The organism is Halorubrum vacuolatum (genome assembly GCF_900188065.1).
Lineage (GTDB): Archaea > Halobacteriota > Halobacteria > Halobacteriales > Haloferacaceae > Halorubrum > Halorubrum vacuolatum.
The window spans coordinates 57,672-275,615 of sequence record NZ_FZNQ01000003.1; the positions used below are offsets into that span (position 1 = coordinate 57,672).

209 protein-coding genes, 4 tRNA genes and 2 pseudogenes (1 of these 215 cut by a window edge) are annotated in these 217,944 nt (G+C 65.4%); 103 read left to right on the plus strand and 112 right to left on the minus strand.

The features are described 5' to 3' along the window. Positions 1 to 799, minus strand: the beginning of a protein-coding gene (locus CHB65_RS04415; RefSeq protein ID WP_218818916.1) for a sensor histidine kinase. The gene continues 1,064 nt to the left of window position 1, outside the view; 799 of the gene's 1,863 nt are visible here — the first part of the coding sequence; the start codon lies at positions 797 to 799; its stop codon lies off the left edge, out of view. 95 nt (positions 800 to 894) lie between these two features. Beyond that, positions 895 to 1,680 (minus strand): DUF6663 family protein, encoded by a 786-nt coding sequence (locus CHB65_RS04420; RefSeq protein WP_089383854.1) that lies wholly within the window; start codon positions 1,678 to 1,680, stop codon positions 895 to 897. Between the two features lie 136 nt (positions 1,681 to 1,816). Between CHB65_RS04420 and CHB65_RS04425 the strand changes: the two genes are divergently transcribed. Beyond that, complete coding sequence (locus tag CHB65_RS04425; protein WP_089383855.1) at positions 1,817 to 2,440, plus strand: methyltransferase domain-containing protein; 624 nt, start codon at positions 1,817 to 1,819, stop codon at positions 2,438 to 2,440. A 42-nt stretch (positions 2,441 to 2,482) separates the two neighbouring features. Here CHB65_RS04425 and CHB65_RS04430 read toward each other — a convergent pair whose 3' ends face one another. Together CHB65_RS04430 and CHB65_RS04435 are read right to left on the minus strand one after the other, a co-directional pair. After that, on the minus strand, positions 2,483 to 3,013 hold the full coding sequence (locus CHB65_RS04430; protein WP_245809901.1) for a type IV pilin: 531 nt from the start codon (positions 3,011 to 3,013) through the stop codon (positions 2,483 to 2,485). A gap of 61 nt (positions 3,014 to 3,074) precedes the next feature. Continuing rightward, complete coding sequence (locus CHB65_RS04435; RefSeq protein WP_089383856.1) at positions 3,075 to 4,469, minus strand: DUF7096 domain-containing protein; 1,395 nt, start codon at positions 4,467 to 4,469, stop codon at positions 3,075 to 3,077. Between the two features lie 84 nt (positions 4,470 to 4,553). On the opposite strand from CHB65_RS04435, the gene CHB65_RS04440 reads away from it, so the two are divergent. From CHB65_RS04440 to CHB65_RS04460, 5 genes are all read left to right on the plus strand, one after another. After that, on the plus strand, positions 4,554 to 5,942 hold the full coding sequence (locus tag CHB65_RS04440; protein WP_089383857.1) for a helix-turn-helix transcriptional regulator: 1,389 nt from the start codon (positions 4,554 to 4,556) through the stop codon (positions 5,940 to 5,942). 114 nt (positions 5,943 to 6,056) lie between these two features. After that, positions 6,057 to 6,848 carry an electron transfer flavoprotein subunit beta/FixA family protein gene (locus CHB65_RS04445; protein WP_089383858.1) on the plus strand — a complete coding sequence of 264 codons (792 nt, stop codon included), beginning with the start codon at positions 6,057 to 6,059 and terminating at the stop codon, positions 6,846 to 6,848. Then, positions 6,845 to 7,792, plus strand: coding sequence for an electron transfer flavoprotein subunit alpha/FixB family protein (locus CHB65_RS04450; protein WP_089383859.1), 948 nt, complete (start codon positions 6,845 to 6,847; stop codon positions 7,790 to 7,792). Before CHB65_RS04445 ends, CHB65_RS04450 begins: the two co-directional genes overlap by 4 nt. 158 nt (positions 7,793 to 7,950) lie before the next feature. Then, positions 7,951 to 9,186, plus strand: coding sequence for an aminotransferase-like domain-containing protein (locus CHB65_RS04455; RefSeq protein WP_089383860.1), 1,236 nt, complete (start codon positions 7,951 to 7,953; stop codon positions 9,184 to 9,186). Between the two features lie 61 nt (positions 9,187 to 9,247). Further along, a complete protein-coding gene (locus tag CHB65_RS04460) occupies positions 9,248 to 10,228 on the plus strand; it encodes a replication factor C small subunit (protein ID WP_089383861.1) in 981 nt (326 codons plus the stop codon). 9 nt (positions 10,229 to 10,237) lie between these two features. Here the strand turns inward: CHB65_RS04460 and CHB65_RS04465 are convergent, their stop codons facing one another. Together CHB65_RS04465 and CHB65_RS17875 are read right to left on the minus strand one after the other, a co-directional pair. Continuing rightward, complete coding sequence (locus CHB65_RS04465; protein ID WP_089383862.1) at positions 10,238 to 11,707, minus strand: glycerate kinase type-2 family protein; 1,470 nt, start codon at positions 11,705 to 11,707, stop codon at positions 10,238 to 10,240. Between the two features lie 20 nt (positions 11,708 to 11,727). After that, positions 11,728 to 11,853 carry a hypothetical protein gene (locus CHB65_RS17875; protein ID WP_281251549.1) on the minus strand — a complete coding sequence of 42 codons (126 nt, stop codon included), beginning with the start codon at positions 11,851 to 11,853 and terminating at the stop codon, positions 11,728 to 11,730. 70 nt (positions 11,854 to 11,923) lie between these two features. On the opposite strand from CHB65_RS17875, the gene CHB65_RS04470 reads away from it, so the two are divergent. Then, positions 11,924 to 12,730 carry a DUF7839 domain-containing protein gene (locus CHB65_RS04470; protein WP_089383863.1) on the plus strand — a complete coding sequence of 269 codons (807 nt, stop codon included), beginning with the start codon at positions 11,924 to 11,926 and terminating at the stop codon, positions 12,728 to 12,730. 57 nt (positions 12,731 to 12,787) lie between these two features. On the opposite strand, the gene CHB65_RS04475 is transcribed toward CHB65_RS04470, so the two are convergent. Next, on the minus strand, positions 12,788 to 12,940 hold the full coding sequence (locus CHB65_RS04475) for a C2H2-type zinc finger protein (protein ID WP_089383864.1): 153 nt from the start codon (positions 12,938 to 12,940) through the stop codon (positions 12,788 to 12,790). Between the two features lie 158 nt (positions 12,941 to 13,098). Between CHB65_RS04475 and CHB65_RS04480 the strand changes: the two genes are divergently transcribed. Further along, a complete protein-coding gene (locus tag CHB65_RS04480) occupies positions 13,099 to 14,127 on the plus strand; it encodes a PLP-dependent cysteine synthase family protein (RefSeq protein WP_089383865.1) in 1,029 nt (342 codons plus the stop codon). A gap of 4 nt (positions 14,128 to 14,131) precedes the next feature. On the opposite strand, the gene CHB65_RS04485 is transcribed toward CHB65_RS04480, so the two are convergent. The 3 genes from CHB65_RS04485 to purK all read right to left on the minus strand — a co-directional run bounded on the left by CHB65_RS04485 (position 14,132) and on the right by purK (position 16,777). Beyond that, entirely contained in the window at positions 14,132 to 14,443 is a 312-nt protein-coding gene (locus CHB65_RS04485) for a hypothetical protein (protein WP_089384044.1), read from the minus strand. A 113-nt stretch (positions 14,444 to 14,556) separates the two neighbouring features. Continuing rightward, positions 14,557 to 15,486 (minus strand): branched-chain amino acid transaminase, encoded by a 930-nt coding sequence (locus tag CHB65_RS04490; protein WP_089383866.1) that lies wholly within the window; start codon positions 15,484 to 15,486, stop codon positions 14,557 to 14,559. A gap of 121 nt (positions 15,487 to 15,607) precedes the next feature. Beyond that, complete coding sequence (purK, locus tag CHB65_RS04495) at positions 15,608 to 16,777, minus strand: 5-(carboxyamino)imidazole ribonucleotide synthase (RefSeq protein ID WP_089383867.1); 1,170 nt, start codon at positions 16,775 to 16,777, stop codon at positions 15,608 to 15,610. 179 nt (positions 16,778 to 16,956) lie between these two features. On the opposite strand from purK, the gene CHB65_RS04500 reads away from it, so the two are divergent. Continuing rightward, a complete protein-coding gene (locus CHB65_RS04500; protein ID WP_089383868.1) occupies positions 16,957 to 17,397 on the plus strand; it encodes a PaaI family thioesterase in 441 nt (146 codons plus the stop codon). 27 nt (positions 17,398 to 17,424) lie between these two features. Here CHB65_RS04500 and CHB65_RS04505 read toward each other — a convergent pair whose 3' ends face one another. The 3 genes from CHB65_RS04505 to CHB65_RS04515 form a co-directional block, all read right to left on the minus strand. Further along, on the minus strand, positions 17,425 to 17,847 hold the full coding sequence (locus CHB65_RS04505) for a hypothetical protein (RefSeq protein ID WP_089383869.1): 423 nt from the start codon (positions 17,845 to 17,847) through the stop codon (positions 17,425 to 17,427). Between the two features lie 58 nt (positions 17,848 to 17,905). Beyond that, positions 17,906 to 19,210, minus strand: a complete 1,305-nt coding sequence (locus tag CHB65_RS04510) for a S8 family serine peptidase (RefSeq protein WP_089383870.1) — start codon at positions 19,208 to 19,210, stop codon at positions 17,906 to 17,908. Between the two features lie 81 nt (positions 19,211 to 19,291). Then, on the minus strand, positions 19,292 to 19,837 hold the full coding sequence (locus CHB65_RS04515) for a hypothetical protein (protein ID WP_089383871.1): 546 nt from the start codon (positions 19,835 to 19,837) through the stop codon (positions 19,292 to 19,294). Between the two features lie 151 nt (positions 19,838 to 19,988). Between CHB65_RS04515 and CHB65_RS04520 the strand changes: the two genes are divergently transcribed. Together CHB65_RS04520 and CHB65_RS04525 are read left to right on the plus strand one after the other, a co-directional pair. After that, complete coding sequence (locus CHB65_RS04520; protein ID WP_089383872.1) at positions 19,989 to 20,291, plus strand: hypothetical protein; 303 nt, start codon at positions 19,989 to 19,991, stop codon at positions 20,289 to 20,291. Between the two features lie 267 nt (positions 20,292 to 20,558). Further along, a complete protein-coding gene (locus CHB65_RS04525; RefSeq protein WP_089383873.1) occupies positions 20,559 to 21,176 on the plus strand; it encodes a CDP-alcohol phosphatidyltransferase family protein in 618 nt (205 codons plus the stop codon). A gap of 26 nt (positions 21,177 to 21,202) precedes the next feature. Here CHB65_RS04525 and CHB65_RS04530 read toward each other — a convergent pair whose 3' ends face one another. Further along, complete coding sequence (locus CHB65_RS04530; RefSeq protein ID WP_089383874.1) at positions 21,203 to 21,949, minus strand: fumarylacetoacetate hydrolase family protein; 747 nt, start codon at positions 21,947 to 21,949, stop codon at positions 21,203 to 21,205. A gap of 102 nt (positions 21,950 to 22,051) precedes the next feature. On the opposite strand from CHB65_RS04530, the gene CHB65_RS04535 reads away from it, so the two are divergent. Both CHB65_RS04535 and CHB65_RS04540 read left to right on the plus strand, forming a co-directional pair. Beyond that, positions 22,052 to 22,777 (plus strand): metal-dependent hydrolase, encoded by a 726-nt coding sequence (locus tag CHB65_RS04535; protein ID WP_089383875.1) that lies wholly within the window; start codon positions 22,052 to 22,054, stop codon positions 22,775 to 22,777. A 95-nt stretch (positions 22,778 to 22,872) separates the two neighbouring features. Further along, on the plus strand, positions 22,873 to 23,271 hold the full coding sequence (locus CHB65_RS04540) for an OsmC family protein (RefSeq protein WP_089383876.1): 399 nt from the start codon (positions 22,873 to 22,875) through the stop codon (positions 23,269 to 23,271). A gap of 195 nt (positions 23,272 to 23,466) precedes the next feature. Here the strand turns inward: CHB65_RS04540 and CHB65_RS04545 are convergent, their stop codons facing one another. From CHB65_RS04545 to CHB65_RS04555, 3 genes are all read right to left on the minus strand, one after another. Next, positions 23,467 to 24,087 carry a cupredoxin domain-containing protein gene (locus tag CHB65_RS04545; RefSeq protein WP_089383877.1) on the minus strand — a complete coding sequence of 207 codons (621 nt, stop codon included), beginning with the start codon at positions 24,085 to 24,087 and terminating at the stop codon, positions 23,467 to 23,469. Between the two features lie 145 nt (positions 24,088 to 24,232). Beyond that, a complete protein-coding gene (locus CHB65_RS04550; RefSeq protein ID WP_089383878.1) occupies positions 24,233 to 25,234 on the minus strand; it encodes a DUF5787 family protein in 1,002 nt (333 codons plus the stop codon). 74 nt (positions 25,235 to 25,308) lie between these two features. Then, positions 25,309 to 25,755: a bis(5'-nucleosyl)-tetraphosphatase gene (locus CHB65_RS04555; RefSeq protein ID WP_089383879.1), complete on the minus strand. Its 447-nt coding sequence runs from the start codon at positions 25,753 to 25,755 to the stop codon at positions 25,309 to 25,311. A 159-nt stretch (positions 25,756 to 25,914) separates the two neighbouring features. Between CHB65_RS04555 and CHB65_RS04560 the strand changes: the two genes are divergently transcribed. The 4 genes from CHB65_RS04560 to CHB65_RS04575 all read left to right on the plus strand — a co-directional run bounded on the left by CHB65_RS04560 (position 25,915) and on the right by CHB65_RS04575 (position 31,322). Next, positions 25,915 to 26,247 carry an uS10/mL48 family ribosomal protein gene (locus CHB65_RS04560; RefSeq protein ID WP_089383880.1) on the plus strand — a complete coding sequence of 111 codons (333 nt, stop codon included), beginning with the start codon at positions 25,915 to 25,917 and terminating at the stop codon, positions 26,245 to 26,247. 74 nt (positions 26,248 to 26,321) lie between these two features. Beyond that, positions 26,322 to 27,602: an amidohydrolase gene (locus CHB65_RS04565; RefSeq protein WP_089383881.1), complete on the plus strand. Its 1,281-nt coding sequence runs from the start codon at positions 26,322 to 26,324 to the stop codon at positions 27,600 to 27,602. Positions 27,603 to 28,002: 400 nt separating this feature from the next. Beyond that, positions 28,003 to 28,755: a helix-turn-helix domain-containing protein gene (locus CHB65_RS04570; RefSeq protein WP_089383882.1), complete on the plus strand. Its 753-nt coding sequence runs from the start codon at positions 28,003 to 28,005 to the stop codon at positions 28,753 to 28,755. Positions 28,756 to 28,826: 71 nt separating this feature from the next. Next, complete coding sequence (locus CHB65_RS04575; protein WP_089383883.1) at positions 28,827 to 31,322, plus strand: heavy metal translocating P-type ATPase; 2,496 nt, start codon at positions 28,827 to 28,829, stop codon at positions 31,320 to 31,322. Positions 31,323 to 31,563: 241 nt separating this feature from the next. On the opposite strand, the gene CHB65_RS04580 is transcribed toward CHB65_RS04575, so the two are convergent. Next, positions 31,564 to 32,934: a geranylgeranyl reductase family protein gene (locus CHB65_RS04580; RefSeq protein WP_089383884.1), complete on the minus strand. Its 1,371-nt coding sequence runs from the start codon at positions 32,932 to 32,934 to the stop codon at positions 31,564 to 31,566. Positions 32,935 to 33,129: 195 nt separating this feature from the next. Here CHB65_RS04580 and fer point away from each other — a divergent pair, with 195 nt between their 5' ends. The 6 genes from fer (at position 33,130) to CHB65_RS04610 (ending at position 40,146) form a co-directional block, all read left to right on the plus strand. Then, positions 33,130 to 33,915 carry a ferredoxin Fer gene (fer, locus tag CHB65_RS04585; protein ID WP_089383885.1) on the plus strand — a complete coding sequence of 262 codons (786 nt, stop codon included), beginning with the start codon at positions 33,130 to 33,132 and terminating at the stop codon, positions 33,913 to 33,915. A gap of 79 nt (positions 33,916 to 33,994) precedes the next feature. Then, entirely contained in the window at positions 33,995 to 35,044 is a 1,050-nt protein-coding gene (locus CHB65_RS04590) for a BMP family lipoprotein (protein ID WP_089383886.1), read from the plus strand. 6 nt (positions 35,045 to 35,050) lie between these two features. Beyond that, on the plus strand, positions 35,051 to 36,682 hold the full coding sequence (locus CHB65_RS04595; protein WP_089383887.1) for an ABC transporter ATP-binding protein: 1,632 nt from the start codon (positions 35,051 to 35,053) through the stop codon (positions 36,680 to 36,682). Beyond that, entirely contained in the window at positions 36,679 to 37,869 is a 1,191-nt protein-coding gene (locus tag CHB65_RS04600) for an ABC transporter permease (protein WP_089383888.1), read from the plus strand. The genes CHB65_RS04595 and CHB65_RS04600 overlap by 4 nt, the downstream gene beginning before the upstream one ends. Then, the gene (locus tag CHB65_RS04605; RefSeq protein ID WP_089383889.1) at positions 37,866 to 38,921 is read left to right on the plus strand and encodes an ABC transporter permease; all 1,056 of its coding nucleotides are present in this window, start codon (positions 37,866 to 37,868) and stop codon (positions 38,919 to 38,921) included. The genes CHB65_RS04600 and CHB65_RS04605 overlap by 4 nt, the downstream gene beginning before the upstream one ends. Positions 38,922 to 39,210: 289 nt before the next feature. After that, positions 39,211 to 40,146 (plus strand): ZIP family metal transporter, encoded by a 936-nt coding sequence (locus tag CHB65_RS04610; protein WP_089383890.1) that lies wholly within the window; start codon positions 39,211 to 39,213, stop codon positions 40,144 to 40,146. Here CHB65_RS04610 and CHB65_RS04615 read toward each other — a convergent pair. Next, positions 40,143 to 40,898 (minus strand): SOS response-associated peptidase, encoded by a 756-nt coding sequence (locus CHB65_RS04615; protein WP_089384045.1) that lies wholly within the window; start codon positions 40,896 to 40,898, stop codon positions 40,143 to 40,145. The genes CHB65_RS04610 and CHB65_RS04615 overlap by 4 nt on opposite strands. Before the next feature lie 408 nt (positions 40,899 to 41,306). Here CHB65_RS04615 and CHB65_RS04620 point away from each other — a divergent pair, with 408 nt between their 5' ends. Continuing rightward, positions 41,307 to 42,086 carry a ribonuclease H-like domain-containing protein gene (locus CHB65_RS04620; RefSeq protein WP_089383891.1) on the plus strand — a complete coding sequence of 260 codons (780 nt, stop codon included), beginning with the start codon at positions 41,307 to 41,309 and terminating at the stop codon, positions 42,084 to 42,086. 23 nt (positions 42,087 to 42,109) lie between these two features. Here CHB65_RS04620 and CHB65_RS04625 read toward each other — a convergent pair whose 3' ends face one another. The 3 genes from CHB65_RS04625 to trxA all read right to left on the minus strand — a co-directional run bounded on the left by CHB65_RS04625 (position 42,110) and on the right by trxA (position 44,010). Continuing rightward, on the minus strand, positions 42,110 to 43,318 hold the full coding sequence (locus tag CHB65_RS04625) for a polymer-forming cytoskeletal protein (protein WP_089383892.1): 1,209 nt from the start codon (positions 43,316 to 43,318) through the stop codon (positions 42,110 to 42,112). A 197-nt stretch (positions 43,319 to 43,515) separates the two neighbouring features. Next, positions 43,516 to 43,665, minus strand: a complete 150-nt coding sequence (locus tag CHB65_RS04630) for a 50S ribosomal protein L40e (RefSeq protein ID WP_089383893.1) — start codon at positions 43,663 to 43,665, stop codon at positions 43,516 to 43,518. Between the two features lie 75 nt (positions 43,666 to 43,740). Further along, positions 43,741 to 44,010 (minus strand): thioredoxin, encoded by a 270-nt coding sequence (gene trxA, locus CHB65_RS04635; protein WP_089383894.1) that lies wholly within the window; start codon positions 44,008 to 44,010, stop codon positions 43,741 to 43,743. Positions 44,011 to 44,128: 118 nt separating this feature from the next. Between trxA and CHB65_RS04640 the strand changes: the two genes are divergently transcribed. From CHB65_RS04640 to hisE, 3 genes are all read left to right on the plus strand, one after another. Continuing rightward, positions 44,129 to 44,293: a preprotein translocase subunit Sec61beta gene (locus tag CHB65_RS04640; protein WP_089383895.1), complete on the plus strand. Its 165-nt coding sequence runs from the start codon at positions 44,129 to 44,131 to the stop codon at positions 44,291 to 44,293. Between the two features lie 88 nt (positions 44,294 to 44,381). Then, on the plus strand, positions 44,382 to 44,975 hold the full coding sequence (gene pdxT, locus CHB65_RS04645; RefSeq protein ID WP_089383896.1) for a pyridoxal 5'-phosphate synthase glutaminase subunit PdxT: 594 nt from the start codon (positions 44,382 to 44,384) through the stop codon (positions 44,973 to 44,975). Continuing rightward, the gene (gene hisE / locus CHB65_RS04650; RefSeq protein ID WP_089383897.1) at positions 44,972 to 45,298 is read left to right on the plus strand and encodes a phosphoribosyl-ATP diphosphatase; all 327 of its coding nucleotides are present in this window, start codon (positions 44,972 to 44,974) and stop codon (positions 45,296 to 45,298) included. The genes pdxT and hisE overlap by 4 nt, the downstream gene beginning before the upstream one ends. A gap of 27 nt (positions 45,299 to 45,325) precedes the next feature. On the opposite strand, the gene dhaK is transcribed toward hisE, so the two are convergent. Both dhaK and CHB65_RS04660 read right to left on the minus strand, forming a co-directional pair. Next, positions 45,326 to 46,321, minus strand: coding sequence for a dihydroxyacetone kinase subunit DhaK (gene dhaK / locus CHB65_RS04655; protein ID WP_089383898.1), 996 nt, complete (start codon positions 46,319 to 46,321; stop codon positions 45,326 to 45,328). A 91-nt stretch (positions 46,322 to 46,412) separates the two neighbouring features. Continuing rightward, entirely contained in the window at positions 46,413 to 47,522 is a 1,110-nt protein-coding gene (locus tag CHB65_RS04660) for an MBL fold metallo-hydrolase (protein ID WP_089383899.1), read from the minus strand. 130 nt (positions 47,523 to 47,652) lie between these two features. Here CHB65_RS04660 and CHB65_RS04665 point away from each other — a divergent pair, with 130 nt between their 5' ends. The 4 genes from CHB65_RS04665 to CHB65_RS04680 all read left to right on the plus strand — a co-directional run bounded on the left by CHB65_RS04665 (position 47,653) and on the right by CHB65_RS04680 (position 52,813). After that, positions 47,653 to 48,030 (plus strand): hypothetical protein, encoded by a 378-nt coding sequence (locus tag CHB65_RS04665; RefSeq protein ID WP_089383900.1) that lies wholly within the window; start codon positions 47,653 to 47,655, stop codon positions 48,028 to 48,030. Positions 48,031 to 48,116: 86 nt separating this feature from the next. After that, positions 48,117 to 50,345 carry a phosphoribosylformylglycinamidine synthase subunit PurL gene (gene purL, locus CHB65_RS04670; RefSeq protein ID WP_089383901.1) on the plus strand — a complete coding sequence of 743 codons (2,229 nt, stop codon included), beginning with the start codon at positions 48,117 to 48,119 and terminating at the stop codon, positions 50,343 to 50,345. A gap of 221 nt (positions 50,346 to 50,566) precedes the next feature. Continuing rightward, positions 50,567 to 51,694, plus strand: a complete 1,128-nt coding sequence (locus tag CHB65_RS04675; protein ID WP_089383902.1) for an ABC transporter ATP-binding protein — start codon at positions 50,567 to 50,569, stop codon at positions 51,692 to 51,694. Positions 51,695 to 51,835: 141 nt separating this feature from the next. Next, positions 51,836 to 52,813 (plus strand): DUF3891 family protein, encoded by a 978-nt coding sequence (locus CHB65_RS04680; protein ID WP_089383903.1) that lies wholly within the window; start codon positions 51,836 to 51,838, stop codon positions 52,811 to 52,813. Between the two features lie 55 nt (positions 52,814 to 52,868). Here CHB65_RS04680 and CHB65_RS17295 read toward each other — a convergent pair whose 3' ends face one another. After that, a complete protein-coding gene (locus CHB65_RS17295; RefSeq protein WP_179213580.1) occupies positions 52,869 to 53,018 on the minus strand; it encodes a DUF7550 family protein in 150 nt (49 codons plus the stop codon). A 108-nt stretch (positions 53,019 to 53,126) separates the two neighbouring features. Then, a complete protein-coding gene (locus tag CHB65_RS04685) occupies positions 53,127 to 53,864 on the minus strand; it encodes a hypothetical protein (protein WP_089384046.1) in 738 nt (245 codons plus the stop codon). Between the two features lie 215 nt (positions 53,865 to 54,079). Here CHB65_RS04685 and CHB65_RS04690 point away from each other — a divergent pair, with 215 nt between their 5' ends. Next, positions 54,080 to 55,126 (plus strand): Brp/Blh family beta-carotene 15,15'-dioxygenase, encoded by a 1,047-nt coding sequence (locus tag CHB65_RS04690; protein WP_089383904.1) that lies wholly within the window; start codon positions 54,080 to 54,082, stop codon positions 55,124 to 55,126. Positions 55,127 to 55,159: 33 nt separating this feature from the next. Here the strand turns inward: CHB65_RS04690 and azf are convergent, their stop codons facing one another. From azf to CHB65_RS04710, 4 genes are all read right to left on the minus strand, one after another. Next, complete coding sequence (azf, locus tag CHB65_RS04695; protein WP_089383905.1) at positions 55,160 to 56,047, minus strand: NAD-dependent glucose-6-phosphate dehydrogenase Azf; 888 nt, start codon at positions 56,045 to 56,047, stop codon at positions 55,160 to 55,162. Between the two features lie 99 nt (positions 56,048 to 56,146). Continuing rightward, on the minus strand, positions 56,147 to 56,500 hold the full coding sequence (locus CHB65_RS04700; protein WP_089383906.1) for a cell division protein SepF: 354 nt from the start codon (positions 56,498 to 56,500) through the stop codon (positions 56,147 to 56,149). Positions 56,501 to 56,651: 151 nt separating this feature from the next. After that, a complete protein-coding gene (locus tag CHB65_RS04705; RefSeq protein WP_089383907.1) occupies positions 56,652 to 57,194 on the minus strand; it encodes a CDP-2,3-bis-(O-geranylgeranyl)-sn-glycerol synthase in 543 nt (180 codons plus the stop codon). Between the two features lie 84 nt (positions 57,195 to 57,278). Further along, complete coding sequence (locus CHB65_RS04710; RefSeq protein WP_089383908.1) at positions 57,279 to 58,289, minus strand: hypothetical protein; 1,011 nt, start codon at positions 58,287 to 58,289, stop codon at positions 57,279 to 57,281. Positions 58,290 to 58,342: 53 nt separating this feature from the next. Between CHB65_RS04710 and CHB65_RS04715 the strand changes: the two genes are divergently transcribed. The 10 genes and pseudogenes from CHB65_RS04715 to metG all read left to right on the plus strand — a co-directional run bounded on the left by CHB65_RS04715 (position 58,343) and on the right by metG (position 68,265). Then, positions 58,343 to 58,723: a RidA family protein gene (locus tag CHB65_RS04715; protein ID WP_089383909.1), complete on the plus strand. Its 381-nt coding sequence runs from the start codon at positions 58,343 to 58,345 to the stop codon at positions 58,721 to 58,723. Between the two features lie 3 nt (positions 58,724 to 58,726). Beyond that, positions 58,727 to 59,092: a hypothetical protein gene (locus CHB65_RS04720; RefSeq protein ID WP_394335407.1), complete on the plus strand. Its 366-nt coding sequence runs from the start codon at positions 58,727 to 58,729 to the stop codon at positions 59,090 to 59,092. A gap of 27 nt (positions 59,093 to 59,119) precedes the next feature. After that, positions 59,120 to 59,201, plus strand: a tRNA-Ser gene (locus CHB65_RS04725). 117 nt (positions 59,202 to 59,318) lie between these two features. Then, positions 59,319 to 59,486, plus strand: a complete 168-nt coding sequence (locus CHB65_RS17300) for a hypothetical protein (RefSeq protein WP_179213581.1) — start codon at positions 59,319 to 59,321, stop codon at positions 59,484 to 59,486. Positions 59,487 to 59,977: 491 nt separating this feature from the next. Further along, the gene (thsB, locus tag CHB65_RS04730; RefSeq protein ID WP_089383910.1) at positions 59,978 to 61,612 is read left to right on the plus strand and encodes a thermosome subunit beta; all 1,635 of its coding nucleotides are present in this window, start codon (positions 59,978 to 59,980) and stop codon (positions 61,610 to 61,612) included. A 207-nt stretch (positions 61,613 to 61,819) separates the two neighbouring features. Then, on the plus strand, positions 61,820 to 62,917 hold the full coding sequence (locus tag CHB65_RS04735) for an ornithine cyclodeaminase family protein (protein ID WP_089383911.1): 1,098 nt from the start codon (positions 61,820 to 61,822) through the stop codon (positions 62,915 to 62,917). Positions 62,918 to 63,023: 106 nt separating this feature from the next. After that, positions 63,024 to 63,365: pseudogene (dcd, locus tag CHB65_RS17710) on the plus strand (dCTP deaminase); the annotation flags it as partial. Beyond that, complete coding sequence (locus CHB65_RS17715; protein WP_394335409.1) at positions 63,366 to 65,117, plus strand: dCTP deaminase domain-containing protein; 1,752 nt, start codon at positions 63,366 to 63,368, stop codon at positions 65,115 to 65,117. Further along, entirely contained in the window at positions 65,117 to 66,016 is a 900-nt protein-coding gene (locus CHB65_RS04750) for a thiamine-phosphate synthase family protein (protein WP_089383912.1), read from the plus strand. The genes CHB65_RS17715 and CHB65_RS04750 overlap by 1 nt, the downstream gene beginning before the upstream one ends. A 104-nt stretch (positions 66,017 to 66,120) precedes the next feature. Beyond that, positions 66,121 to 68,265 carry a methionine--tRNA ligase gene (gene metG / locus CHB65_RS04755; protein WP_089383913.1) on the plus strand — a complete coding sequence of 715 codons (2,145 nt, stop codon included), beginning with the start codon at positions 66,121 to 66,123 and terminating at the stop codon, positions 68,263 to 68,265. A 66-nt stretch (positions 68,266 to 68,331) separates the two neighbouring features. On the opposite strand, the gene CHB65_RS04760 is transcribed toward metG, so the two are convergent. Beyond that, positions 68,332 to 69,303 (minus strand): DUF7351 domain-containing protein, encoded by a 972-nt coding sequence (locus CHB65_RS04760; RefSeq protein ID WP_089383914.1) that lies wholly within the window; start codon positions 69,301 to 69,303, stop codon positions 68,332 to 68,334. Positions 69,304 to 69,606: 303 nt separating this feature from the next. On the opposite strand from CHB65_RS04760, the gene pyk reads away from it, so the two are divergent. The 3 genes from pyk (at position 69,607) to CHB65_RS04775 (ending at position 72,576) form a co-directional block, all read left to right on the plus strand. Further along, complete coding sequence (gene pyk / locus CHB65_RS04765) at positions 69,607 to 71,364, plus strand: pyruvate kinase (protein WP_089383915.1); 1,758 nt, start codon at positions 69,607 to 69,609, stop codon at positions 71,362 to 71,364. Between the two features lie 48 nt (positions 71,365 to 71,412). Then, positions 71,413 to 71,736 (plus strand): DUF7312 domain-containing protein, encoded by a 324-nt coding sequence (locus CHB65_RS04770; RefSeq protein ID WP_089383916.1) that lies wholly within the window; start codon positions 71,413 to 71,415, stop codon positions 71,734 to 71,736. Positions 71,737 to 71,925: 189 nt separating this feature from the next. Then, on the plus strand, positions 71,926 to 72,576 hold the full coding sequence (locus tag CHB65_RS04775) for an NfeD family protein (protein ID WP_089383917.1): 651 nt from the start codon (positions 71,926 to 71,928) through the stop codon (positions 72,574 to 72,576). 204 nt (positions 72,577 to 72,780) lie between these two features. Here CHB65_RS04775 and CHB65_RS04780 read toward each other — a convergent pair whose 3' ends face one another. Continuing rightward, positions 72,781 to 74,631 (minus strand): cation:proton antiporter domain-containing protein, encoded by a 1,851-nt coding sequence (locus CHB65_RS04780; RefSeq protein WP_089383918.1) that lies wholly within the window; start codon positions 74,629 to 74,631, stop codon positions 72,781 to 72,783. Between the two features lie 124 nt (positions 74,632 to 74,755). On the opposite strand from CHB65_RS04780, the gene CHB65_RS04785 reads away from it, so the two are divergent. Continuing rightward, complete coding sequence (locus tag CHB65_RS04785) at positions 74,756 to 74,947, plus strand: hypothetical protein (protein WP_089383919.1); 192 nt, start codon at positions 74,756 to 74,758, stop codon at positions 74,945 to 74,947. Between the two features lie 138 nt (positions 74,948 to 75,085). Here CHB65_RS04785 and CHB65_RS04790 read toward each other — a convergent pair whose 3' ends face one another. Together CHB65_RS04790 and CHB65_RS04795 are read right to left on the minus strand one after the other, a co-directional pair. Further along, positions 75,086 to 75,946 carry a bacteriorhodopsin gene (locus tag CHB65_RS04790; protein ID WP_394335408.1) on the minus strand — a complete coding sequence of 287 codons (861 nt, stop codon included), beginning with the start codon at positions 75,944 to 75,946 and terminating at the stop codon, positions 75,086 to 75,088. Positions 75,947 to 76,129: 183 nt separating this feature from the next. Further along, positions 76,130 to 77,782 (minus strand): phytoene desaturase family protein, encoded by a 1,653-nt coding sequence (locus CHB65_RS04795; protein WP_245809902.1) that lies wholly within the window; start codon positions 77,780 to 77,782, stop codon positions 76,130 to 76,132. A 259-nt stretch (positions 77,783 to 78,041) separates the two neighbouring features. On the opposite strand from CHB65_RS04795, the gene CHB65_RS04800 reads away from it, so the two are divergent. Beyond that, a complete protein-coding gene (locus tag CHB65_RS04800) occupies positions 78,042 to 78,725 on the plus strand; it encodes a helix-turn-helix domain-containing protein (protein WP_179213583.1) in 684 nt (227 codons plus the stop codon). A 35-nt stretch (positions 78,726 to 78,760) separates the two neighbouring features. Here CHB65_RS04800 and CHB65_RS04805 read toward each other — a convergent pair whose 3' ends face one another. The 3 genes from CHB65_RS04805 to CHB65_RS04815 all read right to left on the minus strand — a co-directional run bounded on the left by CHB65_RS04805 (position 78,761) and on the right by CHB65_RS04815 (position 81,006). Next, a complete protein-coding gene (locus CHB65_RS04805) occupies positions 78,761 to 79,423 on the minus strand; it encodes a DUF309 domain-containing protein (protein ID WP_089383921.1) in 663 nt (220 codons plus the stop codon). Positions 79,424 to 79,485: 62 nt separating this feature from the next. Beyond that, positions 79,486 to 80,349: a TIGR01548 family HAD-type hydrolase gene (locus CHB65_RS04810; protein WP_089383922.1), complete on the minus strand. Its 864-nt coding sequence runs from the start codon at positions 80,347 to 80,349 to the stop codon at positions 79,486 to 79,488. Positions 80,350 to 80,445: 96 nt separating this feature from the next. Beyond that, the gene (locus CHB65_RS04815; protein ID WP_089383923.1) at positions 80,446 to 81,006 is read right to left on the minus strand and encodes a UPF0146 family protein; all 561 of its coding nucleotides are present in this window, start codon (positions 81,004 to 81,006) and stop codon (positions 80,446 to 80,448) included. A gap of 39 nt (positions 81,007 to 81,045) precedes the next feature. Here CHB65_RS04815 and CHB65_RS04820 point away from each other — a divergent pair, with 39 nt between their 5' ends. The 3 genes from CHB65_RS04820 (at position 81,046) to ygfZ (ending at position 83,256) form a co-directional block, all read left to right on the plus strand. Then, complete coding sequence (locus CHB65_RS04820) at positions 81,046 to 81,567, plus strand: archaemetzincin family Zn-dependent metalloprotease (protein ID WP_089384050.1); 522 nt, start codon at positions 81,046 to 81,048, stop codon at positions 81,565 to 81,567. 158 nt (positions 81,568 to 81,725) lie between these two features. Then, entirely contained in the window at positions 81,726 to 82,025 is a 300-nt protein-coding gene (locus CHB65_RS04825; RefSeq protein WP_089383924.1) for a DUF6432 family protein, read from the plus strand. A gap of 79 nt (positions 82,026 to 82,104) precedes the next feature. Further along, on the plus strand, positions 82,105 to 83,256 hold the full coding sequence (gene ygfZ, locus CHB65_RS04830; RefSeq protein WP_089383925.1) for a CAF17-like 4Fe-4S cluster assembly/insertion protein YgfZ: 1,152 nt from the start codon (positions 82,105 to 82,107) through the stop codon (positions 83,254 to 83,256). A 49-nt stretch (positions 83,257 to 83,305) separates the two neighbouring features. On the opposite strand, the gene CHB65_RS04835 is transcribed toward ygfZ, so the two are convergent. Then, entirely contained in the window at positions 83,306 to 84,046 is a 741-nt protein-coding gene (locus CHB65_RS04835) for a topoisomerase DNA-binding C4 zinc finger domain-containing protein (protein ID WP_089383926.1), read from the minus strand. Positions 84,047 to 84,147: 101 nt separating this feature from the next. Beyond that, positions 84,148 to 86,490, minus strand: a complete 2,343-nt coding sequence (locus CHB65_RS04840) for a DEAD/DEAH box helicase (protein ID WP_089383927.1) — start codon at positions 86,488 to 86,490, stop codon at positions 84,148 to 84,150. 140 nt (positions 86,491 to 86,630) lie between these two features. On the opposite strand from CHB65_RS04840, the gene CHB65_RS04845 reads away from it, so the two are divergent. Together CHB65_RS04845 and CHB65_RS04850 are read left to right on the plus strand one after the other, a co-directional pair. Then, entirely contained in the window at positions 86,631 to 87,254 is a 624-nt protein-coding gene (locus tag CHB65_RS04845) for a class I SAM-dependent methyltransferase (protein ID WP_089383928.1), read from the plus strand. Between the two features lie 100 nt (positions 87,255 to 87,354). Next, on the plus strand, positions 87,355 to 87,708 hold the full coding sequence (locus tag CHB65_RS04850) for a TRAM domain-containing protein (RefSeq protein WP_089383929.1): 354 nt from the start codon (positions 87,355 to 87,357) through the stop codon (positions 87,706 to 87,708). Between the two features lie 318 nt (positions 87,709 to 88,026). Here CHB65_RS04850 and pepF read toward each other — a convergent pair whose 3' ends face one another. Then, a complete protein-coding gene (gene pepF, locus CHB65_RS04855; protein ID WP_089383930.1) occupies positions 88,027 to 89,826 on the minus strand; it encodes an oligoendopeptidase F in 1,800 nt (599 codons plus the stop codon). A 74-nt stretch (positions 89,827 to 89,900) separates the two neighbouring features. Between pepF and CHB65_RS04860 the strand changes: the two genes are divergently transcribed. After that, a complete protein-coding gene (locus tag CHB65_RS04860) occupies positions 89,901 to 91,061 on the plus strand; it encodes a saccharopine dehydrogenase family protein (protein ID WP_089383931.1) in 1,161 nt (386 codons plus the stop codon). Here CHB65_RS04860 and CHB65_RS04865 read toward each other — a convergent pair. The 4 genes from CHB65_RS04865 to CHB65_RS04880 all read right to left on the minus strand — a co-directional run bounded on the left by CHB65_RS04865 (position 91,055) and on the right by CHB65_RS04880 (position 94,188). Beyond that, positions 91,055 to 91,597 carry a GNAT family N-acetyltransferase gene (locus CHB65_RS04865; protein WP_321166737.1) on the minus strand — a complete coding sequence of 181 codons (543 nt, stop codon included), beginning with the start codon at positions 91,595 to 91,597 and terminating at the stop codon, positions 91,055 to 91,057. The two genes, CHB65_RS04860 and CHB65_RS04865, sit on opposite strands and share 7 nt — an antisense overlap. After that, positions 91,594 to 92,103 (minus strand): redoxin domain-containing protein, encoded by a 510-nt coding sequence (locus CHB65_RS04870; protein ID WP_089383932.1) that lies wholly within the window; start codon positions 92,101 to 92,103, stop codon positions 91,594 to 91,596. Before CHB65_RS04870 ends, CHB65_RS04865 begins: the two co-directional genes overlap by 4 nt. Beyond that, entirely contained in the window at positions 92,100 to 92,309 is a 210-nt protein-coding gene (gene samp2 / locus CHB65_RS04875; protein WP_089383933.1) for a ubiquitin-like small modifier protein SAMP2, read from the minus strand. Before samp2 ends, CHB65_RS04870 begins: the two co-directional genes overlap by 4 nt. Before the next feature lie 61 nt (positions 92,310 to 92,370). Next, the gene (locus tag CHB65_RS04880) at positions 92,371 to 94,188 is read right to left on the minus strand and encodes a helix-hairpin-helix domain-containing protein (RefSeq protein ID WP_089383934.1); all 1,818 of its coding nucleotides are present in this window, start codon (positions 94,186 to 94,188) and stop codon (positions 92,371 to 92,373) included. A 402-nt stretch (positions 94,189 to 94,590) separates the two neighbouring features. On the opposite strand from CHB65_RS04880, the gene CHB65_RS04885 reads away from it, so the two are divergent. From CHB65_RS04885 to CHB65_RS04900, 4 genes are read left to right on the plus strand one after another with little or no spacing between them, the layout of a single operon-like run. Beyond that, the gene (locus CHB65_RS04885; protein ID WP_089384052.1) at positions 94,591 to 96,666 is read left to right on the plus strand and encodes a PrkA family serine protein kinase; all 2,076 of its coding nucleotides are present in this window, start codon (positions 94,591 to 94,593) and stop codon (positions 96,664 to 96,666) included. After that, positions 96,653 to 99,025, plus strand: coding sequence for a kinase anchor protein (locus tag CHB65_RS04890; protein ID WP_089383935.1), 2,373 nt, complete (start codon positions 96,653 to 96,655; stop codon positions 99,023 to 99,025). Before CHB65_RS04885 ends, CHB65_RS04890 begins: the two co-directional genes overlap by 14 nt. Beyond that, positions 99,025 to 100,383, plus strand: a complete 1,359-nt coding sequence (locus CHB65_RS04895; RefSeq protein ID WP_089383936.1) for a DUF444 family protein — start codon at positions 99,025 to 99,027, stop codon at positions 100,381 to 100,383. Before CHB65_RS04890 ends, CHB65_RS04895 begins: the two co-directional genes overlap by 1 nt. Continuing rightward, on the plus strand, positions 100,380 to 102,431 hold the full coding sequence (locus CHB65_RS04900; protein WP_089383937.1) for a SpoVR family protein: 2,052 nt from the start codon (positions 100,380 to 100,382) through the stop codon (positions 102,429 to 102,431). The genes CHB65_RS04895 and CHB65_RS04900 overlap by 4 nt, the downstream gene beginning before the upstream one ends. Positions 102,432 to 102,449: 18 nt before the next feature. On the opposite strand, the gene CHB65_RS04905 is transcribed toward CHB65_RS04900, so the two are convergent. The 9 genes from CHB65_RS04905 to CHB65_RS04945 all read right to left on the minus strand — a co-directional run bounded on the left by CHB65_RS04905 (position 102,450) and on the right by CHB65_RS04945 (position 112,855). After that, positions 102,450 to 103,100: a 30S ribosomal protein S7 gene (locus tag CHB65_RS04905; RefSeq protein WP_089383938.1), complete on the minus strand. Its 651-nt coding sequence runs from the start codon at positions 103,098 to 103,100 to the stop codon at positions 102,450 to 102,452. Continuing rightward, positions 103,097 to 103,525 carry a 30S ribosomal protein S12 gene (locus CHB65_RS04910; protein ID WP_089383939.1) on the minus strand — a complete coding sequence of 143 codons (429 nt, stop codon included), beginning with the start codon at positions 103,523 to 103,525 and terminating at the stop codon, positions 103,097 to 103,099. The genes CHB65_RS04905 and CHB65_RS04910 overlap by 4 nt, the downstream gene beginning before the upstream one ends. Positions 103,526 to 103,744: 219 nt before the next feature. Continuing rightward, entirely contained in the window at positions 103,745 to 104,515 is a 771-nt protein-coding gene (locus tag CHB65_RS04915; protein WP_089383940.1) for a DUF7537 family lipoprotein, read from the minus strand. Positions 104,516 to 104,605: 90 nt separating this feature from the next. Next, on the minus strand, positions 104,606 to 105,025 hold the full coding sequence (locus CHB65_RS04920) for a NusA-like transcription termination signal-binding factor (RefSeq protein ID WP_089383941.1): 420 nt from the start codon (positions 105,023 to 105,025) through the stop codon (positions 104,606 to 104,608). Continuing rightward, a complete protein-coding gene (rpoA2, locus tag CHB65_RS04925; protein ID WP_245809903.1) occupies positions 105,025 to 106,305 on the minus strand; it encodes a DNA-directed RNA polymerase subunit A'' in 1,281 nt (426 codons plus the stop codon). The genes CHB65_RS04920 and rpoA2 overlap by 1 nt, the downstream gene beginning before the upstream one ends. Further along, complete coding sequence (locus CHB65_RS04930; RefSeq protein ID WP_089383942.1) at positions 106,298 to 109,225, minus strand: DNA-directed RNA polymerase subunit A'; 2,928 nt, start codon at positions 109,223 to 109,225, stop codon at positions 106,298 to 106,300. The genes rpoA2 and CHB65_RS04930 overlap by 8 nt, the downstream gene beginning before the upstream one ends. A 6-nt stretch (positions 109,226 to 109,231) precedes the next feature. Continuing rightward, complete coding sequence (rpoB, locus tag CHB65_RS04935; protein ID WP_089383943.1) at positions 109,232 to 111,061, minus strand: DNA-directed RNA polymerase subunit B; 1,830 nt, start codon at positions 111,059 to 111,061, stop codon at positions 109,232 to 109,234. Position 111,062: 1 nt separating this feature from the next. Next, the gene (locus CHB65_RS04940) at positions 111,063 to 112,628 is read right to left on the minus strand and encodes a DNA-directed RNA polymerase subunit B'' (protein ID WP_089383944.1); all 1,566 of its coding nucleotides are present in this window, start codon (positions 112,626 to 112,628) and stop codon (positions 111,063 to 111,065) included. Further along, positions 112,625 to 112,855 (minus strand): DNA-directed RNA polymerase subunit H, encoded by a 231-nt coding sequence (locus CHB65_RS04945; protein ID WP_089383945.1) that lies wholly within the window; start codon positions 112,853 to 112,855, stop codon positions 112,625 to 112,627. Before CHB65_RS04945 ends, CHB65_RS04940 begins: the two co-directional genes overlap by 4 nt. Positions 112,856 to 113,088: 233 nt before the next feature. On the opposite strand from CHB65_RS04945, the gene CHB65_RS04950 reads away from it, so the two are divergent. Both CHB65_RS04950 and CHB65_RS04955 read left to right on the plus strand, forming a co-directional pair. Beyond that, a tRNA-Asp gene (locus CHB65_RS04950) sits at positions 113,089 to 113,161 on the plus strand. 32 nt (positions 113,162 to 113,193) lie between these two features. Then, a tRNA-Asp gene (locus CHB65_RS04955) sits at positions 113,194 to 113,266 on the plus strand. Positions 113,267 to 113,824: 558 nt separating this feature from the next. On the opposite strand, the gene CHB65_RS04960 is transcribed toward CHB65_RS04955, so the two are convergent. Next, a complete protein-coding gene (locus CHB65_RS04960) occupies positions 113,825 to 114,976 on the minus strand; it encodes an aminopeptidase (RefSeq protein WP_089383946.1) in 1,152 nt (383 codons plus the stop codon). Between the two features lie 173 nt (positions 114,977 to 115,149). Here CHB65_RS04960 and CHB65_RS04965 point away from each other — a divergent pair, with 173 nt between their 5' ends. From CHB65_RS04965 to CHB65_RS04990, 6 genes are all read left to right on the plus strand, one after another. After that, on the plus strand, positions 115,150 to 116,799 hold the full coding sequence (locus CHB65_RS04965; RefSeq protein ID WP_089383947.1) for a GTPBP1 family GTP-binding protein: 1,650 nt from the start codon (positions 115,150 to 115,152) through the stop codon (positions 116,797 to 116,799). A gap of 192 nt (positions 116,800 to 116,991) precedes the next feature. Further along, positions 116,992 to 118,617: an ABC transporter substrate-binding protein gene (locus CHB65_RS04970; protein ID WP_089383948.1), complete on the plus strand. Its 1,626-nt coding sequence runs from the start codon at positions 116,992 to 116,994 to the stop codon at positions 118,615 to 118,617. Between the two features lie 83 nt (positions 118,618 to 118,700). Beyond that, on the plus strand, positions 118,701 to 119,753 hold the full coding sequence (locus CHB65_RS04975) for an ABC transporter permease (protein ID WP_089383949.1): 1,053 nt from the start codon (positions 118,701 to 118,703) through the stop codon (positions 119,751 to 119,753). A 1-nt stretch (position 119,754) separates the two neighbouring features. Beyond that, the gene (locus CHB65_RS04980; protein ID WP_089383950.1) at positions 119,755 to 120,744 is read left to right on the plus strand and encodes an ABC transporter permease; all 990 of its coding nucleotides are present in this window, start codon (positions 119,755 to 119,757) and stop codon (positions 120,742 to 120,744) included. Positions 120,745 to 120,764: 20 nt separating this feature from the next. Continuing rightward, the gene (locus CHB65_RS04985; RefSeq protein WP_089383951.1) at positions 120,765 to 121,838 is read left to right on the plus strand and encodes an ABC transporter ATP-binding protein; all 1,074 of its coding nucleotides are present in this window, start codon (positions 120,765 to 120,767) and stop codon (positions 121,836 to 121,838) included. Continuing rightward, positions 121,835 to 123,139 carry an ABC transporter ATP-binding protein gene (locus CHB65_RS04990; RefSeq protein WP_089383952.1) on the plus strand — a complete coding sequence of 435 codons (1,305 nt, stop codon included), beginning with the start codon at positions 121,835 to 121,837 and terminating at the stop codon, positions 123,137 to 123,139. Before CHB65_RS04985 ends, CHB65_RS04990 begins: the two co-directional genes overlap by 4 nt. A 34-nt stretch (positions 123,140 to 123,173) precedes the next feature. On the opposite strand, the gene CHB65_RS04995 is transcribed toward CHB65_RS04990, so the two are convergent. From CHB65_RS04995 to CHB65_RS05040, 10 genes are all read right to left on the minus strand, one after another. After that, entirely contained in the window at positions 123,174 to 123,662 is a 489-nt protein-coding gene (locus tag CHB65_RS04995; RefSeq protein ID WP_089383953.1) for a hypothetical protein, read from the minus strand. A gap of 46 nt (positions 123,663 to 123,708) precedes the next feature. Beyond that, complete coding sequence (rimI, locus tag CHB65_RS05000) at positions 123,709 to 124,170, minus strand: ribosomal protein S18-alanine N-acetyltransferase (protein WP_089383954.1); 462 nt, start codon at positions 124,168 to 124,170, stop codon at positions 123,709 to 123,711. A gap of 64 nt (positions 124,171 to 124,234) precedes the next feature. After that, a complete protein-coding gene (locus CHB65_RS05005; protein ID WP_089383955.1) occupies positions 124,235 to 124,615 on the minus strand; it encodes a hypothetical protein in 381 nt (126 codons plus the stop codon). Between the two features lie 47 nt (positions 124,616 to 124,662). Beyond that, positions 124,663 to 125,946, minus strand: a complete 1,284-nt coding sequence (locus CHB65_RS05010; RefSeq protein WP_089383956.1) for a M20/M25/M40 family metallo-hydrolase — start codon at positions 125,944 to 125,946, stop codon at positions 124,663 to 124,665. Then, complete coding sequence (gene dapF / locus CHB65_RS05015) at positions 125,943 to 126,878, minus strand: diaminopimelate epimerase (RefSeq protein ID WP_089383957.1); 936 nt, start codon at positions 126,876 to 126,878, stop codon at positions 125,943 to 125,945. The genes CHB65_RS05010 and dapF overlap by 4 nt, the downstream gene beginning before the upstream one ends. After that, the gene (gene lysA / locus CHB65_RS05020; protein ID WP_179213590.1) at positions 126,875 to 128,320 is read right to left on the minus strand and encodes a diaminopimelate decarboxylase; all 1,446 of its coding nucleotides are present in this window, start codon (positions 128,318 to 128,320) and stop codon (positions 126,875 to 126,877) included. Before lysA ends, dapF begins: the two co-directional genes overlap by 4 nt. A 23-nt stretch (positions 128,321 to 128,343) precedes the next feature. Next, positions 128,344 to 129,183, minus strand: coding sequence for a 2,3,4,5-tetrahydropyridine-2,6-dicarboxylate N-succinyltransferase (locus CHB65_RS05025; protein ID WP_089383959.1), 840 nt, complete (start codon positions 129,181 to 129,183; stop codon positions 128,344 to 128,346). A gap of 72 nt (positions 129,184 to 129,255) precedes the next feature. Further along, the gene (dapB, locus tag CHB65_RS05030) at positions 129,256 to 130,026 is read right to left on the minus strand and encodes a 4-hydroxy-tetrahydrodipicolinate reductase (protein ID WP_089383960.1); all 771 of its coding nucleotides are present in this window, start codon (positions 130,024 to 130,026) and stop codon (positions 129,256 to 129,258) included. Continuing rightward, positions 130,023 to 130,988 carry a 4-hydroxy-tetrahydrodipicolinate synthase gene (dapA, locus tag CHB65_RS05035; RefSeq protein ID WP_089383961.1) on the minus strand — a complete coding sequence of 322 codons (966 nt, stop codon included), beginning with the start codon at positions 130,986 to 130,988 and terminating at the stop codon, positions 130,023 to 130,025. Before dapA ends, dapB begins: the two co-directional genes overlap by 4 nt. Before the next feature lie 280 nt (positions 130,989 to 131,268). Then, positions 131,269 to 131,739 carry a hypothetical protein gene (locus tag CHB65_RS05040; RefSeq protein ID WP_089383962.1) on the minus strand — a complete coding sequence of 157 codons (471 nt, stop codon included), beginning with the start codon at positions 131,737 to 131,739 and terminating at the stop codon, positions 131,269 to 131,271. A 111-nt stretch (positions 131,740 to 131,850) separates the two neighbouring features. Here CHB65_RS05040 and CHB65_RS05045 point away from each other — a divergent pair, with 111 nt between their 5' ends. Next, entirely contained in the window at positions 131,851 to 134,031 is a 2,181-nt protein-coding gene (locus CHB65_RS05045; protein WP_089383963.1) for a GH32 C-terminal domain-containing protein, read from the plus strand. Between the two features lie 45 nt (positions 134,032 to 134,076). Here the strand turns inward: CHB65_RS05045 and CHB65_RS05050 are convergent, their stop codons facing one another. The 3 genes from CHB65_RS05050 to CHB65_RS05060 all read right to left on the minus strand — a co-directional run bounded on the left by CHB65_RS05050 (position 134,077) and on the right by CHB65_RS05060 (position 137,111). After that, positions 134,077 to 134,502 (minus strand): RDD family protein, encoded by a 426-nt coding sequence (locus CHB65_RS05050; RefSeq protein ID WP_089383964.1) that lies wholly within the window; start codon positions 134,500 to 134,502, stop codon positions 134,077 to 134,079. A gap of 135 nt (positions 134,503 to 134,637) precedes the next feature. Next, the gene (locus CHB65_RS05055) at positions 134,638 to 135,006 is read right to left on the minus strand and encodes a hypothetical protein (protein WP_089383965.1); all 369 of its coding nucleotides are present in this window, start codon (positions 135,004 to 135,006) and stop codon (positions 134,638 to 134,640) included. A 110-nt stretch (positions 135,007 to 135,116) separates the two neighbouring features. Then, on the minus strand, positions 135,117 to 137,111 hold the full coding sequence (locus tag CHB65_RS05060; RefSeq protein WP_089383966.1) for a PAS domain S-box protein: 1,995 nt from the start codon (positions 137,109 to 137,111) through the stop codon (positions 135,117 to 135,119). A gap of 175 nt (positions 137,112 to 137,286) precedes the next feature. Here CHB65_RS05060 and nth point away from each other — a divergent pair, with 175 nt between their 5' ends. Continuing rightward, a complete protein-coding gene (gene nth, locus CHB65_RS05065) occupies positions 137,287 to 137,970 on the plus strand; it encodes an endonuclease III (RefSeq protein WP_089383967.1) in 684 nt (227 codons plus the stop codon). A 27-nt stretch (positions 137,971 to 137,997) separates the two neighbouring features. On the opposite strand, the gene CHB65_RS05070 is transcribed toward nth, so the two are convergent. Beyond that, a complete protein-coding gene (locus CHB65_RS05070) occupies positions 137,998 to 138,972 on the minus strand; it encodes a C-terminal binding protein (protein ID WP_089383968.1) in 975 nt (324 codons plus the stop codon). Positions 138,973 to 139,099: 127 nt separating this feature from the next. On the opposite strand from CHB65_RS05070, the gene CHB65_RS05075 reads away from it, so the two are divergent. Further along, positions 139,100 to 139,429, plus strand: coding sequence for a DUF7536 family protein (locus CHB65_RS05075; protein ID WP_449404556.1), 330 nt, complete (start codon positions 139,100 to 139,102; stop codon positions 139,427 to 139,429). Between the two features lie 119 nt (positions 139,430 to 139,548). Here the strand turns inward: CHB65_RS05075 and CHB65_RS05080 are convergent, their stop codons facing one another. Further along, the gene (locus CHB65_RS05080; RefSeq protein WP_089383969.1) at positions 139,549 to 139,830 is read right to left on the minus strand and encodes a MarR family transcriptional regulator; all 282 of its coding nucleotides are present in this window, start codon (positions 139,828 to 139,830) and stop codon (positions 139,549 to 139,551) included. Between the two features lie 286 nt (positions 139,831 to 140,116). Here CHB65_RS05080 and CHB65_RS05085 point away from each other — a divergent pair, with 286 nt between their 5' ends. The 3 genes from CHB65_RS05085 to CHB65_RS05095 all read left to right on the plus strand — a co-directional run bounded on the left by CHB65_RS05085 (position 140,117) and on the right by CHB65_RS05095 (position 143,525). Next, positions 140,117 to 140,419, plus strand: a complete 303-nt coding sequence (locus tag CHB65_RS05085; protein ID WP_089383970.1) for an EMC6-like membrane protein — start codon at positions 140,117 to 140,119, stop codon at positions 140,417 to 140,419. Then, positions 140,420 to 142,243: a ribosome biogenesis/translation initiation ATPase RLI gene (locus CHB65_RS05090; protein WP_089383971.1), complete on the plus strand. Its 1,824-nt coding sequence runs from the start codon at positions 140,420 to 140,422 to the stop codon at positions 142,241 to 142,243. It abuts the gene before it with no gap. An 82-nt stretch (positions 142,244 to 142,325) separates the two neighbouring features. Beyond that, positions 142,326 to 143,525: an acyl-CoA dehydrogenase family protein gene (locus tag CHB65_RS05095; protein WP_089383972.1), complete on the plus strand. Its 1,200-nt coding sequence runs from the start codon at positions 142,326 to 142,328 to the stop codon at positions 143,523 to 143,525. A 7-nt stretch (positions 143,526 to 143,532) separates the two neighbouring features. Here CHB65_RS05095 and CHB65_RS05100 read toward each other — a convergent pair whose 3' ends face one another. The 6 genes from CHB65_RS05100 to CHB65_RS05125 all read right to left on the minus strand — a co-directional run bounded on the left by CHB65_RS05100 (position 143,533) and on the right by CHB65_RS05125 (position 152,800). Then, positions 143,533 to 146,160 (minus strand): heavy metal translocating P-type ATPase, encoded by a 2,628-nt coding sequence (locus CHB65_RS05100; RefSeq protein WP_089383973.1) that lies wholly within the window; start codon positions 146,158 to 146,160, stop codon positions 143,533 to 143,535. Positions 146,161 to 146,232: 72 nt separating this feature from the next. Then, on the minus strand, positions 146,233 to 147,093 hold the full coding sequence (locus tag CHB65_RS05105; RefSeq protein ID WP_089383974.1) for a sulfite exporter TauE/SafE family protein: 861 nt from the start codon (positions 147,091 to 147,093) through the stop codon (positions 146,233 to 146,235). Positions 147,094 to 147,099: 6 nt separating this feature from the next. After that, positions 147,100 to 147,567 (minus strand): hypothetical protein, encoded by a 468-nt coding sequence (locus CHB65_RS05110; RefSeq protein WP_143420345.1) that lies wholly within the window; start codon positions 147,565 to 147,567, stop codon positions 147,100 to 147,102. A gap of 195 nt (positions 147,568 to 147,762) precedes the next feature. Then, complete coding sequence (locus CHB65_RS05115) at positions 147,763 to 148,761, minus strand: segregation and condensation protein A (RefSeq protein ID WP_089383976.1); 999 nt, start codon at positions 148,759 to 148,761, stop codon at positions 147,763 to 147,765. Continuing rightward, positions 148,754 to 152,338, minus strand: a complete 3,585-nt coding sequence (smc, locus tag CHB65_RS05120; protein ID WP_089383977.1) for a chromosome segregation protein SMC — start codon at positions 152,336 to 152,338, stop codon at positions 148,754 to 148,756. Before smc ends, CHB65_RS05115 begins: the two co-directional genes overlap by 8 nt. 27 nt (positions 152,339 to 152,365) lie before the next feature. Beyond that, the gene (locus CHB65_RS05125; RefSeq protein ID WP_089383978.1) at positions 152,366 to 152,800 is read right to left on the minus strand and encodes a DUF7518 family protein; all 435 of its coding nucleotides are present in this window, start codon (positions 152,798 to 152,800) and stop codon (positions 152,366 to 152,368) included. 201 nt (positions 152,801 to 153,001) lie between these two features. Here CHB65_RS05125 and CHB65_RS05130 point away from each other — a divergent pair, with 201 nt between their 5' ends. The 3 genes from CHB65_RS05130 to ftsZ all read left to right on the plus strand — a co-directional run bounded on the left by CHB65_RS05130 (position 153,002) and on the right by ftsZ (position 155,212). Continuing rightward, entirely contained in the window at positions 153,002 to 153,604 is a 603-nt protein-coding gene (locus CHB65_RS05130) for a double zinc ribbon domain-containing protein (RefSeq protein WP_089383979.1), read from the plus strand. Between the two features lie 215 nt (positions 153,605 to 153,819). Then, positions 153,820 to 153,999 carry a ribbon-helix-helix domain-containing protein gene (locus CHB65_RS05135; protein WP_089383980.1) on the plus strand — a complete coding sequence of 60 codons (180 nt, stop codon included), beginning with the start codon at positions 153,820 to 153,822 and terminating at the stop codon, positions 153,997 to 153,999. A 4-nt stretch (positions 154,000 to 154,003) separates the two neighbouring features. Further along, the gene (gene ftsZ / locus CHB65_RS05140; RefSeq protein ID WP_089383981.1) at positions 154,004 to 155,212 is read left to right on the plus strand and encodes a cell division protein FtsZ; all 1,209 of its coding nucleotides are present in this window, start codon (positions 154,004 to 154,006) and stop codon (positions 155,210 to 155,212) included. A gap of 74 nt (positions 155,213 to 155,286) precedes the next feature. Here ftsZ and ncsA read toward each other — a convergent pair whose 3' ends face one another. Further along, positions 155,287 to 156,261 carry a tRNA 2-thiolation protein NcsA gene (gene ncsA, locus CHB65_RS05145; protein ID WP_089383982.1) on the minus strand — a complete coding sequence of 325 codons (975 nt, stop codon included), beginning with the start codon at positions 156,259 to 156,261 and terminating at the stop codon, positions 155,287 to 155,289. A 62-nt stretch (positions 156,262 to 156,323) separates the two neighbouring features. Beyond that, positions 156,324 to 157,046 carry an alpha/beta fold hydrolase domain-containing protein gene (locus CHB65_RS05150; protein WP_089383983.1) on the minus strand — a complete coding sequence of 241 codons (723 nt, stop codon included), beginning with the start codon at positions 157,044 to 157,046 and terminating at the stop codon, positions 156,324 to 156,326. A 153-nt stretch (positions 157,047 to 157,199) separates the two neighbouring features. Between CHB65_RS05150 and CHB65_RS05155 the strand changes: the two genes are divergently transcribed. Then, entirely contained in the window at positions 157,200 to 157,718 is a 519-nt protein-coding gene (locus CHB65_RS05155; RefSeq protein ID WP_089384054.1) for a DUF4442 domain-containing protein, read from the plus strand. 12 nt (positions 157,719 to 157,730) lie between these two features. Here the strand turns inward: CHB65_RS05155 and CHB65_RS05160 are convergent, their stop codons facing one another. From CHB65_RS05160 to CHB65_RS05170, 3 genes are all read right to left on the minus strand, one after another. Further along, positions 157,731 to 158,666: an alpha/beta fold hydrolase gene (locus CHB65_RS05160; protein WP_089383984.1), complete on the minus strand. Its 936-nt coding sequence runs from the start codon at positions 158,664 to 158,666 to the stop codon at positions 157,731 to 157,733. Between the two features lie 80 nt (positions 158,667 to 158,746). Next, positions 158,747 to 159,256 carry a peroxiredoxin family protein gene (locus CHB65_RS05165; RefSeq protein WP_089383985.1) on the minus strand — a complete coding sequence of 170 codons (510 nt, stop codon included), beginning with the start codon at positions 159,254 to 159,256 and terminating at the stop codon, positions 158,747 to 158,749. Continuing rightward, positions 159,257 to 159,553, minus strand: coding sequence for a glutaredoxin family protein (locus tag CHB65_RS05170; RefSeq protein ID WP_089383986.1), 297 nt, complete (start codon positions 159,551 to 159,553; stop codon positions 159,257 to 159,259). Between the two features lie 318 nt (positions 159,554 to 159,871). Between CHB65_RS05170 and CHB65_RS05175 the strand changes: the two genes are divergently transcribed. After that, a complete protein-coding gene (locus tag CHB65_RS05175) occupies positions 159,872 to 161,236 on the plus strand; it encodes a hemolysin family protein (protein WP_089383987.1) in 1,365 nt (454 codons plus the stop codon). Positions 161,237 to 161,296: 60 nt separating this feature from the next. Continuing rightward, the gene (locus CHB65_RS17310) at positions 161,297 to 161,473 is read left to right on the plus strand and encodes a hypothetical protein (RefSeq protein ID WP_179213584.1); all 177 of its coding nucleotides are present in this window, start codon (positions 161,297 to 161,299) and stop codon (positions 161,471 to 161,473) included. A gap of 84 nt (positions 161,474 to 161,557) precedes the next feature. Here CHB65_RS17310 and CHB65_RS05180 read toward each other — a convergent pair whose 3' ends face one another. The 10 genes from CHB65_RS05180 to ahaH form a co-directional block, all read right to left on the minus strand. Beyond that, the gene (locus CHB65_RS05180) at positions 161,558 to 161,956 is read right to left on the minus strand and encodes a DUF6276 family protein (RefSeq protein WP_089383988.1); all 399 of its coding nucleotides are present in this window, start codon (positions 161,954 to 161,956) and stop codon (positions 161,558 to 161,560) included. 138 nt (positions 161,957 to 162,094) lie between these two features. Continuing rightward, on the minus strand, positions 162,095 to 162,781 hold the full coding sequence (locus CHB65_RS05185; RefSeq protein ID WP_089383989.1) for a V-type ATP synthase subunit D: 687 nt from the start codon (positions 162,779 to 162,781) through the stop codon (positions 162,095 to 162,097). A gap of 6 nt (positions 162,782 to 162,787) precedes the next feature. Continuing rightward, positions 162,788 to 164,206: a V-type ATP synthase subunit B gene (locus CHB65_RS05190; protein WP_089383990.1), complete on the minus strand. Its 1,419-nt coding sequence runs from the start codon at positions 164,204 to 164,206 to the stop codon at positions 162,788 to 162,790. Positions 164,207 to 164,208: 2 nt separating this feature from the next. Next, positions 164,209 to 165,981 carry a V-type ATP synthase subunit A gene (locus CHB65_RS05195; protein ID WP_089383991.1) on the minus strand — a complete coding sequence of 591 codons (1,773 nt, stop codon included), beginning with the start codon at positions 165,979 to 165,981 and terminating at the stop codon, positions 164,209 to 164,211. A 1-nt stretch (position 165,982) separates the two neighbouring features. Then, the gene (locus tag CHB65_RS05200; protein WP_089383992.1) at positions 165,983 to 166,312 is read right to left on the minus strand and encodes a V-type ATP synthase subunit F; all 330 of its coding nucleotides are present in this window, start codon (positions 166,310 to 166,312) and stop codon (positions 165,983 to 165,985) included. Further along, complete coding sequence (locus tag CHB65_RS05205; protein WP_089383993.1) at positions 166,309 to 167,355, minus strand: V-type ATP synthase subunit C; 1,047 nt, start codon at positions 167,353 to 167,355, stop codon at positions 166,309 to 166,311. The genes CHB65_RS05200 and CHB65_RS05205 overlap by 4 nt, the downstream gene beginning before the upstream one ends. After that, on the minus strand, positions 167,352 to 167,930 hold the full coding sequence (locus CHB65_RS05210; RefSeq protein ID WP_089383994.1) for a V-type ATP synthase subunit E: 579 nt from the start codon (positions 167,928 to 167,930) through the stop codon (positions 167,352 to 167,354). Before CHB65_RS05210 ends, CHB65_RS05205 begins: the two co-directional genes overlap by 4 nt. A 20-nt stretch (positions 167,931 to 167,950) precedes the next feature. Then, positions 167,951 to 168,202, minus strand: coding sequence for a hypothetical protein (locus CHB65_RS05215; protein WP_089383995.1), 252 nt, complete (start codon positions 168,200 to 168,202; stop codon positions 167,951 to 167,953). A gap of 204 nt (positions 168,203 to 168,406) precedes the next feature. After that, entirely contained in the window at positions 168,407 to 170,620 is a 2,214-nt protein-coding gene (locus tag CHB65_RS05220) for a V-type ATP synthase subunit I (RefSeq protein WP_089383996.1), read from the minus strand. A gap of 21 nt (positions 170,621 to 170,641) precedes the next feature. Further along, entirely contained in the window at positions 170,642 to 170,983 is a 342-nt protein-coding gene (ahaH, locus tag CHB65_RS05225; RefSeq protein WP_089383997.1) for an ATP synthase archaeal subunit H, read from the minus strand. A 269-nt stretch (positions 170,984 to 171,252) separates the two neighbouring features. On the opposite strand from ahaH, the gene CHB65_RS05230 reads away from it, so the two are divergent. Next, entirely contained in the window at positions 171,253 to 172,416 is a 1,164-nt protein-coding gene (locus tag CHB65_RS05230) for a P-loop NTPase (RefSeq protein WP_089383998.1), read from the plus strand. 51 nt (positions 172,417 to 172,467) lie between these two features. Here the strand turns inward: CHB65_RS05230 and CHB65_RS05235 are convergent, their stop codons facing one another. Continuing rightward, complete coding sequence (locus CHB65_RS05235) at positions 172,468 to 173,439, minus strand: transcriptional regulator (protein WP_089383999.1); 972 nt, start codon at positions 173,437 to 173,439, stop codon at positions 172,468 to 172,470. A 249-nt stretch (positions 173,440 to 173,688) separates the two neighbouring features. On the opposite strand from CHB65_RS05235, the gene CHB65_RS05240 reads away from it, so the two are divergent. The 3 genes from CHB65_RS05240 (at position 173,689) to CHB65_RS05250 (ending at position 177,942) form a co-directional block, all read left to right on the plus strand. Further along, positions 173,689 to 175,140 (plus strand): tRNA(Ile)(2)-agmatinylcytidine synthase, encoded by a 1,452-nt coding sequence (locus CHB65_RS05240; RefSeq protein ID WP_089384055.1) that lies wholly within the window; start codon positions 173,689 to 173,691, stop codon positions 175,138 to 175,140. A gap of 63 nt (positions 175,141 to 175,203) precedes the next feature. Continuing rightward, entirely contained in the window at positions 175,204 to 176,010 is an 807-nt protein-coding gene (gene pheA / locus CHB65_RS05245) for a prephenate dehydratase (protein WP_089384000.1), read from the plus strand. Positions 176,011 to 176,208: 198 nt separating this feature from the next. Then, the gene (locus CHB65_RS05250) at positions 176,209 to 177,942 is read left to right on the plus strand and encodes a globin-coupled sensor protein (protein ID WP_089384001.1); all 1,734 of its coding nucleotides are present in this window, start codon (positions 176,209 to 176,211) and stop codon (positions 177,940 to 177,942) included. 98 nt (positions 177,943 to 178,040) lie between these two features. On the opposite strand, the gene CHB65_RS05255 is transcribed toward CHB65_RS05250, so the two are convergent. Then, the gene (locus CHB65_RS05255; RefSeq protein WP_089384002.1) at positions 178,041 to 178,952 is read right to left on the minus strand and encodes a serine/threonine-protein kinase RIO2; all 912 of its coding nucleotides are present in this window, start codon (positions 178,950 to 178,952) and stop codon (positions 178,041 to 178,043) included. A 136-nt stretch (positions 178,953 to 179,088) separates the two neighbouring features. On the opposite strand from CHB65_RS05255, the gene CHB65_RS05260 reads away from it, so the two are divergent. From CHB65_RS05260 to CHB65_RS05270, 3 genes are all read left to right on the plus strand, one after another. Beyond that, positions 179,089 to 179,970: a lipoate--protein ligase family protein gene (locus tag CHB65_RS05260; protein WP_245809904.1), complete on the plus strand. Its 882-nt coding sequence runs from the start codon at positions 179,089 to 179,091 to the stop codon at positions 179,968 to 179,970. 59 nt (positions 179,971 to 180,029) lie between these two features. Continuing rightward, positions 180,030 to 180,866 carry a deoxyribonuclease IV gene (locus tag CHB65_RS05265; protein WP_089384003.1) on the plus strand — a complete coding sequence of 279 codons (837 nt, stop codon included), beginning with the start codon at positions 180,030 to 180,032 and terminating at the stop codon, positions 180,864 to 180,866. A 71-nt stretch (positions 180,867 to 180,937) separates the two neighbouring features. Further along, on the plus strand, positions 180,938 to 181,768 hold the full coding sequence (locus CHB65_RS05270; RefSeq protein WP_089384004.1) for a class I SAM-dependent methyltransferase: 831 nt from the start codon (positions 180,938 to 180,940) through the stop codon (positions 181,766 to 181,768). Positions 181,769 to 181,773: 5 nt separating this feature from the next. Here CHB65_RS05270 and CHB65_RS05275 read toward each other — a convergent pair whose 3' ends face one another. Next, complete coding sequence (locus CHB65_RS05275) at positions 181,774 to 182,946, minus strand: 3-dehydroquinate synthase II (RefSeq protein WP_089384005.1); 1,173 nt, start codon at positions 182,944 to 182,946, stop codon at positions 181,774 to 181,776. Positions 182,947 to 183,122: 176 nt separating this feature from the next. Between CHB65_RS05275 and CHB65_RS05280 the strand changes: the two genes are divergently transcribed. The 5 genes and pseudogenes from CHB65_RS05280 to CHB65_RS05300 form a co-directional block, all read left to right on the plus strand. Then, positions 183,123 to 183,761, plus strand: a complete 639-nt coding sequence (locus tag CHB65_RS05280; RefSeq protein WP_089384006.1) for a winged helix-turn-helix transcriptional regulator — start codon at positions 183,123 to 183,125, stop codon at positions 183,759 to 183,761. A 68-nt stretch (positions 183,762 to 183,829) separates the two neighbouring features. After that, positions 183,830 to 185,353, plus strand: a complete 1,524-nt coding sequence (locus CHB65_RS05285; RefSeq protein WP_089384007.1) for a PAS domain-containing sensor histidine kinase — start codon at positions 183,830 to 183,832, stop codon at positions 185,351 to 185,353. A 34-nt stretch (positions 185,354 to 185,387) separates the two neighbouring features. After that, positions 185,388 to 185,460: transfer RNA gene (locus CHB65_RS05290), tRNA-Gln, on the plus strand. 341 nt (positions 185,461 to 185,801) lie between these two features. Beyond that, positions 185,802 to 186,251, plus strand: coding sequence for a pyridoxamine 5'-phosphate oxidase family protein (locus CHB65_RS05295; protein WP_218818917.1), 450 nt, complete (start codon positions 185,802 to 185,804; stop codon positions 186,249 to 186,251). A 77-nt stretch (positions 186,252 to 186,328) separates the two neighbouring features. Continuing rightward, positions 186,329 to 186,499 (plus strand): annotated as a pseudogene (locus CHB65_RS05300) (AbrB/MazE/SpoVT family DNA-binding domain-containing protein); the annotation flags it as partial. An 89-nt stretch (positions 186,500 to 186,588) separates the two neighbouring features. Here CHB65_RS05300 and CHB65_RS05305 read toward each other — a convergent pair. Together CHB65_RS05305 and CHB65_RS05310 are read right to left on the minus strand one after the other, a co-directional pair. Continuing rightward, a complete protein-coding gene (locus tag CHB65_RS05305; protein WP_089384009.1) occupies positions 186,589 to 187,368 on the minus strand; it encodes a DUF429 domain-containing protein in 780 nt (259 codons plus the stop codon). A gap of 60 nt (positions 187,369 to 187,428) precedes the next feature. Beyond that, positions 187,429 to 187,827, minus strand: coding sequence for a hypothetical protein (locus tag CHB65_RS05310; RefSeq protein WP_089384010.1), 399 nt, complete (start codon positions 187,825 to 187,827; stop codon positions 187,429 to 187,431). A 55-nt stretch (positions 187,828 to 187,882) separates the two neighbouring features. On the opposite strand from CHB65_RS05310, the gene CHB65_RS05315 reads away from it, so the two are divergent. Continuing rightward, positions 187,883 to 188,092: a hypothetical protein gene (locus tag CHB65_RS05315; RefSeq protein WP_089384011.1), complete on the plus strand. Its 210-nt coding sequence runs from the start codon at positions 187,883 to 187,885 to the stop codon at positions 188,090 to 188,092. Positions 188,093 to 188,199: 107 nt separating this feature from the next. Next, a complete protein-coding gene (locus tag CHB65_RS05320) occupies positions 188,200 to 188,625 on the plus strand; it encodes a universal stress protein (RefSeq protein ID WP_089384012.1) in 426 nt (141 codons plus the stop codon). A gap of 81 nt (positions 188,626 to 188,706) precedes the next feature. On the opposite strand, the gene CHB65_RS05325 is transcribed toward CHB65_RS05320, so the two are convergent. The 10 genes from CHB65_RS05325 to CHB65_RS05370 form a co-directional block, all read right to left on the minus strand. Continuing rightward, complete coding sequence (locus CHB65_RS05325) at positions 188,707 to 189,765, minus strand: hypothetical protein (RefSeq protein WP_089384013.1); 1,059 nt, start codon at positions 189,763 to 189,765, stop codon at positions 188,707 to 188,709. Continuing rightward, positions 189,762 to 190,244: a FlaD/FlaE family flagellar protein gene (locus tag CHB65_RS05330; RefSeq protein WP_089384014.1), complete on the minus strand. Its 483-nt coding sequence runs from the start codon at positions 190,242 to 190,244 to the stop codon at positions 189,762 to 189,764. The genes CHB65_RS05325 and CHB65_RS05330 overlap by 4 nt, the downstream gene beginning before the upstream one ends. A gap of 148 nt (positions 190,245 to 190,392) precedes the next feature. Further along, positions 190,393 to 190,890, minus strand: coding sequence for a zinc ribbon domain-containing protein (locus tag CHB65_RS05335; RefSeq protein ID WP_089384015.1), 498 nt, complete (start codon positions 190,888 to 190,890; stop codon positions 190,393 to 190,395). Between the two features lie 67 nt (positions 190,891 to 190,957). Further along, a complete protein-coding gene (hisH, locus tag CHB65_RS05340; RefSeq protein ID WP_089384016.1) occupies positions 190,958 to 191,617 on the minus strand; it encodes an imidazole glycerol phosphate synthase subunit HisH in 660 nt (219 codons plus the stop codon). A gap of 55 nt (positions 191,618 to 191,672) precedes the next feature. After that, positions 191,673 to 192,812, minus strand: a complete 1,140-nt coding sequence (locus CHB65_RS05345) for a PhnE/PtxC family ABC transporter permease (RefSeq protein WP_089384017.1) — start codon at positions 192,810 to 192,812, stop codon at positions 191,673 to 191,675. A gap of 43 nt (positions 192,813 to 192,855) precedes the next feature. Further along, positions 192,856 to 193,641, minus strand: a complete 786-nt coding sequence (locus CHB65_RS05350; RefSeq protein ID WP_089384018.1) for a phosphonate ABC transporter ATP-binding protein — start codon at positions 193,639 to 193,641, stop codon at positions 192,856 to 192,858. Between the two features lie 25 nt (positions 193,642 to 193,666). Next, complete coding sequence (locus CHB65_RS05355) at positions 193,667 to 194,794, minus strand: PhnD/SsuA/transferrin family substrate-binding protein (RefSeq protein ID WP_089384019.1); 1,128 nt, start codon at positions 194,792 to 194,794, stop codon at positions 193,667 to 193,669. A 242-nt stretch (positions 194,795 to 195,036) separates the two neighbouring features. Continuing rightward, positions 195,037 to 195,675 carry a uracil-DNA glycosylase gene (locus CHB65_RS05360; RefSeq protein ID WP_089384020.1) on the minus strand — a complete coding sequence of 213 codons (639 nt, stop codon included), beginning with the start codon at positions 195,673 to 195,675 and terminating at the stop codon, positions 195,037 to 195,039. A 147-nt stretch (positions 195,676 to 195,822) separates the two neighbouring features. Continuing rightward, positions 195,823 to 196,416 carry an endonuclease dU gene (locus CHB65_RS05365; RefSeq protein WP_089384021.1) on the minus strand — a complete coding sequence of 198 codons (594 nt, stop codon included), beginning with the start codon at positions 196,414 to 196,416 and terminating at the stop codon, positions 195,823 to 195,825. Next, a complete protein-coding gene (locus CHB65_RS05370; RefSeq protein WP_089384058.1) occupies positions 196,416 to 196,619 on the minus strand; it encodes a DUF5786 family protein in 204 nt (67 codons plus the stop codon). The genes CHB65_RS05365 and CHB65_RS05370 overlap by 1 nt, the downstream gene beginning before the upstream one ends. 150 nt (positions 196,620 to 196,769) lie before the next feature. Between CHB65_RS05370 and CHB65_RS05375 the strand changes: the two genes are divergently transcribed. Together CHB65_RS05375 and CHB65_RS05380 are read left to right on the plus strand one after the other, a co-directional pair. Next, the gene (locus tag CHB65_RS05375; protein ID WP_089384022.1) at positions 196,770 to 197,396 is read left to right on the plus strand and encodes an MBL fold metallo-hydrolase; all 627 of its coding nucleotides are present in this window, start codon (positions 196,770 to 196,772) and stop codon (positions 197,394 to 197,396) included. Positions 197,397 to 197,463: 67 nt separating this feature from the next. Then, positions 197,464 to 197,661: a DUF5800 family protein gene (locus CHB65_RS05380; protein ID WP_089384023.1), complete on the plus strand. Its 198-nt coding sequence runs from the start codon at positions 197,464 to 197,466 to the stop codon at positions 197,659 to 197,661. Between the two features lie 30 nt (positions 197,662 to 197,691). Here the strand turns inward: CHB65_RS05380 and CHB65_RS05385 are convergent, their stop codons facing one another. Then, positions 197,692 to 198,039, minus strand: a complete 348-nt coding sequence (locus CHB65_RS05385; protein ID WP_089384024.1) for a VOC family protein — start codon at positions 198,037 to 198,039, stop codon at positions 197,692 to 197,694. 166 nt (positions 198,040 to 198,205) lie between these two features. On the opposite strand from CHB65_RS05385, the gene CHB65_RS05390 reads away from it, so the two are divergent. Beyond that, complete coding sequence (locus CHB65_RS05390; RefSeq protein WP_089384025.1) at positions 198,206 to 198,964, plus strand: DUF1028 domain-containing protein; 759 nt, start codon at positions 198,206 to 198,208, stop codon at positions 198,962 to 198,964. A gap of 6 nt (positions 198,965 to 198,970) precedes the next feature. Here the strand turns inward: CHB65_RS05390 and CHB65_RS05395 are convergent, their stop codons facing one another. Together CHB65_RS05395 and CHB65_RS05400 are read right to left on the minus strand one after the other, a co-directional pair. Next, complete coding sequence (locus tag CHB65_RS05395; RefSeq protein ID WP_089384026.1) at positions 198,971 to 199,840, minus strand: endonuclease/exonuclease/phosphatase family protein; 870 nt, start codon at positions 199,838 to 199,840, stop codon at positions 198,971 to 198,973. Positions 199,841 to 199,949: 109 nt separating this feature from the next. Further along, on the minus strand, positions 199,950 to 200,429 hold the full coding sequence (locus CHB65_RS05400) for an RNA-binding protein (protein ID WP_089384027.1): 480 nt from the start codon (positions 200,427 to 200,429) through the stop codon (positions 199,950 to 199,952). A 141-nt stretch (positions 200,430 to 200,570) separates the two neighbouring features. Between CHB65_RS05400 and CHB65_RS05405 the strand changes: the two genes are divergently transcribed. The 3 genes from CHB65_RS05405 (at position 200,571) to CHB65_RS05415 (ending at position 202,831) form a co-directional block, all read left to right on the plus strand. Continuing rightward, positions 200,571 to 200,912, plus strand: coding sequence for a DUF7562 family protein (locus CHB65_RS05405; RefSeq protein WP_089384028.1), 342 nt, complete (start codon positions 200,571 to 200,573; stop codon positions 200,910 to 200,912). A 61-nt stretch (positions 200,913 to 200,973) separates the two neighbouring features. After that, the gene (locus CHB65_RS05410; RefSeq protein WP_089384029.1) at positions 200,974 to 202,272 is read left to right on the plus strand and encodes an RNB domain-containing ribonuclease; all 1,299 of its coding nucleotides are present in this window, start codon (positions 200,974 to 200,976) and stop codon (positions 202,270 to 202,272) included. A gap of 94 nt (positions 202,273 to 202,366) precedes the next feature. Continuing rightward, positions 202,367 to 202,831, plus strand: a complete 465-nt coding sequence (locus tag CHB65_RS05415; RefSeq protein ID WP_089384030.1) for a hypothetical protein — start codon at positions 202,367 to 202,369, stop codon at positions 202,829 to 202,831. Between the two features lie 38 nt (positions 202,832 to 202,869). Here CHB65_RS05415 and CHB65_RS05420 read toward each other — a convergent pair whose 3' ends face one another. Further along, positions 202,870 to 204,147, minus strand: coding sequence for an MFS transporter (locus CHB65_RS05420; protein ID WP_089384031.1), 1,278 nt, complete (start codon positions 204,145 to 204,147; stop codon positions 202,870 to 202,872). Positions 204,148 to 204,332: 185 nt separating this feature from the next. Here CHB65_RS05420 and CHB65_RS05425 point away from each other — a divergent pair, with 185 nt between their 5' ends. Together CHB65_RS05425 and CHB65_RS05430 are read left to right on the plus strand one after the other, a co-directional pair. Continuing rightward, positions 204,333 to 206,150: a PAS domain-containing protein gene (locus CHB65_RS05425; protein WP_089384032.1), complete on the plus strand. Its 1,818-nt coding sequence runs from the start codon at positions 204,333 to 204,335 to the stop codon at positions 206,148 to 206,150. 62 nt (positions 206,151 to 206,212) lie between these two features. Further along, entirely contained in the window at positions 206,213 to 207,169 is a 957-nt protein-coding gene (locus tag CHB65_RS05430) for a cation diffusion facilitator family transporter (protein ID WP_089384033.1), read from the plus strand. Between the two features lie 1,530 nt (positions 207,170 to 208,699). Here CHB65_RS05430 and CHB65_RS05440 read toward each other — a convergent pair. Then, positions 208,700 to 209,716, minus strand: a complete 1,017-nt coding sequence (locus tag CHB65_RS05440) for a tyrosine-type recombinase/integrase (protein ID WP_089384034.1) — start codon at positions 209,714 to 209,716, stop codon at positions 208,700 to 208,702. Positions 209,717 to 209,840: 124 nt separating this feature from the next. Here CHB65_RS05440 and CHB65_RS16750 point away from each other — a divergent pair, with 124 nt between their 5' ends. The 4 genes from CHB65_RS16750 to CHB65_RS05455 all read left to right on the plus strand — a co-directional run bounded on the left by CHB65_RS16750 (position 209,841) and on the right by CHB65_RS05455 (position 213,422). Next, complete coding sequence (locus CHB65_RS16750) at positions 209,841 to 210,044, plus strand: hypothetical protein (RefSeq protein ID WP_143420346.1); 204 nt, start codon at positions 209,841 to 209,843, stop codon at positions 210,042 to 210,044. A gap of 124 nt (positions 210,045 to 210,168) precedes the next feature. Beyond that, positions 210,169 to 210,672 carry a hypothetical protein gene (locus tag CHB65_RS05445; protein WP_089384035.1) on the plus strand — a complete coding sequence of 168 codons (504 nt, stop codon included), beginning with the start codon at positions 210,169 to 210,171 and terminating at the stop codon, positions 210,670 to 210,672. A 103-nt stretch (positions 210,673 to 210,775) separates the two neighbouring features. Continuing rightward, on the plus strand, positions 210,776 to 212,734 hold the full coding sequence (locus tag CHB65_RS05450) for a hypothetical protein (RefSeq protein WP_143420347.1): 1,959 nt from the start codon (positions 210,776 to 210,778) through the stop codon (positions 212,732 to 212,734). Beyond that, positions 212,727 to 213,422: a hypothetical protein gene (locus CHB65_RS05455; RefSeq protein WP_089384037.1), complete on the plus strand. Its 696-nt coding sequence runs from the start codon at positions 212,727 to 212,729 to the stop codon at positions 213,420 to 213,422. The genes CHB65_RS05450 and CHB65_RS05455 overlap by 8 nt, the downstream gene beginning before the upstream one ends. 53 nt (positions 213,423 to 213,475) lie before the next feature. Here the strand turns inward: CHB65_RS05455 and CHB65_RS05460 are convergent, their stop codons facing one another. After that, positions 213,476 to 214,303, minus strand: coding sequence for a recombinase family protein (locus tag CHB65_RS05460; protein ID WP_089384038.1), 828 nt, complete (start codon positions 214,301 to 214,303; stop codon positions 213,476 to 213,478). Between the two features lie 968 nt (positions 214,304 to 215,271). Next, on the minus strand, positions 215,272 to 217,944 hold a 2,673-nt coding region (locus tag CHB65_RS17320), incomplete at its 5' end, for a hypothetical protein (protein ID WP_179213587.1).

Here is a 217,944-nt window from a genome sequence, read left to right on the forward strand (position 1 = left end):
CGGTCAGCGTGTCGACGACGAACTCGCGGGCGACGGGCGTGAGATCCAGCAACCGGTAGCGGTAGATGGCGACCGCGAACAGTGCGCCCGTGCCGACGAAGCTGAACGCCGTCAGGTCAAGCCGCTGTGGCGCATACACGTCCGCATGGAACGCGACGTTCGTGACCATCGCGATGAGCGCGCCGATGAGCAGCAGCCATACCTGCCTGCGGTACACCTGTGGGACCCACGTGAGCAGCTGTGCAAAGAGGACGACGCCCGCGGCCATGAGCGCATAGCCGTAGGCCGCGTGCGCCCAAAACGCCGGCCCGAACGTCTGATCGAGCAGCAACAGCGTGGTCCCCTCGACCGCTTCCAGTCCCCGTGACTCACGGATAAGCCCGTGTGTTTGGTTCGTCCACACGAGCGCGACATAGACGGTTCCGGGTACCGACAGCGCCCCCACGGTGTACCGGGTAACGAGCCGGCCGCGACCGGTGTACTGAAGCGCGAACACGATCCACGCGACGGGAACCGCCGCGGCGGCGATGTGATTGACGTTTGCCCAGAAGATCGCCGTCGCCTCAGTGGTACTCCCGATCTGGAGGGCGTAGGACACCGCCCACAGGATCATCCCGCCGACGAGCGCGAGCAACCCATCGCTTCCGGTGACGTCACGGTTGCGCCAGCTGATGGCGCCGATGATCGCCATCGCGCCCGCCGCGAGAAACAGGAGGAGGACGAAGACGCTGACCTGAAACGTCGCGATGTCGACCGTTCCGACCGTTCCAGCGGCGATCAACTCATGCCCGCCGGTCACCTCGTGGGGTGCAGTCGCTTTCCGGTGCGGATCGAGCGGGTCGATAGCCCTGCTACCGCGTTGAACGTCTTAACTGTCTACGCTTTTCGGTCCGATCAGAGGCGATCCCGAAGGTCGAAGTCGTCGGACCCGTCCTCATCAGCGTCGTCCTCGACGGTCCCATCATCATCCGCTCCATCGTCGCCGGCAGTTTCCTCATCCCCATCGTCCAGTCCTGCCGCAAGTCCGCTTCCGAGGTCGTAGGTGTCCCGGATCGTCCGTGCGAGCACGCCGTCCCGATCGAAGACGACGTGGACGAGGACGAACGGATGGTCCGCTGGCCGCAACACGAACACCTCCCGCGGCCGGTCGTCGTCGAGCCGCTCGTTCACGCGGGCGACGAGCGGCTCGATCGGGATCCTTCCAGCCCGTAGCTCGGCGAAGGTGTCGCCGCCGGGACCGTCCGCGAACAGGTAGAGCGCGCCGTTCGGCTCGCCGTCGGTCGATCGGGTCGTCACCGAGCCGAACGCTTCGCCGTCCGCACGGATCGCGTTCCACGCCTCGACGGCCGCCTCGAAGATCCCTTCGATGTTCCCGGCGAACCGAAAGCGGTCCTCCCTCACCGTCTCGACCTCGGTGAAACGCGCGGTCCCGTCGTCCCACGCCAGCGTCCCATCGATGACGACGCCCGGCGCGAGGGCGTCGATCGTTGCCTCGAGATCGCCGTCGTATCCTTCAGCCGTCACGAAGATCGGGTCGAAAGCGTCCGCGGACTCGGGTGCGTTCGGGTCGATCGGGTCCGGCGGGATCTCGACCAGGACGAACTCCTCGGTCGCCTCGGCGACGTCCGGCCGCGGTCGACGGTCGTGGACACGAAACCGACCGGTCGTCGTCGGTTGCATAGTCGGGGATCGACCCGTAACGGTTTAATTCGGGTGGATCCTCGAGGGGGACGTTCCACCTTTCGTCCCCTCTCGTTTATAAATACCCGCCCGCGGATCCGTGTCGTTATTTGACGGGCGACCGTAGTGCGGCCAAATGGGGATCCTCGAGGACAAATCGAACGCCCGGCTTTTTTATAAATACCTCTCGAAGGTCTACGATCAGGTCAACCGCTTCAACTGGACCGAGGAGATGCGCTCGGAGGCGCTCTCGTGGCTGGAGTTCGGCGAGGACGACAAAGTCCTCGACGTGGGCTGCGGAACCGGATTCGGCACGATGGGGCTGCTCGAACACGCCGACGACGTTCACGGGCTCGATCAGAGCATCCACCAGATGGAGAAGGCGTTCGAGAAGTTCGGCAAACACGACCGCGTACACTTCTATCGTGGCGACGCCGAACGGCTTCCCTTCGCCGATGACACCTTCGATATCGTGTGGTCCTCGGGCTCCATCGAGTACTGGCCCGATCCGGTCGCCGGGCTTTCGGAGATCCGCCGTGTCGCGAAACCCGGGGGGCAGGCGCTCGTCGTCGGCCCGGACTACCCGCACAACCGGGTCCTCCAGCGCGTTGCCGACGCCATCATGCTCTTTTATGACGAGGAGGAGGCCGACCGGATGTTCACCGAGGCGGGCTTCGAGACCTTCGAACACCACATCCAGCGCGCCACGCCGCAGAGCCCACGGGCGATCACGACGGTCGCACAGGTCCCCGAGGAGTAACGGACGGTTCACGGTCCGTTCCCCCCGCTTCTCCGGCGTCGTTCATCCCGGTTTCACGACCGCTTCCGCGTGCGCTACCCTCCGCCCGTCGACGAGCAACTCGATTTCGACCGTCCGTCCCGGCGTGACCCTCGGTGCGTTCGTCTCCGCGACGCCCACCGAGGCGGATTCGCCGGCGACCCAGTCGGGGTCGCTCGCGGCGTTGAACGGTCCCGTCGGCCCCGAACGAAAGCCGATCGCCGAAAAGAACGGCACCGGCGGCTGCCGTGCGAGCGGCTCGTCATCGACCCGGATCCGCACCTCGAGGTCACGGACATCGATCGGGTCGCCCGCCCGGTGTGTCAGGGTTATCCGATCCCTTTCGGCCGTCGCATCGATCGCGACCGTGGTCGGTGATCCGTCCGGAACCGCCGTCGTCGCCCCGAACGCAGCCGTCGCGACCGTGCCGGCGAGGACAGTACCGATGGCGAGGAGGAGCACGACACCGATCGGCGCGATCGCCCGGCTCCCCACGCCGCTCCCGGGCGACGCCGTCGATTCGGTTCGCTCCGTCCGTCCGATCCGGTTCCTCACACGGCCGACTGTGCCGTCATCGGATAAAAAGGGTCATTCGAGCGGCGGTCCCGCGACCCGATCAGGAACCTTCGTCCTCGGTCTCCTCCGGCTGCTGGTCGTCGGTGAGCCGCGGTATCTCGGTCGGCTCGATCCCATTGATCACGGCCACCTGTGGCTCGTCGACGACGGTGATCCGATACGCCTCCGCGGGCGAGAGGGTTCGCACCGTGCCGTCGGCATCGGTCGTCCCGATCGCCTCGCTGTCGCCCCCGCCGATGCTTTTCGTCACCGTGACGCCCTCCACCGGCTCCTCATCGCCGGCGTCGGCGACCGAGACGACGACGGGGCCGCCCGCGTAGCTCCGGTCGACGGTCACGTTGAATCCGTCTCCGACCGTGTTGACGGGTTCGAAGTCGGCGAACTCCGCGAGGTCGATCCGCTGCTGCTCGACGAACACCTGATCGGTTCCCCCGCTGACGAAGGTTCGCAACTCGCCGAACTCGTGGTCGACGGTCACCCGGTGGACCGCGCCCGCGCCGAAGGCGTCCGGCTCACGGAGTGCGGTCGTTTCGGGGTAGCTCTCCGCGGTCACGTTGATCGCCCGATCGCTCGTGATCTCCCCACCGCCGCGGTCCCAGCGGTCGTCACGAATGACCTCGCGTACGTACTGATCGGCGCCCTCGTCGATCATCGCGAGGACGACCGCGTCCTGGCTGGTCTCGACGTGAATCTCGCTTCCGCCCGTCTCGCCGCGGACGGCGTCGAGCGCCTCCTCGCGGACCGGTCCTTCGTAGATCTCCAGCTGGATCTGCAGCTCATCGAGCCGATCCGGCGTGGTTACTCCCTCCGTCTCCGCGGCGAGGTCGTCCAAGGCGTCGAGCCGCTCGTCGTATTCGTCCGCGATCGCCGCGATCCTGATCAGCTCATCGAGCAGCTCCCGGTCGGAGAGCTCGCCGTTCGCGTGCGCGTCGACCGCATCGCTCTGTCTCTCGTGGAGCCGCTCTTCGTCCCGTTCGATCCGGTTCATCTCGGCGAGGATCCGGCGCTGTCGGTCGTCGTCCGTCTCGGCGTTCTCGACGTGCCGTCTCACTACCTCCGTCTTCATCGCGGCATCGACGTCGTTGACGTCCAGTTCCATCGTCGTCCCGAGGTTCGCGTCGTGTAGCGTGCTGCCGCCGGTTACCGTCGCGCCCGGTGGCGTCGCCAGCACCCGGAAGGTGCCTCCGGGTTCAACCTCCTCGAGGCGCTCCAGCGTGACCTCGTCGCTTCCGTTCGTCCGATCGACTGTCTCCTCGCTACCGACGTTCGTCCGATCGACTGTCTCCTCGCTACCGACGTTCGTCTGCCCGACCGCCGCGTCGACGATCGGGTCATCTTCGACGGGTGACTCGGCGACCCCGCCGACCGAGGCGACCACACCGACGCCTCCCGCGATCAGCATCAACAGGGCGACGAGGACGGGGAGGGTTCGCATGATCCAACCTTCTATCGGCATCGCTGAAAAACCCTCCCCCGTTCATGGAAAGCGTTTTGCCCGGGCGCCGAGACGGAACGGTGTATGCGGTGTCCCGCCTTTCACCTCCTCCTCATCGCGTTTCTCGCCGTCGCGCTGGCCGCGGGCGGCGTCGTCGCGAGCGACGCGGCAAGCCCCTCCACGGTGTCATCGGATACGACGACGATGCTCACGACATCCGCTACGACCGATGATCCGGTATTGACCGCCGGGACCGCGGCGTCCCCGACTGTGTCCAGCGATCACGCGCTCGGTGATCCCGATTCAGCTGTGTCCGACGATCACGCGCTCGATGATTCCGCCCCGTCGTCGATCCAATTCGATCCACGAACCGAGACGGAGATGCGGATCGATCTCGACTCGAACCGTGACGCGGAATGGACCGTGATCGTGCGGTACGAACTCACCGACGCCAACGAGACGGCCGCCTTCGAGACCGTCAGCGACCGTTTCCTCGATGGGGACATCGGGCCGAACGAGGCCCGCTTCGAGAACTTCGCGGCCGGTGCGAGCGAGTACACGGAGCGCGAGATGGCGATCGAGGACGCAGAACGCACGGCGACCGTCCACGACGATCCGGACGCGATCGACGAGATGGACGTCTCGGACGACGCGGTCGCCGTCGGTGAACTTCGCTTAACGTTCACGTGGACGGCATTCCTCGAGGAGGACGGCGAAAACCTGGTGCTGGGCGATGCGCTCACGACCCCTACCAACGGGACCTGGGTCCGTTCACTGGAGGACGCACAGTCGATCGAGGTGACTCCCCCGAACGGCTACACCGTCTCCGGGACGCCCGGTGCGACCGTCACGCTCCGTGATAACGCGGTGATCATCGAGGGGCCACGCACGTTCGATGCGGATGACCGGGTCGAGGTGGTCTACTCGCCGACCGGCGTGAGCGGGACCGAGGACACGTCGTGGACACTGATCGTCGGCGGGCTCATCGTCGCGGCCGTGATCATCGCCGGCGGGCTCCTCGGATACCGTCGATACGGCGGCGATGGCGGTGCGGCCCCGCCCGACGGGTCGGTTCCCGCGGACGGCGATTCCGGGGTGGGGACGGACGCGGCGGCCGGGTCGTCGACGGATCCGGCGGCCGGGGATGGAGCCGGTTCCACCGCTGCGGCTGCCGGGGCGGCCGCCGATACGGCTCCGGATCCGGAGGAGGACCTCTCGCTGCTCTCGGATGAGGAACGGGTCGAACGGCTCCTCGACCGCAACGGCGGGCGGATGCGGCAGGCGGCGATCGTTCGCGAGACCGGCTGGTCCGACGCGAAGGTCTCACAACTGCTCTCGCGGATGGCCGACGAGGGGCGTATCGAGAAGCTCCGGCTCGGGCGTGAGAACCTCATCTCCCTTCCGGATGGGACCGACGGGACGGACACCGGGGAGTCCGAGGGGGCCGGCGATACGGGTAGCGGTACCGTCTAACCCCTCGGAAGTAAGCACCTCTCCGGTTCGCTACGGTGACTCCGACGGATCAACACCCAACCACCGACGACCGGTTCCGAAAGCCCTTACATCCCATCCGCCGGAGTGTCGATCATGAAGGTTCTCGTAACCGTCAAGGAGGTCGCGTCGGCCGGTGACGACTTCACGATCGAGGGGACCGGGATCGCCGAGCGCGACCTCGAACACGACCTCAACGAGTGGGACGACTACGCGGTGGAGGCGGCCGTCCAGCTCGCGGAGGCGGGGATCGCGGACGAGGTCGTCGGCGTCACGATCGGCCCGGAACGCGCGGAGGAGACGATCCGCATGGCGCTCGCGAAGGGGGTCGACCGGGCGGTCCGCATCTGGGACGACACGTTCGCGGAGGGATTCGTCGACGTGTCCTCGAAGGTCGACGTCTTCGAGGCGGTCGTCGCCGAGGAGGAGCCGGACCTGGTCCTTTCGGGCGTGCAGGCGGCCGACGACGGCTTCGGGGCAACGGGTGTCGCACTCGCCGAGCGGATCGGCTTCGAACACGCCGCCGTCGTCAACCACCTCGACCTCGATGCCGACGCGGGGGTCGCGCACGTCCACCGCGAGCTGGAGGGCGGCGTCGAGGAGCTGACCGAGGTCGACCTCCCCGCCGTGCTCACGGTCCAGACCGGACTCAACGAGCCCCGCTATGCGAGCCTCCGTGGAATCCGACAGGCCCAGCGGAAGGAGATCGCGGCGACGACCCTCGCGGACCTCGGACTGACCGCCGAGGACGTCGAGAGCGCCCTGACGCTCACCTCGATGTACGAGCCCGAAAGCGAGTCGGACGCGGAGCTCATCGAAGGCGACGCGGGGGAGGCCGCCGCCCGCCTTGCGGCGGTCCTCCGTGAGAAGGGGGTGGGTGCGTCATGAGCGACGTGCTCGCCGTCGCCGAACACCGCCGCGGCGAACTCCGCGATGTCTCCGCCGAGGTCATCACGGCCGGCCGGGAGCTGGCGGACGCGCTCGGCGGCGACCTCCATCTCGCGGTCGTCGCCGGCGACGTCGACGCCTTCGCCGACGAGTTGAACCGGGAGGGCGTCGACGCCATCCACACCGTCGCGGCGGGCGCGGAGTTCGATCACAACGTGTATCAGGCCGCCATCACGGCTATGCTCGACGACACGGACGCCGCGGCCGTGGTGATGCCGAACTCCGTCAACGGCCTCGATTACGCGCCCGCGGTCGCCGAGGAGCACGACCTCCCGCTCGTCACGGACGCGATCGACTTCGAATACGACGACGGGCTGACCGTCACGCGCGAGATGTACGGCTCGAAGGTCGAAACGACCGTCGCCGTCGACGGCGACCGCTACGCGCTCACCATCCGCGAAGGGGAGTGGGAGCCGGCGACGGGGGAGGGCGACGCGGCGGTCGAGTCGGCCGCGATCGACGCCGTCGAGTCCGGCGCTCGTGTGGCCGGCTTCGAGGAGGTCGGTGGCGGCGACGTCGACATCGCCGACGCCGACGTACTTGTCTCCGTCGGACGCGGGATCGAGGACGAGGACAACCTCGAACTCGCCGAGGAGCTCGCGGAGGCGCTCGGGGCGACCCTCTCCGCGTCCCGACCGATCGTCGACAGTGGCTGGCTGCCGAAGAACCGGCAGGTCGGCCAGTCGGGGAAAGTCGTCACCCCGGACGTCTACCTCGCGGTCGGCATCTCCGGGGCGGTCCAGCACGTCACGGGGATGAAGGGCTCCGATACGATCATCGCGATCAACAACGACCCGAACGCGCCGATCTTCGATATCGCCGACTACGGGATCGTGGGCGACCTCTTCGACGTCGTCCCCGCGCTGATCGAGGAGTTCGAGTAGGGACGCGGAGATCTGTTCGGCGTGTCCCGATGATCGATCCATCCCCTTGACTCCACTTCCCCGACCGCCCGTCCACCCGACCGCCGACCTCGACAAAGATCCGGCAATTCGGTCGCCGACGGATGTACCTTTGACCTTCCGCACGCCACGTACACCGGATGACCATCGACGACGACTCGGCCGGCGTCGAACACCTCCTCTCACGACCCATCCGGGGGACGATGGACGGGGAGGGCTATGGCGCGTGGCGTTCCTTCACCGACCCCGATGCGGTCCCGCTCAGCTTCGGCTTCCCGTTCCCCGACTCCTTCCCGCTCGAGGACCTGTCTGAGGCGGTCGAGACGCTCTTTACGGCCGATCCCGACACGGCACTGCAGTACACCGGTCCCGGCTATGCGACGTCGCTTCCCGAAATCATCGCCGGACGCGCCCGCGAGCGAGGGATCGACTGCACGAGCGATCAGGTCCACCTCACCAACGGCGCGACCCACGCGATCGACACGGTCTGTCAGGCGTTCCTCGATCCCGGCGACCTCGTCGTCGTCGAGAGGCCGACGTTCATGGGGGCGCTCCGGCTCCTGCGAAACTATGCCGTCGATATCGAGGGGATCGACGTCGACGCCGACGGCCTCGATGTCGACGCGCTCGCCACGACGCTTGCGGAGCGTCGGGCCGCCGGGGAGGCCCTGCCGAAGCTGTGCTATACGATCCCCAACTTCCAGAACCCGACGGGGGCGACGCTGGCCGCGGAGCGCCGTGAACGGCTCGTCGAACTCGCCGTCGAATACGACTTCGTCGTCCTTGAGGACGACCCGTACGGTCGACTCCGATACGACGGCGAGGAGCCGCCGTCGCTGCGAACGTTCGATCCCGACGGGCGGGTGATCCGCGTCGACACCTTCTCGAAGACGATCGCCCCCGGCGTGCGGACCGGGTGGATCATCGCCGACGAGCCCGTTATCGAACAGCTTCGGCGGGTCGACGCCGGCGGCGAGAACCGGTTCACTCGGGGCGTGATCGCCGCATACTGTGAGGATGGCCGGCTCGAAACCGCCATCGAGGGGCTGTGTGCGGCCTACGAGCCCCGTCGCGACCGGATGCTCGCGGCGCTTTCGGAACACATGCCGCCGGGGACGACGTGGAGCGAGCCGTCCGGGGGCTTCTTCGTCTGGGTGACCTTCCCCGAAGGTATCGATACCGAGGCGATGATCGACGACGCGATCGCGGAGGGCGTTACCTACCTCCCGGGAAGCTCCTTTTATTCGGGCGACCGCGGTCGCCGACACGCCAGGCTCTCGTTCAGCGAGGCGGACCCCGACGCGATCGAGCGCGGTATCGCGGCGCTCTCGCGGGCCGTCCGCGCGGCGATGGATCCGGTTGAAGCGGGCGAGTGAACGGGGTCGTGTCCGTCGCGCTCTCGGGGCGTTTATCACCCTACCGCCCCCTCGATTTCATATGAGCGATCCCGCAGCGCCGGCGGCGGCGAGCGCCACCGGACGGGAGATCTGGATCGAGAAGTACCGGCCACAGCGGCTCTCCGACATCCACGGGCAGGAGGAGATCGTCGAGCGCCTCCAGAGCTATATCGAGCAGGACGACGTGCCGCACCTATTGTTTTCAGGTCCTGCTGGAGTGGGAAAAACGACCGCGTCGACGGCGATCGCCCGCGAGATCTACGGCGAGGATTGGCGCGGAAACTTCTTGGAGCTCAACGCCTCCGATCAGCGCGGGATCGACGTCGTTCGCGATCGGATCAAGGGCTTCGCGCGATCCTCCTTCGGCGGCGAGTTCCGCATCGTCTTTTTGGACGAGGCCGACTCGCTTACCTCGGACGCGCAAGCGGCGCTCCGCCGGACGATGGAGCAGTTCTCCGATAACACCCGCTTTATCCTCTCGTGTAACTACACCTCGAAGATCATCGACCCGATCCAGTCCCGCTGTGCGGTCTTCCGGTTCTCGCCGCTTTCGGACGAGGCCGTCGCCGAGCAGGTCCGCGAGATCGCGGTCGCGGAGGGGATCGAGATCACCGACGACGGCGTCGAGGCGCTCGTCTACGCGGCCGCCGGCGACATGCGCCGGGCGATCAACTCGCTGCAGGCGGCGGCGACCACGGGCGAGGTCGTCGACGAGGAGGCGGTATACGCCATTACGGCCACCGCCCGTCCCGAGGCGATCGAGGGGATGATCACCGACGCGCTCGACGGCGATTTCACGCGGGCGCGGGCGACGCTCGACTCGCTTCTGACCGAGACCGGGATGGCCGGCGGCGACGTGATCGACCAGATCCACCGCTCGGTCTGGGAGTTCGGGCTCTCCGAACGGGAGGCGGTTCGGCTGATGGAGCGGGTCGGCGAGGCGGACTATCGGATCGCGGAGGGGGCGAACGAACAGGTGCAACTGGAGGCGCTTCTCGCCTCGCTCTCGCTGTCGGAGTAGTCCCTCCGATCAGTTTCTCCCCTCCACGACGATCACGCGGAGGTCGTTCACGTTCGTCCCGGTCGGGCCCGTCTCGAGCAGCGCGCCCGCGTCCCGCAGTACTGTGGTCACGTCGTTGCCGTCGAGCGCCGCGCGGGCGGCATCCACGGTGACGGCGGCGTCGTCATCGGCCTCGCCGTCGTCCCCGCCCTCGCAGTCGTTATCGGCCTCGCCGTCATCCCCGTCCCTACGGTCGACGAACGTGCTCGCGTCCACGAGCGCGCCGGCGGCGTCCGTCGGCCCGTCGATCCCGTCGGTGTCGACCGCGGCGACGACGATTCCGGGCGCCTCGATCGCGAGCCCGCAGGCGGTCGCGAACTCCTGATTCGGCCCGCCAACGCCGTGATCGTCGCCGAGCGTGACGGTCGCCTCGCCGCCGGACAGGAGGACGCAGGGCGGTTTGGCGACACCCCCCTCCCGTCGACACTCGGTCGCGATGGCCGCGTGCACCCCTCCCACGTCGCTCGCCTCGCCCTCCACATCGCCCGCGAGCGTGACCGCCCGATAGCCGGCGGCGGTCGCGACGTCGCGTGCGGCACGGATCGCGGTGCGGCCGTTGCCGATCACGTGTACGCCGACGCGATCGAAGATCGGATCCCCCGCTACCGGCGTCTCCGGACGGTCGCCCGCGCCTCCCGCCTGAAGGTGTGTCCCGATCGCCGCGGGCGCATCGATCCCGTATCGGTCCAGCACGTCGAGGGCCTCCGCGTAGGTGGACGGATCGGGGACGGTCGGCCCGCTGCCGATCACGCTCGGATCGTCGCCGACGACGTCGCTCACGACCAGGGTCACGACCGTCGCGGGTGCGGCGGCGCGCGCGAGCCGACCCCCCTTCACATCCGAGCAGTGTTTCCTGACGGCGTTGATCTCGGCGATGGTCGCCCCGGAGGCGATCAGCGCGTTCGTGACGGTGCGCAGGGCGGGTAGCTCGATCCCCGCAGCGGGCGCCGCCAGCAACGCGCTGGCCCCGCCGGTGATCCCGGCGATCACGAGGTCGTCGGGACCGGCCGCACTCGCCATGTCGAGCACGCGCCGGGTGTGATGGACCCCACGTTCGGTCGGGATCGGGTGATCGCCGCGGCACTGTTCGACGATTTGTGTCTCGACGGGTGCATCCGTCACGACGACGCCCGCAGCGAGCCGGTCGCCGAGGACGTCCTCCAGCGCGGCCGCGAGGGTTCCGGCGGCGTTCCCCCCGCCGAGCAGGACGACCCGGTCGTACGCGTCGAGGTCGTAGCTCGCTTCGGTCCCGTCGACGGTCCGCACGGAGAGCCTCCCGTCCGTGACGTCGATCGACTCCTCGACGAGCGCACGCGGATGGGCGGCCTCGATCCCGGCGCTCAGACAGTCGAGCGCGAGCGCGTGTGCCGGCGTCCGTGCGAGTCGGTCGCGGTCCTCGATGGCGACGGTGCCGGCGTCCTTCGGGGCTGATTCGGTCATACCGGCCCTTCGAGCGACCGTCAAAAGAGTTCGTGGGTGCGACGTGAATGCGACGTGAGTCCGACGTGAATGCGACGTGAGTCCGACATGGGGGTCGCGTCGGCCGCCGCCGGATCACAACCGTAGTTGTCTCCCTCGTCGCTCATCGGGTTAATTACACAACCGCTGACGTGAGATGACGGTAGCGTTTTGTGCAATGGGGACGAATCGCGGACGATGGACGGACCGAGTAGCGACGGGCCGCCGGCCCTCCTCGACAGCAAACGGGACGCGACGCGTTATCAGGTGCTCGTGGAGATCGCGGCCCGCCAGCCGGCGGTGAGCCAGCGTGAGATCGCCGACACCATCGGCGTCACCTCCCAGGCGGTGAGCGAGTACGTCCGTGACCTCGTCGAGTCCGGCTATGTCGATACGGGCGGTCGCGGGCGGTATGAGGTGACGAAGGAGGGCGTCGACTGGCTCATCTCCCGCACGGACGCACTGGAGACGTACCTCGATCGGGTGAGCTCGGACGTCCTGGGCAGCGTCGCGGTCGACGCCGCGGTCGCGCTCGCCGACGTTCACGAGGGCGACGAGGTCGGCCTGGTGATGCGCGACGGCGTCCTTCACGCCGATCCGGCTGGCGGGGGCGCCACCGCGGTCGTTATCGCCGACGGGGAGCGCGGGGAGGCCGTCGGCGTCACCGACTTCGAGGGGTTCGTCGACTACGAGACCGGCCGCGTGACCGTTTTGCCGGTTCCCGCGGTCGCCGACGGACCCACTCCGTCGCCCGCGGCGCTCCGTGACCGCGCGCTGCGGGACGGACTGCTCGCCGTCGCCGGCACGGAGGCGTATGCGCTGGTCCGCCGGGCGGAGCTTGACCCGGATATTCGATTTGGGACCGTCGAGGCCGTCGCCGAGGCCGCGCTCCGCGGGCTCGACGTGCTGCTCGTCGCCGTCGGCGACGACGTGCCCCGACACACCGCCCGTCTCCGTGAGCGGAACGTTCCCCATTCGGTGGTGGACACCGCGGACCTCCGATAGGGATCGGTAGCGCGTCGGCTCCGGGGCGCGAATAATATAAAAGGGATCCGTCGTCGGTCAGTGGGAGCCGTGGACGTGCTCGCGGAGCGCATCGATGCCGTCGAAGGCCTCGTTGCAGACCGCACAGATGTCGTGGTGCAGCGGCAGGTGTTGGGTGAGCGCGGCGACCGACTCGAACGTTGCATCGCATGAGGTGCAGCTGTGTGCCATCGTATTAGTAACTCAGCGCGCAAAGTATAAAAACCATTGTTATAAAATGGCTATCTGAGTTCATACAGATTACTAATTCTCTGCCCCTGTATTGTGATCCGCTTCCGGCCTGCTCCCCGTGGTTTTAGATACCTCGCCGCGTGGGTGCAGCTATCCAGATGACTTCCACCGACGTGTCCAACGATGCGGATGCACACGGCGACGAAATATCCCCGAATGCAGCCGAGGACGCGAGCGCGTCGCCCGGCGCGCTCTCGGCGATCGGCAACTCGCCGATGATCGACCTCCCGACGCTCTCCCCACCGGACGGTGCCGCCATCTCGGTTAAATGGGAGGGCGCAAATCCGACCGGGAGTTTAAAAGACCGCATGGCGCTCGCCATGATCGAGGCCGCCCGCGAGCGCGGGGATCTCGCACCCGGCGAGCCGGTCGTTGAGTTCACGGGCGGGAGCACCGGATCGAGCCTCGCGTTCGTCTGTGCGGCGCTCGATCACCCCTTCTCCGTCGTCACCGCCGACTGCGTCGCCGAGGAGAAGGTCGCCTCGATGCGGGCGCTCGGGGCGCGGGTCGAGGTCGTCGAGACGCCGAACGGGACTCCCTACGACGGCCTCTTCGAGGACCTCCGGGCGGCGGCCGAGCGGATCGCCGACGGGACGGGCGCGTACTTTACGAACCAGTTCGAGAACCCCGACCAGCTCGACGGCTACGCGGCGCTCGGCCGGGAGATCCTGGCGGAACGCCCGGACGTCGACGAGTTCGTCATGACCGTCGGCACCGGCGGCTGTGCGATGGGCACCGCACGGGCGTTGCGAGCGGCCGACGCCGACGTTCGTGTCTCCGTCGTCGAGCCGGCAGAATCCCCCGTCCTCACCGACGGGACGACCGGCGAACACAGCGTGCAAGGGACCGCCATCGTCGGGTCGCCGCCACTCGTCGACCCGGCGCTTTATGACCGTGTCCACACGGTCCCCAACCGCGAGGGGATCGACTGCGTCCGTGAGATCGCGACCGAGGAGGGGCTGCTCGTCGGCACGAGTACGGGCATGAACGTCGCGGCCGCCCGGCGGATCGCCGCCGAGCGCGACCCGGACGAGCGCGTCGTCACGATCGCGTGTGATACCGGCTTAAAATACCTCTCGGAGGGGTTGTACGACGGACTGGAGGGCTCGACGTTCTGTCTCTGCTGATCCGCTACGGTCGACCGCCGAGCGACTCCTGTTCGGCTCCATCCCCGCCACGGAGGCGACGCCGTCGCTTGTCGTAGGCCGCCTCCAACTTGGCGTTCGTCGCCCGCGAGACGAGATAACAGTCGGCGTCGCCGGCGTCCGCGGGATGCGCGCTCGCGATCCAGACGTGGCCGTCGCCTGCAGAGAGGGAGTCGGCCCAACGCTCGGCGGCCGCTCGGCTCTCGAAGGCATGCTCGGACCCTTCCTCGAAGACGAGGAGGCCGACCTTCGCGTTGCGCTTTCGCGCCGAGGGCTTGATCGCGACGACGACGCTCACGGTGGTCGTTCCGTCGGCACCGAATAAAAATCCCCGTCGGACGCCCGGCGGGGGTGCCGCCGCCGATCGTGGACCGCTCACCGATCGTGGACCGCTCACCGATCGTGGACCGCTTATAAATACGTGAACCAGTCGTCGTGCTCGTCGGTCCGCCGTTCGACCAGATCGAAGAATGCCCCCTGCAGCTCCTCGGTGACGGACCCACGGCTGCCGGACCCGATCTCGATGTCGTCGACGGTCCGGATCGGGGTCACCTCGGCCGCCGAGCCGGTGAAAAAGAGCTCGTCGGCCGTGTAGAGCTGTCCGCGGGAGATGACCGCCTCGTCGTGGACCGTGTAGCCCCGCTCGCGGGCGAGCGTGATCACGGTGTCGCGGGTGATCCCCTCGAGGATCGACTGGGCCGGGCCGGTGGTGTAGATCTCGCCGTCGTTGACCATGAAGATGTTCTCGCCGGGCCCCTCGGCGACGTTCCCCTCCTTATTTAAGACGATGGCCTCGACGTAGCCGTTTCGACGGGCCTCCTCGCCGGCGAGCAGCGAGTTGACGTACAGCCCCGTCGTCTTCACGTTCGTCGGGATCTGTGAGGAGGCGTGTTTTCGCCAGGAGGAGACCATGACGTCGACGCCGTCCTCGAGCGCCTCCTCGCCGAGGTACGTTCCCCATGGCCAGGCGGCGACGACGAGGTCGGTCGGACAGTCCCCCGGCGAGACGCCGAGGGAATCGTAGCCGTAGTAGGCGATCGGCCGGATGTAACACGAGGTCAGGTCCTGCCGGCGGAGGAGCTCGAGCGTCGCCTCCGTGATCTCCTCACGATCGTGTTCGATATCCATCTCGTACAGCTTCGCGGAGTCGAAGAGCCGGTCGAGGTGTTCCTCCCAGCGGAAGACCGCCGGCCCCTTTTCGGTCTCATAACAGCGAACCCCCTCGAACACCCCGCTGCCGTAGTGGAGGGCGTGTGTGAGAACGTGGGTCGTCGCGTCCTCCCAGTCGAGGAACTCCCCGTTCTTCCAGATCGTGTCGACGTCCATCTCGTCGAATCCCATGCACGAGCGTCGGCGTCCCGTAGCTTAAAACTCACACATCCGTGCGAAAGCGTGTCGCGTGTGCGACGGGTGTTCTCGCGGGGGCCGTGCGTTCGCTAGTTCACGCGAAAACCTCCGTCCGCTACTCCCGAAACGTCAGGGCGTCTCGGAGTTCTCGTGCATGCGCGAGCAGCGCCTCGCGATCCCCGCCGTTTTGCGGCCCTTCATCCCCGGTCACGGTTAGGTGTCCCATCTTTCGCAACGGACGCGCCTCGTCCTTGCCGTACCAGTGCAGGTCGGCGTCGGGCGCGTCGAGGACGGTCTCGACGCCCCGGAGCGTCGCGGGCCTTGGTTCGTCCACGTCGCCGAGGACGTTCGCCGTGACGGCTGGCGTGCGGAGATCCGTCGGACCGAGCGGCCAGCCGAGGACGGCGCGCGCGTGGTTCTCGAACTGGGAGGTTGCTGCCCCCTCGATCGTCCAGTGGCCGGAGTTGTGCGGCCGGGGGGCGATCTCGTTGACGAGGATGTCGCCGTCGGGCGTCTCGAACAGTTCGATCCCGAAGACCCCACGCCCGTCGAGCTGTTCGAGGACGTCGCGGGCGATCGACTCGGCCTCGGCGACGACGGGGTCGGCCGCCCTCGCGGGCGTCATGCTTTCCCGGAGGATCTCCTCGCGGTGGAGCGTCTCGGTGACGGGATAGGTTCGCGTCTCGCCGTTCGCACCTCGGACGCCCATGACGGCGAGTTCGCGCTCGAAGGGGATCAGTCGCTCGGCCATGGCATGACCGCCGACTTCCGCGAGCGCGTCAGCTGCGTCGGTCGGCTCCTCGACCGGGACGTTTCCCCGGCCGTCATACCCTCCCTCGCGGGCTTTGAGCATGACGCCGCCGAACTCCTCGGCGACGCGTTCGAGCCCCTCGGCGGTCGCGACCCCGACGAACTCCGGGACCGGGATCCCGGCCTCGGCGAGCGCCTCCTTCTGGACGAGTTTGTCCTGAATCGTCCTGAGGGTGTCCGGGTCAGGATGAACCGGAATATCGTGCTTTGCGGCCGCCTCCGCGAGCAGATCCGGGTCGGCGAGTTCGATCTCGAAGGTGAGCGCATCGACCCGCTCGGCGAGCGCGTCGATCCCCTCCGGATCGTCGAAGTCAGCGACGATGGTGTCGCGGACGACCGGCGCGGCCGGTGGATCCGGCGTCGGGTCCAAGACGATGAGTTCGACGCCGAGCGGCGACGCCGCCTCCGCGAGCATCCGACCGAGCTGTCCCCCGCCCACGACCCCGAGCGTCGGCCCGGGCAACGTGATCGACATGGACGGCGATACCGGATGTCGGTGCATAAACGTTCCCAACCGGATCGATGGATGATCCAGCGATGCGGATCATCCATCGATGCGGATCATCCCGGCCGCCGGCGGGACGGTTCGACCCGAACCGATGGGGGTGGTCGGATCACCGGCAGCTACATTCGACGCACCCGTGTGGGTGTTCCATGGAGGAGTCGATCGACGAGATCCGTGCGCGAATCGCCGAGGACCCGTACTGCGCCACGCTCGGGATCGAGGTGACGGCGCTCGAACCGGGCTACGCCGAGGCCGAACTGGAGATCACGCCCGCGCTGACGAACTTTCACGGGATCCCCCACGGCGGGGCGATCCACTCGCTCGCGGACGCCGCGTGTGCGGCCGCCGCGAACTCGCGTGGCGAGGAGACGGTCGCGCTGGAGGGGAACATCTCGTATCTCGACGCGGTCGAGGTCGGCACGACGCTTCGGGCGGTCGCCGAGGAGGTCCACACCGGCGGTCGAACGGCGGCCTACGAGGTCGTCGTCGGCGAGGCGGGGGCCGACACGAGCGGCGACGTGGAGAGGGATCACGGGGCCGATGACGGGCGGATCGCGACCGCCCGTATTCGCGCCTACCGGCTTTCGTGAGCCCGTATCTATCCCCGTCGGTCACCATCAGCCGATGCTCGCCGTGTCGGTATGCGTCCGGTCCCAGCCGTCGGTGATCGAGGCGGTCACCCGGGTCGCCTTGGTGTCGGGGACCCACAGGACCGCGGCTGGATAGGTGATCACCTGCGCGGCCATGCCGGACTCGCACTCGACGTGCGCGTCGATGGAAAGCGCTTCGCCGTCGAGGGTCACGTCATCGACGACGAGCCGATGACACCCCGCATCGGGGCCGCCGCCGGCGAGATACAGCAGCCGATCGGCGTCGAAATCGGCGCGGGCGATGAGGTCCGGCGAGTCCGAACGGCCGTCCGGGATCGACCCCTCCGCGTCCAGAAACCGAACGCGTCCGCCGGCATCCTCGTGATCGAACCAGTCCGGGCGCGCCTGAACCGGCGCGAGGGGCTCCGTCTCCCAGCGTGTTACGGTCATGTGTTCATCCCCGGGTCGATGATTCAAAAGCGTTGACCCCGTTGTGGAACGCTCCCGCTCAATCCGGGAGTCCGGCCGGACAGCTCACGCCGTCGCCGGTGCCGCCGTCGTGCTCCTCGCCAAGCAGGGCGGCGACATCGACCAGTCCGGCTCCCTGCTCGGTTTCCTCAAGGCCGAGGTCCTCCGCGGTTTCGAGCAGCGCGACGCGCGTTTCGGCCGCGGATGCCCCGTCGCCGATGGCGTGTGCGGCGGCGCCGGCGACGTGTGGGGCGGCCATCGACGTGCCGTCCAAGGTGTCATAGCCGCCCGGGACGGGCGCGCAGATGTCCGCCCCCGGTGCCGCGATGTCGACACCCGGCCCCCGGCTGGAGAAGCCGGCGATCCCGTCGTCGATGGTCGTCGCGGAGACGCCGAGATACTCGTCGTACGCGGCGGGGTAGCCCACGGAGTCGGCCCGTCCCCGGTTGCCGGCGGCGGCGACGAGCATGACGCCCGCCTCGAGAGCGTACTCGCCGGCGGCCTGCAGCGCGGGCGACTCCTGTGGCGATCCGAGGCTCAGGTTCACCACGTCCCAGCCCTGGTCCGCGGCGTACCGCACCGCCTTTGCGACCGCGGACGTTCGACACCGTCCGAGCCCGCCACACACCTTCAACGCGTGCAGCGTCGCGCCCGGCGCGACGCTCAAGGTCCCGTCGGACCGGCTCGCGCCCGCGGCCGTCCCCGCGACGTGGGTCCCGTGGCCACCGTCGTCGGACCACGGGTGCTCACAGTCGCCACCGCGACACTTCACCCACGCTTTATGTGCGTCCTCGTCCGTCGGCGGGGCGACGGCGTCCTCGAGGTCGGGATGTGTCGCGTCGATGCCGCTGTCGATGATCCCGATGTCGACGCCGTCCGCCCGTCGGCCGTCCTCGATGACCGTCTTCGCGCCGATGCGGGCGGTTCCCCACGGAACCGTCCGCCCGTCGTCTTCGCCCCCGTCATCGTCTTCGCCCCCGTCATCGTCTTCCTCCCCGTCATCGTCTTCGTCCCCGTCATCGCCTCCGTCATCCGACGGATCGGAGGCGGTCTCCAGCCACCGATCGGGCTGTACGAAGGCGACGTCGTCCCTGGAGGTCAACGATTCCACGCGGGCCGAAGAGAAGGTCCCGCGAACGAGCTGCCACGGCGTGTGCGCCCGCAGGTCGATCCGGAGGGGATCGGTGTCCGAGACGGACGAGGCGGCGGTTACGCCGGCGTCGGAGTCGGTCCCGACGATATACGTCGACATGCGCTCGTGAATCACGGCACCCGCGGCGAGCGCGAGCGCGCCGGCACCGGCGCTTTTGAGCAGTTCCCGTCTCGACCAGGACCGATCCGTCATTGACAACGTTACGTGTAGACGAACATAAAACCTTGAGGACGACTCACACGGTCGCCGAACGCCGCCTCGTATATCCGCCGACTACCGAACCGGCTCCCGTTCCAGCTTCGACTCCGCCCCCGACTCGCTCGCTGTCGTACGGTCGTCCTCGGGCGTCCCGTCCTCGGGCGTCGCTTGGTTCCTGCCTGTTATCGTCTCGTTCGTGGGGTCTCCCGTCTTTATCGAGGGTCCGCTCGACCCCTGTTCCTCGAGCGGCGTCGTGAGCCCGTCGCGGAGGTCGGACCCGAGATGTGCACCGAAGCCGCCGGCCGCGGCCGCGAGCGCAAGCGAAATCGCGAGCGATGCCGGGCCGATCGATCCGAGCGCAGCAACCGCGCCCAGCACGCCGGCCCCCGGAACCCCGGCGGCGGCGAGGACGACGAGTTTCGCCGCCACCGCCGCGACGGTCGCCTCGACAAGCGGCCGGCGAGTGAGCGCGAGGCCGAGCAGGAACCCGCCGACGAGGATGCCGAGGAACGTCCCGACGCTCGTGTTCGCGAGGAGGCCGGCACCAGCCCCGCCGCCGACGGTGAGGAGGGCGAACGCGAGGGCGACGGGGGAGAACCGTCCGGTCGCTCGCGATGGCATACGTTATCGATCGGCTCCGGGGGCAATGTATCTTCGGCCGGCCTCAATTCGTGGTCGTGGCGCTCCCTGATCTCCCGTTGGGGGCATCCGACACCTCCGTGAGGTCGTCCCCACGGAGCATTCATGTGTGTCCAGTACTACCATGATATTGATGCCCAAACGAAACTCACTCTGCCCGTTTACCCGCGGCGGCCGGGCACGTGCACGTTCGGGAGCGAAGGCCGGCGCGACGATCGGCGCGAGCATCGGCTCCAGAGCGGGACCGGTTGCCGCCGGGATCGCCTCGGGGTTCGGCGGCGCGACGGGATACATCGCCGGCGCGATGATCGATGACCTGACGCCCGGAGGCGGTCGATTACTTCCCGACGGCGGCCGCGAGTTGGACGCCGTCGCCGACCGGTCGGACGGGGCGGACCACGCCGTTTCGATCCCGGTGACCGAAGCCGACCGGTAACGGGCCGGATCGCCGGCTGACGCCCCCGGGCCAGCGCCCGGAGGTCCCCGATCGCGGACGTCGCGTCCGGTTGGTGCCATTTTATTCGGTGTCGTCGCTTCCGTCCCCGGGGCGTTCGTCGTCGTCGCTTCCGCCGGCTCCGGCCCCGCCCCCGACCGACTTATGAGGCGTGCGGCGGTACCGGGTATAACGAATGTCGATCGATCGCGGAGCCCAGCGATACCAAGATGGTGGGTACCGCTCCCCTGACGGCGGTGGATCGGCCGGATGACCCTCGATAAACTCCGGCCCCTCTCGAACCGGGCAATCACACCCTTCGTCGCCCTCGCGACGCGGCTCGGGCTCTCCGCGAACGTCATCACGATCACCTCCATCGGCACCGCCGCGATGGCGGCCTACGCGCTCGTTCGGGGTGGGACGGACCCGTCGTGGTATCTCGCCGCCTCCGCGTTCGTGCTCTTTACGGGGTTTCTCGACGTGCTCGACGGGGCGGTGGCGCGCTCGACGGGCACCGACTCCGAGTTCGGCGACTTCCTCGATCACGTCCTCGACCGCTACGGCGACGTGCTCGTGCTCGGCGGGCTCGCGGTCGGCACGGGACAGTACCTCCTGGGCATGGCCGCCGTCTCCGGCGTCCTCCTCACCGCCTATCTCGGAACGCAGGGCGACGCGCTCGGGCTCGGCCGGATCTATGGGGGACTGCTCGGCCGGGCCGACATCCTCGTGATCGTCGGGGCGGTGACGGCCGTGGCCGCGTTCAGTAACCCCGTTCTGTACGACCTCACGCTCGTGGAGTGGTCGGTCGTCTTCTTCGCGATCTTCACCCACGTCACTGCCCTCCAGCGGTTCGTCTGGTCGTGGCAGGAGCTTCGCGCGGACGGATGAGGTAGCGGATCCGGGGAGTGAGGAGCCTATTCGGGGATACGAACCGTATGTTCGAGCGTCCCGATCCCCTCGATGTCGACCTCGACTGTGTCGCCGTCGGCGAGCGCGCCGACGCCCTCGGGCGTCCCCGTCGCGATCACGTCACCGGCCTCAAGCGTCAGGTAGGTCGTGATCTCCTCGATCAGCGTCGGCACGTCGAAGATCAATTGTCCGCGGTGGCCGTCCTGTTTCGTCTCCCCGTTCACGCGGAGTTCCACGCTCGCGTCCGCGGGCACCTCGTCGGGGGTGGCCATGACGGGGCCGAGCGGTGCCGCGCCGTCGAACGCCTTCCCGCGCACCCAGTTCTGCTCCTCGTTCTGGTCGTCGCGGTTCGAGACGTCGTTCATGCAGGTGAACCCGGCAACGACGTCCATCGCGTCGGCGGCGTCGACGTTCTTACACTGCTCGCCGATGACGACCGCGAGCTCGGCCTCCCAGTCGATCCGCTCCTTTCCGGCCGGGACGGTCACCGTGTCGCCGTGGCTCGCGAGCGTGTTCGGGGGTTTTAAAAAGAGCAGCGGGCGATCGGGGACCTCGTTGCCGAGTTCGGCGGCGTGATCGGCGTAATTACGCCCGATACAGACGATCTTCGACGGCTCCGTCGGTGCGAGCACGTCGATGGCGTCGTCATCGAGCGCGTACGTCTCGCCGGCGAAGGCGACGGCCTCGGTCTCGGGGTCGTAGGTTCCCTCGCGGACGGCGCCGGCCGGGTCACGGAATCGCACGTGGTGCATAGCGGTGGCTCAGACGGGGCGATAAAAAAGGGTTCCCGACGCGGCGAACGCCACGGCGGCGTCGATATTTAATAGCTCCCGTCGAGAACAACTGCCCGCATCATGGAGCTCACTTGGTACGGCCACTCGACGTGGCACGTCGTCGTCGGCGACACCGAACTGCTGATCGATCCCTTCTTCGACAACCCGAAGACGGAGACGGACCCCGAGGAGCTCGATCCCGACTACCTCCTCTTGACGCACGGCCACACCGACCACATCGCGGACGTCAACCGCTTTGAGGACGCGACGCTCGTCGCGACCCCCGAACTCGTGGGCTACGTGCAGGACACCTTCGGCCACGAGGACGCCGTCGGCGGGATGGGGATGAACATCGGCGGCACCGTCGAGTGCGGCGACGCCTGGGTGACGATGGTCCGGGCGGACCACTCGAACGGTATCGACACCGGCTACGGCACCTCCGCGGGGATGCCCGCCGGCTTCGTGATCGGCGATAAGAAGCCGACGCAGGAGTCCGACCCCGACTGCACGACGTTCTATCACGCCGGCGACACCGCGCTCATGTCGGAGATGGTCGACGTGATCGCGCCCTTCCTCGAGCCCGACGCCGCGGCGCTGCCGATCGGCGACCACTTCACCATGGGACCGGCAGGTGCGGGCATCGCCGCCGACTGGGTCGGCGCGGACGTCGTCTTCCCGATGCACTACGACACGTTCCCGCCCATCGAGGTCGACACCGACGAGTTCGTCCGCGAGGTGAAAGCCGCCGGCGCCCGTGCCGAGGTCGTCGTCCTGGCGGGCGACGAGACGTACACGCTCGATTCCTGATCCCTCCCTCTCACGCTGCTTCTTTCGTTGCTCCCGTGTGATGCGGAGGCACGATAGCAACCTTTAGGCCGTCAGCGACGGACCATTTGAACGTCATGTCGGACATTCAAACCACTACCGTATGTGAGGACGGTTACGCGTGTACGAGTCAGGTCGGCGACTTCGACCTCCAGATCGACGCGACCGACGAGACGGGGCCGAACCCGAACGCGGCGCTCGTCGCCACCTACGCCTCCTGTTTCATCCCGGCGTTCCGCGTCGGCGCGAGCCAGCGCGGCGAGGACGACCTCGGCAAGCTACAGATCGACGCCAGCGCCGACCTCGACGACGATGACGACCTCGCGGCGATCAGCTTCGACCTCCACGTCGAGGCCGACCTCGACGACGAGACCTTCGATGAGATCGTCGAGCGCGCCGAGGGGATCTGCCACGTCCACGCCGCGTTGAAGGCCGACCTGCAGGCCGACGTGAGCGTCCACGGCGGCGCGTTCTAAGGGCGTTCACCCCGTCACGCTCCGCGACCGGCTTCGATCACTCCCACATTTAAACGCGCGCTGTGAGCGATGCCATCCGAGGACACGTTCATCTGTGACGACTGCGGCGAGGCGTTTCCGATCGCGGACGAGGCTGCCGCTGGCGTCTGTGACTGGTGCTGGATGGTTGCCGGCGCCTAGGGTGTGTCTGCCGGATCAGTCGTCGACGACCCGAATCGCCCCTCGATGGCCGAACCAATTGCTCGCCCCGTCGGTACCGGCGGGACCCTGTTCGGTCTCATACGGCGTTCCATGCGGGAGACAGTAGTAGAGGTAGACGCCGGGCTCCTCGAAGGTGTGCTCGTGAGTGGTCAGTTCCTCTTCTTCGCCCGGTACCTCGAACTCGTCCTCGGCGGCATCTCCGGGGTTCTCGTGCGGCGGATCGAAGTATGAAGTGAGGGTGTGTTCGCCCTGCCACTCCCACAGTACCGTCGCCTCCGGCGAGATGTCGACCGCCCAGGGGTCGATGGCGAACGGACCGAGCATCTCGCCGTCGACCTCGAGCGGTGCCGAGAAGTCGATCGAAACCTCGTCCGCACCCGTTTCGTCGACGACCTCGCCGTCCCAGGGGCCGCCCTCCAGTTCGATCTCGTCCTCGGCTATGGCGTCGAGCCTCGTGGGCTCCTCGTCCAACCACTCCTCGATCTCTTCGGTGGCGTCATCGCCGTCGTCACCGTTCGAGTCGAGACAGCCGGCGACTGCGATGCTTCCGCCGACGCCTGCACCGGTTGTTTTAAGGATCGTTCGCCTGTCGACTGATCGCTTTTTGAACGTCATTCGTTTTCACTGACCATTCCGTCATGGTCTCCCATACGATTAGAAGAATGACATATAAAACACCGGGTTATTGTTATTTATACGGATCTAGGACGGCAGATCACTCCTGTACACGGGCGATCGAGCAGGATGACTGTCCGGCGGCTTACCGCTCGCCCGCTGCCTGCGCGTCCACCTGTCGATCACGCATTCGCTCTCGTCGTCGCGCTAACAGTGCGGTCATTCCCTTGCCCGGCCCGCCCTCGATCGGCCAGCCGCGGGTTCGCCACGTCGGTGGTTCGGGCGCGAACTCCGGACACGATCCGGAACACTCTCGAGCGGTCTGACATCGCTTCTTCGCCGTACAGTACGGGAGTAGCCCTCGGCCGGCACGTCGCAACTCGAAGGCGTGACAGTCGGGTCGCATCGTTTCGTGGAACGACCGCCAGCCCTTCCCGTAGGCTCGCTCGGCAATGACGAGTCGCCGGGTGATCGTCTCCGGATCGCGGGTCGCGGGGGCGATGTCGCTCGGATGCCACGCGACGCTCGCGGCATCCTCGTCGATACCTCCCGCAAATTCGGTCGTGAGTACGCCGGCCTCCACGGGCATCGACCGCAACAGCGCCGGTTCGACACGCTCGCCGGTCGCACTCGTCGCGAGCCACACCTCGTCGGCGAGCGCCGTCTCCACGTCGTGGCCGAGTTGGTCCGCGAGCGCGTCGGCCGCGGATCGGTCGAGATCCGGTTTGTTCTCGATCGCGACGATCCGACGAACCCAGTCCGGGTACGGCCGCAGGCGACGACATTCGATCCGGTTCCCGCGTCGGCGTTTCTCGATCAGGCCCCTGCCGGCCGCCCGGTGGACGGCCTGCCGAACGTATCGCCACGGGTAGCCCGGGTCCGGGAGGGCGTCCCGGTACCACGTCCACTCCGGCGGGGCGTGGCGCACGACGTGCAGGAGGTCCGAATCGAGCCCGCGGTCGCCGAACGCCCGCCGGAGGGCGAACGCCTCGGGGTCGACCTCGATCACGACCGTATCCCAGCGGCGGTCGCGGGTACCGAGCTGTCTGGCGACGATGGCGGGCCGTCGACCCTCGCTCGGGTGCCACGCCAGCTCGGCGTATCGGCAGACGAGCAGCTCGTAGCCGAACTCGTGGTCGGGATACACGCCACCCGTTATCGGGCGTCGAATAAAAGGGGTTCGCGCCGATCCATCGGCGCCCGGTTCCGCTTCCCGGGCTCTTAGACGTACTCGCCGGTGGCCTCGTCCTTCAACTCGTCGAGGTACTCGTGTGCCTCCTCGAGGATCTCGCGGGGGCCGTCCTGGGTGATCGTGTTGATCGCCTGATCGTAATCGCGCCACTGCAGGTCGCGATGTTCCTTCGAGATCTCCGCGCTCGCCTCGAACGAGCGGGCGATAAAGAGGTGGACCGTCTTGTGGATGGTCTTTCCGCCCGCCTCGAACACGTAGTCGTACTCCTCGCGGAAGCCGTCGATGAGGCGGAAATCTTCGATTCCAGCCTCCTCGGAGACCTCCCTGATCGCCGTTTGCTGGAGCTCCTCGTCCCCCTCGACCCCGCCTTTGGGGAACTCCCAGTCCCCTGGACGGCTCTTCAGGAGTAAGTACTCCCGTTCGCCGCGGGTGTCGCGGAAGAGGATGGCTCCAGCGCTGACCGCTTCGACCGTCATTGGCCTCAGGTAAGCCACCCCCCCTAAAGAGGGTGTCGGACTCGTCGATTCGTACGGTTCTCGGACGTTCTCGGTGGATCCGCGCGGAAGCGGTCGGCGTGGACCTCGGCGCGGTAGATGCGCTTTTACTCCTCCGGCGTCCATCCCCGGACATCCCCCATGACCTTCGTTACGAAACTCTCGTTCGCCTCCGGCGACCGTGACGTCCTCACGGAGACCGTTCAGGAGCTGAAGCGGACGCTCGAACGAAAGGGCGCGGAGTGCAAGGGCCCACACGCCCCTCCGGCCGAGACCGTCCGTGTCCCGCTGTATAAGAACCTCCGCGCCGGCGACGAGTTCCCGCCGTGGAGCTATCGGGTATATAAACGCACCATGGAGATCCACGGCGCCGATGACGCCGCCCGCGACGTCGTCGCACGCGATTTCCCCGACTCCATTCACGTGGAGGTCGAGATCGACCGGAAGAAGCCGCTCGGACACCGCCGCGAGTGAGCGATTCTTCTCCGACCACCGGCGAACTCGCCCGCCACTCGACCTTTTAAGCACGCCGGCCGCGACCTCCCGGTATGAGCGTTCTCGACGCGGACCGCTATCGCGAGTTCCGCCGCGACCTGCACCGTCACCCTGAGCCCGCCTGGTGTGAGTTCTACACCACCGCCCGCATCGTCGAGGAGCTTCGCGACCGCGAACTTACCGACCTCCACGTCGGCCCGGCGGCGCTCGCCGCCGACGAGCGGCTGAACGTTCCCGACGAGGAAACGCTGGACGACTGGCTCGACCGGGCCCGGGGGGCCGGCGCCGATCCCGACGTCCTCGACCGGCTCGAAGGCGGCTACACCGGCTGTATCGCCGTGATCGAACGCGGGGACGGTCCCGTGATCGGGTTTCGGGTCGACATCGACGCGCTCCCCATCCTCGAAAGCGACGACGCCGAACACGCCCCCGCCGCGGAGGGCTTCCGCTCCGCGAACGAGGGCTACATGCACGCCTGCGGCCACGACGCGCACGCGACGATCGGCCTCGGCGTGATCGATTCGATCCTCGAATCCGACTTCGCGGGCACGCTCAAGGTGTTCTTCCAGCCGAGCGAGGAGCAGGTCTCCGGCGGCAAGCCGATGGCGGAGTCGGGACACCTCGACGACGTCGAGTACCTCTATGCGGTCCACATCGGCCTCGATCACCCGTCGGGCGAGGTCGTCTGCGGCATCGACGGCTTCCTCGCGGTCAGACACTTCCTCGCGGCGTTCGAGGGGGAGCCGGCGCACGCCGGCGCACGGCCCGAGCAGGGACGAAACACCGTGCAGGCGATGGCCGCCGCGATACAGAACCTGTACGCGATCCCCCGGCATGCCGACGGGCAGACCCGGGTGAACGCCGGCCTCGTCGGCGGCGGGACCGCGACCAACATCATCCCCGAGGAGTCGTTCATCGAGGGCGAGGTCCGCGGGGAGTCGACCGAACTGGCCGAGTACATGTCCCGCCACGCCGACCGCGTCCTTCGAGCGTCCGCGGAGATGCACGACTGTACGGTCTCCATCGAAACGCTCGGCGAGGCCCCGAGCGCGACGAGCGACGACGCGCTCGCGGCGATCGTCGGCGACGTCGCCGGCGAACACGACGGCGTCACGAACGTCGTCGACACGGCGGAGTTGGGCGGGTCGGAGGACGCGACCTACCTCATGCAGGCGGTGCAGGACGACGGGGGACTCGCTTGCTACGTCGGCGTCGGTACCGATCACCCGGGCGGGCACCACACGAACACCTTCGATGTCGACGAGGCGGACCTCACGCTCGGGATCGACGTGCTTGCGGAGTCGATCCGCCGCGTCGCGGACACGCGGCCCTGAGCGGCGTTTGCCGTTGGTTCCTCCGGCTTCGTTGAAATCCTCCAGATCTGATACGAACTGCGTGCTGAATACAGGGCGCAATCTCGCATGGGAAAACTTCCTCTCCGAGCAGGCTGGTCTCCAATCTCTAATACTCAAAAAACCAATTAAGCGTCTCCGCAGTTCACAAATACAAATCAGGGGATGGAAATGATTCAGTGATCCCCCGACGTAGTTAAAGAGAGCGCGTGCTGCGCGACGTACTGAACAGCACTTGTTCTAACGCCTGATCAGATGTTGGAGTCCGTGAAGTCAGAGGGACCCAAACGTGCGGACCCAAATGGGAACCAAGCGATTCGGGGTCTTTTCGGAGAGAAGAATATTATGTGTACTTTAGTCGGTCGGCCTACTATGACCTCCAATGCGTGAGCTTATTTTTGAACTCAATTATCAGTCTGGGTGGAACCCTGTAGCCGATACGCTGGTTGAGTATTCGGATGCGACCATTCGGTCCTTATCCTGCCACGTAACTAGCGATAATCTCTGGCGCGTCGATCATATTCTAGGCAGCCCAGACGCATTAAATGCCGTAGAAACCGCGTACAAAACCTCGGATTACTTTCCAGATTGTCTCGTGACCGAAGATTGTGAGGCAACGTCCGAAACACAGGTCCTTGACCGTACAGAAGAGTCACTGGTGATCTACTGCGTGTGGGAACGATCAGATATCTGCACCTCCGTTCCTCACCTTGCATTAGAACACTTCGGTGAAGGGCTGCTCTTCGAGACGCGGCAAGAAGAAAATCGGCACGTGTGGCGGATCATCCTTCCGGGGAATGAACCGATTGGATCGTTTGCCGACGCACTTCGTGCCGAAATTGACGACATCGGAGGAATGGAACTTCTCCGACTCACCGACCACAAACCCGGAGCGGGCGGTTCCGCTACTCAGGCAAGCGATGATCTGTCCACAGAGCAACGGCAAGCACTACATGCAGCCGTCGCTCACGGCTACTACGAGACACCTCGACAGATCGAACTTACCGATCTCGCCAACGAACTGAGCATCCCGCAATCAACACTCTCGTATCGATTACAACGGGCGGAAGCGCACTTAGCGACTAACTTCGTTGCCGCCGACTCGTCGCTTGACTCGCTGAGCACCAATCAGTGAGAGTAATTCTCCACGTGAATTTGGTGCACACCAAATAACGCCTATCCCCGGAGAGGGACTACCGTAATCTAATGGATTCACCGGTAGGACCTGTTGAGTGCGAGACACGCCGGTTCAACGTCCCAGAGATGGATTGCCCCTCGTGTGTAGGGAAGGTCACAAATAGCATCGAGAAACTCGATGGCATCCTCAACATCGATGCGAGACCTACAACTGGAGTACTTGTCGTAGAGTTTCAATCTGACACACTCACCGATGAAGACATCCACGACCGGATCACTGCTGCCGGATACACCGTGGAAATCGGCGATGAGACGACGAGACTGGCCGTCCCAGCGATGGATTGCCCCTCGTGCGCCCAAAAGGTCGAGAAAGCGCTTGAAGACGTTGAAGGGATAACAGAAATCGAATCCCAACCAACGACCGGGCAGGTCACCATCACGCACGACGCTACTATCACCCCGGATGAAATCATCTCCCACATCGCCTCCGCGGGATACAAAGCAACTACCATCGACGAAGAACGCCGGTTTGGAACACCACGAGAGATTTGGAAAAGTCCGCGAGGGGTAGCAACCCTCGTTGGCGGAGTCCTCGTGACGGCGGGGATGATATTGAACTTCGCCGTCCCGACTGCCGACCCGTTCCTCTTCGAACTCGTTGGGCGAACGTTCAACGTATCTCACGTGCTCTTCGTCGTGAGTGCTGCACTCGCCGGAGCACCCATCATTCGTAACGGCTACTACTCGGCACGAAACTGGAGTCTCGATATTCACTTCCTGATGACCGCGGGGATCATCGGTTCAGTGCTTACCCACCACGCGTTCGAAGGGGCGATGCTCGCAGTGCTGTTCAGTACTGCAGAGCTACTCGAACGGTTCTCGATGGACCGTGCTCGTGGGTCACTTCGAGAACTCATGGAGTTGTCTCCGGATACGGCGACAGTTCGTCGTGACGGGCAAGAAGAGACGATTCCGGCGAATCAAGTTACTGTTGGAGAGACGGTCATCGTCCGTCCCGGTGAAAAAATTCCACTGGATGGGATCGTCATCGAGGGGACGAGCGCTGTGAATCAAGCGCCCATCACGGGCGAAAGCGTCCCTGTGGACAAAGCCAAGGGTGAGGAAGTGTACGCTGGGACGATTAACGAGGAGGGGTACCTCGAAATCGAAATAACGAGTGAATCATCGGACTCCACGATTGCGCAGATCATTCGGATGGTCGAAGAGGTACAGAGTGAGAAAACCGAACGGGAGCAGTTCGTCAATCGCCTCGCAAGCGTCTACACCCCTCTTGTCGTCGGGATCGCACTGGTCGTGATGATCGTCCCTCCGCTCGCGTACGGTGCGTCGTGGAACACGTGGTTCCTCCGTGGCTTGGCGTTGATCGTGATCGCCTGTCCGTGTGCGTTCGTTATTTCCACGCCTGTCAGCGTGGTCTCCGGGATCACCAGTGCCGCCCGGAACGGCGTCCTAATCAAAACTGGCCGCGATCTCGAAGCTGCAGGTGACACAGACGTCGTCGCGGTCGACAAAACTGGAACGGTGACCACAGGTGAGCTGTCGGTCACTGATGTGATCCCCTTCGACGATGTAAGCGAAGAGGAGATCTTGCGATGTGCGAGCTCACTTGAACGCCGAAGCGAGCACCCTATTGCCGAAGCGATCATTGATCACGCCGAAACACGCGGTGCCAGTGGTAACGCGATCACAGTCGAGAATTTCGAGGCCCTTACCGGCAAAGGAATTTCTGCTGATCTCGACGGAAACACGCACTTTGTGGGTAAACCTAGTTTGTTCACCGACCTCGGTTTCGAACTGGACGAGACCACCACCGCAACTGACGGTGGTCAGCCCGTTAGTCCAACACTCGATACAAGTGTAGATGAGCGCGAGCGCAATTCCGTGAGTGAAACGATTTCTACTTTCGAGGACGAGGGGAAGTCAGTCGTTCTTGTCGGAAGCAAGGACAGGCTCTACGGTGTTATTGCAATTTCGGATGAGCCACGGGAGAACGCGAATTGGGCGATCTCCAAACTCAAAGAGCAGGGCGTTCACGTTGTCATGCTGACCGGCGACAACACTGGGACAGCCCGGGCCATTGCAAACGAAGTCGGAATCGAAGCGTACCACGCGGAATTGCTACCCGACGAGAAACTAGAGAAGATTCAGCAGCTCGAAGCCGAACACGGGCACGTCGCAATGGTGGGTGATGGAATCAACGATGCACCGGCGCTCGCAACCGCGACTGTTGGAATAGCGATGGGGGCGGCTGGCACCGATACTGCACTCGAAACCGCCGACATCGCGCTGATGAGTGATGATCTCACCCGCCTACCATACCTGCATCATCTCTCTCAGAAGTCGAACAGCGTTATCCGCCAGAATATCTGGTCGAGCCTCGGCGTCAAGGCTGTGTTGGCTATCGGTGCACCCTTTGGCGTTGTAACGGTCATTCACGCGGTCGTGGTCGGTGACATGGGAATGAGTCTGGGCGTGACAGGGAACGCGATGCGGCTATCGAAGGTCAAACCGGACTCGCCGAATACCAGCGAAGAAGATTCATAGCAAGGGTAGCTCTCAACAGTTCCGTGACAGGAAAAGTTGTTCTGGATTCACTAGATCCAGAACACCAATCGTTGTTGCTCACTTCTTCTCACCTCATCTACCCCATACCCGATGCCAACTAGTACGGGTTTGCTGAATACAGCCCTCTATATTCACCACGACAGGAGAAACCTATCAGCACTTGAGGATTTCAACAGAGCCGTTCCTCCCGAATTGTAAATATACTTCGAGCGGATGCCGCTCAGTACTTCGGGTCCGCGCCGGTCGTCTCGTAGATCCGATCCATGATCGAATCGCGTTCGGCCGTCCAGTTGGCCATCGCGGCGGGGCTCGTCGGGTAGCCCTCGTAGTGGGCGAGCAGCTCGTCGGCGAGCGTCTTCGTCCGGTAGAAATCACGGATGGTCCGCCAGTAGCCGAAGCTGCTGATCGCACACTTCACCTTCAAACTGAACGACATCGACGTCGATCCCTCATACAGCGCCTCCGCGAGCTTCTCGCCCGGAAGCGCCGCGAGCAACCCCATCAGGTCGTCGACGTCGACTGCCGTCGAGAGGACGTTATAGACGTCGAGCCCGGCGTAGCGGCCGCCGAAGTGATCCATCACGCGCTCGTTGTACCGCCAGAGGTTCTCCTCGGAGACGTCGCCGTCGCTTACCGCTTTTATCGCCTGCTCGCCGGCATACTTGCCGGCGTAGGCGGCGCCCGCGATGCCGCCGCCGGTCGTCGGGTTGACGTGGCCCGCGGCGTCGCCGACGGCCATGTAGCCGGGCGCGACCGCGGAGTCGTAGGGCCGTCTGGTCGGGAGCGCCGCGCCGAGTTTGTCGCGGACCTCCGCGCCCGCGAACTCCGGCCGGTTTCGGAGGTCGCGTTTGAGCGACTCGACGAGCTTCATCGGCTCCTCGTTCATCTGGAAGCCGAGCCCGGCGTTGATCTCCGTGCTGGTTCGCGGGAAGTACCAGAGGTAGCCGGCGGCCCGTTCCGTCGGTTTGAACACGAGCGCGTCGTCCCACTCGACGGGCTCCGGGACGTCGACGATCTCGCGGTAGGCCGAACAGAACTGCGAGTAGCGGACGTTGGTGTCGAAGGTCGTCCCCTCGAAGTCGGCTTTGTCCTGTAACAGCGAGAGCGAGCCCGCCCCGTCGATCACGATGTCGGCCTTGTATCGTCGAGGTTCGCCGCGGCGGGAGGCTTTGAGCCCGGTCACTCGCCCGTCGTCGTCCTGAATCACGTCGTTGATCACCGTGTCGTAGTGAAACGCCACGCCGGCGTCCTCGGCTCCCGCGATGATCTGCCGGCCGTACTTCCATCGGTCGATGACGGCGAGTTCGCCGGGGACCGGAATTTCGAGCACCGTGTCCTCTTTGGGGATCTCGAAGCGGCCGTGGTCGACGTCGGTGTTGGTGAACGCGGGTTCGAGCCGCGATTTCGGGATCGCCTCCGGGAACGCGTCCGCCCCCTTCAGCGCGTCCCCACAGGCGATGTGGCCGGCCTCCTCGGCGTCCTTGCGTTCGACGACGACGACGTCGAGGCCCTCCCGGGCGATCGTCGCGGCCGCATAACAGCCGGCGGTTCCCGCGCCGGCGACGACGACGTCGTACTCGTGACTGCTCATGTCCCTTCGGTTGCTACCCCGCGGGAAAACTCTTTACTCCCGTTTTCGTTCCCTCCGAGGCGACGAATGCGGGCTCGGTTCGTCTCTTTTAGTACGGCGTCGATGGTGGGTCTGGATCGGACGGGCGACGAATATCCGTCCATCCCTAACGAGGTAGGGACGGCTTCCTTGCCGTCCCCGGCGGAATGTTCGCCCATGACGGGACTCGAACACACTGACGTCGATCGGCTCCACGAGTGGCTCGAAGCAGTCGAGGGGAAGGAGGCGACGATGGCGCTCACCGCCGCGGTCGCCGTCGACCGGGGGGAGACGGTCGAATCGATCGCCGACTGGCAGGGTCGCGAGCCCGAGGCGGTTCGCGCGGATCTGGACGCGATCGACTCCCCGAGCCTCGTCTCCGCGATCGCCGTCCTGGAAGGGGTCGACATCGACGGGATCGCCGAGCTGTCGAGCCTCTCATCTGACACCGTTCGCGACTGGTTCGACTCGCTCTCGGACCGTCCGGTCCCGGAGGCGGCCGACGTCATCTCGCGGTATGCGGGGAGTGCCGCCCGCCCGCTCGTGACGAACGAGCCGTCGACGGTGTATCACCTCTCTTATGACGTGCTCCGGGAACGGGACTGGTCGATCGAGGACCCGGACCTCTTCGAGAAGGCGGCCGCCGCCGATCTCGAACTGCCGGAATTCGGGCGGTTCCTCGTCCAACCCGACGAGTCGATCCTCGAAGCCGCGGAGCGCGGCGGCCGCGACTGGCCCTACGCCTGCCGTGCCGGGGCCTGTTCGAACTGTGCGGTGATCGTGGTCGACGGCGACGTCGCGATGCCGAGCCAGTCGATACTTTCGGACGACCAGATCCGCACGGCGAACGCCCGACTCTCCTGTGTCGGCGTCCCGGTCACCGAGGAGGTCTCCATCGTCACCGGCGTCGGCGACTTGGCGGACTTCGCGGACCTCCGGCTGCCCTCGCCGACCGACGCCTGAGGGGGCGCCGTTCCATCGATGAACGGACGCCGCTGAACAACCGCAAATCTGATGTGTGTCGGCTCAACCACGTCTATACATGGATAGACGGACGTTTTTGGCGGCTGCAGGAACGGGAAGCCTCATCGCAACGGCGGGTTGTGCCGGCGACGACGATGACGGCGACGACTCGCTGAGCGTCGGCATGATCTACTCGACCGGCGGGCTCGGCGACGAGTCGTTCAACGACATGGCCCACCAGGGGATACAGGAGGCCGAATCGGACTTCGGCATCTCGTTTCAAAACGCCGAGCCGGACGCCCCGGCGGACATGGACGAGATGCAGCGACAGTTCGCGGGCGACGACAACATCGACGCGGTCGTCTGTATCGGGTTCGATCACGAGGCGGATCTGGAGGCGAACGCCGCGGAGTTCGCCGACACGAGCTTCGTCCTCGTCGACGCCGTTGTCGAGGCCGACAACGTCGCGAACTACCTCTTCCGTGAACACGAAGGCTCGTTCCAGGTCGGTTACTTGGCGGGCCTGTTGACCGGGATGGAGTACGGCCACGGTGGCGGTGCAACCGATCCCGATGAGTCGACCGTCGGATTCGTCGGCGGCGAGGAAATCGCGTTGATCGAACGGTTCGAGGCGGGCTACATCGCGGGGGCACAGCACGCCGACGCCGATATCGAGACACCCTCGTCGTACGCCGGAAGTTGGAACGACCCGACGACCGGACAGGAGATCGCCAGCAGCATGTACGACGACGGGGCCGACGTCGTTTATCACGCCGCCGGCGGCACGGGCGGCGGCGTCTTCGAGGCCGCCCAATCGGCCGGCCGGTACGCGATCGGCGTCGACGACGATCAGTCACGCAGCGCCGCCGCGTTCAGCGACGTGATCGTCGCGAGTATGATCAAACGCGTCGACACGGCGGTGTATGAGTCGGTGGAAGCCATCGTCAATGACGAGTTCGAGGGCGGCCAGATCAACGACCTCGGCCTCGAAGAGGACGGCGTCGGCGCGATAATCGGGCAGGACTTCGAGGACGACCTCCCCGCGGAGATCGTCGACGAGCTCGAGGCGTCACGGCAGGCGATCATCGACGGCGACATCGACGTCCCGGACACGCTCGACGACCTCTAACCTTCGATGGGGGAGAGCACCGATCCGGGCGACCCCGAACGCCACGCCCCGGCCACGAGGGACGTTGCGGCTCGCAACGGCGGCGCGCCGGCGGTCCGACTCGAGGGTGTCACCAAGCGGTTCCCGGGCGTCGTAGCGAACGACGACGTCGACTTCTCCGTGGATCGGGGGACGATCCACGCGTTGATCGGCGAGAACGGCGCGGGAAAGACGACGCTGATGAACGTCCTCTATGGGCTCTATGAACCGACGGAGGGGACGATCCGGATCGGCGGCGAACCCATGTCCTTCGAGGATCCGGGGGATGCGATGGACGCCGGGATCGGGATGATCCATCAACACTTCATGCTCGTCGACACGATGACCGTCGCCGAAAACGTCGTGCTCGGGAACGAACCGACGCGGTTCGGCGGGCTGTTGACCGACGAACGGACGGCGGTCGAGGAGACCCGACGGCTGGCCGAACGGTACGGGTTCGACATCGATCCGACCGAACGGATCGAAGAGATAAGCGTCGGCGAACAACAGCGCGTCGAGATCTTAAAAACGCTGTACCGCGGGGCGGAGATCCTGATCTTGGACGAGCCGACAGCGGTGTTGACCCCGCAGGAGGTCGATGCGCTGTACGAGATCTTAACGGAGCTGATCGACCAGGGAAAGACGATCATCTTCATCACCCACAAGCTGGGTGAAGCCTTACACGCCGCCGACGAGATCAGCGTCCTCAGGGACGGGAAACTCGTCGGGACGGTCCCTGCAGCCGAGGCGACCCGCGAGGACCTCGCACGGATGATGGTCGGCAAGGACGTGCTCCTCGAGATCGAAAAGCCCGCCGCCGACCGTGGCTCCACGGTCCTGCAGGTGTCGGATATGGTCGTCGATGACGACCGTGGCATCCCTGCCGTCGAGGGCGTCTCCTTCGACGTACACGCCGGGGAGATATTCGGGATCGCGGGCGTCGATGGGAACGGCCAGTCGGAGCTGATCGAGGCGATAACCGGGCTTCGGTCACCGGAGTCGGGAACGGTGGCGTTCGAGGGGGCGGATATGACCGACCTTCCGCGACGGAAACGGATCGAGGCGGGGATGGCGTACGTCGCCGAGGATCGCCAGAAGCGGAGCCTCGTGATGGCGTACGACCTCCGTCGAAACGGCGTCCTCGGCTGTCAGCGGCTGCCGACGTTCGGTGAGGGATTGTGGATCGACTGGGACCGGATCGACGGCTACGTCGATACCGTCATCGAGGAATATGATGTCCGTCCCCCGGATCCGGGCGCGACGGCCCACTCGCTGTCCGGGGGCAATCAACAGAAGTTCATCGTCGGTCGGGAGTTCGAACGCGATCCCTCGCTGGTCATCGCCGCACAGCCGACCCGCGGGGTCGACATCGGCAGCATCGAGTTCATTCACGAACGGCTCCTCGAGTTGCGCTCCGACGGCAAAGCCACCCTGCTCGTCTCCTCGAAGCTCGATGAGGTTACCCAGCTGTCGGACCGTCTCGGCGTCATCCACGACGGCCAACTCGTCGCCGTGGTGCGCCCCGAGGACGTCACCGACGAGGACCTGGGGCTCCTGATGGCGGGTGAACGACCGACCGGCCTCGACGTCGAGTCGGCACGCGTACGGACGGAGCCATGAGTGCCGGACGCGATCGCGTCGAGGCGACCCTCGATCGGCTGGTGGATGCCTCGGTACTCGAACGGCTCCAGATCAGCCTCGCGGCGCTCGTCTTTGCCATCATCGTCGGGGCCGTCCTCGTTTTCGTCTCCGGGCTGATCGTCGACTGCCCGGATCCGTTCCTTTCTCTTCCGGGCGTCGGTGGCGCCTGTTACAATCCGTTTGAGGTCTATTGGACGATGATCACCGGTTCATTCGGGTCGCTTACCGCACTGGGGCGGACGCTCCAAGAGACGACGCTGTTGTTGTTTACCGGACTCTCGGTCGCCGTGGCGTTCCGTGCGGGGCTGTTCAACATCGGGACACAGGGTCAGATGATCCTCGGCGCGCTCGGCGCGGCGCTGACCGCCCTCTGGTTGGGCGAGTTGGTTCCGGAAAGCCTGCTCGGCGCGCTCATCGTCATCCCGGCCGGCGTCGTCGTCGGCGCGGTTATCGGCGGGCTGTGGGGGATGCTCCCCGGGCTGATGAAGGCCTACGCCGACGCCCACGAGGTGATCACGACGATCATGTTGAACTTCATCGCGATGGGGATCGCGTTCTGGCTCGTCCAGAACCACGTCGGAAACCTCGAGTCCGACTCTGTCTTGACGCACACGATTCCGGACGTCGCCCAACTCTCCCCGACGATCGGGGGAACGCGATTCTCCCTGTGGGCGCTCCTCGCCGCGCTCGCGGCCGCGATCGGCATCTACGTCCTCTATGACCGGACGATACTGGGCTACGAACTCCGGACGAGTGGGCTCCAGGAGGCGGCGGCGGAGTACGGCGGCGTCAACGCCAAACGGAACATCGTCACGAGCATGACCCTCTCTGGGGCGCTCGGGGGGATCGCCGGTTCGATCTACGTACTGATGGTCCAGTATCGCTGGCAGGACGGGATCCCCCCGCTTGGGTTCGACGGGATCGCCGTCTCGATCCTCGCCGGAAACAACCCGATCGGCGTGATCCCCGCCGCGGTGCTGTTCGGAGCGATGCAAAGCGGCAGCGTCGCGCTCAACCTCACGCTCGGCGTCCCGCCGGAGCTCGTCGAGGTGCTTCGGGGACTCATCATCCTCTTCATCGCGATGCCGGAGTTCTTCCGGATGATCGGTAAACGATACGGCTACGGCAGCGACCCGCTCGCGACCGACGGGGGGGAGAACGTATGAACCGTCCGACGGTCACCCGACGGCAGGGATTGGCCATCGGGGCGATCCTCTTCGGGTTGCTGCTCGTCGGATTCGTCATTGATGGCGGCCGAGCGCTTCTCGGCGACGTCGCCGGCGTCATCAGCGCCTCTTATTTCGCCGCAGTGTTCCGGTTCACCGTGCCGATCGCCTTCGCCGCCATGGGTGGGATCTTCGCCGAAAAGACCGGCGTGATCAACATCGGGCTCGAAGGGCTGCTCATCATCGGGGCGTTCAGCGCCGTGGCCGCCCTCTGGGGGCTCTCGGCGACGCCGGTGGGAGCGAACATCTGGGTCGCGTTCCTGCTTGCGGTCCTCGCCAGCACGCTCGTCGCGTTGCTCTTTGCGACCGTCTGTATCGATTTCAAGGCGGATCAGATCATCGCCGGGCTCGCCATCTGGCTGATCGCGCTCGGCTTCGCGCCGTTCGCGAGCATCATCATCTGGGACCGGACCAACAGCCCGAGCGTCGGCACGTTCCCGGTTTGGGAGGTGCCGGTGTTAGCCGATCTCCCGACGGTCGGCCCGCTGTTCAGCGCGACCCTTCCGGTCTTCCTGCTCGTGCTCGCCGTCCCCTTCTCGTGGTATCTGCTCAACCGAACGACGTTCGGTAAGTGGGTCGAAGCGAGCGGCGAGGACCCCAAGAGCCTCGACACCGCGGGGGTCGACGTCCGGCGAATCCGGTATGCGGGCGTCCTGCTCTCCGGGGTCTACTGCGGGATCGGCGGCGCCGGGCTCGCGCTCAACACGGGGCAGTTCGTCGGGAGCGGCGATACGATGGTCGATGGTCGGGGCTGGATCGGGCTCACCGCGTACCTGATCGGCAACTACAATCCGATCGGGGCGTTTCTCGCCTCGTTCCTCTTCGCCGCGCTGGACGCCCTCCAGCTGCAACTCCAGCAGATCGCCGGCTTCGAGGTCTCCTCGACGCTCGTCGGGATCATCCCCTACGTCGCCGTCGTCATCGTGCTCACCTTCGTCGGACGAACACGGATGCCGTCGGCGGCCGGTGAACACTACGAATCCGACGAGTGAGCCCGAGCCGTTTCCGTTCGCGGTCGGACACACCCTCGATTCCCCGTCGTTCGATGTTTCGGTCCCCTCCTTGATCGACCCGTGAGGTCGCTGTCTTTCCCTGATCGAGGTACACGAGAGTCCCGACGTGTCCACTTCCTTCGCTCGCTACACTCGCTCGGTCATGGCCCCGTCTTATCGCCGGTGCTCCGCTCGCGGGGCTCCGATACGGGCTGCGGGGCTGCGGTGTGTGATGGGTACCTAGATGACGAACTTTATATTTAGGCACGTCAAAAAACGGGTGAACTCGATGGAGCCCTTGGAGCAGACAACCGACGACTGGCTGGATTCGGCGCCGCGTTGGATGCTCGCGGTCGGCCCGCTCGTCATCCTCGGGGCGGTCGTTCTGGTCCTTTTTGCCACCTCGCCGTTCGGCGACGCGGCCGCGATGACCGAGGCGTCGACGACGGAGGTGCTCTGGACGATCACCGTGATCAGCGTCTTCGTCGGCGTGGTTCCCGTCGCGATCGGGATGCTTTGGTTCCCGTTTATTCGGGGGCTCGACCCGCGCTGGCTCCACGCCGTCCTCGCGCTGTCGGCCGGTGTTCTCGCGTTCGTCGCCGTCGAAATGACCGATGAGGCGATCGGTTACGCCGTTGACGCGCCGGACCCACTCCTCGCGGGCGGGCTCGCGATCGTCGCCGGGCTGGTGACGTTCGGGGTCGTCGGCGCGGCGAGCCGCTGGAGCCATCGACAGCTCCGCGATTCGAGCAATCAGGGACTTGGTGTCGCGTACCTCGTCGCCATCGGCCTCGGGCTGCACAGCGTGGGCGAGGGGATCGCCATCGCGGGCGCGTTCGCCATCGGCGAGGTCGGGCTCGTGATGTTGCTCGTCGTCGGCTTTCTGATCCACAACGTCACGGAGGGGCCGACCGTCGTCGCCGCGGTCGCGCGGGACAGCCGGACGCCGTCGCTTTTTCACTTCGCCGCGCTCGGGCTGATCGCGGGCGGCCCGCTCGTGCTCGGCGGATGGCTCGGCATCGTCGCCTACTCGCCGCTGCTCGCGGCGACGCTGCTCGCGGTCGGCGTCGGGGCGATCGTGCAGGTCGTCGTCGAGGTCGTCGGCCTGATCAAACTCGATGCACCGCGCGTGCTCACCCGGCTGAACGCCGCCGGCTTCGTCGTCGGCGTCGGGGTGATGTTCCTGTTAGAGGAGGTCATCCTCGACATATACTTCGGGATTTAAGCGACTGGCTCTATCAACGCCGGATCGTCGTTCGCCGGCGTGTTCACCCGGGTCGAGACGGGAAACGCCGTCAGCTCGTCGTCCGGGTGCGTGGTGAGGAGGGAGGCGGCCTCGTCGGGGTCGCCGTGGAGCCACGTCCCCTCGGCGTCGGGTGGGAGCATCACGGCCATTCGGTGATGGAGGTCGGCGATCAGGTCGTTGGGCTCGGTCGTGACGACCGTGAAGCTCTCGATCACCTCGGGCGGATCTTGGGGGCCGTCGCTTCCGTCGGCCGCCCCGCCGCCGAACGCGCCGAGGCCGGTCTGGGTCGTCTCCGGTTGTGGGGGTTCCCAGCGGTCGTAGAGGCCGGCCATCGCGAACGGGCGGTCGTCCTCGAAGGCGACGCGGTAGGGGGTCTTTTCGCCGCCGGCCCCCCCGCTTCCGCTCCCCGCCACCCATTCATAAAAGCCGTCGGCGGGGACGAGACAGCGTTGTCGCTCGAAGGCGTCCGCAAAGCTCCGTTTCTCGCGGACCGTTTCGGCGCGGGCGTTGATCAGCCCGCGGGACTCCGTAGCGAAGGCGGGGGTGAGCCCCCACTCCATGCGGGTCGCGCGGTCGGGTTCCTCGGCGGTGATCACCGGGAGGTCCTGTCCGGGCGAGCAGTTGTAGCGGGGCTGTAGCGGGCCGCCGTCGGGGCCGAGGTGGCTGAAATCGGCATCGAATCGCCGTTCGAGTTCGGCGGCGGGGGTGAACAACGTGTAGCGCCCACACATCATCCGTTTTTCGTGGGCGAGGTATTTAAACGGCGAGCGCCGGATCGGCTGCGGATAAGTCGGGAGTTGCCGTGTCCAATCCAACGGCCGCGCCGACGCGTTCATAGATAACTGGCCCCTCCCACGAGCGCCGGATCGGCTATATAACTCGTCTCTTGGCGGTCGGGTCGTTGGCCTCACACCTCCCCAACCTCGGGCGTCCGCGGCCGCGGGACCGCACCGCGGCCGCGATCGCCCTCCCTCGCGCTCGGCTCGCACCTTTAAAAGGCGCTCGCCGGACCGCGCCACGTGGGACGGCCGGTGCATAGCGGATCGCTCGTCTCCGTTCCGTCGTCCACCGTCTCCCTGTCCTTTCATTCTCCACTCCCCCGTCGTCGGCTTTTTAAGCGCCGGTCACTCGGTGAGGGTATGCGCATCGAGAACAGCTTCATCCCGGTCGAGGGGGTCGGCGAAACGACCGAGCGCCGCCTCTGGGAGCGCGGGATCACCACATGGGACGAGTTCGGGCACGACGTGAACGTCCCCGGGCTCGGCTCGACGACGGCCGACCGGATCGAGACGTTCATCGCGGACGCGAGGACACACCTCGCCGAGGCGGATTCGACCTACTTCGACCGAACCTTTCCGAGTCGGGAACGCTGGCGGCTTTACGAGAACTTCCGGGGGAACACCTGCTTTTTCGACATCGAGACGACGGGCCTCGACGAGCATCGCGACCGCGTCACGACCGTGAGCTTCCACCGCGCCGGCGAGACGCGGACCCTCGTCGCAGGGCAGGACCTCACCGCCGATCGGCTCCGCGCCGAGTTCGCCGACGCCGACCTGCTCGCGAGCTTCAACGGCGCACGCTTCGACGTCCCCTTCCTCGAGACCTCCTTCGGAATCGAGGTCGACACGCCACACCTCGATCTCATGTACCCGTGCAAGCGGCTCGGGCTCTCCGGGGGACTCAAACCGATCGAGCGCCAGCTCGGCATCGAGCGGGACCGCCCCGACATCTCCGGCCGGGACGCCGTTCGGCTGTGGCATCAGTATGAACGCGGCGATGAGGCCGCGCTCGACACGCTCGTCTCATATAATCGCGAGGACACCGTCAACCTGCGGACGCTCGCCGACGTCGTCTGCGGCGCGCTCCACGAGGACGTCTTCACCCCTGTCGCGGGGACGCCCCCGCCACGGACGCGGTAAGGGGATCGGCGGACACGACGACGCTAGGCCTTGTCGCCGTCGGCCTCGCCCGTCGTCGCCAACTCCGCATCGTCGCCGTCGGCAGCCGTTTTCGCTTCCTCCGGTTCCCCCTTCCCGGCTCCCGCTCCTTCCGCTTCTTTCTCGTCCGCCCCTCCGTCATCGTCGTCCGTCCCCTCCGCCCGCTCGTCGTCCGTCCCCTCCGCCCGCTCGTCGTCCGTCCCCTCGTCATCGGACTCCGCCACGTCGTCAACTCCCGCCTCATCGGGCGCTTGTTTATCGGGCTCTCGCTCCTCCGGTTCCTCCTCAGCCGATTCCTCCGCAGCCGATTCCTCCGCAGCCGGTTGTTCACCGCTCTTCGGCGCTTCCCCGTCGGCACGCTCCTCGTCCGGCTCCGCTACCCGCTGAACGAGCCTCATATCGCCGCGGGCTCGAAGCGTTCCGTCGATGGTCGCGTCCTCGTGGACGACGAGGTCGCCGGAGGACACGTCGCCGAGGACGCGTGCGCCCGCCTCGATCCGCACGGTCCCCCCGCGGCTCGTCACGTCGCCGTGGATGACCGTGTCCGCACCGACCGTGATCCCCTCGCGGGCACGCAGCGACCCGAAGACGGTGTTTCGCTCGCCGACGGCCACGGATTTCGCCCGCAGGTTGCCGTGGATCCGGCAGTCGTCGCCCACCGTCGCCGGCGTCGAAACCCGCCACGCGTCGTCGGAGACCTCCGCGCCTCGCGGAATCACGAGCGGGTCGCGCGCCTCGTCGCCGTCGGCGAGTGCGGCCGCGAGTTCGTCGGCCGCGTCGGTCTCCCCGCTTCGAAGCAGCTGTGAGAGGACGATGAAATAGAAGACGATGGTCGGGATCGGGTTCCTGACCACGATCCAGCCGTTGGCCTCGAACCCTTCCTCGACGGTCACGTCGTCGCCGATGTCGAGGTCGCCGGAGACCATCAGCCGCCCCGTGATCGTCGCCCGCTCGCCGATGTAGGCGTCCTCGCCGACGAGGACGTTGCCCTCGACGGTACACCAGGTGTCGACCCGGCAGTCGCCGGACGCCTCGATGTCGTCCTCGACGGTCGTGCGCTCGCCGAGCGCGACGTTACGGCCACGAAGCCCGAACTCGACGGTCGACCGGCTCCCGACCAGCACGTCCCCGTCGGTCACGAGGTCGTGTTCCTCCACCGTCGTCCCCGACGGAACGGCGAGTTCGTCGATCGGGCCCGTTCCCCTCAGTGACACACCGGTGGAAGTCCCCCCGCGGGCATAAACGGTACGGGCGCGTCCGACATCCGTCGGACGGCGTTCGGACCCGGCCTGCCTCGCTTTGGTTCGATCGAGCGCGACGGGACGGAACGCGCAGGCTCACCGCTCGCGCGGGAATGGATGATGTGAGAAGCGGGGGCGTTTCCGACGGGGTCGTGCGAGCGCGTCGCCGATCAGGCCGCGCGGCGTTCCTTCGCTTTCGGTCGGAGCTTCCCGTAGCCGCACTTGCGGCAGCGGTCCGCTTTCTGTGGGTTTCGGGCGTTACAGCGCATACAGATCTGTTTTTCGAGGATGCGGCGTTCCGCGGCGTCGAAGCTGGCCATACGGCTATCGAGCGGGTGCACGGTGTAAAAGATTGCGAGATGCGTCGGCGTCCGATCGGCCGCCGCCGTACGCCTCTACGCGCCGGCTTCCGCGAGCGCGGCCGTGATGTCCTCCTTCTGTGTTACGCCGACGAACCGGTCGACGACGCCGTCGTCGTTCTCGACGATGAGCGTCGGGAGCGAGCGCACCTGATACTGATTGGCGACGTCCTGTTCCTCGTCGACGTTCACCTTCTGTAGCTCGAAGGCGTCGCCGAGGTCCTCTTTGACCTCCTCGAGGATCGGGTCTTGGGTCTTACACGGGCCACACCAGTCGGCGTAGAAATCCAGGAGTCGGACGGTCATTGTCGTGCCGCGAGGGTAACAGGGGGCCGCGCATAAGGGTTTCCCACCCGCCGCGCGAGCCCGCTACCGCAACCCGAAAGACGAAACGTTTAGGCCGCCACGTCCCGCAGAGGGGTGTATGAGCAGCGGCAGCAACTCCGGCGGGCTGATGTCCAGTGCCGGACTCGTCCGATACTTCGACGCCCAGGACCGGAACGCGATCACGATGAACCCCAAGACCGTCGTCGCCTTCTGTGTCCTCTTCGGTATCTTCGTGCAGATCCTCGCGCTGACGATCGCGTAGGGCCCCATTCCCGACCGACCCGGCGACACTGCCCCCGATCCGTCCCGCGAACGCGCCCTTTTTGGCCGTCCCGTCCCCAGCAGTCGACATGAAAGCAGGCGTCATCGCCGTCCAGGGCGACGTGGCCGAACACGCCGCGGCCGTCCGCAACGCCGCCGCCGCCCACGGGGAGTCGGCGTCGGTCGTCGAGATCCGTGACGCGGGGCTCGTCCCCGACTGTGACGTGCTCCTCATGCCCGGCGGGGAGTCTACGACCATCTCGCGGCTCATCCGCCGCGAGGGGATCGCCGAGGAGATCCGCGAACACGTCGCCGCCGGAAAGCCCGTCCTCGCGACGTGTGCGGGACTCATCGTCTGTTCGCGGGATGCGAAGGACGACCGGGTCGACGCGCTCGGCGTCCTCGACGTCTCCGTCGACCGCAACGCCTTCGGCCGCCAGAAGGACTCCTTCGAGGCGCAGGTTCCGGTGACGGGTCTCGATGATCCCTTCCACGCCGTCTTCATTCGTGCCCCGCTCATCGACGACGTCGGTGGGGACGTCGAGGTCCTCGCGACCGTCGAGGGTCGCCCGGTGCTCGTTCGCGACGGGCCTGTCGTCGCCAGTTCGTTCCACCCGGAGCTCACCGAGGATCCGCGGATCCACGACCTCACCTTTTTCCCGGACAGGGAGGTGCTCGCGTGAGCGACCCATCCGCGGAGGACGATCCATCAGGGGACCCGGAGGACGTCCTCGATTCGCTGTTCGCGACCATCGAGTCACGAAAGACGGAGCTCCCGGCGGGCTCCTACACGACCTCGCTTTTCACCCACGAGAAGGGCGAGAACGCGGCCCTGGAGAAACTCGGCGAGGAGACCACGGAGGCGATCCTCGCGGCGAAAGACGACGACGCCGAGGAGCTGCTCTCTGAGAGCGCCGACCTCGTCTACCACCTGCTCGTGGTGCTCTCGATGCACGACTGCGACGTCGACGACCTGCGCGCGGAGCTCGCGGAGCGGTTTAAATAGATAAAACTGGAGGACGGCCGCTTACGCTTACACCTTCAACGCGGGCGAATCTGCCGGCGCGGCGAGCAGCTCCTTCAGCTCGTCGTCGACCTCCAGGACGGTGATCGAACAGCCCATCATGTCCAGCGAGGTCATGTAGTCGCCGACCCACGCGTCCCACGTCTCGATCCCGCGGTCGCCAAGGATCTCCTGGAGCCGCCGGTTGACGACGTACAGCTCCGAGAGCGGGGTGCCACCCATCCCGTTGACGATGGTGACGACCTCCGCGCCGGAGTCCGTGCCGAGGTCCTCCAACACCCGCTCGGTCAGGTGGTCCGTGATCTCGTCGGCGGGCATGTGGTCGACGCGCTCGGTACCGGGCTCGCCGTGAATGCCGATGCCGAGTTCGATCTCGTCGTCGCCGAGGTCGAAGGTCGGCTCGCCCTTCTCGGGGGTGACACACGAGGTGAGCGCGGTACCCATGGTGCCGACGTTGTCGATCACCTTCTCGGCGACCTGTTTCACCTCGCTCAACTCGCCGCCCGCGGCCGCCTTCGCGCCCGCGACCTTGTGCACGAGGATGGTCCCACAGACGCCCCGGCGGCCGCTCGTATAGAGGGAGTCCTCGACGGCGACGTCGTCGTCGACGACGACCTGTTCGACCTCGACGTCCTCCATGGCGGCCATCTCCGCGCCGGTGTCGAAGTTCATCACGTCGCCCTCGTAGTTTTTCACCACACAGAGGACGCCCGCGCCGCCGTCACAGGCCGCGATCATCTCGCCGAGTTGGTCCGCCGTCGGCGACGTGAACATCTCGCCGGCGGCCGCCCCGTCGAGCAACCCTTCACCGAGGTAGCCCGCGTGTGTCGGTTCGTGTCCGCTCCCGCCGCCGGAGACGACCGCGACCTTCCCGTCGACCGGCGCGTCCGCCCGCACAAGCACCTCCAACCCGTCCAACCGTCGCAGGTACTCGGGGTGTGCGGCTACCATTCCCTCGAGCATCTCGTCGACGACATCTCCCGGCTCGTTGATGAGCTTCTTCATGATCCATGGTGTCATACGTCGACCGCGGCAAAAAGCTTCCTCACGCGGTGGGGGTGGTTCGTCGCGTTCCGCCAGCGGACAGCGTGTCGGATCAGGCGGTCGTCCCGTCGACGAGGTCATCGAGCGTGGTGCTCGGAAACAGCGCGTCGAGGTCGCGATCGGGGTCGACGAGCCGATAGCGAACATCGTCGCGTTCGACGACACCCGCCGATTCGAGGTGGGTGAGGTGTGCGGACGCCTCGCCGGGGCCGTGCAGGATGTGAATGGCCGAGAGGTCGCCGAACAGCGCGGCGGCGACCTCCCACGCGGTGAACCCGTCCTCGGGGTTGGGTTCGTCCTCGCTTCGACGCTCGCGTTGGGTGCCGTTTCCGTCGTCTTCGCCGGCGAGCACGTCGACGACCCGGCGGGTCCGATGGCGGTGGTGGTCGAGGATCGTCGCGGCCCGGTGGCTCGGCTCGTCGATCCGCTCGCGGTGGCCCGGATGTGCGGCGTCGAAGTCGCGCTCGACGACCCGTGCGAGGCTTTCGGCGTAGGCGGCGAGCGGGTCGGGGACGCGCACGTCCGCCCCGCCGACGTTCGGGGTGTACCGGGGGAGGACGGCGTCGCCCGTGAACACCTCCTCGGGGTCGGTTGCATCGGGTCCTGCGACCGGTTCATGATCGGGGACGTCCCGCGGGTCGAACGCGAACGCGGTGAGCCCGGCGGTGTGTCCGGGAAGATGGAGCGCCTCCAGCTCCACGTCGCCGGCGTGGATCCGGTCGCCGTCCGTGATCGTCGTCACCTCGGCCGGACGGCCGCTCAGCCCGGTCGAGACCTCCGCGAAGAACGTCATCAACTCGTCGGCCGGTTTCTCCGGCATCCCCCACCGATCGAACACCTCCCGTTGAGCGTCCGCATCGGCCATAAGCGGCGTCTCGGAGCCGTCGACGAGGCCGGCGTCGGCCTCGTGGACGTACACCTCGGCGTCGGTTTCAGCCTGCATCTCGCCGGCAAGTCCCGCATGGTCGGGATGCCAGTGTGTCAAGACGATCGCCTCGATCGACGCCGGATCGACGCCGTAGCCGGCGAGACCGGCGTCGAGTTCCGCCCGGATCGATGGGATCGCCACGGCCGTATCAACGAGCGCCGTCGTCTCGCCGCCGAGCACATACACGTTGTTTTCGCCCTCGAAGACGGCGTTGCCGAGCTGGATCCGTTTCACGGTCGAGGATCGGTCGGCGGTCGATTTATACTCTCCCGGTTCGCCGCGGGGACATCGGGCGGGCCCGCCGTTCGTTCATCCCCCGTTCCGGCTCGAACCGTTTTTGTCGGATAGCGCGTTATACACAGCCATGCAGTACCAACCCGGCGTCTGTAACATCGGTCCCGCCGAACAGCGGAAGCGGCTTCTCCTCGGGATCGCCTCGCTGCTCGGGGCCGTCGTCCTCCTCGCCGCCATCGTCGCCGTCGGCTGGCCGCTCTGGACGACGCTTTTCGTTATGTTCCCGCTCTACGGCGCGGCGATGGGCTTTCTGCAGTACCGCGAGCGGTTCTGCGTCGGCTTCGCCGGCATCGGGATCTTCGACGTCGGGGATGGAACCCACGAGATCACCGACCAAGCGGCGCTCGATGCCGACCGAAAGCGTGCGGTCAAGCTGAACACGAAATCGCTCGCCATCGCCGCGGTTGGGACGCTCGCCGTCTACGTCGTGGCCACTCTGCTTATATAGCGGGATCGGGACTCCTTCGGCCCGCCGGTGATCACGAACGTGGGTATGGAAAAGCATTAGAACGGCGGAGATAACCACACAGGTGAATGAGCCTGCCCGAGACGGACCACGAGCTCGTCGTCGCGGAGCTCGACCGGGAGCCGACGCCGGCCGAGGTCGCGCTGTTCGAAAACCTCTGGAGTGAACACTGCGCGTACCGCTCCTCGCGCCCGCTGCTATCGGCGTTCGAGAGCGAGGGCGACGCCGTCGTCATCGGTCCCGGCGACGACGCGGCCGTGCTGGCGCTGCCCACCCCCGAGGCGGCCGATCGGCCCGCCGCCGACCGCGACGCCGACGACTACGGGGACGTCTACGTCACCTTCGGGATCGAGAGCCACAACCACCCCTCCTACGTCGACCCCTTCGACGGCGCGGCGACGGGCGTCGGCGGCATCGTCCGCGATACGATGTCGATGGGCGCCTATCCCATCGCGCTGCTCGACTCGCTGTATTTCGGTTCCTTCGAGCGCGAGCACTCTCAGTACCTCCTTGAGGGCGTCGTCGAGGGGATCTCCCACTACGGCAACTGTATCGGCGTCCCGACCGTCGGGGGGAGCGTCTCGTTTCATCCGGGCTATGAGGGCAACCCGCTCGTCAACGTCGCCTGCGTCGGGTTGACGGACGCGGAGCGGCTCGTCACCGCGGAGGCACAGGCCGCGGGTAACGCGCTCGTGCTCGTCGGCAACGCGACCGGCCGGGACGGCCTCGGCGGGGCCTCCTTCGCGAGCGAGGACCTCGCGGAGGATGCCGAAACCGAGGACCGTCCCGCGGTACAGGTCGGCGACCCCTACGCCGAAAAACGGCTGATCGAGTGCAACGAGGCGCTCCTCGATGAGGACCTCGTCCGCTCCGCCCGCGACCTCGGCGCGGCCGGGCTCGGCGGGGCCTCCTCCGAGCTGGTCGCGAAGGGCGGCTTCGGCGCGGCGATCGACCTCGACGCGGTCCACCAGCGCGAACCGAACATGAACGCGCTCGAGATCCTGCTCGCGGAAAGCCAGGAGCGGATGTGTTATGAGGTCGCCCCCGACGACGTGGACCGCGTCCGCGAGTTGGCCGAGCGGTTCGACCTCGGCTGTTCGGTCATCGGCGAGGTGACGACGGGGAACTACGTCTGCACGTTCGACGGCGAGATCGTCGTCGACGTCGACGCCGACTTCCTCGCGGAGGGTGCGCCGATGAACGACCTCGACGCGACGGAGCCGTCGACCCCCGAGCGCGACCTCCCCGAGCCGTCGCTCGCGGACGCCTTCGAGGCGGTCGTCTCGTCGCCCTCGACGGCGAGCAAGCGCTGGGTCTACCGGCAGTACGACCACGAGGTCGGCACGCGAACCGCGATGAAACCCGGCGACGACGCGGCGATCGTCGCGATCCGGGAGGCGGCGATGACGGCGATGAACGGGGAAGCCGGTGCGGACGAACTCGACGCCTTCGACGGCGACGGCGTCGGCCTCGCGCTGTCCGCGGGCGCGAACCCCCACTGGACGAGCGTCGACCCCTACGAGGGGGCCCGCGCCGTGGCGATCGAGAACGCGACGAACCTCGCGGCGAAGGGGGCGGTCCCGCTCGCCGCCGTCGACTGTCTCAACGGGGGCAACCCGGAGAAGCCGGACGTCTACGGCGGCTTCTCGGGTATCGTCGATGGGCTCGCGGACGCCTGTTCGGCGCTCTCTGTCCCCGTCGTCGGCGGCAACGTCTCGCTGTACAACGACAGCGTCGCCGGCCCAATCCCGCCGACGCCGACGCTCGCGCTGATCGGCACGAAACGCGGATACGACGCCCCGCCGGCGGCCCTCGATGGCGACCGTGCCGACGACTCGACCCTACTCCTCGTCGGTGGCTCCGGCGACGCGCTCGGCGGCTCGACGTACCTCGCCGAGTGTGGCGGGAGCGACGCGTTCCCCGCGCTCCCCGCGGACCCTGCGGCGACCGTCGCGACGCTCGCGCGGATCGCCCGCCACGAGGCCACGCTCGCGACCCACGACGTGAGCGACGGCGGGGTGGCCGTCGCGCTCGCGGAGCTTCTCACGCCGACCGCGGGCGCGACGGTCTCGCTTCCCGACCACCTCGCGGCCTTCGAGGAGACGCCCGGCCGGCTCGTCGTCCAGACGACCGACCCGGAGGCGGTCGCCGACCTCGCGGGCGATCTCCCGACGTTCGAACTCGGCTCCGTCACCGACGACGGGACCCTTCGACTCGACGTGGGCGGAGCGTCGCTCTCGACCACCGCCGACGAGGTGCGCACGCTCCGCGACGTGCTTGCGCGCGAGTTGGAGTGAGCGACGGAAGGAGCGCCACTCCGTCCGTTCCATCCGTCCGTCCCGTCCACTTCGTCCGTCCCATCCGTCCGTCCCGTCCACTTCGTCCGTCCCATTCGTCCGTTCCATCCATTTCGCCATCCGTTCCCGCCGCGTGCGACCGAACGACATCCTTTTAGGCGCTCCTAAAATATCATGGGCCAACGACGGGACGTCGGCGTGACCGACGCCCGTACTCACCGATGGCGCAAACGGACACCTCCGGAACGATCCGACGGCAGGACGTAGCGAGCGGGTTCGCGGCCTCCTCAGCCGACGAAACCGTTCTCACGATGGACCTCGTCAGCAAGCGCTTCGGCTCGGAGACGGTCGTCGAGAACGTCTCGCTCGAGGTCAAACGCGGCGAGCTGTTGACCTTCTTGGGTCCCTCCGGCTGCGGAAAGACGACGACGCTGCGGATGATCGCGGGCCTCGAGGAGCCGAGCGAGGGCGTCATCACGCTCGGCGGCGAGCCCGTCGCCGACGGCGACCGCTTCGTCTCCCCCGAGCGCCGTGACGCCGGGATCGTCTTTCAGAACTTCGCGCTGTTTCCCCACCTCACCGTCAGGGAGAACATCGCGTTCGGGCTCGACGGCGACGACGCGGCCATCGAGGCGCGCGTCGATGAGCTGCTCGACCTCGTCGATATGCCCGAACACGGCGAGAAGAAGCCGGAACAGCTCTCCGGCGGGCAGAAACAACGGGTGGCGCTCGCGCGCTCGCTCGCACCCGAACCGGAGGTGTTGCTGCTGGACGAACCCTTCTCCAACCTCGACGTTCGGCTCCGCGTCGAGATGCGCGAGGAGGTGCGTCGAATCTTAAAGGAAGCCGGCGTCACCGCGGTGTCGGTCACCCACGATCAGGAGGAGGCGCTTTCGATCTCCGACCGCGTCGCCGTCATGCACGACGGGCGGCTCGAACAGATCGGCAGACCCGAGGAGGTGTTCGAACGGCCAGAATCCAAGTTCGTCGCCTCGTTCCTCGGCCGGGCGTCGTTCCTCACGGGCCACCTTCGGGAGGGTAAAGTCGAGACGGGCGTCGGCCGGTTCAACGCGGCCGCCCTTGAGGGGTACAACACCGTCTATGACGGCACGCCCGTCGACGTGCTCGTCCGTCCGGACGATCTCCGGGCGACGCCGACCGACCCCGAGGTCGCCGACGGCGTCGTCGTCTCCAGACAGTACGTCGGCCCGTCGTTCATCTACCGGGTCGAACTCGACTCCGGCGAAGTCGTCCACTGCCTCCACAACCACGTCGAGGAGTTCTCGCTCGACCAGCCGGTTGGCGTCGACCTCGTCGCGGACCACCCGCTCGCCTGGTATCCGCGGTAGCGCGACGCTCGGAACGCGATAGTGCGACGCTCGGAACGCGATAGCGCGACGCTCGACCGCGTGCCGCCTTCGCCCGTCATCACCCATCGCGTTCGCCGATCGTCACCCACCTTTTTATTCCGCATCCGCGGACGGACGCACATGATACTCGCGGCCACCGACGACCGGATCCGGTTCGTGACGCAGCCGGATCACGCGGCGCTCGCGGGACGGTTCGCCGAGGCGTGGGGCGGCGAGGCGGTCGACGCGCCGACCCCGAAGCCGGCGGTCCGGCTCGCGGTCCATGCGCACGACGACGGCTGGTGGCCCCGCGATCGCCGCCCGCGGCTCAAACCGGACGGCACGCCGTACGACTTCTATGAGATCCCGGCTGCACAGTGGATGCGACTGCAACGCCGCGGTGTCGATGCGGTCGCCCGCGCGGACCCCTACGCGGGGCTTCTGGTCTCGCTTCACGCCGCGGGACTTCGACGGCAACGGTACGGCCTCTCGCCGTCGTGGCCCGAGACGCCCCGCGCGTTTCGGGGGTTCGTGGAACGCGAGCAACGCCGACAGCGGTCGCTCGCGACCGCCCTACGCGAGGACGACACGGACGACCGTCTCTCCGTCGACGACAGTGCGCTAATAACCCATCTCCACGACGCCGGGGAGCCGCCGTCGGAGGTCTTCCCCGGAACCGCCCGCGATCCGCACCTCTGGCGGAACTATCGGCTGTTGAGCGCGCTCGATGCGCTCTCGCTTCGGATCTGTGCGACCCCGACGCGCATGGGTTCCAGTGTGGGGAGCTGGGACGGCGAGGAGCGCTGTGACGATGAGGGGAGCAACCGCGAGGGGCGTTCCGATGGGGCCCAAACCGATCCGGGTGCCGTCGAGGTCGCTCCGATCGAAATCCCCCACGTTCCGACGCGACCCGGCGAGCCGGACACGACGCTCTCGGCGACGCCGTGTTTCGGCGACTCCTGGCGGATCGATCCGTACCCGTTCGACCGTTCGCCGGTGACGGTCCACGTCCCCACGCGAACGGTCGATTCGACGTCGTTCCAGGACGAGCGGACGCTCTTCGACCGATATTATGCGGCGGAGATCGAGGAGATCACCGTGACGATGCGACCGGCGTGAAACCGCTTGCGACGCGTGACGTCGTCCACGACATCGGATCGGTCGCGGTGGCGGGTTATATCGTCAAAAGCGTCGGAATGCCGTAGGCGATCACGAGGCCGACGAGGAGGACGACGGCTCCGATACCGGCCTCGCGGCCGCTGAACTCCTGCATCGGGGCGGTCACACGGGCATCCGGATCCGGTTCGTGCGAGTGGTCTGCCATACCCTCACTGTGTGGGCGGATCATAAAAACACCCCCGAAGCATCCACGCCAGCTATCGGGGCGCCGGCTTCGACCGCGGTGCGTCCATCTGGGGCTTGAAGACCCCGATCACCCGACCTCGACCCGTCGCAGGTCGCTTTCGAGGTCGCCGACGAACTCGTTGTACGCGCGGACGAATCCCGGGAACGAGTCGGCGTACTCGCGGACGTCGGTGGCGGCGGGCGCGTCATACCGTGAGAGCAGGTAGAGGCCACCGGAGCCACCGATCCGGAGATACGAGACGGCCCCTTCCTCCCATTTCAACTCCCAGCGGTCGCCGTCGACGCGGGCGGTGAACGTTCCGTATTTGTCGTTCTCGTAGCGATACACCTCGCCGGCGATGACCGAACACGTCTCGCGGATCGCTTCGAGTACACGGTCGCGCTCGGCGACGGCATCGGCGGTCGAGGCCGGCTCGGGGAACTCGACCGCGACCGCATCCAACACGCCCGAAAGCGACTCGACGTATTCGTTCCACGACGCCACGAAATTCGGATAGTCCGAAAGCGCCGCCGCGAGCGTCTCCGGATCCGGGGGCTGTTTCGTCGAGACGACGTAGACGTCCGAGCCGGTCCCGGCGGTGCTCGGCGAGAACAGGAGGAATTCGAGCTCGCCGGCCTCGTGTTTGACCGTCCACGTTCCGGCGTCCGTCTCGAACTCCCGGCGACCGTAGTCGCCGCCCTGCAGCGTCGCCAGCTCGTAGGCGATCCGCCCCGCGTGATCGGCCACCGTCTCGACGAGTTCGTCGCGCTGCTCGGCGACGCGCCCGACCTCCCTCACCGACAGCAGCTCCTCTAAGTCGCTCACGTCGGATCCGGAGGGCCATGAACGCTTAACGGACACGAAGTCGTCATCGATCAACGGACACGAAGTCGTCATCGATCAACGGACACGAAGTCGACGTCAGTCGCGTGCGGGTCCCGCCCCGTCCCCGGCCGTCCGTCCCGCCCGCCTCACCTTCCTATAAAAACCCGTCGTGAGACGGGCATGGGCCTACGCGGCTGCCGGTCGTATCGGTATATATGGCCTCATCGACGCAGACCGTCGGTACCGCCGGACGTCGGTTTCTGGATGACCCGGAGCAGATGGCGATCGACGTCTCCCGGGGGGCGCTGCTCACGTTGACGGTCGCCTTCGCCGCGCTGTATGTGACGGGGACGGAGCCGGCGTTACAGACCCAGATGCTCATCTATCTCGGCGGGATGGTCGCGTTGAACCTGCCGCACGGGGGCTATGAGCACTTCAGCAACCTCCGTCGTCGCGGCCTCCCGTTCGGGGCGCGCTACGTCGTCCTCTACGTGGCGTTCGTGGCCGGGTTCATCGGCCTGTTCGTCATCGCGCCGCTGCCGGCGCTCGCCATCGCGTTCGGCACCGCCGTCGCGAAGGGCGGCCACGGCGACCTCCGCGTGATGGACGCGCTCGTCGGGAGCGACCACCTCGTCTCCCGCCCACAACGCGTGCTCGCGGCGCTCGTCCGCGGCGGCGCGGTGATGATCGTCCCGCTCGTCTTCTGGACGGACACCTTCTACGCGTTCACCGGGTACATGCTCGCGGTGTTCGACGGTCGACTCGTCGGCCCGATGGCGACCGATCCCGGGCTGGTCGCCACCGTCCTCGGCGGCGCCTACGCCGTCGCGCTCGTGGCGCACCTCGGCGGCGGGCTCGTGACCGGCGGGCTCTCGGCGTCGTGGCTCCGCGACGCCGGCGAGACGTCACTGCTCGTGGCCTTCTTCGCGTTCGTTCCGGTCGTCATCGCCATCGGCCTCTACTTCCCGCTGTGGTACTCGCTGCGGCAGTCCGGACGGAGCGTCCTCGTCGAGCGCTCGCGCCCGGCCCGCGAGGACGGGCTCTCGGTCGTCGTCGCGTGGGGCGTCCTCGTGATCGGGGCGTTCGCGACCGCGCTCGTCGCGCTCGCGCTCTGGATCGTCGCCCCGAACCCGCTCGCGGGCGCGACGCTGCTGCCGGGGCTCGTCGCGTTCTACACGATCTTCGTCTGTATCGTCGCGCTCCCCCACGTCGTCGTCGGCGAGTGGCTTGACGTCGATCGGGGGATCTGGTACGTGCCCTGAGCGCCGGCCGGGGCCTCATCGGTGGCTGAGCCCCTACGCGCCGTCGGTCGGCACGTCGGTGTCCGCCTTCGACCGGGCACCGTCGCGGTCGCCACCACGGCCACCCTCCGACGCGTCCGGGCCGCCCGCGGCGTCCGTTCCCGGTTTCGGTTCGCCCTCGAAGGTGTAGTTCGCGGAGTTGTCCTGCGGGTCGTACCCGAGCACCTCGCGGGCGCGGTCGATCTCGTAGTACTTCCGGTCGTTATCGGAGATCCCGTAGACGATCTCGAAGCCGTACTCGGCACGCAGACAGCAGTCGAAGAGGTGTGCACAGTCGCGGTGTGAGAGCCACATCGCCTGCCCGCGTTCGTACTCGCGGGGCGGATGTCCTTTGGTGAGGTTTCCGATGCGGACGCAGACGACGCCCATGCCGTACTCGTCGTGGTAGTAGCGCCCGAGGAACTCGCCGGTCGCCTTCGAGACGCCATAGAGGTTTCCGGGCCGGGGGAGCTCGTTTCCGTCGAGCCGATAGTCGTCCTCGACGCGGTAGAGGTCGGGGAGCCGCTCGTCCGTCTCGTAGCCGCCGACGGCGTGGTTCGAGGAGGCGAACGCCAGCTTCTCCACGCCCGCCTCGGCGGCCGCACGCATCACCACCTGCGTCCCGTCGATGTTGTTCCGGATGACGGAGTCCCACGGCGCGGTCTTTCGCGGGTCGCCCGCGAGGTGGATGACGGCGCCGACGTCGTGCATGGCCTCGCGCACCGCTCGCGGGTCGGTGATGTCCGCGACGAAGCAGTCGGCATCGGTGACGCCCGCGGGGACCTTCGCGGCCGGGAGCGGCTCGCGGTCGAGCAGCCGCCACTCGTAGTCGTCTCCGATGCCGCGGAGGATGGCCTGACCCACCCGTCCACCAGCGCCCGTGAGCAGGACCGGCTCGTCCATTCGACTACACGTCGGCGCGAGAGGGGGATATATCGCACGGTTCCGGGACCATCACTCGTTCACTGTCGTAAATCGGCGCTCTCGCCCCGAAATAACCGATTACGAGAGTTTTTGTCTTGAGACGCGGACGCCGGTTGGCGTGATGATGATCTGGTCGTCGCCCTTTTGAATGATGTCGCCGTCGACCTCCTGGGCGACCTGACGCAGCTCGTCGATGATGTGTTCGATCGTTCGGTCGGACGTCGAGTGTCGGGTGATGTCCGCGATGACGAAGTCGCCGTCGTAGACGGCGTCTTTGATCGGGATGACGTCGCGCTGGTCGCCGATCTCAGCGATGTGGACGGTCATCCCCGTTTCCGCGGTCGCCTCGGCGAAGTCGTCCATGTCGAGTTCGACGTAGTCGTCGACCGACCGGTTACCGCCCCCACCGAGGATCTTGCTCATGATGCCCATACCCCGATCAACGGGGTTCAGACATTAGTTCTTACGTCAGACACATCCATCCGCCGCTTCGGCCGTCCGCCTCGGTCGACTTCCTCGGTGGCCCCTGCCATTCGTTCTTCGCCCCCTTGGCGCCGGGTCCGATCCGATCTGATCTGGGTCGTTACCAGGGTTCGTTTTTCAATCCGAGCTTGTAGGCGATCACGTTCGTCGTCACATGCAACACCGGCGTCATCACGAGGACGACGGCGAGCACCGGGAGGGTGAACGTCGCGAGCGCCCAGCCGGGTGCGACGACGAAGGCGGCGATGAGCGCGCCGGCGACGAAATCGAGCTGATCGAGTCCGGGGAAGGCCGCGCCGCGCTCGCGGCCGGATCGTCGCTTAATAAAGGACGCGCCGATGTCGCCGAGCATGGCCCCGAGCGCGAGCGCGAACGCCGCGTGCAGCTCGAACGTCGGAAGCCCGACCCCGAGCGTTGCGCTCACGGGTTCGTTCACGGCGTTGAGCACGAGCGCAAGCAGGAATCCGGCCGCGGTCCCGACTGCGGTGCCGCGCCACGTCTTCCCGTCGCCGAGGACCCGGCTCCCGTTCCACTCACGGCCGCCGTCGATCGGGCGGCCACCGCCGGCGAGCACGGCGAAGTTGTTCGGCACGTACGCGGGCAACATCGCCCAGAACGCCGTCGCGATAAGCGAACCGACCATACGACGGCGACGGCCGTTGGGGTATTATAAACGGCGGATCGGGGGAGCCAGGGAGGTGTACCCTCGTCCGGGGTTGTAACCGACTCACGCGGGCGCGACGCGGTGGTCGATCCGGAGGAGCCGAACGCCGTAGAGGCGAACCTCGGTCGCCGCGCTCACCTCGTCGCCGTCGCGGGACGGGGCCGACGTGAGCCGCACCCGGACGGAGAGGGGGAGCTTCAACGCGACCGCCGGCAGCCGGAGGTAGACGCCGGGGTGACCGGCCGCCGTGGTCGTCCACTCGAGGCCGGTTCCCGACGCCCCCTCGCTACCCCGGCCGATCGACGCCCGTCGTCCGAGCCAGCCGCCGACCCGGCCGAGCCACCCGCCCGATCGGTCGGGAACGTGTCGTGGGCGGGCCACGACCGAGAGGGTCGCCCCCGGCAGCGGAAACGCGGCGTTCAGGAAGCGTTCGGGTCCGGCGGCGTCGTCGCTCGGTTCCGTGACCTCGCCGGCCGCCGCGACGTGACCCCCGTAGAGCCCGAGCGAGACGACGTCGCCGGCGTCGTCGGTTCGCACCCAGCCGCGGACGTCCTCGCGTGGGTCCTCGTCCGACCGAACGGCGAGAAACTGCCCGTGGACCGGGTGAAAGCCACGGTCCCGGCCGGGCATACTGAACTGTCCGACCTCCCGGGCGACGCGTCCGAACAGGCCACCGACGAGCCGAAGGCCCCGTCGCCACCTGACCCGGCGGACGGTCCGATGGGCGGCCGTCCGCTCACAACACGCCCGGATCGCGGGGTGTACCGCCTCGGGGTCGAACGGGTCGTCCGTCGCTTCCGACTCGGATTCGGCGTCCTCCCCGCGGGCGAACCGGTTGAGGTCGTCCATGACGCCGTCGGGGGCGGGTGCGGTTCGGTCCGCGATCTCCCTTCGGTCGAGGAAGTCCGCGTCGATCCGCTCGCCGCCGTGATAGGTCGCGAGCGGGACGGTCTTCGCGAGGCGACGGCCACGGTGAAGCCGGGAGACGATCCAGACGACCGCGAAGACGATCGGGTTGCGAAACAGCAGCCGCTTCACCACCCATTTGCGCACGAATCGGCCGACGATTCCCATACGGGCCCGCGGTCCCGCACACAATTAAGTACTCCCACGGTTCACCTCGACGCATGAAAACGATCGTCCACACCGACGATGCACCCGACGCCGTCGGTGCATACAGCCAGGCGACGAAGACGGGCGACCTCGTCTTTACGGCCGGACAGATCCCGCTCACGCCCGACGGGGAGTTGCTGACGGACGCCCCGATCGCCGAACAGACCGAACGGGCGCTCGAGAACCTCCTCGCCGTCCTCGCGGAGGCGGGTGCGGGTCCCGAGGATGTGCTCAAGACGACGGTCTTTCTCGCCGATATCGACGACTTCGAGGAAATGAACGAGACGTACGGGACGTACTTCTCCGAGAACCCTCCGGCGCGATCGGCGGTCGAGGTCGGCGCGCTGCCGAAGGGCGCCGGCGTCGAGATCGAAGCCGTCGCGTCGCTGGAGTAGCGGATGTCGCGGGCGAGGGAGGGCGACGACGTTACGGAGGGCGACGACGTTACGGAGGGCGACGACGTTGCGAGGGGAGACGACACCTCGAATACGGCACAGCACGGCGACGACCCCGACGAGAGCCGGATCGACCCCGACGAGATCCCTGGAGTTCCGGCCACGCCGCGCAACCGGGCGAAATCCGCGGTTCTGTGGGGACTCGTCGGCGGGTTCGCGTTCCTCGTGCTCGCACAGGGCTATCTCCTCCTCGGCGGGGGGCTTCCGTTCCCGTACCCGTGGGTGTTCGCCGTCGCGGGGCTGATCGCGGTCGGATCCGCCGGCCTCACGTACGCCACCGAACATCGGGTGGCGAAAAGAAGGACTTAACAGTCCAAACGGACTACCTCCGAACGAGCCAGGATGGCCGAGTGGTAAGGCGCACGCCTGGAAAGCGTGTTCCCTTCCGGGATCGGGGGTTCAAATCCCTCTCCTGGCGTTTTTGTTTCCTCACACCTCCTACCGCCCGGTTCGGAGCTGACACACAGCCGAACCGGATCGTTTCGATATCCCGACACAAGTTTCATATGTGTGGGAACTGTTGACATGGATGACGATGCCAGACACGAAATCAGGTCGCGAGCGGAAGGGACGGAACAAGCGTCGCCAGCTCGAGAGTCGCCTCAACGAACGGGAGCTCGAAGCGCCCGACGAACCGCCGGAGCCGACGATGGAGGAGATCGACTCGGAGTACCTCACCGATCCGTCCGAACTCGACGAATAAGCGCTCGAGACGATCGATACCTCTCCCTTCGATCCGCACTCCGTTTGCCCGGTCCGTCCGCTGCTTCTCATTGCTCCGCTTTTATACCAGGTAGCACCGCCGAGGAGTCGGAATCGACACGCGAAACACACACGTCCAGGATTGTCCAGTACCGTCCCGCACCGTTCAGCACTGTCCAGTACCGTCCCGCACCGTCCACGTTCGGGGATCCGTTCGGCTTGACCGTGACTCGAACGCGGCGATCACGACCTCGTCGTGACGGCCGACTCCATGCCGATCGTATATAAACGCGGGCAAAACGACCGCCGATCCCTCATTGTGTTCCGTGTCATTCCCTGGCACGAACCCGGCTCGATCACGCTTCCTTCACCCGATATCCGATGCCGATTCGTCGTCTCCTCACAGCCACTCGCATCGTCGCTCAACGAAGCATTTATATAGAATCACAAACAATCGTGCGGTGTATGAGCCAGCGAATGCAGGGACAGCCCATGATCATCATGGGGGAGGACGCCCAGCGCGTCAAAGACCGTGACGCTCAGGAGTACAACATCTCCGCGGCTCGCGCCGTCGCCGAGGCCGTACGGTCGACGCTCGGGCCGAAAGGGATGGACAAGATGCTCGTCGACTCGATGGGCGACGTCACCATCACGAACGACGGGGTCACCATCCTCCAGGAGATGGACATCGACAATCCGACCGCCGAGATGATCGTCGAGGTCGCAGAAACCCAGGAGGACGAGGCCGGTGACGGGACGACGAGCGCAGTCGCGGTCGCGGGCGAGCTGTTGAAAAACGCCCAGGACCTCCTCGAACAGGACATCCACCCGACAGCGGTGACGAAAGGGTTCCACCTCGCGAGCGAGCACGCCCGCGAGCAGGTGGATGAGATCGCCGCCGACGTTGATCCTGAGGACACCGAGACGCTCAAAAACGTCGCCGAAACCTCGATGACGGGCAAGGGCGCGGAGCTCGAAAAGGAGGCGCTCGCCGACCTCGTCGTCCGTGCGATACAGGGCGTCACCGTCGAGGCCGAGGACGGCTCACACGTCGTCGACCTCCAGAACCTCAAGATCGAGACCCGGACCGGCCGCTCGGCCGGTGAGTCGGCGCTGCTCTCGGGTGCAGTCATCGACAAGAATCCCGTCCACGAGGACATGCCGACCGACTTCGAGGAGGCGAACATCCTGCTTCTCAACGACCCCATCGAGGTCGAGGAGGCCGACGTCGACACCGCCGTCAGCATCGAGTCGCCGGACCAGCTCCAGCAGTTCCTCGACAAGGAGGAACAGCAGCTCCGTGAGAAGGTCGACCTGATCGTCGAAAGCGGCGCGGATGTCGTCTTCTGTCAGAAGGGCATCGACGACATGGCCCAGCACTACCTCGCGAAGGAGGGGATCCTCGCGGTTCGCCGGACGAAGAAGTCCGACCTCAAGTTCTTAAAGAACGTCCTCGACGCACCCATCGTCACCGACCTCGACTCGGTCACTTCCGCGGACCTCGCGACCGGCTCGATCGAGCGCGACGAGGCGGAGGAGCTCTTCTACGTCGAGGGCGAGGACGCTCACGGCGTCACCCTCCTCCTGTACGGTTCCACCGATCACGTCGTCGACGAACTCGAACGCGGGATCAACGACGCCATCGACGTCGTCGCCACGACCGTCTCCGACGGGCGAACCCTGCCCGGCGGCGGGGCCATCGAAGTCGAACTCGCGCGTCGCCTGCGCGACTACGCCGACTCCGTCTCCGGCCGCGAGCAGCTCGCCGTCGAGGCGTTCGCCGACTCCCTGGAGCTCATTCCCCGCGTCCTCGCGGAGAACGCCGGACTCGACTCCATCGACCTGCTCGTCGACCTCCGTGCGGCCCACGACGCCGGCGACACCAACGCCGGGCTCAACGTCTTCACCGGCGAGGTCGAGGACACCGTCGAGGCCGGCGTCGTCGAGACGGCCCACGCGAAGGAACAGGCGATCGCCTCGGCCGCCGAGGCGGCCAACCTCGTGTTGAAGATCGACGACATCATCGCCGCGGGCGACCTCTCGACCTCGGGCGACGACGACGAGGAGGCCGGTGCCCCCGGCGGCGGCATGGGCGGTATGGGCGGCGGCATGGGCGGCATGATGTGATCGTCCGATAGGACAGCACACCCACCGCTTCACCACGTCGCGTCCCGCCGATCGCTTCGTCACATCGCGTCCCGCCGATCGCTTCGTCACATCGCGTCCGAACCGATCTCGAGCCAATTCCTTTTTATCCATAAATCGAGGAGCTGATCGACAGCCCTGCCCGACGCGGGTAGCAGGGATTAAATACTCGACCGCAAATTTTGCGGCATGGAGACGTTGCTTTTGAACGCCGCCGACGTCGACGAAAACGCCCGAATGGACCTCGTTATCGAGGCGGTCGCCGGCGCGTTCACCGCCTACGAACGCGGTAACGCCCAGATGCCGCCGAAATCGTATATCGACCTCTCCGAATACAACGGGGATTTCCGCTCGATGCCCGCCTATATGCGGGTCGCTGCCGACGACGCCGCCGGCGAGGAGGGCTGGGACGCCGCCGGGCTCAAGTGGGTGAACGTCCACACCGACAACCCCGCCGATCACGACCTTCCGACGGTGATGGGGACGATGATCTACTCGGACCCCGAGACGGCGTTCCCGCTCGCGATCATGGACGGCACCGCGCTCACGATGAAGCGGACGGGCGCTGCCGCCGCCGTCGCCACCGATCACCTCGCGGTGCCGGATGCGACCTCCCTCGGGATCGTCGGCGCGGGCGTCCAGTCGTACACCCAGTTGGAGGCGATCGCCGAGATCCGCCCGATCGAGGAGGTCGTCGTGAGCGACCTCGACGAGGATCGGGTCGCCCGGTTCATCGACACCTTCGCGGACCGCTTCGAGGTTCGTGCGGGGAGCATCGCCGAGGCGGGCCACTGTGACATCCTCTCGACGGTGACCCCCGTCGAGGAGCCGATCGTCGGCCCCGACGATGTCGGCGAGCACACCCATATCAACGCGATGGGTGCCGACGCCGAGGGCAAACACGAACTGGCCGACGACCTGCTTCTTGCGGCGACCGTCGTTATCGACGACCACGAGCAGTGTACCCACTCCGGGGAGATCAACGTCCCGTACGCCGCGGGAACGCTCACCGACGACGACATCTACGGCGAGATCGGCGAGATCGTCGTCGGGGACCGACCCGGCCGCGCTGGCGTCGGCGACGCCGCGGGCGGTGGTGAGCCGGTCGACGTGGGTGACGGAGACGGTGCGAGCATCGGAGACGACGCGGACGGTGTCACCGGCGTCTCCGTCTTCGACTCGACCGGCCTCGCGATCCAGGACGTCGCGGCCGCCCGCGTCGTGTATCAGCAGGCGGACGCCAACGACAACGGCTACCCGTTCGACCTGATCGGCCTCGGTCGGTAGGCGAGGACTGATCCACTTCGGACCGCATTCGTCGCCCACCCCGCCCCCACCGACCCGCCGACCGACTTTCGCGTGTTTTTAAGGCCGTCCGCCCCCGTCTCCCGCCATGATACTGTCGGACGCCGACATCCTCGCCCGCCTCGCGGACGGGGACCTCGCCATCGAACCGCTCGATGACATCGATCAGCAGGTCCAGCCGGCGAGCGTCGATCTACGGCTCGGAGAGCGCTTTCTCGAGTTCCAGCGGACCAACATCCCCTGTATCCACCCGACGAAAGCCGACGAGGTCGGCCAGTACGTGACCGAGACGCGGGTCCCGGCCGGCGAGGAGTTCATCCTCCACCCCGGCGATTTCGTGTTGGGGACGACGAAAGAGCGCGTTGAGATCCCCGACGACCTCGTCGCACACGTCGAGGGCCGTTCCTCGCTCGGTCGGCTTGCTATCGTGGTGCACGCCTCGTTGCCCTACGACGAAACGGTGTTCCTGTGGACGCCGGATGAAGGGTTCGGATTCTACGAGATCGGCGATATCGTCGAAAACGAACGACCGGCAAGGGCGGTCGCGTTTGACCCGAAGACGTTGAGGGTGAGCACACACCACGTGACAGATTATATAATAAATCCGATAAAAAGGATCTACCGTGTGACGCTTGAGTCAGGCCGGGAAGTGCTGGTAACAAAGGATCACAACCTGTTCACGCTCGACGCGAACGGGGGTGTTACGCGCATAGCCAGCGAGAACGCTGAGGGCTCCCACGTGATGGTTCCGGGAACGCTTCCTCGATCCCCGACGGAGGAATCGGCCCTCGATCTGCTCTCACTGTTCGAAGGTGACGACGAAATCATCGTGTACGCGTCCGACGGGATGGGAGACGTTGCGTGGACCGACGACGTGGCGAGCCCATCACGGCGTCATTACGACTCGCGAGATGCGGCACCGCTATCATGCATCTCCAGTGCGACCGCTCCAAAAAAAGCGGACGTCGCGTTCAAACAGAGCGATTATAGACTGCCTCGCGACTTGGAGTTGACTCCGGAGTTCGGTTGGGTACTCGGGTTTTATATCGCCGAAGGTTCAGCCCGGCGGAAGCAGGTCCAGTTCGGAAACAAGGACGAAGCGCTTCTCGACCGGGTCGAAGAGTGGTTCGAGGGGTACGACGCCAGTATTTACCGACGAAAAGGTGATACCGGCGTCGAGCGACTCACAGTCTGTTCGGCGCTGTGGTCGAAAATCATCCGTGAACTCGCCGGGTCTGGAAGCGAGAAGGATATCCCGGACCGAGCGTGGAACTGGCCGGACGAAGTACTTCGAGAACTGCACGAGGGACTCCTCGATGGCGACGGTTCTCGCCGGGAGTCGAGGGATACGCTGTACACGTCGAACGGCTCCCTCGCTAGTGGTGCGATGTATCTGGCCGCTCGCCTCGGATTGCACAGTTCTACCTACTCCAGAGAGCGCGAGACCTACATCCCCATGAGCGACGTCACGACAAGCGGGATTGAACATGCTGTAGATACCGCGACTGATCCACACAAACGCGGCCAGTACGTCCCGGTTCCGAGCGAACTGCTTCGCACCTTGCGGAACGAAGCTGGATTGACCATGCGCGAGGCCGCCGATGCGATGGGCTACTCGTCGAAATCGAGCATTTCAAACGTTGAAAACGGGGAGTACGAAACCGTCAAACGCGACACTCTCCGGCGGTTCCGAGAGGCATATGCTGCGACTGATGCCAATACGCGGCGTCTCGATCAGATCCTCCGTGAAGATGTTCGATTCGAGGAAGTCGTTAATGTCGAAGAGACGGATCGTGTCGAACCGACGTACGATCTGGAAGTTCAGCCAAACGGCAGAACGATAGAGAACTTCCTCGGTGGAAAGGGGGGAGTGTTCCTGTCGAACACCGCCGGTTTGTGCGACCCGGGATATCAGGGGCAGATCACGCTCGAACTCTCCAACCTCGGCACCGCACCGGTCGCGCTCTCGCCCGGCATGCGCGTCTCCCAGTTGACCTTCACCGAGTTGCGCTCGCCGGCGGCACGTCCCTATGGCGCGGAACGCGGCTCGAAATATCAGGACCAGGACGGCCCGCAGGCGTCCCGGATCGGCGACGACCCGGAGTTCGTGGGCGAGACCGGGGAGACCGATCCGGGGTCCGAGAACGACGCGACGACGGCCGATTCCTCGGAGGGTGGCTAATGCGGTTCATCGAGGAGGTCGTCGTCGAGGAGTTCCTCCCGACGATCCGCTCGATGCTCGCCGAGGACCTCCGCGAGCGGGGGTTCACCCAGCGCGAGGTCGCCGACGCGCTCGGCATCTCCCAGTCGGCCGTCTCGAAGTACGCCCACGGCGACGTCGCCCGCAACGAGCGGGTGGTCGCCGACGAGCGGGTACGGGCGCTCGTCGAGCGCGTCGGCGCGGGCCTCGCGGAGGGCGATCTCACCCCCGTCGCCGCGCTCGTCGAGATCGAGGTCCTGATCCGGCAACTCGAGGAGGGGGACCTCCTCGCGGAGTTACACGAGGAGGCCATGCCCGCCCTCGCCGACGTCGACGTCTCGTTCTCCGTTCACGACCCCGACAGCGGCCTGCGTGAGCGGGAGACGACGCTCGCGTCGGTCCGGCGCGCGCTCCGGACGTTGACGAACGCCTCCGGGTTCGCCGGGCTGATCCCGAACGTGGGCGCGAACGTCGTCGAGTGCCTCTCGGATGCCGAGACGATCGACGACGTCGCCGGCGTCCCCGGTCGGCTCGTCGATGTGAAGGGCCGGGCGATGATCCCAGGCGAGCCCGAGTTCGGCGTGAGCGAGCACGTCGCGACCGTGTTGCTCGCGGCCCGCGAGGCGGGCTCGACCGCCCGCGCGGCGGTGAACCTTCGATACGACCCCGAGCTCGTCGAGACGCTCGCGACGTCACACCCGACCGTCGAGTTCGACGCCGAGGCGGGAACGGAGGCGGCGGTCCGGGCGGCCGTCGCCGACGCGGAGCCGAGCGAGACCCTCGTCGTCTACCAGACCGGCGCGATCGGCGTCGAGCCGATCGTGTACGTGCTGGCACCGACCGCACCGGAGGCGGCGGCGATCGTGAGGGGATTGTTGTAGCGACGGCGGTCATCGGAGGGCCGTTGTAGCGACGACGATCGGCGGGATTCGACGACCGCGAACCAGCGCGCTTTTGCCCCACATCCCCGAGTATCGAGATAACGATGAGCCACGACGAATTTCCCACCGACACGCCGGCGGTCGTGACCTGTGGGTTGCCGTACGCCAACGGCGAGCTCCACATCGGTCACCTCCGGACGTACGTCGGCGGCGACGTCTTCGCCCGCGCGCTCGACCGCCTCGGCCAGCAGACGGCGTTCGTCTCCGGCTCCGATATGCACGGGACGCCCGTCGCCGTCAACGCCGAGCAGGCGGGAGTCTCACCCGAGACGTTCGCGCTGGATTGGCACGAGACGTACGCCGAGACGTTCCCGCGGTTCAACGTCGCGTTCGACAACTACGGTCACACCCACGACGAGACGAACACGGCGGTCACCCGCGAGCTGGTCCGCGAACTCGACGAGCGCGGCCACGTCTACGAGAAGGAGATCATGGTCGCGTACGATCCCGTCGACGACCAGTTCCTCCCGGACCGCTACGTCGAGGGGACCTGTCCGTACTGTGGGGCTCACGCCCGCGGCGACGAGTGTGACGAGGGCTGTCAGCGGCACCTCGAACCCGGCGAGATCGAGGATCCCGTCTCGACGATCTCCGGCAATCCCGCCGAGTACCACGAACGGACCCACAAGTTCTTCGCCGTCTCCGAGTTCGCCGACTATCTCTCCGGATTCCTCGACCGCCTGGAGGGGACCTCGAACGCGCAGAACCAGCCACGCGAGTGGATCGAGGACGGGCTCAAAGACTGGTGTATCACCCGCGATATGGAGTGGGGGATCGACTATCCCGGAGCGGAGGGTGAGTCGGTGGATCTCGTTCTCTACGTCTGGGTCGACGCGCCGATCGAGTACATTTCCTCGACGAAACAGTACACGGATCGCGTCGGCGCGGACGTCTTCGATTGGGAGGCCGCTTGGAAGGAGGGCGCGAGCGAGGCGCATCCCGAGGGTGGAGAGATCATCCACGTGATCGGCCGCGACATCATCCAGCACCACACGATCTTCTGGCCCGCGATGTTGGAGGCGACCGACCACACGGAGCCACGCGCGGTGATGGCGAGCGGCTTCGTCACGCTCGGCGGGAAGGGCTTCTCGACGAGCCGCGACCGAGCGGTCTGGGCCGAGGAGTACCTCGATGAGGGCTTCCACCCCGACCCGCTCCGATACTATCTCGCGACCAACGGCGGCTTCCAGCAGGACGTCGACTTCTCCTGGGAGAAGTTCCGTGACCGCGTCAACACCGAACTCGTCGGCACGGTCGGCAACTTCTGTTATCGCTCGTTGCTCTTCGCGTACCGCAACGCCGACGACCTCCCGGCGGTGGAGACGACGAGCGGCGAGGTCACGGACCGCATCGACGAGGCGATCACGGCCTTCGAGGCCGCGGTCAACGACTACTCGATCCGGGCGGTCGGGGACGCGACCGTCGATCTCGCCCGCTTCGGCAACGAGTACATCCAGCACAACGAGCCGTGGAAGCTCGTCGATGAGGACCCCGAGGCGGCCGCACAGGTCATCCACGACTGCGTCGCGATCGCCAAGGCCATCGCGGTCCTCTTCGAGCCGATCGCCCCGGAGACGTGCGAGCGCCTTTGGGCGCAGATCGGCGCGTCGGGATCGGTCCACGACGTGACGGTCTCGGCGGCCCTCGAACCGCCGGCGGGCGACCTCGCGGAGCCGACCGAACTGTTCGAGAAGGTGCCCGACGAGCGCGTCGAGGAGTTGAACGCGAAGCTCGACGCCCGCGTCGCGGCGGCGGAGACGGACGAGGATGGCGATGCGGAGGACGATATGGCCGACGGCGACGATGACGGCACCGAAACTGAACCTGACGACGACATCCCATCTATGACCGATATCGACCCGATCAGCGACGACCGTATCAGCTTCGACCAGTTCCAGGAACTCGACATTCGCGTCGGCCGGATCGAGACGGCCGAGGGTATCGAGGGTGCCGACGATCTCGTGAAGCTCCGTGTCGATCTCGGCGTCGAGACGCGAACCATCGTCGCGGGGCTCAAACGGCTCCACGACGTCGAGACGCTTCCTGAAACGAAGGTGATCGTGCTCGCGAACATGGAGAAAGCGGAGCTGTTCGGCGTCGAATCGAACGGCATGGTGCTCGCCGCCGGCGACGAGGCCGACCTGCTCACGACCCACGAGGATACGGCTCCGGGGACGACGGTCCGCTGAGACCGTGCTTGGCGGTCCCGTGTGAACGTGACGCTTTGCTCCGTCGTCCCGAGATGACGTCGTGGCTCATTCGGCCGTCTTCGACGGTTGCCGGCTGACCTCGAGGTCCTCGGTGACGATGAGTAGCTCGCCCGTCGGCGCTTCGAAGCCGAGACGACCATCGACGGCGACCACCGGCCACTGTATCAGCTCCGCCAGCCGTTCCCATCCGGGTTCAACGTCGCGTTCGGCGAGAATCGTTGCGACGGGCTCAGCGTCGAGGACGCCCTGAAGTGGAGGGGCGAGCTGATAAATACCACACAATTGACAAGTGAACTCGATAACCCCCGGGTAATGGAGCCAGTCGCTCATCTCGCCCATCGAATCGGGCGATTCCTCGGTGGCCGTTGGGTCCTCGGCCCACGTGTCCATCGATTCGAATCGCTCGTCGTCACACACCCGTATTGTGGCGCTCACGTCCGCGCCACAGCGGGTGCAGAACCCGTTTCCCATCATCACCACTTGGTGTTCGAAGCGTCGGTGCGCGCGACGGAACGCGGTCTCAAGGTCGTTCGATTCGACCCCGGACGGTGGATACGCGAGGATGGTAAGCGTCCCCTTCGGTGCCAACTCGTGTTCAAATCCCCCTTGGCAGCCCGGACATCGCGTCACCAGCTGTCCGTCATCGTAGCCGACCTCTACGTTCGCTCCACAGAAGTAACACGTGGCGTCGATCGGTTCGAACTCGATCGTTGGATCCTTCGAGAGGATACCCGTGCGATGGATGCGGATCACTTCCCGGCCGGCTTCGCGCAGGCGATATCCGTCGTTATACTGCTCGACGAATTGCCCAGTGAGTTTATCGAGATGATAATTAAAGCGTCCGCTGTCCTCGATGCCGACGTCCTCCCGTATCGTCGAGTATGTCACGGTGTTCGCCATCGGTCCAGGCCCGACGGTCCGTTTATATAGTGCGTCGAGGATCTGCAATCTGATCTCGCTCCCGAGAAAGGCGAATACCGATGCACCGACGTCGGTCGATCCGTCGGACGCATACATATACCAACGTACTCTCATGGGATAACTTAGATATATCGATAGACATGATCCTGATAATACACGTTTTTCGGTTGGTTATTTTTCTAAGTGTTTCCTCACTCATATACCACGATACTGTCGTGAGTCACCCATTCGAGATAGTTAGCCGCTCGTGAATCGTCGATACACGGACGCGTTCTTGTTAGAAATACAACAATATCGTCGACGGATTCTCTTTTAAGTACGAACGCGATCCGATCGAACATTCACTCGGGAGCGACTCAACCGTGTGCCTTTTTGAGTCGGTCCGTCGAACCTGCGGGCATGAGAAACGCCAAGATCGTCTGTACGCTCGGTCCGGCGTCGGACGACCAGGACACGATCCACGCGCTGGCGACGGCGGGGATGTCGGTCGCACGGCTCAACGCCAGCCACGGAACCACCGACCATCGCGAGGAGGTAATCGGGCGCGTACGGGCCGTCGACGAGCTGATCGCGGACCCGCTCGCCGTCATGGTCGACCTGAAGGGGCCGGAGATCCGCACCGCGGTCGTCGATGACCCGATCCTGCTTGAGGAGGGCTCGACGGTCGTCTTCTCTCCGGGCGAGGAAGCGACCCCGGAGCGCGTCGGGCTCACTCACTCGATCGCCGCGGCCGGTTCGGGCGATACGGTCCTGCTCGATGACGGCCGGATCGAGTGCCGCGCCGAGGCCGTCGACGGCGACGAGGTGACCGCGATCGTTCGGACGGGTGGACAGCTCGGGTCGCGCAAGGGCGTCAATCTCCCCGGCGTCGCCGTCGACGTGGACCTGATCACGCCCGCCGACGAGAACGAGCTCGCCCTGGCCGCACGCACTGAAGCCGACTTCGTCGCCGCCTCCTTCGTCCGTGACGACGACGACGTCTACCGTATCGCCGACCGCCTCGACGAGTACGGCGGCGGTGATATCCCCGTGATCGCGAAGATCGAACGCGCCGGTGCCGTCGAAAATCTCGACGGGATCATCGCCGCCGCCGACGGCGTGATGGTCGCCCGTGGCGACCTCGGGGTCGAGTGTCCCTTGGAGGAGGTCCCGGTCATCCAAAAACGGATCATCCGAAAGTGCATCACGGCGGGCGTCCCCGTGATCACGGCGACGGAGATGCTCGATTCGATGGTCCGCTCCCGTCGACCGACCCGTGCTGAGACCTCCGACGTCGCCAACGCCGTTCTCGACGGCACCGACGCCGTGATGCTCTCCGGTGAGACCGCCATCGGCGCCCATCCCGTCACCGTCGTCGAGACGATGGACCGGATCGTCCGTGAGGTCGAATCGAGCGAGGAGTACGCGGAGACGCGCGAACAGCGCATCCCCGCCGCGAAGGAAGACTCCCGGACGGAGGCGTTGGCTCGCTCGGCGCGGTACCTCGCCCGCGACATCGGCGCCTCGGCGATCGTCGCGGTCTCCGAGTCCGGGTACACCGCACGCAAGACCGCGATGTTCCGACCCGGCGTCCCCATCGTCACGACCACCCCGAACGACCGCGTTCGCCGACAGCTCGCGCTCTCGTGGGGCGTTCAGCCGATCACGACCACGTACGCGCCGGACATGGAGTCCGTGCTCGATAGCGCCGTCGAGGCGACCCTGAACGCCGACGCGGCCACCTCCGGGGACACCATCGTCGTGCTCTCGGGGATGATGACGGAGCTTGAGGGGACGAACACGACGAACACGCTGAAGGTCCACGTCGCCGCCGAGACGCTCGCGACGGGCAAAGGGACGACGGCCGGTCGGGTCGCCGGACCGATCCATCGGCTCGCGGACGGCGACCTCTCCACGGTCCCCGAGCGGGCCATCCTCGCGCTCGATTCGGAGTTCGATTCGGAGTTCTCGGGCGAGCTTGATCGGGTCGTCGGCATCATCGATGCGCGGCCCGGGATGACCGGCTACCCGGCCGTCATCGCCCGCGAGCTCGGCGTCCCGATGGTCTCGGGCGCGACGCTCCCAGACCACGTCGATGACGGCGACGTCGTGACCGTCGACGGCGAGCGCGGCATCGTCTACGACGGCGACGTCGTTCGAGCGGCGCGTGATCGGTGAGCCGTCCGGGTCGCCAGTCATTTATTACCGAACCACATAGAACCGGCTATGACGCGTGCGAGCGACCCCGACGGACGGGTCGACCCGACCGACGATGCACGGACGGCCGGGTCCGGCGAAGGCGGTCCGGTCGATCCGGAGGGCGAAGGCGGTCCGGGCGGCTCGACCAGCGCGGACCACGGAGCCGGCGCGGACGATGACGAGCGCGAGTGGCGCTTCGCCGTCGAGGACGTCGGTCCCGACGGCGTGACCGAGGACACGAGCACGCCACGCGACGAGCCGATCGAGCCGGGTGAGGTAGACCTCGAACACGCGGCGTTCGTCGTCCTCGGCGTCGCGATCACGGTCGGGACGCTCGTGCTCGGGTTCTGATCGGCTTCCGGCGTACTGATCGGCTTCGGGTTATCGATCGGCTTTTGACGTACCGAACGGTGCGTGTTTCCGACCGGTTCCCCGGATCGGATCGTCGGTGACTTTCTCGACGGAACCTCCTTCTCGTGAGACGGCGAACGGGAACCGCCCGCACCACAACTTAATCACGTCGGGCCCATAGGAATGGATATGGACGTCCTGGTGCAGGCGGATCTGTTCGGGCCCGAGACCCTGCCCCTGTTGCTTTTAACCGCGGGACTGCTGCTCTCGATGGCCGAGGCGCTCGCGCCCGGGGCGAACTTCATCGTCGTCGGCATCGCGCTCATCGGCGCCGGGCTTGCGGGCGTGGTGCTCGCGACGCTCGGCGTTGCTGGGACACTGCTCACCGTTCTGCTGGCGATCTTCACGCTGCTGTTCGGCGCCGCCGCCTTCTACGGCTACCACGAGTTCGACATCTACGGCGGAAAGGGACAACAACAGACGAGCGACCGCAACGCCCTCAAGGGCAAACTCGGAACCGTCACCGAAACCGTGACCACCCGCGGGGGGCAGGTGAAACTGGAGGGTGGTGGATTCAACCCCTACTACTCCGCACGCTCCATCGAGGGCACCATCGAGGAGGGTGAGGAGGTGATGGTCGTCGATCCCGGCGGGGGCAACGTCGTGACCGTCGAATCGATGTCGTACGTCGAGGACGATATCGACCGCGAACTCGCCGCCGACCGTGCGCGCAAGGAAGCCGACGAGCGAGCCGACGAGCGTGACCCCGACGGTGAGGCTGCCGCGGAGGGAGGGGCGGCGATCGATTCGGATGTCGAGACCGAACGGGCCGACCGCTGAGACGGATCGTCCGGGCTGTCCACACCGTTTTTGACCCGCCGAACACACCGTTCGACGCACACAGCAGTCCCGATCACAGATACGTGAAACCACTGACACAGCGCCGTCTCGATCCGATCCAATTCTTTACGATCAATAAGGCCGATACCTGACCAGTCGGATTGCTGTCTACTTTTCACGGCTCGTTATTCCCCGTTTTCGGGACTAATCGTGTGGATGAACCCGCTTTACCGCCCGTTCGACGGCGTCCTCGGTCCCAAGGAAGGTGATCCGGTCGTCGGCCTCAAGTACCGTGTCGCCGTGTGGGACGAACGTCTCCCCGTCGCGGCCGATGACGGCGACGATCGCGCCGTCGGGGATCTCCGCGCCCAACTGTCTGAGCGTCCGCCCGGCGAAGGTGTCGGCGGTGATCGTCACCTCCTGTGCGTCGTGACCCTCGCCCAGTTCGGTCATCCAGTGGGCGAGCGTGGGCCGTTCGATCTCGTTGTCGATCGTCCACGCCATCGCCGAGGAGACGTCGATCGCCCGCACGTCGAGCGCGTCGAACGCCGCCACGTTGTCCGGGTCGTTCACGCGGGCGATCACGCTCCCGATGTCGAACTTGTTTCTGGCGAGCTGTGCACAGAGCAGGTTGCCGTCGTCCGTCGAGGTCGCGGCGACGAGGAGCTTCGCGTTCCCCGCGCCAGCTGCCGTGAGGTCCTCGGTCTCCGTCCCGTCACCGAGTTCCGCCCGGAAGCCGTCGCGTTGGAGGCCCTCGACGACCGCCGGGTCCCGATCCATGATGATCACGTTCTCGCCGCGGTTCTCCAGCCGTGTGGCGAGCGCCCGGCCGACCCGGCCGCCGCCGATGATGATGCTTTTCATGGGTTGGATCTCGAGTGACTCGGCGATCTGTCGTGCGAGCCCCGCCTGCAGGACGACCGTTGCGAAGATCACGAGAAAGACCGTTCCCGCGAGCGTCTGTGCGGCCGCGAACTCGCCGGCGGCCTCCAGTTGGATCGCAAAGAGCGTCGCGACGGAGGCCGGGATGATCCCCCGTGGCCCGACGAGGCTGACGAAGAGCCGCTCGTTCCGCGTGAACGCGTCGTCGCGCGCGGAGATGAACACGACCACCGGTCGGATCACGAGGGTGACGGCCACGACGACGGCGACCCCGCCGATCCCGAGCCCGAGGAGGGCGTCGAACTCGATGAGCGCCGCCAGCGAGATGAACACGAACGAGAGCGCGACCAGGGTGAGGTCGCGGCCGAACCCCTCGACTTCCGAACGGTGCGGGAGGTCGACGTTGCCGAGGAGGACGCCGGCGGCGGCCGCGGCAGCGACGCCGGTTTCGGGCGCGACGGACTCCGCGAGCCCGTACGCGACGAACGCCCCGCCGAGGGTGACGAGCCGAACGGTCCGTTTCGCGTCCGCACCGGGCGCGTCGAGTTCGATGAGGACGACGTAGACCGCCGACGCGACGACCATTCCGACCCCGATGCCGGCGACGAGCCGCGTGAGAAAGCCCACCGGTACCGCGGTCGGGTCGTTCGCGACCACGATCGTCTCGAAGACGACGATCGCCAACACGGCGGCGGTCACGTCGTTGAGGATGCCCTCGGCTTCGAGCGTCGAGGCGACGTGTCCGCGGACGTCGATCACCTGCAGGATCGGCGTGATCACCGTTGGGCCCGTCGCGATGAGCAACGCGCCGATCAGGAAGGCGATCCCCCAGTCGTCGGTGAGAAAGAGCCGGACGGCGAGTGCCGTCCCGAGGAACATCACGAGCGCGCCGACCGTGATCATGCGCTTGATCGTCGTGGGGGCCTCGTTGAGCCGATCCCGGCGTAGATGGAACCCACCCTCGAAGACGATGATCGCGACCGAGAGTCCGACGACCGTACTTAAGCCGTCGCCGAACGTCTCCGCCGTGACGAACCCGAGCCCCTCCGGCCCGATCAGCACCCCCACGAGGATGAGAAAGAGGACGCTCGGGACGCGAACGCGCGACGCGACGACCTGCAGCGCGATCCCGATCGCGAGGATGGCCGTGATAACCGGGAGTGTTCCGCTCACAGCCGTGCTATTCGTTCCGCCAGTAAAACGGCGCTCCCAGACAGGTCAGCATGCCCGAACGCATCGAGCCGGCCGTCCATCCGTCGGATCAACATCTATATCACCCACACCCGTAGATCCGACCATGTCATTCGTTTCACGGGCCCTCCGCTGGTTTAACCGACAGGAGACGCCGGTCCAAGTGGGATCGACGGTCGTGGTCTTCGTCCTACTTTTCATCCTCGGCGTCTACACGGCCGGGATCGTTCCCGGACTTATCATGATCGTCCTCGCGGTCGAGCATGTGCTTCGGCCGGAGGAAACGGAGACGGACTGAGGGATACGCCCGTTCGTTCGCCTTCCGTCGATCCGTCTCCCCATTCGCCCGTCGCTTCCGAGATCGTGTTCGTTTTCGCGTCGCTCCGCACGAGCGCCGCGTTCAAAAAGAATGGACCGGAAGTCGGTGGAAGGTCGATCAGTCGTCAGCGGGGGCGACGTTGGCGCTGTCGGCCGCGCCGAGACCGTCAGCCATTCCGGCGATCGCGCTCTCGTTCGCCTTCACATAGCTCAACAGGAGGTACGCGAAGATGTACTTCGCGAGGATGTCGAGCACGCTGTAACCCCACGACGTGACCGCGACATCGAGCACGGCGACGCCCTCGAGACCCAGCGCCCAGATGACCGGGTACCCGAACCACGTGACCGCGGTAAGCAGCTTCAGGGTGTTGAAGATGCCCGCGGTCCCGGCGACCTCAGCGTCCTTGGGCCACTGCACGAGCAGCACGTACAGGACCTGCAGGAAGAACATGCAGCTGATGAAGAACCAGAACCAGCGCATCATGTGTGAGGACGTCGTCAGCGCGGCTGCGAGCCCCGTCACACACATCGCCGTGGTTCCGGTCACCGCGGTGAAGATCTTGGTGACGTTCGATCCCGCAAGGAGACCGAGCGCGATCAGGATCATCGGCGTCGACAGCGCCCACGTGAGGTACCGGCCCCACATGGTGAGTGCCTCTTCACCGGCTATCGCGTGTCCGGCCGGCATCTCGAGGAAGCTGATCGTGAGTCCGGACGCGAGACCGGTGTAACTCGAGATGGACACGAGCGGAACCAACAGCGTCGCGACCCAGATCAGCTGGGCGCGCTGGTTCTGTATGTTCCGCCCCATGTACACGAACAGGATGATCGACAGCCCGGCGAGGGCGATGTTGGCCCAGAACGACGCGTTCAGCAGGGCGTCGTCCTGAACCGCCTGGAATACCTCGGCCTGGGTCATCTCGAGCGGGACGACACTTTGTGTCAGTATCGCCATGTCGGCTGCTGCTGTTTCTAACATGCGACAGTGATGGCTATGCAGCGTTTGGAGTAAATGTCACAACCTAACGAGTATGGAACCGCCGGATCGCCCCCTTTCGGCGGTCTTTGCCGGGATGACGGCTTTTTCCGATATTTCATATTCTCCGCCCAACAGCCGTCGATGGGACGATCAACCACGACAAAAAGCTGGATCCGTCGGTTTCTATCGCCCGAGCAGGGTGCGCTCACCGATCCCGCCGTCCCCGACATCCTCACGGATCGCCTCGGCGACGTGTTCGCCGCTCAACAGACACATCGGCATCCCGATCCCCGGGTTCGCGCTCCCGCCTGCATAGTACACCCGATCGAGCCCCGGCGCCCGCTGGCCGGGTCGCAGGGGACCGGTCTGTGTCAGGGTGTGCGCGAGGCCGAGCGCGCTCCCATGCGGCTTGTTGAACCACGTCGCGAACTCCGAGATGCACGCCGTCTCCTCGACGACGATCCGGCCGCGGAGGTCGACGTCCGCGTACTCGCGGAGCGCACCGAGGACCTTCGACCGAAACGCCTCGCGGCGCTCCGGGGTGTCATCGAGTCCCGGTGCGAGGGGGACGAGGACGACGACCGCCTCGTGGCCTTCCGGTGCGACCGTCGGATCCGTGACCGACGGCACGTTCACGTAGAACGCGGGCGATTCCGGCCAGCGTGGGTCCTCGAAGATCGACTCGAAGTGTGGATCCCAGTCCGTCGGCAGCACCAACGTGTGGTGTTCGAGCGGCTCCACGTCGCCCTCGACGCCCAGATAACACATGTACGCCGACGGCCCGTACGTGCGTCCCTCCCAGTAGTCGCCCGTGCCGGGAATCCGGTCGTGAAGTCGTCGCGTCGCGTCCGCTGGCAACAGCTCCTTTTCGGCGTACTCCGGCGGGACCGCACAGACGACCCGGTCGTGGACGGTCCGCTCCGTGTTGGCTTCGCTCGCTCCTCCGGTCGCACCCCCGTCCACTGCCGCCGGGCGCTCGATCCCGTCGGATCCCGACGGTCGCTCGGTCGGGCGCGTCTCGATGGCGACGCCGTCGTCGAGCGGATCGACGGCGGTTACGGTTACCCCCGTGTCGATCGTCGCCCCTTGCTCGCGGGCGACCGCAGCGATCGCCTCGACGACCTCGTACATCCCGCCCTGCGGATAATACACGCCCAACCCGAAGTCGACGTGGCTCATCAGCTTGTACAGCGCCGGCGTGTTGTATGGCGACCCACCGAGGAAGACGAGCGTGTACTCCAACAGCTGACGGAGCTTCGGGTGCTCGACGTATTTTTTCGCGTGATCATCGAGCGTTCCCAAGAGGGTGAGCCCGCGGCCGGACCTAACCACGTCGCCCGCGAGGTAGTCGCGAACCCGCGAGCGCCCGGGGACGACGAACCGGTCCATCCCGATCTCGTAGGCGTCCTCGGCGTCCTCCAGGTATCGCCGGAACGCCTCGCCGCCGCCCGATTCGTAGGACTCGAAGAGATCGGCGGCCGCGTCGGGATCGGCCGGCACGTCCGCGCGGTCGCCGTCGTCCCAGAAGACGCGGTAGTTCGGGTCGAGCCGCACCAACTCGTAGTAGTCCTCGGGTCGACGATCGAACCGCTCGAAGAACCGCTCGAACGTCTCCGGCATCAGGTACCACGACGGCCCTGTGTCGAACCGGAAGCCGTCCCGTTCCAGTCGCGAGGCGACCCCGCCGACCGCGGATCGACGTTCATAAAGGGTGACGTCCGCGCCCGCAGCCGCGAGGTGTGCCGCCGCCGACAACCCGCCGAATCCGCCGCCGACGACCCCGACCGACGTTCCGGTAAGCTCCCTTCCTCCGCCGGGCATCGTTCCGTTCGTCATCACCCGGTAATACGGTCGCGATGGGCGAGAGTCGCGGCCGTCATGTGGCGGGGCTTCAAGTGTGGTCACCCCGAGGCGAGTCGGCGACCGCTCGGGATCCCTCCGTCTCAACACGGTCGGGCCCGTCGGATCCACGCACGGACCAGTTCATCCGTGGCTGTCGTCCCAGTCCCACTGGGGGATGTCACCCCGGTCCCACCGGGGGATGTCGTACTGGTTCGGGAGTGGGTGTTTACCGTCGGGGTGTGTAGTAACGACCATGTCCACATCGGAGACCGCTTCATCGGACACCGGCTCGGCGGATGAACGGGACGGGGCGGCGGAGGCCGATCCGGGCGTCCGCGTTCGACTCACCGTGTTCGACCCGCCAGCGTGTCCGGTCGCCGATGCGCTTCCGTCCGATGCGACCGCGAGCGACCTCTCGCGAACCGCCGGGGGGTCGTCCGTGGAGCAGTTCAGGACGGACCGGCCGATCGAGGGGGAGACACCCACGTTTGCCGCGGACGGCGCGTACGTCTACCGCCGCTCGTTGCCGGAGACGGCGTGTCCGTGTCGGACGGTCGAGGCGCTCGGCCATCCGGTGACGGACACCCGTGTTCGAACCGACCCGCCGCGCATCTCCTTTACCCTGCTTTTGCCCTCCGTCGATCCCCTTCCGACCGTGATCGAGCGGCTCGAATCGACCGGCTCGTCCGTCTCGCTCGACCGACTCACCCGAACGGGCGGGGCCGGCGGCTCGGAGCCGATCGTCATCGACCGGGCGACGCTCACCGACCGACAACGGGAGGTGTTGTCCGCGGCCTACCGAATGGGCTACTTCGCGTATCCCCGCGAGGCGAGCGCCGAGGAGGTCGCCGAGGCGGTCGGGATCGCCCGCTCGACGTTCGCCGAACACCTCGCTGCCGCCCACAGACAGGTGATCGGCGACGTGGTGGACGGCTGAGCCTGTTTCGACGCGACCGGAAACACGCCTCCTATTCAGAAGACCCCGGCGACGTCATCGCGCTCACGTTGCCGCCGCTCGACGCGGTCGGCGATCCGTGCGGCGATCTGCGGACGAGCGTCCGGCTCGCGGAGATATGCGAACGCGAGCTCGACGAGCGGGTCCGCACCGATCGACTCCTCCGAGCGCACGAACTCGCCGACCGCCTCCATCACCTCCTCGTCGCCGATCCCGGTCGCCTCCGCGGCCGCCGGGAGCGCCGCGAGCGTCGCTCCGGGCCCGAGGTCCTCGAATCCGACCGGCCGGTCGTCGATCCGAAGCGTCGGTGGATCGGCGGCTGCGGCGTCGTCCGGGTCCGCGGCGATCAGGCGACACCACGACCGGATCGGCTCCAGCTCGAGCCCTCGGTACCGATCGCCGAAGCCATCGAGGTAGCCGATCGCCCCCTCCGCGGTGCCGATCGCGCCGGAGTCATTTCCGGTTCGGGCGTGATGGGTCGCAGCCGCGAACTGGATAAGGCCGTGGAGCAACCGTTCGTCCTTACCCGCATCCAGCGGGAGCCACGTGGTTTCCCACGGCTCGTGGGCCGCGAGGTAAAACCCCTCGTTGAAGAGCGCGACGCCGGCTCGAACCGCCGGGTCGACGGCTGCCGTGGCGCGCCCCTCGGCGTGGGGGTCGCCTTCGGTCCGATCGCTCATACACGGGGTTCGGCCCCCGATGACAAAACCTGCCCGCCCGGGGACGATCGACCGTCCACGCCTCACGAAAGCAGATCGACCAACCCGTTTACGTCCGCTACAACCGCGTCCGCGGGGACGGCCGAAAACGCCTCACGGCCGGCTGCACCCCGTAGCCCGCCGGTGAGCACGCCGATCCCGTAATACACCCGTGTCTCGTCAGCGGCGTCCGCGTTGCGGGCGGTTTTCACGTCGTCGAGGGTGTCGCCCGCGAAGGCGACGCGATCGGCGCCGAACCGTTCCGCGAGGGTCACAAGCGCCCGTGGATGTGGCTTCCCCTCCTCCCAGTCGTCCATCGTGAACCGGTGTTCCGTGGGCACCTCGAGGCCGACACGGTCGAGGGCGATGTCGGCCTCCGCCGCGGGGCGGCCGGTGAGGACGCCGACGTCGAACCGCTCGGTCAGGTCCGCTACGGTGTCGGGATCGACGATCACCGGCTCGTCGTGGATGAAGCCCGGGGCGTCGAAGGCCGGCTCGCCGCCCTCCAGTTCGTGATACAACTCCGTCCCGAGATAGAGCGTCTGAAACACCTCGTGGAGGCGCTCTGTGTCCCACTGATCGCGAACCCGCGCCTGTGAAACGCTCGGCAGGTCGGCGACGACCTCCTTCGCCGCCGACAACCCGCCGCCGCCGTCGGCGATGGCGTCCGTGAACGCGTCGACCTCCATGCGGAGTCCCTCCCGTCGTGCGAGCACGTACAACGCGGCCGCGTAGGTCAGGTCCCAGTCGTTGTTGAACCCGCCGGCGTTTTTAAACGACTGGATCGCCTCGCGGTCGACGGTCTTCCCGCAGACCCGGTCGATCGACTCGATGATCGCTCGCCGGTAGGAGTCCGCGACGTCGACCAGCACTCCGTCGATGTCGAGTACGACTGCGTCGACCTGCATATACGTCCACCCGGACGGCGAAAAGAAAGAACGTTCCGGGTCACATCGAAAAGTAGTTGAACAATCGACATGTGGTGTGCCGGGGATCGGCTGCGATCAGTGGTCCGTGTGCGCACCGTTTCTCGGCCCTCGCGCGAGATACAGCGTCGTTCCGGGCCGTGTGAGCCGTCGGACGGGCACGACCGGCTGCTCGAAGCCGAGCGTCGTGAACAGACAGGCCGCATCGAGACGCTCAGCGAGCGTGACCGTCGGTTGCTGTAACTCGGCGGGGAGGTTACGGGCGTACACCGCATCGATCCCGTTGGACCGCCCTCGGATCGCTCCTCTTCCACCCGACCGCTGCGGATCGGGGTCCGCTTCGCGTATCGTCGGGGCCGCATCGAGCGCGGCGAGCGGGTCGTCGGCCCTCGCGAGCGCGACGACGTCCGCCCGTCTGATGTCCGATTTAGTTCGGGCGGATTCACGCGCTTTGCGGTCGTCCTCGGCACTGGGCCCGTCCCGCGTGACGGCGCCCGCGGCCACGTCGATGGCGACGACGGTCCGTCCACGTTCACGGAGTGCGACTGCGAGGTCGTCACGGACGCCGATCCCGACCTCGAGGAGACGCTCGTAGCGGGCGAGTTCCTGAATGAACGACCGGTGTATTTGGCTGACCACGGCGCGGGGTTTATGACCGCCGCGGTCAAAAACGGTTTCATGCTCGTGGACATCGTACCCGTGGGGGAGGTTCTCCCGCGCGTCAAACGGGAGGCTTCCGGTGCGCTGCGGTCGGTTTATGACTGTGATGTCACAGTCCACGACGACCAGCCGATCCCGGAGACCGCCTACGACGAGGGGCGCGGGCAGTACCGCGCCGAGGAGCTCATCGAAACGGTTTCACGCGTCGGGACGGGTGAAAAGAACATCGGGATCACCCCTCGCGATCTCTACTACCGCCGGCGTAACTACGTCTTCGGGCTCGCCTATCTGAACGGCAACGGCTCCGTCATCTCCACACACCGCCTCCGAACCTCCTCGGACGGTGGCATATCGACGAAGCCGGCCGCGGACGTCTTCGCGGACCGCGTGCGCAAGGAGGTCGTCCACGAGATCGGCCACACGCTCGGGCTCGAACACTGTGATAACTCCAAATGCGTGATGTCGTTCTCGCCGACCGTCCGTGAAGTCGACGTGAAAGAGGAGAACCTCTGTGGCTCCTGTTCGCGACTGCTTCGGTGAACCGTCGATCGGCGTGTTTTCGCTCCTTTTTTGCTCCCCGCCGTCTCGGTTCGGCAACCGTTTCGATCCTTGCCATCCCGTTTTCGTCCGCGTCGCGGTCGGTTTGGTCGTGTCCGTTCGCCGGTAGAGGTAAAGCCCGTCCGGTCCATGTACCGGATATGGCCGCGAAGCCGGAGTACCGTGATCGACCTGCTGTCCAGGTCGCGGTGCTCGACGCGCTCGTCGATCGCAACGAGGAGGGAATGACCGTCCTCGAGCTGCGGGCCGCCGTCGATGCGGACATCGACGCGATCGAGGAGGCGCTCTCGACGCTCAAAGCCGATTCGCTCATCACCGTCGAGAGCGACGACCGCGTTCGTGTCTACCCGGCCGATCGCGTCGTTCCGAACCCGGAGACGGACGGCGGTCCACCGAATACGGGGGTCATCGACGCGCTTCGGCGTCGTCTCGGGCTCTGACCGCGACGTTGGTGTCCTTGGGATCACGTATCAGCCCGCTTCCAGCGTCCTTTTTGGGCCTCCACGACACCGTTCACGTATGAGTCTCGTCTCCGACGCCCACGACGCTCACGGCGCGCGCTACCGCGACCGTGGCGGCCGTCGTGTCGTCGATCACTACGGGAAGCCGCAACGGGTGGGAAAGGCGGTCCGAAACGTCGTCGGCGCCATCGAGATGGGCTATGGCGTGCTCGTCGTCACCGGCGATGACCGTGTCGAGTTCGTCGACAACGCCGTCTCAAACCGTGTCCCGGACACGGACGGGCGGGGCACGTACGCCTTGCTTCTCGATCCACAGGGTGGCATCGAGACGGACATGTACGTCTACAACGCCGGCGAGCGGCTGCTCGTCTTCTGTCCACCCGAACGGACCACCGCCGTCCGTGACGACTGGTCGGGCAAGGTCTTCATTCAGGACGTGACGATCCGCGACGCCTCCGATGAATTCGGCGTGTTCGGCGTTCACGGCCCCAAATCGACCGAGAAGGTCGCATCCGTGCTCAACGGTGCGGGGGCCCCCGAGGAGCCGCTCACGTTCGTACGCGGCTCGATGGTCGATGCGGGCGTGACGGTCATCGCGAGCGACAATCCACTCGGCGAGGAGGGCTATGAGATCGTCTGTGCGGCCGCGGACGCCCCCGACGTCTTCGATACGCTGCTTACCCGGGGACTCAACGCCGCTCCCTTCGGGTACCGGACGTGGGACGCGCTCACGGTCGAGGCCGGCACCCCGCTTTTCGAACACGAACTACAGGGGAACATCCCGAACGTGCTCGGGATCCGCAACGCGCTCGATTTCGAGAAGGGCTGTTACGTCGGGCAGGAGGTGGTCTCCCGGGTCGAAAACCGCGGTCGGCCGAGCCGTCGGCTGGTCGGGCTCACGCTTCCCGGCCTCCACGATGCCGTCGCCGAGGTCGATGGCGACGCGGATCCCGACGGCTACGACGACATCCTCCCCGATGCCGGTGCGGCGGTCTTCGACGGCGACGAGGCGGTCGGCGAGGTCACCCGCGCCGCCGTCGGACCTGCAACCGGCCATCCACTTGCGCTCGCACTTGTCGACTTCGGGATGTCCCCGGAGGGACTCACGGTCCGTCTCGACGGCGAGGAGACGCCAGCGACACGGGCCGATCTCCCGTTCATCGAGGGAAGTGCCCGGTCGCTTCGAGTGCCGACGTATCCTGAGGGATAGCCGCGTCGCTGGGCGCGCCACTGCCTCCATCGTATCCATGTCCTGTGGTTCACTGCGGGCCCTCCGGACACGTCCCGTCGAGACACCGCCGGCCGGTTGCCGTCTCGACGATCGCGAGCCCGCAGTCGCAGTCGTCGACGACGACCCCGTTCGGGATCGAGACGGTCGTCTCACAGACGGGGTGGCGATCACAGCCGAGGAAGACGCGTCCGGGTGCGGACTTGACGCGAAGATCGGATCCACAGTCTGGACAGTCCCAGACGCGGTCGAACCGTTCCTTCACGGCCGCCTCAAGCGGATCACACGCCGCGTTTAGACACAGGTGAAACGGCTCGCCGCGCTCGACGCGGATCTTCGGGAGCCCGCATTCCCCGCACGTCGAGTCCGTCACGCTCGCACCCGCGGGCAGCCCCCATCGGCTTTCACAGTCGAGACAGACGACGTCGCCGTGTGTCCGCACGAGCGGTCCGCCGTCGTCCGGGCAGGTTCCGACCGGCACGCCGGCTTCCGTGACGGGCAGCCCACGGGCGGCCGTCGCCACCTCGGAGACGATCCGAATCGTCCGGCTGCCGTCCCGGGCGCTGACGGTAAACCCGTCCCCGTCGCCCTCGACGACGACGGATTCGGGACGGGTGAGCCAGGCGACGGGCTGGTAGCCGTCGGCGTCGTGAACGAGCGTGGTATTGTCGGGCTTGATGAGGACGACGACGTGACCGCGATGTGTGCGGACGCGGTCGCCGCGTTCGGTCACGATGCAGTCGCCGGCGAGGACGCGGAGGCGTTCGGGCATGCGCCGGATTGGCCTCGGCTTCCGATTTAAGCGGTTGCGTGCTCAGTCGTGGACGCTCACACGTCTTCGAGGCGGAAGCCCGCGACTTCAGTCGTGGACGCTCACGTAATCCGTACGGTTCGGCTCGCTCGAACCGGCATGAGCGGCAGCTCCGGAAAGGTGACCTCAACGATGAACTCGAGTTCCTCGGCCGTCGGCGTGCCGAACACGCCGACCGGCAGGGTCGTCTCGCCGTCGAGGTAGGTCGCCTCCGTGCTCATCTCGACATCGTTGACCGTGACGCGGATCCCGACGCGGGCACCCCCGTCGACGTTGCGGACGGTCACCTCCCGCAGATCGTTCTCGCCGACGGCGACCGTCTCGGGGAACGACCCCCACTCCACCTCGATTCGTGGGCACTCCGCGGCCGCCGCGACGACGCGCTCGGCGACGGACTCGCTTAGCCCCACCTTCGTCAGTGCACCGGTCCCAGCGTCGACGACCGACACCGGCGAGGTGAAGCCGGCCCCTGCGAGCCGCTCCGCCCGTCCCGCACCGACACCGTCGATGGCGGTAAGCGCGACGGCGTCGCGATCGATCCCGTGTTCGACACGTGCCTCGACGCGGCAGGCGAGGTTGGCCGCCCGCGGCCCCGACAGCCGGTCGAGGAACTCACGGAGCGCGGCGATCAGCCGAAGTGCGTTCTGTCGGATCACCCACGCGTCCGAGCGGAGATCGCTCGGGATCGAATCCGCCATCCCCGCGATGAGGATGGCGAACACCTTCCGGTGGCCGCCCTCCAAGGCCGTCTCGTGGTCCTCCAGGATCCGGTCGACGGCGTCCGCTTCGGCGGCCCGTGCGGAGACCGAGTCGAACTCGCCCGCGCCGGCGACGGCCTCCAGGATCGAATCGACCGTCAGCCGGTCCCGGTTCGCGAGCGCCTCGAACCGTTGCGCCGTATCGAGCCGCAGATAGTACTTCGAGGCGAGCCGCCCGAGCGTCGTCGGCTCGATGGCGAGCTTCTCGTCGGCCGCGACGAACCCGTCCTCGACGAGCGATCTCACCGTCCCTCGGACGCGTTCGCGGATCCCCTCGAAGTCGTACGCCTCGGGCTTCGACTCGGCCCTGACGTAGTAGAACGTCGTCTCCAGCCACGCCATGACGTCCTCCAGCCCCTGAATGGTGCCCATCGCGACCTCCGCGTTGAGGTGGGCGGCCAGCTCGCCGGCGAGTCGCGATTCGATCTCCTTTCCCTCCCGGAGCAACCGACGGTAGCGGTCCGCGTCGCTTCGGTCACAGACGACCCAACCGTAGCCGACGTCGTCGTAGCCGGGTCGACCCGCCCGCCCGAGCATCTGGAGGACGTCGAGCGGGGAGATGTCCGTCTCGCCCTCCAGTGGGTCGTGATACTTCGTGTCGCGGATGATCACACAGCGGGCCGGGAGGTTCACCCCCCACGCGAGCGTGGAGGTCGAAAAGAGGAGCTTGATCCGCCCTTCCTTGAACCACTGCTCGACGCGGTCGCGGTCGCCCTTCCCGAGCCCGGCGTGGTGGAACCCGACCCCGTCGAGGACGGACTGTCTGAGCGTGTCGTTCGATAGTTCGGCAGCGTCGGTGTGGAAGTCGTAATCGCCACGGGTGTCGACGGGGATGTCCCGGTCGGTGATCTCGTCGCGCGCCTTCTTTGCGGCCTGCACGGTGTCCTGACGCGAGGAGACGAAGACGAGCGCCTGACCGTCCTCGCGAACGTGCGGCTCCGCGAGGTCGAGCGCGCGGTAGAGCCGCCGATATTTGTCGGCGAAGGCGTTCGAGCCGTGGGTGTACGTCTTCACGCCCGTTTCGAGATCGACGGGTCGGTAGTCGTCGCCGAACTCGTAGGTCGTCTCCGCGGGCGCGTCGAGCCACGCCGCGACGTCCTCCACGTTCGGCATCGTCGCCGAGAGCGCGACGATTCGGGGGTTCTGGAGGCGTCGGAGCCGCGAGATGGTCACCTCCAGGACCGCGCCGCGTTTGTCCGAGTCGAGCAAATGGACCTCGTCGATCACGACGCAATCGATGTCGGTGATGAACGAGTAGCGCGTCGAGTCGTGTTTGCGCGTCGCGCTGTCGGCCTTCTCCGGTGTGGTCACGAGCACGTCGGCGCGCTCGGCACGCCGGGGGTTGAGGTCGCGCTCGCCTGAGACGACGTAGACGGAGTAGCCGAGTTCCTCGAACCGCTCCCACTCGCTTTCCTTCTCGTTGGTGAGCGCGCGAAGCGGCGCGATGAAGAGCGCGGTCCCGCCCTCCGAGAGGGTCTTACAGATGGCCAACTCGGCGAGGGCGGTCTTTCCCGAGGCCGTCGGCGCGGAGGCGACGACGTTGTGGTCGGTCTCCAAGAGTCCGGGAAGCGCCTCCCGTTGCATCCGGTTGAACTCCTCGAAGCCGAACGCCGCCGCGAACTCCGGCACCGCCTCCGCGACCTTCACGGCACACCACGCCCGGAACTGGCTCGCATTATTCGAGCTCCGGGGCTTCGGGGGCAAAGGCGTTTCTCATCCGGCCGTCGTGGGGGAGTCGCCGCCGATCGGCACGTAGGTTCAACACGCCGGCCCCCGAGAGGTCGACCGTGACCGACGACCGGAGGCGGTGGAACGAGAAGTACAGCGCTGACGACGACTTCGAACTTCCCGAGGATCCGATCCCCGAACTCGCGAGACGGATCGACACGCTCCCCGACGGCCGCGCGCTTGACGTCGCGACCGGTACCGGACGCAACGCGCGCTACCTCGCCGCCCACGGCTACGACGTGGAGGCCGTCGACGTCTCCGATGAGGCGCTCACGCAAGCACGCGAGCGTGCCGACGCACAGGGCGTCGCGGTCGAGTGGATCCGTGCCGACCTTTCCGATCCCGACTTCGAGGTCGAACCGGACGCCTACGACCTGATCACGGTGAGTTTCTTCGCCGCGCTCGACCTGCTTCCGGACCTCAAGGAGGCGCTCGCGCCCGGCGGGGTCCTGATATATGAACACCACCTCCGAACGAGCGATCCGGTCGAGATCGCCCCCTCGAACGACCGGCATCGCTACCGGTCGAACGACCTCCTGCGGGCGTGTCTGGACCTGACGATCCTCGGGTACGAGGAGCGCCGCCGCACGGTCAACGACGGCACCGCGGCGGTCGCCACGCTCGTCGCGCGCAACTCCGGCGGCGGCGCGCAGTCGTATCCGGCGTTTTCGGGGGACCGCTAACGCGTCACGCTCGACCGTCGCCCGTCTCCGACCACCGAGTCCGCCCCGTTCGGCACATCGGGACCGACCGATTCAACTTCACCCCGTCCGAGAGGCGCGCATGGAACTCGTTTTCGTCGCCGCCGCGGGGGCCGTCGTGCTTCTCGGGTTGCTCCTCGTCGTCCGTCGACTCCGGGGACCCTCAGAGTCGGCCAAACGGTCGAAAAAAGCCCACGAGGCGGCACAGGAACGCGACCCGCCCGTGGAGATCGGTGAGACGTATACGTTCGGGGTGATCGAACTCACCGACCATCACTCGGGCAAGGAGGTCGCCGTCGGAAAGGTCGAGGGGTTCGTCGTCTTCGTCGAGGGAATCCCAAACGACATCGGCGAGGGCGACGTGATCCGCGCGAAGGTGCTCTCGTTCAACCAGGGGCGCACGTCGGCGGACGCGACGTTCGTCGAGCGGGGATGACGATTATTTATAAGCGATCGGACGATACGGTGGCGCGCCCGGCGAGCGCCTTTTAAGGGCGTTCGCCGGAGCGCGAGGTCGTCGGATTACATCCGACGGCTTGGAAATCGGAGATTTCCAGTGGAGTTGGCGGTGGCGACCGTAGGGAGCCGCCGCCAACGAGGCTGGGGAGGCGTGAGGTGCGGTTGCGGTTGTATGCTGGAGGATACTCCATCTGTGTTCAGCATCGGTTCCCCTGACGTCGTTTATGAACTGCCGGCTGGTGTATTTAAATACCCAATTCCCGCTTGGTATCACCGTTAGTGGAGCCACTCCTCGCTATTCGAGGTCCAACAACGACGCAACTTCATCGAGGTAGCCATCGTAGACATCGATGGCGGCCTCGATCGGCTCCGGTGAGGCCATATCGATGCCGGCGCGTTCGACGACCTCAAGCGGGTACGCCGACCCGCCCGCGCGTAGCATCTCCCGGTAGTCGGCGGCGGCCGTCTCGCCTTCGGCCTGGATCCGCTTCACGATGGCCGCGGCCGCCGAGATTCCGGTCGCGTACTGGTAGACGTAGAAGTTGTAATAGAAGTGCGGGATGCGCTGCCACTCGCGCTCAATGCCGCCGGTGAGTTCGGCGGGTTCGTAGTAGGCCCCCTTCAGCGCCGCGTACTGCTCGTCGAGGACGTCCGGGGTGAGCGCCTCGTCGTTTTCGATCCGCTCGTGGATCTCCGCCTCGAAGGCCGCGAACATCGTCTGGCGGAACAGCGTCGAGCGGAAGCGTTCGAGATACTCATCGAGCACGTGCGTCCGGAGCGTCTCGTCCTCGAGGTTCTCAAGCAGGTAGTGGGTGAGCAGCGTCTCGTTGACCGTGGAGGCGATCTCCGCGACGAAGATCTCATACCCCGCGTCGTGCCACGGCTGCGTCTCGCCGGCCAGCTCCGAGTGCATCGAGTGCCCGAGCTCGTGCGCGAGCGTGAACATCGAGGCGATGTCGTCCTGGTAGTTCATCATGATGAACGGCTGGGTGTCGTAGGTCCCCGAGGAGAACGCGCCGGAGCGCTTCCCGCGGTTCTCGTACACGTCGACCCACCGCGAGTGAAGCCCCTCGGCCATCCGGTCCTGATACGCCTCACCGAGCGGCTCGACGGCCTCGATCACCCACTCGACGGCCTGATCGTACTCGACGTCCGGGCCCTGATCGCCGGTGAGCGACATGTAGAGGTCGTGGCTCTCCAGGGTGTCGACACCGAGCGCCCGCCGTTTCAACTCCGCGTGCCGGTGGAGCACGTCGAGGTTGTCGCCGACGGTGTCGACGAGGGTGTCGTACACCTCGACGGGGACGTTCGGGCCGTGGAGGGCGGCCTCCCGGGCGGAGTCGTAGTCACGGAGTCGGGCGCTGATGACGTGCTCGCGCACCGCCTTCTCCAAGGCGGTCCCGACCGCGTTTCGCACCGACTCCCACTCCTCATAGAACGTCTCGTGGACGCGACGGCGGAACTCGCGGTCCGGGTCCGTCTGGAGCTTCGTGAAGTTCGCCTGGCTGATCTCGATCTCCTCGCCGTCGGGATCCTCCACGATCCCGTAGGTGAGGTCCGCGTTGGTGAGCATCGAGTAGATCTCGCTCGGCGCGCTCGTCACCTCCGAAAGCTCCGCGAGGACCGACTCCACCTCCGCCGAGCGCGTGTGCGGCGCGGCTCGGAGGACGTCATCGAGGTAGTGTTCGTACTCCGCGAGGCCGGGTTCCGACTCGACGAGCGCCTCCACGTCGGCCTCGCTCAGCGTCTGCAGCTCCGGTTCGAGATAGGAGATCGCGCTTGCGGCCTCCGAGCGGAGCGACGAGGCACGCGCCGACATCGCCTGGTACGTCTGGTTGCGGGTGTCCTCCGCGCTGCGAAGTTGGGCGTAGACGGCGACCTGGCCGATCTCGCGGAACACGGCCTCCCGAAGCTCCAGCAGCTCGAGCAGCGTTTCGGCATCCTCCGTGACGCGTCCCTCGTACGCCCGAAGCTCGTCCACTCGGGGGGCGACGGCCTCGAACGCCGCCTCCCATGCGTCGTCGTCCGCGAAGACGCTCGAGAGCGACCACGTATATTCGTCGTCTATCGCCGATCGCTCGGGAACTACACTCATATCCTTCCCTGGATCCGCCGACCACTAAGGCTTACGCGCGGCGGCGATTTGAAGGAGCGAGCGGTCCGGGACACATGGAACGGAAGACGGTCCGCCCGGCGACGACAACGCCCAAGGTCGGGGGCGACGTGGATCCGTCCGTGACCCTCCTCATCTATGGCGCGTACGGCTACACCGGGGAGTTGATCTCGCGGGCTGCCGTCGACCGCGGACGCAGTCCGATCCTCGCCGGCCGTGACGGCGACCGACTCCGGAAACTCGGACGGGAGTTGCGGGCGGACGTCCGCGAGTTCGACCTCTCAGTTCCCGAGTTCGTCGCCGAGAGTATCCGTGACGTCGATCTCGTGTTGAACTGTGCGGGCCCCTTCGTCGCCACCGCCGACCCTCTCGTCGACGCCTGTCTCGAAACCGGGGTCGACTACCTCGACGTCACCGGCGAGTACGCGGTGCTCGCGGCGATCGCCGACCGAAGCGCGGAGGCGGCAGCCGCCGACGTCACCCTGCTGCCGGCGGTCGGTTTCGACGTCGTCGCCACGGACTGTCTCGCCGCGGACCTCGTCGAGCGCCTTCCGGAGGCGACGACGCTCGTATTGGGCGTCGAAGCCACCGGCTCGATCTCGCGCGGGACCGCCCGAACCGGCGTTCGTGGCCTCGGTGTCGGGCCTCGCATTCGCCGAAACGGTGACTTGGTTCGGCCCGACGACGGCGCCCGAGCGCGACGGCTCGATTTCGGCCGGGGGGAACGACCCGCGCTCGCCGTGGCGTGGGCCGACCTCGTCACCGCGACGCACACGACAGGCATCGAGAACGTGGCCGTCTACGTCGCGCTCGACCCGTTCACCATGCGGGCGGTTCGGTTCACCCGACCGTTGACGCCGCTCCTCCGGACACGGCCGGTGCAGTGGCTGCTCGACCGGATGGCCGCCGCGCGTTTCGAGGGGCCGAGTCCCGCCGAGCGGGAGCGTTCCGAGATGTTCGTCTACGGCGAGGCGTGTACGGCGTACGAGGCGTGTCTGGGGGGCGCTGAGGGACACGGCGGCCCGCGGTCGGACGGCGACCGGATCGTTGCCCGCCTTCGGACCCCCGACCCCTACGACGTGACGATCGAGACGGCGCTCGCGGCCGTCGAACGGGTCGCAGCCGGCGATGCGCCCGTCGGATTCACTACCCCGGCCGGTGCGTTCGGCCCGTCGTTCATCGATGTCGTCGATGGGGTGGAGCGTCTCGATCACTGACTGGCATCACCGGTCGTCCACTCCGCATACAGGTGGCTTTCTTCACTGTCCTTCGATGCTTCCCCCGGCTGTTCATTCACGATAGCGAACCCAAGATCCGTATAAAAAGCCATCAGTGACGGGTCGAACGTCGCGGTGATCCGGCCGACCGTGGGCTCGCTCGCGAGGGTTCGAACCGCCCTCGCGACGAGCGTCGATCCGATCCCCCGTCCCCGTCGCTCACGGCGGACCGCGACCGCCTCGATCGCTGCCTCGCGGGGACCGGGACGCTCGATCGTGAGCGCCCCGACGACGGTATCGGTCGATTCGATTCGGGCGACGAACACGTCGCCGGCGTCGATGCGCTCGTCGAGACTGTCCACGTCGATCTCAAGCATCGCCGCATCGACGATCCGGAGCACGTCGAGCCGATCCCTCGGTGTGGCGACGGCGATGAGGAACCCTTCTGGAGCGTGCGTCGCCTCCGGCCGATGCTCCTTCGGTTGGTCATCCTTCGGTCGGTTCCCCTTCGACTCCCGCGATCGTCCCGGCTTCACGCGAACTTCCCAACCTCCGCGAGCAGCTCGTCGATAGTGGGCCGATCGTCGGCGGTTCGACCGGCGTGGCGCCACAGCTCCCGTGGCTCGTCCCGCAGGTCGAGCAGGACCACGAGCGGCATGCGACCGAGCAGGTCGATCCGTTTCCCGAGTGCCCCGAGCCGCGTCGGCTGTCCGTAGCGGTCGGCGACCGCGCTGTCGGCGTCGGCGAGCACCGGATGCGGCGCGTCCCGCCGCTCCGCCCAAGCGACGGCGCGTGAGCGCGGCTCCGGAAGGATGGCTATCACCTCGGCGTCGCGCTCCCGAAATGCCCCGTACCGACGGGCGATCCGGGCGGCTTGGCGTCGACAGTTTCCACAGCGCGCATCCCGGTGAAAGAACACGACCGCGAGGCTCGCCTCCGTCGCCGAGAGCGTGAACGGATCGGGGCCGACCCCGCCGTTCGGGAGGGTAAAATCGCGGTCGGCAGTCGCCGTTTCGCCATCATCGCTTCGCTCAGCGTTCACGCGGGTCCACCGCCCTTTATAAGCCGGAGGAGTGTGACCCGCTCCGCGTCGACCGTGCGGTCGCCGGGGACGGGCGTGCCGTCGACGAGGATCGACGCCTCCTGTGGATGATAGCCGGCCGCCCGGATCAGGTCCGCATAGGTCGCGTCGGGCTCGACGGTGTACTCGCGTGACTCCTCGCCGACGACCTCCACCGTCACGTCCATGCGGTGGCTACTCGCCCGATCCGGATTATTCGCTCGGATCGGCTGTCCGTCCATTCCCCGTTCACCTGAAGAACGCCCGCAGCTCCGCCGGCGAGCGCGCGTTGAGCACGTCGGCGCGCTCGGCCCACCCGCGGCGTGCGGTGTGGACCCCATAGCGGACGTGTTCGAACTCCCGTGGGGTGTGCGCGTCGGTGTTGATGGCGATCGTCGCCCCGACCTCGATGGCGGCCCGAACGGCGGTTCCGTCCGCATCGAGTCGCGCGGGATTGGCGTTCACCTCGATGGCGGTGTCGGCCGCGGCGGCTGCCTCCGCGATCCTCTCCATGTCCGGGGCCATTCCCTCACGGCTGTTGATGATCCGGCCCGTCGGATGCCCGAGGATGTCGACCTCGGGATGTTCGACCGCGCGCACGAGCCGTTCGGTGGCGGCGTCCGTGTCCACATCGAGCGCCGAATGCGGCGAGGCGACGACGAGGTCGAGCTCGGCGAGCGTCGCGTCGTCGGTCGTGATCGCACCGTCGGCGTCGATGTTGGCCTCGATGCCGTGAAACACCTCGATCGGGGCGTCGTCGGCGACGTCGGCGACGGCCTCCGCCTGGGCCTGTATCTCGTCCTCCCCGAGCCCGACGTTTCCAAGGATTCCGGGCCCCGCCGCGTGGTCGGTGACGGCATGGAAATCATGGCCGCGATCGGCTGCGGCGGTGACCATCTCCTCGATGGAAAATCCCCCATCGGACCAGTCGGTATGCGTGTGGAGGTCGCCGCGCACGTCACCCTCCTCGATGAGGGCGGGCAGCGTCCCGTCCCCGTCGTCCGCGGCCGCTTCGACCTCGCCCGTGTCCTCGCGCAACTCCGGGGGCACGTGCTCCATCCCAAGCGCCTCGTAGACGCCCGGCTCGGTTTCGCCGGCGATCCGCTCGCCGACTCGCTGGTCCCCGTTCGGGCCGTCGCCGTCCGGGTCGTTGACGTCCGGGTCGTCGTCGTCCGGATCGTCGCCGTCCGCGTCCTCGACGGCCGAGACGTCGAAGACGCCGTATTCGTTCACCTTGAGCCCGCGATCGATCGCGCGATTGCGGACCGCCACGTTGTGCTCCTTCGACCCGGTGAAATACTGGAGGGCCGCGCCGAACTCGGTGACGTCGACGACGCGGAGGTCGACCCGGGTGCCAGCGGCCCGGACGCTTGCCTTGATCGTGCCGGCCTCGATGACGGCATCGGCACCCCCCCAGTCGGTGAACGCCTCGACGACCGCCTCGGTCTCGTCGCTCGCGACGAGCACGTCGACGTCGCCGATCGTCGCCTTCCAGCGGCGGATCGACCCGCAGACTTCGGCCTTCGCGACCGCGTCGTGGGCGGCGAGATGTGCGAGCGCGTCGTCGGCGACGGGGCGCGCGTCCCCGAGGCGCGTCCGCTCGCTCGCTTCGCGTGCGAACTCGATCCCGTCGAGGATGTTCCCCTCCGTCTTCGCACCGAACCCCTTCACCGACCGGATCTCGCCCGCTTCCGCGGCGGCTTCGAGCTCATCGAGGGTCGTGATGCCGCGCTCGCGATACAGCGTCCCGACCGTCTTCGGCCCGACGCCCTCCACGCGTGTGAGCGCGACGATGTCGACGGGCATCTCCTCGCGAAGCTCCTCCAACTCCGCTATCGTCCCCGTCTCGACGTATTCGACGACCTTTGCGGCGATGGCGTCGCCGACGCGGTCGATCTCTGCGACCGCGTCCGGCCCCTCCCGTGCGAGCGCCTCGACCGGGGCTGGGTGGTCGGCGACGTTCTCGGCCGCGCGCCGATAGGCGTTCGGCTTGTACTCGACGCCCGTCGCCTCGAGGAGGTCGGCGAACTCGGAGAGGTGGGCCGCGATCTCGTCGTTTCGGCTCATTGGGTTGGTTTCGAGTGCACGATATATATACTTCCGACCGGCACATCGGTCAGATGGATGGATGACGCTCCGCCGGCGGTCGCTTCACTATTGATCATTCAGGACTATTTAAATCCCTCCCGACGATTCAACGTTCAGTCGACGGAATCGCCCGACTGTGTCCGATCGGTACCGTTCAGGATGTGATCACGGCCGATAACTTTATGTGTGACAATCCCTGCCATACTCACATCCACGGTTACGGGCCGGGACGACGACCTCACGCGAGTTGGTTCCCGACGGTATGTTGTTGTGAACGCGGCAGGCGGCGTGACGACGGCACGATGAGCCGCTGCGCTCCCACCGCTGTCAGATGGACGTGTCGTTGGCGTCCCGCGACCCGCCCGGGACCCGGTGACCACCATGACAGACAGACAAACGCTCGAACGACTCAGCGAACGGTACCGTGCTACCGTTCCGGACGACCTGCGGACCGCGCGCTCGTTCGATTGGTACCTCGACGAGCTGTATGCGGACCCACATATCGCGCGGAACGCCCATCAACGCGTCGCGGATATGTTCGACCACTACGGCACACGTTACGACGAGGATCGAGGCGTCGTCGAGTACGCGCTCGCCGCGGACGACCCGATCCATGACGGCGAGAACGTGTTTTACGGCCGAGAGATCCACGAGGCCATCCACGAGTTCGTCAACAAGGTGAAATCCGGCGCTCGCGGACTTGGCCCCGAAAAGCGGATCAAGCTCCTCTTGGGCCCCGTCGGCTCCGGAAAATCCCACTTCGACTGGCTCGTCCGTCGCTACTTCGAGGCGTACACCCGCGAGGAGGCCGGCCGAATGTACACCTTCCGGTGGACGAACCTCACCTCGGTCATCGACGACCAAGACCCGAGCGACGACGTCGTCCGTTCGCCGATGAATCAGGATCCCCTCGTGTTGTTGGCGAAACCACAGCGGGCGGCCGTGCTCGCGGACCTCAACGAGCGGCTGGACGCGCCCTACACCCTCCGCAACGACCAGCACCCCGACCCGGCTTCGGAGTTCTATCTCGACGCGCTGTTGGCCCACTACGACGACGACCTCGCGGCCGTGATCGACGGGCACGTCGAGGTCGTCCGGCTCGTTGCCGACGAGAACCGCCGCGAGTGTATCGAGACGTTCGAGCCGAAGGATAAAAAGAATCAGGACGAAACGGAACTCACCGGCGACGTCAACTACGCCAAACTCGCCGTCTACGGCGAATCCGACCCCCGCGCGTTCGATTACGCCGGTGCGTTCTGTAACGCGAACCGCGGTCTCTTCTCCGGCGAAGAGCTGTTGAAACTCCAGCGGGAGTTCCTCTACGATTTCCTCCACGCCTCACAGGAGGCGACGATCAAACCGAAGAACAATCCCCGGATCGATATCGATCAGGTGATCGTCGGCCGGACGAACATGCCCGAGTACCGCGAGAAGACGGGCGATGAGAAGATGGAGGCGTTCAACGACCGAACCAAACGGATCGACTATCCGTACGTCTTGGAGTACGAAAGCGAGGCGAAAATCTACGCGAAGATGCTCGCGAACGCGGACGTGCCGAACGTCCACGTCGAGCCACACACGTTGAAGATGGCGGGGCTCTTCGGCGTCCTCACCCGGATCGAGGAGCCGACCGACGGGACCGTCTCGCTTCTTGACAAAGCGAAGGTATACAACGACGAACTCGAGGACGAAGAGATAGACGTCCGAAAGCTGCGCGAGGACGGCGAAGCCACAGCCGACATCGGCGAGGGGATGGACGGGGTGTCAGCGCGGTTCATCGGCGATGAGATCGCCGAGGCGATCATGGACGCGACCCACCGCGACCGAACCCACCTCTCGCCGCTTTCGGTCTTCGACCATTTCGAGGCGAACCTCGGCGGGCACGGCTCGATCGCTGCCGCCGACCTCGGTCGCTACGAGCAGCTGCTTGAGACGGTTCGTGAGGAGTACCGCGAGCGTGCCATCGAAGACGTCCGTCACGCGCTCGCGTACGACGTCGACGAACTGCGTCGACAGGGCGAAAAGTACATGGACCACGTGATGGCGTACATCGACGACGCGACCGTGGACGACGAGCTGACCGGCCGTGAGACCGAGCCCGACGAGACGTTCCTCCGGGCGGTCGAAGAGCAGCTCGACGTCCCCTCCGACCGGAAGGACGACTTCCGTCAGGAGGTCTCGAACTGGGTCTCCCGCCGTGCCCGCGAGGGACGCGGGTTCGATCCACAGGAGAACGACCGGCTCCGACGCGCCTTAGAGCGGAAGCTCTGGGAGGACAAAAAACACAACATCAACTTCTCGGCGCTCGTCTCGGCGACCGACCTCGACGACGAGGAGCGGAGCGCGTGGGTCGATGCGCTCATCGACCGGGGCTACTCCGAGGCCGGTGCCGCCGAAGTGCTCGAATACGCGGGCGCGGCCGTCGCCCGCTCGGAGATCGAAGATGGCGGGAGCTGATCGGTCCCCCGACGGGGAGACGTTCCTCGCGGACGCCGACGAGACGGTTCGTCGTGCCTATGATCCACCGATGGGTCTCTCGGCGTACGTCGATCACGTCCTCGAAAACCCGCTCGCAGCCGCCTCCGCCGCCGGCTACGTGCTCGCGGCTATTGAGTCCGCGGGCACGCGCGAGGTGCGCGAACGGGGTAAGCGGCTAACGCGATACCGGTTCTTCGATGACCCGTACAACGACGGTGAACACGCCGTGCTGGGCAACACCGCCGCGCTCAACGGCTTCGTCGATGACCTTCGAGCCGCCGCAGCCGGCCGCGGCAATGACGAGAAGATCGCGTGGATCGACGGGCCGACCGCGACGGGGAAATCGGAGTTCAAACGCTGTCTCGTGAACGGCCTCCGGGAGTTCTCGCGCACGGATGCCGGGCGACGCTACACGCTCGAGTGGAACGTCACCGGCGCCGGGACCGACCGCTCGCTGTCGTACGGCAGCGGCGGCGACGCCGGCGCGTGGTACCGGAGCCCGGTTCGAACGCCGCCGCTTTCGGTCTTTCCCGACGAGGTCCGCGAGCGGATCGTGGCCACAGTGGACGACGCGACCGACGCCGAACCGGTTCCGATCCCCGTCGATGTCGACCTCGATCCGTTCAGCCGGGAGGCGTACGAGGGGCTCGAATCGATCTACCGCGAGGAGGGTCACCGAAACGTCTTCTCCGCGGTCACCGACCGCGATCACCTCCGCGTGACGAGCTACGTCGTCGACGAGGGATCCGGTGTCGGCGCGTTACACGCCGAGGACGACGGGACGCCGAAGGAACGGCTCGTCGGCTCGTGGATGGGTGGGATGCTGCGAGAGCTGGACTCACGCGGTCGAAAGAACCCGCAGGCGTTCAGTTACGACGGCGTTCTCTCACAGGGCAACGGCGTGCTCACCGTCCTTGAGGACGCGAGCCAGCACGCTGACCTCCTCAGACGACTCCTCAACGTCCCCGACGAGCGCCGGGTGAAGCTCGATAAGGGGATCGGCATGGATGTCGACACCCAACTCGTCGTTATCTCCAATCCCGACCTCGATGCCGAGCTCGATCGACACGCGGATCTGGACGGCGCGGATCCGTTGAAGGCGCTCAAGCGGCGGCTTGCGCGCCACGAGTTCCGGTATCTCACCGACAGACGTCTGGAGACGGCACTGCTCCGACGCGAACTCGCCGGCGAGACGGCGATCAGGACGGCCGACGATCCTCCCGATGCCGACGCCATCGACGAGCGCGTGCGAGCGCCGTTGACCCTCTCCGTTCGCGAACGTGACGGGGCGCTTCAGGAACGGGAGCTCGCGCCGCACGCACTCGGTGCGGCCGCGCTCTATGCGGTCGTTACCCGGCTCGCGATCGACGATCTCCCCACGGACATTGACCCGCTTGAACAGGCCCGGATATACGAGGTCGGCGAGGTTCGCCGTGGGGACGACCGGCTCACCGTCGATGACCTCCCGATGGAAACCGACGACGGTCGGACCGGTATCCCGGTAACGTATACGCGTGACGTGATCGCTGACCTCCTCGGCGCCGACGCCGACCGAAGCCACCCGGAACTACCGGTCGAACGGGTGATCACGCCCACCGACGTCCTCGATGCGATGGCTGATGGATTGGCCGACGCACCGGTCTTTTCTCGCGCCGAAGTCGCGGAGTTCGAGGGCCGAAAGGCAGCCGTCGTAACATGGGTCCAGAAACGGCAGCGGTCCGAGGTGTTCGACGCGATCCTCGCGGCCGAGACCGTCTCACCGGAGACGGTCGCGGAGTACGTCGAGCACGTCTACGCGTGGGACGCCGGCGACCCGGTCGAGACCGAACGTGGGCCGGTCGAACCCGACGCGCTCGCGATGAAGGTGTTCGAAACCGAGACGCTTGGGCGGTTCACCGACGACGACTATCGTGGCACGCAGCCGACCCACGCGGTCGCGACGTTCCGCCGCGAGCAGGTGATCCGCGCGCTCACACGGTATGCCTGGCGAAACCGCGATGAGGGATTCAATATCGAGCACGTCGATCTGACCGAGATCCCCGAACTCAAGACCGTCCTCGAATCGAACGACCTCGTGGATGTCAAACGGCGGTTTCCGGCGCTCGATCCCCACGAGTGGGCCGACCCGCCGGCGAACACCGAGACCGCCCGTGTGAAAGCCGCGACGATCGACCGGCTGACCGATCGTGGCTACAGCGAGGCCTCAGCCGAACTCACGAGCCGAGCGGTGATGAACGATGTCCGTGCGGAGTGGGACGGGCTCGACACCGACGGTTCCGACGGATCTGAGGGACGTACACGACGTGACCGGTCCGACGACGATGGGGGTGACCGCTGATGGGTATCACCCGTGACCGGAAACGGTTCCGTGAGGTCGGCGAGCAACGCCGCGAGGACCTCGCCGAGTTTATCAGTCACGGTGACCTCGGCGGCTCGGGTCCCGATCGGATCCGGATCCCGATCAAGCTCGTCGACCTTCCGGAGTTCGTCTACGACCGCCGTGAGGCCGGTGGCGTCGGCCAGGGCCAACAGGGGCAACCCCAGCCCGGCCAGCCGGTCGACCCACAGCCCGGCGATGGCGACGAGGACGGCGACCCCGGCGAGGAGGGTGGCGAGCACGAGTACTACGAGATGGATCCTGAGGAGTTCGCCGCGGAGCTGGATGAGGCGCTCGGGCTGGATCTCGACCCGAAGGGCAAACGCGTGACCGAGGAGGTCGAGGGCGACTATACCGATGTCGCCCGCGCGGGCCCCCGCGGGACCCTCGACGTCGACGAGTTCTTCAAACGAGGGCTGAAACGCCATCTCGCGACCGACTTCGACGGCGACTACGTCCGCGAGGGTCTCTTCGTCGCCGACGCGGACGTGGATGACGTGTTCACGTGGGCGCGGACGAAACGGATCCCCGTCTCCCGAGCGTGGATCGTCGACGCCGCTGCCGAGCTTGAGACGGAACTCGAAACCCCCACGTCGGCACTTGACCGGTGGGAGAGCTTCGACGAATTGGAACGGGAGCTGCAGATGGAGCCCGCACACGCTCGTATCGGCCGTGAGGGCTTCAGGACGGTTCCGTTCCGGCGCGAGGACGAACGCTTCCGCCATCCGGAGATCATCGAGAGACGCGAGCGTAACGTCGTCGTGATCAACGTTCGTGACGCCTCCGGATCGATGCGTGAAGCGAAACGTGAGCTCGTCGAGCGCGTGTTCACCCCGATGGACTGGTACCTCACCGGCAAGTACGACGAGGCAGAGTTCCGGTACATCGTCCACGACGCTGACGCGTGGGAGGTCGACCGCGAGGAGTTCTTCGGGATCCGTTCGGGCGGTGGCACCCGGATATCCAGCGCATACGCGTTGGTCGCGGAGATACTTGAGGAGTATCCCTTCGCCGAGTGGAACCGCTACGTCTTCGCCGCCGGTGATTCCGAGAACTCCGGCACCGACACGGCCGACTCCGTCATCCCGATGATGGAATCCATCGAGGCCAACCTGCACGCCTACGTCGAGACGCAGCCTGGCGGCAGCGGACCGAACGCCCGTCACGCCGACGAGGTCGAACGGGCGCTCGGCGATGCCGACAACGTCGCCGTCGCACGCGTCGGTGGCCCCGAAGACGTCACCGACGCGATCTACGAGATACTGAGTACGGAAGACGGTGCGGAGGCGACTTCGGAGCCACGCGAGGTGTCCCCATGAGGGACGGCCGACTCGACGCGAAACGGGAGGCGGCAACCCTTGCGGAACCCGCACGGGAGGCCCGGGCACTAGCCGAGCGGCTCGGGCTGACGCCGTACCCGGTCCGCTACTGGGTAGTCGATCACGACGAGATGAACGAACTCATCGCGTATGAGGGCTTTCAGCGGCGCTACCCGCACTGGCGCTGGGGGATGAACTACGAGCGGCAACACAAATCGGATCGCCATGGGCTCGGAAAGGCCTTCGAAATCGTCAACAACGACGATCCGGCCCACGCCTTCCTTCAGGAGTCGAATACGACCGCCGATCAGAAGGCCGTGATCACCCACGTGGAGGCACACGCCGACTTCTTCGCGAACAATCGCTGGTTCGGACTGTACGCCAGTCGCGGCGAGGACGGGCCGAACGCCGCGGCGCGGCTGGCGCGTAACGGCGACAAGCTCGCGGCGATCATGGCCCGCTCCGATGTCGACCGCGACGACGTCGAACGACTGATAGATGCCGTGAGTTCCCTGTCGGACACCATCGATCAGCACCGACCTGTCGACGCCGCTCGAACCCGACCCGACCCCACCGATGGCACCGGCATGGCCGCGGACGAGTCGCTCGCGACGATCCGTGAACGGATCGACGACCTTGACCTCTCCGAGTCGGTCCGTCGTGAGGTCTTCGATGAGGAGTGGCTCGACGCACAGGAGCAGGACGCCGATGTCGCCGAACCCCGTCCGGACGTCCTCGCGTACCTCCGCGATCACGGCAAGCGTTATGATCCGGAGGGGGGCAAGGCGGTCGATCGCGAACCGTGGGAGACGACGGTCATCGATGCGATCCGCGAGGAGGCGTACTACTTCGCCGGCCAAAAGCTGACCAAGGTGATGAACGAGGGGTGGGCGACCTACTGGGAGTCGATCATGATGGGCGGTGAGGGGTTCGCCGGCCCCGACGAGTTCCTCACCTACGCGGACCACATGGCTCGCGTCCTCGGCTCACCCGGGCTCAACCCCTACAAACTCGGCTTCGAGCTGTGGACACATATCGAACGGCTCACTGCCCGCCGAGACGTGATCGACCGTCTGCTTCGCGTCGAGGGGATCACCCCCGAGACGTTTCACTCACGGGTCGACCTCGGGGAGATCACCGAGTCGCTCGCGCCGCACCCCGCGATCGCGGGTGCCGGACCAGCCACGCTCGATGCGCTGGCCGACCTCGCGAGGGCGAACGATCCTCGCGTGGATGCGGATGCCGTCGATCGAGCGCTCTCGGTGCGGACCGGCGACCGAGACCCCGCTCATGGCCCGGACATCGAGCGTTATCCATGGAAACTGCTCACCTTCGAGGGGCTTGCCGAACGCCACTACGTGCTCTCGCGACCCGAACACTGCGGCGCACTCAGGGCCGTCTCACGGGCAACACTGCAGGAGCGTGCCCGCTACATGTTCGATGTCGACCGCTATCCGACCGTGGAGGCGGCGCTCGCCGACGTCGACAGGACCGCTCCGTGGCGCCGACTCTTCGAGGTCCGTGAGAGCCACAACGACGTCACCTTTATCGACGAGTTCCTCACCGACGAGTTCGTCCGCGAGGGGAACTACTTCACCTACGAGTACAGCCGGGCTGGCGATGAGTTCCGCGTCGCCAGCGTCGACGCCGAGGACGTCAAACGCAAACTGTTGTTGCGGTTCACCAACTTCGGCAAGCCAACCATCGTCGTCCTCGATGGCAACTACGGAAACCGCGGTGAACTGCTCTTAGGTCACCGATACAATGGCGTCGCGCTCGATGAAACACAGACAAAAGCGGCGCTCGAACGCGTCTTCGAGCTGTGGGGGCGGCCGGTCCATCTCGCGACGATACGGACGGAGTACACGGAGGAGGCCGTCCGGCGGGCCCGTCGTCGGGGTCGTGAGCCAACCGGCCGGGAGGTCGGCGTCCGGTTCACGTATGACGGCGAGGAGTCGACGGAGCACGAACTTGAGAAGTCGATAGCGGATCAGATCGCCGCCGAAACGGTGGATTACGACACGAAGCCGGACGAGTGGCTCGCGTAAAAAAGCGGGCGGACGCGGTCAGCGAGCGGCGGCGGCGACGCGCTCGCGCTCCTCCTTCTGCGAGATGGAGTACGTCTGCACGTCGTAGTCGGCGGCGGCGATCAGCTCGCGTGCGAGCGCCTCCGCGGCGGGCGTGGAGGATTTAAACGTCGCGTTCGCGACGCCGTCGGAGATGAACAACAACGCCTGATCGACGCGGCGCTGGGGCGCGACGTCGACCGCCTTCGGGACCGAGATCCCGCCGTATTTCAGGCGGACGGTCTCCTCGCGCGGTGCGGCGTTCTCGATCGCCGTCACGAGCACCTGCACCGGGTTCTCCTCGGTGCGCTCGTGAATGATGTCGAAGGCGTCCCGCACGATCCGGGTCGCCTGCTGTTTCTTGCCGGTGTTCTCCTCGGTCTGCATCAGGCGGTTGATGAGCCGCTCGACGACGCTTATCTCGGACTTTTTGAACTGCTTCGAGGCGTGACGGCCCATCGTGTGCGCGATGGGGGTCACGTTCATATATCGCTTCGTCGAGGGGTCCGCGTAGCTGATCTCAGAGACGTCCCAGACGCCGAACAGCTTCGCGTTCTCGGTGGCCTCGTCGCTCGCGGCGGGTGCGTCCGGGTCCGGCTCGTCGGCCACGGGCTCCGCCTCGGCGTCGACCTCGGCTTCCTCCCCGCTCATCGGACCGGTTTCTCCGCGTTTCCGCGCACCAGTTCGATCATCGAGACGCCGTTCACCTTATCAACTTTGTAGTTGACGCCGGAGAGGTCGCCCATCGCACGACCCTTCGCGCCGCCGATCCCGGCGATGGTGACCTCGTCGTGCTCGTCGATGAACGAGATGGCCCCGTCGCCCGGACAGAAGGCGGTGACCTGTTTGCCGTTTTTGATCAGCTGAACGCGGACGCACTTTCGGATCGCCGAGTTCGGCTGCTTTGCCTCGATCCCGACCTTCTCTAAGACGATCCCGCGGGCCTGCGGAGCGCCTTCGAGGGGGTCGGACTTCTTTTTGAGCCCGCGCTCCCTCCGAGCGTACTCGGAGTCGGACCAGCGTCGTTTCTGCCGGTCCTGTTTGAGCTTCCGGGCGGCATATTTGCCGTTCGCCATGTGAGTTGACTTTCCGACGGAGCTACTTAAGCATCCCTCTTTGGCTCCCGAAAAACGGCCTCAGATCCGCCGAGAGGTACCTCTCCGGCGATCTGAGAGGGTTTCACACGAACAAACGAGGGACGCTCGTGACCGTTGAGCCGATAAGCCGCGCGGAGAGGGCGTCGTTGTACGGCCGGACCGCCCCTGAAGACCCCTTCGACGTTCCGGTCGATCCGATCACGCCCGCATGTCGGTGACCCACTCCGGTTCCTCGATCGTGGTTTCGCCGATCCCCTCGAAGGCGATATCGACCTCGACGATTGCCGCTTGCCCGTCGTGTTCTCCCTCCCACTGCTGCTCGAGCAGTCGGACGACCCCCGCTCCCGTTACCAGCATCGTCGCCGTCGCCTCGTCGACGGTTTCGGGGATCCCCGCATCGCCTGTGAACGAATCGGCATCGAGATGAACGGCAGGGTGGCCGTCGATCTCGGCGGCCCGATCGACGACGCGCATGTTCCAGCCGCCGACGCCGCGAACCCCGGTGGTCGCTTCGATCTCGAACTCCCTCGTGAAGAACGCGTCCGGCCGGTCGATCGACCACCGATCGGTGGTTGCGTTTTCGCCCCATCGCTCCCGCCGGAACGCCGCCGACCCGTCGACGTACACCTCGAACACCTCCCGCTCGTCGCCCCCGCCCATTTCCTGTCGGAGATACTGCCGCTGCCGTTCCGACTCGAAGGCGGCCTCGTACTCCTGGGAGGGAAGCCACCGGCTCGGTTCCGTCCCCCCGTCGTGTTCGGTCTCTGCTGTCGAGAACAGCTCGAAGCTTCCGGCCGTCTCCAGCGTTTCCGCATGCGTCGTCGACAACCGCTCCGTATCGAGGGTCTCCCCATCGAGCCAATCGACATCCCCGACCGTTTCGTCGGTCCGCGCCGTCGGTGCTGCACAGCCTGCGAGTACCCCGGCAGTACCCGCCCCGAGGGTGGCAAGTAGCGTTCGTCGGTGCATGCGGCGCGAAGGCCGTGCGATAATAAATAGTATCCGGAGCGATCGTCCGAGCCCACCCCGCCCGACGTCGATGATCGGACCGATCGCCGCCTAGGTCAACTGGATATCGTCGATGTCGTAGTGTCGCTTCGCCAGCGTCCGGGCGGTTTCGATGTTGCGGCCGTCAGCGCCGATGGCGACGCCACGGTCGGGTTCGGCCACCTCGACGTACGCGACCCGGTCGTTCTGTTCGGAGACCGTCACGGCGTTGACCGCCGCCGGCGCGAGCGCGCTCGCGACGAACGCCTCCGCCGTGTCCGCGTCCTCGACCAACTCGATCGAGCGGTTCAGCCGGCGCTCGACCCCTTTTACCGTCTCGCCGGCTTGGCCGATGGCCGCCGCCATCTCGCCGGCCGGGACGAGAAAGACGAGCCGGTCGCCCTCCACGAGGCAGTCCTTCGGTGCGACTCCGGTCAGTTCGTCGAACCGACCGATATATCGCCGTGCCTCATCGGAGAGCTCGACCCGCATCAGTCCGTGCGTCCGTCGCGCTCGCCGTCGTGCTCGCGTCCGACCGGTCGTCCGCCGTCCGTGCTCGCCCCGTCGCCGATCACGCGCGATCCCATCCGCAGATCGACGTCGCCGGTGCCGATCGAGATCGGCTTGCCGGCGATGACGTTTTCGATGACGCCGTCGAGTTCGTCGTACTCGCCGTGGATCGCGGCCTCAAGGAGGTGGTTCACCGTCACCTCGAACGCCGCGCGTGCCAAGACGGAGTCCTTCGATCCGGAGATCCCGTGGCGACCGATCGATTCGATCTCGCCGTTGTTCGTCATGATGTCCGCGACGAGCATCAGGTGTCGGACGTTCACGTCGTCGAGCCCCTGCTCTTCGAGCGTGTTCTTCGTCTCGTTGATGATCGTCTCGCGGGCCGCCTCGACGCCCAGGTTGCGGTAGATCTCGTGGATGTTGTTACACGTCGTCCGTGAGGCGTCGACGCCCTCGATCTCGAGGACGTCGCCGAAGGCCGACCCCTCCGTGTAGAGGACGAACCGCTCCTCGTCGTCGATCTCCTCTTTCCGGATGACGACGCGTTCGACCTCCTCGATTCCCTTAAATACGATGTCGCGGAGCCGCTCAACGAGCTGGAGTAGCTCGCGATAGCTCGGCTCGTTCGGGCCGAACTCGATCACGGTGCCGGCCTGTCGGGTGTCGACGCCGAGCGCGTCCGCGATCGTCTCGGAGATGATCCCCGCGACCTCGCTCGGGTCCGAGTAGGTCGGCCATCGTTCCAACAGCGTGTCATCGTTGAGGTCGATCCGGACGAGCATATCGGCGACGTTCGTCGAGACGTCACCGAGCGCGAGGATGCGCGTCGACTCGATCGACCAGACGACCTCGTGAGCCTTCTCGCGGTCGGTCGCGTACTCGCCCTCGAGATGAACCGTCATCATCGGCGTGTCCGGCGTCTTCCGGGCGTCAACCAGCTCGATGAGTCGGGGAAGACCCTGTGTAACGTCAATTTCTGCAACCCCAGCGTAATGAAAAGTATTCATTGTCATCTGTGTGCCGGGTTCACCGATCGATTGTGCAGAAACGGTCCCGACCGGGTCCAATGGATCAACCCGTGTCTCGAGGTAGCGGTTCTCGACGCCGGTGACGATATCGGTCACCTGCTCGTTCGAGATGCCGTTGTACGCCTCGGCCTTCTCCTCGATGGTCTCATAGACCGCCCGCTTGAGCCGCGTCGGAAGCTCCGTCGCCTCGACGATCGCCTCCATGTCGTCGGTCACGTGCTCGTACTCAGTCATCGGATTCCACCTCCCGTCCGCGGATCTCGTTAAGACCCGGTCCGGTATGTTCAGAGAGGTTCGTCGGCGGTGTCCGCTCGCCGAGGAACCGTTCCTTCTCCGCCTCGGAGCTGAACTCCGCTTGCATGACGCGATCGGCGATGCCGCCCACGTCGATGCCGTCGCCCGCTCCCGAGGAGACCTTCACCGGCGAGGTGCCGTCCTCGCCGAACTCGAACTGCACGATGGTGCCCGAGGTGTCCCGGACGGTCCCGTCGTACTGCGCTTCCAGCTCGGAGAGCGCGTTGATCAGCCGCCGCTGGAGGTAGCCGGACTTCGAGGTCCGAACCGCCGTGTCGACCAGCCCCTCGCGGCCGCCCATCGCGTGGAAGAAGAACTCCTCGGGCGTCAGCCCGCCGCGGTAGGAGTTCTCCACGAACCCGTGTGCCTCCGCGGAGAGATCGTGTGGCCGGTAGTGTGAGAGCGTCCGGTCCTCGTAGCCGCGGTTGATCCGCTCGCCGCGAACCGCCTGCTGGCCGACGGAGCCGGCCATCTGTGTCAGGTTGAGCATCGACCCACGCGCGCCCGATCGGGCCATCACGACCGCCGGGTTGTCGTCGCCGAAGTGGCGATCGGCGATCTCACCGGCGGAGTCACGGGCCTTCCCGAGCGTCTGCATGATCTTCATCTCCAGCGTCTCGTCGACGCTTCGTCCCGGCAACGACTCCAGTTCGCCGGCGTGGTACGTCTCGATCAGCTCGTCGACACGCTGGTAGGCGCTCTCGATCGCCTCGTCGACCTGGCGTTCGGCCTCCGGCGGGATCGACTCGTCGTCGATCCCGATCGAGAAGCCGAAGTGCATGATCGCGCGCATCGCGAGCGCGGCGATCTCGTTGATGAAAACGCGCGCTCGTGTCTCGCCGTACGTCTTGGTGAGCGTGTCGACGACCTCGCCGCCGAACGCGCCGACGGCGTCCTCGTCGATCGTCCCCTCCTTGAGTTGGCCGTTCTCGATGCGAACGGTGTCGCCGGTCGAGGAGGTGAACTCGAGCGAGAGGTCATCGGGCAGCAGCTCCGAAAACAGCGTCCGCCCGGTCCAGTACTCCTCGCCGTGCTCGTCGACGCCATCCGCCTCCGGCAGCTCGTCGACGCGGGTCGCCCGCAGCAGGTCGAGCGCCTGCGTCTCGCTGAACTGTGGGTTCGTGTGGGTGAGCAGGTAGGTGCCGGAGATGTGGTCCTGGATCGCCCCGATGATGTTGCCACCGAACCGCGGCGAGAGGATCTGCTCCTGCACGCGCATGAGCACGCGTGCCTCCGCCCGCGCCTCCTCGTTCTGGAGCGCGTGCATGTTCATCTCGTCGCCGTCGAAGTCGGCGTTGTACGGCGGGCAGACGACCGTGTTCAGCCGGAACGTCTTATACGGCATGACCACGACCTCGTGGGCCATGATCGACATCCGGTGTAACGACGGCTGCCGGTTGAAGATCACGATGTCGCCGTCTATCAGGTGGCGGTTGACCTCCCAATCAGGCTCGATCTTCTCCGACAGCTCCTCGCAGTTCTTCTCGGTCACCTTCAGGCGACGACCGTCCGGGCGACGGACGTAGTTCGCGCCCGGATGGGACTCGGGTCCGTTTCGAACGTACTGGCGGGCCTCCTCGACGTTGCGCTCGGTGACGTTGAGCGTCTGTGTCATCTCCGTCGCCACGCGGTCGGGGACGCCGACCTCGTTCAACGAGAGGGTGGGGTCCGGCGAGATGACCGTCCGTGCGGAGAAGTTGACGCGTTTCCCCGACAGCGACCCGCGGAAACGACCCTCCTTGCCTTTTAAGCGCTGGCTGAGCGTCTTCAGCGGTCGGCCGGATCGGTGGCGTGCCGGCGGCGTGCCGCTGATCTCGTTGTCGATGAACGTCGTGACGTGGTACTGTAACAGCTCCCAGAGGTCCTCGATGATGAGTTGTGGGGCGCCGGCCTCGCGGTTCTCCATGAACCGCTGGTTGATCCGGATGATGTCGACGAGCTTGTGGGTGAGGTCGTCCTCCGATCGCTGGCCGTTGTCCAGCGTGATGGAGGGGCGCGTCGTCACCGGCGGGACCGGCAGTACCGTGAGCACCATCCACTCGGGCCGGGAGCCCTCGGCGTCGATGCCGAGCACCTCCAAGTCCTCGTTCGGGATGTCCTCGAACCAGTCGCGCACGTCCGAGGGCATCAGTTTGTTCATGTCCTCCTCGGTGAGGTCGACGTCGAGCGCCTTCTCGATGGCCCGACGGTCCTCCTTTCGCGGACGGAACTCGCCGGCCATGATCTGGTTGATCCGGTCGAGCGCGATATCGGTCTTCTCGGCGAGTTCCTGCGGGGAGGTCCCCGGTTCGTCGGCCTCCTCGTCGGGCTGCATCGCGACCGCGATGCGCTCGGAGTAGTCGCCGGCGAGGACGTCCTGCACCTCGTAGTAGGTCGTCGGCTTCTCGTGTTTGATGTCCGCCTGCGGCTCGCCACAGAACGGGCAGTTCGAGGCCTTCCGCGCCTGCCGCACGGCCGCTTTCAACACGTTGTGCGGGTCGTCGCCGAGCTCCTTCGCCCGCTCATATCGCTCGCTGAACTCCTCGCGCTGTCTCTCGTCTAACGCCAGCCGACCGCACTCCCGGCATGTCGAACGAAGCAGTCGACGGATGAGCTTCGTGAACCCGACGTGAATGACGGGCGCGGCGAGTTCGATGTGGCCGAAGTGACCGTTACACGAGCCCGAGTGGGACCCACAGGTTCGACACTCCAGCCCGGGATCGATCACGCCGAGCCGTGGGTCCATGAGCCCCATGTCGATGGGGTAGCCGTCGTCGTCGTAGGTGTCCGCCGTGATCACCTTCGTGGCCGACATGTCCCGGTACGTCTCCGGGTCCATGAGGCCGAAATCGATGCCGCCGAGCGTCTTCGGTGTCTGCATTGACATTTAAATCGCGTCCTCCAGTTCGAGTTTCGGTCGGATGCCGAGCGCGATCATCTCATCGAGCAAGAGCTTGAACGCGTAGCTCACCTCCAGTTCGTGGATGTCGTCCTCGTTGCCCGTGACCGGGTCGTACACCCGCCGCTGCTCGCGATCCTCGACGGCGACGAGCCCCGTCTCCGCGGAAACGTACACCCGCTCCGCGTCGGAGGACTGCAGGAGCCGTTCGTTGAGCACCATCGACGCGCCGTGGCCGATGATCGTGTCGCGCTCCATCTCCCCGACGCGGAGACCACCCTCGCGGGCACGCCCCTCCGTGGGCTGGCGCGTGAGCACCTGCACCGGGCCGCGCGAGCGGGCGTGGAGCTTGTTCGACACCATGTGGTACAGCTTGTGGTAGAAGATCGTCCCGACGAAGATCTCCGCGTCGATCTTCTCGCCGGTCACGCCGGAATACATGACCTCCTTGCCGGAGGAGTTGAACCCGAACTCCTCTAACCCCTCCCGGAGTTCGGCCTCGTCTTCGCCCTGGAACGGCGTCCCGTCGACGCGGGAGCCGCGCAGGGAGCCGACCTTGCCGCCGAGCATCTCCAGAACGTGTCCCACCGTCATCCGCGAGGGCAACGCGTGCGGGTTGACGACGAGGTCGGGGACGACCCCCTCCTCGGTGAAGGGCATGTCCTCCTGCGGGGCGAGGTGGCCGACGACGCCCTTCTGGCCGTGTCGCGACGCGAACTTGTCGCCCAGTTCGGGCACCCGCTGGTCGCGTACCTTCACCTTCGAGAGCTTCGAACCGTCCTCGCCCTCCATCAGCGTCACGGTGTCGACGACGCCGGACTCACCGGAGCGCATCGTCACGCTCGTCTCACGCCGCTTCTGTGGGGAGAGCCCGCCCATGTCGTCGGGCTCCTCCAGGAATCGCGGCGGGCTCGTCTTCCCGAGCAGGACGGAGGACTCATCGACCACCGTCTCGGGGTTGACGAGGCCGTCCTCATCCAGGTGCGTGTAGGCGTCCTCGCCGCGCGCGCCGCGCACGTCCTGTGAGGGGATCTCGAAGCGATCCTCCTGCCCGCCCGGATACCGTCGCTCCTCGCCCTCGTAGGTTCGGAAGAAGTGCGAGCGGGCGAGCGCGCGGTCGACGGAGCCCTGGTTCATCACCAGTGCGTCCTCGATGTTGAACCCCTCATAGGACATGACCGCGACGACGAAGTTCTGGGCGGCCGGGCGCTCGTCGAAGTTGATCTGCTCGGTGGTCTGTGTCTTGACCATCGCCAGCTGCGGGTAGTGCATCAGGTGCTGGCGCGTGTCGGGGCGGATCCGGTAGTTCGCGGAGGGAAGCCCGAGCGACTGTTTCATCATCCCGGCTCCCATCGTAATGCGGGGGCTCGCGTTGTGTTCGGGGTACGGGATCATCCCCGCACCGATACCGAAGACGAGCTGTGGGTCGATCTCGAGGTGGGTGTGCTCCTCGGTGATGTCCTCCTCGTCGACGGCGACGAGGATGTCCTCCTCCTCCTCGGCGTCGATGAACTCGACGTAGCCGCGTTCGACGAGGCCCTCGAAGCCGACGTCGCCGCGTTCGAGCGCGGCGATCTCCTCGTCGCCAAGTAAGGGTTCTCCGTTCTCGACGACGATGAGCGGCCGCCGGGCGCGTCCGGCGTCCGCGTTCACGATCACTTCGCGGGTGCGCTCTTTCACCGAGACGTTGACCATCTCGCTGACGTCGCCCCGTCGCCGTGCCTCGCGGATCTGTTCTGCGAGCGCCGTGGGGTCCGGATGGGTCCCCACGAGGCTCCCGTTGACGTACACCTTCGCTTCGCGTGCTTCTGTTGCCATATCAGTCGTCCGCCGTCTGTCGTTCGACGCGTTCGATGCCGGGGATCCCCTCGACACCCATCGACGCCAATTCCCGTTTCAGTCCCTGTTCGTCCTCGACGTTCTGTGAGAGCTCCATCGCCTGTGCGAAGTTCTTCACCAGCCCACAGTTCGGCCCCTCCGGCGTCTCGGAGGGACAGATGCGACCCCACTGGGTCGCGTGCAGGTCGCGCGCCTCGAAGTGTGGCTGTGACCGTGACAGCGGGCTTCGGAGGCGACGCAGGTGTGACAGCACGCCCATGTAGTCGGTCCGGTCGACGAGCTGGGAGACGCCCGAGCGGCCGCCCACCCAGTTGCCCGTCGCGATCGGGTGTTCGAGCCGCTCGGTCAGCACGTCCGAGCGCACGACGGTGTTCACCGTCAGGTTGCGGTTGCGCATGTTCGCCCGTTCGAGCTGGTATTTCACGTCGCGTGCGAGCTTGTTCAACGCGGTACGGAACAGGTCGCGCATCAGGTCGCCCGAGACCTTCAGCCGCTTGTTCGCGTAGTGGTCCTTGTCGTCGGGGCCGCGGCGTTCGAGCGCGAGTTCGAAACACGCCTCGGCCATCCGGCAGAGGTAGTACGCCTTGTTGATCCGGACGTCCTCCTCGTCGACGCCCTCCTCATGGAGGTGCGGAAGGAGGTACCGGTCGATGACGTAGTTCGCCCGCTTCAGCTGGTAGTTCTTCCCCTGCCCGGAGGCGACGCGTTCGCCGAGGCTCTCGATCGCCTCCTCGGTGGTTCGGACGGGCGCTTCCTCTAAATTCTCCAGCATGAACTTCACGATCTCGGGGTCGTCGCTCACACGGTGGACGATCTCCTCGTCGGATTCGAGTCCAAGCGCCCGGACGAGCGTGACGAAGTTCACGGAGCCGGAGACGGAGGGGAACGATACCTCGAGGATCCCCTCGCGGTTGCGCTCACAGAGCACGAGCGCGCGGTAGCCACGGCGCTGTGAGAAGGTCTTTGCGACCTGGATCTCGTCGCCATATTTCGAGTCGTACTCCGCGAGGATCTTGTTCGGTGCGAGGTCCTCGGAGGTCATCAACACGCGCTCGGAGCCGTTGACGATGAAGTAGCCGCCGGGATCGACGGGGTCCTCGCCGATGTCGATCAGCTCCTCATCGGTGAAGCCGGCCATGTTACACTTGTTCGAGCCGACCATCACCGGCATGCGCCCGACCTTCGTCTCCGTGGAGTCGACGACGGTTTCGGGCTCCTCCTCGCCGCCACGGACGATGGACATCTCCATGAAGACGGGCGCGGAGTAGGTGATGTTTCGCAGGCGGGCTTCCTGTGGATACAACAGCTCCTCGGAGCCGTCGGCCTCGCGGACGCGAGGGGTGACCATCCGGACATCGCCGAGTTCGACGTAGACGGGCTCTTGGCCCTCCTTATCGCCGATGTCGGTGTCGATGGTCGCCTTCTCGTCGACGACTTCCTGCATGCCGCGGTCGAGGAAGTTGTTGAACGAGCGGAAGTGGTGTTCTGCGAGCCGGTCATCCGAGAAGTATTCGCGTGAAACCACGCGTCGGTCTTCCCTGTTCATGAGACGACGAGTCGGTATACGACCGCTGTATCGGTCGTTCGGGAGTTTCGGACGATTTTCACCACGTCGCCGACGGTGGCCTCGTCGGGGAGCGCGGGATCGGTCCGTTTGATCTTCGGCAGGTCGGTCTTTTTCACGTTGTACTCCGTCAGGACCGCCTCGACCTCCTCGGGATCGTCGAGAAGGACGTGGTCCGGGACGAGTTCGTGTTGGCTTACGTCTACCATGGGTGCTGGTGGTGGGGAGAAGCTATCACGAGATACTACAGCGGCTTACAAGCGCCACTCAAATAAGACTTGTTAACCACGGACGCCACGCGCCGCTCCCAGAAGCGCGGGCGTTCTCGACCTCACAGACGAGGGCTGTGAGTAAAAACGTACCGGGGTATGTGAACGGCGCACAGCCGAAAGCGGGATGGCAAGCCTTATTTGCCGAACGGGGATACGGTTGAGTGCGGCACGCCCGGATGGTGTAGTGGCCCATCATACGACCCTGTCACGGTCGTGACGCGGGTTCAAATCCCGCTCCGGGCGTCCCCGATTTCGGGGCCCCGCCGCGGTTGTCTGCCCGGATGGTGTAGTGGCCCATCATACGACCCTGTCACGGTCGTGACGCGGGTTCAAATCCCGCTCCGGGCGCTTGACGAACATTGACGAGCGAAGCGAGTCCGTTCGTCAAGCGGTCCGAAGGATTTGAAGCAGGGAGCGGAGCGAGCGTTGCGAGCGGAGCGACTGGGGTTCAAATCCCGCTCCGGGCGTTTTCCACAAACAATCGATGAGCGAAGCGAGCCCGTTCGCATCGTAGCCGTCCGCTTGGTTTTATTGAATCCTCACGGAGTGATCGGTTTCACACGGTGTGCTGCATAGCGAGAATACGTTTAGATCAGTCGCCATCCATATCCGTGTATCAGCATCACTGCTAGGATCCCAAAAACGGTCAGCGCCAGCATGTAGAAGATCATGATGAGTCCCATCTGTTTCGTCGTCATCTCGCCTTCGAGGATATCTGACAGTCCCATCGTCCAACGTACTGTATCGCGGTCGTGCCCTCATTGGTCTCACCGTTAATCGAATAATGCACTTATATACGAGTCGGCGAATCCCGTGTCAGACCGGCGCGCTGTATTCACTCGGAGTTCGTGTCTCCTCCGCACGACTTCCACCGATCCGTTCGTTTTCACATCGACGAATCGCCGCTCATCCCTCGAACCCGTCCTCCCAGCGGAACGTCCCGTTTCGCTGGACGACCTCGCCGTCGACGCTGATGAAGGAGTTCTGACTCATGTCGCTTATAAGATCGACGTGGACCGCGCTCTGATTGCCCGATTCGCCGTCCGGCAGGCAGGCGTCGTAGGCGCGACCGATCGCGAGATGGACCGTGTCCCCCATCTTCTCGTCGAAGAGGATCGAGTCGGTGAAGCGGTCGATTCCGCGGTTCATGCCGATCCCGAGCTCACCCAGTCGTCGTGCGCCGGCGTCGGTATCGAGGATCGACGCGAGCGCCTCCTCGCCGCTTTCGGCCGTGAAGTCCACGACCTCGCCGTCCTCGAAGACGAGGTGGACGTCCCGGACGCGGGTCGCCTCGATCGTCATCGGCACGTCGAAGAAGACCTCGCCCTCGGTCGCGTACGGGGCGGTGAACACCTCGCCGGAGGGGAGGTTGTGTGAGTCGTACGCGACGGAGGCGGCGGAGTTGACGGCGGTGCGGCCCGCGATCGACATCGTCACGTCCGTGTCGGGGGCGTCGTCGCGCTCGGTGACGATCCGCACTTCCTCGCCGGCGTCGAGGATCGCCTTCATTTCGGCCATCTCATCGGCGAGCGACTCCCAGTCGCGGAGGACGGCGTGATAAACGAAGTCGCGATACTCCTCGTAGGCCATCCCGGCCTGTTGGGCGAGGCTGCGCGTCGGATGGACCGTCGAGACCCAGTCGGTGTCCATACGGGCCTCTCGAACCTCGGTTCGTGTGGACGCATACGCCCGGCGAACCGCGCGGTCGACGTCCGCCGTCGCCGTGGTGTTGCGGCCGCCGCCGAGCCGGAGGTAGACGTCGGCGGCCTCGACGAGCGCCAGATCGACGGTCGGGTCGCCGAATCGCTCCGTGGGACCGCCGTTATCGTCGCCCGCCTCGTCGACGGCAGTCTCGTGCCCTTTTAAATATGCCCTGGCGACCTCCTCGGATCCATAGAGGGTCGTGACGCTCGCCCCCCGCTCGCCGAGGACCTCCGCGACGGCGACCGCGAGGTCGTGAGCCCCCTCCGCGACGTCGACGACCACGTCGTCGCCGGCTCCGGCCCGAGCGCTCCAGTCGACGAGTACCTCTGCGTGCTCGCGTACGCGTTCATCCATATACCCCCGCTGTGGCGGGATTCGCTTATATCCATCCGGTCCGGTCGCGCTCGTCAACGTACTCGCGCGATGCGGAACCACGTGCTCGCGCGATGCGAACCACGCCTCTCCCCCGAGACACGGTGACGCACCGCACGAAAACCGTTATAGCCGGTGGATCCCTATGGCTCTCCATGAGCGCTGACCGGTCCGTGCTCCAGCGGACCATCGAGCGTGGCGAGCGGGACGGCGGGGCGATCGAATTTAAAGAGCGCTTGAGCCGCGAGATCCATCTCTCCGAGGGCCGGATGGAGTCGCTCGTGGCCCAGTTGCGCCACCGGGTACTCTCGGGCGACGGGGAGGCGACCTACGTCCTCGGGGTCACCGACGACGGCGGGCTCGCGGGCATCTCTCCGGAGACGTTCTCGGAGACGATGGACGTCCTCTCGTTGCTCGCCGAGGAGGCGGACGCGCACATCGCCGACGTCGAGACATGGAGCGCGGGATCGGCTGGCAACGGCGACGAAGAGGGGCTCGTCGGTCTCGCGACCCTGCAGGAGGGCGGCGTCTTCGAGGCCGACGACGACCACATCGTCGTCGGCACCGCCGGCCACGTCGACCACGGCAAATCGACGCTCGTCGGCTGCCTCGTCACCGGTCGCGCGGACGACGGTCAGGGCGGAACGCGCGGGTTCCTCGACGTCCAGCCGCACGAGGTCGAACGCGGGCTCTCGGCGGACCTCTCGTATGCCGTCTACGGCTTCGCGGACGACGCGGACGAGCCGGTTCGGATGGACAATCCCCACCGGAAATCAGATCGCGCGGGGATCGTTGAGCGCGCCGACCGGCTCGTCTCGTTCGTCGACACCGTCGGCCACGAGCCGTGGCTCCGAACCACGATCCGGGGGATCGTCGGGCAGAAGCTCGATTACGGACTCCTCGTCGTCGCTGCCGACGACGGGCCGACACGGACGACGCGTGAACACCTCGGGATCCTGTTGGCGACGGAGCTCCCCACCATCGTCGTGCTCACCAAAGCCGACGCGGTGACGCCCGAGCGGCTCGCCGCGGTCGAACGGGAGGTCGAGTCCACGCTGCGCGACGTCGGACAGACGCCGCTTTTAGTCGACCGCCACGGCGTCGACGTCGCGATCGAGGAGGTCGGAGACGGGGTCGTCCCGATCCTGCGAACGAGCGCCGTCACGATGGAAGGGTTGGACGACCTCGACCGGCTCTTCGCGTCGCTCCCGAAGCGGGCCACCCCCGAACGGGAGGCGTTCCGGATGTACATCGACCGGAGCTACAAGGTGACCGGTGTGGGCGCGGTCGCCTCCGGGACGGTCACCTCCGGAAGCGTCGAGGCCGGCGACGAGCTGCTCCTCGGACCGATGCCGGACGGGACGTTCCGGGAGGTGGAGGTCCGCTCCATCGAGATGCACTATCACCGCGTCGACCGGGCGAAGGCCGGCCGGATCGTCGGCATCGCGCTCAAAGGGGTCGAGGAGGCGGAGATCCAGCGAGGGATGGCGCTCGTTCCCCGCACCGACGATGTCGAACCGGTCCGGGAGTTCGAAGCGGAGGTGATGGTGCTCAACCACCCGACGCGGATCCGGGAAGGTTACGAGCCGGTTGTGCATCTGGAGACGCTCTCGGAGGCGGCCGTCTTTGCGCCGGCCGAAGGGCGGCTCCTTCCGGGCGATACCGGTCGAACCCGCGTTCGATTTAAGTTCAGGCCGTATCTCGTCGAACCCGGTCAGCGGTTCGTTTTCCGGGAAGGGTCGAGCAAGGGAGTCGGCACGGTCGTCGACGTTCGTAATGATGGAAACGGAGTCATCAACAGATAAACTCGTTCGGTATTTACACCGATCCCAACAGAGTGGAATATATCTCATTAGGAAGCGGCAAGATATTCATAAATATTTCTCATCGATACACGTTTGTCTTTTCACCGACGATTATTGGACATACCTGAGGCACTTCTTTCACTTTCCGTTCATTGGACAAGATTTATAGGTGGACCCTCGAAGGTGCATAATATGCGTCGACTCACCGACGAACGTTCCCGCATCACCCGCAGACAAGCTATCGCCAGCGGTGCCGCCGTCTCGACGTCCCTCTTCCTTGCCGGCTGTGCCGACGATGCCGAGGAGGACCTTCCGGACGACGACGACGACACTCCCGACGTCGAGGGTCAGCTCAACATCACCCAACAGGTCGCCCCGATCGAGTGGGACCCCGTCGTCGCGAACGACGCGTACTCGGGCCAGATCTACCACACGATCTACGACGGCCTCTATGAGTACGACGTCCAGACGGTCGATCCGCAGCCGAAGATCGCGGCCGACACTCCCGAGATCGAGCGCGACGGCGAGCGGTTCATCATCCCGCTTCGTGAGGAGCCGGAGTTCCACGACGGTACGCCGGTGACCGCAGAAGACGTGATCCACTCGTTCACCGCGCCCGTCGAGGAGCAGACGGACAACATGCCGGATTTCGACATGATCGAGGACGCCGAGGCGATCGACGACCACACCGTCCAGTTCGACCTCGAGTTCCCGTACGGGGCCTTCGAGACGGTGACGCTGGCGACGTACATCGTCAACGCCGAGGCTCGGCAGGATGACCCCGAGGCGTTCAACCTGGAGAACCCCATCGGCTCCGGGCCGTACCAGTTCGATCAGGCGGAGATCGGCGAGTTCGCCGACGTCACCCTCTGGGAGGACTATTGGGACGAGCCGAGCCAGATCCCCTCGATCCGCTGGGAGCCCGCCGAGGACGACGCCGGCCGCGTCTCACGGATGCTGGCCCGCGAGACCGACGTGATGGAGGGCATTCCACCAGCGGACTGGGAGTCCATCGAGGCGGAGGACGGTATCTCCATCGAGGACACGGCCGACACGGGCGTGTTCTACCTCGCGTTCAACTGTCAGGAGGGCCCGACGGCCGACCCCGACGTGCGTCGGGCCGTCGCCTACTGCCACTCCACCAGTGCGTTCGTCGACGACGTGATCGGTGAAGCGGGCCAGAACATCAACTATCCGGTCGGGCCAACCATCGCCGAGGAGTGGGACTTCCCCGTCGACGAGTGGAACGACATGGAGTACGAGTTCGACCCGGATCGCGCACAGGAACTGCTCGACAACTCCGACGCCATTGAGGAGGGCGATGAGATCCGCTTTATATCCCCACCGGACGACCTCCGTGAACAGTGGTGTGAGCTGGTCGTCGACCGCCTCAACGAGATCGGCTACGGCGGTCGCGTCGATCGACTCGACTGGGACACGTTCACCGACACCTACCAGTCCGGCGATGCCGACGAGTTCAACGTCTACTCGCTCGGATGGACCGGCGGTGGGGACCCCGACGTCTACCTCTACCAGCTGTTCCACGAGAGCCAGGCCGGCGTGAATCAAGGTCACTTCTACGAGAGCGACGAGTTCCACGAGAAGATCGTTCAGGCCCGTGAGTCCGTCGACATGGACGAGCGCCGCGAGCTCTACATCGAGGTCATCGAGGAGATCCTCGAGGAGGTCGTCTGGATCCCCGGCTGGAACACGCTGAGCGCCATCGCGTACGACGAAGACCGCGTCGAGAACGTGCTCCCCGACACCAGCACGACCACGACGCCGCGGATGGACCTGCCGGACGCGGCACTCCGCTAACCGCTTCGCCCGCGGTTTTCGACGAATAGAGCCACTTATCAACCCTCAACAGACAACACAACCAACCACTCACCGGATAGACAATGGGACTCCTTCGCTACACGCTCAACCGCTTCCTACAGGCAATTCCGGTGATGTTCGGCATCGCCGTCATCACCTTCCTGTTGGTCAACTCGATGCCGGGCAACCCCGTCGACGTCATGTTGGCCGAACAGGACGCGAGCCCCGAACTCATTCAGGCGATCGAGGAGCGGTACGGACTCGATGAACCGCTACACATCCAGTTCCTGAACTACATCGGCTTCTCGTGGTTCCTCGCACAGATCGGGTTTCCGGGCTTCGCCGATGCACCGCCGGGACTCCTGCAGGGTGATCTCGGACTGAGCATGTACTACGAGCGTCCGGTCTCGGACCTGATGCTCACCCGGCTCCCGCCGACGCTGCTGTTGATGATGTCGGCGTTCGCGTTCGCGCTGGTGACGGCCATCCCGCTTGGCGTGTTGGCGGCCACGCGGCGCAACCAGCCGGCCGACCACGTCTCGCGGATCGTCGCGCTCATCGGCGTCTCGACGCCCTCCTTCTGGATCGGGATCATGCTCATCATCCTCTTTTCGGTTCAATTGGGGTGGTTGCCCTCCGGCAGGTTGGTGTATCCGTGGCGTGACCCCTCCCACTACGGCTACGGCTCCACGCTGGAGTTATACTATCAGACCGTGAGACACCTCATCCTCCCGATGATCGCGCTCGGGACGCTCCAGATGGCGACGATCATGCGCGTCGAGCGGAGCTCGATGATCGAGTCGCTGCAAAAGGAGTACGTCAAACTCGCCCGCGCCTACGGCGTCTCCGAGCGAAAGATCCTGCGAAAGCACGCGTTCCGGCCCTCACAGCTTCCGGTCGTCACGCTCGTTGGATTGAACCTGACGAGCGCCATCGGCGGGGCCGTCCTCATCGAGATGGTGTTTTCGATCAACGGGATGGGGCGGCTGCTCATCCAGTCGATACAGACGCATGATTACCAACTCGTGTTGGGTACGACCGTGGTGATCGGCTTCGTCTTCGTCATTGGCGTGATCATCACGGACATCGCGTACGCGTATATCGACCCACGCGTGTCCTACGGGGAGGGAAGCTAACATGGCGATCGGTGAACAACAGACCCAGGAGGACGAGGATAGTGGCAGTGAGTTCGAGCCGAACGTCGGCTGGCGACACACGCTCTCGAAGATCAAAGACGACACGACGGCGCGCTTCGGGCTCTACGTCATCGCCATCGTCGGCACGGTCGCCATGGTGACGACCATCGACGCGAACCTCTCGACGATCACGTTCGGGCGCGTCGAGAACTTCACGCTCGCGGAGTCCGTCTGGTATCATCCCGAACGGCATCCCGATCCCGGCACGACCGAACGTCGGATGCCCCCCTTCTTCGTTGAGGGCGGATCGCTTGAACATCCCCTCGGCACCGACCGCAACGGCCGTGATTACATCTCCCGGCTCGTCTACGGCACCCGCGTGTCCTTCTTCGTCGGGATCGTTGCGACGGGACTCGGGATGATCGGCGGCACGATCGTCGGCGCGGTCTCCGGCTACTATGGCGGCTGGGTCGACGACGTGTTGATGCGTGCCGTCGAGACGCTGTACGCCATCCCGCCGCTCGTGCTCGTGATCGTCTTTACCGTGTTCGTGAGCGGGGGCGACCCGGACATCATCTACGCGGTCTTCGGGGTGGGGATCGCCTTTATCCCGGTGTTCGCCCGGCTCATTCGGAGCCGGGTGCTCAGCGTTCGCGAGATGGACTACGTCGAGGCGGCGCGTGCGACCGGCGTGAAGGACCGCGATATCCTTCGGCGACACGTGATCCCGAACAGCTTCGCGCCGGTACTCGTGCTGGCGACGCTGCAGATCGGCGTCACCATCCTCATCGTTGCGGGCCTGTCGTTCCTCGGCTATGGGGCGCAGCCGCCGACGCCCGACTGGGGTGAGATGCTCCGGATCTCCCACCAGTACATGCACTCGAACCCCTGGATGAGCATCTGGCCCGGACTCGCCATCCTCATCACCATCATGGGGTTCAACCTGTTCGGTGACGGCCTCCAGGACGCACTCGACCCGCGGATCAAATAACTCGCTATCCACAACCTATCATGTCTGACACCATACTCGAAGTGACCGACCTGAAGACACAGTTTTACACCGAACGCGGCGTGGTCCGGGCGGTCGATGGCGTCTCGTTCGACGTCAAACAGGGCGAGATCGTCGGGCTCGTCGGCGAATCCGGCGCGGGCAAGAGCGTGACGACCTCATCGGTGTTGCGGCTCATCGAGGAGCCGGGCGAGGTCGTCGGCGGCGAGGTCGACTACATGGGACGGACCATCGTCGGCTTCGAGGACACCGGCGAGGAGCTCGTCCCCCGCGATGAGATGCTCACGGAGGCACAGATGCGTGATCAGATCCGTGGCAACGAGATCGCGATCATCTTTCAGGACCCGATGGAGAGCCTCAACCCCGTCTACACGGTCGGCGGACAGGTCAAGGAGTTCATCGAACTCAACCGGGACCTCAGCGGCGAGGAGGCCAAAGAGGAAGCCATCGAGATGCTCCGCCGCGTCGGGATCCCCGAGGCCGCGGAGCGATACGGCGACTATCCGCACGAGTTCTCCGGCGGGATGCGCCAGCGCGTGTTGATCGCGATGGCGCTCGGCTGTCGGCCGAACCTCATCATCGCCGACGAGCCGACGACCGCGCTCGACGTCACCGTCGAGGGACAGATCCTCGAACTCGTCAACGACCTTCAGGCGGAGTTCGGGACGAGCTTCATCTGGGTGACCCACGACATGGGCGTCGTCGCCGAGATCTGTGACCGTGTCAACGTGATGTATCTCGGCCAGATCGTCGAACAGGGGCCGGTCGATGAGATCTTCCACGACACCCAACACCCCTACACGGAGGCGCTTTTGAACTCCATTCCGCGACCGGATCGAACGGTCGATGACCTCGAACCGATCGAGGGAACGATGCCCAGCGCGCGGAGCCCGCCGTCCGGCTGTCGGTTCCATCCCCGCTGTCCGGACGCTCGCGAGCCCTGCCGGGAGATCGAGCCCGCCTTCGAACAGGTCGCCGAGACGGCCGATGGGGCCGCTCACCGCGCGTCCTGTCTCAAACACGAGGAGGTCGGCTACTGGGAGGCCGAGCCGCTCGAAGTGGAGGTGGAAAAATGAGCGTCACTGAAGCGCTTGCGGACGTCGAGATGGGCGAGACGTTGCTCGAGATCGAGGGGCTCACGAAACACTTCCAGTCCGACACCGGCCTCCTCGCGGGCGTCTTCGGCTCGGAGGTCGTGGAGGCGGTCGACGACGTGAGCTTCGAGATCGCCAAAGGCGAGACGGTCGCGCTCGTCGGCGAGAGCGGCTGTGGCAAGAGTACGCTCGCTCGGACGATCCTCCAACTCATCGAACCGACCGACGGGCGTGTCGCGTTTAAAGGCGTGGAGCTGACCGAGCGGAGCCAGCGGGAGATCCGGCCGCTCAGACGCGACATGCAGATGATCTTCCAGGACCCCCAATCCTCGCTCAACCCCCGGATGAAGGTTGGCCAGATCATCGAGGAGCCGATGAAGGCCCACGACATGTACACGAAAACGGAGCGTCGTGAGCGGGCCAAGGAGTTGCTCGAACGCGTCGAACTCAAACGGGAGTACTACAACCGCTACCCACACGAGTTCTCCGGCGGCCAGCGCCAACGGATCAACCTCGCGCGGGCGATGGCGACCGACCCGGACCTCATCGTCTGTGACGAACCGGTGTCGGCGCTCGACGTGAGCGTGCAGGCACAGGTGCTCAACACGATGCGAGACCTCCAGGAGGAGTTCGGGTTCACCTACCTCGTCATCTCACACGACCTCTCGGTGGTCCGGTACATCGCCGATCGCGTCGCCGTCATGTACCTCGGCCATATCGCGGAGCTGGCTGAAAAAGAGGAGCTCTATGAGAACCCGAAACACCCCTACACGCAGGCATTGCTCGATGCGATCCCGATCCCGGATCCCCGGTCCCGGGACGCCCGTGGGACCTTGGAGGGTGACGTGCCGAGCCCGATCGGCCCGCCCTCGGGGTGTCGGTTCCGTACCCGCTGCCCCTCGCTCATCCAGCCGGACGAACTGGATCTCTCGCCGGACGACTGGTCGCAGGTCAGACGCTTCACCCGCGCCGTTCAGCGCCGAACCTTCGTCCCCGAGTATCCCGACGAGGATGCGGGCCTTCCGGTGGGCGAAATAACCGACGCCGTCGATGCCGACTACTTCCCGGAGGGCCGTCCTGACGGCGAGGCGGGCGACATCATCGATGAGGTCTGTCGGTCGATCGCCGACCGCGAGTGGGACGACGCTCAGAAGCTCGTGACCGAGCGGTTCGAGGAGGCGAGCATCTGTGCGACCGAGCGCCCACAGTACACGATCCCGGCCGAATTCGGCACCGGTGACCACGACGTGAGCTGTCACCTCCATCGCGACGACGCGATCTGAGCCGCCGGCCGTTTTCGAACGCCCGCGCCGCCGGCTACCGCACCGTGACCGTCGTCGACCCCGTCTTTCGTGGGTTCGTCCCGAGGAACACCCTGATCTCGTGTTTGCCACGCGCGAGCGGTTCGTGGATCGTTCGACGGCCATCGGCGGTTCGTTTTATATACCCGTTCCACACGTGCTCGACCGTCCGGGTCTCGCCGGCGCGCAGCGAGAGCGACTGCCGTCTCTCCGGCTCGTAGGTCCGCTCGTCGGTCGCCTCGAGCAATCCATCGATGCTCCAGCCCCAGATGCGCGGCTCGGCGATCGGCACGTCGATCGGGACCGGAAGCCGGTTGTTGATCGCCACGCGGAGGGTGACGGGGTCACCGGGCGCATAGCTCTCGCGATCGGTCGTCACGTCGATGGTCGCAGCGAATCGGGCGAGAGGTGCGGGAACGAGCTTTTCGAATCCGCGAGAAAAGACCGACGTCTCGTAGTCCTCACCCAGCGCATCGGCGTTTCGACCACCTCGTGAGGGATCCATTCAACTGGAGAAAGCCGCCGCGGTCGGTTGAGTCTTTTTATCGGTGTTATCGGCCGGCCCACGCCGCGACATCCACCACGAGCACGAGCGCGTCCTCCCCGTCGGAATAGTATCGCGGCAGCCGACGAACCGGCTCGAACCCCTCGCTCGCATACAGCGATCGCGCCGTCTCGTTGTCCTCTCGAACCTCCAACTTGACGACGACTGCACCTTCGATACGGAGCCGTGCGAGGGCGGCTCGAAGCAGGGCGCGGCCGACCCCGGCGCCCCGTGTTTCGGGTCGAACGGCGAGATCTTTTATATGACCAATGTCCCGATCGAAGTTCGGCGTTCGATCGGCGACGACGTAGCCGACGACCTCGTCGGCGTCCTCGGCGACGAGAAACGCCGGGGCGTCGAGCAGCCGTTCGAAGGTCGCGTACGGCCAGGGGTCCGAAAAGCAGCGCCTTTCGATCCGGAGGACGTCGAGGAGATCGCCGCGGTTGACGGGTCGTATCGGGACGGTCATCGGTTCCAGTTTCTGACTCCTGCGTTCAGTCTCACGATGCCGCCACCCCGCTTTCGGCGCTCGATCACCCGAGCCCGAGCACCAACTGGACGACTATCAGTCCGATCGCGAGGGCGACACCGCCGACCACGCCGAGCCAGAGCCCGACGCCGAGCGCGGAATGATCCTCGGTGAACGCCGCCATGCGGTCGCCGACGCCGTCCGGCTCGTGCGTGTAGCCGAGCGTCGCCTCCGCACAGTACTCACAGAGCGCGGCGTGTTCACGCGGGCGTTCGTGTGACTCACGACAGAAGGGGAGCCCGGTACAGACGTACGTCTCCGCGCCGATCCCGACCGGAACGGCCTCCTCGGGAACGACCTCCGTTCCGCAGTTGGCACAGCTCACCACCTCGTATGCGACCTCGCCGTGCGGGGTGGGCGCCGACCGTGTTTGCGCCCGTGACATATCTCGAATAACGAACGCCCGCGTCAAATACGTGTCGTCGGTCCGCGTCACTCCCCGGGCTGCGTGCGCGACGTCGCCGACAGGGTCCGCCCGATAAGGTGCTCGACGGCGAGCGCGGCGGCTTCGACTTCCCGTGTCCGAACGTACTCACGCTCGGCGTGTGCGACGGGTCCCTCCTCGTCGGCGAGGTCGCCGGGACCGAAGACGACCGTCGGGGTCGGCGCGAAGTAGGAGGCCTCCGTCGCCGCGCCGAACGGCCGGACCCCACCCCCACGGCTATCCGGGAGTCCGACCGCCGCCGCTCCCCCCTGAGCGGCCTCGACGGCGTCGGCCACGAACGCGTGATCCGGATCGGTCGCGAACGCCTCGAAAAACGGCGACTCACGTGGCGTCAATGTAACGTCGACGCCGACGCGGGTGGGTGTTTCTGTGTCGACAGCCTCCGTGAGCGTTTCCTGAAACCCGTCGGCGGTCTCCGGCGGGACGCTCCGCCTGTCGACGGTGATAGAACAGGCTGCCGGCACCTGATTCGACGCGGAGCCGCCGGTGATCAGTGTCGGCGTGAGCTTCGGCGGTCCGAGTTGTGGGTGTGTCTCGGCGTCGGTATCGAACGTTCGGATCGCCCGAAGCGCCCCTTCCGCGGCGGCGATGGCGTTGACGCCCGCCGTTTCGGCGGCGTGTGCCGCAATGCCGGAAAGCTCGACGGTCCCCTGAAACCGTCCCTTCGCCGCCGTACAGACGTCGAGGCCGGTCGGCTCGCCGACGAGCACGAGGTCCGCATCGAGGCGGTCTTCGGTCCCGCGAAGCAGGCCGAGCAGCGTCGCCGCGCCGAGCGAGAGCAGCTCCTCGTCGGGCGTGATCGCAAGCGTGAGCCGGCCGCGCTCGGGTTCCGCGGTCACGAAGGCGTATATCAGTGCCGCGAGCGGCCCCTTCGCGTCACAGGCCCCTCTCCCACGGATCACGGGGCTGTCGATTTGGTCGTCGGTTCCTCGCTCAAAGGGAACGTGCGGGGAGACGGTGTCGATGTGGGTGTTCAACACGAGATGGGGACCGTCGGCCGGAGCGGGCGAGGACCGCTCGGCGACGATACAGCCGTCGGCGACGATCGAGGGCTCGTGACCGGCCGCCCGAAGGGTGTCACACACCAGCTCCCGCATCGCCGTCACGTCCTCGTGGGAGGGTATCCGGACGGCGTCCGCGAGAAACCCGAGCGGATCGAACCCGAGCTCCTCGGAACGAAGCGTGCTCGCCGGTCCGATTCGGTCGGGACCAGATCCAGTTTGATCGCCGTCCGATCCGGTTCGCTCGGCGTCCGATCCCTCGTCGGTCATCGTGGATCGGCCGGGAGCGTCCCGGAGAACTCGTGTGTCACCGGACCGGTCATGGTCGTGGAGCCGCCCGCGGGAACCGTGATCGCGAGCTCGCCGCCCGGCGGCCGCACCCGGATCGTCTCGCCGTCGACGAGCCCGAGTCGCCGGGCGACCGCGGCGATGGCGACCGCGCCGGTGCCACACGAGCGGGTCTCGCCCTCCACGCCGCGCTCGAACGTCCGCTGGGCGATCGCGGGCACCGTGTCGCTCCCGTGGCCGTCCTCGACGACCGTCGCGAGGTTGACGTTCGCGCCGGCGGCGAAGACGTCGGCGTGTCGCACCGGCGGTGCGACGGCGTCGAGCGATACCGCGTCGACGTCCTCGACGAACGCCACCGCATGCGGGACGCCCGTGTTCACCGCGGTGACGGTGAGCCCGGCGACGTCCTCCTCGATGAGCTGTCCGTCCCGCGTGAGCGGGATATCGGCCGCTTCGAACCGCGGGACGCCCATCTCGATGGTGACCGTCTTCCCGTCCGAGCTCACCGTGGCGCGTCGGGTTCCCGCCTGTGTGTCGATCATGAACTCCCGTTCGCCGGTGCGGTCGTACGCCCAGCGGGCGACGACGCGTGCGCCGTTGCCGCACATCGCGGCGGTCGAGCCGTCCGGCTGGACGAGCGTCATCACGACGCGGGTCGGACGGTACTGCGTCTCAAGCTTCAAAAAGAGGACGCCGTCCGCGCCGCGGCGTCCCGCCGTCGATCCGGTCGCGTCGCTGGCCGTCCCCTCACGCTCGCGATCGTTCTCGAAGTCGGGCCGGTCGACGCCGGTCTCGCGGTCGCAGTAGGCCTCGGCGAACGCGCTCCGGTCGCCGACGCCGTCCGCCGTATCGACGACGACGAAGTCGTTGCCGGTCCCGTGGTACTTCTCGATCGGTACGGCGTGGGTACTCATCTCTCACCCCCTATGCGGTCGATGGGTGAATCGGTTTCGTCCACGTCGTCCTCGACGACGGTGAGGTCGGCGTGGGTCTCGCGACGTCGAACGAGCCGCGCGTCGTGCTCACTCGACAGCGCGACCTCCGGCGGGCGCGGCCGTGAGTTGTACTGGGTTGCCATCTCATAGCCGTACGCACCGGCGATCCCGATCGCGAGGAGATCCCCGCGTACCGGCTCGGCGATCGGCCGGTCCGTACAGAAGCTGTCTCCCGTCTCGCAGATCGGCCCTGCGACGGTGACAGGGATCGGCTCCCGGTCGGCTGGCTTTCCCGCTTCCGGCGTCGATCCGTCCCCGCCGCCGAGGTTGCCGATCGGGTGGTACGCGTCGTACATCGCCGGACGGAGGAGATCGGTCATGCCGGCGTCGACACCAACGACCGTCTCCTCGGGGGTGGGCTTCACCGTGTTTACCCGCGTGAGGAGGACGCCCGCGTCGGCGACGAGGTAGCGACCCGGTTCGACGGCAAGCTGGACGGTTCCGGTCCCATCGGCGGTGGGGACGGTCCCCAGCGCATCCCGCGTTGCGCTCGCGACGGCGTCGATGTCGAGCGCCGGCTCCGTCTCACGGTAGGGGACCCCGAAGCCGCCGCCCACGTCGACGTATTCGAGGTCGATCGGATCGGGGTCCGCATGGTCGCCCTCCCGCTCCGTCCCGGGAGTGTCCTGCTCCGTCTCAGGAGCCGTTAACGTCCGCGCGAGGTCGCCCATCCGGGAGACGAACTCGCGGTGGGCATCGAGCTGGTCCGGATCGATACCCGACCCCGCATGTGCGTGGATCCCGACGAGATCGAATCGCTCGGCGGCCGCCCGCGCGGTTTTCGCGGCCCGATCGTAGGGGACGCCGAACTTCGCGGCCGCGCCCGTGCGCACTTTTTCATGGTGGCCCGCGCCGACGCCGGGGTTCACCCGGAGACAGAGCCGACCGTCGTAGCCGCGCTCCACCAGCCGATCGAGGGTGTCGACGGCCCCCGCGGTGATCGTGATCCCGGGTTCGTGCGCCGCGAGATCAACGATGTATTCGAGATCCCGCGCTGGCGGGTTGACCGCGGTGTAGTGGATCCGATCGCTACCGAAGCCGGCCGCCAGCGCGCGGTCGACCTCGCCGGCCGAGGCACACTCGGCGTCGAGGCCGCACTCCCGGACCGTCTTCAGGACTGCCCGGCCGGTGTGTGCTTTCACCGCGTATCGGCAGTCAGCGGCCGGAAACGCCGCGCGGAGTCGCTCGCAGTTTTCGGCCACGCGGTCCAGATCGATGACGTAGGTGGGTGTTCCGTGCTCGGCGGCGATCCCGTGTAGTCGGTCTGGGTCCCAGTCGGCGAGCCGACGAATTGGTGGGTTCTCGGCCCCGTCCGAACCGTTGGTCCCGCTTACGCCGTCGTCATCGTGATCGGCGCTCATATCGTCGCCCCCGCGGTCGGCGCTCATTCGCGGAGCGCGTCCTCGCGCTTCGTCGCCTCCAGCGTCTCCTCCTCGACGTGCGTCGCGACGACCGCCGGCTTGTACGCGCCGCCCTCGAAGAGGTCGTGGTCACCGACGGAGGACTCGACCATCCGGGTGAACGCCCGCCGCTCCGCAGGCAGGTGGCCGTAGATGACCTCCTCCTCGACGAGGTCATACACCGGGATCCGCGGCGTGAGCAGCGTGTTCTCCCCCACGATGGAGCCCTCGCCGATGCGGAACCCCGAGGTGACCCGACAGCCCGCCCCGAGCGAGACGTCGTCCTCGACGATCACCGGGGCGTCCTCGACCGGCTCCAACACGCCGCCGATCAGCGTGTTCGCGCCGAGCTTGACGTTTTCACCCAACTGTGCACAGGAGCCGACGGTGTCACAGGAGTCGATCAGGGTCCCGTCGCCGACGTACGCGCCCATGTTGACGAACGAGGGGCTCATCATGATGCAGTCGCTTCCGAGGTGTGCGCCCCGGCGGATGGCCGTTCCGTCCGGCGTGTTGCGGGTGCCTCGCTCGCCGAGGTCGGCCGTCTCGCGGAGCGGCAGGACGTCGTAGTAGGTCACGTCGCCGTACTCGCGCGGCTTCGTCTCCCGCAGCCCGAAGTTGAGGAGGATCCCCCGCTTCACCCACTCGTTCGTCTCCCAACTCGTCACGTCGGACCCGGTCCGCTCGGCGGCCCTGACCTCCCCGGCTTCCAGCGCCGTGAGGAACGCCTCGAGCGTCGCCTCGTCGTCCGCGGTCGTCTCCGTCGCCGAGAGCCCGTTCTGATACCGCTCCCAGAGATCGGACACGTCGGATTTGAGCGTCATTGACATGGATGAGGATGACTGTCGGTATTTACCCGTCGATCGAGTCATTCCCCGGAGTTATCATTCGCGTCATCATTCGAGCACGTCATCGAAGTCGTACCACCCGGGATCGCGACCGACGAGCCAGGCGGCTGCATCGAGTGCCCCCTCCGCGAAGACCGCGCGGTCGCCGGCGCGATGGGTGAGCGAGATCGTCTCGCGGTTGCCCGCGAGCAACACCTCGTGTTCGCCCGTTACGTCGCCCGCACGCCGGGCGTGGACGCCGATCTCGTTCCGCCGCCGTGGGGCCTCCCCCTCCCGGCCGTGCGTTCGCTCGTCGAGGTCCGTTCGCACGGACTCGATATCGCCGAGGATCGTCTTCGCCGTCCCCGAGGGAGCGTCCCGCTTGCCGTTGTGATGCGTCTCGGTCACCTCGACATCGTACGCTGGAACCGCGGCGACGGCCTCCCGAACCGCCCGACGGAGCGCGGCCACCCCGCGTGCGAAGTTCGACGCCTTCAAAAGCGGGATCTCCCGGCTCGCCGCGCGGAGTCGCTCCGTTCCCGAGGAGTCGAATCCGGTCGTTCCGGTCACGACCGGAACGTCAGCCGCCGCGCAGGCCTCCACGTAGCGAACGGCGGACTCGGGGCCGGTGAAGTCGACGAGCACGTCGGGGTCGTCCGTGGTGAGCAGCTCCGAGAGCTGCCCCGCTGGCTCGACGTCGACCCCCGCGATCGCTGCCGTCTCGGAGCGGTTGACCGCGAACGCCGGGGTGACGCCCGCACGGCTCGCCGCCGCCTCGATCACCTCACGACCCATGCGTCCACCGGCGCCGGTGACGGCGACCCGGACCGGATCGCTCATTCGACGGCCTCCGGGGTCGCCGGCGCGTCTTCGTCCGTCTCGTAGGTCGCGAGCAATTCGGCCAACGGCTCGCGACGGTCCTCGGAGAGGCGGGTGAGCGGCGGCCGGATGTGTGGCTCGCCGCGGCCGCGGATCGCCATCGCCTCCTTCACCGGGATCGGGTTGGTCTCGACGAACAGTTCGCGGACGAGCGGTGCGAGTTCGTGGTGGAGCTCGCGGGCACGGCCGTAATCGCCCGAAAGCGCCGAGCCGACCATCGCACAGGAGCGTTCGGGCTCGACGTTGGCGACGACGCTGATCGTCCCCGTCCCGCCGATCGAGAGGATCGGTAGGGTGAGCCCATCATCGCCGGAGACGACGGAGAACTCCTCGTCCCTGGTCCGCTCTATCACCTCGCTTATGAGGTTTAAATCGCCGGACGCAGCCTTATATCCCTGAATGTTCGGATGGCTCGCCAACTCGACGGTCACGTCGACGGGGATCGACTCGCCCGTGCGTGAGGGGACGTTGTAGACGATCTGTGGGAGGTCGACCGCGTCGGCGATCGTCGTGTAGTGATCGAGAAACCCCTGCGGCTCGGGCTTGTTGTAGTACGGCGAGATGAGCAGTATGCCGTCCGCGCCGGCGTCGGCCGCGCGCTGGGACAGCGAGAGCGCCTCCGCGGTGTTGTTCGAGCCCGTCCCGGCGATGACCGGGACGTCCTCGACGGCGTCGCGGACGGTGTGTATCACGTCGATGTGTTCGTCGTGGGTCATCGTCGCGGACTCGCCGGTGGAGCCGACGGGAACGAGTCCGTCGACGCCCGCGGCCTCCAAGTAGCGGGCGTTCGCGGCCAGCTGTTCGTGATCCACCTCGTTTTCGTCGGTAAACGGCGTCGTCATCGCGGGGTAGACCCCCTCGAACGGTTCGTCGGTCGTCTCGTGGTCGGTCGTGTACGGTGTCGTGGTTCGGGCGTTCGTCATGGGTGTGTGTCGTCTCCTCACGTGTGTCGTGTCTCAACGGTTCGTGTCACGATGCGCGGTCAGGGGCCGTCCGGGACGGGGTCGCCACTCCCGCCGGTGGACGTCTCACGCGCGTTTTTTCGAGAAGGGCCGCGTCGCTGTCGGCGGTCGGACGCCGGGTTCGGACGCGGTTCGGGTCACATCGACATGTGTGCCCGTCGGAAATATATGCGTTACGCCTCGCGTGGGCGACATCGACGCTCGTCGGCTCCGCCTCGCACCGTCCGTCCCGCCATCCCACTCACACCGCAAAGAGTCGATCGACGTCCTCGACCTGTCGGCGATAGATCCCACGTCCCTTCAGTCGGGGAACCTCATGGCGATGGACGGTGTCCTCGTCCGCATCGTAGATGATCGGAAAGACGTTCGTCCGTCGCTCGGCCACCGTGTACGTCGTCGCCTCCTCGATGACGTCGGCGGGCGGATCCGAACAGCAACAGACGAGATAGCCGAGCGGCGTCGTCGAGGCGCCGTACTCGCGCGCCCGCTCGATCAACCGATCCCGGAGCCGGTCGGCGAGGTCGGCGACGTCGTCGCGTGTCAGATCCGATCCGTCGATCACCGCCGCGAGCACGTAGACGTTTCCGAGCGTCTGATCGTGATCGGTTCCCTCCCACATCGCCTCGAAGGTCTCCGTGTCCACGTCGACCGGCGAGAGGTCCGCATTCCGTCGTTCGACGTCGACCCGTTCACGGTACTGTGATACGTCCATGGCTATTGTCCACGCGCTCAATGATTAAAAATGATACACACTCCGGGCAGACTCCGCACGGCGGTTCCGGTCCCGGGATGTTTTTGACTACCGGTGTGGTACCCGATCGATATGCAGCCTTCGGCGATCCGTCTCGGGTTCCCGATCGATGGCGAACCCAACGACGAGGAGACCGCGGCGCTGTCGTTCGCCCGGCGGATCGTCGACGACGTCGAGCCCGTTCCGCTCCGCGAGGTCGCCTCCGGGACGGTCACGCTCGATCGGTTCGACGCGCTCTGGTGGCACGCACATGCGCCCGTAAGCGACCCACACACGGTCGCGGTATGTCGTGACCCGATCTGCGCGTACATCGCCGACGGCGGCGGCCTTTGGTGTTCCGCGCGCGCGCTTGCCCAAGTGGCGGCGCTCGGCATCGATCCCGTGCCGCCGGACGCGACGGGGACCGAACGGGTCACCGAGGCGGTCGGCCCGCTCTGGAAGGCCGTGTACGCGGATCATCCCGCGCTGGATGGACTCGACGGGCTTCGACACCACATCCGTCCCCCCGGCTCCGAGGGACCGTACGCCCGCTACGAGCGCGTGCTTCCCGAACGGGCGGACGTGCTGGCGGCGACGTATCGTGGCACGACGGACGTCCCGACGGAGCCGGCCGTGCTTCAGTGGCGACTCGGGTCCGGGACGGTCCTCGGGGTCGGCGTCGGCATGGAGTTCGCTCAGCCGGACGACCCGGACACGGAGGCCACCCGTGAGCGATTCTCGGCGAACGTTCTCCGTTGGCTCGCCGGCGACGCGGATCACGAGACGGCGCTTGCAACCGGCCGTCCGAAGACGGGACCGGAGCTCCTCCGGTATCGTGACGCGCTCGCCGACGACCCGAACCGACCGCGATTTCATCCCACGCCGCCGGCCAACTGGCTCAACGATCCAAACGGCCTCATCCATCACGACGGCACCTACCATCTATTTTATCAGTACAACCCGGGCGGGCCGTATCATCACACCGTTCACTGGGGCCACGCCGTGAGCGACGACCTCGTCCACTGGCGGGACCGCCCGGTGGCGATGACGCCCGATCCCTCCGGGCCCGACCGCGACGGCTGTTGGTCGGGCTGTGCGGTCGCCGTCGATGGCGACGTCTACGCGCTCTACACCGGGGGCCGGGACGGCTGGCAGCGACCGTGTCTCGCCAGGGCTACCGATGACGACCTCACCGCGTTCGAGCAAGTCGACGACAATCCCGTCATCGACGCGCCGCCCCCGGCGCTCGACCTCCTCTCGACGCCCGGGGAGCCGGCGCATTTCCGTGATCACTGTCTCGTTCGCGAGGACGGCCGATGGCACCACCTGATCGGGGCGGGCCTACAGGACTACGGGGGTGTCGTCGTCTCCTACACCGGAACCGACCTGACCGAGTGGACGTACGCGGGCCCGACGCTCGTCGCCGACGAGGCGGAGCCGGGCGTCGTCTGGGAGTGTCCGGAGCTCCTGCGGTATCCGGACGGCGATCTGCTCCACGTCTCCGATTACTCGCACGTCCGGTACTTCATCGGCGAGTTCGACGCGGACGAGAGTCGATTCGTTCCCGACAGCCGTGGCACGCTCGATCCGGGTGCGTTCTACGCCCCACAGTCGCTCACGACGCCCGACGGACGGGAGGTGATGATCGGCTGGCTGCGGGAGGAACGCTCCGTCTCGTCGCAGTGGGAGGCGGGGTGGGCAGGCGCGATGAGTCTGCCCCGGGAAGTCGCCGTCATTGACGGCGACATCCGGCAGCGGCCCGTCCGGGAGGTCGAGCGGCTCCGCCGCGAACGGCTCCACGAGGGAACGCTCACGCTCGATGACGCTGCCCGGCGTCTTCCGGTCGAGGGGACCGCTCTCGAATGTCGACTTCGCGTCGACCCGACCGACGCAACGGAGGTCGGGCTCGTGCTCCGTGCCTCGCCCGACGGTCCCGAATCCACGAGCGTGCGTATTCGCCCCGACCGTGTCGTCGTCGATCGCACCGAGAGCAGCGTCGATCCGGCGGCGCACGCCGACGATGTCGCGGTCGACGTTGCCGATCTCTCACGTCCGTTCGACATCCGGACCTTCCTCGATGGCTCTGTCTTAGAGCTGTTCGTGAACGATCGGCGCGCGCTCTCAACGCGGATCTATCCGACGCGTGCGGACGCAACCGGTGTGGGGCTCTACGCCGGTCCGGGTGGCGCGACGATCGACCTCGACATCTGGCGGCTCGGTTCGGCGTGGCCCGCGCTTTCCGATCGAGCCGAGATGATGCCGTCGCCTCGCTGACGGTTGGTGGAGGGTCGGGCCGTCCACCTGAGCTCCGAGCGACGCTCACTTCCCGACGCGAGCGACGACGGTGTCGCCGACGAGGTCGCCGACGCGCTGGTCGTCGTCCGTGAGCAGAATGGCGACGAGGCCGACGAGGTAGCCGAAGAGGCCGTCGACGATGCGCAACACGTTCCGGATGGCGGATGCTTTCATGTCACACGGGGAACCGTCCTCCATCACGACGACGATACCGAGGAACCGCTTTCCGACGGTCTGTCCGTACGTTCCCTCCATGTAGATGAAGTACGCGAAGAAGACGATCGGCGCGAGGCTGGCGAGCAGCAACCCGAGCGCGTCGCTGATGATCGACGTGATGACGACAAGCAGCCCGAACGCGAACCCGAGAAGGATCACGTCGAGTAGGAATGCGCCGATCCGCGGCAATAGCGTCTCCGTATGCGTGCCCATCCGTGGGCGTGGTCGCTCCATACTCACGTATTCGCTCCCTCCCAGTATATAAAACGTCGTGCGTCCGAGGGGGATCGAGCGTCAGGCCACGCGATGTGGCTGTCGGCAATCGGGGGAGACACGTGGGGAACGACCCCTCGCGCCCGCGCTTGTCGATCAGGTGACGACCCACATCGCGTAGACGTTGTTCGCGGTGAGAAACAGTCCGACGAGAGTGAGCAGTATCGGCGGAAAATAATACAGCAGGGCGTCGCCGTCGCGCGCGCCCACGACGCTGATCCAGACCATGATGCAGTAGACGACGACCTTCAGCGCGACTAGGCCAGCGAATCCGAAGGCGTCGATGGCGGCCACCACGATAGGGTTCGCCTCGTCCATCTCGGGAACGTAGGTGAGGAAGGCGATGGTGGAGACGATGTCGCCGACGCCGTAGGTCGTCGTCGCGGCGATCCAGAGGGCGTAGAACTCGCGTGGCCGCCGACGATAGGCCGGCCGGCGTCGGGAACGATCACGGGAGCGGGACACGACGGAGCCAGTCGGTCGCGCGTACTGAATCTACCGGTCTCGGTTCCGACGTTTGCGGGCGAGTTGACGACGATGGACCACGTGTGACGAGCCTGAATCTTGTGGATCGATCACGCGGGCCCGACATCCCGGATCTCGAACCGTGCGCCGCCGTCCGTTCCGGCCGTGACGCGAACCGTCCATCCGTGGGCGTCACATACTCGTTTGACGATCCCCAGCCCCAGCCCGGTTCCGTCCGGATTCGTCGAGTAGCCCGCCTCGAACACACGCTCCCGATCGGCCTCCGGAATTCCCGGCCCGGTGTCTTCGATGTAGAACCCGTCATCCAGTTCACCGACCGTCACCGTCACCGCCTCGTCTCCGTGTTCGATCGCGTTCCGGAACAGGTTCTCGAACAGCTGTGTGACCCGGGTACGTTCCGCCTCCACCGATGTGTCCGTCTCGATCCGGAAACCGCTTTCTCCCGTTTCGACGTTCCGCCAGGCCTCCCGTGCCAACGTCGCGAGCGACAGCCGTTCCGTTTCGATGGCGTCGTCGGTTCGAGCCAGTTCGAGGAGGTCCTCGATCAACCGCTCCATCCGCTCGAGGGCGTCTACCACCACCGCTAGATGCTCGGGGTCGGCATCGTCATCGTCAATAGCGAGTCTGACGCGTCCCTGTGCGACGTTGAGCGGATTTCGAAGGTCGTGTGAGAGAACCCTGTTTACCTCCTCCAGACGCGTCTTTTCGCGCTCGATCGCCTTCCGTCGGCTGATATCGACGTACATCGCGAGGGTGCCGTCGAGCTCCCCGTCCGCCATCCGCCGCGGCACGGCACGCAACAGCGTTTCGACGCGCTCCCCCTCCGTGGTGAGTAGTTCCCGATCCGCGCTGACCAACTTCCCGGACAACGCCCGGCTATACCCGTCCTCCAGGAGTTTCCGTGCCGATTCGTTCGTGTAGAACGACGCCAGTTTTCGATCGAGCACCTCGTTCTTTCGATAGCCTAACCGATCGGCGAACCGCTGGTTGCAGTCGTCGACGATCGGTTCGCCGTCGACCGTCCGTGTCAGCACCATCATGATCGGTGCCTCCTCGAACAGGTAGCGATACTGTGCCTCCAACTCCGCGGTCTGCCGCTCCAACTCCTGCTCGTACTCCTTCCGCTCCGAGATGTCCCGCATCACCGCGAGGATGCCGTCGACCGGCTCTCGACCGATGAAGTTCTGTGCCCGGCTTTCGACCCAGTGCCATTCCCCGTTTACGTCCTCGGCCCTGAGCTCTATCTTGTCGATCTCCTCGGGGGCCGCGATCACCCGTTCGAAATGATCGATTACCCGCGACCTGTCCTCCGGGTGGATCTGTTCAAATGGCGTTTCCCCGACGAGGCTACGTGGTTCCCAGTCGAAAAGCGGTGACGGCGGGCTCTGGTAGTCGACCGTCCCGTCCTCATCGAGGACGACGATGAGATCAGGCGAGTATTCCAACATCGCCTCGTACCGGTGTAGCTCACGCTCCCGCTCCTTCCGATCGGTGATATCCTGTATCGCCCCGCGGATCGCGTGAATCTCGCCGCCTTCATACACCGGTTCGCCGGACGTTCGTACCCATCGATGCCGCCCATCGGCGGTGATCAATCGGAGCTCCTCCTCGTAGGGCTCGCCCGACTCGATACATCGGGCCGTCGCCCGTTCGATCCTCTCACGGTCGTCGGGGTGATAGAACTCGACGCCCGCCTCGAGGGTCGGCTCGAACGGCTCATCCGGGTCCAGGCCGTGAATGGCGTACGTTCCTCGCGTCCAGCGCTGCTCGCCGGTCTCGACGTCTACCTCCCAGCCGCCCACCCGGGCCAGCCGTTCGGTCTGTCGGAGCAGTTCGTCGTCGCCGGTTTCCCCCGTCTCGGACGGCTCCGCGGTCGTGCCGGCCCCGCATCCCTCTCTCCGCGCTCGCTCGCTCGCCGGGACGACTCCATCGGGTGGATCGGCGTCGATACTCGACGCCACCTCCTCCGGATCGCTCGCTGTCTCCACCACGAACCGCTCGTCCCCGTCTTCGAGCTGCTGTCGTAGCAGGTCGGCGACCGCTGGATCGTCACCGAGGTAGAGCACCCGGACCGTATCGCCCATCTATCCGTATATCGGGTTACGTCGTAAAAAACCGACTGATAACCGATACGCGCCGACCGAGGGTCGTTTCGTCCTCTTCGGCTCCGTTCTTTTCCGATCCAGACCTTTCCGATCTGCTCCTTTCCGATCCGGACCTTTCCGATCCGTTCAATGTCCGCCGACTGGAGGGATCGGTATGGGCACGCCGCTTTCACCCCGGGACGTACAGGTCGAGGAGGTCCTCGATCGGCTGTATGAGGAGTACCCCGACTCGACCATCTCGCTTCGCTACTCGAACCGGCTGGAGCTTCTGATCGCGGTGATCCTCTCGGCACAGTGTACCGATGAGCGGGTCAACACGGTGTGTGCGGACCTCTTCGAGACCTACCGTACGCCCGAGGAGTATGCGAACGCGCCACAGGAGGAGCTCGCGGAGGCCATCAGCTCGATCACCTACTACAACAACAAAGCGAAGTACATCCGATCGGCCTGTGCGGATATCGCGGAGAAACACGACGGCGAGGTGCCCGATACGATGTCCGAACTCACCGACCTCGCCGGCGTCGGCCGCAAGACCGCGAACGTCGTCCTCCAGCACGGCCACGACATCGTGGAGGGAATCGTCGTCGACACCCACGTCCAGCGGATCTCCCGCCGACTGGGTATCACCGAGGAGGAACGGCCGGGGACGATCGAACGCGACCTTCTCGGGATCGTCCCCGAGGAGCACTGGCAGCAGTTCACGCACCTCTTCATCGATCACGGTCGCGCGACGTGTACCGCGATCAACCCCGACTGTGCGGACTGCGTGCTCGCGGATATCTGTCCCTCGGAGAAGGGCGACTCGACGGTCGATCTCGCGAGCGGGGACACCTGGTAAGGCTCGGTCCTCCGCTGCGGACCCGTCCTACAGCCAGCCGGCGTCGGGATCGACACGACCGGCCGGCACTTCGCCGTTCAACACCGCCGCCACGTCGTCGGCGGCACGGGTGTTCACCTCCTCGTAGGCGTCCTCGCTGTACCACGCGGCGTGTGGCGTGATCACGGTGTCGGGTCGTCCGACGAGCGGGTCGTCCTCGGGCGGCTCCTCGGCGAGCACGTCGAGGCCGGCCGCCTTGATCGTGTCCGTCTCCAGCGCCGAGAGCAGGGCATCCGCGTCGACCACCGGTCCGCGACCCACGTTGACGAGCACGGAGTCGGATGAGAGCTTCGAGAGGGCGTCCGCATCGACCATCCCACGCGTCGACTCGGTGAGGGGTGCGTAGACGGCGACGTGGTCGGCCCGATCGAACAGTTCGTCGACCCCGACGGGCTCCACGTCGCGGTCGGTCATCACCTCGGGCTCCACGTACGGATCGTGCGCGACGAGTTCCGCGCCGAACCCGGCGAGCCGGTCGGCGGCGAGCCGGGCGATCGGTCCGAACGAAAGGAGTCCCACGGTCGCGCCCTTGAGTCTCCGGACCGGTCGGCCCACCTCCCACGACCAACCACCGTCCGCGACGTCGGCGTCGTACGGCTTCACGGACCGCAGGCAGTCGAGCAGCAGCGCGACCGAGTGGGTCGCCACCTCGTTCGTGCAGTAGTCCGGAACCCGGGTGACGGTCACGCCGTTCGCGGCGGCGGCCGCGACGTCGATGTTGTCGACGCCCACCGCCGATCGGGCGATCACTTGGAGGTCGAGCGCCTCGATCGCGTTCGCGTCGACGGCGGTGTTGATGTCGGTGACGAGCGCGGCAGCCCCCGTCGCGGCCTCGATCACCTCGTCGGTCGAATCCATGTCGGCGACGACCACCTCGACGGGACCGTCGACGCGCTCGGCGAGCCGACGGCGGTAGATCTCCGGGTCTATCATCGGGAACTCCGACAGCACGACGCGAGTCATATCCCCGGCTATGGGAAGGGCATACTTGAGTACCTTTGATACTCGGTTACGAAGCCGGAATATTTTATGATCGATCGCCCTTGTCCCGTCGAACCGTCGGTCGACGCCCTTCGACGCCTCTTTTTGCATGGCGGTAGTACCTTCAACCGTGAGCGACGAGACCTCGAGTAAGCCCCCGATGCTCGTCCTCCTCGAGTCGTTGGGCTTCTATCGAAACGTTCGCATCGGCGCCGTCGCTGGCGTGCTGCTCGCGGCGCTGCTCTATGTCGTTCGGACCTTCGAGCTGCTCGGCCCGCTCGTCGAAACACGCGAGTATCCCTTGCTCGGCCCGGAGGCATGGTTTCTCCTCCTGGCGTTCGTGTTGGCGGCGACGTTCGCGCTGCTCGTGGCGTCCGCACTCACGATCGTCGAAGCGATCCGCGGCGCGAGAAAGGTCTCGGCGGAGGACGTCCGCTAACCGAGGCGACACCGATGGCGGCCGATCCGCTGACGCCGCTGGCGACACGAGAACCGTGATCGAGTCCGTTTCATCTCATCACGCGGCGATCCCTCCACAAAACAGGGGCACGTTTGCGGTCAGTCGGCCGTACAGGACGGCTCACATTCGTCGCCGGTGAACTCCTGGGCGGGTTCGGTGAGCCGATAGAGATTCTGTCGAGCGTCGGCGAAGTAGACGTCCTCGTCGACGATGCCGATCCCCTCCAGCCGTTCGAGCGCGTACCGAACGGTCCGTGCGGACAGCATCGACTCCTGAACGATCCCCTTCTGTGTCAGTGGGCCGTTGTATTCGAGCACTTTAAATACGAGTTTGGCGCTCGGTGGGAGGTCGTCGAGACGCTCCGTTTGGGTTCCAGCCATCGGTGTGAACCGAACGCACACACGGTGATAAATGTTGATGCGGGACGGCGGATTTTCGCCGACATAGGGGCAACATGATCCGCTTCCTCGGGCAGAAAGCGGACTATATTGCCGGATGGCGGCCGATAAACTGACCAGTCAGTCAGCCGTGGCGCTCGCGCGCGGATCGATCAACTACGGTCGTCCGTGGTCACTTCCCCCACCATGGATCGGCTCCTTGCGACCGTTCGACCCGCTCCACCCCCGGAACGAACGCCTTTTTACGGGGGGTTACACACTCCTACGTATGAGCGATGATCCGAGGATAACCGGCCATACCCGGAGCGTGGTCGTCACCACGATCTGCTGTCTCGCGGGGATCGCCGCGGGCGTGGTGTCGGCGCTCTACGTCGGGACGGACCCGGCCGACGCCGGTTCGACGATAGCCGTCCTCATCATGGGCGTTTTCGTCATCGTCCAGTACCCCTTATATACCGTTATCGGCGTCGGCGACTTCGGGATCAAGGACAACCTCTACGTCACCTTCATGACGTTCACGCTGTGGTTCATCAGCTACACGATCCTTTTGACCTCCGCGGTGACGATATAAATGGCCGACGACAGCATCGCCGTCGTCGATCTGGATCGTTGTCAGCCGGATCGATGCAACTACGAGTGTGCCAACTACTGCCCGCCGAACCGGACCGGCAAGGAGTGCATCACGCAACGCGGTCCCGATGCCGTCGAGGGCGGCCCCGATCAGATCCGGATCTCCGAGGAGATCTGTCTCGGCGAGACCTGCGGGATCTGCGTCGAGAAGTGTCCCTTCGACGCCATCGAGATCATCAACCTCCCCTCCGAGTTGGAGGAGGATCCCGTCCACCGCTACGGCGAGAACGCCTTCGCGCTGTACGGGCTTCCGGTGCCGGAACCCGGCACCGTCACCGGGATCCTCGGGCCGAACGGGATCGGGAAGTCAACTGCGGTCCACGCGCTCGCCGGCGAGCGGGTTCCGAACCTCGGCGCTCACGAGATCGACGATCCGGGCTGGGAGCCGGTCCTCGATCGATTCCGTGGCACCGGCCTCCAGACCTACCTCGAAGCGCTTCAGGCCGGCGACGTCACCGTCGCCCGCAAGCCGCAGTACGTCGATCAGATCCCGAAGCAGTTCGACGGCAACACCCGCGATCTCCTCGAACGGACCGACGAGCGCGGCGTCCTCGACGACCTCATCGACCGCCTGAACATCCGGCCGGTGATGGATCAGGAGATCGGCTCCATCTCCGGCGGGGAGCTGCAGCGGGTCGCCATCGCGGCGTGTCTCGCCCGGGACGCCGACTTCTATTTCCTCGACGAGATCACCCCGTACCTCGACATCGGCCAGCGGATGGTCGCCGCCCGACTCATCCAGGAGCTCGCGACCGACGAGGGGACCGAACGGTCGATGCTCGTCGTCGAACACGACCTCGCGATCCTCGATCTGCTCACCGACGTTCTCCACGTCGCCTACGGCGAGCCCGGGGCGTACGGGGTCATCACGGATCCGAAGTCCGTCCGTGGCGGGATCAACGAGTACCTGAAGGGTTACCTCGACAACGAGAACATGCGGATCCGGCCGAGCGCGATCACCTTCGAGGAGCACGCCCCCCGCGTCACCACGAAGGGGAGCCCGCTCGTGGCGTACCCCGAACTCTCGAAGTCCTACGGCGACGGGGAGTTCGAACTCGACGTCGAGGGGGGAACGATCTACGAGTCGGAGGTCCTCGGGATCGTCGGCCCGAACGGGATCGGGAAGTCGACGCTCGCGCGGATCTTCGCGGGCTCGCTCGAACCCGACACCGGCTCGGTCGATTTCGACCTCGATATCGCGTATAAACCGCAGTACATCGAGATCGACCAGCCGATGCGCGTCGATGTCTTTCTGTCCTCCATCACCGACCGGTTCGGCTCCTCCTACTGGAACACGGAGATCGCTCAACCCCTCCAGCTCGAACGGATCATGGAGCGGGACCTCACCGACCTTTCGGGTGGCGAGCGCCAGCGGGTCGCCATCGCGGCGTGTCTCTCGAAGGACGCCGACCTCTACCTGCTCGACGAGCCCTCCGCACACCTCGACGTCGAACAGCGGGTTCGCGCGACGACGGCGATCCGCCGCTACGCGGAGAACCACGACGCGACGGTGCTCGTCATCGACCACGACATCTACATGATCGACCTCCTTGCGGACCGGCTGATGGTCTTTGACGGTGAACCCGCCGTCAGCGGGCACGCCTCCGCCCCACAGGAGATGCGCGCGGGGATGAACGACTTCCTCGCGGATCTCGACATCACCTTCCGTCGCGACGAGCGGACCGGTCGCCCGCGGATCAACAAACCCGGTTCACAGAAGGACGCCCAACAGAAGCGCGAAGGCGAGTACTACTACTCGGCGTGAGCCTGTTCATACCTCAGATTACGATCGATCGCGACCTGCATCTGTATTTTTAACCGTGATCGTTCCGTGCGGATCGGTAGCCGTGGTCAACAGAGACACCGTCCCCCTGACGGATCAGCAACGACTCGTCCGCGACTCGATCCGTGACATCTGCTCGGATTTCGATCGGGAGTACTGGCGCGAAAAGGACGAGGCGGGCGAATACCCACACGAGTTCGTCGACGAACTCGCTGCTCACGGATGGCTCGGAGTGCTCCTCCCGATGGAGTACGATGGCGCCGGTATGGGTACCGAAGAGGTCGTGGTGATCATGGAGGAGATCGCCGCCTCCGGCGGTGGCTTCAGCGCGGCACAGGCCGTCCACGGGGCCATTTATAACTCCGTTCCGCTGGTCACCTACGGGAGCGAGGAAATGAAAGCCGATCTCCTCCCGAAGGTCGCTCGCGGCGAGAAATCAATTCAGGCCTTCGGACTCACCGAGCCGAACGCGGGCTCCGACTCGACGTCCATCGAGACCAGCGCTACTCACGAGGGCGACGAGTACGTGATCGACGGACAGAAGATTTGGATCTCGCGGGTCGACGCGAGCGACTATCTCGTGCTCGTCGCCCGGACCACGCCGAAATCCGAGGTCGAGAAACACACGTTGGGGATCACGATGTTCCTCATCGACTTGGAGGACGCCTACGATCAGGGCGCCCTCGAGATCAGCCAGATCGACAAGACCGCGAGCGGCGCGGTCCACTCCTATGAGCTGTTCTTCGAGGGGCTGCGGGTCCCGGAGACGGCCGTCATCGGCGAGGTGGGGAACGGCTTTTATCAGATGCTCGACGGACTCAACGAGGAGCGGTTGGCCATCGCCGCGGAGTGTATCGGGCTCGGCGAGGTAGCGGTCGAGACCGGCGTCGCGTACGCGAACGATCGCGAGGTGTTTGGCAGGGCGATCGGCTCAAACCAGGCGATCCAGCATCCGCTCGCGGAGGCGCACGCCCGCGTGCAGGCCGCGAAAGGGATGGTCTATAACGCCGCCAGTCAAGTCGAGGAATCGAGCCGTCAGGAGATCGGTGCGTTAGCGAACATGGCGAAGTTCCTCGCGGCCGACGCGGCGTTCGCCGCCGCCGACGCGGCCGTCCAGACGCACGGCGGCTTCGGCGTCGCCCGCGAGTACGACGTCGAGCGCTACCTGCGGGAGGCGCGCCTCACCCGATTGGTCCCGATAACCCAGGAGCTTGCGTTAAACTACATCGGCGAACGCGTGCTCGATCTCCCCCGGTCGTACTAACGATCGCTTATAACAACTCCCGCGAGGAGTTCGTCACCACGAGCAGACTGGACAGCCCCATCGCGACGGCGGCGAAGAGGGGGTTTAACAGCCCCGTCACGGCGAGCGGGATGGCGATCGCGTTGTAACAGAACGCCCAGCCGATGTTCCCCTTCACGCGTCGGCCGGCCGCCCGCGACAGCTCGAAGACGGTCGCGATCGACCCGAGGTCGTCGTCGACGACGGCGACGTCCGCGGCGTCGGCGGCCATCGCCGTCCCCCCGCCGAGCGCGATCCCGAGGTCGGCGGCCGCGAGCGCGGGCGCGTCGTTCGTCCCGTCACCGACCATCACCGTCCGGCCGCGCCCTTTTAAGCGCTCCACCGTCTCGGCTTTCCCCTCCGGGGGGACACCCGCGAAGACCTCGCTCACGGCCTCGTGTTCGCGGAAAACCGTCGCCGCCCGCGCGTCGTCGCCGGTCAACACGACGACCTCGACCCCGGCGTCGGCGAGGTCGGTGAGCGTCTCCGCCCAGCCCTCGCGCAGTTCGTCGCCGACGACCACCACGCCCTCGGCGGCCCCGTCGCGGCCGAGCGCGACGGGGACCCGTCCGACGTCCCTCGCCTCGTCGACAGTGTCCCTGATCGCCTCCGGAACCGTCCAGCCCCGCTCCTCGAAGAGGTCGGGATGCCCGACGATCACCTCACGGCCGTCGACGACGCCGGAGACGCCAAGCCGGTGATCGACGAACGATTCGACGCCGTCGGCGCCAGCGTCGGTTCCGTTCGGCATGTCTTCGGTGGCCTCCTCGGCGACCGCCGCACCGCCGTCCGGTCGGGTGTTCTCGCCGCCGTCCGCAAGCGCTTGCCCGTCGTCCGCGACCGCGGCGCTCGCTCCTCCCCCTGCGGCCGCGATCGCCTGCCCGACGGGGTGTGCTGAACGCGCCTCTAAGGTCGCAGCGAGCGCGAGCAGGTCGTCGTCCACGTCGCGATCGATGAGCGTCATCTCGCCGGTCGTGAGCGTCCCGGTCTTGTCGAAGACGACCGTGTCGGCGTCGCGGATCCGCTCGAACACCGTGTCATCGAAGACGACGATGGATCGACGGAGCGCGTCGCGGACGCCCGAGGCGACCGCGAGCGGCGTCGCCAACCCGAGCGCACAGGGACAGGAGACGATGAGCACGGTGAGCGCGACGAGCATGGCCGTCCCGATACCGTTGCCGAGCGCGAGGTTGACCGCGGCGACGACGACTGCGAGGACGAGAACGAGCGGGACGAAGATCGTCGCCAACCGGTCGGCGAGCTTCTGGACGCCGTGATTGCCGCTCTGCAGGTCCCAGACCAGCTCCGCCACCCGGTCGAGACTGGAGGCGGCGTCGGGGCCGACCGCGACCGTCACCGCCCCGTCGGCGACGACGGAGCCGCCGACGACCGTCGAACCGAGATCCTTCCGCACCGGCATCGACTCGCCAGTTACCACGGATTCGTCGACCGCGGCGGTCCCGTCGACGACCTCGCCGTCGACTGGAACGCGCTCGCCCGCCCGCACGAGGACGTGATCGCCCGGTCTGAGGTCGTCGAGCGCGACGGTTTCGGGCTCTTCAAGTCGCTCAACGCTGGCGGCTTCGGTGGCTTCGGCGGCCTCGGCGGCGCCCCCGGCTTCCCCGACCCCCGCGGCCCGCGCCACCCGCCGCGCCGTGTCTACCTGCACCGCGGTGAGATCGGAGAGCAGCTCCGTCGCGCGCCGCTTGATCGACGACTCATAATGGGTCCCGACCGTGACGATCACGATGATCGCGACGGTGACGTCGTAGTAGATGGAGGGGTTATCCAGCAGGATCACCGCGAGCGTGCTGTAGAGGTACGCGCTCACCGCCGCGATGGCGACGAGGAGGTCCATGTTCGGCGAGCGTGTCTTGATACTGACGTACGCCCCCCGGAGGATCGGCTTGCCGGTGAACAGCAGGACGACGGTCGTGAGCACCCCGATGACGATGAAAAAGTAGTTCCCGCTCGCCGACGCCATCGCCTCGTTGAGGAACTCCAGCGTCCGCTCGTCATAGAACGGGAACGCGAAGTAGGTCGGGTAGATGATGACGATGTACTGTAACATCACCGCCATCCCGACGAGGACGCCCGCCGCGAGCCGCGCGGTCGCCATGTTGTCCGCCTGTCGTCGCGAGAAGGCGTCATCGCGCGGATAGGCGGTGTAGCCGAGCCCGCTCACCGCCTCCGAGAGGTCCTCGGTGGTGACGGCGTCGGGGTCGTGATCGATCCGGACGGTGTCGGTAACGTAGCTCGCGCTCGCAGCGCTCACCCCGTCCGTTCGGGTCGCGACGGTCTCGATGAACGCCTCACAGGTCGCACAGTGCATCCCCTCGACCTCGAGGAACGTCGCCTCGTGGCCGGCGGGGACGTTTGGCTCGTCGTCGGCTTCCTCGGCCCGTCCGGATCGCTTGCGCTCTCGGACCGCCGTCGCGTCGACATCGGCGTCGCCGAGCGCCTCGTGGACGTCCCGACAGCCGACACAGCAGAACCGATCGCCCGCGTCGTTGACGACGTCGACGCCGGCCACCGACAGCCCACAGAGCGTGCAACCGGGATCCGTTCCGGACCCCTCGGCGGCCCGCGGCCCGGTCGACGCGTCCGTCTCGGACATACCAGCCATTGGGGCTGCTCGTTGATGAGTCGGTCGGTCGTGGGTGGCCTTCCCCGCTCGCTCCTCGGTCGTTCAGTGCCCGTCGTGGCCGCCGCCGACTTCGAGCGGGTTCCAGAACGGCAACTCGGGGTGTGGGAGATGGATCCCGACCTCCATCAGCCCGTGGGCGAACAGGACGTAGCCGAGCACGACGAACGCGAGCCCGAGCACGCGGTGTACCCGGCGACGGTGGACGGCGTCGACGCTCTCGATCACCGTCCCGTAGAGGAAGACGGCCGGCATCGTCCCGATCCCGAGCGCCGCGAGCGCGACGCCGCCCGCGAGCGGCGAGCCGCTCGCGAACGCATAGAGGTACGCCGGATAGAGGATCGGACACGGAAGCAGCCCGTGTACCGCGCCGAGCCCGACGATCCCGGGGCCACCGGCGAGCCGATCGACGTGGCCGGTCAGCCAGCCAGTCACCCGTTCCACTCCGGGCAGGTGTACGCCGCCGGCCGCACCCCCGAGCAGATACCGAACGCCGATACCGATCACGGCCGCCCCAATGAGGAGTCCGACGGCCCCGCGGATCGTCCCGGCCGCCTCGGTGAGCGTCGCCGTCGTCACGAGGAGGACCCCGCCGAGCGCGCCGAACGCCGCGCCGATGAGGGTGTAGCTCGCCGCCCGCCCGAGGTTGAAAAGGGCGTGCTGTCGAACCTCGTAGGTCGTCAAGTGACCCCGTCTCCGGGCGGATGCGGTCGCCGTCCTCCCGCCGTCAGCCCGTCCCGGATCGCCCGTCTTCCCGCCGGCGGAACCTTCCCCACCACGGCGCATTCGTGAGGCGTAGATCGTGACGAGCGGTCCACACATCCCGATACAGTGCGCGCCGCCGAGCAGCCCGATCACGAGGAATAAGAGGACATCGACGCCGAGAAGTGAGGACGGGATGGCCATATGGAATCAGCTCCGCCTCCGGAACTCGATCGTCGCCAGCGCCGAGAGGACGACGAGCAACGCGAGTTCGCTCAGCTTCGAGACGAGTTCGAAGGTGTCGTTCGCGAGGTGATCGATGACGATCTCGACGGTCCCGGCGTCGTGGTGTCCGTGCGGTTCCCGTCCGGGCCAGAAGGCACCGTGTTCGAGGACGGTGTGCCATGCCACGTAGCCGACGAGGAAGACGAGCATGAGCGCCGCGCCGGCGACGTAGATCGGCAGCGGGTCGAAATCAAGCATCACGAGCGTGATCCCCATCAGTATCGCCATCGTCGCGAGGAGGAACGCGGCCGGCCGCGGGTCGGGAAACTGCCGGACTTGGAGCTGGAGCGCCATGTTCGGAAGCGCCCAGTAGGCGTGCAGGCCGGCGACGACGACGGCGAGGACGCCAGCGCTCCATCGAAGCGGACGCTCCGCGCGTTTGCGGTCGCTCATCCGTGATCCCCCGACGTATCGTGTCCGGCCGCCCACGACGCCCGGCGTCTACTCATTATCATTCATGTATGGGTCCAACGGATAATTGGCTTCTGGTGAGCGATTCGAACGCCCCCACACTGCGGGCAGCGTCCGGAGCCGCCCCCGGAGCCGTGTCCCCGGAGCCGCCCCCGGAGCCGACCCCGTGCCCGCCGATCAGTCCGCTATCGCTTCCGCCTCCGCGAGGGCGGCGTTCGGATCGCGTATCCACAAATCGCCGAAGAGGTCGTCCTGTTGGAGACGGACCGAGCCGCGATGGGCCATGAACAACAGCGCGAGGAACGTCATGAACGGCCGGCCGCCGGCGGCTTCGACCTCCGCGAACAGCACCTCGGCGCGTCCGTTGTCGAACTGCCGGCGAAGCGCGCCCTCGACGTCGTCGATGACGTCCTCGATGTCCTCGTCGTGGGTTCGCTCGGTCGCCTCCCCCGCGGTCGGCTCCCCGTCGCGACGGAATGCATCGCCGGCGTGATAATCGAGCGTCCGCGTCCCGCGGTCGTAGCCTGTGGGCGACTCGCTCGTGTCGTACTCCCGTGACCGTTTCCACCAGGAGTCGCGCTCGGCTTCCCGCAGCTCGCGGACCAACTCGTCGAGCGTCTCCGGCGAGCCCCGGGTGTTCTTCCGGTCGAGCCGCCGATCCATCTCGGCTTCCAACTGGTCGATCGGGTCGAATTCCGGATCCGCCGGGTCGGCCGCGTCGCCCTCCAGGGCGGCTTCCCATGGCTCCATCGCGGGCTCCTCGTCCTCGTCGTCCTCGGCGAGCAGCTCGTCGCTTTTCATCCGCAACAGGACGCTGGCATAAAAGAGCGCTCGGCCGGTCGTCCGGAGGTCCGTTCGGTCGAGCTTCGCGAGGAAGGCGTCCGTCACGTGTACGATGTCGATGTCCCACGGTTCGATCTCGCCCTCCTCGGCGAGCTGGACGAGGATCTCGACGGGTTCGACCTCGCGGTCGTCGCCGTCGCTGCCCCCACCGCTGTCGTCGTCATCGTCCGTACCCGCCGTACCGTCCGTCCCCGTGGACTCCTCGAATGGGTTCGGCGTCGAGCGGCTCGAACCGTCGCGCTCGCTCGTCAGATCGATGGTCGGGACCTCGTCGGCGCCCTCGTGGCCGTTTCTCCCTTTGCCGTCTTTGCCCTCGCCGTTCCGATCAGTCATCCGCGGTCACCTCCTCCTCGCCGTCGTCGCCGCCGAAGCGCATCCCGGTCACCGCGGAGACGTTATCGCCCTGCATCGTCACCCCGATGGCGCGGTCGGAGCGTTCGAGCAGGGCCGCCCGGTGTCCGACGACGACGAACTGGGCGTCTGCGGCCAGCTCCTCTATCATCTCGCCGACCCGCTCGGCGTTGACTGCATCGAGGAAGGCATCGATCTCATCGAGCGCGTAGAAGGGGGCGGGGTTGTGTCGCTGGATCGCGAAGATGAACGAGAGCGCGGTGAGCGACTTCTCCCCGCCGCTCATCGCGCCGAGCCGCTGGACCGGCTTGTCCGCCGGCTGTGCTTTCATCGTTAACCCCTCCTCGAAGGGATCCTCCGGGTTCTCCAACACCAACTCCCCCGTTCCCGCCGAGAGCCGGGAGAAGATCTCCCTGAAGTGGCCGTTGATCGATTCGAACGTCTCCATGAACGTCGCCTTCTTTTCGGCCTCGTAGCTCTCGATCCGCTCTTCGATCGCGTCGCGTTCGGAGACGAGCACGTCGCGGCGCTCCTCCAGCTGGTCGAGTTCCGCTTCGACCTCGTCGTACTCGTCTATCGCGAGCATATTGACCGGCTCCAACGCCTCCATAGCCGCCTCCAGCTCCCCGATCCGCGCCTCGACCGTTTCGAGGTCGGGGATCGCCTCCGGGTCGTACTCGCCGACCTGCGCCTCCAACTCGTCGATCTCCCAGGCCAACCGGTCGGCTCGCTCCGAGAGCGAGTCGATCTCGTCCTCGGCGGCGGAGACACGCGAGGCCTGCTCGTCGCGCTCGCGGGTCGCCTCCCGGATCTCCTCACGGAGCGACTCGCGCTCGGCTCTGAGCTCCGAGAGCTCCTCTTCGAGGTCGGCGATGGCCTCCCGTTTCGTCACCAGCCGTTCCTCGCGTTCCTCGATGGCCGCTTCGTGCTCTTCGATGGCCGTCTCCGCCTCGGCTTTCCGGTTCTGTGCGTTCTCGACCGTCTCGTGGAGGTCATCGACGGCGTCGGTCGCGTACTCCCGTTCGAGGGTCAACTCGTTGAGCCGGGAATCGAGCGAGTCGATCCGCGCCTCCCGCTCGTCGATCTCGGCACGGATCTCGTCGGCGCGTTCGGAGAGCTCCGGGATCTTCGAGTCGGCGAGTTCGGACTCGATCTCCGCGATCGCCGCCTCGGTTTCCTCGATGTCGTCGTCGAGCCCGTCGATGGTCCCGTCCAACTCGCTCATCTCGGCGTCGACCGATTCGCGGCGCTCGGCCATCTCCGCTAATTCTTCCTCCAACCGCTCGATCCGCGCGTTCGTCTCCGCGAGGGTTTCCTCGGCGCGCTCGACGTCGGCCTCGACGGAACGTACGCGCTCGGCGGCGTCGGCTTTCCGCTCGCGGGCGTCGTCGATCTTCGACTCCAACTCGGCGATCTCCGCCTCCAGTTCCTGTCTGTCGTCCTCCAGATCCCGTATTTCGGCGGCGATCCGATCGAGTTTGCCCCCGCCGGATTTGCTGAACGAGTAGCGCGAGCCGCCGCCGGAACCCCCCGTCATCGCGCCGGATTTCTCGACGAGGTCGCCGTCGAGCGTCACCATTCGATAGTCGCCCATGAGGTCGCGGGCGGTCCGCATGTCCTCGACGACGAGCGTCGACCCGAGCACGTACGAGAAGATCGGCTCGTACCGATCGTCGTAGTCGACGAGGTTGCGTGCGAAGTCGATGACGCCCGGCATCGACGGACACCTCGGGAGCCCCCGGTCGTCCATCTTCGTGATCGGGAGGAACGTCGCACGGCCGGCGTTCCGCCGCTTGAGGTACTCGATGCAGGTCGACCCGACCCCGTCGTCGTCGACGACGACGTTCGCGAGCCGGCCGCCGGCTGCGGTCTCACACGCTTCGGCGTACTCCGTCTCGACGGATCCGAGCTCGCCGACTGCGCCGTGAACGCCGTCGATGCCGCCGTTTTTCACCTCCGTGACCGCGCGTGGCCAGGAGCTGTCGCCCCGCTGGCTGGCGGCGGCCTCGAGGCTGGCGTATTCGTTCTGTTTCTCCCGGAGTTCGGATTCGACCTCGTCCAACCGCTCCGCACGCTCGGCCTTCTCGGCGAACAGGTCGGCGACCGCCTCCTCAATGGTCTCCTCGTTTCGCTGGGCCTTGTCCAACTCGCTTTTGAGCTCGGAGATGCGCGCTTTGATCTCCGGGATCTCCTCACGGGCGGCGTTCAGCCGCTCGCGGGTCTCGCTCTCCTCGTTCGACCGACGCCGGGCCTCATCGAGCAGCCGGTCCTTCTCGCGTTGCGCCTCGTTCCGCTCCGTTTTGAGCGATTCGAGCCGTTCTTTCCGTTCGGACAACTCGGCTTTCAGCTCATCGAATTCGGTGTCTGCCCCCTCGATCTCGGCTTCGACGTCGGCCAGCTCGCCGCGCTTCGTCGCGATTTCCGACTTCACGGAGGCTTTCTCGATCTTCACGTCCTTGATCTCCGCGTCGAGCTCCTCGATTCGCTCGTCCTTTCGGTCGATCTGTACGAAGGCGTTTCGTCGCTCGGTCTCCGCCTCCGTCGCTCGCCGCTCCGCGTCCTCGATCCGCCCCTCCAGCCGGTCGATCTCACCTTTGATCTCCTCGATCTCCGCGCGGATGGCGATCTGTTCGTCCTCCCCCTTCGTTTCGATCTCGTGGGTGAGATCGGCGAGATCCTCCTCCAACCGGGTGAGCCGTCCCTGTCTCACGTCGAGCTCTGCACGGAGCGATTCGAGGTCCCCCTCACGCTCGTCGATCTCCGTTTGCACCTCCTTTCGCGTCTCGCGTTTCTCCTCCAGCTCGGAGGCTTTCAGGTAGCCGCGCTGCGTCTCGATCTCCTCACGATGTGATCGATACTCGAGCGCCCGCTCGCGCTCCTCGGAGAGCCGATCCAGTCTATCCGCACGCTCTTCGATCCGGAGGTCGGCCTCGTCGATCCGTTCTTGAACCGTCTCCAACTCCTCGCGCGCCGCCTCCTTTTTGGCGTCGAACTCCGCGACACCGGCGATCTCGTCGATGATTCCCCGCCGCTGGTAGGCGGTCATGTTGATGATCTCGGTGACGTCACCCTGCATGACGACGTTGTAGCCCTCGGGGGTCACACCCGCCGCCGCGAGCAGGTCCTGGATGTCCGAGAGGTTCACCGAGCGACCGTTCAGGTAGTAGTAGGAGTAGTAGTTCTCCTCGGTGCGTTTCACCCGGCGTTTGATCGTGATCTCGGAGACGTCGCCGACGTTCTCGGAGCCGGCGGCGGCGACCACCTGCGCCCGATCGAGCGTGCCGTCCTCGTTCGAGAGGACGACGGTGACGGCGGCCTCGTTCGGCCCGGAGACGTCCTCGTCGCCGTCGTGACCGGGGTTGTAGATGAGATCGGTAAGCTTCTCCGCGCGGATCCCGCGGGTGCGTGCGAGCCCGAGCGCGAACAACACGCCGTCGATGATGTTCGACTTTCCGGAGCCGTTCGGCCCGGCGATGACCGTGAAATCCTCATAAAGCGGGATCCTCGTCGTCCGCCCGAAGCTTTTGAATCCGTCCAGAACGACTTCCGTGATGTGCATTGATGCTCGGGGGATGGCGTCCCGGGCCTACGCGACGATGATGTCGCTGTCGCCCGACTCGTCCGTCTCTGTACTCCCTCCTTTTTCCTCCGGCTTATCGGCTTCGGCATCGGCCGTCTCGGTCGCGTCCTCCGGCACGACCATCCCATCTTCCGTGGCGGACTGATCCTCCGTCGTCACGTCCTCCCCGCTTTCGGTTGCGTCCGGTCCTTCCCTTCGCTTTACCACGTCGACGTGGTCATCGGAGTGGGTCGTCCGTTCCGACAGCTCCGGCGGTGTCGGCTCCGTGGCGTCCGCTTCCGCCGCTCGCCGCGCGGCGGCCCGTCGTTCGGCCTCCGCATCCCGGTCCGCCTCCAGCTGTCGGACGCGCTCTTTCATCTCCACGAGCTCCTCGGTGAGCCCGTTGACTGCAGCCTGCAGTTCGGCGACCTGCCGTTCGAGGTCCTCGACCCGGTTACTCATGTTACACGTATGTCCACGCGTGTGGTATAAACTTGCGTCAGACGTCTGTATGATGTACTGACAGATGCGGGTGGCCACGGCTGCTTAGTGGGTGGCCACGTCAGCTTGGAGGGTGGTCACGTCGCCTCGCGGGTGACGACCGTCCGTCGCGCGTCGGACACGGAGGAAGATACTTATGCTACGCATCGATATCTGCACGTCATGAGCAAGATCACCTTCCGGGCGGACGACGACCTCGTCGAGCGTCTGGAAGCGTGTGACGCCTCGAAAAGCGAGGTCATGCGGAACGCGTTGCGCGCGTATCTCGACGAACGGACGCCGGATGATCCGGCGTCCGACAGCGTGGGTGGGACGACTGACAGCGTCGACGATCTCCTCGCCGATCGCATCGACGAATTGCTCGCAGAGCGGCTCGACGCCGCACTCGGCGAGCGGTTCGGCCACGGCGTTCACGGGCCCTCCCCGGCGTATACGCCGCCACACACCGGTGAGCTCACCGTAAACGTCACGCTCGACGCCCCAAACGCCGAAGAAAGCGACGCGAGCGTCTCTCATACCCCTGCCGTCGAGGCGGACGCGTCTACACGTAAGACGGCGCCGGGAGACGCGGTGCAAACGCCCGAAAACGCGTGCGGCGGATGTGGCGAAAACGTGCCGGAGGACCACGTATACTGCCCGAACTGCGGGAGCAAACAGTCCCATCGAGCCTTCTGTGAATGCGGCGATGAGGTCCGAACCGACTGGTCGTTCTGCCCCGGCTGTGGCCGTCGAACGCCCGCAGCGGACGTCCTTGGAGATCGGTAAGTGTTGAAAACGGGCGTTTCAGGCCCGTATGCGCCGTATTCACTGATTGTCTTACGCCCTCCGTTAGATTTATAACAGTTCCCCCGGTGAGTACAACTGCGTAAGACGGTCGTCTTACAGCGTCCGTCCGCCGGACGGGATGTCCCCGCCGTCGGCCGGTTTCCAGCTGTAAGACGCACTCGGCGTGTGACGTGCCGTCTTACCGGGGGAATACAATGGAGCGTGTGACACTACGGATCCCGAAACAGCAAATCGACGAGGTCGAACAGATGGTGGAAACGGGCGAATTCCCGAACCGGAGCGAGGCGATCCGGTCGGCCGTCCGCGACATGTTGAACGAACAGGACGGCGAGCGCGAGGAGCGCGGCCGCAGCCGAAGCTGGGCCAAGGTGTAGTTCGATGCAGGACATCGTTCAAGACGCCTTAGAGAACGCGGAAGCCGAAAAGCGCGAGATGGACGCCAGCATGGACGACGACGAGTTCGGGGATCCCCGGATCGTCATCGTCGGCTGTGGTGGCGCCGGCAACAACACGATCAACCGGCTGTACAACATCGGCGTCGACGGCGCGGACACCGTCGCCATCAACACCGACAAACAGCACCTGAAGATGGTCGAAGCCGACACGAAGATCCTCGTCGGCAAGTCGCTCACGGCCGGACTCGGTGCCGGCGGTGACCCGAAGATGGGCGAACGTGCCACCGAGATGGCACAGGGGACGATCAAAGACGTCCTCGGCGAGGCCGACCTCGTCTTCGTCACGGCGGGTATGGGCGGCGGGACCGGCACGGGTGCCGCCCCCGTCGTCGCGAAGATCGCCAAAGAGCAGGGCGCGATCGTCGTCGGGATGGTCTCGACGCCGTTCAACGTTGAGCGTGCGCGGACGGTGAAAGCCGAGGAGGGACTCGAAAGCCTCCGTAACGAGGCCGACTCGATCATCGTCCTCGATAACAACCGGCTGCTCGATTACGTCCCCAACCTCCCGATCGGCAAGGCGTTCTCCGTGATGGATCAGATCATCGCGGAGACGGTGAAGGGGATCTCCGAGACGATCACCCAGCCGTCGCTCATCAACTTGGACTACGCCGATATGTCCACCATCATGAACCAGGGTGGCGTCGCCGTCATGTTGGTCGGTGAGACCCAGGACAAAAACAAGACCCAGGAGGTTGTCAACGACGCGATGAACCATCCGCTTTTGGACGTCGACTATCGCGGTGCCTCCGGCGGGCTCGTTCACATCACGGGCGGTCCCGACCTCACGCTCAAAGAGGCCGAGGGCATCGCCGACAACATCACCGAACGGCTGGAGGCGAGCGCGAACGTCATCTGGGGCGCACGCATCCAGGAGGAGTACAAAGGTAAGGTCCGCGTCATGGCGATCATGACCGGGGTCCAAAGCGCACAGGTCCTCGGCCCCTCGACACAGAAGCAGGCCGACAAATCACGCGCCAGCATCAACGGCACCGGCGACGATCGCGGCGAATCGCGCGGCCGAGCCGCCGACACGCACACATCACGTAACGCGGGCAACCAGCGCGCCGCGTGGGAGTCGGACGGCGGAACCGACGCCGTCGAACGGAAAAACGGGCTCGACGTCATCCGCTAGCGGATCGACATCCCGAACCCTCGGACTCGTTTCTTTTTCAACCACGCACGACGCGTACCCATGGAGCCGTCAGTCTAGGCCGCTTCGATCGCCGCGAGCAGCCGACACTTCCGACAGACGTCCCGGCTCGTCTTCGAGCCACAGCGCTCACACGTGCTCAACCCGGGACCGTCGCCGTCGTCGCGGTAGCGGTCGGCGGCGAGCGCGGACAGCTCTTCATACCCGGCCATGATCGAGTGTCGCGTGCCGGGATGGTTCTCCTCTAGGTCGTGAATGAGCGACTGAATCTCGCCGCGATACGCCTCGGCGGCGTGTGGACATTCGGCCATGTGAACCGGCAGGTCGCGGACGTGACAGTAGAGGGCGACCTCCTTTTCGGGGACGTCGCGAAGCGGTTTCGCGCGCGGGACGAACGCGTCGGTTCCCGCCCCGTCGCGCTCATCGAACGGCCCGAGCGAGGCGTCGAAGTGTTTCGCCACCTGCTTCACGTCGCCTTCGAGGATATTCATCAGCGCCGTCTGCGCCTCGTCATCGAGGTTGTGACCGGTGAGCAGTTTGTCCGCGTCGAAGGATTCGGCGTAGCGTTCGAGCACGTCACGCCGGAAGACCCCACAGTAGGCACACGGGGCCATGTTCTCGGGGTCCTCGCGGGCGACGTCGTCCATTCGGACGTCGAACTCCTCCTCGTAGGTGACGACCTCGTGGCGTATGGAGAGATCCGCGGCGAGGTCGACGCAGGCGTCGAGGCTGGCGTCTCGGTAGCCGTCGATCCCCTCGTGGATCGTGAGCGCGAGCATCTCGACGCGCGGGTCCTTCCCGAAGACGTCATCGAGGATGTGTGTCAACGCGACGCTGTCTTTCCCACCAGAGAGCCCGATGACCCAGCGGTCCGGATCCTCGGGCGTCGCGTCCGGGTCGAGCAGGCCGTCCTCGCGAACGCGGCGTTTCACACGCCGTTCGACCGATCGGCAGAGATGCTCGCCACAGAGGTGTGCGCCCGAGTAGGCGGCGTGATGGATCGCCTCGGCGCCGCACGTGTCACACTCCATCGTCGCGAGGTAGCGCTCGCGTGGGCATACCGGTTGCGATATGGGGAACCCCTCGATTTCGTTCACCCGAGGGCGTCGGGACCTTCACGGACGGCGGCCCGGAGCGTTTTCCGGTGCTCCGTCCGCGAGCGTGAGGAAAAGAGTTCGTGGCCGCCGTCGTAGAGGATCGTTCGGTCGGCGGCGATCCGATCGCCAACCCGACGTGGGTCGACGACGGGGTCGGTGAGCGTACAGAAGGCCACGGCCGTGGGGTCGGGATCGATGGCCGCCAGTCCGACGTGTGCCCGACCGGCCTCCCTGAGAAACGTCGGCGCGGCCGCATCCGGCCCTTCGCGAAGCTGTCGGTCGGTCGCGAGTTCGCCGATCGCCGCCCGCTTCTCCTCACGGGTCCCGCCGGTCGGGACGATCGGACGGGAAATTGGGAGCCGCTGGACGAGCGAGAGGAGCGGGCCCGTCGTCTCCGGGGCGAACCCCCACCACGGGCTGAGATACGTCCGTGTCGTCGGTTCCGGTGCAGGATCGCGAAGGTACGCGCCGATCAGCCCGCCCGTTGAGTGCCCAATAAACCGATACGTCCCGAGCGTCTCGGCGAGTTCCCGCACCGGATCCAGGTACTCCCGCTCGAAGGACGTCACGACGTCGGGGATCTCGACCGCGTGGACGAACGAATCTGCCGCGAGCGTCTCCACCAGCCAGCGGACGTTCTCGTGCTGCAACCGATTGCCCCATCCGATGACACAGAGAAGGTTCGGATCGGTCGGGTCGCCGACGGTTTCGGTTCGCATGTCCCGTTCACGGCCGGTTGTCACTTAAGAACGCGTGTGGACCGGCGGTCTCACCGCCCCGGTGTCGCGCTCGCGTACGCCAGACTGAAACAACACACTGCACGTTGTCGCCGGTTTCGATATCGGTTTGTCGACGGGAGCCGGGGTTCGACCGTGACTGATTCGCCGACCGGGATCGACCGTGACCCCGATCCGCGCCCGCTTCGAGAGAACCCACCACCGGAGAGCCGACGGACTCGCCTCTGGCGGCTCGCATACAACCTCTTTCCGGCGTATCGGGGGACCGGCGCGCGGATCGAACACATCGGCCGGGACTGGCGGTACGTCCGCACCCGTGTCCCGTACAACTGGCGCACCCGAAATCTGGTCGGTGCGATCTTCGGCGGCAGCCTCTACGGGGCGGTCGATCCCGTCTACATGACCCTGCTTCAGCGGAACCTCGACGACAGCTTCACCGTCTGGGATAAGTCGGCGGCGATCGAGTTCATCAGACCCGGCCGGGGGACGCTCTATGCCGAGTTCGAGGTCGACGAGGCCGAGCTGACGACGATACGCGGGACGCTCTCGCCGGACGAATCCATCGACCGCGAGTACCTCGTTTCGCTCGTCGACGACGACGGGGTCGTTCACGCCGCCTGTCGGAAGACGGTGTACATCAAACGGGAGCCGTGATGTCTGGACCGTTCAGGCGGTCGCCCCGGCGATGAGGCTCTCACGGACCGTCTCCGTGAACCGCTCGGGGTACTCGACGTGCGGCAACAGTCGGGCGCGATCGAAGACGACGAGCCGAGCGTCCGCGGCCTCCGCAAGCTCCCTCCCGTCCGCGAGCGGGCTCACCTCCGCTTCGCGTCCCCAGACGACCGTCGGTGGGACCTCCAGGGCGGCGAGCGCGGCGGCGAGGTCGAGCTCGCTGTTGAGATAGCCCGAGATGAACGAGGCGGGGGCGAAGCGGGCGTTCTCGACGTGGGTCGTCCGCCATTCGTAATCCACCCACTCGTCGGTCACGTTCGCGACGTCGTAGTAGCCGTGGTCGGCGTTGAAATACCGGATCGACGGCTTCGAGGTTACGAGATTGAAGACCGCCTCGCCGACGAGCGGCGCGCGCACCAGCTCGCGCAGCCAATCCTTCGGCGGCGTGGGGCCCGCGACCGTCGTCGGACAGACGCCCACGAACCCGGAGATCTCGACCTCCTCGGCTGCCGCCGCGGCGTAGGCGGCCGACAGCGAGGAGGCGACGACCGCCGGCGTCTCGAACAGTTCGAGGAAGTCGGCGACGAAGTCCTCATACAGCGCGGCGGAGTACCGCAGCGGCGGCCGGTCAGATCGCCCGTAGCCGGGGAAATCGGGGGCGATCACGTGATGATCCGTCGCGAGATCGCTGAAGACCTCACGCCACTCGCCGCTCGATCCGGCCGCGTTGATCCCGTGTAACAGGACGAGATCGGGGTCGTCGGGGTCACCGGCCTCGACGTAGCCCACATCGATCCCCCGCCAGCGGAACGTCCGATCCTCGCCGGCCACCGCCGACTCCAGTTCCCCCTGATACCTGAGTCCGCCGTTCGCGGCCGCCACCGCACCGACGCCGAGGAGAGCTGTCCCTGCGAGCGTTCTGAGCTTCATGGAAACCTGTTGGTTCGCGGGCGACTTATATACGTTGGGCGGGGGTGTACTGGAGGTCGCCGACCGGGTCGTCCGCGGCGTCAGCCGATCAGGTCGCCGATCGCCCCGTCGAGTTCGTCGTAGTCGGGAAACGCCGGGTGTTCGGCGGCGACCCACACGTATCGTACCGTCCGATCGGCGTCCAATAAGAACACGGCGGGCCGACACTCGGTGATCCCAGCCATCCCGTCGATATCGTGTTCGACGCCGTATTCGCGCGCGACCTCCGCACCCGGGTCCGAGAACAGCCGAACGCCCTCACCCCGTGTGTCGAGGAGCCGTTTGTGTTCATACGGCGTCGAGATCGAGACCCCGAGGACGTCGATATCGGCCGCCCAGCCGCGGTCGTCGATCTCGTTGTAGAGATACGTCGCCTGGAACGCGCCGTCCATCGGATGAAAGACGAGCAGCGTCGGCCCGTCGACGACGTCCGCGAGCGACCGGTCCTCCCAGTATTCGGTGGTGACGAGCGGACGGGTGAAATCGGGGGCGACCTCGCCCGCCTCGATGTGATCCGCCGGCGGCAGCGAGACGACCTCGAAGTCGGGCATCTATGCGTCACCCCCGACGCTCGCTTCGGCCGCGTCCGTACCCGCGGTCCCGCCGTAGGTTCGCTCCAAGTATTCGACGATGTTCCCGCTCTCGGACATCGTCACGCCCGTCTCGGCATCCACGATGGCCGGGACGCTTCGTTTCCCGGAGATCCGTTTCACGACGTTGCGTTCGGAGTGCATCGGTTCGACGTACCGCGAGCGGTACGGCACGTCGAGCTGATCGAGCACCCTGACGACCCGTTCACAGTAGGGACACGCCTGCAGCCGGTACAGCGTGATGGCTGGTTCGGTCATGTTCGCATGGACGGCCGCCAGCGTCCTAACGGTACCGACCTCGGAACGTCCTCGACGCCAAACGTCCCCGATCCCTGGACGTCCCCGATCCCTGGACGTCCCCGATCCCTGGACGTCCCCGATATCCCGCCCACCGCACGACGGATCGTCCCATCGCCGGGGACCCCAGCGAACGCTCGGAGAGCCAGCGGGGCACGTCCGAGGAACCAGCGAGTACGGTCGAGGAACCAGCGCGGCCGCCGGAATCGACTGCGCGGACCACCCAGGAGCCGACGAAGGTAACGTTTTAACGGCCACCCGACCGACACCAAGGAGTATATGGGCTCAACGCTTCTCGTGCTGGCGGCCGGTATCCCAGGGCTACCGGTCTTGGAGGGCCCGATAGTCACGCTGCTCGGGATCCTCGCCATCGTGATACTGCTCGGGATGTCGGCGTTCTTCTCCTCCTCGGAGATCGCGATGTTCTCGCTGCCGAAACACCGCGTCGACAGCCTCGTCGACGAGGGCATAAAAAGCGCGAGGACCATCCGGGCGCTCAAGGAGAACCCCCACCGACTGCTGGTGACGATCCTCGTCGGCAACAACCTCGTCAACATCGCGATGACCGCCATCGCGACCGCGCTCATCGGCCTCTACGTCGAGAGCGCGCTGTTGACCATCGTGTTCACGACCTTCGGGATCACGGCGGTCGTCCTGCTGTTCGCGGAGACGGCACCGAAATCATACGCCGTCGAGCACACCGAATCGTGGTCGCTGCGGATCGCCCGCCCGCTCAAGCTCTCGGAGACGCTGTTGTATCCGCTCGTGGTCGTCTTCGATCATCTCACTCGCCTCGTGAACAAAGTCACCGGCGGCCGCGCCGCCATCGAGTCGACCTACGTCACCCGCGAGGAGATACAGAACATCATCGAGACGGGTGAGCGCGAGGGCGTCATCGACGAGGAGGAACGGGAGATGCTCGCGCGGATATTCCGGTTCAACAACACCATCGCCAAGGAGGTGATGACCCCGCGTCTCGACATCACGGCGGTTCCCAAGGACGCGTCCGTCGACGAGGCGATCGAGACGTGCATCCAGGCGGATCGCGAGCGCGTCCCCGTCTTCGACCGCAACCTCGACAACATCATCGGAATCGTCACCGTCCGCGACCTCGTCCGCGAGCTCCGCTACTCCGAGGGTGAACCCTCCCTCGAACGCGTCGTCAAGCCCACCCTGCACGTTCCCGAATCGAAGAACGTCGACGAGCTGTTGACCGAGATGCAGGACAACCGCCTCCAGATGGTCATCGTCATCGACGAGTTCGGCACGACGGAGGGGCTCATCACCTTGGAGGACATGGTGGAGGAGATCGTCGGCGACATTCTGGAGGGCGACGAGCCCGAGCCGATCGAGTTCGTAGCGGAGAACGTCGCGCTCGTTCAGGGGGAGGTCAACATCGACGAGGTGAACGAGGCGTTGGAGATCGACCTCCCGGAGGGCGAGGAGTTCGAGACGCTCGCGGGGTTCGTCTTCAACCGCGCCGGTCGCCTCGTCGAGGAGGGCGAGGAGATCGAGTTCGACGAGGTCAAGATCGGCATCGAGCGCGTCGATAACACCCGAATTATGCAGGTACGCGTCACCGTGCTCGAACGTGAGGAGGCCGACCCGGAGGTCGAGGAGGCCGACGCGGGCGACGACGACTGATCGCGGCGAATCCGACCGTCGACGGCGAACCGTTTTGCCGCTTCCACCCCATCCTCACCCATGGGATCCGTGAAAACCGACCTCGTCAACGGGATCATCTCGCTCGTCATCAGCGTCGCCGTCATCGCCCTGCTCGCCGATGACGAGGCTGAACCGTACACGCTCGGCGACGTGTTGCTCGCCGCCGGGGTTTCGGCGTTCCTCTCCGGGTATCTCACGAGCTACTTCGCGAAGTGAGGGGCGTACGGGGCGTCCGAACCCATCTGCACGCCTTCGATGGCGACGTTATTTATAAACCCACCACCAGCGCCGAGTATCCAGTTATAAACTTTCCAGCAGTACCTGCCGCCGCCGATCTAGATCGAACATCGCCTCCCGGGCGTCGAGCCGCTCCAAAAACGTGAAGACGTCCGCGCCGTGTCGCTCCGCATAGCCCAACAGTTCCTCGATCCCCGCCCGGTTCAAAGCGTACGATTCGAGCAGCCCGCACATGAGTGCCAACGCGATCCCCGCATCGCCGGTCGGAAAGGCGGAGTCGACCGCCGTGAGATCGGGGCCGCTTTCGGAGACGACGGCTTTCGGATCCACGCCCACCTCCGCCGCCGGATGGGTTGTGAGACAGCGCGTACAGATCGCGGCGACCGTCGCGGGGGCGTGTTCACGTATGTCTTCAGGGACGGCAAAGGCGACGACGTCGGCTCCACATCGCGGGCAGGCCATATCGACCGTCCGCGGGCCGAATATTTAAAAGGGGAACCGTCGCTTTGCTTGTGTATCGACGTAATCAGAGCCCATTCAGTACACCGTAAAGATGGCCTTCGAGCGAGACGAATCCTCCGTTAAAAATGTACAGCCGACTCAGTCCGCGGAGACGGTCTCCGACTCGGCAGCTTCCGCCTCCGCTTCGGCCTTCGCCTCCTCTTCTTCCTTCTTCGCTTTGATCTTCTTTAGCCGGAAGATCTCCTCACGCTCCTGCTCTTCGAGCTTCTGCTCGATGTACTCCTGGTTCTCATAGAGCTGGGGTAACAGCGTGAACTCCAGGGCGTTCACCCGCCGTTTCGTCGTCTCGATCTCCTCCAACATCTTCTTCATCGCCGTCTCGACCTCGGCGGCGAGGATGATCGTCTCCAACAGCTCCTCGTAGGCGTCCGCGGCCTCGTCGATCCGCGCGGAGGAGCCGAGCAACCCGTACCCACGTTCATCGAGGTTCTTCCGTACCTTCGAGGACTCGATCTGTGGGACGACGACCCCCATGATGTTCTTCGACTGCGTGGTGATCTCGGGGTGTTCTTTCAGCGCCGCGGCCGCTCCGCGGACGGCGACGTCGCCCTCCATCGCGCGCGCTTTGTTCAGCTTGTCCTGTGCGCGCTCGTAGTCCTCGGCCATGTCCGACCGGACGTCCTGTGCCTGATCGAGGATGTCCATAAACTCCATGATGAGCCCGTCACGCTTCTGTTCGAGCGTGTCGTGCCCCCGCTCGGAGAGCTCGATGCGATCCTCGATCGCCATCAGGTTCTTGCGTGTCGGCTTGACGTCCTTGGCCATGGTAGGTTAGTCGGCCGCCTCGGCGACCGCCTCTTCGGCGTCCTCCTCGTGGTAGTACTGTTCGATATACTCCTCGCCGACGCGGTTGAGTTCCGATTTCGGCAGCATCGAGAGCAGTTCCCAGCCGATCTCGAGCGTCTCCTCGATATCGCGGCTGGTCTGGAATCCCTGATCGATGAACTCCGTCTCGAAGGCGTCCGCGAAGTCGAGATACTTGTTGTCACGCTCGGAGAGCGCCTCACGACCGACGATGTTCACGAGGTCACGAAGGTCCTCGCCCTCCGCGTACGCCGCGTACATCTGGTCGGAGACGTCGCCGTGGTCGCCACGGGTAAGTCCCTCGCCGATCCCGTCGTCCATCAGCCGGGAGAGGCTGGGAAGCACGTTCACGGGGGGTTGCAGGCCCTGACTGTTGAGGTCGGGGTCGACGTAGATCTGCCCCTCCGTGATGTAGCCGGTCAGGTCCGGGATCGGGTGGGTGTCGTCGTCGCCCGGCATCGTGAGGATCGGGATCTGCGTCACCGACCCCTCACGGCCCTCGATCCGACCCGCACGCTCGTACAGCTGTGCCAGGTCGGTGTACATGTATCCGGGGTAGCCACGGCGGCCCGGCACCTCCTCGCGGGCGGCGCCGATCTCACGGAGCGCCTCACAGTAGTTCGTCATGTCCGTGAGGATGACGAGCACGTGGTAGTCCTTCTCGAAGGCGAGATACTCGGCGGTCGTGAGCACCATCCGCGGGGTGACCGTCCGCTCGACGGCGGGGTCGTCCGCGAGGTTCATGAAGACGACGGAGCGCTCCAACGCGCCGGTCCGTTCGAAGTCCTCCATGAACTCGTTCGCCTCCTCCTGGGTGATCCCCATCGCGCCGAAGATCACCGCGAACTCGGAGCCTTCGCCGCCGTCGCTCTCCTCTTCGGGCACGCTCGCCTGCCGGGCGATCTGCATCGCCAACTCGCTGTGCGGCTGGCCCGAACTCGAGAAGATCGGCAGCTTCTGCCCGCGAACGAGCGTGTTCATGCCGTCAATGGCCGACACGCCCGTCTCGATGAACTCCTCGGGGTACTCCCGCGAGTACGGGTTGATCGCCGCCCCGACGATGTCCTGTCGCTCCTCAGGGACGATCTCGGGTCCGTCGTCGATCGGGCGGCCGGAGCCGTCCAGCACGCGCCCGAGCAGGTCCTCGGTGACGGGCATCTTCATCGTTTCGCCGAGGAACCGAACGGATGCCTTCTGGTCGATACCGGAGGTGCCCTCGAACACCTGGATGGCCACGACGCCATCCGCGGATTCGAGCACCTGTCCACGCAGCGTCTTCCCCTGTGCCGTCTCGATCTCGACGATCTCGTCGTACCCGATCGGCTCGTCGACCTCGGCGTACACCAGCGGGCCGCTGATCTCGGTGATGGTTTGGTATTCTTTCATGGTCAGTAGAGGCTCCGAATGCCGTCAGCGATCTCCGATTTCAGCTCCTCGATGTACTCGCCGTACTCCTCCTGGACGCCGATCCGGTTGATCTTCGGGATCGCCTCGACGGCGATGATCTCCTCGACGGGGACGCCGGCTTCGAGCGCCTTGAACGCCTCGTCGTTGAACGTCCGGATCGTCGTCAGGATGAGGTAGGTCTTCTCCGGCGGACAGTACGTGTCGACCGGGTGGAACGCGTTCTGCTGCAGGTACGCCTCACGAAGATAGCGGGCGACCTCCAGGGTCAGCTGCTGGTCCTCCGGCAGCGCGTCCTTCCCGACCAGCTGCACGATCTCCTGCAGCTCCGTCTCCTCGTCCAGCACGTCGACGGCCCACTGGCGCGTCGAATCCCAGTCCTCTGCGACCTCCTCTTTGAACCACGGGTCGAGCTGGTCTTTATATAGCGAGTAGGACTCGTTCCAGTTGATCGATGGGAAGTGTCGACGCTCGGCGAGGTCCGCATCGAGCGCCCAGAACGTCTTCACGATCCGCAGCGTGTTCTGGGTGACCGGCTCGGAGAAGTCGCCGCCCGGCGGGCTCACCGCGCCGATCGCGGAGACGGACCCCTCCGTGCCGTTGATGTTCTCGAAGTAGCCGGCCCGCTCGTAGAACTGCGCCAGCCGCGCGGCGAGGTACGCCGGGTAGCCCTCCTCGCCGGGCATCTCCTCCAGTCGCGAGGAGATCTCGCGCATCGCCTCCGCCCATCGCGAGGTGGAGTCGGCCATCAGCGCGACGTCGTAACCCATGTCCCGGTAGTACTCCGCGATCGTGATCCCCGTGTAGATACAGGATTCACGCGCCGCGACGGGCATGTTCGAGGTGTTCGCGATGAGCGAGGTTCGCGCCATCAGCGGGTTGCCGTTGGCGGGGTCCTCAAGCTCCGGGAAGTCCTCGATCACCTCCGTCATCTCGTTGCCACGCTCGCCACAGCCGACGTAGACGATGATGTCCGCGTCGGCGTACTTCGCGAGCTGGTGCTGGGTGACGGTCTTGCCCGAGCCGAACGGGCCCGGAATGGCTGCCGTCCCACCCTTCGCGATCGGGAACAGGCCGTCGAGAATACGCTGGCCCGAAACAAGCGGGGTCCGCGGCGTCCGCTTCTCGACGGTCGGTCGGGGCTCACGCACCGGCCACTCCTGATGCATCGAGATCTCGACGCCGTTGTCGAGTTCGGCGACCGCCTCGGTGACGTCGAACGAACCGGCCTCGATCGACTCGATGGCCGCCGTCTCGCCGTCGTCCAAGGCGTTCGGCGGCACCATCACCTTGTGGTCGATGGTGACCGTCTCCTCGACGATCCCGATCACGTCGCCGCGGCCGACCTCGTCGCCGACCTCGACGGTCGGCTCGAACTCCCACTCGGCTTCGAGGTCGATGCCGGGCGCGTCGACCCCGCGGTCGAGATAGGGGCTTTCCATCTTCCCCTCCAGCACGTCCAGGGGCCGCTGCACGCCGTCGTAGATGGCGTCCAACATTCCCGGGCCGAGGTCGACCGACAGCGGCTCGCCCGTGTTCTCGACGGGTTCGCCGGGGCCGACGCCGGAGGTCTCTTCATACACCTGAATGGTCGTGATGTTGCCCTCGATCTCGATCACTTCCCCCATGAGTCCTTCGTCGCCGACGTAGACGACGTCGTTCATGCGGGCGTCGAGGTCGCGGGCGCTCACGACCGGACCGCTCACGCTTTGGATGACACCGGTTGCGGTGCCGTCCGTGGATTCTGCTTTGCTCATATCAGTCGTCCTCCTCCATCAGGTCGATCCCGATGGCTCGTTTGATCTGGTCTCGCAGCCCGCCGCTGCCGGCACCCGATGCGCCGAGCGTCACGAGGACGGGCTCGATGCTCCCTTCGACCCGCTCGCGGGTCCCCCGCGAGAGGTGATCGAGGTCCGCGTCGTACATCACGATGATACCGATCTCGTCGTCCGCGAGGGTCCGCTCGACGGCATCATCGAGCTGCTCGGGCTTTTCCGTCTCCGGGACGTTCTCGCACTTTCGGACGCCGGCGAGCCGGAAGCCCGTCGTGAACTCCGGACTGCCGACGACGGCGATCTCCTGGCTCATGTTATCACCAGATCCTCTTCGATCTCGGCGGCCGAAAGGCCGGCCTCCTTGCCGCGGGCGATCGCCCGAATGTTCTCCACCTCACGCTCCTTCGCGAGGATGTATGAAATGACCGGCGTCACCGACACCGGGTGCCTCGTTCCCAGTTTGTCGCCGTAGTTCAAAAGCGCCGTGTCCGTCGCGTGTTCGAACGCGATGAGGCTGTCCGCCACCTCGAGTTCGCGCAGCGCCGGCCCGAGCTCGTCGGCGTAGTCGCTGTCGGCGATGTACTCGACGAGCTCGTCCAGGTCACGCGCGAGTCGCGCGAGCGTGTCGCGGTCGAACAGGTCGCCGCCGTCGATGAAGTACTCGGCGGGGTCGATCTCCGCACCGGAACGCGCGAGCCGAAGCGCGTTGTCGGCGTTGCGGAAGTCGATCTCCGCTTTGAGAAACGCCTCGTACTGTCTCACGGGCTCCCCACGTGGTAAGTTCCCCAACAGCCGCTCGTAGAACGCGCGGTCTATCGCGTTCTCCAACGGAACGAGGACGTCGGTCTCCTCGTACTCCTCGTAGGCCGCCGCGAGCGGCTCGCCGTAGATCGTTCCTTCGAGGATCTCGACGACCGCCTCGATCGACTCGGCCTCGAGTAGCCGACGGATCAACCGGTCGTCGAACTCGCCGGCACGGATGAGGTCGGTCTCGATAGCCTCGCGGCTCGCGTCGGTGTAGATCCCACGAATAACCGTCTTCACGTTCCCCGCGTCGAACTTCCGAAGGTAGCGGACGATGAGGTCATACAGCTCCCCCTCGCTCCAGTCGAGGATCTCCTCGAACTGTTTCGCGAGATTTGCGTTGAGCGCGTACTCGATCAGGTCGACGCCGCCATGTCTGCTCCCCAGCGCGTTGATCTCCGCCTCGTAGGTCGACTCCTCCATGAACCGGGCGATCTCCGGGGGGGACATGCGGGTAAGCTTGCGATACTCCTCGGTGCTGTACAGCATGCCGCGGCGGGCGCGAACCCTGGCCACGACGTACTCCGGGTTCGAGCTGCCGACGAGGCTCATGTGTCGAACAGTCGCTCCGAGAGGCCTTTCAACTCGTCGTCCCAGACCTCCGCGAGGACCGAGTCGAACGTGTTGTTCACGCGAACGCGGGAGGCGTCGCTCTCGCCGACGACGCCGCCGAGACAGTCGACCTCGCCGTCGACCTCGACGTTCTCGCGCTCCTCACAGAGCTCCTCGACGAGTTCGATATCCTCGGCGCGGGTATAGACGGCGACGTCCTTGCCGTCGAACTCCGCGACCGTGGCATCGAGCAGGGTCTCCGTGAGTTCGCGTCGGCGTTCGCCCTCGAACGCCGCGATCTCCGACTCGACGCCGTCGCGAACGTCGTTCAGTACGTCGCGACGGGCGGCGAGCCGCTCCTGTTTCGCTTCGAGCTTTGCGGAAGAGAGCGTCTGCTCGCGCTCACGCTCGACCTGCCGATCCGCTTCGGCGAGGCGCTCCTCGCGGATCCGCTCGGCGTCGGCCTCAGCGTCGGCGATGATCTCGTCAGCCTCGGCGTCGGCCTGCTCGCGTATTTCCTCTGCACGCGCGCGGGCTTCGTCCCGGATGTCCTCAACGACAGTGTCCAAACTCATTGGTTGGAAAGGAGGTCGGGTTAGACGATGAAGACGACGACCAGCGCGAGAATGACGATCGTCTCGGGCAGCACCGTCAGGATAAGCCCGTTGACGAAGAGATCATCGTCCTCCGCCATCGCGCCGACGGCGGCGGCCCCGATGCCACGCTCCGCGTAGCCGGCGGCGAGCGCCGCGAGACCGACGGCCAGTGCGGCAGCGGTGTCGGCCTCGATCAGTACTTCCCCTTCTTGCATTGCGACGTGCCCGAGTTCGTTGGCAGTTTCGATCATTGTGGTAGGTTCCGATTGCTCGTCTCCGAACAGTCTCTAGTTGCCCCCACAGGAGTCATAAAGCTTCCCAAACGGAACGACGAGAACGGTCGATTGGGGGCTTCTAACCCACGTCTATCGGGACTTTCGGACGGCGAGTGTGTGACCGTGTACCGTGACGTTCGGAGCCGTTCGTGGCGGCTCCGATGGGGAGCCTCCCCGCGTTCAGTCGTCGGCGGTGTACTGCCGGTCGTAGCCGAACGGCTCGTAGGGGTCGCCACCGCCCTCGTAGAACTTCCCGAAGAACTCGACGTACTCGAGACGGATCCCCTGAATGCCGGCGGCGGTGACGCCGAGCAGCAGGACGACGATGTGGCCGATGATCGCCACGAGGATCGCCCCGACGAGCGCGACGATCCCGATCACGCTCGGCTCGAACGCCGTCGAGATGCCGGCGAAGACGAGTTCGACCTCGCCCGCGGCCGCGCGTTCCTGTGCGCTCGCGAGGTTGCTCGGCGTGAAGATGAACGTGAAGCTCCCGTCGCCGCCGTCGCTGATGTACGCGCCGAACGCCAGCAGGTTGACCGCGAGCGCCATCCCGCCCTTCGCGATCAGCACCGCCATGATCCGGGCGTAGGAGATGGCGTTCACGAGCGGCGACAACACCTCGACGGCCTCGGTCGGCTCGCCGATCAAAAGCAGGATGAAGCCGAGCGCGGCGGCCGCGATCGCGAGGTACCCGACGATCACCGGGAAGCCAGCGAACTCCACGAACCCGAGGGTCACCAACCCGATGGAATCGAACATGAAGTCCGGTTTCATCCCGCCGACGTGCTGGCTGAAGATCCAGATCCAGATCCCGTTGAGCAGCAGGATCCACGAGAAGCTCTCGTAGATCGCGTGCTTGAGATCATGCGCCTGATAGAGGCTGACGAACGAGAGGACGTACCCGACGTTGAGGTGGAGCACGCCGAACAGCACGCTCACGACGAGCCACGCCAGCGCCCAATCGGCGCTCCCGGGTGAGAGCCCCTTGGACATCTCCCACGCCTCGATGCCCAGCCACGGGTACGCGTGGTAGCCGAAGATGTCGACCCCGTAGTAGATCCCGAACAGGAAGGTGAAGATACCTGCCCAGATGGAGACCGCACCCAGCTCACGCATCGCGCCGTCGTGGTTGCTGTAGAGATACCAGCCGATGACGCCGTACAGCACCCCATAGCCCATGTCCCCGATCATGAACCCGAACATGAGCGGGAACGTGAGGAAGACCAGAAGCGTCGGGTCGAACTCGGTGTACTTCGGCCGACCGAACCCTTTCACGAGCAGTTCGAACGGACCGGCAAGGTCGCCGTTTTTCTGCACGACCGGCGGGTTGTCCTCGGGTTGTGCGTGCCCGCCGTCCGTGGCCGCCTCCTGTTCGGTATCCTTCGCATCCGCGGCCGAGGCCTCGGCGGCGTCTTCATCGTCCGCGCGCGCTCCCCCATCATCTACCGGCTCGCTGTGATGGTCGCCGTCGGGCGTGAAGGAGGCGCGTTCGAGCTCCTCGACCTCCGCGTGGTCGCCGACCGCGTCGGCGATGGTCGCCGCGAACTCGTCGAACGTCGCCGTCGGGATCCAGCCCTCCGCGATGAAGGCGTTCTCCGTCGTCGCGAACGACAGCGGCGCCTGTTTCTTCTGTGCCTCGATGGTGAGTTGTTCTTCGGCGCGGAGGAGGAAGCCGGCCGCCTCCTCCTTGATCTCGGCGATCTCCGCGTCGATCGACTCGCGTTCGGCTTCGAGTTCCGCCCGCTCCGCTTCGAGTTCCGCGACGTACTCCGCCGGACTCCGATCGGCATCCGGCACGTTGAGGAACGCGATGTCGACGCCGACCAACGCGTCCTGTAACGCGCCCTCGTCGGCGTCTTCGGCCGGTCTCGCGAAGATCGCGACGACGCCCCGGCCGCTGAATACCTCGTAGGCTTCGAGCCCCTCGGCCGCTTCGAGCGCGGTTTCGACGTCAGACGCCTTCGCCTCGCCGACGACGACTTCGAGCGACTCGTACCCTTTGAGGAGGTCGAGTTCGATACCGAGTTCGGCGAACGGCTCCATCCGGTCGATCTCGTCCGTGAGCTCGCGAATTTCGCCGCGGATCGCATCACGTCGGTCGTTTCGCTCGTTGACCCGTTCGCGGATGTCCGCGAGCGCCGCTTCGAGTTCATCGTCGTCGAGCGCGCCGGCGGCATCGATCTCCTCACCCGTCACGTCGAGGATGCTTTCGAGGGACCGAACGGTCACGAGCCGCTCGTTGATCGCTTCGGCCCCCTCCAGTGACTGTCCGGGTTCGAACCCTTCGTACCGCTCATCGTAGTCGGTAACGTGGAGCGAGTGGTGTTCGTACGCCGCCTCGATGACGTCGTCGATGACGCGTTTCGAGCCCGCCACCGACACCTTGCTCATCTGCTCCGGTCTGAGGGCCATCTATTCCCCCGACGCGTATGCTTCCACCGCTTTTTCGAACCGTTCGACGGCATCGTCGACGGCGTCGTCGATCCGGTTTCGTGCCTCGCTCTCGAGCGCTTCACGATCGGCACGGCCCGCCTCGAGGATCTCCTCGCGACGATCCTCGATCTCCTCACGGGCCGCCGCGAGCCGTTCGTCGGCCTCCTCGGCCGCCTCACGCTCGGCCTCCGTGCGGATCTCGTCCGCACGCCGCCGGGCCTCGGCGAGGCGCTCGTCGGCGTCGGCTTCCGCCTCCGCGATGATCTCGTCCGCCTCCCTTTCGGTCTCCTTGATCCGGTCGAGCACCTCTGGTCTCGCCATACTCTCTAATCGTAGAAAACTCCACGAGCGACATATAAGGTGTTTGCGAAACGAGGCGGAACAGCCGCCGCCGTTTCGCCGTAGTTCCGTCGCCGTTCCGTCCCGTCCCGTTTCGCCGTAGTTCCGTCGCCGCTCCGTCCCGAACACTTGGCACGTCCGCCTCGGTGGGTCGGTCGTTTCCTCCGTCGCTCTCCACGGCTGCCCGGCAGTCGTCGATCCCCGGCGATCGCCCGCGTACATTTAAGTAGGAGTCGCCGGACCGTGACGGTATGGCAACGGTGTATGCGGTCGCCTCGGCGAAAGGTGGGGTGGGAAAGACCACCACGGCCGCGGCGGTGGCCACGGTGCTTGCCGGGACCGGCGCCGATGTCGTCGCCGTCGATGCCGACATCGGAATGGCCAACCTCGCGAGTTCGCTCGGCATCGACGTCGGCGAGACGACGCTACATGACGTCCTCGCCGACCGTGCCGATCCACTGGATGCGGTCCACGAGGGTCCGAACGGGTTACGGGTGGTCCCGGGGACCACCGATCTCGACGCGTACGCCGCGGCGGATCCGACGGCCCTCCGGCAGGTCATCGACGCCCTCGATGCCGCCGACTATCTCGTATTGGACGTCGGTGCCGGGCTCTCACACGAGTCGTCGCTCCCGCTCGGGCTCGCCGACGAGACGCTGCTCGTTTCGACGCCCGAACGCGACGCGCTCGGCGACACCGAAAAGACCCGCCAGCTCACCGAGCGTCTCGGCGGCACCGTCGCCGGCGCAGCTATCACCCGCACGGACCCGTCATGCATGGACGCCGAGGACGAACTCGTCGCGGAGCTGCTCCGGACGACCGTCCTCTGCCGGATCCCGGAAGACCCAGCCATCGGCGAGGCGATCGACGCCGGCAAGCCGCTCGTCACGTTCGCCCCGGCGGCCCCTGCGAGCCACGCCTATCGGGAGTTAACCCGGGAGTTGACCGATATCGCCGTCGAGGAGCCCGCCGTCGGGGAGTCCGCCGTCGAGGTGGACGAGCCGGCCGAGACAAGTGAGGCAGACGCATCGGCAGCAGGGGCCGACGACGACGATGCGGACGACGACGGCATCATCGTCGCCGACGCCGAGGCGACGGGGATGGAACCGCCGGAGGACGAGTTGGAGGGTATCGTCGCGGACGAACCGGAGACTGACGCGGTGGAGGAGGCTGAGACTGACGCGGTGGAGGAGGCTGACGCGGTGGAAGACTCAGTTGCGGACGAGATAGACGATCCGGAGACCGACGACGTTGACGAGCCGACCGAGGACGATCCGGACGACGAACTCGCCGGAAGCGTTCCGTTCCGTGACGACGATACGGGGATGGACACCGCCCTCGCGCGCGAGCGCGAAGACTCCGAGGAGGAGGAAGAAAAAAAGGGTGGGTTCTTTAGCCGTCTGTTCGGCCGCTGATCGGGGGTGGGAATTGCCGCTCGTTCGGTCGTCGCCTCCGATCCGTGTCGGTCACGCCTCCGACGGCGGTTCCGCACGCTCGCGCAACAGCTCGCGGACGGCGTCCGGGTCGTCGATGGCGGCCAGTTCCTCACACGAGACGAGCGCGGTCCCCTCGACGGCGTCCCGTTTCTCGTCCTGCTCGGTGAAATACACCGACCGGGTCCGTGCGACCTCGCCGATGGAGGACATGATCCGGGCGCGCTTTTCGGCCGCCCGGGTGAACGCCGAGTGACCCGTGAGCATCCGCATCGAGCGTCCGTCGTCGTCCTCGGAGACGGCCTTGAACGGCGCACGGGCGGTCGGATGGACGGTGAAGCCGGCGCTCGTGAGTACGTGGACGACGTGTTCGTCGTCCGGGTCCGCATCGGGAGCCGACGGGGTCGGGTCCGCATCACGGACGTCCTCCGCCCCATCGAGGACATCGACGGGGCTGGAGAACGGCTTCTCGAACAGCTCCTCCAGTTGGAGCGCCACCTCGATGGAGGCGTTCATTCCGTCCTCATACTTCGAGACGGTTCGTCTGGAGACGCCGAGTTCGGTCGCCAAGCGACCGAGCGACCAGCCACGCTCCTCCCGCTCGTCGGCCAGCAGGTCGCCGTCCAGACTCACATAGAGGCCGCCGGGCGCCGCGTAGATGAGCGGCGGCATCTCCTCGACGAACAGCTCGTAGGCGGTGTCCGGGTGGATCACGGGGACGCCGTGTCTGAAGTAGACGACGCCGGGTTTCAGGTCCTCATCGCGCGTGCGAAGGCCGACGACCAGCGGCGTCGCCTCCAGGTACTCGCCCAGCCGCCGCAGCTCGGCGCCGGTCTCGGCATCGAGTGCGTCCACGTTCCCGAGGATCTTGAGCAACACGAGGTCCCCGCCGCGCCGGGCGGCGACGTCGAAGCTCTTCGGCCGGACCGCACACCGGTCACTGACGGTGAAATCCGCATCCTCAAGCATCGCGGTGAGGTTGCCGATCAGCGCAGTCCGGGTCATGTGCGATGGTATGCCACTCGCAATATAAATACGTTGTGGCGGTTTCATATCCGTGGGCGTGGACGCCTGCATGCGTTTTTCTACGACCTCGCTCGGAAGCTATAAATACCTGATTTCACACGCGCTCACGTTATGCGAGGGCCCCACGGACTGCCGTGACCGTTCTGCGGTGCGAATCGCCGTTCACCACGTTACCCCCTCCCGCTCCGAGCCGAAACCGGCTTGAGCGGGAGCCACGAAGGTGAGACCGTGCCGATCGTCGCCATCGACGACACCGATTCCCGCGTCGACGGGATGTGTACCACCTACGTCGCCACGCGGCTCGCGGAGCGACTCGTCGCCGCGGGCGCGTCGGTCGATCGCCGACTCCTGATCCGTCTCAACCCCGCGGTGAAATATAAGACGCGGGGAAACGCCGCTGTGGCGCTTCACGCCGCCGATATCTCCCCACTGGCTGCTCTCGATCTCGCACGCGACACCGTTCGAACGTTCGCCGTCGTCGACGACGATCGAACTTCACCCGGCGTCGTCGTCGCCGACCTCGACGTTCCACCGGATCTCGCACTCCCGCCGGGCGACGGGACGACCATCCCGGAACCGATCGCGTCGTTCACCCGCCGCGCGCTTCGCGAGCGCCTGACGATCGACGAGGCCGTCGCACTCGCCGACACGTACGGCTTCCTCCACGCCGCCGTCGGTGGGACGGATCATCCGGGACGCGGTCGGATCGGCGCGCTTGCGGCCGTCGGCGCGCCCGCCGCGTTCGACGACTGGACGGTCGAGCACATCTCCTATCGGGAACTCGACCGCTGTGGCACGCCCCGCGAGGTCGACGCGGACTCGGTCTTTGCGGCCGCGGCCGATGGGTATCCGGTCGTGTGGGATACCGTCGACCGCGGCACCGGCGAGGTGGTCTGCGTCCCGAACGCGCCCGGGCCGATCCTCCACGGTATCCGCGGTGACGACGCGATGGCGTGCCGTTCGGTCGCCGAGGCCATCCGAAGCGAACCTGTCGATCGAACCACGACGTTTCTCACGAACCAAGGGACCGACGTCCATCTCGAGGGGGGCGCGATCGGCGACCTTCGCGATGGTGCGAGCTATCGTGTCGATGGGGTGATCGCCGCGCCGCCCGAGACGAAGCGGGGCGGGCACGTCCACGTCGCGCTGGTCGATCCCGAGACGGCTACCTCCCCCCCGACCGCCGCAACGACGCCGGTCGATCCAGCAGTACCGGCAGTACCGGCAGCTTCGGCCGACCCGGCAGCACCGACGACGACGGCCGCCCGCGAGCTCACCTGCGTGGCGTTCAAACCGACCGGTCGCTTCCGCGACCACGTTCGGGCGCTCAGAGCCGGCGACCGGGTGACCGTCTGTGGGGAATGCGAGCGGCGACCGATGGGGGATCCGCCGGCGACACGGGAGACGCTCAAACTGGAGAAGTTCGCGGTCCGCCGGCTCGTCCGGACGGAGCCTTCGACGCCGACGTGTCCGGAGTGTGATCGACGGATGTCCTCCGCCGGCCGCGACCAGGGGTATCGCTGCCGCGACTGCGACACCGCCGCACCCGGCCGGGTCGATCGGCCGATCGATCGGTCCCTCGAACCCGGCTGGTATGAGGTGCCGCCGTCGGCCCGGCGACATATCGCAAAGCCACTTATCAGGGGTGGGTTCGACGCACCCAGCAATCCGGAGCGCTGATCGACGGGCGGCTCCGATCGCCGCCCCCTATGTTTTTCCGTTCCGGTCGTCTGTGTACCGTCGATGAACGCCGTTACCCTCGGTCCCGCCGGCACGTACTCCCATCGTGCGGCGCGGGCCGTCGCAGCCGAGGTGTCGTTCCGCGAGTCGGTCACCGCCATCGTCGACGCCGTCGCGAACGGCGAGTTCGAACGCGGAGTCGTCCCCATCGAGAACAGCATCGAGGGATCCGTCACCGAAAGCCTCGACGCGCTCGCGGAGTACGATGTCTCCGTGACAAAGGAGATCGTCACGCCGATTCGCCATGCGCTGCTCGCTCAGGGCTCCGACTTCGAGCTCGTCGCGAGCCACGCACAGGCGCTTGCACAGTGCCGCAATTGGCTCGAGACGAACCATCCCGATGTCGGACTGGAAGCGGTCGCCTCGACCGCTCGGGGTGTCGAACGCGCCCGCGAGGACGCCAGGATCGCCGGCATCGGTCATCCGGATAACGCGGGCGACGATCTGACGATCCTCGCGGAGAACATTCAGGATCGGACCTCGAACGCGACCCGGTTCCTCGTCGTCGCCCCGGTGAAGGCTCGCTCGGAGGCCGGCGGCAAGACGACGCTCATCGTCTATCCCAACGACAACTATCCCGGACTCCTCCTCGAACTGCTGGAGTCGTTCGCCGAACGCAATCTGAACCTCTCGCGGATCGAGTCGCGGCCGAGCGGGGAACGGCTCGGGGACTACCTCTTCCATTTCGACGTCGACGCCGGTCTCTATGAGGACCACACGACGGCGGCGATCGAGGAGATCGAGGACATCGCCTCGAAGGGATGGGTTCGCATCCTCGGCTCGTATGACACCGAGCACGTGTTGAAGTGACATCCCCCTCGTCGTAAACGGCGAGGCTTCCCGCGTATGGGGAATACCAGTTCGTCGTCGGTGGCAGCGGATTATGTTTGATCGATCGTCAATGAGCGCTCGATGTCGTTCTCTTCTGTAATATTTGGTGCCCTACAGAGCTATTAAAATTGAAAAACGGAAAGCAACGGATATATATCGCCCTGCAAAATCCGTCGCATGGCGAAGTCGGAACACTATGGTTGGGCGGACCTCGGACAGGGGGGGCTCAACGATCAACTAGATGCCGATGTGTTGGTTGAGCAGATCGGGTTGGACGCACACGAGATCGAGTGGCGAAAGGAGTTCATCGGCTTCGATCGCGAGGATGAGCAACGGCTTCAACAGTATCAGGACGTGTTTGCGGCTAATGCCGAGCAGATCGCGGACGACTTCTATGCGAATCTCACCGACTACGAGCAGACCGCCGAGATTATCGGCCGGTCCGAAAAGCACGTCGACGCGCTGAAACGGACGCAGTCGGCCTATCTCACGACGCTCGTCGAGGGACAATACGGACAGGAGTATTTCACCCACCGAGCACGGATCGGCAAGATCCACGATCTACTGGATATGCCCATGAAACACTATCTCGGCCAGTACGGGGTCTACTACGATCTGATCCTTCCAGTCGTTGGCGATCGCCTCACCGAGTCACTGGCTGACCGGGTACTTGCGGCAGTCGATGGTGCTGATGGGGCGGGTGATTCAGCGGGAGGCGACGGCTCGGATCCATCGATTACGGAGATCATCGAGGACGAGGTGAGCTATCACATTGAGGATATCCTCTCGCTGCTTCGAATCATCAATCTCGACATGCAGGTCGTCACGGACACCTACATCCACTCCTATAGCCAACGGCTGGAGGAGGAGGCCGAGCGCAACGAACGGCTGATGGCGAGCGTCGAGCAGGACCTCCAAGATCCGATCAGCGAACTGCAGTCGACCGCCCAGGAGGTCTCCCGCAGCGCGAACGAGATCACGGATGCGGCCGATCAGCAGGCCGAACAGATCGGCGAGATCTCCTCGGAGGTGTCGAGCCTCTCGGCGACGATCGAGGAAGTCGCCGCCACGGCCGATCAAGTGGAAAACGCCAGTGAACGCGCCAGGGACTTGGCTGAAGACGGCGAGGACGCCGCAAGCGATGCCGTCGAGACGATGGATGACATCGGGGACGCTGTCGATGGCGTGGCCGACGATCTGACCGAACTTCAGGACCGCGTCGACGAGATCGACGAGTTCGTCGAGACGATCAACGACATCGCGGACCAGACGAACATCCTCGCGTTGAACGCCTCTATTGAGGCCGCACGCGCCGGCAACGCCGGTGCGGGGTTCGGCGTCGTGGCCGACGAGATCAAGGAGCTCGCTCAGGAGTCACAACGGCACGCGGGCAACATCGAACGGATGGTCGCCGATATTCAGGCGGATACCGACGAGACCGTTTCGAGCTTGACGGCCGCAACCGAGCAGGTCGATCGCGGTATCACCCGCGTGCAGGATGCCATGGAGAGCTTGAACGACATCGCGGAGGCGGTTCGTGAATCGACGGACGGTATCACCGGCGTGGCGAAAGCCACCGACGATCAGGCGGCCGCGAGCGAGGAGATCGCTTCCATGGTCGATCAGGTCGTCGGCGAGACGGACCGGGTGACGAAGGAGATCGAAGAGCTCGCAGCGGCGAACGAAGAACAGGCCGCGATGGCACGGGAAGTCAAGCAGTCGGTCGCCCGGCTCTCGAACGAGACATCACTCACCGATGGCGGGACTGTGGTAGCAACTGATTCCGGCGGGGACGTGACGATTCCGGCGGACCTTCCCGATGGGATCCCCGACTTCGTGGTCGAGATGCTCACCGAGAAGCAGCTGAAACAGGTCGCACGCGGTGAGCTGTCCCCTTCCGATCTGCTGTGAGCTTTTCAACCAGTGGCTGGTCGGTGAACGGTTACGCGATATACTGTGGATCGGTCGCCGGTCGGATTTGATATTGTACTATGCACTTTATCAACTGATCACGAACCATCGAAGGCGGCCACGGACACGAACTCGTTCTCCACGACTGCATTCGCGAGAGCGGCGATGTCCACCTCGCCAAGCTGGTGTGGGTACTTCCGTCCGATGTACCGAACGAGGTTCCGCAGATCCCGTTCAAGCAGCTCTCTGGCGTTCTCGTGATCGGTCGGCACCGCCTGCGGCCAATCGAAAAGTGTGATTCCGCTCTCGGCGACGGCGACGTTGTGTTCGCTCGCGTCGGCGTGGATCCACCCACGGTGATACGCCTTCGTTAACTCACGGACGATCAGATCCAGGACGGGAACCGCCTGCTCGGGATCGAGTTTCGCCCGCGCTAACTCGACGCCCGCGAACTTATCCATCACGATGGCGTGGCGATTGTGATCGATCGGTCGGGGGACCGCGACGTCAGGATAGAGGTCTTCGATCACCTGATACTCGCGTTCGGCCGCCTTGCGCGCGGTGTACATCCAGGAGACGTGGTTGCGGTCGGCGGTGTACTCGCGTCCACGGTTCACCTCCCGGAAGTTCGTGTAGCCCTCGCGGTGGTATTTCAACGCGACCGGTTTGAACGAGCGGGCCTCGTAGACGTCGCCTTCCTTTCCCAATCCGAGCGGCGCGCCGACACCCTCTACCGTTTCACGCTCGGCGAACGTCCGTAACGCGAGCGCGTCGTATCCCTCGAAGGTGAGCTGGTAGCCCTCATACTGGATCGTCTTCCGCTGAATGAGTTCGCGGTCGAGACAGCGATCCAACCGATATTCGACCTCCTCGGCGGTGAGATTGGCGTAGTCAGGGAGCTTGTCCCGTCGAACCCATTCGGAGAAACGCATCCCCTGCTCGACGCCCGAGAGGAGATAGAAGTCCTCGTCGTCGAGTGTGACCATCTCTCCCGCGACGTTTCGGACCATACGGGCCCTACTCCGGCGATTCCTAAAAGGAACGCGTGTCCGCCGGTGGAGACAAAATAAAGCGTATTCTACGATATCGAATTTCTCCTCGCACGCGAACGTAACCGCTTTCGCTCCGGCGGCGTGAGGGACGGTGATGACCGAGACGCCGACGTGGCGGCTGATCCGTGAGGAGCGACGTCCGGGACCGCTGCAGATGGCGTTGGACGAGGTGGCCGCCGAGACCGCGGCTGCGGGCGGGCCGGCGACGATCCGGACGTATCGGTGGGATCCCGACTGTCTCACACTCGGCTACGGCCAGGACCCGGACACCGTCGACTGGACGTTTTGTGATCGGGAAGCGATCGACGTCACTCGACGCCAGACCGGCGGTGGCGGGATCTACCACGACGGCTTCGGGGACGTCGCCTACTCCATCGTCGTGCCGGCTGCGGCAGTTCCGGGGAAGCTTCTCGACTGTTATCACCAGCTCTGTGAGCCGATCCTCGCGGCCTTCGATCGGCTGGGGATCGACGCCGACTACGTCGCCGAGGAGGTACCCGAACTGTATCACCCCGCGTGTTACCTTCGGGAGCTTCACCCCGCACATGACATCATCGCCGCCGGCCGGAAGATCGCCGGCAACGCCCAGTACCGCAAGCGGGATGCAGTGGTCCAGCATGGATCGTTGACCTACTCGGTCGATGCCGAACGGCACCTCGGGGTCTTCGTGGACCCGCCGGTGGATGTCAATGGCTTCCGCGAGCGGGTCGTCGGCATGGACGAACTGGTCGACGTCGACCGGGCGTCAGTGGTGCGAACGGTTGCGGAGACGCTCGCGGAGTGGGCACGCGACGGTCGCCTCGCCGGAGGGATGAATGACGATGACAACGGGGGGATCCATGACGACGGCACCACCTCGGTCGAGGTGACGACGGGCTCGTGGACCGACGCCGAGTTGGAACGCGCCCGTGAACTCGTCGAAATCAAATACACTGACGACGCGTGGGTTCGGGCACGACCGGGGGATCGACGGTAACCGAAGGTCCCGCGACCGCTTTCCGAAGCGGCTTTTTGTCGGTACGCCCTCGCTCCGGTATGACCCTCAAGATCGGCGCACACGTCTCCGTCGCCGGCGGCGTGGACAACGCGGTCGACAGACAGACCGAGATCGGCGGCAACTGCGGGCAGATCTTCACCCACTCGCCGCAGGTCTGGCAGGACCCGAACATCGACGAGGAGCAGGCCGAGCGGTTCCGTGCGGGAACCGAACGGGACCTTGAGGGGCCGTGGGTTATCCACACCTCCTATCTCGTGAACCTCTGTACGCCGAAGGATGACCTCCGTGCGAAGTCGCTGGAGTCGATGCAACGGGAAGTCGAGGCGGCGAGCCAACTGAACGTCCCGTTCGTGAACGTCCACCTCGGCGCACACACCGGCGCCGGTGTCGAGGGCGGCCTCGACAACGCGGCGTCCGTGATAGACGACATCGACGTCCCCGAGGACGTGACGATCCTGATCGAAAGCGACGCGGGGTCGGGGACGAAACTCGGTGGCGACTTCGAACACCTCGCCGGGGTGATCGACCGAACCGAGACCGACATCGACGTCTGTATCGACACCGCTCACACCTTCGCGGCCGGATACGACCTCTCGACGGCCACAGGGGTTGATGAGACGATCTCGGAGTTCGACGAGGTCGTCGGACTTGAGCACCTGCGCTGTATCCACCTCAACGACTCGAAACACGACTGTGGGACGAACAAGGACGAACACGCCCATATCGGGGAGGGATACATCGGCGATGAGGGGATGGAGCGGATCATCAATCACCCGGACCTCCTCGACGTCCCGCTCGTCTTGGAGACGCCGACGGAGGACGGACGCAGCTACGCGTGGAACGTACAGCGCGTTCGGGAGCTTCGGCAGGAATAGCGTTCGATCCGTCGCTGTCCATCTCTTCTCGGATCCGGACGCTTTTATCGACCGGTCTCGAATCCGGCGGCGTGCGACGGTTCTCCGCGGACTATCTCGAACGAACCCGCCAAGGGATGTGGAGCGATAGCCGCGAGGCGCTTGCCGACCTCGACCTTCCGAACCGCCAGCGGGTGCTCGATGTCGGGTGTGGAACCGGCGAACTCACCCGTGTGCTTGACACGGAGACGCCGTCGGAAACGACCGTCATCGGCGTGGATGCCGATCCTGCCCTCCTTACGGTGGCCCGTCAGGAGACCGGACTTCAGATGTGTCGGGGCGACGCCTCCCGACTGCCCGTTCGGACCGACGCGGCCGATCTCGTCGTCTGTCAAGCGCTGTTGATCAACCTTCCGGACCCCTCGCTGGCCGTTCGGGAGTTCGTCCGGGTTTCGGACGACTTCGTCGCCGCCATTGAGCCCGACAACAGGGCCGTGACCGTCTCTTCGACGATCGATTCGGAGGAGCGTCTAGAACGTGAGGCACGTGAGACTTTTCTCCGGGGCGTCGATACCGACGTCGCGCTCGGCGGCCGGGTCCGTGAACTGTTCGAGGCGGCCGGTCTCACGGACGTTCGAACCCGCCGCTACCAACACGAGAAGCGGACGGAGCCGCCGTATTCGGCGGCCGCGCTCAGATCGGCGGCGCGAAAGGCCTCCGGCGCGGGACTCGCAGACCACCGCGAGGAGTTGGAGCGCGCCACCTCGACCGCCGCGTACGACGACCTCCGTCGTCGCTGGCGCGAGATGGGTCGATCAGTCGTTGACGGGATGCGTGCGGGCGAGTACGAGCGGGTCGAACGGGTCCCCTTCGACGTTACCGTCGGTCGCGTACCGGCGAATGGCCTCGCCGGTGGACGCTGAGGGAGTTACTTCTCGATGATGCTCTCCTCTACGGCCTCGCCGAAGTGACGGGCGACGTCCTCGTAGTAGACGAGCACCTCGTCACCGACCTCGAGGTCCGTCACGGCGGTTCGACCGTTTGCGGTCGCGACTTTCACCGTCTCGGCGTTCTGAATGAGCGTCTCGACCCGATCGACGCCGTCGTCGGTTTCGACCTCGGCTTGCAGCCTGAACATCGGGCGCTTCTCGATCTTCACGCGTCCAACGATCGCCTCCCGGGTGTGGCCGGCCGTATCGACGATCTGGACCTCATCGCCGCTCGATAGCTCGGCGAGGTAGTTCGTTCCGCCCTCGGGATTGCGAACGTACGCGTGGACGGCTCCGGCGTTCACGCGGAACGGCCGGGATTCGACGTAGGGGGACTCGGCCGTCTCGGCGTGGACGAAAAAGAGCCCGCGGGACATCGATCCGATCAGCATCCCCTCGGAGTCGTCCATGAGCGATCCGGTGTCGATACAGACCCGGTCGGCCATTCCGGTTCGTTCGACGGCGGTGACCTCGGCGTGGCGAAGGTCGAGCGACTCGCGATCGGCCGCATCGCGTGCGTCGACAGCCCCGCGGATCTCGTCCGGATCGTCGGTGTCGAGGAGGACGCCGTCGGCGCCGATCTCCAGCGTTTCGAAGGCCGTCTGTGCCTCCGCGGCGGTCGTCGCACCCGCGATCAGGTGGGTTTCCTCGCCGACGCGGGCGATGAGGTTCTCGAGCGGGATGATCGACCAGTCCTCGCCGACGATCACGGTGTATTCGGCCTCCACGGCGGCCGCCTCGGCGAACGTCTCGTACTCCGTATCGAGGATACGGATGTATGCGCCCTGTGCGCGGTCGTCGCGCCGACGCAACGTGGTGAGGTCGGCGGAGCCGGAGAGGTCGCTCGGGAGGTCGATCGTGCCGTCCCCCTCGCTGTCTTTTCCGACGAAGTAGGCGTCGGCCGACTCCCGCTCCTCGTCGCCGTCGACGACGTCGGCTTCGGCGAGGAACGCGGCGACGTTCACGTCACCCAACTCACGGACGCGACCGACATCGTGTTCGTCGACGAGCACCCAGTCCGCCCCCGCTTCGATCCCCGTCGTGATCCGCCGCTTTTGTGTCTCCCAGTCACCGACGCTCCCGTCGGCTTTGATCCAGACCGTGCGCGTCATACTCATTCGCTCACGGCCGCGCGGCTTGAACGCTACGAAAGTGCGAACGACTCCGGCGCGCTCGCCGATCCCTCGATAGGCCGTGACCCCTGCCCCTGAGTTCGGCGGGTTCCGCTCCCGACTCGCGCGTGTCGTGCAGCCGCGCCCTTATTATCCGTGGCCCGGTACCGACGCCTATGCGCACGCTCGATGGCACCGACCGGGAGATCATCAGGCTCCTTCTCGCGGACGCGAGACGGCCCTACAGCGACATCGCTGATCGCGTCGATCTGTCCGCACCGGCCGTCTCGGATCGTATCGACCGCCTCCGTGAGACGGGGGTGATCGAGGGCTTCACCGTTCGTATCGACGATGAGGCGTTAACTGGCGGGCTGGAGACGCTCGTGACGCTGGAGCTCGCCCCCCTTGACGTCGACGACGCCTACGACGCGCTCGTCGACCACGACGGGGTCGAACACGTCTTTCTCACGGCCGAGGGAACGGTCGTCTTCTCCGCGACGATGGACGGGGACGGCGGTGGCGATGCGGACACCGGTTCCGAATCGGCTGGACCCGCGGGCGGCGTCCGGCGGCTCGTCGCGGAGACGGTCGGGCTGGAGACCGTTCGGAACCTCTCCGTACGGGTCCTCGACCGTTCCGAGTGGTCGCCGACCCTCGGGAACGTCGACCTCGCGGTCGACTGTGTCGTCTGTGGAAACACCGTCACCGCCGAGGGTGAGTCCGCTCGGGTCGACGGCACGCTGTATCACTTCTGTTGTGGCTCCTGCCGAGGTGGGTTCGAGGATCGATACGAACGGCTGGCCGACGGCGTCTGATCCCGACCGTCGGCTTGTAACCTTCCGACCGGAGCGTTATTGTAGTGGCTTTCCGTTTATGTCTCCATATGCCCGAGGAATCGCCGGGCGAACTCCTCCTCGACCACATCAACGACCTCCTCGTCGTCATCGACGCCGATGGTACGTATCGGTACGTCAACGCGGTTGCCAGTCGTGTCGTTGGTGAGGATCCCTCCGAACTCCTCGGGACGAACGCGTTCGATCGGATCCACCCTGACGACCGCGAGCGTGTGCTTCGAACGTTCTCCGAGTTGGTCGACGCCGAGACGCCAACAGCCGAGGCGACGATTTCATATCGATTTCGGTCGGCGGATGGGTCCTGGATCTGGCTTGAGAGCCGCTGCTCGAATCATCCCGTCACCGAAATCGGCGGGTACGTCGTGAGCTCCCGGGACGTGACCGATCGTCTCGAAGCGGAACATGCTCGGGACGAGACGGCAGCACGCCTCGATCAGATCGCCGATAGCACCGACGATGTGCTCTGGATGTTCTCCGGCGACTGGTCCGAGGTGCTGTTCGTCAACCGTGCGTATGAGTCGCTGTACGGTGGGGATGTCGATACGCTCAAACGTGACCCGTCGGCGTTTCTCACGTGTACGCACCCGGATGACCGGGCGTCCGTGCTTGAGGCGATGGGCCGCTTATCCGACGGCGAGGAACTCGATATCGAATATCGGGTGAACCCCGATCAGGGCTACCACCGCTGGGTGTGGGTTCGAGGCCGGCCTATCGTCGAGGACGGTGAGGTCGTCCGCGTCGCGGGGTTCTCCCGTGATGTCACCGACCGCCGTCGCCGCCGCCGGCATCTCGGCATGCTTGACACCGTCCTGCGGCACAACCTCCGAAACGACCTGAACAAGATCCTTGGCTACGTGGAAACGGTCCAGGATGAGGATATCGAGCGGTCGGGCCGAACGCCCGACGACGAGCGCGTTGTTTCCGGGCCGGGGGGGTCCGGGGTGCCCGATCTGGATCCCGTCGAGTGGGCGGAGGTCGTGCGCCAGGTCAGCGACGGGCTGCTGGAGAAGGCTGACAAACAGCGGGAGATCACCCGCATCCTCACGGAGCGACCGCCGGTCGAACCGGTCGACCTCGCCGCGGCGCTGGAGGGGGCGATCGAGACCGTCTCGGCGTCCTTCCCCGACGTGGCGATCGAGGTGTCGGTCCCGTCCTCGTTGCCCGTGGCTGCGATCCCGTCGATCGAGATCGCGATGATGGAGCTGATCGAGAACGCGGCGACATACGACTCAGCCCGCGACACCGTCCGCGATCACGGTCCAGGGATTCACATCTCTGCCGATCGGGACGATGATGCGGGCTCGATCGTCCTCGAGATCGTCGATCACAACCCGCCCATTCCCGAATACGACCATCGGGTGCTGACCGGCGAACAGGAGATGCCGGAGGTGCATCACAGCAGCGGAGTCGGCCTGTGGCTCGTCTACTGGATCGTCGACCTCTCGGGCGGATACATCGAGTACGAGCGTGTCGAGGGGCGGAACGTGGTTCGAATTCGGTTGTCGGAATCGGACGGGTCACCGATGGACACCGATGCGGCCGGCGGAAAGTAACCTACTTGAGGCCCGACGGGAAAGGGATAACCGAAGTCCCGTGGTGTAGTGGCCAATCATAATGGCCTTTGGAGCCATTGACGGCGGTTCGAATCCGCCCGGGACTATCCTGTCGCGAGCAACTCCGCGAGCGACAGATATCTTCAGCGGATTCGAATCAGGGAGCAGCTTTGCTGCGACCGTGGTTCGAATCCGCCCGGGACTATCCGGCTGCGAACACGTTCGTGAGCGGTTCAAACACGACCGTGAGCGGTTCAAAAACGCGGGGAGAAGGGCGTGAGATTCTCGTATGTATTCCTCGACCAATACGCGTTACTCTCTGCGCTGAGAATTCGCCTTTGTGGTTGCCGTCTTGACGTCCATTCGGTCCAGCGGCTGACGACACGGCGGCTCCCATCCGGTGGCATCGTGACTGAGATTTATATCCGATCGTGTCTGTAGCTAACACATGGCGGATCACTATGGTTTAGTGGGAGGCGAGATGGACGCGTCCGCGATCGACGACGCACTGAGGGAGATCGGCCTCGGCGTGCTTTCGATGAGCGCTGATGGCGTGCCGTATGGAGTGCCGATATCCTTCGGGTACGACGGCAGCGATACGCTGTATTTCGTCTTTATCGACCAGAGTGTCGACCTCCGGAAGGAATCCTATGCCGAACGGAGCGATCTGGCGAGCTTCACCGCGTACGATGTCAACCCTGATGGCTCGTGGAGAAGCGTGATCGTCTCGGGGAGCCTCGATCGCATCACCATCGACGAGTGGGACGCTGCCCGTGAAGCGTTGGCGGGCAACGCCTATCGATCAAACCAGTTCGAACGGTACGAGATCGACGAGAACCCCAACGTCTGGGCGCTCGATATCGACGATCGGTCCGGACGTGCCGTCGGCCAGCGGTAACACAACGAACACCGACGCTCCGTCGGGTCCCGTCGTCGCCGTCGGTGAGGTCTGACCGGTGCCAAGAGCTTTTTACTCAACTCTCCGACCGCGTGGCGCTGATCCCGCTTCGGGACGATCCGATCGCGGGCCTCCGCGATGCTGTTGGAGACGCGTTCGAGGGGAAACCGGTCGCCGAGATCAAACGCGAAGCCCGGGATGCAACGCGCGAGGACGCCGTCGCGGCGTTCACCGAGCCGCAGGCATGATCCCCGCCGATACGGATCTTCATAGCGGTCTTGCGATCGCAGGTTTCGCTGGTATCCTCACCCCACGAGGGTAATCGGTCGTAGACGGACTACTCAAACGGCTCCGTTTCCGCTCCCGAGCCCGGATAGACGATCTCCATCGGCACGTCGAGTTCCGGGTCGATCCCCGCATCTTCGTCGGGCAACGTCGGGTACGGGCGGTTCTCGCTTCGCGGCCCGAGGTCGAGCGTCGCGGCGGTCGCCGCGAGGACGGCCGCGTCGACGACGTCGTCGAGGGCGCTTCTGGGGAGTCGCTCGTGCCACTCGGTATCCTCGCGACGCGTCTTTATTACCTCCGAGACGGTCCCGTACAGGTCCTCCATTCCGGGGATCGACGCGAGCACGTCGAGTCTGGCTTCGATCCCGTCGTCGTCGTGTTTCGTCTCCAACGCGCCGCCCGCGAACGCCGCGAAACAGCACTCGGGATGACCCTCGTAGATCCGGTCGCGGGCGTCGGGGCGGGTTCGCAGGAGGGCATCGACCGCCCTGATGCGCGGAAAGAGCCACCAACTCTGGCTGCTGATCCCGGCCCCGTGTCTCTCGCGGGCGACATCATAGTCGTCGCTCTCGACGGCTTCCCGACAGGGGATCGAAAAGACGGTGCTGCCGCGCCCGCCGAGATATTCGCTTGCGGCGCGATCACAGCCACGGGTCGCGCCACGATCGGGTGGCAGTCCGATGGGGATATCGATGAGGACGGCGCGCGCGTCCCGCCCGTGGGCATCCCAGACGTTCAGGATCGAGGGCTCCGTCGTCACACGGGTCCGATCGCCGGCTTCGACGACGACCCAACGTCCGCCGGCCCAATCGACGCCGAGGTGGGTGGCCATGATCCTGCAAGGCGCCACAGCGGATTTGAGTGATCGGGTGGCCCGACCTTCCCCGGACGGTCAGGGGTCACCCGGATAGCCGTCAGCGGTCGGGCTGAGATCGAGCACGTCAACCGGGCCGAGCGTGAGCGCATTCGGCTGATATCGCCCCCGAGGTGGTCGATAGCCTGCGGCCTCGAGGACGGTTTCGACGACCGCCTGCGTCTCCGCTCGGACGCCCATCGTCTCCGCCACCGAGGCGACGTCGTGCTCGACGCAGTGGATCGTCTCGATCTCCCACGAGTAATCGCCGTAACAGGAGAGCGCCACGGTGACGGCGTCGCCGGCGGTCAGCGTCTCACCACACGTCCGACAGCCGATCGTCGCCGTGCCGAAGTCCTGTTTGACCGCCAGGCTCTCGACGACCAGCCCGGTGAACGCCGCGGCGAGTTCCGCCTCGGACGGTGACCATGCGGGCATCGTGAACCGATCCGTGCCGCGTAGATATATATCCCTCTCGCTCCGACCACGACGCATGGAGCCGCGAGCCGACGGATCGCTCGTCCCGGAGGAGAACCGGAAATGGTTCCGGCTCGGCGTCGCCGTCGCCGTCGCTTGGGTCCCGGCGACGCTCGCGCTGCTCGTGTTGTTCGAGTTGGATCCCGCCCTCGGGCTGGCGGGCGTCGTCGTCGGGGGAGTGGTCTTCGGGATCGCCTTCACCGTCTTCGTCCTGTACGTGTATTGAGCCGAGGACGTGCCCGATACGTTTTCGTTGTGGGAAGCACCGCGTTCCGTTCGACATCCATCCCTTCATTAGGAAAATTTATGACATACATCGACCGATCCATCCGTATGTACACGATTCTGATGGCCGTCGGCGCCGAGCGGGACCCCGCGAAATACGCCGCCGAGGCGGTCTCGGCGTTTCCCGGGAGGGACGCGTTCTCCGTTATCGTCTTAAACGTCCAGCGGGAGTTCGAGGCGGTCGGGGAAGGCGGGCGGGTGCGGTCGGCGGACCTCTACGATGAGGCCGCCTTCCCGGAAAGCGTCGACCTCGCGGTGTCGATCCTCGAGGACGCCGGCATCGACACCACGAAACGGCGGGCACACGGCGACCCCGCCGAACGGATCCTCGATGTCGCCGCGGAACGGGACGTCGATCAGATCGTCATCGGAACGGAGAATCGCTCGCCGGCGGGCAAGGCGCTGTTCGGAAGCGTGATGCAGTCGGTGATCCTCGATACGGAACTTCCGGTGACGGTCATCAGCCGCGATTGATGTGACGCGGTCGTCCGATCGATCGGGATCGGTTCCAGCCGTTCGATGACCGTCCGAAAAGACCGTCCTCGGCCGACGTTCTCAGACCAGCCGCTCGGCGATACGGGCCGCCCCTTCGGCGGCCGCCGTCGCGGGGTCCTCGGGTGAGACCACGTCGACGTCGCGGTCGAGCTCTTCGCTCAGACGGTTCTCGAATTCGTCGGTGAGCCCAGGGATACATGCCATCCCGCCGGTGACGGCGATGGGCCGTCCGAGCGCCAGCTGGTAGGGCTTCATGTGGTCGTTGGCGAGTTCGGGAAGGAACTCGTTGGCGACCACGTTCACCGCGTCGTCGATGTAGCGGTCGACGGGGTCGCGTACGCCTCGGTCGACGGTGAATTCGTGGCTGCCGCCGCCGGGCTGCTGGACGACGTCCGTGAACGGCTCGAACCCGTAGACGTCGGCGTGGTCCTCTTTGTACTCCCGGGCAGTCGTTCGGTCGATGTGGACGCGTCCCTGCGTCTCCTCTTCGACCGCCGAGACGATCCAGCGGTCGACCTCGTTACCCGTGACCGAGCCGGTCGAAAACGGCGAGAGCTGCTCGCCGCGACGGTACGCACAGGCTTCGAGCGTCGTCGAGCCCATGTTGATCGAGACGAACACCTCATCGACGGCCTCGAGGCCGTCGCCGTAGGCGGGGATCGCGCCACAGAGCGATTCGGGGAAGCTCCGTGTCTCCGCCTTGCCGACCGTCGACTCCTCGATGACGGTCTTGAGGTTGTTGACCCCGGTTTCGTTGTCGATAGTGGGAACGGCATAGACGACGACGCTCTCTTCGGGCACGTTGTGTGCGCTCACGAGCGCTTCGAAGAACCGTTTGGCGTCCGCGACGCTCGCGTCGTCCTCAGGTAACCCCGACCGAAGCATAAACCGTACCGTGTCGGGATACTCGGTGGCGGCATCGTGTCCGTACAGGACTCGCTCCTCGCCGGTGATGGCGTCCTCGTAGGTCGCCAAACAGGTGAGCGTCATCTGTCGTTCACGGCCGCCGCGGCCGTCGGGTAGGTCGAGCACCGTCCGGGTGCTGCCGAGTTTGACGCCGACCGGGGCCGGCTCGTCGATACCATCGAAGTCAGTGGTGTCGTCTGTGTCGTCGCTCATGGGTGTTCACTCGCACACGAAACGAGCCGGACGAGGGAGACGAGGCTGATCCGATGGTCGGCGGGGGTGAACGGCCGATCGTGCCGCGGTGGCTCGTAGCCGGGAAGCCGGCGTGTGAGCGTCTTCGCGACCGCCGGGGTTATCCACCCGATCTCGGCGTAGTACGACAGCGCGTCGCGGCTCCTGAGGTGGCCGCCGACGTCGACGAGGTAGCCGAGCCAGTCGGCGATCTCGTGTTCCGCCGCCGGCGAACTCGGCACCGCCGTGAGATACGGCCGTTCGCCGTCGGTGACCTTCCGCAAGTTACGCTGACGTAACAGGATCTCGGTGAACGCGGCCGAGCGTGCCGCCTGCTCGGCTCGGTTCCGATTCGGTAAACGGAGCGGCCGCTCCCGAGGCGCTCCATCGGCGGTCGCTCGCGTTCCTCCCGCGAGCGACCGCAGCTCCCGTACGTCGTAGTGCCGTGGATTCAGACTCATGTTCCGTCCGTCGTTCGCGTCCGTACCGGAGACGTTTCGCGCCCGCTATATGAGGATTTGCCTTCGAGTATCGAATCTGATATCCCAGTAGGATGTGGGCCTCACGGCGAGGATAGCATCGCGTCGCTCATCGGTGGGTATGCCCGTCTCAGTCCGCACTGTTCGGACCGGGCAGCGGCTCCGTACACCAGTGACAGAAGTCGATCTCGGCGTCGGTTTCGCGCCCGCAACTCGGACATTTCACCGTCGGGACGCCTTCGTCGTCCGCCGTCATGCCGTCGTCGGTCGGCTCGCCACTCGTGTCGTTCCCCGCACCGACCGTTTGTCCACCCCGTCGGGTTCGCGAGTTCGTCGTCGCCTCCGTGGCGTCCGCGCGCCCGACGAGGTACGCATCGAGCGCGGAGAGGCCGACGAGGAACGTCACCGGGACGGAGACCTCGACCGGCACCGCCGCGGTGAACGCGCTCGGATCCGCGAGCGGGTCGCCGGGCTCGACGTCATAGAGGACGAACAGCGCGACCGTCCCCCCGACGATCGTCACATGCCACACCAGCGCGCGACCCCACTGGCGTAAGACGAGATGACCGAGTCCCGGCAGGACGATGGCCAGAAACGCGGCAAGAAGCGGTCGAAGGCGGTCTCGCATTGCCGTGGGCTTTCGGCGGCGGCTACTTACCGCCTGCGGTGTCCGTCGGATCGGCCCGCCGTTCCGCTCACCGCTCCGCGCAGTACTCGACGAAGTTCCGGAGTATCCGCAGCCCGGTCTCCCCGCTTTTTTCGGGGTGAAACTGCGTTCCGAAGACGTTTCCGGCCTCGTTGGCGATCACGGCCGGGAAGTCGACGCCGTAGTCGGCGGTCGCCACCACGGCATCGGCGTCGTCCGGTTCGGCGTAATAGGAGTGGACGAAGTAGGCGTACTCGCCGTCGACGCCCTCGACGATCGGGTGATCGCGGGTCACTGCGAGTTCGTTCCAGCCCATGTGTGGCACCTTGCGGTCCACGTCGAACCGGACGTTGGTTCCGGGAACGAGGTCGAGACCGGTCACCTCCCCTTCGCCCTCGTGGTCGGCCTCCTCGCTGGAGGTGAGAAGCATCTGCATCCCGAGACAGATCCCGAACAGCGGTCGGCCGGCCGCCGCGTGATCGGTGATCGCCTCGCGAAGCGGGCCGGCGTTCTCCATCCCCTCGCGGAACGCCCCGACCCCGGGGAGGACGACGCCGTCTGCGGCCTCGAATGCGGCCGGGTCGTCGGTTATCTCCACGCCTGCGCCGGCCCGCTCCAGTCCACGGGTGACGGATCTGAGGTTCCCGAGGCCGTAGTCGATCACCACGACCTCGGCGAGCGTCTCCTCTGGTGGCTCGAAGGTGCTCATACTGTCCGTGTGCGAGCGAGCAAAAAAGCGATTTCCCTTCGGTCCCCGGCTACGCCTATTTAAGCGCTGACTCCGCCATACGCCGTGGGAAACCGGTGATAAGCTCCCAGAGGCTCATCTCGATGTCATCCGCTCGGAGCCGCGAGCGAAGTCGCTGGCTGAACAGCTCGACGGAGATGATGAGGATGAAGATCGAGATGAGCGTCGCCATCATGTTCGTAAACTGCAACAGGTTCTGCTGGGAGGTGACGATGAATCCCAGTCCACCCGCCCCGAGGACACCGACGGTGACGGCGATGCGGACGTTGATCTCGAAGATGTACAGCGTCCACGCAATGAAGGCGGTCCGAACCTGACTGAGCATTCCGAAGAACACGATCTGCGGTTTGCTCGCGCCGGTCGTCCGCATCGCCTCGATCGGCCCGTCCTCTATCTCCTCAAGCTCATCGACGAAGAGCCGTCCGAGGTTCCCGATCGTGTCGAACGCGATCGCCGTCGCCGCGGCTGCGGGACCGAGTCCCAGGAACGGAATGAAGATAAGCGTCCAGATGATGGCGGGGATCGCCCGAATGAACGACATCGTCCCACGGAAGATGAAGTTGAACGGGAACGGCGTCACGCGCTCGGAGCCGAGGGTCCCGAACACTAACGCGAAGGGGAACCCGACCATCGTTCCGACGAACCCCATCGCGAGGGTGATTCCCGCCTCACCGAATATCTGGAAGATCCCGAGTTCGGTGAAGAAGAACGCGTAGATGTCGGCGGTGCTCGGCGGCCACTGAAACAACAACCCACCGATCTCGGGGTCATACAGCAGGTTCTCGTGGCGCATGAACGAGATGTACTGTGTAAAATCGAGGAACGGGATCACATCGAAATAGAACGTGATCGGGAAGAACTCGCTCAGCGAATCGACGAAGGTTCCGAGCCGTGCGTCGGGGTCGAGAAGCTCCGTCGCAGCGAACGCCTGTACAGTGGTAAACGCGAGGAACCCGGCGAGTGCGACCCAGCCGACCGCTCGTCGCCGCCGTGTTTGCTTGATGTTCTCGAACTGCTCACGGATCCGCGTCGGCACATCCGAGGCCTGATCGTTTCGCACCCCGCCATCGCTCGCCGGCGTGTTTTTTGCGTCCACCGTCGGTTTCGCGCCGGTCCCCTCCGTCTCGTTGTCTCCGCGTCCATCGTCGGTGCTCATTCGTGGATCGACCTCGTTTGTGCGCCGAGTCGGTCGGTTCGGCTCACGTCGCTGCGGCCTCCTCGTTCGTCTCCTTCGAACGATTTCCGTCGGTTGCGAACATTCCTTCGGTGTCGATGTCACCGTAGAGGTCATCGATGACGTCGATGGTGAGGTCCTCGCGGTAGCCGTCGAACACCTTCCGCCCGTCCCGCAGTCCGATGAACCGGTGGCCGAACTTCCGGGCGATGTTGACCTGATGGAGGCTACAAAACGTCGTCAGGTCTCGCTCCTCGGAGGCGGTTCGGAGGCACCCCATCACGCTCTGTGCGCTTCCCGGGTCGAGGCTCGCGACGGGCTCGTCAGCCAGCAGGACGTCCGGCCGCTGGACCAACGCGCGGGCGATGCCGACCCGCTGTTGTTGTCCACCGCTCATCCGCCGTGCCTTCTGTTCTGACTCCTCCAGCAACCCGACGGTATCGAGCGCCTCGAGCGCGCGATGCTTCTCGGAGGTGTCCTGCAACTGGAGGACGCTTGAGAGGAACCCGGTGCGGTGAATCCCGCCGGAGAGCGCGTTCGAGTACGCCGACATATCGCCGATGATGTTGTGTTGCTGGAAGATCATCGCCACCTCCGGTCTGGGCGACGTCATCGGTTCGCCGTCGATCACGATCCGCCCCTCGGTGGGTTGAAGCAGCCCGCTCATCGTCCGGAGGAGCGTCGACTTCCCGGACCCGGAGACGCCGAGGACGATGACGAACTCGCCTGCGGGCACCTCGAAGGAGACGTCATCGAGGGCGACGACATCCCCGTAGCGTTTGGTCACTCCGTCCACTTCGATATAACTCATGAGTAAAACGAGTTATTCAGCTGGCTTACAGGTCGCCCCAATCCAATCCGAGCTCTTGGCCGAGCTCGACGATCGGGTCGAAGTCCTCGTGCGATGCCTCCACCACGCCACTGAACCAGAGTTCGTGATCCTCGACGAGCTGGCGGTCGCTGAGTTCGTCGTCGCTGAGGTCGTCCTCGTCGGCATCGAGGACGCTCGGGTCGACGTTGAGCGCCTCGGCGACGTCGGCCATCGAATCGTGTTCGAACGCCTCCTGGGGGGCGTCGATCATCAATTGGGTGAGCTCGTCCTTGATCGACTCCTCCCAGGCCGCGTTGCTCACGATGGGCGCTCGCGGGATCGGGTCGGAGACGCCGAGAAGTTGGAGTTCGGGCTCACGCGTCCCGGCATCGTCGTACTCGGCGGAGATGTCGACGAAGTCCTGGGACATCTCGTCGAACTGCTCCTGTGGAACGTGCGCGGCCGTCGAGAACGCGCCGGTGCCGGCGGCGGCGATCCGGTCGTCCTCGATCATCTGTTCGCGGGCGGTCGTGTGGTCGGACGTTCGCAATTCGAAGTCATCGGGCGAACCGCCGGGCGCACTGCCGATGTCGAGTCCGGCGTTTCGGAGGGTCAAAAGCGGGAACAGCGTCCCGGAGACGGAGGTCGGTTCCGCGGTCGCGACGGTTTCGCCTTCGAGATCCGATAGCTCCTCGATACCACTGTCTGGCGTCGTCGTAATGAGCGAGAAGTACTGCTCGGCCCCAAACGCGACGCGCATCCCCGTCACATCGATCTCCTCGGGAACCTGCGCGACTGCGCCGGGTGAGGTGTCCGCGAAGACGCGGTCATCCTCTTCCGCCCGTCGGAGTTCCTGAATGGTACCGGAGTAGTCTGCCGTCGGCTGGCCGACGATCTCCACGTCGGCCTCGGACTCGAGGTATCGGAACAGTGGCTGATACTGGACCTCGATGTCGATCGCTTCCTCCGCCGGGTTCATGATCCAGCGGATCTCGGTCACGTCATCCACGTCGCCCGCGGTTGCGCCGTCATCAGCGCCCGCGTCGTCCGCGCCCGCATCGTCGTCAGCACACCCTGCAAGGCCGATGATTCCCGCCGCCCCAGCGGCTTTAACAAATCTCCGTCTGTTCGCCGACCACCTGTTGTCGGACATAAATGAGCCTTTTCGCGAGCCAGTAAATGGTTTTCTATGTTCTCTATGGTGTCCTCCCCTGAACATTGGTCTCACGGCCGGAGGTGCCGAAATCCGATGATTTTGTGTACGGCTGATCGAGGATTCGGCCACGACTCTGGTGAAATACGACGAGCAGTCACCGTGTCCTGAATTCGACTTCCGATAGTCGAATACTCCTCACACGGATGACCGTGGCCGTCGATCGTTCATCCGGTCGCGCTTCAAAACTCGCCGAGCCGCGACTGCCCGCCGTCCGTCGACTCCCCGAGCCCCGAGAGGTCGGCCGCATGGGCGATCGTCTGGAAGAAGCCGTCACGCTTGCTTCGGTCGTACAGCGTCGCCGCCGGATGCACGGAGAGCAACACCCGGCGTGGACGGTCGCCGATCCGCACGTCGACGACGGATCCCGACTCGGCCGTGATGCCCACCGACCGGTCGAGGAGGTGCTCGCTCGGCACCTTCCCGAGGGTGACGATCAGCTCGGGGTCGAGCCGGTCGACCTCCGTCTCGAGGTATCCTCGGCAGTTGGCGAGCTCCGTCGTCGTCGGATCGCGGTTCTCGGGCGGGCGACAGCGCACACAGTTGGTGATCCGCACCTCCGATCGGTCGATGCCGGCCGCCCGAAGCGCCTCATCCAGCACGTCGCCGGATCGACCGACGAACGGCTCGCCCTCGGCGTCCTCGTTCGCGCCCGGACCCTCCCCGAGGAACAGCAGGTCGGCGTCGGTCGGCCCGACGCCGTTGACGATCCGGCTTCGTGACTCGACGAGCGCAGGACAGCGCTCACACGACTGGACACACAGCGACCCGTCGAGGACGTCGCGTCGATTCGTATCCTCGACCGGATCTCGCTCTTTCATGCATTTGGCGGTGGTCGGAGCGATAATAAGTGCGGCCGATCCGTGTCGACTCGTCCCGATCAGCGTCGCTCTCGAATCATATGATCAGCGTCGCTCTCGAATCATATGATCAGCGTCGCTCTCGACTCGTATCGATCGGTGTCCGCCTCACCGCTCGACCGCCGACCGGTGTGCCCCCGCCGCGATCTTTGCTATGCGAACCGGTTCCGGCCGGCGGAACCCCTCGCGGACGAGCGCACGGATCGTCGCCTCCGGGTCATCACCGTTCGTCGCCGAGCCCTCCCGTGTCGCCCCGACGGATCGGACGAAGATCGGGACCGATCCGTCGCGGTCCCCTCCGGGCTCGACCCGTCGCCGTGGCGGGAGGCGACGATAGACGGCGAGCCGTTCGGCGAGTGCGGATCCGTCGAAGGCCGCCCGCAGCGCGGGCTCCAACCCGGGGCTTTCCTCGTAGCTCACCGCAAAGACGGGTCGGCCGGTCGCCTCGTGGATCCGATGAAGGTCGAGGAGGTTGAACCACGCGGGAGCGACCCCGGCACAACAGATCCGACGGATGTCCTCGCGGTCGAGCGATTCGAAACAGCGGATCACCGCGTCGGTGGCGTCCGTGCCGCCGACCGTACACGTCTCGAAGGCGAGTCCATCGAGGGTTCCGTTCGCCCGGACCACCGCCCCGGCGAGCCGGCTCCGTCGCTCGCCGTCGGAAAAGGCGACGCCGAGGGTCCGGCTCCCCGGACGCACTACGGCTCCGCCGGTTCGTCCGCGTCGTCCCCCGTTTTGATCGCCGCGAGCCGGTCGAGCAGCTCGTCGGTCGACGCGCCGGGTTCGTACTCGACTGAGCCCCGGTGTGTTTCGCGGCTCGTCTCGATGGCGTCGTCGTCGCCAACGTCAGTTCCGTGTGGTCGGTTCCCCTGTTCGGCTTCGTCGTAGCTCCCGAAGCCCATGTCCATGTGAACGTACTCGCTCGCTCGGCATAAATCTCGGGCTCTCCGACCGCTTCCGCGACGGCCTGGTCCGGGGGGAATCCGGGGCGACATCGTCGCCCGACCCCGAATGACTCCACCTTTTTCAACGCCGCGGTCGTGGGGACGCGCATGGAACCGATCACCGTCACCGCGGACGCCGAGGAGTTCACCTGCAACGCGTATCTCGTTCCGGGGGACGCCCCCACGCTCGTCGACGCCGGCTCGATGCCGGGCGTCGCAGACGTCATCACCGAGCACGTCGACGAACTCGACCGGGTCGTCTTGACCCATCAACACGGCGATCACGTGGGCGAGCTCGACGCCGTCCTTGACCGGTTCGATGCGACCCTGTTCGCCTACGGCGACCATCCCCGCCGTGACGTCGCCATTGAGGACGGCGACGAGGTGCTCATCGGGGACGAACCCTGCGAGGTGGTCTACACGCCCGGCCACGCCGCCGATCACGTCACCTTCCTCGGGGAGGAGCGGCTCTACAGCGGCGACGTCGTCGTGTATAACGACGGGGCGTTCGAGGACGGCTCCTTCGGCCGCACGGACCTCGCCGGTCAGTCACGCGAACGGCTCATCGCGAGCCTCGACACGCTCCTCGAACGGCTTCCGGACACCCTGCAGGCGATGTATCCCGGCCACGGCGACGTCTATCGTGCGGCCGACGGCGACGAACCGGTTCGGGCCGTCATCGAACGCGCCCTCACGCGCGCCGAGCGTCGCGAGCCGAAGTATCCCCAGGAGTGAGGCTATCGGACGTGACACCGGCGTCGGGAGCACGGCCCTTATACCCGTCCGGGGGATAGCCGTGGATATGTCCACGCGTCTCACCTTCACCGACGACGGCGCCGAGGTCGTCTATCGGGGGACCGAGTTCACCCTCGAGAAGGAGCTCATCGAGGAGGCGACCGGAAAGCCGTATCACGACGTCACCGATCACGAGGTGTTGCGGATCGTCGATGAGGACCCGGTCTTCGACGGCGAGCCGGTCCGGATCGGCGACGTCCTCTGACCGACGGATCGTCCGTCGACCGTCCGGCCTTTATAAGTCAACCCCGCCGAGGAACGCCTGACACTCCACGGTCCGCCCCTCGGGGTCGTCCGCGAAGAACTGGTAGATGTCGTATTTCGGGTTCCCGTGTGGTTCCTCCCGGGCCACGTCGGACAGCCGCTCGTGGGCGCGGTCGACCGCGTCGCGGTCGGGGTAGACGAACGTGAGTATCCCGCAAGTATCCGCGCTCTCGCGCGCACAGAAGCCGAACCGGAAGTCGCCGTAGCCGAGGATCGTACAGTCCGGCTGTTCGATCCGCACCTCCGCGTCCAACCGTTCGACGTAGAACTCGACGACCGCATCGAGCCGCTCCGTGGCATAAAAGACGATCCCGTCCATGTCCGCGTCGACTCCCGGGCGATAGATAAAAGCGCACCCGCCAGCGGCCCGTTTCCCCGCGTCGCATCCGTTCGTACCTGTTCCGAAAACGGACCGCCCGGGTCGTCACCGCACGTTCGTTGCCGTCGGCTGCACGCTTTTTACCCGACCGGACGCAGAATCAGCCATGACGTTCAGCATCTGCGTCCGTGAGCGGTACACCGACGACTCCGGCGCGGATCAGGTTCGGTTCGGCGTGGCGGTGACGACCCGGCTTCCGGCCGTCGGGACGCTCTGCCCGTTCGTCTCCGAGCACGGCGCGGTGGCGACACAGTCGCTCGTCAACGTCGACCTCGGGCGTCGGGGGCTCGCGTATCTCGAGGACGGGCTCGCGATCGGCGACGCGCTCGAAGCCCTGCTCAACGCGGACAAGGGGCGGGAGGGGAGACAGGTTCACGGGATCGACGCCGAGCGGACGTTCGCGTTCTCCGGCGACGACTGCGTCGGGTGGTACGGCCACGACCTCGGCCAGAACTTCACCGTCGCCGGCAACATGCTCGTCGGCGAGGCGGTGATCGAGGAGACGGCGGCGGCGTACGCCGCGGACGCACACGGCGAGCGACCGTTGGCCGAGCGGCTCATCGACGCGCTTTCGGCGGGCCACGCGGTCGGCGGCGACAAACGCGAGGACCTCCCGGTGCAATCGGCGGCCCTGAAGGTTGCGACCACCGAGCCGACCCCGATGGGTGAGCCCCTGTACAACGACCTTCGTGTCGATGCGACGGAGACGCCGATCGACGACCTGCGGGCGACGTTCGAGGCCGCAAAACGTGGCTGGGAGGACGCGATGGATCGCTACGCCGACGCCTCCGAGGCGGACTCGATCGACGGGGCCGCCGAACCGGACGCCGAGGAACCCGTGGAGAGGACCGATCCGGACCGGTGAGCGGGCTCAGTAGCGAAGCCTCGCGAGCACCGGGAGGTGATCGGAGGGATACCGTCCCCGATCGTCGCGGTCGGCGAGGGTCGCGAACGCGTCGACCTCGACGCCCGGAGAGACGAGCACGTGGTCGATCCGCCGGTTCGCGATCAGGGTCTCGAAGTCGGTGACGCTCGTCCTCGGTCCGTGTCGAAGGCTCGCAGCCGCGGCCGCGTCGACGAGCGTGCCCCCATCGCTTCCGGGCTCGACCGAGGGGTCTCCGGCCTCGACGCCGTCGCTTCCGCCGATCAATGCTCGATGCGGCGGCGACCCTGCGGTGCAGTTGAAGTCGCCGACGAGCACGACCGGCCGGCCGTCCGCGAGCCTCGGGAGTCGCCGGCGGATGAGCCGGGCGCCTTCGAGCCGGGCACGCTCGCCCTCGTGGTCGAGGTGGGTGGTGAGAAACAGGATGCCGTCGTCCGCGTCCTCACGCTCCCCGCCGACCTCACGCTCTCCGCCGTCGTCGTTCCCCCGCGGTTCGACGTGCGCCCACGTCGCGATCCGGGGATGTGTCGCGTCCCAGCCCGTGGACGGTTCATTGGGTGTGTCGGAGAGCCAGAAGGTGCCGCTATCGACGATCCGCCAGCGGTCGCGTCGTACCGCGATCGGGCAGGCTTCCCCCGTTCCGTCCGCGCGTCGGCCCCGTCCGACGAACTCGTATCCCGGGAGGGCGGCTTCGAGATCCCGCCGCTGTTCCGGCAGCGGCTCCTGCAAGCCGACGACGTCCGGATCGTGAAACCGAACGAGCGCCGTGAGTCCCTCCCGGCGCATCGACCAGACGTCGTGGTGGTCGTACCGGTTGGCATAGCGCACGTTGTAGCTCATCGCCCGGAGCCGTGTCATCGATACACGGATCGCCGGCGGGCGGGTAAAAGATGCGGGATCGACGCCGCCGGACCGGCCGTCGGAGGCGGGGTGTCACCGGGTTCGGAACGTGGCGGTGCCCGTCGCATCAGATGGAGAACGCGTAGAGGTCGTCGCCGACGTGATGGATCGACTCGACGACCTTTCCGCTGTCGCCGACCATGTCGTCGCCGGCGACGAGCGCCCGTCCGACCGCGAGCACCTTACCGTGGGTCTCCTCGGCGATGGCGACGAGGTCTCCGGCACGAATGGCCCCGTCGGCGTCGACGATCCCGGGGCGCATGACGTCGGCGCCGTCCGAGACGAACGAGACGGCGCCGGCGTCGACGGTGACGATCCCGGTCTCCGGCGGATGGACGTTCGCACCCTTGACGGTGAGGAACGGCTCGCCGTCGACGTAGAACACGAGCGGCTCGCCGTCGACGAGGACGACCTCGTAGTCGGCGTCGACGAACTCGACGCGCTCGAAGGCGTCGCCCGTTACGTCGACGCCCAGCCCGTCCGCGACCGCCTCGCGAACCTCGTCGATGTCGTCGCTTCGGAGGTGATGGCGGGATTTGACCTGCATGCACTGGTCGTCGGCCGCTCGGCCGATAAATGGACCGTTCCGCGTCGCCGTTATGGGGCGTTGCGGTCACGCTTCCACCCGCGTCGGACGGGCGTCAGCCGCGCACCAAACGCTAAGTAGACGGGGGTCGAGTGATGTGATATGTGGCGCTCCCGGAGAAGCCGGGACCGGCGGACGGTGATCTGCATCGCGTGTGGGGAGTCGGTACTCCGTGAGGACGCGCGCGAGTACGACAAGGAGGGAAACCGCTGGGATCGGCGGGATAAGGAGTTCGAGTATCTCTGTACCGACTGCGACGACCAGATCTGTCATCAGCCCCGCGACGGCCTCGAATCGCTGATCCTCTCCATCGAGTCCGATGGCCTCTCGCAAGAGGAGTTCCTCGATCGGTACGCCGAGGCGGTCGTGGCGGATCTCGACTCGGCCGACTCCGGCGATCCCGACACGGGGGGCTCCGGGACGCGGTCGGGACGCGACCGGTAGGCACTGCTTCGGTGTGGCCACCCCGACAGGCCTTTCTAACGGACGCCCGTTGGTCAACGTCATGAGCGACGACGAGCCGAAACCCGGGTCCGCCGAGGACCAGGGCCCCGTGCGGATCGACGAGGAGCTTGCCCGCCACCTGGCGAACAAACGCGAGGAGCTGTTCGAGGAGTTCGGGATCCGCGACGAGTTTCCGGCCGAGGTCTTAGCGGAGGCGGAAGCGCGAACCGAGGGGGTCGAAGCGGAGATCGACGAGGCCGTCGCCGAGCGGCAGGACCTCCGGGATCTGACCACGTGGACGACCGACCCGGTCGACGCACAGGACTTCGACGACGCCATCTCGATCCGCCGCGAGGAGGACTGCTATCGGCTCTGGGTCCATATCGCCGACGTGACCCATTACGTCACGCCCGACACCGCCATGTGGGATGAGGCGGTCAAGCGCGCGAACACGGTCTATCTGCCGGCGTACACGATCCACATGCTGCCGCCGATCCTCGCGGAGACGGTCTGCTCGCTCGTGCCCAACGAGGACCGGCTCGCACACACCGTCGAGATGGCGATCGACGACGAGACGCTCTCGTTCGAGACCATCGATATTTATAAATCGGTCATCCGCTCGGACGAGCGGCTCACCTACAAGCAGTGTGAGGAGCGTCTCGATGACCCCTCCCTTCCGCTCGGCGCGGAGAACGAACTCGCGTTCGAACTCGCCGACCGCATGCACGAACAGCGGAAGGAGGACGGATCGCTCGTCTTGAACCCCCGCCGCGACCGTGCGCACACGATCATCGAGGAGTCGATGCTCAAAGCGAACAAGGCGGTCACGCACACGCTGATGTGGGATCGCGGGGTCGAGGCGATGTATCGGGTCCACCCGCAGCCGACGCCCGACCAGTGGGACAAGGCGCTTCGGGAGATCCAGGAGCTCGATTCGGTGTCCATTCCGGGTTCCTCGTGGGACGATCCCCGCAAGGCGGTCAACGCCGCCTTGGAGGCCGCGCCCGACAGACAGCTCAACAAGATCCAGCGGGCCGTCCTGCGCGTGATGCCCCGGGCGAAATATATGAACGACCCGTTCGGCGGCCACCACGCGCTCAACTTCGACATCTATGGGCACTTCACCTCGCCGATCAGGCGGCTCTCGGATACGATCAACCACTGGATCGTTCACGAACACGACGTCCCGGAGACCCTCCTCGAACTCTGTGATCACGCCTCGGACAAACAGAAGGACGGCGAGACCGCCGAGCGGCTGTATAAGCAGTTCCTCCAGGAGGTCGGGCTGGACCCCTACGCCGTGAACAATCGGGGCTTGGAGATCGTCGAGGACCCCGACGAGGCGGCCCACACCGCCTGAGCCGGCGGAGCGGTCGGTCGACATCGCACCCTCGACATCGTTCCCCGACATCGATCGTCCATGGGTATAGGTTCCTGCGGCCCGTAACTGACGTATGGACGAGAGAGACGAACACCACGAGAAGCGTGCCGAGAACGACCCGGAACGTGACGCCGAGCGTGCCGCGACGGTCGGCGGCTTCGCCGGCGCGGTCCTCGGCGCGAAGGGCGGACCGGTCGGTGCGGGGATCGGTGCAGTCATCGGCGGATCGACCGGGTATGCGGTCGGCTACGCGCTGGCGCGGGCCGAGAGCGAGCGTCGCCACGATCACGACACGACCCTCGAGGACTATGGCGTCGATGTCGGGATCGGAGACGAAGGTGCTTCGGGCGATCCCACAGACGACGCCGACGACGGCCCGGTTCGTATCGACGTCGACGGTCCCGATGAGGGCTCCGCGGATGAGGCGGGCGGCAACGGCTCCGAGGACGACGGCGACGGCTCCGAGGACGACGATGACGGTGACACCGAAGCTAACGACGATCCTGCGGACGACGACGAAACCGCCCGGGATCGCTAACTTCCACCGTGTCGTCCGTTCGATGCCTGCGTCGACCCTCAATCACGTCGCGTGCCATATCGACCGACGGCGGCGGCCGATATCGCACCTGCGGCGGCGATGATCGCGAGGATGATAAATAGCTCGCGCGATCCCGCGACCGTGAGCACCGTTCCGGCGATTCCGGCCCCGAGCGCACCGATACCGAAGATCGCGAGGTAGGTGTAGCCGAACGAGAGCCCCCGTGAGTCCGGATCGGAGTAGGCGGCGACGGTCGCCTGTGAGAGCGGCTGGATCATGAACAGCGCCACGCCGAGCAACAGCGAGACGGCGAGGAAGGTCGGGACGGCGGCGCTCGCCGGCACGAAAAGCAGTGCGAGCGCCGTGAGCACCCCCATGACGTATATCAACCCACGCTCGGGGGCGAGGCGGTCGGCGATCCGTCCACCCATGTACTGTCCCGCCACGCCGACCGTCAGGATCGCCACGTAGAGGTAGCGGGCGGGATCGAACTCGTCGGCGAACGGGCTGTCCGGGTCGATGAGGTCGAACTCGATCAGCCCGGCGAGCGTTTCACCAAGGAGATCCGGAAGGAAGGTGAGGAAGGCCCGGTAGTAGAGCCCGCTGAACGTGACGAAGAACAACACGAGCACGAACCCGAGCGTGAACAGCGTCCGGGTGTCGGCGAGAAACGTCGCGGCCGAGATCTCGCCTTTCGAACGGGACCGCTCGGCTTCGGGGTCCCCCGTCCCGTCCGTGGATCCACTCGCTTCGTCCGCCGGCAGCGCCGATCTGACGTCGACGGTGACGCCGTATGCGGCGACGACGAGCGCCGGGATGGCCAACAGCCCGGCGACGACTCGCCAGTCGAACGCCATAAGCAAGAGCGCGGTCGCGAGTGGCCCGAGCGCGATGCCCAGATTCCCGCCGATCCCGTGGTAGCCGAGCGCGATGCCACGCCGATCGACGGCGTTCGAGAGCAGCGCGAGTCCGGCTGGATGATAGACGCTCGCGGTGAGCCCCCACGCCGCGATGGCGACCGCGAGCGTTCCCAGCGTCGGGGCCAAGCCGGCGGCCACGAACGCGGCCGCCATCCCGATCAGACACGCGAGGATGAGCGGCTTCGACCCGAACCGATCGACCAACACGCCGCCGGGCAGCGCGCCGACGCCGAAGAGGCCGTAACCGACCGTCACCACCACGCCGAGCGCCGCCGCCGTCGTCGAGAACTCCGCGATCCAGACCGTCAACAGGATCGGGATGGACAGCTCGTAGGTGTGAACGAGGCCGTGGGCAGCCGCGGTGAACGTCACGATCCGGCGCTCGTCGTCGTCCATATCCCGGAGTTCCTCCGGCGCCGGATAACGGTCGCGATCGCCCCGTGGTTTGCCGGAAGTGGGATGAATCGTTCAGCAATTGTCATCCTTTTCAGCTGATCGGTCGACATACGGGTCCCGCCGGATCCTTTCGTGAGCAACCGATCCAAGTAATTATGCCCACTCACCGGTGATATTCATTCGTTATGCAGTCCCCCGAGACGGTTACCGATCCCACCGTCGTCGTCCGAAGCGATGGGACTCTCGGCTACGCGAACGCCGCCGCACGCGCGCTTTTGGATGTCGATCCGAATGAGACGCTCGTCGGCACCTCGATCCTCTCGTACGTCGCCGCCCCGTATCACGCCCCGCTCACCGACCAGCTTCGCCGGGTCACTGCGGGGGATGCCACGGCGATCGGCCTCACGATCGAGATCGATCCATCGGGGAGTGATTCAGCGGTCGATGAATCCGCTTCACCGGAGGGGGATTCCGCAGCCGGCGAACACGATCGTGAGCTCATCGCGCTCCAGACGCCCGTCGAGTGGGAGGGCGAGGCGGGGGTTCAGATGCTGCTTTTTCCGACCACGACGCGGCTGCCGACCGGCCTCCCCGCCCGAACGATGGACGCCTCACCGATCGGGATCTCCATCGCGGACGCGACACGGGAGGACGAGCCGCTCATCTACGTGAACGACGGCTTCTGTGATCTGACCGGCTACGATCGCAAGGAGGTCCTCGGGCAAAACTGCCGGTTTCTCCAGGGCGAGGACACGGACCCAGAGACGGTCGCGGCGATCCGTCAGGCGATCGATGATCGGGAGCCGATCACGACCGAACTCCGAAACTACCGCAAGGACGGCACGATGTTCTGGAACCGGCTCTCGATCACACCCATTGAGGACGAATCGGGATCGGTGACGCACTTTCTCGGCTTTCAGGAGGACGTCTCCGAGCGGAAGGTCTACGAGCGCGAGAAGGAACTCTTCACGAAACAGGCCGACTCCGTCGACCAAGCCGTCTTCATCACCGACGCCACGGGGACGATTCGGTACGCCAACCCGGCGTTCGAACGGCTCACCGGCTACACGATCGACGAGGCTATCGGTCGGACTCCGCGACTCCTGAAATCCGACCAGCAGGACGAGGCGTTTTATCGGGAGCTGTGGGAGACGATCACCGCTGGTGAGGTGTGGGAGGCCGAACTGACGAATCGGCATAAATCCGGGGAGCTGTACCCCGTCAACCAGAAGATCGTCCCGATCACGAACGCCGAGGGAACGGTCACCCATTTCGTCGCCATCGAGGAGGACATCACCGACTCACAGTTCATCGAACAGGTCCTCCACGTGATGGATCGCGTGTTGCGCCACAACGTTCGGAATTCGGTCACGGCTATCGACGGGTATGCGGAGTTGCTTGAGGGGGAACTGGAGGCCAGCGAACATCGTGCAGCCGTCCAGACCATCCGCCAACACGCGACGACGCTGAGCAAGCTGAGCGAGGAGATCCGACGGATCCAGGACCGATTTATGAAACGTGAGGCGCAACCTGACCTCTCCGTCGGCGAGATCAAGACGTTCGTGCATGAGTGGGGAACGGCGCATCCGGAAGCCGTGATCGAACTGTCGACGGACGCCCCGGCGGACACGCTCGTCCAGAACGGCAGTCTCCTCCAGTTGGCGATCGACGAAGCCCTCGAGAACGCCGTCGTTCACACCGATCGGGGGACGCCGCGGGCGACGGTCAGCATCACCCTCGGTGCGGAGGACACCGAGGTCCGTATCGACATCGCCGACGATGGACCGGGCATTCCGGATAACGAATGGGACGTGATCATGAAACAGGCCGAGACACCGCTCTCACACGGCTCCGGGATCGGTCTATGGCTCATCTACTGGACGGTCACCGCGCTCGGCGGGACGATGGCGCGTGCGCCGAACGATCCCCGCGGTACGGTCCTCACCCTTCGTGTCCCTCTCGGTGGGACCCAACACACCGACGACTGGAATACGACCTCCTGATACGGCGTCGCCTCGGTCGTCGTTTCGGGAGGCATTTATCATCGTAGCGGCAACCCGAGCGCATGGCCCAGAGCGAGCGGCTCGTCGTCATCCTCGTCGCGATGGCGGCGAACGTCGCGCTCGCCCTGTTGAAATTCGGCGCGTTCCTGCTCACGGGAAGTCCGTCGATGCTCGCGGAGACGTACCACTCCATCTCCGATACGGGCAATCAGATCCTGCTGCTCGTCGGGATGTACTACAGCCGCAAGCAGGCGGACCGGCTCCACCCGTTCGGCTACGGGAAGGCCAGTTTCTTCTATGCCTTCCTGGTCTCCGTGCTGCTCTTCGGGATCGCCGGCTGGGAGAGCCTCACCCACGGGATCGATGCCCTCCGGTACGGCCTGCCGCTCGCCGGCGGCGACCTGACGGTCGGCGACCGGACGATCCCGGCCGTCTACGTCGCGTACGCCGTTCTGATCGTGACGATCCTCTTCGATGGGATCTCCTACTGGCGGGCCCGGGTCGCGCTCGACGAGGAGACCGACCTTAGGGGCTGGCGAAGCTTTCGGGAGGCGTTCGCGAAGACCAGCGACACGCCCGTTCTCGCGGTGTTAACGGAGAACGCGGTCGCGGCGGTCGGCGCGAGCATCGCGCTCGTCGCCATCTTCGCCTCGCAGGTGACGGGCAACCCCATCTTCGATGCGATCGGCGCGGTCCTCATCGGTCTGCTCCTCATGGGCTTCGCGATCCTGCTCGGGATCGAGAACAAACACCTGTTGATCGGCGAGGGGCTCGCTGATCGCCATCAGGACCCCCTTGAGGCGATCGCGGCATCGCACGATGGGGTGGTCGACGTCGCCGAACTCCGGACCGTCTACTTCGGCCCCGATAGCGTGCTCGTCACCGCCGACGTCGCGTTCCGTCCCGATCTGGATGCCGAACGGATCGACGAGCTCATCACCGAGATCGAGGCGGCGCTGCAGGAACGGGAGCCGCTGATCGAGAAGGTGTATATCGAACCCGAAGTGGCGGAGGGGTGATCCTCGCTGGCGACCCTGCGTTGACCCACGTTTGGGGGGTATATGGCCTTGTTGAGGTCCTTTGTCGCTGATAGAGTCACTATGTTAAGTGCTCAGTATAGGGGATCCAGCGAGTGATCCCGGACTCGATCGGCCGTTTATAAATCCCACCAACCGGGTGGTGAGACGATATATAATCCAGTCCATGGCGGTCGGCGCGCTCCGGTGAGCGCCCGGAGGGCGCGAACCCGAGCGCGAGGGAGCCCACGGCTGGCGTTCCCGCCAGCCGTGGCGAGGCTGGGGAGGCGTGAGGCTGCGGTGCAGGTGCGAGTTCAAGTACGGGGAAGATAGCGGCGATGGTGGTCGATCCTCTTTCGCCACTCCACGGAATAGTCCGGAACAGCGTCACCACTAATAAACAGTCACACAACTCCTCAGTACCGTTTATAAATAGCCCGAGCAAACAACCGCTCAATTCGCAGTTACCACCAACCGGATGTTTCAGCCGATACTGTATCTAAAAAAGATTCCAACTGAGCCGTTTATATATTGAACACCCTGATGTCCGGCTCGTCGACGGAGACAGCAAGCGGCTGGATACGAGCCGGTACGATGGGCTGAAGCGGGGCGTTCCGTGGGAGTTCAAGGCGACCCCTCGACGCCACGCGGACGGGCAACCGGGCAACTTCAAGGTTCATAAGAAGTACCACGATCGGCTCCAGCAGCAGGGCAGATGGTATGGATTCGCCGTGTACCGAGTTCGTGGGCGGGGAACGCAAATATTCAAGACGGCGACGGTTCCCGGCGTCGAGGCTACCGACCGTGCAGTGGCATGGCGGTGGGAGTCACCGGGGGAGTCAACAGGCGAAAATAGACATCAAATCGGTATTATCGCTGCCACGATGAGGAGAATCGGTTATAAAACACAAAGACCGCAAAGATCGAGGCTACTGCTAAAATCGCAAATACATCCGGCGCTGTTGATTCAATCATCCCCAGAATCGGATCACCAAACCCGTATATGCCATGTGTATATCTCCAATCGAATATAGCATACAGAATACCAACGATCAATATGACCGCAACTATACCCCTACCTACCTCCCACACTTTTTGGATCATGTTCCATTTTACATTTCCTTACTGAAAAATTTTCGCGAGCGCGCCAAGGGCGCGCGGACGGCACGGCGCGAAAACGGCAGGGTCCCTTAGAAAATGTGGCCTTAGCCACACCCCTAACCGGCAACCGACCCCCCGGTGTCGATCCGGCGGCGCGAGCAGCTCGTCGAGCTGGTGATGGGCACGGGCTCGCACCGAGATCGCCGACGAGAGCCGCCGTCTGTTTTTAAATCGGATGGCACCTGGTTCCAACTTGTAGGGTTCAAAACCCGCTCGTTGCAGTAGTGCGCCGCTCGCGACGTTGCTCGCGGCGCAGAAACATGGACTCGCGGGGGTCCCGTGAGCGAAGCGAACGGGACCACGCGAGGGAACGAACGAAGTGAGTGGACTCGCGGGGAGGGTGGGATCTCAGTTCTCTCTCCACCGGATAGTTCAGTTACGCTCATTCTTCACCTCCCGAATGATGCGACGACGAACCTCCATCCGTTCGTGCTCAGTTCGCTTGTCATAGTGCTTGTCGAGCACTTCTGTGGTCATATCCATTCTATCAGAAACGATCTCGGACGGGTAACCCTCGTTAAGATCTCTTGTGATAGCGCCTTTCCGTATCGGGTGCGGGGAGTATGACGAAGGACACTTGCTCGCTTGCTTTTGTCCTTCAAGAGCCTCACAATCCTGTTCGTCCCGATCGTGTGGACACGGACCCCAGTGACAGGGACGTGTCACCCTGTAGATTGTCTCACGGATCGAGCTCCGAGACAACCGGCCGAATCGAGACGTGAACAAGGGATAACGTCCATCTTCAGTGGTCTCCTCTCGACCCTTGTCGATGTAATCATCGAGAACCTTCGCTACTTCGGGTCGTAGCGACACGTCCCGTTCGCCCCTATTTTTATTTTTCAACGGCGTCCCGTCTCGATGCCGGATCCGGAGCTTTGGCACTTCAGAATCGTAATCTCCGAGATCAAGGCCGTACAGAGCGCCAGCACGCATACCAGTCTCCCATAATAACAGGAAGATCGCGTGATCGCGACTTGCGTATCGAAACTTCTCCAAGAAGGAGAGTACATCGTTCGCCTCCTCTACAGTGATGAACTCTTCGCTGACATCCTCACCGTCTCCAACACTAGGCGCGGGCACTGCCTCGCGAAGGCCGTCTTCAACTGCGTCGATAGTGCTCCAGAAGTCTAGGGCGACTCGAAGCGTAGTAAGGTGATTTTTGAGCGTGACTGCCTTCACAGTACCCTTCTGTTGGTTGAAGAACCGCAAGAGGACGCGCCCATCAAGGTTATTGAGGTTCGTTATTTCGTTCTCGGCGCAGAACTTGCGGAACTTCTTTAATCGGTATCTGTGGTTCTGAGCTGTGTGATCGGATAACTCCTCGCTCCGACTCTCCAAGTATAGCTCGATACCCTCTTCAGGCGGCAGTGGATCAAGGTCGCTACTCATCTGCTACCTCCGTGACGGGCGGGATGGTTGTTTGACTGCGATTCGCTCGTTCGATTTGTGTAGTTTTCATTGGTGTGGGGTATTCGCGAGACCCACAACTGACAAGTCCCACCGACCACAATCAATGGTTGACGGCGTCGGTGTGACGTCGTTGTGCGGGAAGTTTGGCGTGTACGGGAGAGTTGGTACCTGGCCCGTCACGCCAGCCGGTACGGCGTTCGAATTAGATGTTCTCGTTCTTGAGGAGGTCGTCGACGGCCTCGTTATAATTAGAGAACCCCTCTCGGTCTCGATATTCGGCGAGCCGATCGCGAACGTCCTCTGTTAGCGGACCGACGGTTGTACCTCCAATAGGCATAGTTGAACACATGGGCTGCGAATAAATATAGTTTGGGAGAATAATATCTGTTCAACCGATGGAAAAATAAGTAAGCTGAACACATATCGTTCTAATGAGCGAAATCGGATCTCTGTTGACGCCTACCCAGCGCGAATATCTTCGAGGAAAATCGGATATAACAGACGACAACGAGCGAATGACACAGAACCGGATCAAAGACCGGATTACGCAAGGCCTAGTCGAAGACATCCAACTTCTTCAGCAGTCGATTGAATCTGATGCGGTATCGATCGAATACAAGGATATCGTAAATGACATGCCAAAAGGGACTCGTAGACAGTCTATCTCTCGGGCCATCGTGTTCATCTGTCGATTAGCAGCTGCGGATGATATCGATGTAGACGATCTTCTAAAAGAAGTACAAATTGAGGTCAAAGAAGGCAGGAAGAGAGCAATCAGAGAAAGACTACGGAACGATGATGAATCAGTTACTATTAGCGAATTGTTGGAAGTCGTGAGTGCAGAGGAGGTGATTGGCGATATGTCGGATGAAATTGATACTGGACCGACTAGCATTGATCGATCAAATAAAAGAGAAGACACTGACAACCAATGAAGTTAGTCAGCTCTGATGGGATGAATGCCTTTCTCGTCTATTTTAATGTCCGTGTGAATTGTTCACGTAACTATTATGTTTAAGAAGATTGAAGTAGTGACAAATGATAAGAAAAATTGGCAGATCAACACTTCTATCAACGATTGGAGCCGCGTCTGCTAGCGCTACAGTTACATCTGAAACCACGGCAGCATTCCGGTCGAATCAGGGGGGCGAAACTGATAATCGCATCTCCTTCGACTGGAACGACGGGACGAAGCAGAATTGGAATAAAATCGAGGTCCGAAACGGGAATCCCTACAGATACGGATTCTCAGGCCATGTCTACGAGTTCAATGTGGTTAGTGATAACCCAATTAGCGGTGATTACTCTCCACAAATTGAATGTCTGAATGACGGGGTGTACGTCCAGAGTCCGGACTTGACCGAAGAACTGAACGAACCGATCAAGGCAGTATCAGCGATCTTTAGACTTGAAGGTGATCTTGATGCTTCCGACTGGAATAACAACCGCTTTCGAGTGAACGACGCTGCTGGCGAGTCTAACGGCTATGTGCGGTTTGATCACGAGAACATGCGTCTTGAGTGGCGCGGCAATGAAACGGAAGTTCTAGAACCGTTTGAGGAAGGAACCGAGTACGAGATTGAGATTACTGTTGACGGGGAAGCATTCGCCGTGGAGGTAGATGGTAATCGATACGACGGACTAGAGCCTCGCGAGGGTCAAGAGGCCAGTATTCATACGGTTGAGATGCGTTCACGTAACTGGGGCGGGACAGGTCCATCTCGGTATTCTGATTCGGTTTATTTCACTTGGGATGAATTTTTAGCCGTCGCTGATGATGACGCTTCGGAGGAGTCAGACCCCGGTGAGGATTCGCCGGACACCGATCCCGAAATACGGGGTCGACTCCAAGAAGCGAATACAGCAGCGCGTGTCACAATCGACGGCCGAGACTACTTAGTCCTAGATCGAATACCCGAAGAGCCTGACGAGCGACTTGCGTTTACCACAACGGATCACTATCTTTTAGAACCGGATCCAGCGGTCAACGTGGCCATCAGCTATCGGTTTTGTGAATCATACAACACTGATAACCAGAGACGATTAGAATACACGAACGAACAGTATGAAGAGTACGGAGATTTAGAGTCTCTCGCGACAGTCGCCAACCTTTTGAGCGAACTCAGTGGTGTCGTCGCACTCGCCAAGATTAGCCCTGCCTCAGCCGCCTCAAACGCTGTTGACTCGCTCCAAGTCGCCGTTGACTGGGGTGAGCGTCAAATAGACGACCCATACCACGAGCAGTTCGCTCGAATGGCCGCCGCGGCTGATGCGGTAAACTGGTCGGATGAGCACACTCCAGATCCCGGGGCCTCGTGGCTTGATCGCTCTGATCAGGCGCTTGAGTTAGCGGAGACTATGATCGGTGCGTATCAAGCGGCAGATGCAATTGGCGGACCTGAAGGAGTTATCAACTCAGCCGCGACGGTGCGTGAGGTGTTTGACGCTGCAGACGGGATACGCGATAACGTCTCTCCCGCTGATGTTGATGGGGTTGAAGACCTCTATGATGGAGGGTTCACCGTACTCGCCAGTTTGGCAGCTAACACGGTAGTCGATTCGGTCTCTGGAATCGCCGAGGCACAGACTCGTATTGCCGCGATGGGACAGGGCCAAGCAGCCGCCCGCCGTCCACTTCTTCACGAACTGATCGAGCTCGAAGAACGCGCTCGTGAGTTTGATATTGGGCCTGCCGGGGTCATTCGAATTCACGCCTTACATCAGACAGACTATCAGATCGAAGCCGCCGGACTCTACGGACAAGCCGATCTCATGGAAGGCTATCAATCGGCCGGGCTCGGAAATGTAATCGCTCGGGTGAACGGAACAGATGGCCTCCCCGACCGTATGAGAGAGTTAGCCGAGACGTGGCGTGATCTAAGTCACTTCCATGGGGCATTAACAGGACAGATTCTTGAATACAGCATCGAGGATTACAGTGAGTCACTGAATGCCGAATTATACGGTGAGCAGACACTACTGAACAGCGATGACTAACAACAATCAACCCAAGCAGAAAGATGGACTGACAGAGGACACACAGCGCTACCGCTCCAACGCCTCATCGGCTTCTGAATATGGTTCAACACTGAGGCTAGCGCCCTCTCGCCGTGGGTTGCTCGGTGCCTTTGCCGCGACTGGGGCTGTCGCCGGCGGGATTGCATGGTTTGGGGTTGGAAACACAGATATGCTTCCGGTCAGTCAAGAGGATGAGCAAGAGGAGGATGAGACTGCTGATCGGGACCTTCTTTTGGATCTGGAGTCGGAGATTCGCAAGGAACTACACGACGACCGAGCTTCAGTGCTTCCGTCATTTGAATACGATCCGATCGATGAACAGCTCGGTCATGATGGCGTTGAGCGAGTGGTCGCTGAGCCGCTTGACACCGAATCTGGAGACCGTTTAGTACTGTTAGCAAACGATGATGCAGCACAGACAATCATGGAAATGTTTGTGAGTCAGTGGGCCGATTCTACGGAAAGTTCAGGCGAATATGATGTCTCAATAAACGATGAAGAAGTCACGTTTGAGGTTTTCGCTGGGAGTACGCTCTACCTTGGTATAGCAGTTCGAGACTCGTCTACTGCCGAAGAGGTGGAACTCCTGGCCGCTAGAGGAACTGATGAAGGGCTCCTAGAAGAGGCTATAGATGGTTTTGTACAGATGTACACCACGTTAGAATAGTATTTCCTCAGCTAGAAAGACAATTGCTTAACTCAATTAAGAAATCCAATATACTACTCTGAGACATGAATGTGCCCGCCAACTAGCTCTTCTAACCGAGTGATCCGTTCGTTGAGATTAGCGTCGTCGCTAGGTAGTTTCTTCTTATCAATAGGTCGGACATCCTCAAGAGCAGCATCAACTCGGTCGTCATTTGCCTCACCCAGTAAGTACAGATCTCGACGCTCATTGGTAAGGCTCCGGAGGGTAGATTCTGGGATTCCTGTGTCCTTAGCCACGTCAGCATACGTCTTACCACGCTCGATGCCGGATAGGGCCTCACGAATATGAAGATACTCTGCAGGATCAACGCGGAGATATCCGTCTTCGACAACGAATCCAGCTGGTGGCCGACCAGTCCATTTGCCAGCCTTCTGGGCGGCGCGGACACCGGAGCGGATCCGTTGGAGCTTCTGTTGGTGTTCGATCTGGGCGAGATCACCCATCAATCGCGCAACCATGCTGTAGATCGTTTGCTGCAGCTCTCCGTCGTCGACGTGTATATTTAGCCCCACGTCAAGAGCCTCAACCCCAGTGTCGTGTTCGAGACAGTGCTGGATGAACTCGTGAATCTCGGTCGGCCCAAGCCGGGAAAGTCGGCTGATCTCGTGAACGACGACGAGATCAAACTTACCGCTCGCAACATCGTCGAGGAGCTCGCTATATACATCACGCGTGTCAGTATCCGCTGCACCAGAGACGACTTCAGGGTATTCCTCGATTTGCTCAACACCCAGTCCATCGAGATGATCGCGTGCCTCATCGAGTTGTCGAGCAACGTCCTGGTCAGCGGTCGAGACTCGAGCGTAGATCGCAGCCGAGGCGAGCCCTGTCTCAGTCATGTTCTCGCGTACGTGTTCTATATATAAACAAAGGGGGTTTCTGCGGTGTGTCGTATACCATTAGGTATCTGCACTTCTGTCGATGGGAATCTGTGACGGTGATCTGTCGCGAGATAAGGATCAACGCAGCACTATTGATGAGACTCAGCGCTGGTCTTCGGAGTTTTTCCATCCCAAATCGTCATTCGCGAAAAACAAGTGACGGCAGAAGCTAAGGATATCTCTATTGATCCCCATGAGTCGAGTCAGAACGGATGGCACAGTCTCAGAGTCGGGTGGTCGATGCATTCTCTATATTTATCAGCGGCTGAGGGTCCTATTCAGCTTCTTTTAAGACTGGCCTGCTGAATACAGGGTGCACTTGTATATGACGGAACCTGTTAAAAACCGACCTCAAGCTCCCGTGGTTGGTGAGATACAAGGACGGCAGCTGGCTCACATCACTCGCAAATACAAATATTGCGGACGACGGCAATTCGGTTGGGTGGTTTTTCTGGATGTTTGTCGGGAGGTACAGCGCGCTGTTCACGCCGCGGAGATGGGTCGAGTCGAATGCGACTAGGTCGCCAACACCCGCGTCCGCGTCGTGCATCATCTTAATCATAGCACTGTTCCGCTGTTGAAGATTTTCGGCACCGATGTCGCAGCAGGCGGATCGGAAGTCGCCGACTTGCTCAAGTCGGACCTATACGCTGGCGCAAACTTTGGAGTCTAGATTTTTGTTCACATTGGCTCGAGTCCTTTATATACAGGTCATGAGTTGAGTAGGCCTAACTTTGTAGTCTACAGGATAACTCCCGAGCTCATCTAAGAGGCGTCATAACGCCCAGAAGATTGGCTCTGTAGGTGTGGATCATACCCACAAGCAGTAGTAGGGAAATTAATGCGATCCACAGGCGATACGGTTCACCCCGCTCAGATGACGGGAACCGACGTATCGATGGATGGAGACTCGATAAGGCCCCCAACTACTGGTTGCTGTCGAGGACGTGCTCCAACAGCGTCGCCAGAACCAGCACCTCCAAGCCCTCCTCATCATCTCGGTCTACCTCAGAACGAAACTCGTCGGGAGTGGCCTCTGGTTTTCGACCGGCACAAGCGTCGAACAGCGCTGTCGCCGTATCTGAAAGGTTCTCGCGGTACCGCGCAACGGCGGTGGTCAGGTCAGACTCGTCAACGGTATCGGGATCAAGCCAGCCCATTTCAATGTGGGCCCAGAGAGCGATGCCAGCGGTCACCGCAGCGTGAATCTCTGAGGGATCGTCTACGTCCTCGCGCATTTCCCAAGCAAAGGCGAACGCACGGACTGCTTGCTCGGCCTCGTTGTCGTGGACTGCCCGGAGTGCGGCAGTGTAGATTTCCGAGACGCTCGGTTCTGACCCATCTTCCGGAGAGGAATCATCCGTTGTCGGTTCATCTTGTGGATCTGAACCACTGCTCTCTTCTCGAACCGGTTGTTCGCCTGACTCGTCGGTATCGGGAACTAGCAGGTCCAGTAGTTTGGCAAAGATCATTGTTTCAAGCTCGTCTTTCCCGAGATCGTTCTCGTCGACATCATCAAGGAATTCGTCCGGCGTGTGGGCGGTCTCCCCGCCGGTGAGATGTTCGAAGGCAGCCAAAACAGCAGGTGAAAGCTCATCACGGGTGGATGCTACGCCCTCAGCCAGATCCTCTCGGTCGATAGCCCTCGAGTCGACCATTCCCATATCGACGTGTGCCAGCAACCCCACGCCTGCAGCCACCACATCCCGATGTGTGCTGTCATCTCCTTCGTCCCGTTCTTCCCAGGCAGTGTGAAGCCTCTGTATCGCCGTTTCCGGATCGCTCTGAGCCATTGCTCTCAGTGCTGCTTCGTAGTATTCCGCTGGACCCGGCGGATCCAAGAGGTACGAAACCAGCGACGCATACGCCAAGGACTCCAAGTCGTCGACATTGTGTGGCTCGCTCTCGGCGTCGATCCCCTCGGTGAGGGCGTCGGGATCGACTCCGGGTTCGTGTTCGTCCTCACGAATCACACCAACGAGCGCTGTGACGGGAGCAGACAGCTCCACATCGGCAGATTCGACCTCGGCGAGGACACTCTCGGGTGACGGTTCTGGGTCGTCTTCGAGCGCCAGATGTGCTGCATATCCGACGCCAGCAGCGACAGCGTGTCCGTGGGCAGTCGTTTCGGAGTCGTGAGTGTCGCGTCGGAGCCAGGCCAGTTCCAGCAGTCGCTCGGCCACGTCCCTATTCTGGTCGCGGATGGCTTGCAGGCCAGCGCGGTACAGGCGCGTCGTCGCGTCGCGGTCGTCTGCGAACGTGGCAGCTTCAGCCAATAACTCAACAGACTGGTTGGTGTCGTCGCTGTCGTCAAGGGTACTCGAAGCCGCGGCGTAGCCGAATCCGAGGGTGCGGTCTCTGAGTGGGTCGTCCGGTCGGTCGTCTGCGAGTTCCAGCAACCACTCTGAGACATCGGCGTGAGCGAGGCGCTCGTCTGTTCGGGCGAGTGCATCCACCACGAATGTGAGATCGTCGGAAGCACCAGCACCGAGGGCCTGCGGTGCGTATCTGCCGGGGTCGCTTTCGAGTTTCTGGTCGCCAAAGGTCCACATACCGAACACGGCGTCGGCGAGAGCGCTCGCAAGCAGGTCAAGACGGGCGTTTTTATCAGTTAGTACCGGGTCGTCGGATTCGACAGTGCGGGAACGTAACTCAAGGATGAAAACTGGCAGTGCTTCGGGGAGTACTTGGGCCTGGAGACACGAGATGTAGTACACTCGCTGGTAGTCTCGGGAGAAGCCGTCAAGATCAGCCTGGTCGACAGCGTCCAGTGCGTGTGAGAAGGTTACTTTGGACCATTCGTCGGGGTGTTCGACTGCTTGACTCGTTTGTATCTGCGCGACCGTCATTGCCGTGACATTGGCTGTAAACGCTACTGACGAGGCGAGAGACGCTTCGGTTTTACCGAGAGTAGGCAGACGATGTGCGAGTTGGTCAAGCCAGGCCTGGACACGATCGGTCTCGGGGTCGGCGTACGTGTCCGCGAGCTTCTTTATCGCCATCGAGTAGACGTTGGAGAGGAATTGTGCCGCGTCGTCAGGTTGATCGTCGCTGTTGGCGGTGGTGGTCGCACGGTGTTCGAGTTGGTCAAGCCAGGCCTGGACACGATCGGTCTCGGGGTCGGCGTACGTGTCCGCGAGCTTCTTTATCGCCATCGAGTAGACGTTGGAGAGGAATTGTGCCGCGTCGGCTTTGTGCTCGTCGCTGTTGGCGGTGGTGGTCGCACGGTGTTCGAGTTGGTCAAGCCAGGCCTGGACACGATCGGTCTCGGGGTCGGCGTACGTGTCCGCGAGATTATTTATCGCCATCGAGTAGACGTTTTCCAGGAATTGTGCCGCGTCGGCTTTGTGCTCGTCGCTGTTGGCGGTGGTGGTCGCACGGTGTTCGAGTTGGTCAAGCCAGGCCTGGACACGATCGGTCTCGGGGTCGGCGTACGTGTCCGCGAGCTTCTTTATCGCCATCGAGTAGACGTTGGAGAGGAATTGTGCCGCGTCGTCAGGTTGATCGTCGCTGTTGGCGGTGGTGGTCGCACGGTGTTCGAGTTGGTCAAGCCAGGCCTGGACACGATCGGTCTCGGGGTCGGCGTACGTGTCCGCGAG

Excerpts from the sequence above, each read along its gene's own strand:
- CHB65_RS04420 (WP_089383854.1), bottom strand. The coding sequence starts at position 1,680 with ATGCAACCGACGACGACCGGTCGGTTTCGTGTCCACGACCGTCGACCG.
- CHB65_RS04425 (WP_089383855.1), top strand. The coding sequence starts at position 1,817 with ATGGGGATCCTCGAGGACAAATCGAACGCCCGGCTTTTTTATAAATAC.
- CHB65_RS04435 (WP_089383856.1), bottom strand. The coding sequence starts at position 4,469 with ATGCGAACCCTCCCCGTCCTCGTCGCCCTGTTGATGCTGATCGCGGGA.
- CHB65_RS04440 (WP_089383857.1), top strand. The coding sequence starts at position 4,554 with ATGCGGTGTCCCGCCTTTCACCTCCTCCTCATCGCGTTTCTCGCCGTC.
- CHB65_RS04445 (WP_089383858.1), top strand. The coding sequence starts at position 6,057 with ATGAAGGTTCTCGTAACCGTCAAGGAGGTCGCGTCGGCCGGTGACGAC.
- CHB65_RS04450 (WP_089383859.1), top strand. The coding sequence starts at position 6,845 with ATGAGCGACGTGCTCGCCGTCGCCGAACACCGCCGCGGCGAACTCCGC.
- CHB65_RS04455 (WP_089383860.1), top strand. The coding sequence starts at position 7,951 with ATGACCATCGACGACGACTCGGCCGGCGTCGAACACCTCCTCTCACGA.
- CHB65_RS04460 (WP_089383861.1), top strand. The coding sequence starts at position 9,248 with ATGAGCGATCCCGCAGCGCCGGCGGCGGCGAGCGCCACCGGACGGGAG.
- CHB65_RS04465 (WP_089383862.1), bottom strand. The coding sequence starts at position 11,707 with ATGACCGAATCAGCCCCGAAGGACGCCGGCACCGTCGCCATCGAGGAC.
- CHB65_RS17875 (WP_281251549.1), bottom strand. The coding sequence starts at position 11,853 with ATGAGCGACGAGGGAGACAACTACGGTTGTGATCCGGCGGCGGCCGAC.
- CHB65_RS04470 (WP_089383863.1), top strand. The coding sequence starts at position 11,924 with ATGGACGGACCGAGTAGCGACGGGCCGCCGGCCCTCCTCGACAGCAAA.
- CHB65_RS04475 (WP_089383864.1), bottom strand. The coding sequence starts at position 12,940 with ATGGCACACAGCTGCACCTCATGCGATGCAACGTTCGAGTCGGTCGCC.
- CHB65_RS04480 (WP_089383865.1), top strand. The coding sequence starts at position 13,099 with ATGACTTCCACCGACGTGTCCAACGATGCGGATGCACACGGCGACGAA.
- CHB65_RS04490 (WP_089383866.1), bottom strand. The coding sequence starts at position 15,486 with ATGGGATTCGACGAGATGGACGTCGACACGATCTGGAAGAACGGGGAG.
- purK (WP_089383867.1), bottom strand. The coding sequence starts at position 16,777 with ATGTCGATCACGTTGCCCGGGCCGACGCTCGGGGTCGTGGGCGGGGGA.
- CHB65_RS04500 (WP_089383868.1), top strand. The coding sequence starts at position 16,957 with ATGGAGGAGTCGATCGACGAGATCCGTGCGCGAATCGCCGAGGACCCG.
- CHB65_RS04505 (WP_089383869.1), bottom strand. The coding sequence starts at position 17,847 with ATGACCGTAACACGCTGGGAGACGGAGCCCCTCGCGCCGGTTCAGGCG.
- CHB65_RS04510 (WP_089383870.1), bottom strand. The coding sequence starts at position 19,210 with ATGACGGATCGGTCCTGGTCGAGACGGGAACTGCTCAAAAGCGCCGGT.
- CHB65_RS04515 (WP_089383871.1), bottom strand. The coding sequence starts at position 19,837 with ATGCCATCGCGAGCGACCGGACGGTTCTCCCCCGTCGCCCTCGCGTTC.
- CHB65_RS04520 (WP_089383872.1), top strand. The coding sequence starts at position 19,989 with ATGCCCAAACGAAACTCACTCTGCCCGTTTACCCGCGGCGGCCGGGCA.
- CHB65_RS04525 (WP_089383873.1), top strand. The coding sequence starts at position 20,559 with ATGACCCTCGATAAACTCCGGCCCCTCTCGAACCGGGCAATCACACCC.
- CHB65_RS04530 (WP_089383874.1), bottom strand. The coding sequence starts at position 21,949 with ATGCACCACGTGCGATTCCGTGACCCGGCCGGCGCCGTCCGCGAGGGA.
- CHB65_RS04535 (WP_089383875.1), top strand. The coding sequence starts at position 22,052 with ATGGAGCTCACTTGGTACGGCCACTCGACGTGGCACGTCGTCGTCGGC.
- CHB65_RS04540 (WP_089383876.1), top strand. The coding sequence starts at position 22,873 with ATGTCGGACATTCAAACCACTACCGTATGTGAGGACGGTTACGCGTGT.
- CHB65_RS04545 (WP_089383877.1), bottom strand. The coding sequence starts at position 24,087 with ATGACGTTCAAAAAGCGATCAGTCGACAGGCGAACGATCCTTAAAACA.
- CHB65_RS04555 (WP_089383879.1), bottom strand. The coding sequence starts at position 25,755 with ATGACGGTCGAAGCGGTCAGCGCTGGAGCCATCCTCTTCCGCGACACC.
- CHB65_RS04560 (WP_089383880.1), top strand. The coding sequence starts at position 25,915 with ATGACCTTCGTTACGAAACTCTCGTTCGCCTCCGGCGACCGTGACGTC.
- CHB65_RS04565 (WP_089383881.1), top strand. The coding sequence starts at position 26,322 with ATGAGCGTTCTCGACGCGGACCGCTATCGCGAGTTCCGCCGCGACCTG.
- CHB65_RS04570 (WP_089383882.1), top strand. The coding sequence starts at position 28,003 with ATGCGTGAGCTTATTTTTGAACTCAATTATCAGTCTGGGTGGAACCCT.
- CHB65_RS04575 (WP_089383883.1), top strand. The coding sequence starts at position 28,827 with ATGGATTCACCGGTAGGACCTGTTGAGTGCGAGACACGCCGGTTCAAC.
- CHB65_RS04580 (WP_089383884.1), bottom strand. The coding sequence starts at position 32,934 with ATGAGCAGTCACGAGTACGACGTCGTCGTCGCCGGCGCGGGAACCGCC.
- fer (WP_089383885.1), top strand. The coding sequence starts at position 33,130 with ATGACGGGACTCGAACACACTGACGTCGATCGGCTCCACGAGTGGCTC.
- CHB65_RS04590 (WP_089383886.1), top strand. The coding sequence starts at position 33,995 with ATGGATAGACGGACGTTTTTGGCGGCTGCAGGAACGGGAAGCCTCATC.
- CHB65_RS04595 (WP_089383887.1), top strand. The coding sequence starts at position 35,051 with ATGGGGGAGAGCACCGATCCGGGCGACCCCGAACGCCACGCCCCGGCC.
- CHB65_RS04600 (WP_089383888.1), top strand. The coding sequence starts at position 36,679 with ATGAGTGCCGGACGCGATCGCGTCGAGGCGACCCTCGATCGGCTGGTG.
- CHB65_RS04605 (WP_089383889.1), top strand. The coding sequence starts at position 37,866 with ATGAACCGTCCGACGGTCACCCGACGGCAGGGATTGGCCATCGGGGCG.
- CHB65_RS04610 (WP_089383890.1), top strand. The coding sequence starts at position 39,211 with ATGGAGCCCTTGGAGCAGACAACCGACGACTGGCTGGATTCGGCGCCG.
- CHB65_RS04615 (WP_089384045.1), bottom strand. The coding sequence starts at position 40,898 with ATGTGTGGGCGCTACACGTTGTTCACCCCCGCCGCCGAACTCGAACGG.
- CHB65_RS04620 (WP_089383891.1), top strand. The coding sequence starts at position 41,307 with ATGCGCATCGAGAACAGCTTCATCCCGGTCGAGGGGGTCGGCGAAACG.
- CHB65_RS04630 (WP_089383893.1), bottom strand. The coding sequence starts at position 43,665 with ATGGCCAGCTTCGACGCCGCGGAACGCCGCATCCTCGAAAAACAGATC.
- trxA (WP_089383894.1), bottom strand. The coding sequence starts at position 44,010 with ATGACCGTCCGACTCCTGGATTTCTACGCCGACTGGTGTGGCCCGTGT.
- CHB65_RS04640 (WP_089383895.1), top strand. The coding sequence starts at position 44,129 with ATGAGCAGCGGCAGCAACTCCGGCGGGCTGATGTCCAGTGCCGGACTC.
- pdxT (WP_089383896.1), top strand. The coding sequence starts at position 44,382 with ATGAAAGCAGGCGTCATCGCCGTCCAGGGCGACGTGGCCGAACACGCC.
- dhaK (WP_089383898.1), bottom strand. The coding sequence starts at position 46,321 with ATGAAGAAGCTCATCAACGAGCCGGGAGATGTCGTCGACGAGATGCTC.
- CHB65_RS04665 (WP_089383900.1), top strand. The coding sequence starts at position 47,653 with ATGCAGTACCAACCCGGCGTCTGTAACATCGGTCCCGCCGAACAGCGG.
- purL (WP_089383901.1), top strand. The coding sequence starts at position 48,117 with ATGAGCCTGCCCGAGACGGACCACGAGCTCGTCGTCGCGGAGCTCGAC.
- CHB65_RS04675 (WP_089383902.1), top strand. The coding sequence starts at position 50,567 with ATGGCGCAAACGGACACCTCCGGAACGATCCGACGGCAGGACGTAGCG.
- CHB65_RS04680 (WP_089383903.1), top strand. The coding sequence starts at position 51,836 with ATGATACTCGCGGCCACCGACGACCGGATCCGGTTCGTGACGCAGCCG.
- CHB65_RS17295 (WP_179213580.1), bottom strand. The coding sequence starts at position 53,018 with ATGGCAGACCACTCGCACGAACCGGATCCGGATGCCCGTGTGACCGCC.
- CHB65_RS04690 (WP_089383904.1), top strand. The coding sequence starts at position 54,080 with ATGGCCTCATCGACGCAGACCGTCGGTACCGCCGGACGTCGGTTTCTG.
- azf (WP_089383905.1), bottom strand. The coding sequence starts at position 56,047 with ATGGACGAGCCGGTCCTGCTCACGGGCGCTGGTGGACGGGTGGGTCAG.
- CHB65_RS04700 (WP_089383906.1), bottom strand. The coding sequence starts at position 56,500 with ATGGGCATCATGAGCAAGATCCTCGGTGGGGGCGGTAACCGGTCGGTC.
- CHB65_RS04705 (WP_089383907.1), bottom strand. The coding sequence starts at position 57,194 with ATGGTCGGTTCGCTTATCGCGACGGCGTTCTGGGCGATGTTGCCCGCG.
- CHB65_RS04710 (WP_089383908.1), bottom strand. The coding sequence starts at position 58,289 with ATGGGAATCGTCGGCCGATTCGTGCGCAAATGGGTGGTGAAGCGGCTG.
- CHB65_RS04715 (WP_089383909.1), top strand. The coding sequence starts at position 58,343 with ATGAAAACGATCGTCCACACCGACGATGCACCCGACGCCGTCGGTGCA.
- CHB65_RS04720 (WP_394335407.1), top strand. The coding sequence starts at position 58,727 with ATGTCGCGGGCGAGGGAGGGCGACGACGTTACGGAGGGCGACGACGTT.
- CHB65_RS17300 (WP_179213581.1), top strand. The coding sequence starts at position 59,319 with ATGCCAGACACGAAATCAGGTCGCGAGCGGAAGGGACGGAACAAGCGT.
- thsB (WP_089383910.1), top strand. The coding sequence starts at position 59,978 with ATGATCATCATGGGGGAGGACGCCCAGCGCGTCAAAGACCGTGACGCT.
- CHB65_RS04735 (WP_089383911.1), top strand. The coding sequence starts at position 61,820 with ATGGAGACGTTGCTTTTGAACGCCGCCGACGTCGACGAAAACGCCCGA.
- CHB65_RS04750 (WP_089383912.1), top strand. The coding sequence starts at position 65,117 with ATGCGGTTCATCGAGGAGGTCGTCGTCGAGGAGTTCCTCCCGACGATC.
- metG (WP_089383913.1), top strand. The coding sequence starts at position 66,121 with ATGAGCCACGACGAATTTCCCACCGACACGCCGGCGGTCGTGACCTGT.
- CHB65_RS04760 (WP_089383914.1), bottom strand. The coding sequence starts at position 69,303 with ATGTATGCGTCCGACGGATCGACCGACGTCGGTGCATCGGTATTCGCC.
- pyk (WP_089383915.1), top strand. The coding sequence starts at position 69,607 with ATGAGAAACGCCAAGATCGTCTGTACGCTCGGTCCGGCGTCGGACGAC.
- CHB65_RS04770 (WP_089383916.1), top strand. The coding sequence starts at position 71,413 with ATGACGCGTGCGAGCGACCCCGACGGACGGGTCGACCCGACCGACGAT.
- CHB65_RS04775 (WP_089383917.1), top strand. The coding sequence starts at position 71,926 with ATGGACGTCCTGGTGCAGGCGGATCTGTTCGGGCCCGAGACCCTGCCC.
- CHB65_RS04785 (WP_089383919.1), top strand. The coding sequence starts at position 74,756 with ATGTCATTCGTTTCACGGGCCCTCCGCTGGTTTAACCGACAGGAGACG.
- CHB65_RS04790 (WP_394335408.1), bottom strand. The coding sequence starts at position 75,946 with ATGTTAGAAACAGCAGCAGCCGACATGGCGATACTGACACAAAGTGTC.
- CHB65_RS04795 (WP_245809902.1), bottom strand. The coding sequence starts at position 77,782 with ATGACGAACGGAACGATGCCCGGCGGAGGAAGGGAGCTTACCGGAACG.
- CHB65_RS04800 (WP_179213583.1), top strand. The coding sequence starts at position 78,042 with ATGTCCACATCGGAGACCGCTTCATCGGACACCGGCTCGGCGGATGAA.
- CHB65_RS04805 (WP_089383921.1), bottom strand. The coding sequence starts at position 79,423 with ATGAGCGATCGGACCGAAGGCGACCCCCACGCCGAGGGGCGCGCCACG.
- CHB65_RS04810 (WP_089383922.1), bottom strand. The coding sequence starts at position 80,349 with ATGCAGGTCGACGCAGTCGTACTCGACATCGACGGAGTGCTGGTCGAC.
- CHB65_RS04820 (WP_089384050.1), top strand. The coding sequence starts at position 81,046 with ATGCTCGTGGACATCGTACCCGTGGGGGAGGTTCTCCCGCGCGTCAAA.
- CHB65_RS04825 (WP_089383924.1), top strand. The coding sequence starts at position 81,726 with ATGGCCGCGAAGCCGGAGTACCGTGATCGACCTGCTGTCCAGGTCGCG.
- ygfZ (WP_089383925.1), top strand. The coding sequence starts at position 82,105 with ATGAGTCTCGTCTCCGACGCCCACGACGCTCACGGCGCGCGCTACCGC.
- CHB65_RS04835 (WP_089383926.1), bottom strand. The coding sequence starts at position 84,046 with ATGCCCGAACGCCTCCGCGTCCTCGCCGGCGACTGCATCGTGACCGAA.
- CHB65_RS04850 (WP_089383929.1), top strand. The coding sequence starts at position 87,355 with ATGGAACTCGTTTTCGTCGCCGCCGCGGGGGCCGTCGTGCTTCTCGGG.
- pepF (WP_089383930.1), bottom strand. The coding sequence starts at position 89,826 with ATGAGTGTAGTTCCCGAGCGATCGGCGATAGACGACGAATATACGTGG.
- CHB65_RS04860 (WP_089383931.1), top strand. The coding sequence starts at position 89,901 with ATGGAACGGAAGACGGTCCGCCCGGCGACGACAACGCCCAAGGTCGGG.
- samp2 (WP_089383933.1), bottom strand. The coding sequence starts at position 92,309 with ATGGACGTGACGGTGGAGGTCGTCGGCGAGGAGTCACGCGAGTACACC.
- CHB65_RS04880 (WP_089383934.1), bottom strand. The coding sequence starts at position 94,188 with ATGAGCCGAAACGACGAGATCGCGGCCCACCTCTCCGAGTTCGCCGAC.
- CHB65_RS04885 (WP_089384052.1), top strand. The coding sequence starts at position 94,591 with ATGACAGACAGACAAACGCTCGAACGACTCAGCGAACGGTACCGTGCT.
- CHB65_RS04890 (WP_089383935.1), top strand. The coding sequence starts at position 96,653 with ATGGCGGGAGCTGATCGGTCCCCCGACGGGGAGACGTTCCTCGCGGAC.
- CHB65_RS04895 (WP_089383936.1), top strand. The coding sequence starts at position 99,025 with ATGGGTATCACCCGTGACCGGAAACGGTTCCGTGAGGTCGGCGAGCAA.
- CHB65_RS04900 (WP_089383937.1), top strand. The coding sequence starts at position 100,380 with ATGAGGGACGGCCGACTCGACGCGAAACGGGAGGCGGCAACCCTTGCG.
- CHB65_RS04905 (WP_089383938.1), bottom strand. The coding sequence starts at position 103,100 with ATGAGCGGGGAGGAAGCCGAGGTCGACGCCGAGGCGGAGCCCGTGGCC.
- CHB65_RS04910 (WP_089383939.1), bottom strand. The coding sequence starts at position 103,525 with ATGGCGAACGGCAAATATGCCGCCCGGAAGCTCAAACAGGACCGGCAG.
- CHB65_RS04915 (WP_089383940.1), bottom strand. The coding sequence starts at position 104,515 with ATGCACCGACGAACGCTACTTGCCACCCTCGGGGCGGGTACTGCCGGG.
- CHB65_RS04920 (WP_089383941.1), bottom strand. The coding sequence starts at position 105,025 with ATGCGGGTCGAGCTCTCCGATGAGGCACGGCGATATATCGGTCGGTTC.
- rpoA2 (WP_245809903.1), bottom strand. The coding sequence starts at position 106,305 with ATGACTGAGTACGAGCACGTGACCGACGACATGGAGGCGATCGTCGAG.
- CHB65_RS04930 (WP_089383942.1), bottom strand. The coding sequence starts at position 109,225 with ATGCAGACACCGAAGACGCTCGGCGGCATCGATTTCGGCCTCATGGAC.
- rpoB (WP_089383943.1), bottom strand. The coding sequence starts at position 111,061 with ATGGCAACAGAAGCACGCGAAGCGAAGGTGTACGTCAACGGGAGCCTC.
- CHB65_RS04940 (WP_089383944.1), bottom strand. The coding sequence starts at position 112,628 with ATGAACAGGGAAGACCGACGCGTGGTTTCACGCGAATACTTCTCGGAT.
- CHB65_RS04945 (WP_089383945.1), bottom strand. The coding sequence starts at position 112,855 with ATGGTAGACGTAAGCCAACACGAACTCGTCCCGGACCACGTCCTTCTC.
- CHB65_RS04960 (WP_089383946.1), bottom strand. The coding sequence starts at position 114,976 with ATGGATGAACGCGTACGCGAGCACGCAGAGGTACTCGTCGACTGGAGC.
- CHB65_RS04965 (WP_089383947.1), top strand. The coding sequence starts at position 115,150 with ATGAGCGCTGACCGGTCCGTGCTCCAGCGGACCATCGAGCGTGGCGAG.
- CHB65_RS04970 (WP_089383948.1), top strand. The coding sequence starts at position 116,992 with ATGCGTCGACTCACCGACGAACGTTCCCGCATCACCCGCAGACAAGCT.
- CHB65_RS04975 (WP_089383949.1), top strand. The coding sequence starts at position 118,701 with ATGGGACTCCTTCGCTACACGCTCAACCGCTTCCTACAGGCAATTCCG.
- CHB65_RS04980 (WP_089383950.1), top strand. The coding sequence starts at position 119,755 with ATGGCGATCGGTGAACAACAGACCCAGGAGGACGAGGATAGTGGCAGT.
- CHB65_RS04985 (WP_089383951.1), top strand. The coding sequence starts at position 120,765 with ATGTCTGACACCATACTCGAAGTGACCGACCTGAAGACACAGTTTTAC.
- CHB65_RS04990 (WP_089383952.1), top strand. The coding sequence starts at position 121,835 with ATGAGCGTCACTGAAGCGCTTGCGGACGTCGAGATGGGCGAGACGTTG.
- CHB65_RS04995 (WP_089383953.1), bottom strand. The coding sequence starts at position 123,662 with ATGGATCCCTCACGAGGTGGTCGAAACGCCGATGCGCTGGGTGAGGAC.
- rimI (WP_089383954.1), bottom strand. The coding sequence starts at position 124,170 with ATGACCGTCCCGATACGACCCGTCAACCGCGGCGATCTCCTCGACGTC.
- CHB65_RS05005 (WP_089383955.1), bottom strand. The coding sequence starts at position 124,615 with ATGTCACGGGCGCAAACACGGTCGGCGCCCACCCCGCACGGCGAGGTC.
- CHB65_RS05010 (WP_089383956.1), bottom strand. The coding sequence starts at position 125,946 with ATGACCGACGAGGGATCGGACGCCGAGCGAACCGGATCGGACGGCGAT.
- dapF (WP_089383957.1), bottom strand. The coding sequence starts at position 126,878 with ATGAGTACCCACGCCGTACCGATCGAGAAGTACCACGGGACCGGCAAC.
- lysA (WP_179213590.1), bottom strand. The coding sequence starts at position 128,320 with ATGAGCGCCGATCACGATGACGACGGCGTAAGCGGGACCAACGGTTCG.
- CHB65_RS05025 (WP_089383959.1), bottom strand. The coding sequence starts at position 129,183 with ATGACGCTCAAATCCGACGTGTCCGATCTCTGGGAGCGGTATCAGAAC.
- dapB (WP_089383960.1), bottom strand. The coding sequence starts at position 130,026 with ATGAGCGATCCGGTCCGGGTCGCCGTCACCGGCGCCGGTGGACGCATG.
- dapA (WP_089383961.1), bottom strand. The coding sequence starts at position 130,988 with ATGACGAACGCCCGAACCACGACACCGTACACGACCGACCACGAGACG.
- CHB65_RS05040 (WP_089383962.1), bottom strand. The coding sequence starts at position 131,739 with ATGGACGTATCACAGTACCGTGAACGGGTCGACGTCGAACGACGGAAT.
- CHB65_RS05045 (WP_089383963.1), top strand. The coding sequence starts at position 131,851 with ATGCAGCCTTCGGCGATCCGTCTCGGGTTCCCGATCGATGGCGAACCC.
- CHB65_RS05050 (WP_089383964.1), bottom strand. The coding sequence starts at position 134,502 with ATGGAGCGACCACGCCCACGGATGGGCACGCATACGGAGACGCTATTG.
- CHB65_RS05060 (WP_089383966.1), bottom strand. The coding sequence starts at position 137,111 with ATGGGCGATACGGTCCGGGTGCTCTACCTCGGTGACGATCCAGCGGTC.
- nth (WP_089383967.1), top strand. The coding sequence starts at position 137,287 with ATGGGCACGCCGCTTTCACCCCGGGACGTACAGGTCGAGGAGGTCCTC.
- CHB65_RS05070 (WP_089383968.1), bottom strand. The coding sequence starts at position 138,972 with ATGACTCGCGTCGTGCTGTCGGAGTTCCCGATGATAGACCCGGAGATC.
- CHB65_RS05075 (WP_449404556.1), top strand. The coding sequence starts at position 139,100 with ATGGCGGTAGTACCTTCAACCGTGAGCGACGAGACCTCGAGTAAGCCC.
- CHB65_RS05080 (WP_089383969.1), bottom strand. The coding sequence starts at position 139,830 with ATGGCTGGAACCCAAACGGAGCGTCTCGACGACCTCCCACCGAGCGCC.
- CHB65_RS05085 (WP_089383970.1), top strand. The coding sequence starts at position 140,117 with ATGAGCGATGATCCGAGGATAACCGGCCATACCCGGAGCGTGGTCGTC.
- CHB65_RS05090 (WP_089383971.1), top strand. The coding sequence starts at position 140,420 with ATGGCCGACGACAGCATCGCCGTCGTCGATCTGGATCGTTGTCAGCCG.
- CHB65_RS05100 (WP_089383973.1), bottom strand. The coding sequence starts at position 146,160 with ATGTCCGAGACGGACGCGTCGACCGGGCCGCGGGCCGCCGAGGGGTCC.
- CHB65_RS05105 (WP_089383974.1), bottom strand. The coding sequence starts at position 147,093 with ATGGCCATCCCGTCCTCACTTCTCGGCGTCGATGTCCTCTTATTCCTC.
- CHB65_RS05110 (WP_143420345.1), bottom strand. The coding sequence starts at position 147,567 with ATGAGCGACCGCAAACGCGCGGAGCGTCCGCTTCGATGGAGCGCTGGC.
- CHB65_RS05115 (WP_089383976.1), bottom strand. The coding sequence starts at position 148,761 with ATGACTGATCGGAACGGCGAGGGCAAAGACGGCAAAGGGAGAAACGGC.
- smc (WP_089383977.1), bottom strand. The coding sequence starts at position 152,338 with ATGCACATCACGGAAGTCGTTCTGGACGGATTCAAAAGCTTCGGGCGG.
- CHB65_RS05125 (WP_089383978.1), bottom strand. The coding sequence starts at position 152,800 with ATGAGTAACCGGGTCGAGGACCTCGAACGGCAGGTCGCCGAACTGCAG.
- CHB65_RS05130 (WP_089383979.1), top strand. The coding sequence starts at position 153,002 with ATGAGCAAGATCACCTTCCGGGCGGACGACGACCTCGTCGAGCGTCTG.
- CHB65_RS05135 (WP_089383980.1), top strand. The coding sequence starts at position 153,820 with ATGGAGCGTGTGACACTACGGATCCCGAAACAGCAAATCGACGAGGTC.
- ftsZ (WP_089383981.1), top strand. The coding sequence starts at position 154,004 with ATGCAGGACATCGTTCAAGACGCCTTAGAGAACGCGGAAGCCGAAAAG.
- ncsA (WP_089383982.1), bottom strand. The coding sequence starts at position 156,261 with ATGGAGTGTGACACGTGCGGCGCCGAGGCGATCCATCACGCCGCCTAC.
- CHB65_RS05150 (WP_089383983.1), bottom strand. The coding sequence starts at position 157,046 with ATGCGAACCGAAACCGTCGGCGACCCGACCGATCCGAACCTTCTCTGT.
- CHB65_RS05160 (WP_089383984.1), bottom strand. The coding sequence starts at position 158,666 with ATGAAGCTCAGAACGCTCGCAGGGACAGCTCTCCTCGGCGTCGGTGCG.
- CHB65_RS05165 (WP_089383985.1), bottom strand. The coding sequence starts at position 159,256 with ATGCCCGACTTCGAGGTCGTCTCGCTGCCGCCGGCGGATCACATCGAG.
- CHB65_RS05170 (WP_089383986.1), bottom strand. The coding sequence starts at position 159,553 with ATGACCGAACCAGCCATCACGCTGTACCGGCTGCAGGCGTGTCCCTAC.
- CHB65_RS05175 (WP_089383987.1), top strand. The coding sequence starts at position 159,872 with ATGGGCTCAACGCTTCTCGTGCTGGCGGCCGGTATCCCAGGGCTACCG.
- CHB65_RS17310 (WP_179213584.1), top strand. The coding sequence starts at position 161,297 with ATGGGATCCGTGAAAACCGACCTCGTCAACGGGATCATCTCGCTCGTC.
- CHB65_RS05180 (WP_089383988.1), bottom strand. The coding sequence starts at position 161,956 with ATGGCCTGCCCGCGATGTGGAGCCGACGTCGTCGCCTTTGCCGTCCCT.
- CHB65_RS05185 (WP_089383989.1), bottom strand. The coding sequence starts at position 162,781 with ATGGCCAAGGACGTCAAGCCGACACGCAAGAACCTGATGGCGATCGAG.
- CHB65_RS05190 (WP_089383990.1), bottom strand. The coding sequence starts at position 164,206 with ATGAAAGAATACCAAACCATCACCGAGATCAGCGGCCCGCTGGTGTAC.
- CHB65_RS05195 (WP_089383991.1), bottom strand. The coding sequence starts at position 165,981 with ATGAGCAAAGCAGAATCCACGGACGGCACCGCAACCGGTGTCATCCAA.
- CHB65_RS05200 (WP_089383992.1), bottom strand. The coding sequence starts at position 166,312 with ATGAGCCAGGAGATCGCCGTCGTCGGCAGTCCGGAGTTCACGACGGGC.
- CHB65_RS05205 (WP_089383993.1), bottom strand. The coding sequence starts at position 167,355 with ATGAGCCTCGTCGGCAGCTCGAACCCGGAGTACGTCGTGGCCAGGGTT.
- CHB65_RS05210 (WP_089383994.1), bottom strand. The coding sequence starts at position 167,930 with ATGAGTTTGGACACTGTCGTTGAGGACATCCGGGACGAAGCCCGCGCG.
- CHB65_RS05215 (WP_089383995.1), bottom strand. The coding sequence starts at position 168,202 with ATGATCGAAACTGCCAACGAACTCGGGCACGTCGCAATGCAAGAAGGG.
- CHB65_RS05220 (WP_089383996.1), bottom strand. The coding sequence starts at position 170,620 with ATGAGCAAGGTGTCGGTGGCGGGCTCGAAACGCGTCATCGACGACGTC.
- ahaH (WP_089383997.1), bottom strand. The coding sequence starts at position 170,983 with ATGGCGAGACCAGAGGTGCTCGACCGGATCAAGGAGACCGAAAGGGAG.
- CHB65_RS05230 (WP_089383998.1), top strand. The coding sequence starts at position 171,253 with ATGGCAACGGTGTATGCGGTCGCCTCGGCGAAAGGTGGGGTGGGAAAG.
- CHB65_RS05235 (WP_089383999.1), bottom strand. The coding sequence starts at position 173,439 with ATGACCCGGACTGCGCTGATCGGCAACCTCACCGCGATGCTTGAGGAT.
- pheA (WP_089384000.1), top strand. The coding sequence starts at position 175,204 with ATGAACGCCGTTACCCTCGGTCCCGCCGGCACGTACTCCCATCGTGCG.
- CHB65_RS05250 (WP_089384001.1), top strand. The coding sequence starts at position 176,209 with ATGGCGAAGTCGGAACACTATGGTTGGGCGGACCTCGGACAGGGGGGG.
- CHB65_RS05255 (WP_089384002.1), bottom strand. The coding sequence starts at position 178,952 with ATGGTCCGAAACGTCGCGGGAGAGATGGTCACACTCGACGACGAGGAC.
- CHB65_RS05260 (WP_245809904.1), top strand. The coding sequence starts at position 179,089 with ATGACCGAGACGCCGACGTGGCGGCTGATCCGTGAGGAGCGACGTCCG.
- CHB65_RS05265 (WP_089384003.1), top strand. The coding sequence starts at position 180,030 with ATGACCCTCAAGATCGGCGCACACGTCTCCGTCGCCGGCGGCGTGGAC.
- CHB65_RS05275 (WP_089384005.1), bottom strand. The coding sequence starts at position 182,946 with ATGACGCGCACGGTCTGGATCAAAGCCGACGGGAGCGTCGGTGACTGG.
- CHB65_RS05280 (WP_089384006.1), top strand. The coding sequence starts at position 183,123 with ATGCGCACGCTCGATGGCACCGACCGGGAGATCATCAGGCTCCTTCTC.
- CHB65_RS05285 (WP_089384007.1), top strand. The coding sequence starts at position 183,830 with ATGCCCGAGGAATCGCCGGGCGAACTCCTCCTCGACCACATCAACGAC.
- CHB65_RS05295 (WP_218818917.1), top strand. The coding sequence starts at position 185,802 with ATGGCGGATCACTATGGTTTAGTGGGAGGCGAGATGGACGCGTCCGCG.
- CHB65_RS05305 (WP_089384009.1), bottom strand. The coding sequence starts at position 187,368 with ATGGCCACCCACCTCGGCGTCGATTGGGCCGGCGGACGTTGGGTCGTC.
- CHB65_RS05310 (WP_089384010.1), bottom strand. The coding sequence starts at position 187,827 with ATGCCCGCATGGTCACCGTCCGAGGCGGAACTCGCCGCGGCGTTCACC.
- CHB65_RS05315 (WP_089384011.1), top strand. The coding sequence starts at position 187,883 with ATGGAGCCGCGAGCCGACGGATCGCTCGTCCCGGAGGAGAACCGGAAA.
- CHB65_RS05320 (WP_089384012.1), top strand. The coding sequence starts at position 188,200 with ATGTACACGATTCTGATGGCCGTCGGCGCCGAGCGGGACCCCGCGAAA.
- CHB65_RS05325 (WP_089384013.1), bottom strand. The coding sequence starts at position 189,765 with ATGAGCGACGACACAGACGACACCACTGACTTCGATGGTATCGACGAG.
- CHB65_RS05330 (WP_089384014.1), bottom strand. The coding sequence starts at position 190,244 with ATGAGTCTGAATCCACGGCACTACGACGTACGGGAGCTGCGGTCGCTC.
- CHB65_RS05335 (WP_089384015.1), bottom strand. The coding sequence starts at position 190,890 with ATGCGAGACCGCCTTCGACCGCTTCTTGCCGCGTTTCTGGCCATCGTC.
- hisH (WP_089384016.1), bottom strand. The coding sequence starts at position 191,617 with ATGAGCACCTTCGAGCCACCAGAGGAGACGCTCGCCGAGGTCGTGGTG.
- CHB65_RS05345 (WP_089384017.1), bottom strand. The coding sequence starts at position 192,812 with ATGAGCACCGACGATGGACGCGGAGACAACGAGACGGAGGGGACCGGC.
- CHB65_RS05350 (WP_089384018.1), bottom strand. The coding sequence starts at position 193,641 with ATGAGTTATATCGAAGTGGACGGAGTGACCAAACGCTACGGGGATGTC.
- CHB65_RS05355 (WP_089384019.1), bottom strand. The coding sequence starts at position 194,794 with ATGTCCGACAACAGGTGGTCGGCGAACAGACGGAGATTTGTTAAAGCC.
- CHB65_RS05360 (WP_089384020.1), bottom strand. The coding sequence starts at position 195,675 with ATGAAAGAGCGAGATCCGGTCGAGGATACGAATCGACGCGACGTCCTC.
- CHB65_RS05370 (WP_089384058.1), bottom strand. The coding sequence starts at position 196,619 with ATGGGCTTCGGGAGCTACGACGAAGCCGAACAGGGGAACCGACCACAC.
- CHB65_RS05375 (WP_089384022.1), top strand. The coding sequence starts at position 196,770 with ATGGAACCGATCACCGTCACCGCGGACGCCGAGGAGTTCACCTGCAAC.
- CHB65_RS05380 (WP_089384023.1), top strand. The coding sequence starts at position 197,464 with ATGTCCACGCGTCTCACCTTCACCGACGACGGCGCCGAGGTCGTCTAT.
- CHB65_RS05385 (WP_089384024.1), bottom strand. The coding sequence starts at position 198,039 with ATGGACGGGATCGTCTTTTATGCCACGGAGCGGCTCGATGCGGTCGTC.
- CHB65_RS05390 (WP_089384025.1), top strand. The coding sequence starts at position 198,206 with ATGACGTTCAGCATCTGCGTCCGTGAGCGGTACACCGACGACTCCGGC.
- CHB65_RS05395 (WP_089384026.1), bottom strand. The coding sequence starts at position 199,840 with ATGACACGGCTCCGGGCGATGAGCTACAACGTGCGCTATGCCAACCGG.
- CHB65_RS05400 (WP_089384027.1), bottom strand. The coding sequence starts at position 200,429 with ATGCAGGTCAAATCCCGCCATCACCTCCGAAGCGACGACATCGACGAG.
- CHB65_RS05405 (WP_089384028.1), top strand. The coding sequence starts at position 200,571 with ATGTGGCGCTCCCGGAGAAGCCGGGACCGGCGGACGGTGATCTGCATC.
- CHB65_RS05410 (WP_089384029.1), top strand. The coding sequence starts at position 200,974 with ATGAGCGACGACGAGCCGAAACCCGGGTCCGCCGAGGACCAGGGCCCC.
- CHB65_RS05415 (WP_089384030.1), top strand. The coding sequence starts at position 202,367 with ATGGACGAGAGAGACGAACACCACGAGAAGCGTGCCGAGAACGACCCG.
- CHB65_RS05420 (WP_089384031.1), bottom strand. The coding sequence starts at position 204,147 with ATGGACGACGACGAGCGCCGGATCGTGACGTTCACCGCGGCTGCCCAC.
- CHB65_RS05425 (WP_089384032.1), top strand. The coding sequence starts at position 204,333 with ATGCAGTCCCCCGAGACGGTTACCGATCCCACCGTCGTCGTCCGAAGC.
- CHB65_RS05430 (WP_089384033.1), top strand. The coding sequence starts at position 206,213 with ATGGCCCAGAGCGAGCGGCTCGTCGTCATCCTCGTCGCGATGGCGGCG.
- CHB65_RS05440 (WP_089384034.1), bottom strand. The coding sequence starts at position 209,716 with ATGAGTAGCGACCTTGATCCACTGCCGCCTGAAGAGGGTATCGAGCTA.
- CHB65_RS16750 (WP_143420346.1), top strand. The coding sequence starts at position 209,841 with ATGGTTGACGGCGTCGGTGTGACGTCGTTGTGCGGGAAGTTTGGCGTG.
- CHB65_RS05445 (WP_089384035.1), top strand. The coding sequence starts at position 210,169 with ATGAGCGAAATCGGATCTCTGTTGACGCCTACCCAGCGCGAATATCTT.
- CHB65_RS05450 (WP_143420347.1), top strand. The coding sequence starts at position 210,776 with ATGATAAGAAAAATTGGCAGATCAACACTTCTATCAACGATTGGAGCC.
- CHB65_RS05455 (WP_089384037.1), top strand. The coding sequence starts at position 212,727 with ATGACTAACAACAATCAACCCAAGCAGAAAGATGGACTGACAGAGGAC.
- CHB65_RS05460 (WP_089384038.1), bottom strand. The coding sequence starts at position 214,303 with ATGACTGAGACAGGGCTCGCCTCGGCTGCGATCTACGCTCGAGTCTCG.